Origin of the sequence: Polaribacter batillariae (assembly GCF_017498485.1) — a bacterium.
GTDB classification, from domain to species: domain Bacteria; phylum Bacteroidota; class Bacteroidia; order Flavobacteriales; family Flavobacteriaceae; genus Polaribacter; species Polaribacter batillariae.
The window spans coordinates 3532501-3763186 of sequence record NZ_CP071795.1 but is presented as its reverse complement, the minus strand read 5'-3'; the positions used below and the strand labels follow the sequence as shown (position 1 = coordinate 3763186).

Annotated in this window: 205 protein-coding genes, 2 other RNA genes and 5 pseudogenes (2 of these 212 running past the window's edge); 96 read left to right on the top strand and 116 right to left on the bottom strand. The window is 30.2% G+C overall.

Annotated elements, in window-relative coordinates:
- The 5 genes in view from JL193_RS16525 to JL193_RS16505 are tightly spaced (at most 32 nt apart) and all read left to right on the top strand, a layout consistent with a single transcriptional unit that may run on beyond the window.
- Nucleotides 1-767: the final stretch of a DUF8487 domain-containing protein gene (locus tag JL193_RS16525; RefSeq protein WP_207971813.1), read on the top strand. The gene continues 2302 nt to the left of window position 1, outside the view; the window shows 767 of its 3069 coding nt (coding positions 2303-3069); its start codon lies off the left edge, out of view; it ends in the stop codon at nucleotides 765-767.
- 32 nt (nucleotides 768-799) lie between these two features.
- On the top strand, nucleotides 800-1588 hold the full coding sequence (locus tag JL193_RS16520) for a glycoside hydrolase family protein (RefSeq protein ID WP_207971812.1): 789 nt from the start codon (nucleotides 800-802) through the stop codon (nucleotides 1586-1588).
- A 20-nt stretch (nucleotides 1589-1608) separates the two neighbouring features.
- Nucleotides 1609-3075: a sulfatase gene (locus JL193_RS16515; RefSeq protein WP_207971811.1), complete on the top strand. Its 1467-nt coding sequence runs from the start codon at nucleotides 1609-1611 to the stop codon at nucleotides 3073-3075.
- A complete protein-coding gene (locus tag JL193_RS16510; protein ID WP_207971810.1) occupies nucleotides 3065-4165 on the top strand; it encodes an acyltransferase family protein in 1101 nt (366 codons plus the stop codon). Before JL193_RS16515 ends, JL193_RS16510 begins: the two co-directional genes overlap by 11 nt.
- 16 nt (nucleotides 4166-4181) lie before the next feature.
- The gene (locus JL193_RS16505) at nucleotides 4182-6044 is read left to right on the top strand and encodes a right-handed parallel beta-helix repeat-containing protein (RefSeq protein ID WP_207971809.1); all 1863 of its coding nucleotides are present in this window, start codon (nucleotides 4182-4184) and stop codon (nucleotides 6042-6044) included.
- 56 nt (nucleotides 6045-6100) lie between these two features.
- Here the strand turns inward: JL193_RS16505 and JL193_RS16500 are convergent, their stop codons facing one another.
- From JL193_RS16500 to JL193_RS16465, 8 genes are all read right to left on the bottom strand, one after another.
- A complete protein-coding gene (locus JL193_RS16500; protein ID WP_207971808.1) occupies nucleotides 6101-6526 on the bottom strand; it encodes a GNAT family N-acetyltransferase in 426 nt (141 codons plus the stop codon).
- Between the two features lie 75 nt (nucleotides 6527-6601).
- Complete coding sequence (locus JL193_RS16495; protein ID WP_207971807.1) at nucleotides 6602-8419, bottom strand: hypothetical protein; 1818 nt, start codon at nucleotides 8417-8419, stop codon at nucleotides 6602-6604.
- 19 nt (nucleotides 8420-8438) lie between these two features.
- Complete coding sequence (locus JL193_RS16490; RefSeq protein ID WP_207971806.1) at nucleotides 8439-10244, bottom strand: hypothetical protein; 1806 nt, start codon at nucleotides 10242-10244, stop codon at nucleotides 8439-8441.
- Between the two features lie 164 nt (nucleotides 10245-10408).
- Nucleotides 10409-12613 (bottom strand): alpha-N-acetylglucosaminidase, encoded by a 2205-nt coding sequence (locus tag JL193_RS16485; protein WP_207971805.1) that lies wholly within the window; start codon nucleotides 12611-12613, stop codon nucleotides 10409-10411.
- A 189-nt stretch (nucleotides 12614-12802) separates the two neighbouring features.
- On the bottom strand, nucleotides 12803-16768 hold the full coding sequence (locus JL193_RS16480; protein WP_243456790.1) for an FG-GAP-like repeat-containing protein: 3966 nt from the start codon (nucleotides 16766-16768) through the stop codon (nucleotides 12803-12805).
- A gap of 171 nt (nucleotides 16769-16939) precedes the next feature.
- Nucleotides 16940-18400: a DUF3823 domain-containing protein gene (locus tag JL193_RS16475; RefSeq protein ID WP_207971803.1), complete on the bottom strand. Its 1461-nt coding sequence runs from the start codon at nucleotides 18398-18400 to the stop codon at nucleotides 16940-16942.
- Nucleotides 18401-18432: 32 nt separating this feature from the next.
- Nucleotides 18433-20304, bottom strand: coding sequence for a RagB/SusD family nutrient uptake outer membrane protein (locus tag JL193_RS16470; RefSeq protein ID WP_207971802.1), 1872 nt, complete (start codon nucleotides 20302-20304; stop codon nucleotides 18433-18435).
- Nucleotides 20305-20316: 12 nt separating this feature from the next.
- Nucleotides 20317-23424: a SusC/RagA family TonB-linked outer membrane protein gene (locus tag JL193_RS16465; protein WP_207971801.1), complete on the bottom strand. Its 3108-nt coding sequence runs from the start codon at nucleotides 23422-23424 to the stop codon at nucleotides 20317-20319.
- A 191-nt stretch (nucleotides 23425-23615) separates the two neighbouring features.
- Between JL193_RS16465 and JL193_RS16460 the strand changes: the two genes are divergently transcribed.
- Nucleotides 23616-27704: a hybrid sensor histidine kinase/response regulator transcription factor gene (locus JL193_RS16460; RefSeq protein WP_207971800.1), complete on the top strand. Its 4089-nt coding sequence runs from the start codon at nucleotides 23616-23618 to the stop codon at nucleotides 27702-27704.
- 13 nt (nucleotides 27705-27717) lie between these two features.
- On the opposite strand, the pseudogene JL193_RS17330 reads toward JL193_RS16460, so the two are convergent.
- Nucleotides 27718-27810 (bottom strand): annotated as a pseudogene (locus tag JL193_RS17330) (helix-turn-helix domain-containing protein); the annotation flags it as partial.
- Nucleotides 27811-28042: 232 nt separating this feature from the next.
- On the opposite strand from JL193_RS17330, the gene clpB reads away from it, so the two are divergent.
- The 5 genes and pseudogenes from clpB to JL193_RS16435 all read left to right on the top strand — a co-directional run bounded on the left by clpB (nucleotide 28043) and on the right by JL193_RS16435 (nucleotide 33478).
- Nucleotides 28043-30652, top strand: coding sequence for an ATP-dependent chaperone ClpB (gene clpB, locus JL193_RS16455; protein WP_207971799.1), 2610 nt, complete (start codon nucleotides 28043-28045; stop codon nucleotides 30650-30652).
- A gap of 212 nt (nucleotides 30653-30864) precedes the next feature.
- A complete protein-coding gene (locus JL193_RS16450) occupies nucleotides 30865-31293 on the top strand; it encodes an Hsp20/alpha crystallin family protein (protein ID WP_207971798.1) in 429 nt (142 codons plus the stop codon).
- A gap of 63 nt (nucleotides 31294-31356) precedes the next feature.
- Nucleotides 31357-31812 carry a hypothetical protein gene (locus JL193_RS16445; protein WP_207971797.1) on the top strand — a complete coding sequence of 152 codons (456 nt, stop codon included), beginning with the start codon at nucleotides 31357-31359 and terminating at the stop codon, nucleotides 31810-31812.
- A 110-nt stretch (nucleotides 31813-31922) separates the two neighbouring features.
- Nucleotides 31923-32905 (top strand): annotated as a pseudogene (locus JL193_RS16440) (IS30 family transposase).
- Nucleotides 32906-32980: 75 nt separating this feature from the next.
- On the top strand, nucleotides 32981-33478 hold the full coding sequence (locus JL193_RS16435) for a SixA phosphatase family protein (RefSeq protein WP_207971796.1): 498 nt from the start codon (nucleotides 32981-32983) through the stop codon (nucleotides 33476-33478).
- A 168-nt stretch (nucleotides 33479-33646) separates the two neighbouring features.
- Here JL193_RS16435 and JL193_RS16430 read toward each other — a convergent pair whose 3' ends face one another.
- From JL193_RS16430 to JL193_RS16420, 3 genes are all read right to left on the bottom strand, one after another.
- Nucleotides 33647-36370 (bottom strand): DNA gyrase/topoisomerase IV subunit A, encoded by a 2724-nt coding sequence (locus JL193_RS16430; protein WP_207971795.1) that lies wholly within the window; start codon nucleotides 36368-36370, stop codon nucleotides 33647-33649.
- Between the two features lie 176 nt (nucleotides 36371-36546).
- A complete protein-coding gene (locus JL193_RS16425; protein ID WP_207971794.1) occupies nucleotides 36547-37098 on the bottom strand; it encodes an ORF6N domain-containing protein in 552 nt (183 codons plus the stop codon).
- 212 nt (nucleotides 37099-37310) lie between these two features.
- Nucleotides 37311-39170, bottom strand: coding sequence for a DNA topoisomerase IV subunit B (locus JL193_RS16420; protein WP_207971793.1), 1860 nt, complete (start codon nucleotides 39168-39170; stop codon nucleotides 37311-37313).
- A gap of 464 nt (nucleotides 39171-39634) precedes the next feature.
- Between JL193_RS16420 and lysA the strand changes: the two genes are divergently transcribed.
- The 11 genes from lysA (at nucleotide 39635) to JL193_RS16365 (ending at nucleotide 52121) form a co-directional block, all read left to right on the top strand.
- Nucleotides 39635-40879, top strand: a complete 1245-nt coding sequence (gene lysA, locus JL193_RS16415; protein ID WP_207971792.1) for a diaminopimelate decarboxylase — start codon at nucleotides 39635-39637, stop codon at nucleotides 40877-40879.
- Nucleotides 40880-40967: 88 nt separating this feature from the next.
- Nucleotides 40968-41483: a GNAT family N-acetyltransferase gene (locus JL193_RS16410; protein WP_207971791.1), complete on the top strand. Its 516-nt coding sequence runs from the start codon at nucleotides 40968-40970 to the stop codon at nucleotides 41481-41483.
- 131 nt (nucleotides 41484-41614) lie between these two features.
- A complete protein-coding gene (locus tag JL193_RS16405) occupies nucleotides 41615-43762 on the top strand; it encodes a Tex family protein (RefSeq protein WP_207971790.1) in 2148 nt (715 codons plus the stop codon).
- Between the two features lie 207 nt (nucleotides 43763-43969).
- Nucleotides 43970-44263 (top strand): type II toxin-antitoxin system HigB family toxin, encoded by a 294-nt coding sequence (locus JL193_RS16400; protein WP_207971789.1) that lies wholly within the window; start codon nucleotides 43970-43972, stop codon nucleotides 44261-44263.
- 3 nt (nucleotides 44264-44266) lie between these two features.
- Nucleotides 44267-44623: a helix-turn-helix domain-containing protein gene (locus JL193_RS16395; protein WP_207971788.1), complete on the top strand. Its 357-nt coding sequence runs from the start codon at nucleotides 44267-44269 to the stop codon at nucleotides 44621-44623.
- Between the two features lie 213 nt (nucleotides 44624-44836).
- A complete protein-coding gene (locus JL193_RS16390) occupies nucleotides 44837-47230 on the top strand; it encodes a type IA DNA topoisomerase (RefSeq protein WP_207971787.1) in 2394 nt (797 codons plus the stop codon).
- 367 nt (nucleotides 47231-47597) lie between these two features.
- Entirely contained in the window at nucleotides 47598-47891 is a 294-nt protein-coding gene (locus JL193_RS16385; RefSeq protein ID WP_207971786.1) for a helix-turn-helix domain-containing protein, read from the top strand.
- Nucleotides 47888-48982 carry an AccI family restriction endonuclease gene (locus tag JL193_RS16380; RefSeq protein WP_207971785.1) on the top strand — a complete coding sequence of 365 codons (1095 nt, stop codon included), beginning with the start codon at nucleotides 47888-47890 and terminating at the stop codon, nucleotides 48980-48982. The genes JL193_RS16385 and JL193_RS16380 overlap by 4 nt, the downstream gene beginning before the upstream one ends.
- A gap of 1 nt (nucleotide 48983) precedes the next feature.
- The gene (locus JL193_RS16375; RefSeq protein ID WP_207971784.1) at nucleotides 48984-50633 is read left to right on the top strand and encodes an HsdM family class I SAM-dependent methyltransferase; all 1650 of its coding nucleotides are present in this window, start codon (nucleotides 48984-48986) and stop codon (nucleotides 50631-50633) included.
- Nucleotides 50634-51052: 419 nt separating this feature from the next.
- A complete protein-coding gene (locus JL193_RS16370) occupies nucleotides 51053-51544 on the top strand; it encodes a helix-turn-helix domain-containing protein (protein WP_207971783.1) in 492 nt (163 codons plus the stop codon).
- Entirely contained in the window at nucleotides 51498-52121 is a 624-nt protein-coding gene (locus JL193_RS16365) for an IS630 family transposase (RefSeq protein WP_243456877.1), read from the top strand. Before JL193_RS16370 ends, JL193_RS16365 begins: the two co-directional genes overlap by 47 nt.
- Before the next feature lie 304 nt (nucleotides 52122-52425).
- Here JL193_RS16365 and JL193_RS16360 read toward each other — a convergent pair whose 3' ends face one another.
- The 3 genes from JL193_RS16360 to JL193_RS16350 form a co-directional block, all read right to left on the bottom strand.
- Nucleotides 52426-56772: a DUF8693 domain-containing protein gene (locus JL193_RS16360; protein ID WP_207971782.1), complete on the bottom strand. Its 4347-nt coding sequence runs from the start codon at nucleotides 56770-56772 to the stop codon at nucleotides 52426-52428.
- A gap of 461 nt (nucleotides 56773-57233) precedes the next feature.
- A complete protein-coding gene (locus tag JL193_RS17320) occupies nucleotides 57234-57530 on the bottom strand; it encodes a hypothetical protein (protein ID WP_243456788.1) in 297 nt (98 codons plus the stop codon).
- Nucleotides 57505-57711: a PIN domain-containing protein gene (locus JL193_RS16350; RefSeq protein ID WP_207971781.1), complete on the bottom strand. Its 207-nt coding sequence runs from the start codon at nucleotides 57709-57711 to the stop codon at nucleotides 57505-57507. The genes JL193_RS17320 and JL193_RS16350 overlap by 26 nt, the downstream gene beginning before the upstream one ends.
- 91 nt (nucleotides 57712-57802) lie before the next feature.
- Here JL193_RS16350 and tsaE point away from each other — a divergent pair, with 91 nt between their 5' ends.
- The 3 genes from tsaE to JL193_RS16335 all read left to right on the top strand — a co-directional run bounded on the left by tsaE (nucleotide 57803) and on the right by JL193_RS16335 (nucleotide 59982).
- On the top strand, nucleotides 57803-58210 hold the full coding sequence (gene tsaE, locus JL193_RS16345; RefSeq protein WP_207971780.1) for a tRNA (adenosine(37)-N6)-threonylcarbamoyltransferase complex ATPase subunit type 1 TsaE: 408 nt from the start codon (nucleotides 57803-57805) through the stop codon (nucleotides 58208-58210).
- An 8-nt stretch (nucleotides 58211-58218) separates the two neighbouring features.
- The gene (locus JL193_RS16340) at nucleotides 58219-59415 is read left to right on the top strand and encodes an alanine dehydrogenase (protein ID WP_207971779.1); all 1197 of its coding nucleotides are present in this window, start codon (nucleotides 58219-58221) and stop codon (nucleotides 59413-59415) included.
- 198 nt (nucleotides 59416-59613) lie between these two features.
- Entirely contained in the window at nucleotides 59614-59982 is a 369-nt protein-coding gene (locus JL193_RS16335; RefSeq protein ID WP_207971778.1) for a DUF4258 domain-containing protein, read from the top strand.
- 332 nt (nucleotides 59983-60314) lie between these two features.
- Here the strand turns inward: JL193_RS16335 and JL193_RS16330 are convergent, their stop codons facing one another.
- Together JL193_RS16330 and JL193_RS16325 are read right to left on the bottom strand one after the other, a co-directional pair.
- Nucleotides 60315-60908, bottom strand: a complete 594-nt coding sequence (locus JL193_RS16330) for a YdeI/OmpD-associated family protein (protein WP_207971777.1) — start codon at nucleotides 60906-60908, stop codon at nucleotides 60315-60317.
- Nucleotides 60905-61579 (bottom strand): TrmH family RNA methyltransferase, encoded by a 675-nt coding sequence (locus JL193_RS16325; RefSeq protein ID WP_207971776.1) that lies wholly within the window; start codon nucleotides 61577-61579, stop codon nucleotides 60905-60907. Before JL193_RS16325 ends, JL193_RS16330 begins: the two co-directional genes overlap by 4 nt.
- 61 nt (nucleotides 61580-61640) lie before the next feature.
- Between JL193_RS16325 and JL193_RS16320 the strand changes: the two genes are divergently transcribed.
- Entirely contained in the window at nucleotides 61641-62321 is a 681-nt protein-coding gene (locus tag JL193_RS16320) for an SIR2 family NAD-dependent protein deacylase (protein WP_207971775.1), read from the top strand.
- Nucleotides 62322-62554: 233 nt separating this feature from the next.
- On the opposite strand, the gene JL193_RS16315 is transcribed toward JL193_RS16320, so the two are convergent.
- The 8 genes from JL193_RS16315 to JL193_RS16280 all read right to left on the bottom strand — a co-directional run bounded on the left by JL193_RS16315 (nucleotide 62555) and on the right by JL193_RS16280 (nucleotide 68367).
- Nucleotides 62555-63022, bottom strand: coding sequence for a DUF6495 family protein (locus JL193_RS16315; protein WP_207971774.1), 468 nt, complete (start codon nucleotides 63020-63022; stop codon nucleotides 62555-62557).
- A gap of 119 nt (nucleotides 63023-63141) precedes the next feature.
- Entirely contained in the window at nucleotides 63142-63588 is a 447-nt protein-coding gene (rplI, locus tag JL193_RS16310) for a 50S ribosomal protein L9 (protein ID WP_207971773.1), read from the bottom strand.
- Between the two features lie 14 nt (nucleotides 63589-63602).
- Nucleotides 63603-63899 carry a 30S ribosomal protein S18 gene (gene rpsR / locus JL193_RS16305; RefSeq protein ID WP_207971772.1) on the bottom strand — a complete coding sequence of 99 codons (297 nt, stop codon included), beginning with the start codon at nucleotides 63897-63899 and terminating at the stop codon, nucleotides 63603-63605.
- 3 nt (nucleotides 63900-63902) lie between these two features.
- The gene (gene rpsF, locus JL193_RS16300) at nucleotides 63903-64244 is read right to left on the bottom strand and encodes a 30S ribosomal protein S6 (protein WP_207971771.1); all 342 of its coding nucleotides are present in this window, start codon (nucleotides 64242-64244) and stop codon (nucleotides 63903-63905) included.
- Between the two features lie 95 nt (nucleotides 64245-64339).
- On the bottom strand, nucleotides 64340-65323 hold the full coding sequence (locus JL193_RS16295; protein WP_207970543.1) for an IS30 family transposase: 984 nt from the start codon (nucleotides 65321-65323) through the stop codon (nucleotides 64340-64342).
- A 326-nt stretch (nucleotides 65324-65649) separates the two neighbouring features.
- Nucleotides 65650-66747, bottom strand: a complete 1098-nt coding sequence (locus tag JL193_RS16290; protein WP_207971770.1) for a hypothetical protein — start codon at nucleotides 66745-66747, stop codon at nucleotides 65650-65652.
- Nucleotides 66748-66953: 206 nt separating this feature from the next.
- Nucleotides 66954-67823: a hypothetical protein gene (locus JL193_RS16285; protein WP_207971769.1), complete on the bottom strand. Its 870-nt coding sequence runs from the start codon at nucleotides 67821-67823 to the stop codon at nucleotides 66954-66956.
- Nucleotides 67810-68367, bottom strand: a complete 558-nt coding sequence (locus JL193_RS16280; protein WP_207971768.1) for an RNA polymerase sigma factor — start codon at nucleotides 68365-68367, stop codon at nucleotides 67810-67812. Before JL193_RS16280 ends, JL193_RS16285 begins: the two co-directional genes overlap by 14 nt.
- A 188-nt stretch (nucleotides 68368-68555) precedes the next feature.
- On the opposite strand from JL193_RS16280, the gene JL193_RS16275 reads away from it, so the two are divergent.
- Nucleotides 68556-70193: a tetratricopeptide repeat protein gene (locus tag JL193_RS16275; protein ID WP_207971767.1), complete on the top strand. Its 1638-nt coding sequence runs from the start codon at nucleotides 68556-68558 to the stop codon at nucleotides 70191-70193.
- 97 nt (nucleotides 70194-70290) lie between these two features.
- On the opposite strand, the gene priA is transcribed toward JL193_RS16275, so the two are convergent.
- Nucleotides 70291-72738: a replication restart helicase PriA gene (gene priA, locus JL193_RS16270; protein WP_207971766.1), complete on the bottom strand. Its 2448-nt coding sequence runs from the start codon at nucleotides 72736-72738 to the stop codon at nucleotides 70291-70293.
- 441 nt (nucleotides 72739-73179) lie between these two features.
- On the opposite strand from priA, the gene JL193_RS16265 reads away from it, so the two are divergent.
- The 5 genes from JL193_RS16265 (at nucleotide 73180) to JL193_RS16245 (ending at nucleotide 76221) form a co-directional block, all read left to right on the top strand.
- Entirely contained in the window at nucleotides 73180-73740 is a 561-nt protein-coding gene (locus JL193_RS16265) for a Crp/Fnr family transcriptional regulator (RefSeq protein ID WP_207971765.1), read from the top strand.
- 74 nt (nucleotides 73741-73814) lie between these two features.
- Nucleotides 73815-74255, top strand: coding sequence for a hypothetical protein (locus JL193_RS16260; RefSeq protein WP_207971764.1), 441 nt, complete (start codon nucleotides 73815-73817; stop codon nucleotides 74253-74255).
- Nucleotides 74256-74446: 191 nt separating this feature from the next.
- The gene (locus tag JL193_RS16255) at nucleotides 74447-74995 is read left to right on the top strand and encodes an AAA family ATPase (RefSeq protein WP_207971763.1); all 549 of its coding nucleotides are present in this window, start codon (nucleotides 74447-74449) and stop codon (nucleotides 74993-74995) included.
- 99 nt (nucleotides 74996-75094) lie between these two features.
- Nucleotides 75095-75505 (top strand): DUF6326 family protein, encoded by a 411-nt coding sequence (locus JL193_RS16250; RefSeq protein ID WP_207971762.1) that lies wholly within the window; start codon nucleotides 75095-75097, stop codon nucleotides 75503-75505.
- Nucleotides 75506-75507: 2 nt separating this feature from the next.
- Nucleotides 75508-76221, top strand: a complete 714-nt coding sequence (locus JL193_RS16245) for a DUF4386 domain-containing protein (protein ID WP_207971761.1) — start codon at nucleotides 75508-75510, stop codon at nucleotides 76219-76221.
- A gap of 278 nt (nucleotides 76222-76499) precedes the next feature.
- Here the strand turns inward: JL193_RS16245 and JL193_RS16240 are convergent, their stop codons facing one another.
- Nucleotides 76500-77675: a THUMP domain-containing class I SAM-dependent RNA methyltransferase gene (locus JL193_RS16240; RefSeq protein WP_207973512.1), complete on the bottom strand. Its 1176-nt coding sequence runs from the start codon at nucleotides 77673-77675 to the stop codon at nucleotides 76500-76502.
- A 248-nt stretch (nucleotides 77676-77923) separates the two neighbouring features.
- Here JL193_RS16240 and JL193_RS16235 point away from each other — a divergent pair, with 248 nt between their 5' ends.
- The 5 genes from JL193_RS16235 to JL193_RS16215 all read left to right on the top strand — a co-directional run bounded on the left by JL193_RS16235 (nucleotide 77924) and on the right by JL193_RS16215 (nucleotide 82566).
- Nucleotides 77924-78649 (top strand): class I SAM-dependent methyltransferase, encoded by a 726-nt coding sequence (locus tag JL193_RS16235; protein ID WP_207971760.1) that lies wholly within the window; start codon nucleotides 77924-77926, stop codon nucleotides 78647-78649.
- Entirely contained in the window at nucleotides 78650-79327 is a 678-nt protein-coding gene (locus tag JL193_RS16230) for a ZIP family metal transporter (RefSeq protein ID WP_207971759.1), read from the top strand.
- 106 nt (nucleotides 79328-79433) lie between these two features.
- Nucleotides 79434-79970: a hypothetical protein gene (locus tag JL193_RS16225; RefSeq protein WP_207971758.1), complete on the top strand. Its 537-nt coding sequence runs from the start codon at nucleotides 79434-79436 to the stop codon at nucleotides 79968-79970.
- Between the two features lie 11 nt (nucleotides 79971-79981).
- Nucleotides 79982-81859 carry a sensor histidine kinase gene (locus JL193_RS16220; RefSeq protein ID WP_207971757.1) on the top strand — a complete coding sequence of 626 codons (1878 nt, stop codon included), beginning with the start codon at nucleotides 79982-79984 and terminating at the stop codon, nucleotides 81857-81859.
- Nucleotides 81860-81924: 65 nt separating this feature from the next.
- Entirely contained in the window at nucleotides 81925-82566 is a 642-nt protein-coding gene (locus tag JL193_RS16215) for a response regulator (protein WP_207971756.1), read from the top strand.
- On the opposite strand, the gene JL193_RS16210 is transcribed toward JL193_RS16215, so the two are convergent.
- Nucleotides 82563-84746: an ATP-dependent DNA helicase RecQ gene (locus tag JL193_RS16210; protein ID WP_207971755.1), complete on the bottom strand. Its 2184-nt coding sequence runs from the start codon at nucleotides 84744-84746 to the stop codon at nucleotides 82563-82565. The two genes, JL193_RS16215 and JL193_RS16210, sit on opposite strands and share 4 nt — an antisense overlap.
- 148 nt (nucleotides 84747-84894) lie before the next feature.
- Here JL193_RS16210 and JL193_RS16205 point away from each other — a divergent pair, with 148 nt between their 5' ends.
- The 10 genes and pseudogenes from JL193_RS16205 (at nucleotide 84895) to JL193_RS16160 (ending at nucleotide 94461) form a co-directional block, all read left to right on the top strand.
- Nucleotides 84895-85863 (top strand): KpsF/GutQ family sugar-phosphate isomerase, encoded by a 969-nt coding sequence (locus JL193_RS16205; RefSeq protein WP_207971754.1) that lies wholly within the window; start codon nucleotides 84895-84897, stop codon nucleotides 85861-85863.
- On the top strand, nucleotides 85863-86690 hold the full coding sequence (gene tatC, locus JL193_RS16200; RefSeq protein ID WP_207971753.1) for a twin-arginine translocase subunit TatC: 828 nt from the start codon (nucleotides 85863-85865) through the stop codon (nucleotides 86688-86690). The genes JL193_RS16205 and tatC overlap by 1 nt, the downstream gene beginning before the upstream one ends.
- Nucleotides 86665-87006: a carboxymuconolactone decarboxylase family protein gene (locus JL193_RS16195; RefSeq protein WP_207971752.1), complete on the top strand. Its 342-nt coding sequence runs from the start codon at nucleotides 86665-86667 to the stop codon at nucleotides 87004-87006. Before tatC ends, JL193_RS16195 begins: the two co-directional genes overlap by 26 nt.
- A gap of 284 nt (nucleotides 87007-87290) precedes the next feature.
- Complete coding sequence (gene lptB, locus JL193_RS16190) at nucleotides 87291-88034, top strand: LPS export ABC transporter ATP-binding protein (RefSeq protein WP_207971751.1); 744 nt, start codon at nucleotides 87291-87293, stop codon at nucleotides 88032-88034.
- Nucleotides 88035-88280: 246 nt separating this feature from the next.
- Nucleotides 88281-88754: a methyltransferase family protein gene (locus tag JL193_RS16185; RefSeq protein ID WP_207971750.1), complete on the top strand. Its 474-nt coding sequence runs from the start codon at nucleotides 88281-88283 to the stop codon at nucleotides 88752-88754.
- A 238-nt stretch (nucleotides 88755-88992) separates the two neighbouring features.
- Nucleotides 88993-89885 (top strand): annotated as a pseudogene (locus JL193_RS16180) (IS982 family transposase).
- Between the two features lie 39 nt (nucleotides 89886-89924).
- Nucleotides 89925-91223: an IS1380 family transposase gene (locus tag JL193_RS16175; RefSeq protein ID WP_207971324.1), complete on the top strand. Its 1299-nt coding sequence runs from the start codon at nucleotides 89925-89927 to the stop codon at nucleotides 91221-91223.
- Nucleotides 91224-91687: 464 nt separating this feature from the next.
- Nucleotides 91688-91861 (top strand): annotated as a pseudogene (locus tag JL193_RS17530) (type II toxin-antitoxin system RelE/ParE family toxin); the annotation flags it as partial.
- On the top strand, nucleotides 91858-92145 hold the full coding sequence (locus JL193_RS16165) for a helix-turn-helix domain-containing protein (protein ID WP_076614752.1): 288 nt from the start codon (nucleotides 91858-91860) through the stop codon (nucleotides 92143-92145). The pseudogene JL193_RS17530 and the gene JL193_RS16165, both read left to right, overlap by 4 nt.
- Nucleotides 92146-92277: 132 nt before the next feature.
- Nucleotides 92278-94461: a TIM-barrel domain-containing protein gene (locus JL193_RS16160; protein WP_207971749.1), complete on the top strand. Its 2184-nt coding sequence runs from the start codon at nucleotides 92278-92280 to the stop codon at nucleotides 94459-94461.
- A 109-nt stretch (nucleotides 94462-94570) separates the two neighbouring features.
- Here JL193_RS16160 and JL193_RS16155 read toward each other — a convergent pair whose 3' ends face one another.
- Nucleotides 94571-95320, bottom strand: coding sequence for a CDP-alcohol phosphatidyltransferase family protein (locus JL193_RS16155; RefSeq protein WP_207971748.1), 750 nt, complete (start codon nucleotides 95318-95320; stop codon nucleotides 94571-94573).
- A 103-nt stretch (nucleotides 95321-95423) separates the two neighbouring features.
- On the opposite strand from JL193_RS16155, the gene JL193_RS17315 reads away from it, so the two are divergent.
- The 5 genes from JL193_RS17315 (at nucleotide 95424) to JL193_RS17585 (ending at nucleotide 98842) form a co-directional block, all read left to right on the top strand.
- On the top strand, nucleotides 95424-95819 hold the full coding sequence (locus JL193_RS17315) for an alpha/beta fold hydrolase family protein (protein WP_243456787.1): 396 nt from the start codon (nucleotides 95424-95426) through the stop codon (nucleotides 95817-95819).
- A 2-nt stretch (nucleotides 95820-95821) separates the two neighbouring features.
- On the top strand, nucleotides 95822-96406 hold the full coding sequence (locus JL193_RS17310; protein ID WP_243456786.1) for a YheT family hydrolase: 585 nt from the start codon (nucleotides 95822-95824) through the stop codon (nucleotides 96404-96406).
- Between the two features lie 70 nt (nucleotides 96407-96476).
- Complete coding sequence (locus tag JL193_RS16145) at nucleotides 96477-97655, top strand: PorV/PorQ family protein (RefSeq protein ID WP_207971747.1); 1179 nt, start codon at nucleotides 96477-96479, stop codon at nucleotides 97653-97655.
- Nucleotides 97656-97661: 6 nt separating this feature from the next.
- Nucleotides 97662-98516: a lipoprotein N-acyltransferase Lnb domain-containing protein gene (locus tag JL193_RS16140; RefSeq protein ID WP_243456785.1), complete on the top strand. Its 855-nt coding sequence runs from the start codon at nucleotides 97662-97664 to the stop codon at nucleotides 98514-98516.
- Between the two features lie 5 nt (nucleotides 98517-98521).
- Nucleotides 98522-98842, top strand: a complete 321-nt coding sequence (locus JL193_RS17585; protein WP_437440093.1) for a hypothetical protein — start codon at nucleotides 98522-98524, stop codon at nucleotides 98840-98842.
- Here the strand turns inward: JL193_RS17585 and JL193_RS16135 are convergent.
- From JL193_RS16135 to JL193_RS16000, 29 genes are all read right to left on the bottom strand, one after another.
- Nucleotides 98822-100201, bottom strand: a complete 1380-nt coding sequence (locus tag JL193_RS16135) for an exopolysaccharide biosynthesis polyprenyl glycosylphosphotransferase (protein WP_207971746.1) — start codon at nucleotides 100199-100201, stop codon at nucleotides 98822-98824. The genes JL193_RS17585 and JL193_RS16135 overlap by 21 nt on opposite strands.
- A 68-nt stretch (nucleotides 100202-100269) precedes the next feature.
- The gene (locus JL193_RS16130) at nucleotides 100270-101016 is read right to left on the bottom strand and encodes a glycosyltransferase family 2 protein (protein ID WP_207971745.1); all 747 of its coding nucleotides are present in this window, start codon (nucleotides 101014-101016) and stop codon (nucleotides 100270-100272) included.
- Entirely contained in the window at nucleotides 101013-101987 is a 975-nt protein-coding gene (locus JL193_RS16125; RefSeq protein ID WP_243456784.1) for a phenylacetate--CoA ligase family protein, read from the bottom strand. The genes JL193_RS16130 and JL193_RS16125 overlap by 4 nt, the downstream gene beginning before the upstream one ends.
- Nucleotides 101951-102304 (bottom strand): hypothetical protein, encoded by a 354-nt coding sequence (locus tag JL193_RS17305; RefSeq protein ID WP_243456783.1) that lies wholly within the window; start codon nucleotides 102302-102304, stop codon nucleotides 101951-101953. The genes JL193_RS16125 and JL193_RS17305 overlap by 37 nt, the downstream gene beginning before the upstream one ends.
- Nucleotides 102304-103323 (bottom strand): glycosyltransferase family 4 protein, encoded by a 1020-nt coding sequence (locus tag JL193_RS16120; RefSeq protein ID WP_207971744.1) that lies wholly within the window; start codon nucleotides 103321-103323, stop codon nucleotides 102304-102306. Before JL193_RS16120 ends, JL193_RS17305 begins: the two co-directional genes overlap by 1 nt.
- Nucleotides 103307-104635, bottom strand: coding sequence for an O-antigen ligase family protein (locus tag JL193_RS16115; protein WP_207971743.1), 1329 nt, complete (start codon nucleotides 104633-104635; stop codon nucleotides 103307-103309). The genes JL193_RS16120 and JL193_RS16115 overlap by 17 nt, the downstream gene beginning before the upstream one ends.
- Complete coding sequence (locus JL193_RS16110; protein ID WP_207971742.1) at nucleotides 104613-105713, bottom strand: glycosyltransferase family 4 protein; 1101 nt, start codon at nucleotides 105711-105713, stop codon at nucleotides 104613-104615. Before JL193_RS16110 ends, JL193_RS16115 begins: the two co-directional genes overlap by 23 nt.
- Nucleotides 105710-106825: a glycosyltransferase gene (locus JL193_RS16105; protein WP_207971741.1), complete on the bottom strand. Its 1116-nt coding sequence runs from the start codon at nucleotides 106823-106825 to the stop codon at nucleotides 105710-105712. The genes JL193_RS16110 and JL193_RS16105 overlap by 4 nt, the downstream gene beginning before the upstream one ends.
- A complete protein-coding gene (locus JL193_RS16100; RefSeq protein WP_207971740.1) occupies nucleotides 106825-107370 on the bottom strand; it encodes a serine O-acetyltransferase in 546 nt (181 codons plus the stop codon). Before JL193_RS16100 ends, JL193_RS16105 begins: the two co-directional genes overlap by 1 nt.
- Complete coding sequence (locus tag JL193_RS16095) at nucleotides 107367-108359, bottom strand: glycosyltransferase family 2 protein (protein ID WP_207971739.1); 993 nt, start codon at nucleotides 108357-108359, stop codon at nucleotides 107367-107369. The genes JL193_RS16100 and JL193_RS16095 overlap by 4 nt, the downstream gene beginning before the upstream one ends.
- A complete protein-coding gene (locus JL193_RS16090; protein ID WP_207971738.1) occupies nucleotides 108349-109494 on the bottom strand; it encodes a glycosyltransferase family 4 protein in 1146 nt (381 codons plus the stop codon). The genes JL193_RS16095 and JL193_RS16090 overlap by 11 nt, the downstream gene beginning before the upstream one ends.
- The gene (locus JL193_RS16085; RefSeq protein WP_207971737.1) at nucleotides 109485-110879 is read right to left on the bottom strand and encodes a glycosyltransferase family protein; all 1395 of its coding nucleotides are present in this window, start codon (nucleotides 110877-110879) and stop codon (nucleotides 109485-109487) included. The genes JL193_RS16090 and JL193_RS16085 overlap by 10 nt, the downstream gene beginning before the upstream one ends.
- The gene (wecB, locus tag JL193_RS16080) at nucleotides 110872-111981 is read right to left on the bottom strand and encodes a non-hydrolyzing UDP-N-acetylglucosamine 2-epimerase (RefSeq protein ID WP_207971736.1); all 1110 of its coding nucleotides are present in this window, start codon (nucleotides 111979-111981) and stop codon (nucleotides 110872-110874) included. The genes JL193_RS16085 and wecB overlap by 8 nt, the downstream gene beginning before the upstream one ends.
- Nucleotides 111982-112033: 52 nt before the next feature.
- Nucleotides 112034-113743: an asparagine synthase (glutamine-hydrolyzing) gene (asnB, locus tag JL193_RS16075; protein WP_207971735.1), complete on the bottom strand. Its 1710-nt coding sequence runs from the start codon at nucleotides 113741-113743 to the stop codon at nucleotides 112034-112036.
- Nucleotides 113744-113746: 3 nt separating this feature from the next.
- Nucleotides 113747-114445, bottom strand: coding sequence for an acylneuraminate cytidylyltransferase family protein (locus JL193_RS16070; protein ID WP_207971734.1), 699 nt, complete (start codon nucleotides 114443-114445; stop codon nucleotides 113747-113749).
- Nucleotides 114446-115558, bottom strand: coding sequence for a class I SAM-dependent methyltransferase (locus JL193_RS16065; RefSeq protein ID WP_207971733.1), 1113 nt, complete (start codon nucleotides 115556-115558; stop codon nucleotides 114446-114448).
- Nucleotides 115559-115561: 3 nt separating this feature from the next.
- Nucleotides 115562-116722 (bottom strand): UDP-N-acetylglucosamine 2-epimerase, encoded by a 1161-nt coding sequence (gene neuC, locus JL193_RS16060; RefSeq protein ID WP_207971732.1) that lies wholly within the window; start codon nucleotides 116720-116722, stop codon nucleotides 115562-115564.
- A gap of 1 nt (nucleotide 116723) precedes the next feature.
- Nucleotides 116724-117722: an N-acetylneuraminate synthase family protein gene (locus tag JL193_RS16055; protein ID WP_207971731.1), complete on the bottom strand. Its 999-nt coding sequence runs from the start codon at nucleotides 117720-117722 to the stop codon at nucleotides 116724-116726.
- Nucleotides 117723-117847: 125 nt separating this feature from the next.
- Complete coding sequence (locus JL193_RS16050; RefSeq protein WP_302849930.1) at nucleotides 117848-118708, bottom strand: beta-1,6-N-acetylglucosaminyltransferase; 861 nt, start codon at nucleotides 118706-118708, stop codon at nucleotides 117848-117850.
- A 128-nt stretch (nucleotides 118709-118836) separates the two neighbouring features.
- Nucleotides 118837-119481, bottom strand: coding sequence for a CatB-related O-acetyltransferase (locus JL193_RS17405; RefSeq protein ID WP_207971730.1), 645 nt, complete (start codon nucleotides 119479-119481; stop codon nucleotides 118837-118839).
- Nucleotides 119474-120721, bottom strand: a complete 1248-nt coding sequence (locus JL193_RS16040; RefSeq protein ID WP_207971729.1) for a glycosyltransferase family protein — start codon at nucleotides 120719-120721, stop codon at nucleotides 119474-119476. The genes JL193_RS17405 and JL193_RS16040 overlap by 8 nt, the downstream gene beginning before the upstream one ends.
- Nucleotides 120722-120730: 9 nt before the next feature.
- Entirely contained in the window at nucleotides 120731-121660 is a 930-nt protein-coding gene (locus JL193_RS16035) for a glycosyltransferase family 2 protein (protein WP_207971728.1), read from the bottom strand.
- Nucleotides 121661-121663: 3 nt separating this feature from the next.
- Nucleotides 121664-122485 (bottom strand): glycosyltransferase family 2 protein, encoded by an 822-nt coding sequence (locus JL193_RS16030; RefSeq protein WP_207971727.1) that lies wholly within the window; start codon nucleotides 122483-122485, stop codon nucleotides 121664-121666.
- Nucleotides 122486-122490: 5 nt separating this feature from the next.
- The gene (locus tag JL193_RS16025; protein WP_207971726.1) at nucleotides 122491-123660 is read right to left on the bottom strand and encodes a glycosyltransferase family 4 protein; all 1170 of its coding nucleotides are present in this window, start codon (nucleotides 123658-123660) and stop codon (nucleotides 122491-122493) included.
- A complete protein-coding gene (locus JL193_RS16020) occupies nucleotides 123660-124655 on the bottom strand; it encodes a glycosyltransferase family 2 protein (protein ID WP_207971725.1) in 996 nt (331 codons plus the stop codon). Before JL193_RS16020 ends, JL193_RS16025 begins: the two co-directional genes overlap by 1 nt.
- A gap of 5 nt (nucleotides 124656-124660) precedes the next feature.
- Complete coding sequence (locus JL193_RS16015; RefSeq protein ID WP_207971724.1) at nucleotides 124661-125743, bottom strand: glycosyltransferase; 1083 nt, start codon at nucleotides 125741-125743, stop codon at nucleotides 124661-124663.
- The gene (gene glf / locus JL193_RS16010; protein ID WP_207971723.1) at nucleotides 125743-126900 is read right to left on the bottom strand and encodes a UDP-galactopyranose mutase; all 1158 of its coding nucleotides are present in this window, start codon (nucleotides 126898-126900) and stop codon (nucleotides 125743-125745) included. The genes JL193_RS16015 and glf overlap by 1 nt, the downstream gene beginning before the upstream one ends.
- A complete protein-coding gene (locus tag JL193_RS16005) occupies nucleotides 126879-128129 on the bottom strand; it encodes an ABC transporter ATP-binding protein (protein ID WP_207973509.1) in 1251 nt (416 codons plus the stop codon). Before JL193_RS16005 ends, glf begins: the two co-directional genes overlap by 22 nt.
- A gap of 2 nt (nucleotides 128130-128131) precedes the next feature.
- Nucleotides 128132-129004: an ABC transporter permease gene (locus tag JL193_RS16000; protein ID WP_207971722.1), complete on the bottom strand. Its 873-nt coding sequence runs from the start codon at nucleotides 129002-129004 to the stop codon at nucleotides 128132-128134.
- A gap of 123 nt (nucleotides 129005-129127) precedes the next feature.
- Here JL193_RS16000 and JL193_RS15995 point away from each other — a divergent pair, with 123 nt between their 5' ends.
- Nucleotides 129128-129586: a GNAT family N-acetyltransferase gene (locus tag JL193_RS15995; protein ID WP_207973508.1), complete on the top strand. Its 459-nt coding sequence runs from the start codon at nucleotides 129128-129130 to the stop codon at nucleotides 129584-129586.
- Here the strand turns inward: JL193_RS15995 and aroQ are convergent.
- From aroQ to JL193_RS15975, 4 genes are all read right to left on the bottom strand, one after another.
- Nucleotides 129581-129994 (bottom strand): type II 3-dehydroquinate dehydratase, encoded by a 414-nt coding sequence (gene aroQ, locus JL193_RS15990; RefSeq protein WP_207971721.1) that lies wholly within the window; start codon nucleotides 129992-129994, stop codon nucleotides 129581-129583. The two genes, JL193_RS15995 and aroQ, sit on opposite strands and share 6 nt — an antisense overlap.
- A 179-nt stretch (nucleotides 129995-130173) precedes the next feature.
- The gene (locus JL193_RS15985) at nucleotides 130174-130722 is read right to left on the bottom strand and encodes an outer membrane beta-barrel protein (RefSeq protein WP_207971720.1); all 549 of its coding nucleotides are present in this window, start codon (nucleotides 130720-130722) and stop codon (nucleotides 130174-130176) included.
- Nucleotides 130723-131015: 293 nt separating this feature from the next.
- Nucleotides 131016-131519, bottom strand: coding sequence for a transporter (locus JL193_RS15980; RefSeq protein ID WP_207971719.1), 504 nt, complete (start codon nucleotides 131517-131519; stop codon nucleotides 131016-131018).
- A 95-nt stretch (nucleotides 131520-131614) separates the two neighbouring features.
- Complete coding sequence (locus JL193_RS15975; protein WP_207971718.1) at nucleotides 131615-132532, bottom strand: hypothetical protein; 918 nt, start codon at nucleotides 132530-132532, stop codon at nucleotides 131615-131617.
- A 48-nt stretch (nucleotides 132533-132580) separates the two neighbouring features.
- On the opposite strand from JL193_RS15975, the gene JL193_RS15970 reads away from it, so the two are divergent.
- Complete coding sequence (locus JL193_RS15970; RefSeq protein ID WP_207971717.1) at nucleotides 132581-132949, top strand: TM2 domain-containing protein; 369 nt, start codon at nucleotides 132581-132583, stop codon at nucleotides 132947-132949.
- A gap of 65 nt (nucleotides 132950-133014) precedes the next feature.
- Nucleotides 133015-133911: a site-specific tyrosine recombinase/integron integrase gene (gene xerA / locus JL193_RS15965; protein WP_207971716.1), complete on the top strand. Its 897-nt coding sequence runs from the start codon at nucleotides 133015-133017 to the stop codon at nucleotides 133909-133911.
- A 55-nt stretch (nucleotides 133912-133966) separates the two neighbouring features.
- Here xerA and rny read toward each other — a convergent pair whose 3' ends face one another.
- From rny to JL193_RS15945, 4 genes are all read right to left on the bottom strand, one after another.
- Entirely contained in the window at nucleotides 133967-135532 is a 1566-nt protein-coding gene (gene rny, locus JL193_RS15960) for a ribonuclease Y (protein WP_207971715.1), read from the bottom strand.
- Nucleotides 135533-135580: 48 nt separating this feature from the next.
- Nucleotides 135581-135709, bottom strand: a non-coding RNA gene (gene ssrS, locus JL193_RS15955) — 6S RNA.
- Between the two features lie 54 nt (nucleotides 135710-135763).
- Nucleotides 135764-136057, bottom strand: coding sequence for a cell division protein ZapA (locus tag JL193_RS15950; RefSeq protein ID WP_207973507.1), 294 nt, complete (start codon nucleotides 136055-136057; stop codon nucleotides 135764-135766).
- A 10-nt stretch (nucleotides 136058-136067) separates the two neighbouring features.
- Nucleotides 136068-136358 carry a coiled-coil domain-containing protein gene (locus JL193_RS15945; RefSeq protein WP_207971714.1) on the bottom strand — a complete coding sequence of 97 codons (291 nt, stop codon included), beginning with the start codon at nucleotides 136356-136358 and terminating at the stop codon, nucleotides 136068-136070.
- A 146-nt stretch (nucleotides 136359-136504) separates the two neighbouring features.
- Here JL193_RS15945 and JL193_RS17295 point away from each other — a divergent pair, with 146 nt between their 5' ends.
- The 3 genes from JL193_RS17295 to JL193_RS15935 are packed head-to-tail and all read left to right on the top strand — an operon-like array spanning nucleotide 136505 to nucleotide 140662.
- Nucleotides 136505-137089 carry a M23 family metallopeptidase gene (locus JL193_RS17295; RefSeq protein WP_243456781.1) on the top strand — a complete coding sequence of 195 codons (585 nt, stop codon included), beginning with the start codon at nucleotides 136505-136507 and terminating at the stop codon, nucleotides 137087-137089.
- Nucleotides 137074-138207, top strand: a complete 1134-nt coding sequence (locus JL193_RS15940) for a hypothetical protein (protein WP_243456780.1) — start codon at nucleotides 137074-137076, stop codon at nucleotides 138205-138207. Before JL193_RS17295 ends, JL193_RS15940 begins: the two co-directional genes overlap by 16 nt.
- A gap of 7 nt (nucleotides 138208-138214) precedes the next feature.
- Complete coding sequence (locus JL193_RS15935) at nucleotides 138215-140662, top strand: TonB-dependent receptor (RefSeq protein WP_207971713.1); 2448 nt, start codon at nucleotides 138215-138217, stop codon at nucleotides 140660-140662.
- 1 nt (nucleotide 140663) lies between these two features.
- Here JL193_RS15935 and hemF read toward each other — a convergent pair whose 3' ends face one another.
- The 8 genes from hemF to hemA all read right to left on the bottom strand — a co-directional run bounded on the left by hemF (nucleotide 140664) and on the right by hemA (nucleotide 150653).
- Complete coding sequence (gene hemF / locus JL193_RS15930; protein ID WP_207973506.1) at nucleotides 140664-141566, bottom strand: oxygen-dependent coproporphyrinogen oxidase; 903 nt, start codon at nucleotides 141564-141566, stop codon at nucleotides 140664-140666.
- Between the two features lie 95 nt (nucleotides 141567-141661).
- Nucleotides 141662-142693, bottom strand: a complete 1032-nt coding sequence (hemE, locus tag JL193_RS15925; RefSeq protein ID WP_207971712.1) for a uroporphyrinogen decarboxylase — start codon at nucleotides 142691-142693, stop codon at nucleotides 141662-141664.
- Nucleotides 142694-142931: 238 nt separating this feature from the next.
- Entirely contained in the window at nucleotides 142932-144221 is a 1290-nt protein-coding gene (hemL, locus tag JL193_RS15920; RefSeq protein ID WP_207971711.1) for a glutamate-1-semialdehyde 2,1-aminomutase, read from the bottom strand.
- A 121-nt stretch (nucleotides 144222-144342) separates the two neighbouring features.
- On the bottom strand, nucleotides 144343-145311 hold the full coding sequence (gene hemB, locus JL193_RS15915) for a porphobilinogen synthase (RefSeq protein ID WP_207971710.1): 969 nt from the start codon (nucleotides 145309-145311) through the stop codon (nucleotides 144343-144345).
- Nucleotides 145312-145717: 406 nt separating this feature from the next.
- Nucleotides 145718-146788 (bottom strand): hypothetical protein, encoded by a 1071-nt coding sequence (locus JL193_RS15910; protein WP_207971709.1) that lies wholly within the window; start codon nucleotides 146786-146788, stop codon nucleotides 145718-145720.
- A gap of 161 nt (nucleotides 146789-146949) precedes the next feature.
- Complete coding sequence (locus tag JL193_RS15905) at nucleotides 146950-147780, bottom strand: hypothetical protein (protein ID WP_207971708.1); 831 nt, start codon at nucleotides 147778-147780, stop codon at nucleotides 146950-146952.
- A 19-nt stretch (nucleotides 147781-147799) separates the two neighbouring features.
- The gene (gene hemC / locus JL193_RS15900) at nucleotides 147800-149407 is read right to left on the bottom strand and encodes a hydroxymethylbilane synthase (RefSeq protein ID WP_207971707.1); all 1608 of its coding nucleotides are present in this window, start codon (nucleotides 149405-149407) and stop codon (nucleotides 147800-147802) included.
- A 10-nt stretch (nucleotides 149408-149417) separates the two neighbouring features.
- Nucleotides 149418-150653, bottom strand: a complete 1236-nt coding sequence (gene hemA / locus JL193_RS15895; protein ID WP_207971706.1) for a glutamyl-tRNA reductase — start codon at nucleotides 150651-150653, stop codon at nucleotides 149418-149420.
- Nucleotides 150654-150858: 205 nt separating this feature from the next.
- On the opposite strand from hemA, the gene JL193_RS15890 reads away from it, so the two are divergent.
- The 6 genes from JL193_RS15890 (at nucleotide 150859) to JL193_RS15865 (ending at nucleotide 154979) form a co-directional block, all read left to right on the top strand.
- The gene (locus JL193_RS15890; protein ID WP_207971705.1) at nucleotides 150859-151743 is read left to right on the top strand and encodes a helix-turn-helix domain-containing protein; all 885 of its coding nucleotides are present in this window, start codon (nucleotides 150859-150861) and stop codon (nucleotides 151741-151743) included.
- A gap of 36 nt (nucleotides 151744-151779) precedes the next feature.
- The gene (locus JL193_RS15885) at nucleotides 151780-152280 is read left to right on the top strand and encodes a TrmH family RNA methyltransferase (RefSeq protein ID WP_207971704.1); all 501 of its coding nucleotides are present in this window, start codon (nucleotides 151780-151782) and stop codon (nucleotides 152278-152280) included.
- Entirely contained in the window at nucleotides 152277-152882 is a 606-nt protein-coding gene (locus tag JL193_RS15880) for a hypothetical protein (protein WP_207971703.1), read from the top strand. The genes JL193_RS15885 and JL193_RS15880 overlap by 4 nt, the downstream gene beginning before the upstream one ends.
- A 33-nt stretch (nucleotides 152883-152915) precedes the next feature.
- Nucleotides 152916-153932 (top strand): ferrochelatase, encoded by a 1017-nt coding sequence (gene hemH, locus JL193_RS15875; protein ID WP_207971702.1) that lies wholly within the window; start codon nucleotides 152916-152918, stop codon nucleotides 153930-153932.
- A 38-nt stretch (nucleotides 153933-153970) separates the two neighbouring features.
- On the top strand, nucleotides 153971-154225 hold the full coding sequence (locus JL193_RS15870) for a hypothetical protein (protein WP_207971701.1): 255 nt from the start codon (nucleotides 153971-153973) through the stop codon (nucleotides 154223-154225).
- 178 nt (nucleotides 154226-154403) lie between these two features.
- Nucleotides 154404-154979, top strand: a complete 576-nt coding sequence (locus JL193_RS15865; protein WP_207971700.1) for a CopD family protein — start codon at nucleotides 154404-154406, stop codon at nucleotides 154977-154979.
- Between the two features lie 141 nt (nucleotides 154980-155120).
- Here JL193_RS15865 and recR read toward each other — a convergent pair whose 3' ends face one another.
- Nucleotides 155121-155738 (bottom strand): recombination mediator RecR, encoded by a 618-nt coding sequence (recR, locus tag JL193_RS15860; protein WP_207971699.1) that lies wholly within the window; start codon nucleotides 155736-155738, stop codon nucleotides 155121-155123.
- Nucleotides 155739-155836: 98 nt separating this feature from the next.
- Between recR and JL193_RS15855 the strand changes: the two genes are divergently transcribed.
- The 5 genes and pseudogenes from JL193_RS15855 to JL193_RS15835 all read left to right on the top strand — a co-directional run bounded on the left by JL193_RS15855 (nucleotide 155837) and on the right by JL193_RS15835 (nucleotide 160558).
- Nucleotides 155837-157270 carry a sodium:solute symporter gene (locus JL193_RS15855; RefSeq protein WP_207971698.1) on the top strand — a complete coding sequence of 478 codons (1434 nt, stop codon included), beginning with the start codon at nucleotides 155837-155839 and terminating at the stop codon, nucleotides 157268-157270.
- Nucleotide 157271: 1 nt separating this feature from the next.
- Nucleotides 157272-157919 carry a pyridoxamine 5'-phosphate oxidase gene (gene pdxH, locus JL193_RS15850; RefSeq protein ID WP_207971697.1) on the top strand — a complete coding sequence of 216 codons (648 nt, stop codon included), beginning with the start codon at nucleotides 157272-157274 and terminating at the stop codon, nucleotides 157917-157919.
- A gap of 35 nt (nucleotides 157920-157954) precedes the next feature.
- Nucleotides 157955-158443, top strand: coding sequence for a SixA phosphatase family protein (locus tag JL193_RS15845; protein WP_207971696.1), 489 nt, complete (start codon nucleotides 157955-157957; stop codon nucleotides 158441-158443).
- An 11-nt stretch (nucleotides 158444-158454) separates the two neighbouring features.
- Nucleotides 158455-159350 (top strand): annotated as a pseudogene (locus tag JL193_RS15840) (Ppx/GppA phosphatase family protein).
- Between the two features lie 107 nt (nucleotides 159351-159457).
- Nucleotides 159458-160558: an OmpA family protein gene (locus tag JL193_RS15835; protein ID WP_207971695.1), complete on the top strand. Its 1101-nt coding sequence runs from the start codon at nucleotides 159458-159460 to the stop codon at nucleotides 160556-160558.
- Nucleotides 160559-160937: 379 nt separating this feature from the next.
- Here JL193_RS15835 and JL193_RS15830 read toward each other — a convergent pair whose 3' ends face one another.
- Complete coding sequence (locus JL193_RS15830) at nucleotides 160938-161432, bottom strand: thioredoxin family protein (protein ID WP_207971694.1); 495 nt, start codon at nucleotides 161430-161432, stop codon at nucleotides 160938-160940.
- Nucleotides 161433-161523: 91 nt separating this feature from the next.
- Nucleotides 161524-162549, bottom strand: a complete 1026-nt coding sequence (lpxK, locus tag JL193_RS15825; RefSeq protein WP_207971693.1) for a tetraacyldisaccharide 4'-kinase — start codon at nucleotides 162547-162549, stop codon at nucleotides 161524-161526.
- Nucleotides 162550-162601: 52 nt separating this feature from the next.
- On the opposite strand from lpxK, the gene JL193_RS15820 reads away from it, so the two are divergent.
- Together JL193_RS15820 and JL193_RS15815 are read left to right on the top strand one after the other, a co-directional pair.
- Nucleotides 162602-163696, top strand: coding sequence for a Nif3-like dinuclear metal center hexameric protein (locus tag JL193_RS15820; protein WP_207971692.1), 1095 nt, complete (start codon nucleotides 162602-162604; stop codon nucleotides 163694-163696).
- A gap of 2 nt (nucleotides 163697-163698) precedes the next feature.
- Nucleotides 163699-164481 carry a zinc ribbon domain-containing protein gene (locus tag JL193_RS15815; RefSeq protein ID WP_207971691.1) on the top strand — a complete coding sequence of 261 codons (783 nt, stop codon included), beginning with the start codon at nucleotides 163699-163701 and terminating at the stop codon, nucleotides 164479-164481.
- A gap of 244 nt (nucleotides 164482-164725) precedes the next feature.
- On the opposite strand, the gene ettA is transcribed toward JL193_RS15815, so the two are convergent.
- The 11 genes from ettA to JL193_RS15760 all read right to left on the bottom strand — a co-directional run bounded on the left by ettA (nucleotide 164726) and on the right by JL193_RS15760 (nucleotide 173914).
- Nucleotides 164726-166417 carry an energy-dependent translational throttle protein EttA gene (ettA, locus tag JL193_RS15810; RefSeq protein WP_207971690.1) on the bottom strand — a complete coding sequence of 564 codons (1692 nt, stop codon included), beginning with the start codon at nucleotides 166415-166417 and terminating at the stop codon, nucleotides 164726-164728.
- A gap of 48 nt (nucleotides 166418-166465) precedes the next feature.
- The gene (locus JL193_RS15805; protein WP_207971689.1) at nucleotides 166466-166648 is read right to left on the bottom strand and encodes a CAL67264 family membrane protein; all 183 of its coding nucleotides are present in this window, start codon (nucleotides 166646-166648) and stop codon (nucleotides 166466-166468) included.
- Between the two features lie 361 nt (nucleotides 166649-167009).
- Entirely contained in the window at nucleotides 167010-167552 is a 543-nt protein-coding gene (locus JL193_RS15800) for a hypothetical protein (protein ID WP_207971688.1), read from the bottom strand.
- Between the two features lie 38 nt (nucleotides 167553-167590).
- Nucleotides 167591-169615 carry an NADPH-dependent 2,4-dienoyl-CoA reductase gene (locus JL193_RS15795; protein ID WP_207971687.1) on the bottom strand — a complete coding sequence of 675 codons (2025 nt, stop codon included), beginning with the start codon at nucleotides 169613-169615 and terminating at the stop codon, nucleotides 167591-167593.
- Nucleotides 169616-169918: 303 nt separating this feature from the next.
- Nucleotides 169919-170626, bottom strand: a complete 708-nt coding sequence (locus tag JL193_RS15790) for a pirin family protein (protein WP_207971686.1) — start codon at nucleotides 170624-170626, stop codon at nucleotides 169919-169921.
- Between the two features lie 84 nt (nucleotides 170627-170710).
- Nucleotides 170711-171580: a pirin family protein gene (locus JL193_RS15785; RefSeq protein ID WP_207971685.1), complete on the bottom strand. Its 870-nt coding sequence runs from the start codon at nucleotides 171578-171580 to the stop codon at nucleotides 170711-170713.
- Nucleotides 171581-171683: 103 nt separating this feature from the next.
- Complete coding sequence (locus JL193_RS15780; protein ID WP_207971684.1) at nucleotides 171684-172121, bottom strand: MarR family winged helix-turn-helix transcriptional regulator; 438 nt, start codon at nucleotides 172119-172121, stop codon at nucleotides 171684-171686.
- A 172-nt stretch (nucleotides 172122-172293) separates the two neighbouring features.
- Entirely contained in the window at nucleotides 172294-172542 is a 249-nt protein-coding gene (locus JL193_RS15775; protein WP_207971683.1) for a glutaredoxin family protein, read from the bottom strand.
- Between the two features lie 3 nt (nucleotides 172543-172545).
- Complete coding sequence (locus tag JL193_RS15770; RefSeq protein ID WP_207971682.1) at nucleotides 172546-173082, bottom strand: NADPH-dependent FMN reductase; 537 nt, start codon at nucleotides 173080-173082, stop codon at nucleotides 172546-172548.
- Between the two features lie 84 nt (nucleotides 173083-173166).
- Entirely contained in the window at nucleotides 173167-173562 is a 396-nt protein-coding gene (locus JL193_RS15765; RefSeq protein ID WP_207971681.1) for an OsmC family protein, read from the bottom strand.
- Complete coding sequence (locus JL193_RS15760) at nucleotides 173552-173914, bottom strand: DoxX family protein (RefSeq protein WP_207971680.1); 363 nt, start codon at nucleotides 173912-173914, stop codon at nucleotides 173552-173554. The genes JL193_RS15765 and JL193_RS15760 overlap by 11 nt, the downstream gene beginning before the upstream one ends.
- A 215-nt stretch (nucleotides 173915-174129) precedes the next feature.
- On the opposite strand from JL193_RS15760, the gene JL193_RS15755 reads away from it, so the two are divergent.
- The 5 genes from JL193_RS15755 to lipA all read left to right on the top strand — a co-directional run bounded on the left by JL193_RS15755 (nucleotide 174130) and on the right by lipA (nucleotide 178497).
- The gene (locus JL193_RS15755) at nucleotides 174130-174333 is read left to right on the top strand and encodes a membrane or secreted protein (protein ID WP_207971679.1); all 204 of its coding nucleotides are present in this window, start codon (nucleotides 174130-174132) and stop codon (nucleotides 174331-174333) included.
- A gap of 15 nt (nucleotides 174334-174348) precedes the next feature.
- Nucleotides 174349-175455 (top strand): glycosyltransferase, encoded by a 1107-nt coding sequence (locus tag JL193_RS15750; protein ID WP_207973505.1) that lies wholly within the window; start codon nucleotides 174349-174351, stop codon nucleotides 175453-175455.
- The gene (locus JL193_RS15745; RefSeq protein WP_207971678.1) at nucleotides 175446-176009 is read left to right on the top strand and encodes an RNA polymerase sigma factor; all 564 of its coding nucleotides are present in this window, start codon (nucleotides 175446-175448) and stop codon (nucleotides 176007-176009) included. Before JL193_RS15750 ends, JL193_RS15745 begins: the two co-directional genes overlap by 10 nt.
- A gap of 126 nt (nucleotides 176010-176135) precedes the next feature.
- The gene (locus JL193_RS15740) at nucleotides 176136-177356 is read left to right on the top strand and encodes an Nramp family divalent metal transporter (protein WP_207971677.1); all 1221 of its coding nucleotides are present in this window, start codon (nucleotides 176136-176138) and stop codon (nucleotides 177354-177356) included.
- A gap of 271 nt (nucleotides 177357-177627) precedes the next feature.
- Nucleotides 177628-178497, top strand: a complete 870-nt coding sequence (lipA, locus tag JL193_RS15735; protein WP_207971676.1) for a lipoyl synthase — start codon at nucleotides 177628-177630, stop codon at nucleotides 178495-178497.
- A gap of 538 nt (nucleotides 178498-179035) precedes the next feature.
- Here the strand turns inward: lipA and JL193_RS15730 are convergent.
- The 3 genes from JL193_RS15730 to JL193_RS15720 form a co-directional block, all read right to left on the bottom strand.
- On the bottom strand, nucleotides 179036-180316 hold the full coding sequence (locus tag JL193_RS15730; protein ID WP_207971675.1) for a dipeptidase: 1281 nt from the start codon (nucleotides 180314-180316) through the stop codon (nucleotides 179036-179038).
- 140 nt (nucleotides 180317-180456) lie between these two features.
- Nucleotides 180457-181815, bottom strand: a complete 1359-nt coding sequence (locus JL193_RS15725; RefSeq protein WP_207971674.1) for a pyridoxal-phosphate dependent enzyme — start codon at nucleotides 181813-181815, stop codon at nucleotides 180457-180459.
- 298 nt (nucleotides 181816-182113) lie between these two features.
- Nucleotides 182114-183349, bottom strand: coding sequence for an ABC transporter permease (locus tag JL193_RS15720; protein WP_207971673.1), 1236 nt, complete (start codon nucleotides 183347-183349; stop codon nucleotides 182114-182116).
- Nucleotides 183350-183353: 4 nt separating this feature from the next.
- Between JL193_RS15720 and JL193_RS15715 the strand changes: the two genes are divergently transcribed.
- Both JL193_RS15715 and JL193_RS15710 read left to right on the top strand, forming a co-directional pair.
- On the top strand, nucleotides 183354-184595 hold the full coding sequence (locus tag JL193_RS15715) for an exo-beta-N-acetylmuramidase NamZ family protein (RefSeq protein ID WP_207971672.1): 1242 nt from the start codon (nucleotides 183354-183356) through the stop codon (nucleotides 184593-184595).
- Between the two features lie 229 nt (nucleotides 184596-184824).
- Nucleotides 184825-185139 (top strand): GIY-YIG nuclease family protein, encoded by a 315-nt coding sequence (locus JL193_RS15710; RefSeq protein WP_207971671.1) that lies wholly within the window; start codon nucleotides 184825-184827, stop codon nucleotides 185137-185139.
- Nucleotides 185140-185299: 160 nt separating this feature from the next.
- On the opposite strand, the gene JL193_RS15705 is transcribed toward JL193_RS15710, so the two are convergent.
- Complete coding sequence (locus JL193_RS15705; protein WP_207971670.1) at nucleotides 185300-186136, bottom strand: sterol desaturase family protein; 837 nt, start codon at nucleotides 186134-186136, stop codon at nucleotides 185300-185302.
- A 235-nt stretch (nucleotides 186137-186371) separates the two neighbouring features.
- A complete protein-coding gene (locus JL193_RS15700) occupies nucleotides 186372-186896 on the bottom strand; it encodes a YkgJ family cysteine cluster protein (RefSeq protein WP_207971669.1) in 525 nt (174 codons plus the stop codon).
- A gap of 258 nt (nucleotides 186897-187154) precedes the next feature.
- Between JL193_RS15700 and JL193_RS15695 the strand changes: the two genes are divergently transcribed.
- From JL193_RS15695 to JL193_RS15680, 4 genes are all read left to right on the top strand, one after another.
- Entirely contained in the window at nucleotides 187155-188297 is a 1143-nt protein-coding gene (locus tag JL193_RS15695) for an ATP-binding protein (protein ID WP_207971668.1), read from the top strand.
- A gap of 178 nt (nucleotides 188298-188475) precedes the next feature.
- Nucleotides 188476-190260, top strand: coding sequence for an arginine--tRNA ligase (gene argS / locus JL193_RS15690; RefSeq protein ID WP_207971667.1), 1785 nt, complete (start codon nucleotides 188476-188478; stop codon nucleotides 190258-190260).
- A gap of 228 nt (nucleotides 190261-190488) precedes the next feature.
- Entirely contained in the window at nucleotides 190489-191877 is a 1389-nt protein-coding gene (gene lpdA / locus JL193_RS15685) for a dihydrolipoyl dehydrogenase (RefSeq protein WP_207971666.1), read from the top strand.
- A gap of 139 nt (nucleotides 191878-192016) precedes the next feature.
- Nucleotides 192017-192391 (top strand): LysM peptidoglycan-binding domain-containing protein, encoded by a 375-nt coding sequence (locus JL193_RS15680; protein ID WP_207971665.1) that lies wholly within the window; start codon nucleotides 192017-192019, stop codon nucleotides 192389-192391.
- Between the two features lie 55 nt (nucleotides 192392-192446).
- Here JL193_RS15680 and JL193_RS15675 read toward each other — a convergent pair whose 3' ends face one another.
- Nucleotides 192447-193955 carry an AsmA family protein gene (locus tag JL193_RS15675; protein ID WP_207971664.1) on the bottom strand — a complete coding sequence of 503 codons (1509 nt, stop codon included), beginning with the start codon at nucleotides 193953-193955 and terminating at the stop codon, nucleotides 192447-192449.
- Nucleotides 193956-194083: 128 nt separating this feature from the next.
- On the opposite strand from JL193_RS15675, the gene JL193_RS15670 reads away from it, so the two are divergent.
- A complete protein-coding gene (locus JL193_RS15670; RefSeq protein ID WP_207971663.1) occupies nucleotides 194084-194686 on the top strand; it encodes a hypothetical protein in 603 nt (200 codons plus the stop codon).
- Between the two features lie 123 nt (nucleotides 194687-194809).
- Here JL193_RS15670 and rlmF read toward each other — a convergent pair whose 3' ends face one another.
- Both rlmF and bshC read right to left on the bottom strand, forming a co-directional pair.
- Nucleotides 194810-195664: a 23S rRNA (adenine(1618)-N(6))-methyltransferase RlmF gene (rlmF, locus tag JL193_RS15665; RefSeq protein ID WP_207971662.1), complete on the bottom strand. Its 855-nt coding sequence runs from the start codon at nucleotides 195662-195664 to the stop codon at nucleotides 194810-194812.
- An 86-nt stretch (nucleotides 195665-195750) separates the two neighbouring features.
- A complete protein-coding gene (bshC, locus tag JL193_RS15660; RefSeq protein ID WP_207971661.1) occupies nucleotides 195751-197343 on the bottom strand; it encodes a bacillithiol biosynthesis cysteine-adding enzyme BshC in 1593 nt (530 codons plus the stop codon).
- 202 nt (nucleotides 197344-197545) lie between these two features.
- Between bshC and JL193_RS15655 the strand changes: the two genes are divergently transcribed.
- Complete coding sequence (locus tag JL193_RS15655; protein ID WP_207971660.1) at nucleotides 197546-200029, top strand: M14 family metallopeptidase; 2484 nt, start codon at nucleotides 197546-197548, stop codon at nucleotides 200027-200029.
- A 263-nt stretch (nucleotides 200030-200292) separates the two neighbouring features.
- Here the strand turns inward: JL193_RS15655 and JL193_RS15650 are convergent, their stop codons facing one another.
- The 10 genes from JL193_RS15650 to JL193_RS15605 form a co-directional block, all read right to left on the bottom strand.
- Nucleotides 200293-201030: a Dph6-related ATP pyrophosphatase gene (locus JL193_RS15650; RefSeq protein ID WP_207971659.1), complete on the bottom strand. Its 738-nt coding sequence runs from the start codon at nucleotides 201028-201030 to the stop codon at nucleotides 200293-200295.
- A 169-nt stretch (nucleotides 201031-201199) separates the two neighbouring features.
- On the bottom strand, nucleotides 201200-202555 hold the full coding sequence (gene rimO, locus JL193_RS15645) for a 30S ribosomal protein S12 methylthiotransferase RimO (protein WP_207971658.1): 1356 nt from the start codon (nucleotides 202553-202555) through the stop codon (nucleotides 201200-201202).
- 59 nt (nucleotides 202556-202614) lie between these two features.
- Nucleotides 202615-204264 (bottom strand): amidase family protein, encoded by a 1650-nt coding sequence (locus tag JL193_RS15640; protein WP_207971657.1) that lies wholly within the window; start codon nucleotides 204262-204264, stop codon nucleotides 202615-202617.
- Between the two features lie 246 nt (nucleotides 204265-204510).
- Nucleotides 204511-205485 (bottom strand): signal recognition particle-docking protein FtsY, encoded by a 975-nt coding sequence (gene ftsY / locus JL193_RS15635; protein ID WP_207971656.1) that lies wholly within the window; start codon nucleotides 205483-205485, stop codon nucleotides 204511-204513.
- A 240-nt stretch (nucleotides 205486-205725) separates the two neighbouring features.
- On the bottom strand, nucleotides 205726-205878 hold the full coding sequence (locus tag JL193_RS15630; RefSeq protein ID WP_207971655.1) for a DUF4295 domain-containing protein: 153 nt from the start codon (nucleotides 205876-205878) through the stop codon (nucleotides 205726-205728).
- Nucleotides 205879-205929: 51 nt separating this feature from the next.
- Nucleotides 205930-206112 (bottom strand): 50S ribosomal protein L33, encoded by a 183-nt coding sequence (rpmG, locus tag JL193_RS15625; protein WP_138537223.1) that lies wholly within the window; start codon nucleotides 206110-206112, stop codon nucleotides 205930-205932.
- A gap of 80 nt (nucleotides 206113-206192) precedes the next feature.
- Complete coding sequence (gene rpmB / locus JL193_RS15620; protein ID WP_077809621.1) at nucleotides 206193-206432, bottom strand: 50S ribosomal protein L28; 240 nt, start codon at nucleotides 206430-206432, stop codon at nucleotides 206193-206195.
- A 267-nt stretch (nucleotides 206433-206699) separates the two neighbouring features.
- On the bottom strand, nucleotides 206700-207941 hold the full coding sequence (locus JL193_RS15615) for a competence/damage-inducible protein A (protein ID WP_207971654.1): 1242 nt from the start codon (nucleotides 207939-207941) through the stop codon (nucleotides 206700-206702).
- A 376-nt stretch (nucleotides 207942-208317) separates the two neighbouring features.
- Nucleotides 208318-208926, bottom strand: coding sequence for a fumarylacetoacetate hydrolase family protein (locus JL193_RS15610; protein ID WP_207971653.1), 609 nt, complete (start codon nucleotides 208924-208926; stop codon nucleotides 208318-208320).
- A gap of 147 nt (nucleotides 208927-209073) precedes the next feature.
- Complete coding sequence (locus JL193_RS15605; RefSeq protein ID WP_207971652.1) at nucleotides 209074-209913, bottom strand: 1,4-dihydroxy-2-naphthoyl-CoA synthase; 840 nt, start codon at nucleotides 209911-209913, stop codon at nucleotides 209074-209076.
- Between the two features lie 67 nt (nucleotides 209914-209980).
- On the opposite strand from JL193_RS15605, the gene JL193_RS15600 reads away from it, so the two are divergent.
- Nucleotides 209981-211141 (top strand): alpha/beta hydrolase-fold protein, encoded by a 1161-nt coding sequence (locus JL193_RS15600; RefSeq protein ID WP_243456779.1) that lies wholly within the window; start codon nucleotides 209981-209983, stop codon nucleotides 211139-211141.
- 1 nt (nucleotide 211142) lies between these two features.
- On the opposite strand, the gene JL193_RS15595 is transcribed toward JL193_RS15600, so the two are convergent.
- The 6 genes from JL193_RS15595 to ffs all read right to left on the bottom strand — a co-directional run bounded on the left by JL193_RS15595 (nucleotide 211143) and on the right by ffs (nucleotide 216688).
- Nucleotides 211143-211835, bottom strand: a complete 693-nt coding sequence (locus tag JL193_RS15595) for a transporter (protein ID WP_207971651.1) — start codon at nucleotides 211833-211835, stop codon at nucleotides 211143-211145.
- A gap of 4 nt (nucleotides 211836-211839) precedes the next feature.
- Nucleotides 211840-212304, bottom strand: coding sequence for a S1 RNA-binding domain-containing protein (locus JL193_RS15590; protein WP_207971650.1), 465 nt, complete (start codon nucleotides 212302-212304; stop codon nucleotides 211840-211842).
- Entirely contained in the window at nucleotides 212304-213995 is a 1692-nt protein-coding gene (gene menD, locus JL193_RS15585) for a 2-succinyl-5-enolpyruvyl-6-hydroxy-3-cyclohexene-1-carboxylic-acid synthase (protein WP_207971649.1), read from the bottom strand. The genes JL193_RS15590 and menD overlap by 1 nt, the downstream gene beginning before the upstream one ends.
- A 307-nt stretch (nucleotides 213996-214302) precedes the next feature.
- Entirely contained in the window at nucleotides 214303-214956 is a 654-nt protein-coding gene (gene fsa / locus JL193_RS15580; RefSeq protein WP_207971648.1) for a fructose-6-phosphate aldolase, read from the bottom strand.
- A gap of 477 nt (nucleotides 214957-215433) precedes the next feature.
- The gene (locus tag JL193_RS15575) at nucleotides 215434-216237 is read right to left on the bottom strand and encodes an SDR family oxidoreductase (RefSeq protein WP_207971647.1); all 804 of its coding nucleotides are present in this window, start codon (nucleotides 216235-216237) and stop codon (nucleotides 215434-215436) included.
- 352 nt (nucleotides 216238-216589) lie between these two features.
- Nucleotides 216590-216688, bottom strand: an RNA gene (ffs, locus tag JL193_RS15570) — signal recognition particle sRNA small type.
- A 179-nt stretch (nucleotides 216689-216867) separates the two neighbouring features.
- Here ffs and JL193_RS15565 point away from each other — a divergent pair.
- From JL193_RS15565 to JL193_RS15545, 5 genes are all read left to right on the top strand, one after another.
- Nucleotides 216868-217386, top strand: coding sequence for a DUF4199 domain-containing protein (locus JL193_RS15565; protein WP_207971646.1), 519 nt, complete (start codon nucleotides 216868-216870; stop codon nucleotides 217384-217386).
- 76 nt (nucleotides 217387-217462) lie between these two features.
- On the top strand, nucleotides 217463-218419 hold the full coding sequence (locus JL193_RS15560; RefSeq protein WP_207971645.1) for a glycosyltransferase family 2 protein: 957 nt from the start codon (nucleotides 217463-217465) through the stop codon (nucleotides 218417-218419).
- A gap of 38 nt (nucleotides 218420-218457) precedes the next feature.
- Nucleotides 218458-220173 (top strand): phospho-sugar mutase, encoded by a 1716-nt coding sequence (locus tag JL193_RS15555; protein WP_207971644.1) that lies wholly within the window; start codon nucleotides 218458-218460, stop codon nucleotides 220171-220173.
- The gene (locus JL193_RS15550) at nucleotides 220173-222002 is read left to right on the top strand and encodes an ABC transporter ATP-binding protein (protein ID WP_207971643.1); all 1830 of its coding nucleotides are present in this window, start codon (nucleotides 220173-220175) and stop codon (nucleotides 222000-222002) included. Before JL193_RS15555 ends, JL193_RS15550 begins: the two co-directional genes overlap by 1 nt.
- 17 nt (nucleotides 222003-222019) lie before the next feature.
- Complete coding sequence (locus tag JL193_RS15545) at nucleotides 222020-222907, top strand: DUF6492 family protein (protein ID WP_207971642.1); 888 nt, start codon at nucleotides 222020-222022, stop codon at nucleotides 222905-222907.
- Here the strand turns inward: JL193_RS15545 and JL193_RS15540 are convergent.
- The gene (locus tag JL193_RS15540) at nucleotides 222893-224305 is read right to left on the bottom strand and encodes a CCA tRNA nucleotidyltransferase (protein WP_207971641.1); all 1413 of its coding nucleotides are present in this window, start codon (nucleotides 224303-224305) and stop codon (nucleotides 222893-222895) included. The genes JL193_RS15545 and JL193_RS15540 overlap by 15 nt on opposite strands.
- A 119-nt stretch (nucleotides 224306-224424) precedes the next feature.
- On the opposite strand from JL193_RS15540, the gene JL193_RS15535 reads away from it, so the two are divergent.
- A complete protein-coding gene (locus JL193_RS15535; RefSeq protein ID WP_207971640.1) occupies nucleotides 224425-225228 on the top strand; it encodes an alpha-1,2-fucosyltransferase in 804 nt (267 codons plus the stop codon).
- A complete protein-coding gene (locus JL193_RS15530) occupies nucleotides 225225-225980 on the top strand; it encodes a glycosyltransferase family 25 protein (protein ID WP_243456778.1) in 756 nt (251 codons plus the stop codon). The genes JL193_RS15535 and JL193_RS15530 overlap by 4 nt, the downstream gene beginning before the upstream one ends.
- Here the strand turns inward: JL193_RS15530 and JL193_RS15525 are convergent.
- The 3 genes from JL193_RS15525 to JL193_RS15515 all read right to left on the bottom strand — a co-directional run bounded on the left by JL193_RS15525 (nucleotide 225967) and on the right by JL193_RS15515 (nucleotide 228466).
- Nucleotides 225967-226722, bottom strand: coding sequence for a glycosyltransferase family 2 protein (locus JL193_RS15525; protein ID WP_207971638.1), 756 nt, complete (start codon nucleotides 226720-226722; stop codon nucleotides 225967-225969). The genes JL193_RS15530 and JL193_RS15525 overlap by 14 nt on opposite strands.
- 15 nt (nucleotides 226723-226737) lie before the next feature.
- Nucleotides 226738-227553 carry a 2,3,4,5-tetrahydropyridine-2,6-dicarboxylate N-succinyltransferase gene (locus tag JL193_RS15520; protein ID WP_207971637.1) on the bottom strand — a complete coding sequence of 272 codons (816 nt, stop codon included), beginning with the start codon at nucleotides 227551-227553 and terminating at the stop codon, nucleotides 226738-226740.
- 100 nt (nucleotides 227554-227653) lie between these two features.
- Nucleotides 227654-228466, bottom strand: a complete 813-nt coding sequence (locus JL193_RS15515; protein ID WP_207971636.1) for a hypothetical protein — start codon at nucleotides 228464-228466, stop codon at nucleotides 227654-227656.
- Nucleotides 228467-228569: 103 nt separating this feature from the next.
- Between JL193_RS15515 and ruvX the strand changes: the two genes are divergently transcribed.
- From ruvX to mazG, 4 genes are all read left to right on the top strand, one after another.
- Nucleotides 228570-228980, top strand: a complete 411-nt coding sequence (ruvX, locus tag JL193_RS15510) for a Holliday junction resolvase RuvX (protein ID WP_207971635.1) — start codon at nucleotides 228570-228572, stop codon at nucleotides 228978-228980.
- A 53-nt stretch (nucleotides 228981-229033) separates the two neighbouring features.
- Nucleotides 229034-229624, top strand: coding sequence for a peptide deformylase (def, locus tag JL193_RS15505; protein WP_207971634.1), 591 nt, complete (start codon nucleotides 229034-229036; stop codon nucleotides 229622-229624).
- 97 nt (nucleotides 229625-229721) lie between these two features.
- On the top strand, nucleotides 229722-230141 hold the full coding sequence (locus JL193_RS15500) for a DUF5606 family protein (RefSeq protein WP_207971633.1): 420 nt from the start codon (nucleotides 229722-229724) through the stop codon (nucleotides 230139-230141).
- 63 nt (nucleotides 230142-230204) lie between these two features.
- Nucleotides 230205-230686: the 5' portion of a nucleoside triphosphate pyrophosphohydrolase gene (gene mazG / locus JL193_RS15495; protein WP_207971632.1), read on the top strand. 298 nt of this gene lie beyond the right edge of the window; the window shows 482 of its 780 coding nt (coding positions 1-482); its start codon is at nucleotides 230205-230207; its stop codon lies beyond the right edge, outside the window.

Below are 230686 nucleotides of genomic sequence, written 5' to 3'. Positions count from 1 at the left end.
CGTTTTCTAAATTTCCAACCAATTTTCATAGCGATTGGCAATGGGAACCCATTAGTAAAAACTCAAAAGCCTTCGTTTTGAATGAATTACCTGCAAACTACATACCTATAGCTCAACCCATAGACGATTTTCATAGAAATAATAAAATGGGCATTCTATTCGAATTAAAAGTTGGTAAAGGAAAATTAATGGTTTCTGGTTTCGATATTACTAATAACACTTCTCCTGCAACTCAACAATTAAAATTCAGCTTACTAAAATACATGAATTCTAAAAATTTCGACCCAACAACTTCTGTATCTAAAGAATGGTTGTCTGGCTTATTTTCACTTACCGCTTCAACAAATAATGTAACCATTCCTAAACAATATAAAGACCCTATTGTTTATATAAAAGCTTCCGGAAAACTAAAAGAAAACGCTAATATAGCATGGAAAAAAGATAACGATCAATCTCTTCTTTTATTCAATTCTAACTATACCGTTACTACAAAACATCAAAATAAAGAGGGTTGGAATAGCAACGAAACCAGTTTGGTAATTAATTGCCCAAAAGGTATTTTAGGTACATTCTACCTTAAATTAAAAAACACCAAAAATATTGAATTTATTAATTTTGAAGGTCGTACAACATCAAACAAAAAAGTAAACAACAACGGACTTATAAAATACCATATCATGCGTGAAGATAGCCAAGATGGGGTGTTAAAATTAAAATTGAAGAGTAAAGATTTAGTTATTGATGAGATTGCCATAATAAAAGAATAAACATAAATAAGTCTAAAATATTTTATTAAAATATGGATAGAAGAAAAAGCTTTCAAAAAATAACAGGCACCACTATAGGCTTAACCATACCTTGGTTTAAATTTTTTACTTCTAAAAATAAATATATTGAAGCTGAAACACCAATAGGCAAAATGCTACAAAAGCTACATTTTAAAAACATTCTAAAAGATAAAAATTGGTTTATTTGGAGTGGTTCTGTCACAAAAGATCCCAATGGTTTGTATGACTTATTGTACGCCAGATGGCCGAAAAGCACAACCTTTTTAGGTTGGTTAACACATAGTGAAATTGCTGTAGCTGTTGCGAAAAAAACCTGTGGCCCTTTTATCCATAAAAAAACAGCATTACCTGCAAGAGCTCAGCAATTTTGGGATGGTTCCTGTACACATAATCCGCATATAAATAAATATAGAGATACCTATTACCCCTATTACATGAGGAATATTGGAGGTAAAAAAATTACCAAAAGTTACCATTTCACGCATAGAAATAGCCAACGCATAGGAATTGTAACTGCCAAACATCTATGGGAGATATTTCTGGAGATATGCGAAAATTTATTTGTTCACACAAATTTTAGAACAAGGAAACAAAGTGAATGGAATGTGCATAAAGATGTAAAAGATTACCAAGGTCATGGTCATGGAGGTGGCGATTGGCGTTTGGTAAAAAATTGGTTGCAAACCGTTTCTAAAAAAGATGCTTCTTTATTAGCTTCAACTATATACGCCTCAATAGAAAGCCATCTTATGGGTTTTATGGCAAAAAAAAGTAGATTAAATAATATTTTTGCGAGGTAAACTTATAAAATATCAAAAAAATGCAATTTCTAAAAAAATATCTTTCGGCAATAATTATAATTTTTACACTTACTTCTTGTTCGTCAATAAAGAAAAAAACACCACTTAAAAACAAACAAAATTTCTTGTTTATTTTGGTTGATGATTTAGGCTGGATGGATGTTGGTTATAATGGAAGTACCTTTTACGAAACACCAAATATTGATGCCTTAAGTAAAAACAGTGTGCAATTTACAAATGCTTATGCTTCAGCATCAATTTGTTCTCCCACCAGAGCCTCTATTTTAACTGGTAAACATCCTGCCAGATTAAATATAACAGATTGGATTCCTGGAAACGACCCAAAAAACAGAAAATTATTGGGTCCTAAAGATTTAGATAGTTTGCCCTTAAACGAAGTTACCATTGCAGAAATATTACAAAAAGATGGGTACGAAACTTTTTTTGCAGGAAAATGGCATTTAGGAGACGAAGGTTTTTTTCCAGAAAATCAAGGGTTTAAAACCAATATTGCTGGTAACCATGTTGGGCATCCTCCTGGAGGTTATTATTCGCCTTATAAAAACCCTAAATTAAAAGATGGCCCAATTGGAGAATATTTAACGGATAGGCTAACCAATGAATCTACCTCATTTTTAGATACCATTAGCTACAAACCATTTTTTCTTTATCTAAATTATTACACGGTACACACACCTATTCAAGCAAATAAAAAATATCTTAAGAAATTTCAAGACAAATTAAAAACTTTAAAAAATCAAGAAATTCAACAAGAAAAAGAAGGTAAAGGTTTTACAACCTTAAATCAATTAAACCCCAATTATGCCTCTATGGTTTACGCGATGGATAAGAATATTGGTAAACTTATTGCTAAATTAAAAGAGAAAAAACTATATGAGAATACAACCATTATTTTCACTTCAGACAATGGCGGTTTGGCAACCATACAAAAAGGATATTTGCAAGTAGCACCAACATCTGTTTCACCATTAAGAGCGGGGAAAGGGTGGTTGTATGAAGGAGGTATTCGTGTACCATTACTTATAAAACCCACACATTTTAACAAAGAAAACCAAATAAGTAACGAACCTGTTGTAAGCCATGATTTTTATTCAACGATAACTTCTTTGGCTAAAATTTCATTGAATTCCAATCACATAGTAGATGGTAAGGATTTGAGTCCAATTTTAAAAAATGCTAAATACAAATTAAAAAGAAAAGAGCTTTTTTGGCACTATCCACATTACCATGGTAGTGGCTGGACGCCTGGAGCAGCCATAAAACAAGGAGATTGGAAACTTATCGAGTTTTACGAAACCAACACAAAAGAACTCTATAATTTAAGAACTGACATAGGAGAAAAACAAGACCTTTCTAGTAGCAACCCAGAAAAAGTAAAAGCGCTTAGTTTAAAATTGCACGAATTGCAACAATCCATGCAGGCCAAACAAGCTACTTTAAATCCTAAATACAAAAATGAAAAATAGAATTTTAGCCTTAGATGTTATGCGCGGCTATACCATAGCTGCCATGATTTTGGTAAGCACGCCTGCAACTTGGGAACATGTATATTTACCCGTGACACATGCTGCCTGGAACAACACTACACCTACTGATCTAATATTTCCATTTTTTATTTTTATTGTGGGCATTGCTATTGCCATTTCTCTTGGGAATAAAAAAGACAAAGGAACCTCAACTAAAGCACTTTACCCTAAAATAATTTTACGCTTTTTAAAAATTATGGCTGTGGGCATACTTTTAAACCTTTTTCCAAACTTCGACTTTTTAAATTATGGGTGGTCTGGAATTGGTTATACTGGTGTTCTTGCTAGAATTTCTATTGTCTATGTAGTCTGTGCATTTCTATTTTTACATACCCATTGGAAACAACAACTATATACGGGAATTGTTATTTTAGTTGGTTATTGGTTATGTATGTATTTTATACCTATTCCTAATTTAGGAACCGGCATTTTAGAACCTGGGAAAAATGTAGCACATTGGATAGACTCTTATGTTTTAAATCTTACAAAAGGCCAATGGGTTCCAGAGGGATTCTTTAGTACATTTCCTGCAATTGTTACCGGAATTTTAGGAATGCTAACAGGAACGCTTTTAACTTCCAAAAAAACACTCCCAGAAAAAATAATGTGGCTTTTCTTTTTAGGCTTTACTGCTTTATTAATTGGTATTGTATGGAGTTGGCATTTTCCTTTAAACAAAAATATTTGGTCTAGTTCTTTTGTATTGTATGCTGGTGGCTTTGCGATGCTTACTCTTGCTGCATCTGTATTCTTAATAGATTATTTAGGTTATAAAAAAGGAACTAAAATGGGCGTTGTATTTGGCTCTAATGCCATTACAATGTATGTTTTATTTCATGTTTTGCATCCTGTTTTTTTAGATTGGAACTTGATAAACGGACAGTCAACCAATATTTGGTTTTTTGAAACAGTAACTTCTTTGGGTGTTACCCCAAAGTTAGCATCTTTATTATACGCTATTGCTTACACTTTGCTTTGCTATATACCTGCTTATTGGTTATATAAAAAACGTATTTTTATAAAACTATAATAGAATATTTTTTATTATGAAAATGTATCGCCTTTTCGTTATTTATTATTACTGTGTTATTTCTTTTTTTATTTGGAGCTGTAACAATGTACAAAACTCTACCTCCACAGAGAATAGCTACCCAGAAATACATAATCGTGTTTTTTCCAAAACAGGGGTTACTTATTATATAGACCCAAATATTGGTAATGACACCAACTCTGGATTAGAAAAAGCACATCCTTGGAAAACTTTCAAACCGGTAAACGAACTACAATTAACAGAAGGAAATACTATTGAAATTCTATCTATTGGTGATTTTAAAGAATCTTTGTTTTTAACAGGAAAGGGAACAAAAGAAAATCCGATTACTGTAAAATTTGCAACAGGTACATATAATTTTTACCCTAAGAACGCCTATAAAAAAAAGTTTCAAATTTCTAATACAAACGATGCTCCTGACAGTTTAAAGTCCGTGGCTTTTTATTTGTTGAATGCCGAGAACGTGCATTTAAATGGAAATGGAGCCGAAATAGTTTTTAGAGGTAAAGTGATGGAAATGGGCATCGAAAATTCAAAAAACATCAACATTCAAAATTTATCGTTTGACTACAAACGTCCTACTGTATCAGAATTTAAGGTTGTTCAAACAACAAAGCATTTTGCTGATATACAAATTCATCCTGATTCTAAGTACAGTATTGTTGATAGCACTTTAACTTGGGTAGGCGAAAACTGGCAGCATAAGGTGCAGCCATTATGGCAAGAGTTTAACCCTAAAGCAAAAACCGTAATTAGAAAATACATGCCTTCTAAAAAGCTTCGCTTTTTGGAAATGGAAAATAGTAAGGTACGCATGTTTTTTGATAAAAACCTAGGCTTTGTAGCAGGTTATACCTATCAGAATAGAAATACATTTCGTGATTACGCTGCCTTTTTTACCGATAGCAGTAAAAATATAACATGGAAAAATGTAACCATTCATTTTATGCATGGTATGGGCGTTGTAAGTCAATTTAGTGAAAATCTTACATTTAATAACTTTTCTGTAAAACCCAAAGACAATTCAAAAAGAACCTGTGCTGCATGGGCAGATATTCTTCATTTTTCGGGATGTAAAGGAGATATCATCATTAAAAACTCATTTTTATCAGCAGCCAATGACGATGCTATTAACATACACGGAACTCATTTACGTATTGTGGAAAAACTGTCTAACAGAAAAATAAAAGTGCGTTTTATGCATCCACAAACTTTTGGATTCGAAGCCTTTCATGAAGGAGATAGTATTGAGTTTATTCGTAATACAACATTAATTCCGTATTCAAAAAACAAAATTGCAACAGCTAATTTGTTAAACCCAAAGGAAATGGAACTTACTCTTGAAAACCCCATTTCTACTGATATTCATTTAGAAGATGTGCTTGAAAACACAACATGGACACCCAATGTAACTATATTAAACAACACAATAACCCGCATTCCTACGCGTGGTATTTTGGTTACCTCCAGAGGAAAAACGCGAATCGAAAACAATGAGTTTATTAAAACAAGTATGAGTGGTATTCTAATTGCTAACGATGCCAACAGCTGGTTTGAATCTGGCTATGTAACTGATGTTACCATTAAAAACAATAGGTTTATGGAATGTGGAGAGCCAGTAATAAATATTCGTCCCGAAAATACAGAAATTATCAAGGAACGTTTTGTTCATAAAAACATTCGAATATCGGATAATCAATTCAATATAAAAAAAGGAAAAGTGCTTTATGCTAAAAATATTGAAAATATCGACTTCACAAGGAATACGATTAAAACAAAAGATCGTATTCAACTAAAAGATATATTGCATTTTAGTGCTTCAAAAAATATAGAGATAAAAAACAATAAGATTTATTAATTTGTAGCATTGATATTTTAAATTAAAATGTTTTATATTTCAGTTTTATAGATGATTTATCGATGCAATCTATACACGTTCGTTTTGCGTTTTTTAAACCCTAGTTTTTGATATAAGTTGTTTGCAGCTATTCTTTCGGGACTTGACGTTAAATCTATTTTTGTAATGCCTTTATTTAAAGCGTAATCTACAGCAAATTGGGTGATTTTTTTTCCCACGCCTTTCCCTCTGGCTGCTTCATCAACAACAACATCTTCAATCCATGCTTTACTCCCTGTAGGGATTTTATTAAGTACTAAAGTTAAAGTTCCTAAAATTATCTCTTTTTCTTCTGCAATAAAAAGTACTGTGTTTTCTGATGTTATAATGTCTTCTAATTCTTTTTTAGTCAAAAGAATAGAACTTGAAGTTAGTTGCGGAATTAAAATATTAATTGCCTTTAAAAGAGTATCTGTAATTGATTTTACTTCATAAATTTTCATAACACATCCTTAAATATAGTTTTGTAAGTATAAAGACATGAAAGTGCCATTCACTTTTTAAATGCTAAACAACATTTATTTTACTTCAACTTCAAATCCGCCAAACAACTCTGATAATTCTTTCATATCTTCAATAGATAAAGATTTTAGAGAGTTTCTCCATTTTTTTAAATTGTCGAAACCATAAGTTTTATCAATCTCTTTAAACAATTTTTCACTGGGTGAATCTACCTCATCAGATAAATCCCAAACTTCATCTACTTCGTAATTATTTTCTACAAAATTGGTATATCCTTTTTTGGTAAGTTCTTTCTTTAAATTATTTGCAGACCATTTTGCACCAAAATTTCGAGTAGAATTAAGCCACAGTTTTAATTTTTTAGGATTGGTTTGTGGGTAGTAATGTTTTATCGCTTTTAAGAGGTCGTTTTCCATATTATAAACCGTGTAATTTGCCCCTACCAACTGCCAATACAATAAAGGTACAAACCCTTTTTTCATCTCAATAGTTGGGTGTGCAATTAAATACGGATTAAAAATAACACCTTTTACATCACTAAATTTATCTTTATTTTTGTGCATTAAAGCCAAAGTACTATAACCTCCCAAAGCATATAGCCTGCCTAATGATTCTGCTGTAATTGTAATGGCGTTTACAGAATTGTTAATAGATTTGGCATCTGCAACAAAATTTGTTAACTGTTTTTGGTTGATACCACTTTCCCAATCTGCTATTTGAATAAAATTTTCTTGCTGTTTAAAGTCTTTTAAATCAACAATTTTATCATTTAAAGTTTTTACATCATCTGGAGATGTGCCAGGATACATAATATAAATACTTCTATCTGCATATTCGCCTTTTAAATTATTATCATATAACAATTGTTTTGCTTTGGTTTCTCCACCATTGGTTCCTGTGGCTCCCAGAATTACAACATTTTTTACATTGTGTTTTTTAATGAAGTTCTTGTATGCTTGTGGTAATTCTAACAGTTTAATCCAAGACACGGCATAAGGTACAGAAGGGTCGTGACTTAATGTGGCATAAGACGCAATACCATTATCGTTCGCTGTTTTTAAAATGGTTTGAATTTCTTTTGCTGTATTTACACTTACCAAAAAATGCAAAGGTAAAACTGGTGCTTTTAATGCATTAGAAATATAAGGGATTGATGGAAAACCAGTACTTATTAATACGGTTTCTATTTCTGCATCGTCTCCAAAAGTTTTGTTATAAAATTCGACGGTTTTATTAACCGATTTTTCTAAGTAATTAGGTGTGCCCAATACGTGATTTGGGCCTGATCCAGGTGCATTTACCTCCCAAGAATGAGAAATTCCAGAAGTTAAATTTTCGGCAGATTTCTCAACGATATATTCTGCACTCATACCACCATCTAATTTAAAAACAGGAACACCCTTTACTTTTTCTGTTTCAATATTAAAAACGGTAAGCTCATCATCTGTAATTATTCTGAAAAACGTCTCATAGGTTTCATCTGCCTCAAACCCTTTTTGTTTTTGAGTGATGTAAACGCCATAAGCGCCTTCTTTAAAAGCTTTTGGCAACTCAATATTTAATGTTTCTGTATGTTTTTCTCCTGCTTTCCATTTAAAACCAACATTTTTCAGCTCTTTTACAATCGAATCAGAACCCTTAGAAATATTAACTATTTTAAGCGCCAAATCTTCTACAACCACAGCTACTTCACTTTTATTTTCAAGAGAAATGGTTGTTTTAATAAGGTCTCCTGCTTTATAAGCATCTTTGTTAAACTGTATATTTGCTGTTAAAGGAGGAATTCCTTTTCCAACAACTTTATTCTTAGATTTAGACTTACAACCTACGAATACTGTAATTAATATTAAGAATATATACTTTACGATTTTCATTAAAATTTAATTTATCGAATTATTTTTGTTCTACTTTAATTTCTGGAAACTTATTTGAAACCTCTTGTAAATCGTTTAAATCTAAAAACTCTAAATTGTCGTTCCAAGTTTTAAATGCAGATGGCGTTGTTTTGCTCAAAATATCTACTGCTCTTACTTCTGTTAAGCTATTTAAACCATTACTGATATCCCAAACTTGACCTGCAGAATAGTTACTAGACCTAACTTTTAAGCCTTTTGTTTTTAATAAAGCATCCATAGAAGCATCATTTGTCCAAAATGTTAAATCTTCAAAAACAATGTCTGGAAAATAACTATTTACTGCCGATTTTATTTTGGTACTCAACCAATTATTATATTGAAATTCGGCTGTAAAACCTGCGAAATACAAGAAAGGTACATATCTAATATAACTTTCGTAACTTGGGTTTCCTAACAAATATTGGTTGGTAGAAATACCTCTTACAGCAGGTCCACCAACTTCGAAAATGGTTTGATTTTTTTTGATTAATGCTAATGATGTATATGTTCCTAAATTCCATAAATGCACACCATCGTTTGCGGTTACCGCAGTTACAGTTGCACTGGTTTTTGCTTTTACAGATGCACTAAAATTATTTATTTGTGCAGGAATAATACCAGCTTCCCAATCGGCTACTTTTGTTACACTTGATAGTCTTGTAGCCTCGTAATCACTTAAAATTTGTTTTAAATATCCATCAGAAGCATCTCCAGAAAAACGCATTAAATATAAAGAGTTTTCTTCGTATTTACCACGGGTATCTGCTACTTTTTGTGCCTGTGTTTCTCCATCATCGGTACCAGTATGCCCTAATAAAATAACATTTTTTACTTGATGATCTTCTATAAATTTTTTGTATTGTGTTGGTAAATCTAGTAATTTTATCCAGCCAACACTTTGCGTATTTGTAATTGAAAAATCATGCCCAATTGTACCATAAGATTTATAACCAGAATTATTAGCATACTCTAAAATAGTTTGTGCTTCTTTTACAGTACCAGAAGCCACTAAAAAATGCAATGGTAAAACAACCCCTTTCATATTACGAGCCAAATATTGTACGCCTGGAATTCCGGTAGAAATAATTACAGTTTCAATAGGTGTGGTTGCTCCAACAGTACCGTCATAAAAATCGATAGTGTTGTTTATCGAACGTTCTAAAAAATCTGGTGTAGATGCAATGGTTTCTATAGGAGAAGTCCATGAATGTGAAATTCCAGAAACAAATGAAGCTGCCGATTTTTGAACCGTATATTCTGCACTTAAGCCACCTCTTAATTTAAAAACAGGCAAACCGTTATATTCTTCTTTATCAATTTTATAAGTAAGTAATGTTTGGGTATCTGAAACTCTAAAAAATGTTTTATACAGCTCTCTTTGGGCACCATCAGAAAATTTTAGATAAATAGAAACTGCATAGGCATCTTTAGCCAAACTATTTGGAATTGTAAAAATGGATTTTTGTGGGGTTGAAAATGTGCCTCCAATAGGAATCTCAATATTTTCTGAAATTATTGCAGAATATTTTACTGATTTATCATCTCCAAATCCTCTTATTTTTGATGAAATTTCTGTAATTTTTACTTTTGTTGAAGATGTGTTTTTTATATTGAAACCAACAATTTCTACTTGTTCTCCAACATTATAATTTCCTTTTAACGTTTTTACGAAACCTATTTCGGTATCTGTTTCTAAAATTTCTTCAGGTTCTTTTTCTACTTCTAAAGTATCAGGTTTCGAACAAGCAAAGTTAAATAACATTCCAAAAGTAAGTATGGTAATTTTTAATATTTTATTATTCATATATATTTTAAATTTATTAGCTCCTCTTTTTTTGTTTCTATTGTTATGATAGTACCCTAATTGTAAGCTTTAGAAGATTTTTGACTACCATGCAAAAACAAGAAACTCGATAGATAGCCACAATACATATCATATATTAAGCACCTATTTTTTTAATTACCATTCTAATTATTAAAATAAGTACGATATTTCGCTACCAAGTCTTTGGCTATTTGAACCGAATTTCCTTTTGGTTTTGCTTCATATAGTTCGTTTCCTTGTGTCCAATCCCATTCGAACTGTGTTACTTTTTTAAAGAATGCATCTTTATCAAACGGTTTGTTATTTTCTACGGATGTAGTAACATCATCGATAAACATTTGCCAACGTTTTTTATAAAATCCTTTGGTTAAGCCTGCCCAAGAACGGTTGGCATAATCATTTAAACTCTGTGCGCCTGTACCCCAAGTTGTAATAATATTACGCGCGTTGTGTTCGTAATATTTTTCTTCTTCTTTAGTAACTCCAAAAGATTTCGCATCTTCTAACCATTTTCCTAATAAAAAAGAAGATTGAGTTCCTAACAATTTATCTAAATCGTCGAATAAAGTCAACATTTTTTCGCCACTTTCCTTTAAACCTCGTCTATTTTTATTGTTATAATTCTTTGTAAAATCGGCTCTTAATTCAGAAAAAAGATTTCCTAATACTTGACGCCCAATATTGGTAACATCGTACTGATAACTTGTTTTTGTACTTGGTTTTTCTAATAATAATTGCCAAATTTTAAACAGTTCTTTATTATCGTAATTAATAGTAGGATCTGTAGTCCAATTTCCACTTCCTGCTAAGGTAGGTCTTGTATTTGTTAAGGTGGCTTGCCCTAATCTTGCTGGGTCTTTGTATATTTTTTTGTGTAAAAGATTCCAAGATTCGCGCGCATTGTTATTTTCACTTCCATACCTTATATCTGCCCAATTTTTAATCCATTTATCTGTATTGGTGCTTTTGTTTGTCCACACTTTTTCAAACACATATTCGTACATTAATGGGTTTACATCAAAAGCTTCTAAAGTAGAACCTAAGCCCCACATATTTTTATTCTTTGCAAACGCATTTTCAATACGTTTTTCAACTGTATCTAAATTGCCTGCTAACATGGTATTTCCTCCAAAATTACCCAAATAACACCATATAAAAGGTTGTCCAAAAAACGCATCTGTCATTTGCCAAACTTCCTCTTTTTCACAATAATAATCTAGTAGCATCATTTTATCTTGTGGTACCGCTTTTACCATAGCTTCTATTCGCTCATTGGTCCAATGTTCTCTTTCAAAATAAAATATCCAAGACATTTGTAACCAATTAGCTTCTGGGTCTATGTCTTTTATAGAGCTATAAATGGTATTGGAAACTGTCGCCAAATAATCTGGCTCCCAACTTGGAGGGTGTACTTCGTTAAATGGGTCTGCTCCATAAATGTGGTCTGTTCCAAAAGCTTCTGTTTGTTTTTTTAAAAATTTATGTTGAATTTCTTTAAAAGCAGGGTCTAAAGGATCTAAAAAGAAACTCCTATACTTATCTTTAAAACCGCCCCAAGAACTTAATTGATTAATTTTTGCTTCTGGAAAAATTGCTTTTAGCGCTTCAGGAACATGACCTGCAAAGGCTGGCAATACAGGTGTCATACCAAATTCTCGTTCTCTGGCAACAATTTTCTTTTGTAAATCTTTTTGATGCTTTAACCAAGACATTGGCAATGGACCACCCCATTTATCTAAATTAGACATTCTATGCCAAGGCAAGTGTGCTGGTCCTGTAAAATAGCTTCTAATTTGCTCATCAGACAATCCGTACTCTTTCCAAACCTCGTACCAAATAGCTTCTTGCCCAGTAATTGCCAATGGCATATTTACGCCATTTAAGGCCATCCAATCTATAAAGTGTTCCCAATCTTTCCATTGCCACCAAGGCATGGTGTACCCGAATGTACAGTAATTAAGAAAAAAACGGTTTTCTACTCTCGCAGATTTTGTTATTTTTTTAGAAATTGTGGGTAGCGTTTCTGGTAAATCTATTTTATCATCTACATACCAAGATACATAGGTTTTGCAATAATTTTTTAAGTAGTAATTTAAGCCAACTGCAATAGAATTGTAATTATTACCACGAATAAGAATTTTATCTTCTTTAGACTGAATTTCAAAAATATCTTTTTCTGAATTTTCTAGTACTTCGAATATAAATTTATTAGCATGATTAGGAGCGATTCGTTTTGCTAATGCTTCAATTGGACTTTGCTTTTTTTCTTTGAAGCTTTCTGTATTCTTACAGCTTAAATTTACAAACGTAATAAGAGTTAGTAAAAAAAGGGATTTTAATTTAACCATTGGTATTATTTTTAAAAATAAAATTCAAAAAAAAGGTATGTTGTAACCTATTTTAATTTTAAACACATTTAAATTAATAAAATATTGATATGAACTATTAAAAAAATGACTTTACAAATCTAAAGACCGGTAAACGTAACTAAGTATAAATATCGGTCTAAGAGGTTTATTTAATCATCTTTTAGAAAATTATTGAATAATTAGTTTTTTTGATTGGCTGTTTACTGTAACCATATAGACTCCAGAAGCCAATAAAGGCAAGCTTAATTTGGTTCTTTTAAGTGATTCTATATATATTTTTTCGTTAATTTTAATTTCTACTCCTTTTAAATCATAGAGTTTTATATCATCAATTTGAGTGGTATTAGAAATCCATATTTCATTACTTTTTAAAGGATTTGGAAAAACTGTGATGTTCGTTATAGCTTCATTTTTGGTATCAATATTAAAATATTCATTTGCAAAATTAAACGCATTAACTCCAATTTTCTCTCCAATTAATCTTCCAGGAATATCATCTGCAGGTGGGTGAATTCCTCCCCAAATACGGGATAAACTGCATTGGTCTGACGCATCTCGATATGTTGCCCACTGCAATTTTACATCCATACTAGGGCCTTCTTCGAATACTAAAAACTTATTTTTCTTTGCAATAAATTCGCCATATCCTCCTGGAAAATAAGGGCTACCTGTTAACAAGGTAATCACTTCTGCTGCTGCTCTAGAAAATGTAGAATGACCAGATACATAACCTGCAAAAGGTGGCGTTACAAAAGAGGCTCTTTGGTATGGTACCCAATTTTCAGCTAGAATCCAACCTACTCCAGATTGGTCTTTTTCTGGATTATTTATAAAACGATGTCCTTTCCATGCGTACAATTTAATTTTCCCTACATGTTCTGCTTCGTCTCCAGCTAATGGGTCGTTTTCTTTTACTATTTCTACCAAACCTTCCTCTAGAGGAATGCCTTCTGCATGATAATTATCTAATGAAGTATTAGAACTTTGTCCTTTATTTGCCATGTATCTTATGGCAGAAATAGGTCTTATGTAATCGTACCAACCTTTAATACTCCATGCTGCAATAGCCGAATCATGCATTGCTCCTCCTAAAATAAAATAGGCCTTCACATCCCATTCTAACGACTCTAGAATACCTCCTTCTCCTTTAATTTTTTTAACAAATAAAGGATGGTCGTTTACATAATTTAAAATAGTAAACCAATGTCCTGGAGGTGTTTCTGAATCTGGACCATCTGCCCAAAATTCTGCCAAAACCCTTGTATAATCTCCTCTGGGAACCATTTGAGTTTGGTAAGGCTGGTTCGTAATCGGATTTACAGCATGCCCTTTTCCAATATCGCCACCTTCTAATTCCTTATAAAAAGTCTTGTATGCTTCAAAATTTGTAGGATATTGGTCTGGGGAAATATTTCCTATTGATTTGGGTGAAATATCCCATAAAACGTTATCTGATACGTTTAAGTGTGAGCTCCATTTAGACACTAATGAAAACCCCCATTTATATGCGTTGCTTGAAACTTCATCGTTTCCTAAATATGGTGGTGCTCCAGGATTGTTATATACTTTATAGTCGCCATTATTTCTTTTAAAATTCGATATATCTGACTTATGTAGTGAAAAAGGATGCACATTTCCCCATTCTGGACTTAAAAAATCTGGGGTTGTTTCTTGAATTAAATTTCCACTTTGGTCTATAAAAACATTGAAACTTAAAGGTTGCCATCTATTCGGATTTTTTAAATTTCCATCTCCAGATAGCGAAGGTCTTAAAGGAGGGTTTTCTGGCTTGTAATACTTATTTTGATAGTCTGTTTGTTCTTCAGCTCCATCTACAAATCCATAATTTATAATAGTTTCTGCTATAAAATTACCCAATGCTCCTGCGTTTCCTTTAGTATAATCTGTAGAGGTAAAATCTTTATCATACCGCATTTGATTCATAATTAAATCGAAAATTTCTAATGTATTTTTTGCATTAGGTGAGTTTTTAAATCGATGGCACAACAACCTATAAACCGCATAACTTATGGTTTTATTAATAGAAGCTTCTTTGCCTTCGGAAGGCGTAAACGTTGTGAGTTTACTGTTAAAATTATGCACATTATTTCCAATTAAATATGGTTTTGCACGATCGTTATGTATTGCCCAAGCATCATACATCGCTATGCTTGAGTGGAATAAATTTCTTGCATGTACTGTTGGGCGTGCATAATCGCCACGAATGGCAATAAGTAAAGCTTCGTTCCAAATTCTTGCAATCGATTGATTTTTTAAAACTTCGGAAATTTTTAAATCAACATTCAGTTCAACAGGTAAACTACTACACGTATTGTTTGTTTCTACAACTGTAATTTTTCCAACTGTACTCAAATGCCATTTTATTTTTACGGTTCCAGTTCCTTGCCCTTCTATAATTTCTCCGCCAACCACACTCCAAATAGCAGTTGCGTTATTCTCTAAAGTATAAGTATATGTTTCTGATTTTAAGTAAGTTGAATTTGTATTTCCTGAAATTTGTTTTGATGGTAAATAACTACAAGAACCGTCGTTTATAGTAGCATTTGGATTGTAATTACATGAATTTGGGTCGGTACAACCAGCAATCTTTTCGCTCGGTTTAATTTCTATTACTTCATACCCTTTTTTCTCTGTTGCTAAAATGGTTTTATTTACTGGAAGATTTAAATAGGTTTCTTTTTCACCTGATGGCCATGTAATTTTTAATTCTAAAATTTCATTTGCTTCATTTAAACCAAAATGAACGGGTTGCAAACTTTGAGAAAACAAACCTACTCCAGTATAAAATCGGTATTGTGATCCTTTAATTGTTTTAATTTCTAGCTTTGTTCCAATGGCATTCCTATTAGAAATAGTTCCTTTTAGATGCACTTTAAACCAATTTGGATTTTCTGCTTTCGAAGACTCAATCGTTTTATTTTCGTATAAAAATGAAGATTGCTCTACATTGGAAACAAAGACATCTAAATCGCCATCATTGTCAAAATCAAAAATTTCTGAACCAATACTATACGTTTTTGCTACTAAACCTACTTCGTTTGACATTTTTGAAAAGCCTTCTTGCCCCTCAACAAGCAGATTTTTAAAATAGACATTTTTGCTTTTTGCACCTACAAATCCATTAACTACAAATAAATCTTCATCGCCATCTAAATCGAAATCTGAAAAACGAGTATTCCAAGCCCAAGTAGCGTTTAAGACATTTTCTTCGACTGCTACATCTTCAAACAAATTGTTTCCATTATTTTTAAATAGTGCATTTTTTAGAATGTTTGTTAGGTACAAATCGAAATAACCATCGTTGTTATAATCGCCAACGGTTAACCCCATTCCGTTTAAATTATTGTTAAGCTGATATTCGTTTGTTTGATTTTCGAAAGACAATCCGTTTTTATTGATATACAAATCATTTTCTCCAAAATCGTTTGCTAAATATAGATCGAGCCAGCCATCATTATTTACATCTATTGGCATGCTCATGTAAGTAAACTTCTCTTTGCTTTGTACACCTAATTCTTTCGATATTTCTTTAAAAGTTCCATCGCCATTATTTCTATAAAAACTGTTGCCATCGCAGGTTGTTGAGGCATAATCTCCAATATAAAGGTCTAAAAAACCATCTTTATTATAATCGAACCAAGTAGCACTTGTATTGTAGCAATTATTGTATTTTAAAAAACCTGCTTCTGTTGTTACTTCTACAAAAGTTCCATTACCATTATTTTTAAAAAGCTGAATGCTGTAAGCATTTGTAAATAGCAAATCTGGAAAGCCATCGTTGTTGTAATCTCCCCAAGAAGCACCAAATTTATAACCATTATAGCCACTGTCTTCGCTACTATCTGGTATATCGTTATTATTTAATGATGACAAATCTAATAACCCTGCGTCTTTGGTAACATCTTCAAAAACACCGTTATTAAGGTTTTTAAATAACTTACTGGTACTCAATAAATTATTGTTTTCGTCTGTTGTGTTACCAACAATAAATATATCTAAATCGTTGTCTCCATCGTAATCTGCTACAGAAACTCCCATATTTTCTGATAAAACAGCTAGTTTTGCTTGTACCTCTACACGTTTAAAAATTTGTGAGAAAGACGAATTACTCAACAAATATAAGCACAGCAAAAAAATAGTTTTGATATGTTTGGGAATGTTCATAGAATTGTTTCTACAATAAAGTTTAGTGATATGTAATAAAAAAGCAGGTAAAATTTAATATTAAATCACACCTGCTTTCTTCTCTTTCATTTGTATTATTTATTTACAATATATAACTCATTAGTTTTTTACAATGGTTACACCAGTTACACCAGCATCTGTAAAATCTGCTTCTGTTAAAGGTACACCTGCTCCAAGCACTATTGTTTTTAAGTTTTTTAATTTAGTTAAAGGTCTTAGATCTAAGTCTGAAGATACTGTTAACCCTTCTGAAAACAAGGCTTCACCAACATTAATATTTAGTGTTTCCATACCTGTAAAAGGCAAAATATCTACCATATTTTTAATGTTTCCATATAGAGTAAACTCCTTAATGTTAGCAAGGTACTCTGAAGTTGGAATTAGGTCTGGTCTTGGCAACCAAGAGCTCCACCAATCCATAAAAACGTGTCTAGACCCATTTGTTACCCATCCTGGATCGTTTGTTGGTCCGAATTCTTCTGCGACTCTTTTTGATAGCGAGTATTTAAAATCTTGGTCGTAATAAAACGGTACATTTGGTAATCTTGTAGGGTTTGGTTCTATGTAATGATCTGTATTTGCATCTGTCATTACTGAAACAGTGGTTGGATTTCCATCAATGCCACCACTTGATAAAGAGACCTTTACATCTACTGAGGTGTTTGCTGGAAGATTTGCTGCGTAAACAAGCTGTCCAGCCGGAAAAACATCGGTTATAGTACCATCGCCACCAGTAGCATATTCTAACTTAATAGTTAAACCATCTATTGGAGGTACAGGCACACTTAACAACACAGAAGAACTACTAATTGCTCCCTGCTCGACTTGAACAGGTATTGCAGCAACATCTATATCTGTTGTAGAGAACTCTTCTTGGTTTGAATAATTCCAAAAATCACTAGAACCTTTAAATTTACCTAATGCTCGAACATAATATTTTTTATTAGGATCTAAATACACTAAATCTGTAATTGTACCTTCTAAATCTGTAACATCTTTAATAATTCTAGTCGCCAGTGCTGTTTCATTTGCACCTGGAAGTGCAGATCTATTAAAACCAGGATATTCTATTTCCGAAAAAATAAAACCTATTTGTTGTTCTGTCGATAATGGATCGTTTACTTTATAATCGTAGGTAATTTCCATACCAATACCAAACAAATTTTTAATTTCTTGAATGTGCAGTGTTACATTGGGTATTACTTTTATATCGAAATTATTTGGAGACGATAAATCTAAACTTTGTATGGTATCTAATTCTAGAAAAGGTCCATCTGCCCAAATTTTATAGTTTGCTGGAAATATTTTAGAATTATTAAAAGTACCATCTGGCAAAACCAAGTAATCTAATGGTTGTGCTATATCTCCAAAAGCAAGATCTAAAAATCGTAATTTCGCTCCAGAAGAGTATTCTGTATTTACAGTTTCTCCTGTATTTTTATCAATAATTTTACCTTCATAAGCTCCTGTAAGGTCGTCAACTCGATCATCTAGTTCGCAACCTGTAAAGATGGCTAACGAGAGGAAAAAGATCGTTTTTATAAAAAATCTATTTTTCATTTTATACTGTTTTAAATTCATATTTTTAAGTTTTACCATCCTATGTTTTGTACCAATCCAGGATTGTCTGCAATTGGTAATGGAGAGTAATAATCTCTTTCTTCAAACCATTTTATACGTGTATTTCCTAAATAAGTTGGTGCCACATCTGGCTCTATAGTATAATAGATAGATGCTGGTGTTGTTGTTTCATCTATATTTAAAATGGGGTTTAAAGCGCGGTATGTTTTCTGGTGAATTTCTGTACCTATTCTCCATCTTTTTAAATCCCAATAACGAAACCCTTCATATAGTAAATCTATTCTACGTTCGTGACGTACCACTTCTTTAGAAAGTGTTTTTCCTGGCAAACCTCCATGTATTGAACGCACTTCGTTGAGAGCTTGTTGCCCTTGTGACATGTAACTACCATCGCCTAAATCGTTTAATTCTACTGCCAATTCTGCTAAAGTTAACAGTACTTCTCCATATCTTACAACAATAGCATCTTGTTGTTGTTGGTTGGGGCCTAATATTGCTGAATTGTCTAATTTTTCAGCCTCATATAATAATTTTTTTACATAAAAGCCATATACGCTTGTACCCGCTATACCAGGTTCTGGGAAATTACCATCTATACCCGATTGTGTAAACTGAGGATAACCAGGAACAGTACCTCCATTTCTCCAATCTCCAACATTATTATAACCATATGTTTCTACAGCTCCTCCTGCACGTTTTACACGAGTTTCTTTATAAATGTCGAAAGTTTCTCCTAAAAACGTACCTCCTGGTACTATAATAGATTGTGTTAAACGTTTGTCTCTACCTTCGAAAAATTGTGCTGGATTTGCATATTGTGCTGTATAATCTAGAGGAGTTATGTTGCCATCTAAAGTCTCGAACTGCTCTACAATATCTAAATGTGGGTTTGTTAATGCAGCAAAACCTTGTTTTTTAATTTTAAAAGAATTGATCCAAAAATCGTAAAAAATAGTAACTCCTGCTTGTGGGTTATTCTGAAATCTAAAAATAATTTCGTTACTATCTTCTTTTTTTCCATTAAATATATCTCCAAAATTAGCATCTAGTGTATAATTAAAATTGGTATCTACAAATAATTTAGCCGCTTCTGCACCTTGTTTTAAGTACCCTTGTGCTTTTGTAGAAGAAATGCCTTGAAAACCATTATTAAACTCTCCATTACCATATTTGGCAATCGTACCAGCGTACAAACCAGCTCTTGCTTTTAACGCCAAAGCTGTAAATTTGTTTACACGGTCTTTGTTTTCTGCTAATACAGGCTGTTGTTGTGGCAACAAAGCAATCGCATTGTCGAATTCTGCCAATACAAAATCCCAAGATTCTGCTTCTGTTTTTCGATCGCTAATTGAAGATAATTCGCTAATACCATCTGTATGTAAGGGTACACCTCCATAACGTTTTACAATTTCGAAATACAACCAAGCTCTTAAACAATACGCTTCACCTACTGTATTTAAAACTCCATCGTTGCTAGAATCTTTAAACTTAATAATAAAATTGTTTAATTTATCTATAGTTCTATAAGGCCACAAACTTGGTCCTATGCCACTATCTACACTTCCTGCTGCTCTATTTATATTTCCTAAACTAAATGCTTGCCCATTTCCTGAACCAAAAGCATGGCCACAGGCTGCATCATCTGTATAACCAGATAGCATATTTCCAGAAGGCCCATTTAACCTACCAGCTCCAATGCTTTGTATATTTGTTCTAAGTTCGGCGTATAAAGATAAAAACTGGGCTTCTGCAATTTCTGGAAAATTAGCAACGTCTTCATCAGTTAAAAGATTGGGACTTTTTACTTCTAAAAAATCGTCATTACAAGCAGTAAAGAATACCGACGACATAATAAGTACTACTATTATATATATATTTCTCATCTGTTTTTATATTTAAAATTTTAAATTTAATCCGAGATTAAATGATCTAATTTGTGGATATCCTCCCAAGTTAAAACCACCTTCTCTTTGTTCTGGGTCTATAAACTTATTTTCTGAAAAAGTTAGTGCATTCGTTGCGTTTACATATAATCTAAGTGAAGTTATATTTAAATTTTTAGCAACGTATTTTGGAATTGAATATCCCAATTCTATATTCTTTAAACGAATATATTTTCCGTCTTGATTTCTAAATGTAGAAGGTAAATTATTAATAGATTCTGTTTGAAAATCTCGAATTGCTGGTTGTTCTCCTGGAATCCATGCAGAGTTTGGATCTGTATAATCTGCTTTTCTCCAACGATCTGAAAAATACTCCCAAGTATTTACGTCTAAATTTCCTTCAGAAAATGCAGTATAATCAAAAATACCTAAATTAAATTCTGATCTTGCTGCCCCTTGCCAAAACATAGAAAAATCGAAACCTCTCCATTCGGCATTAAAATTAGCCCCAAAAATTAATTCTGGGTAAGCACCTCTTCCGATTGGTTTTTGATCTTGTTCGTCTATAAAACCATCTCCATTATAGTCTTCGTATTTTAAATCTCCTGGTAAAATTACTGCATTACTGCTTACTCCTCTATGTATTGGTGCATTATCTATTTCTTCTTGGTTTTGATAACGACCTATTACTTCATGCCCCCATCGAACATTATTCCAATTTCCATCGGCATCAAACCTCCATCTAGTACGACCGTTTGTGTATTGCCCATTATCTTCATTATAAATATTTTTCGTTCTAGCCCAAGACAAATTACCTGTAATGCCATATTTAAATTCTCCAATTTTATAATCGTGCCCAATAGACAAATCGAATCCAACAGTTCTATCACTATTTAAATTATACACTGTTGCTAAAGCCCCAGCATTATCGTTATTACGTTGTGCAGGTAAACCCTCTCTATTTCTTACAAAATACTCTGCAGATACTGTAAACAGATTTTCCCATAATGTTGCCTCGAAACCTAAATTTAAAGTAGTTGAAGTTGCCCATGTAAAATCTGGATTTGCTTCATTTGTTTCAGTAGGATTAAAAAGTACTCTATCTCCAAATGCTAACGCATTTCCTGGATATAAAAATCCACTTTGGTAATAATTAAACCCAGTATTTAAATAATAATTTCTAGCAGACGATAAATCTCCTAATTTACCCCAAGATGCTTTTAACTTAAATTGTGTTAGTGTATTAGAAATACTTTCCATAAAGTCTTCTTTAGATACTACCCAACCTACTGCAGCAGAAGGGAAAAAACCCCATTTTTTTCCTGGTGCAAAGTGCTGTGCTCCATCATACCTAAAATTAAAATTTAATAAATATTTACTTTCGTAATCGTAAGAAAGACGACCAATTATAGCTTCTGATACTAACTTTCTTTCATAATCTGTATTGAATTTATTTAGTGTATTTAATCCACCAGCGAATTGATCTAAAACCGTTGAAGGAAAATCTCCTACTGTAGAGTTAAAAGAGTTAATTTCTGATTGATTTCTCTCATAAATAAGACTTGTATCAAAATTATGACCTTCAAAACTTTGTTTATAATTGATAAAACCTTGCAAGGTTAATGTTGAATTAAATCCGTCTCCACGGCTTAAAGTAGCTTTATCGGCATTGGAAGCATTGTTACTTAATAAAAATTCTCCTGAATCTTGTGCAAAACTACGATACACAATATCTGTATTCCAAGTTTTTTGATTTCTATCGTAGGTATCGTAACCAACCACCCCTTTTAATGATAACCCATCTAAAAATGGTACTTTATATTCCGTGATAAAGTTTATATTGTAAGTTCTTTCGTTTCGTCTGCTGTAACCAGAAGCATTTGGGTCTGCCAAAGCAACTGGGTTTCCACCTCCTGTGGTTGTAGGACTCGCATACTCTTTAAAACCTGGATATTTTACTGGAATAAATGGTGCTGATCTTAATCTAGCTGCTATAAGTTCAGATGAAGCTCCTGGATATTCTACTTGATTAATAATTCCTCCAAAACCAAGAGATACTTTTAAATTATCATTTAAATCTACATCTATATTACTTCTAACATTAAACCTATCTTTGCTTACCGAATTTGTTTTCCAGATACCTTCTTGATGTAAAAACCCACCAGACATAAAATATTTAATTTTTTCTGTACCTCCAGAAATATTTACATTATGTTGTGAAATAGGTGCCGCTCTTAAAAGTTCGTCATACCAATTTGTATCATAATCATACACTCTTCTTTCTAAATCTGCTGCAGTTACTTCGTTACCTCTAATAAGTGCTTCGTTGGCTCTATATTCTGTAACCAATGTTTGCCACTGATTTGTAGAGAGTACCTGTGGCATTCTATGAGGTTCTTGCAAACCGTATCTTGTAGATAAACTAAATTTTGGTTTTCCTATTTTACCTCTTTTGGTTGTTACCAATACTACACCATTGGCACCTTGGTTCCCATATACTGCTGCAGAAGCTGCATCTTTTAATACAGAAATACTCTCAATTTCATTTGGGTCTAGATCTGAATAATCTCTACCCTGAACCCCATCTACTATAATAAGTGCATTACCAAAACCTCTAATTTGAATATTTGCGCCATCTCTTCCTGGTTCTCCTGAAGTTTGTCTAGAAAATACCCCAGATAATCTTCCTGAAAGAGCACTTTGCAAATTAGGTACAGATGCTTTTGCTAATTCTGCAGAACTTACTGTAGATACAGAACTTATAATTTCTGATTTTTTCTTTGTACCATAACCAACTACTACAATTTCACTTAAAGCAGAAACATCGTCTTGTAATACAACATTTATTATCGTTTTATCTCCAACAGTAACTTCTTTAGTTTTAGAACCTAAATAAGAAAATACTAAAACAGCATTATCTGTTATTTTGGTAATTGTATAGTTGCCATCGAAATCGGTTGATACCCCATTTGTTGTACCTTTTACCAATATAGATACTCCTGGTAAAGGTTGGTTATCTGCAGAAGTTACCTTTCCTGTAACCTGTTTCTGTGCAAACATTGCTACAGAAAACAAGAGAAAGGTAAACATCAAATTCATTTTAAAAAAGATTTTTTTCATGGATATAATATTTATAATTATTTTATGAGGGTAAAAGTATAGTTGAACCTTAATTATTTGGTTTAATTTTTAATCTTTATGGTTTCTTTATCATTCTATTTTAAGAAATCTTTAAGAAATCGTTAATCAAATAATTTTATTTAATTATATTGACTTACATATACAATAAAGTAAAATTATACTCTTAAAATATGCGGTTTAAAGTATTAATATCATTATTTTTTATAGCTTTTTCGACCATTTTTTCTCAGAATAAAAAAATATTATTTGAAGAATTTGTTATTGAAGATGGCTTGGCTTCTATAAATACTATTTTAAAAGATAAAAATGGTTTTATGTGGTTTGGAGGCACCCATGGCTTATATCGGTTTGATGGTTATAAGTTTAAAATTTTCACGACCAACAACTCGAATTCTCTCTCTTTAAGTAATAACAATGTAACTTCTTTATTTGAAGATGCCGAAGGTTATTTATGGGTAGGCACCATGCATGGTGGTATTAACAAATACAACCCAATTACAGAGACTTTTACGAATTGTAATAATTCAAAAAAAAACATCTATAAAAGAAATTATATTACCACCATTTCTGGTGACTTTAAAAAAACTATTTGGTTTGGAACCTTTGGTGATGGATTGTATCGTTTTAACAAACAAAACAACTCCGTTAAAAGGTTTTTTAAAACTGAAAAAAATAAAAATACGATTAGTAATAATAATGTGTTTTCAATTATTGTAGATAACTCTAGAGTATGGATTACAACGAATGCCGGAACTTTAGATTGCTATAACTTAAACTCTAAAACATTTAATTATTATAAATATAGAAACAAAGAATACAAGAGCACTCGAACTGGGCAAAGAATGTGTTTAGACTCTTACCAAAATTTGTGGGTTGGCACTGAAAGTGATGGTTTGTATAAATTCGATACCAAAACAAAAACATTTAAACATTACCAAAAGGAAGTAAAATCTATAAGTTCTAACGAAATAACCGATATAAAAGAAGGCAAACCTGGTGAAATTTGGATGACTACCTATGGTGGACTTAATTTTTTTAACACCAATACAAACAAAGTAATTTCCTACAAAAGCGATATTTACGATGAACACAGCATTACTAACAATGTCTCTTACAGTCTTTTTATTGATAAAAACACCAATATATGGATGGGAATGGGAGATGGTACTGTAAATAAAACGATTAATTCTCCATTTGAAATATACCAAACATCGTATTCTAAAAAAATAAAAAGCCTTAGTTTTAATGTGGTTACTTCTCTTTATTTGAATAAAAATAACTTGTGGATAGGAACTGGTGGTGGTGGTTTAGACAGATTAAATTTAACAAATAATACTTTTTATAATTATAAAAATACACCCAGCAATAATAAATCCATTCCTTCTAACATTGTTATGACCGTTATTGTTGATGATGAAAATACTGTTTGGACAGGTAATTTTAAAAACAGTATTATTGGTTTTAAAGATAAAAAATCCAACGATTTTTTTGAAGCACCAATCTCATCAAATTTAAACAACGATTTTACCAATCCTTTGGTTTTTGACCTTATTGAAGACAATTTTAACAATATTTGGATTGCAACTTACAATAATGGTTTGTATAAATACAACAAATCTACACACTTACTTACCAGTTTTCCTGAACTGAAAACGAACAAACTTATATGCCTTCATATAGACAAATCTAAAAATATATGGGTTGGTACAGACAGGGGTTTAAAATTATACGATACAACAAACCAATCGTTCTTTACACTTAAAGATTTAGGCTTTCAGCAAAAAACAACTACTAAATATCCAATAAAGGATATTTTTGAAGACAAATCTGGCAATATTTGGCTTGCAACAGAAGGTGATGGTATTTTCTTTATCAATTTAAATAAAAAAGAAATAAAAAATATTAGAAAAGAAAACGGTTTACCAAGTAATTCTATGTATGGTATTATTCAAGATAAAAATAATAATTACTGGTTTGGTTCTAATAAAGGTATTATTTCTTACAATCTTGTAAAAAACAAAATCTTTACCTATAACACAAGCGATGGTTTGCCTACCAACGATTTTGAATCTGGTGCCATTGCTATATCTCAAAATGGTAAGTTGTTTTTTGGCAGTAAAAAAGGGTTGATTGCTTTTTACCCAGAACAACTCATCAACAAACCCACTCCAATAAACTTGTTAATTACGAATTTACGAATTTTTAATAACGATATAAATCCATTAGAGCAAATAGAAAATTACAAAGCTTTAGACTCTTCCATTACCTATAAAAAAAACTTACAACTACCTTATTCTTTAGACAACTTTGGTTTTGAGTTTGCTGTACCAGGCTACAGTTCGCCACACAATATCGAATATCAATATAAATTAGATGGAATTGATAATCGCTGGATGACAACATCTTCGGAACGACATTATGCAAACTATTCTAATATACCAAGTGGCAGTTATACTTTTAAAGTAAGAGCTTTTAACGAAAATCAACAAGACACAAATAATAACATTGCAGAAAAAGAATTAAAGATAACTATTCACCCAGTTTGGTGGCAATCTAATGGTGCTTATTTTATATATTTTCTCTTAATAGCTGGCTTAACACTTTATATTTATAGAGGAATAAGAGATCGAGTGCGATTAAAAAACGAATTGCTTATCGAAAAATATAAACACGAAAAAGATGAAGAATTACATCAATCTAAAATTAACTTTTTTACCACAATATCGCACGAATTAAGAACATCACTTACGCTTATTTTATCACCTATACAGCAATTATCTACCATAAAAACGAACAATAAAGCATCTAATTTAATTATGACGATGAACAGAAATGGGCAACGTCTTTTAAGTTTAATCAATCAAATTTTAGATTTTAGAAAATTAGAATCTACTACCGCAAAATTAAATGTTTCTAAAATAAACCTACCAGAGTTTTTTAATGAATTATGCATCCCTTTTTATCAATATGCAAATGAGAGTAATATTCAGTTTCAACTGACCATTTCTAATAGTTGTAATACAGGTTGGGTAGATGCTGATAAGTTAGAGATAATTATTTACAATGTGCTCTCAAATGCCTTTAAATACACCAACAATAAAATAGATGTAAATATAGATTTAGATGATAAAGATGAAAAATTAATCATAAAAATTAAAGACAATGGTAAGGGAATTAGAGAAGAAGAAATTAAAAAAATATTTCAAAATTTTTACCAAATAAACACCACCACTCAAACCTCTAAAGGAAGTGGAATTGGCCTTGCCATTACCAAAAACTTGGTAGATATTCACTTAGGAGAAATAGAGGTAAAAAGCGAACCCAATGTATATACTGTATTTAACATTACCATTCCAATAGTTAATAATTTTTATGATGAAATAGATTTTTCTGAACAACCTTCTCGTATAGAAATAGATAATTTGGTGGAGCTAGAAACTCCTTTTTTACCCAATTTAGATACTTCTGTAGAAACAATTTCTGTTTATAAGCCTTTATTATTAATTGTCGAAGATAATTTCGAATTGATGAATCTTCTTAAAAATCATTTTTCAAGTAGTTATAAAATTGTAAGCGCCACCAACGGTTTAGAGGCTTGTGAAAAAGCTTTAAACGATATACCAGATGTAATTATTTCTGATATTATGATGCCAAAAATGAATGGATTAGAGTTCTGTAAAAAGTTAAAAACAGACATTAGAACTTCGCACATTCCTATTATTCTTTTAACAGCAAGAGGTTCTCATACGTTTCAAATGGAAGGTTTCCAGTATGGAGCAGACGATTATATTACCAAACCTTTTAACATAGAATTGCTAAATCAAAGAGTAAAAAACTTGTTAGAAACAAGAAAAATTCTTCGAGAAAAATTTAGAAAAGATGCCTTATTTGAGCCAAAAGACATTGCTATAAACAATACTGATGAGATGTTTATAGAAAAAATAATGAAAATTATAGAAAAAAACATGTCTGACTCTAAATTTACCGTTAAACAGTTAAGCGCAGAAATAGGAATGAGTCATTCTGTATTGTACAGAAAAATAATCGCGTTAAGTGGACAAAATATTAATGAATTTATAAAATCCATAAAACTAACAAGAGCTGCACAGTTAATTTCAGACAGCCATTTATCTATTAATGAAATTAGTGATATGACTGGGTTTTCCAATCCTAAATATTTTAGCACCTGTTTTAAAAAGAAATACAATACAACCCCCACTAAATATAGAGAAAAAAATATGAAGCGTTCAATGATGTAAAGTAAAATCGCCATCATTTGTTTCGGTTAAAATTTGTTTTGCCTTGTTCTATTTTACGAATCAATGTTAGAGCAACTCCTCCTCTATCTGCAAATTCTTTTTGGGTAAATCAACTTCTTTTTCTATTTACTATTTACTATTTAAAATTATTGTAAAGTAAAAATAACACAAAGCATAAAAAAAAAGGACAAAAAGTCAGTAAACACAACGCTTTTACAGACATTTTGACGTGTCTTTTACCGCAATTCTACTTGGTACTGAATTTGCTTTTAATCGATTGTAAAATTAAATTAAACAGATGACAAGGAGTTTAAACCCCTTGCTTAAAAAAAATAGATATGAATTTTAATAATTATACAACAAAATCGCAAGAGACCATACAGATGGCGCAACAAATTGCGCAAGGTTTTAGTCACAATCAAATAGAAAATGAGCATATTTTTAAAGCATTAACACAAGTAGATGAAAATGTATTGCCCTTTTTATTGAAAAAATTAAATATCAACATAAATATTGTGAACCAGATTTTAGACAAACAATTAGAAAGTTTACCTAAAGTTACTGGAGCAGAATTAATGATTTCGAGAGAAGCAGGTAAAACATTAACAGAAGCATCTGTAATTGCCAAAAACATGAAAGACGATTATGTTTCTATCGAACATTTAATTTTAGCCATTTTTAAATCGAAAAGCAACATTGCACAGGTTTTAAAAGACCAAGGTGTTACAGAAAAACACTTAAAATTAGCCATCGAAGAATTAAGAAAAGGCGAAAGAGTAACCTCTCAATCTCAAGAAGAAACTTATAATTCTTTAAATAAGTACGCAAAAAACTTAAATCAATTAGCGCAAGATGGAAAATTAGACCCAGTAATTGGTAGAGACGAAGAAATTCGAAGATTACTGCAAATTTTATCTAGAAGAACAAAAAATAACCCCATTTTAGTAGGCGAACCAGGAACTGGTAAAACCGCTATTGCAGAAGGTTTGGCACATAGAATTGTAGATGGAGACGTACCAGAAAACCTAAAAGATAAATTAATTTTCTCTTTAGATATGGGAGCATTAATTGCAGGTGCAAAATATAAAGGAGAATTCGAAGAACGTATAAAAGCCGTTATTAAAGAGGTAACTACTTCTAATGGAGATATTGTACTTTTTATCGACGAAATTCACACATTGGTTGGTGCTGGAGGCGGACAAGGAGCCATGGATGCAGCAAATATCTTAAAACCTGCTTTGGCTCGTGGAGAACTACGTGCCATTGGTGCAACTACCTTAGACGAATATCAAAAATATTTCGAGAAAGACAAAGCTTTAGAAAGACGTTTCCAAAAAGTACAAGTAGATGAACCCGATACAGAAAGTGCCATTTCTATTTTAAGAGGAATTAAAGAAAAATACGAAACACACCACAAAGTTCGTATAAAAGACGAAGCCATTATTGGTGCTGTAGAATTATCGCAACGTTATATAACCAACCGTTTTTTACCAGATAAAGCGATTGATTTAATGGATGAAGCTGCTTCTAAATTACGTATGGAAATTAACTCTAAACCAGAAGAATTAGATGTGTTAGACCGTAAAATAATGCAACTAGAAATAGAAATTGAAGCCATTAAACGCGAGAAAGACGAAACAAAACTAAAATCATTACGTTCCGATTTAGCCAATTTAAAAGAAGAACGAAACGAAATCAATGCAAAATGGAAATCTGAAAAAGAGGTGGTCGATAATATTCAGAATACAAAATTAGACATCGAAAACTTTAAAATTGAAGCAGAAAAAGCAGAACGTGAAGGAGACTATGGAAAAGTTGCAGAAATTAGATATGGAAAAATTAAACAAGCACAAGAAAAACTAGAAGAACTTCAGAAAACTTTAAGAGAAAACCAAAACGAAAAATCTTTAATAAAAGAAGAAGTAACTTTAGATGATATTGCAGAAGTGGTTGCTAAATGGACAGGAATTCCTGTAACTAAAATGATACAGTCTGAACGCGAAAAACTACTAAAATTAGAAGCCCAATTACACAAACGTGTTGTGGGGCAAGAAGAAGCAATTGTAGCCGTTTCAGATGCTGTAAGACGTTCTAGAGCTGGTTTACAAAACCCTAACAAACCTATTGGTAGCTTCTTGTTTTTAGGAACCACTGGAGTTGGAAAAACAGAGTTGGCAAAAGCCTTAGCAGAATATCTTTTTGACGACGAAAACGCCATGACCAGAATAGATATGAGTGAGTACCAAGAACGCCATTCTGTAAGTAGATTAGTAGGTGCACCTCCAGGTTACGTGGGGTATGACGAAGGTGGACAATTAACAGAAGCCGTTCGTAGAAGACCTTATTCTGTAGTACTTTTAGATGAAATTGAAAAAGCACACCCAGATACTTTTAATATTCTTTTACAAGTTTTAGATGAAGGTAGATTAACAGATAATAAAGGGCGTGTTGCAGATTTTAAAAATACCATAATTATTATGACCTCTAACATGGGAAGTCATATAATTCAAGAAAAATTTGCAGACCCAAAAGCAAATATTGAAGCAATTACAGAAGTCGCAAAAATTGAAGTTTTAGGCTTATTAAAACAATCTGTGAGACCAGAGTTTTTAAATAGAATAGACGATGTTATTATGTTTACACCTTTAACAGAAAAAAATATTTTCGAAATTGTAAAATTACAAATCGAACATTTAAAGAAAGTTATTGGTAAACAAGAAATTACCTTAGACGCAACAGACGAAGCTATTAAATATTTGGCAAAGAAAGGCTATCAGCCAGAGTTTGGTGCAAGACCCGTAAAAAGAGTCATTCAAAAAGAAGTTTTAAACGAACTTTCAAAAGAAATTCTCTCAGGTAAAATAACAACAGACAGCATTATTCTACTAGATTCTTTCGACGATAAATTGGTTTTTAGAAATCAAACAGATTTGGTAGAAGAGTTGTAACAAAATAATTATAAAAATAGTTTTTGGTTGATTCGAAAAAGCGGTTTAGCGAAAGTTAAATCGCTTTTTTGTTTTTACTTAAACAATTAATAACGAGAGATATATGACAATTTTTCAAATAAAACGAAAAAATGTCATACTTTTTGGTTTGGCATTTTATTTGCTTTTTATGTATTAAAAAAATGAATGTTTAACTTAAAAAAATGTAAATTATGTTATTAAAGAAAACAGATTTTCCAGTTTTACCAAATGTCTTTAGCGACTTTTTTAGAGATTGGTCAACAACTAATTTTTCTGACACAAATACTACATTACCGGCTGTAAACATTAAAGAAAATGAAAATGATTTTATAGTAGAAGTGGCTGTGCCAGGAATGGACAAAAAAGACTTTAAGATAGATTTGGACAACGATGTGTTAACAATTTCATCAGAAAAAAAGACAGAAAACGAAAAAACTGATGATAATTACACAAGAAAAGAATATAGTTACATGTCTTTTAGAAGAAGCTTTACACTTCCAAAAGGAGTTGTAGATAGCGACAAAATAAAGGCAAACTATAAAAATGGTGAATTAAAAATTACAATTCCTAAATTAGAGGAAGCAAAACCAAAGCCTGCGAAACTAATTGAAGTTCACTAATTTTTATTAACTTACAACAAAGGCTGCTTACAACAGCCTTTGTTTATTTTAAACTTTAAAGTCATGAAAAAAATAATTTTATTTATTTTGACTTTAACATTTTTTAGTTGTCAAGGTCAAAACAAAACAGAGAAAAAGAATGGTGAAATAAAAAAAGACACCATTAAACCGAAAACCAATATTCAAGTTCATAAAGAATATGACGAAAATGGAAATTTAATAAGTATAGACTCTACCTACACTTATTTTTATTCGAATATTAAAGGAGATTCTTTATTGGAAAAAGATTTTTATAAAAAATTTAAATCTAATTTTAGCACTCAACTTGGCTCTTTAGATTCTGTTTTTATGAATAATTTTTTTGGAAAATCTCCATTTAAAGAACCTAATTTTTATACAGATGATTTTTTTGAAAGTAATTTTAAAAATCATCAAAAAAGAATTCAAAAAATGCTAAAAAGAATGGATTCTTTAAAAAACAACTATTACAAAAAACAGCAAAATTTAAAACAACTTTAAGTAATAAATAAAGCTTCCTAGATTCAAATGCTAGTGCAAGTTTTTGATAGGATTTTCCTACGGGTTTTACCCCGTTAGGAAAAGTCCAAAAAAAGTCAAAGATTTGTGATATGAACTACAAACAATTAACTTTCGAACAAAGGTACTCAATAGAATTAATGCTTAAGGCAAAAATTAGTAAAAAAGAGATTATTAAATCACTTTGTATTAATGAAAGTACTTTTTATAGAGAATTGAAAAGGAACTCAAAACCTAGGACTTATAGTGCTAAACACGCACAAAAATTAGCTGATGAGCGTAAAAAAGAAGGCCATTATAAGACTATTTTTTCAACGGAAATGAAAAAAATAATCAAAGAAAAAATGATTAAATTTCAATGGTCTCCAGAACAGATAGTTGGTTGGTGTAAACTTAAAGCAATACAGATGGTCTCTCACGAGCGAATTTACCAATATGTTTGGCAAGATAAAAGACAAGGAGGATTGCTTTATAAAGAACTACGAACAGGTCAAAAAAATATAAAAAAAGGTATGGAAGTAAATCCAATAGAGGACAAATACCCGATAAAGTGTCTATAGAAAAACGTCCAAAAATTGTAGAACTCAAAGAAAGAGTAGGTGATTTAGAATCTGATTTAATTATAGGAAAAGACCATAAAGGAGCTTTATTAACCATTGTAGATCGCTATTCTAGTTTTTTATGGATTGAAAATGTGACAGGAAAAAAAGCAGATATGATTACAAAAATGACTATAAACACTTTAGCACCACATAAAAAATGGGTTCGAACAATTACCAATGATAATGGAAAAGAGTTTGCAGGACATAAAAAAATAGCAGAAAAATTAAATTGTGATGTCTATTTTGCTCACCCTTATAGCTCTTGGGAACGTGGACTTAACGAGTATACGAACAAACTTATCAGACAATATTTCCCAAAAAATGAACACTTGGATAATGTCAAACAAAAGGATATTTTTGAAACGGTAAACAAACTCAATAATAGACCAAGAAAAAAGTTAGGATACAGAACCCCTAAAGAGGTTTTTTATCAATTTATTAACCAAAATCAAAAACTTGCACTTGGTACTTGAATCTACGCTTTCTAAAACCGCCATTTAGAAGGCTTTTCTTTTTTTAGTTATATTCGTAGTTCTAAATTAATTATAATGAAAAAATTTGTATTTCTTTTTGCATTCGTTTTTTACCTATTGGCTTCTTGCACTTCACAAGAAACTACCACGTATTATTTAATTCGTCACTCAGAAAAAGATAGATCCGATACAACAAACAGAAATCCGAATTTAAATAAAAATGGGCAACAAAGAGCTAAAAAATGGGCTGCTTATTTTAAAGATATTCATTTAGATGCTGTATATTCTACAAATTACAATAGAACCATGCAAACAGCTACCCCAACAGCAGAAAGCAAAAATTTAGAAATTAAAAACTACGACCCAAGAGACATGTTTAATACAGCGTTTAAAAAAGAAACCAAAGGAAAAACAGTTTTAGTCGTTGGCCATAGCAACACAACTCCTGCTTTTGTAAATAAAATTTTAGGTGAAAAAAAGTATGAAGATTTAGATGATAATAACAATGCAACACTATTTACAGTAATTATAAAAGGCAATAAAAAAACGAGTAAAATAGAAGAGATAGAATAAGTTATTCTAAGCCCACCATGTTATAACGCCAAAAACTAGACATTAAAACTTTACTATAAAATACCTACAAGGTTTTTTAAAACCTTGCAGGAAACCTTTAAAACTTTGCAAGAAAATTTTAAAATCTTGCAGAAAACTTTTGAAACTACAAAAACAGAAAATTAACTTCTAAAATAACTTTTGTTGCGAATCATCAGAATTATCTTTTTTCTTTTGAATGGCTTTCTTTAACAACGCTTGTTTTTTCTCTTCTTTATCTGCATCCTCTAAAACAGGTTTTTCTACAACAGGAACATCAATGGGTAATTTATCTTCGATTATCTCTTTATCAACCACTTCTATTTCTTCGGAAGTTGCTTCTTTGTTTTCTTCTTCAAAAGGCAAAGATTCTAATAAATTAACTTGTTTAATTTTTTCTGTAGTTAATTGATTTCCTAACGCTTTTATTCCTTTAATGGCAATAAATTCTTCAAAATTTACTTCTTCATTATCCAAACTTCTTTTAGAAAATTGTACTTCTGCAACTGGCCTATAGTCTGTAGCTACAATTTCTAATTGGCTTTTAGGGTGATCTGAAATAAACTCTTCTTCTTTTTCTGGAATTTCAATTAAAAAACGTTTTACGTAATAGCGTTCCTTTTCGCCATCGTAATAAATGGCTGAGATGGGTTTGTTAGGTTTCCATTTTTCTAAGACAATCATATCATCTTCAAAATGCATTGCCAAATCTGGCTTTACTGCTTTTGCTTTTCCGCTTTGTGTGACGATTAAAAGTTTGTCTTCTGCTTTAAATTCACCTAATAATTCGCCTCTACCATCTACATTTAAACGTTGTACAGCATCATCGAACCAAATTTTACGCGGTTTTAAAGTAGAGACTCCTTCCGATTTAAAATCGACAGATTTAATGGTATATTTTGTAATTCGATTGCCACGAACTCCCCTTCCTTTTACGGCTAAATCTGCAAAATCGATATCCCATTTTAGTTTTTTAACGCTTCCAATAGAACGTAAATTAATGGTTACAACTTCTGCTTCTCCATTGGGGTTTGCAGAAAAGTACAAAACTTTAGAGCCTTTATTTCCGTTTGTTAAATCGTACTCTTTATCACGCGTTACAGAAGTTACATTAAAACGTTTCATGTAAGAAGGCCCTTTTGTGCCATCTCTATACATATAATTGTAAACTGTTCTTTTGTCTTTTTTCTTAAAAACAGCTACGTGAATAATGTCTTTGCCAACAAAAGTTTTAGAGTCTATTTTGGTAACCATCATTTTACCATCTTTTCTAAAGACAATAATATCATCAATATCCGAACAATCGCAAACAAACTCGTCTCTTTTTAGAGAAGTTCCAATAAAGCCTTCTGCCCTATTTACATACAATTTTGCATTGTTCATGGCCACTTTAGAGGCTACAATGTCATCAAAAATTCGAATTTCTGTTTTACGCTCTTTACCTTTTCCATATGTTTCTTTTAAACGTTTAAAATAGTCGATTGCAAAGGCTATTAAATTGTCTAAATGCCCTTTTACAGTAGCGATTTTATCTTCTAAAGCTTCAATAAATTGCTTGGCTTTATCAATATCGAATTTCGATATTTTTTTAATTCTTATTTCTGTTAAACGTGTAATATCTTCAACAGTAATGGCGCGTTTTAAATGTTTAATATGTGGTTTTAATCCTTTATCAATCGCCTCAATTACGCCTTCCCAAGTTTCTTCTTCTTCGATATCTCTATAAATTCTTTTTTCAATAAAAATTCTTTCTAAAGACGAAAAATGCCACTGCTCTTCCAATTCATTTAACTGAATTTCTAACTCTTTTTTTAGCAATTTAACTGTTAAATCTGTAGAGTGTTTCAACAATTCAGAAACTCCTAAAAAAACGGGTTTATTATTCTCGATCGTACAACATAAAGGAGATACAGATGTTTCGCAATTGGTAAATGCATACAAGGCATCTATGCTTTTATCTGGCGAAACATTGGGTGGTAAGTGCACTAAAATTTCTACTTCTGCTGCAGTATTGTCTTCAATTTTTTTAATTTTTATTTTTCCTTTTTCATTGGCTTTAATAATGCTATCAATTAGCGACGAAGTTGTGGTTCCGAAAGGAATTTCATTAATTACCAACGTTTTTTTATCTAGTTGAGAAATTTTTGCGCGTATTCTTACTTTTCCTCCGCGTTTTCCATCTTTATAATTGGTAAAATCGGCAATTCCACCTGTTAAAAAGTCAGGAAAAATTTTAAAACTTCTTCCTTTTAAATATTTAATGGATGCATCTATCAACTCAATAAAATTATGGGGTAATATTTTGGTCGATAACCCAACTGCAATTCCTTCTGCTCCTTGTGCTAGCAATAATGGAAATTTTACGGGCAAATCAATGGGTTCTTTTCGCCTTCCGTCGTAAGACATTTTCCAATTGGTAGTTTTCGGATTAAAAACAACATCTAATGCAAATTTAGACAAACGAGCCTCTATATATCTTGAAGCGGCAGCCCTATCTCCTGTGAGAATATTTCCCCAGTTTCCTTGCATATCAATTAGCAATTCTTTTTGGCCAATTTGCACCATAGCATCTGCAATCGAAGCGTCTCCATGAGGATGATATTGCATGGTATGCCCCACAATATTCGCTACTTTATTGTAACGACCATCGTCTAAATCTTTCATAGAATGCATAATTCTACGCTGTACAGGTTTTAAGCCATCTTCTAAAGAAGGCACTGCTCTTTCTAAAATTACATAACTCGCATAATCTAAAAACCACTCTTTGTACATGCCTGTAACCTTGGTAATGGTTTCTTCTTGAGGCGAATCTAAATTTTCATTTTCATTCGTTAGCTCTTCTTCGTGTTCGTTTTCGTTTATTTCTTCACTCATTTAAAAAGCGTTAAATCGTTTAATTGTGTAATTATATTTTGGGCGTTTTAACGGGCTTTGTGTTGCAATCTTTTTATTTTGTTCTCGATACAAATTTGTTCATTCTTCTCAAATTCACTCGAACTGACAATAAAAAGGATTTCCACTTCAATCCCTAACGCTGGTGTATTTGCGAACTATTTGCTTTCTCTTTTATCGTTTTTATACCCAATTTTTGTTCGTTCTTTTTCGTTTTCTTTTTTATCTATCAATTCATCTAAATAAGAAAAAACCAATTCTATATTTTTATTTTGGTTGGTCACTTTCTTTTTAATCTCTTCTATTTCTAATCTTAAGCTTAAATTATCGTTTAATAATTCTCGCATTTTTGTAAAAATTCTAATAATTTTAATATTTACTGCTATAGCTCTATCACTATTTAAAACACTTGATAACATGGCAACTCCTTGTTCTGTAAAAACCATTGGGGCATAACGCAAACCCATCTTGTCAGAATTGGAGGTCACAAATTGTGATCTCCAATTTTTAAACTCACTTTTAGTTAATTCAAACATAAAATCTTCAGGAAAACGATTTAATTTTCTCTTTACTGCTTGTTTTAAAACTCTTGTTTCCACTTGATATAATTCCGCCAAATCTCTATCTAACATTACTTTTTGATTTTGAATCAAATAAATTTTGTTTGAAATAATTTCATCAGGGACTAATAAGTTCTCTTCTTTTTTCATTTTTTATAATCTTGAGAAGTCAATTTAACACCTTTAGTTTTTATTAACTATTCTTCTTAGATTTTACCAGAATAAAAGTGATTAAACCAATGATTCCAATGTAAGAGCCAAAATTACTTCTACTTCCTAAATCACTAAAATTAATTGAAAAAAGTAATAAAATTAAAATAAACAAGGCTATTAGGGAAATATTTTTGTTAAGTTTTCCCATTTTACATTTCCTCCTCTACAGTATCCAACTCAATTTTTAAATTCTCAATAATAAATTTTTGCCTGTCGGGCGTATTTTTTCCCATATAGAATTCTAACATTTGCTCAATAGACATTTCTTTATCTAACATTACAGGGTCTAAACGAATGTCGTTTCCAATAAAATGTACAAATTCGTTTGGCGAAATCTCACCCAAACCTTTAAATCGCGTTATTTCTGGTTTTCCTCTTAATTTCTCTATAGCTTCTCGTTTTTCTTCTTCAGAATAACAATAAAAGGTTTCTTTTTTATTTCTTACTCTAAAGAGCGGAGTTTCTAAAATATATAAATGCCCTTCTTTAATTAATTCTGGAAAAAACTGCAAGAAAAATGTAATTAACAACAAGCGAATGTGCATTCCATCAACATCGGCATCTGTAGCAATTACAATGTTATTGTATCGCAAATCTTCTAAACCATCTTCGATATTTAAAGCGGCTTGTAATAAATTAAATTCCTCGTTTTCATATACAATTTTCTTGCTTAAGCCGTACGAATTTAAAGGCTTTCCTTTTAAACTAAAAACCGCTTGTGTATTTACATTTCTAGATTTTGTAATGGAACCAGAAGCAGAGTCTCCCTCTGTAATAAACAAGGTGGTTTCTAAATGCGCTTCTTTTTTGGTATCTCCTAAATGAATTCTACAATCACGTAATTTTTTGTTGTGTAAACTTGCTTTTTTAGCTCTGTCTCTTGCCAATTTTCGAATTCCAGAAAGTTCTTTACGCTCTTTTTCTGCTTGCATAATTTTTTTCTGAAGTTTGTCTGCAACTTCGGTATTTTTATGCAAATAATTGTCTAATTGTGTTTTTACAAAATCGTTGATGTACGTTCTTACCGTTGGCAAGTCTCCACCCATTTCTGTAGAACCTAGTTTGGTTTTGGTTTGACTTTCAAAAACGGGTTCCATTACTTTTATGGCAATGGCAGAAATAATGGATTTTCTTACATCTGAAGCTTCAAAATTTTTTCCGTAAAATTCGCGAACTGTTTTTACAATGGCTTCTCTAAATGCAGCTTGGTGTGTACCTCCTTGTGTGGTGTGTTGCCCATTTACAAACGAATGATATTCCTCTGAATACTGTGTTTTACTGTGCGTAATGGCAACTTCTATATCATCGCCTTTTAAGTGAATTATTGGGTACAACATATCGTCTTGATTGTTGTTATCTTCCAATAAATCTTTCAATCCGTTTTCAGAAAAATACTTTTCTCCGTTAAAAATAATGGTTAAACCTGGGTTTAAATACACATAATTTTTTAGCATTTTAGAAACATATTCGTTTCTAAACTTGTAATTTTTAAAAATGGCTTCGTCTGGAATAAACTGAACTTTGGTTCCTTTTCTTCGAGAAGTTTCTTCTAAAAATTCTTGATTTTCTAAATTTCCCTGACTAAATTCTGCTGAAGCAGATTTTCCTTCACGAGAAGATTCTACCCTAAAATAAGAAGAAAGTGCATTTACCGCTTTTGTACCTACCCCATTTAAACCCACCGATTTTTTAAAGGCTTTCGAATCGTATTTTCCACCAGTATTCATCTTAGAAACTACATCTACCACTTTTCCTAAAGGAATTCCACGACCATAATCTCTTACTGTAACTTTACTTCCGTGAATAGAAATTTCGATGGTTTTTCCAGCACCCATTACATATTCGTCAATAGAATTGTCTAAAACTTCTTTTACTAAAATATAAATTCCGTCGTCGGCAGAAGAGCCATCTCCTAATTTTCCAATGTACATTCCTGGACGCATTCTAATATGCTCTTTCCAATCTAAAGACCGAATATTATCTTCTGTATATTTTGTTTCTTGACTCATAAAATATCTGACTACTGTTAGGTTTGAAGTACTCGTAAAAATAGGGTTTAAGAGAGAAAAATGAAACGGATTTACCAATTAGTTATCAACAGGATTTCAACGGAAATTTAGGGTTTATTTTTGATGATAAATTATGCTAAAAATGATTTAAAAATAACGCAAATTTAAAATTCAATAACGATTGTCTCCTCGAGGATTGCTGAAATTAAATGATAATTTAATTGAGAATAGCCAACAAAGTTCTCGAGAGATTATTTTACTTTTTTATAAGGTCTCGACTGCGCTCGACCAGAGATTGTTTTTATAAAAAATAATTCTTGAATTCGTGGCACGAAATACTCTCAAAAACCAATATAAGAATCACAATAAAAATCACAATAAAAAACAATTTGTTATATTTTTAAACAAAAACCTGTTTATTAAACAATTTGGTTACTTTTGACCCAAAATAAAAATATATTATTGTGGAAAGAACACAACTTTTAGAATTAGCAAATAAATACGGAAGTCCTTTATACGTTTACGATACAGATAAAATTGCCTCTCAATACAAACGATTAACGAGTGCATTTAATGCGGTTGATAATTTAAAACTAAATTATGCCGTAAAAGCATTATCGAACGTAAATATTTTAAAATTTTTAACCAATTTAGGGGCTGGTTTAGATACGGTTTCTATACAAGAAGTGCAATTGAGTTTAACTACTGGAATTGACCCTAAAAATATTATTTACACACCCAATGGTGTTTCTCTTCAAGAAATCGAAGAAGTTGCAAAATTAGGGGTTCAAATTAATATCGATAACCTTTCTATTTTAGAATTATTTGGGCAAAAACATCCAGAAATTCCTGTTTGTGTTCGTATCAATCCGCATATTATGGCTGGAGGGAATTCTAAAATTTCTGTAGGTCATATCGATTCTAAATTCGGAATTTCCATCCATCAAGTTCCTCACATTAAAAGAGTGGTAGAAAATACAGGCATGAATATCAACGGAATTCATATGCACACAGGATCGGATATTTTAGATATCGACACTTTTTTACGTGCCTCAGAAATTTTATTTGATGTGGCAAAACAATTTAAAAATATCGATTTTATAGACTTTGGTAGTGGCTTTAAAGTACCTTATAAAGAAGGCGATATTTCTACGGATATCGAACAATTAGGTATTCAACTATCAGAAAGATTTAACGAATTTTGTACAGAATATGGAAAAGAAATTACCTTAATGTTCGAACCAGGAAAATTTTTGGTATCAGAAGCTGGCTCTTTTTTAGCAAAAGTAAACGTGGTAAAACAAACCACCTCTACTGTTTTTGCACATGTAGATTCTGGTTTTAATCATTTAGTAAGACCCATGATGTACGATTCGTACCATCATATTACAAACATTTCTAACCCTAAAGGAAGAGACCGTTATTATTCGGTTGTAGGTTATATTTGTGAAACAGATACTTTTGGTTCTAACAGAAGAATTGCAGAAATTTCTGAAGAAGATGTACTGTGTTTCCACAATGCTGGTGCTTACTGTTTTTCTATGGCATCTAATTACAACTCTCGTTATTTACCTGCAGAAGTAATGGTTGTAGATGGAAAAGATTATTTAATTCGAAAAAGACAAACCATTCAAGATATTTTACACAACCAACAAGTGGTAGATTTTGCTCCAAAAAGTAAAACTAAAAAAGAGAAAGTTACCGCTTAAAATCTTAAAAAATAAATTATTTTAGCCACAGAAACACAATTTAAAAATTGTGATTTTTGTGGCTTTTTTAATGCAAATTATATTCGATATGAAAATTAGACGTTCTGCTTTTAAAGATGTTCCAAAAATTATGGAAATTATCGACGATGCAAAAGCATTGTTAAAATCAATGAATATAGATCAATGGCAAAATGGATACCCAAATAAAGAACAAGTTGAAAACGACATTAGCAATAAAGAAAGCTATGTTATTTTAAATGAAAATGACACTATTGTGGCTACAACTATGTTTACCACAAGAAAAGAACCTACTTATAAAAAAGTAATTGATGGTAATTGGATACAAGATGAATCTGAACCTTATGGAATAATTCATAGATTAGCGATGAGTAAAGATCATAGAGGAAAAGGCATTTCAAAATTTGTTTTTGAGCAATTGCATGAACAGTTAAAAGAAAAAAATATTAGAAGTTTAAAAATTGATACGCATGAAGATAACAAAACCATGCAAGCTTTAATTAAAAAAATGGGGTATGAATATTGTGGTATTATTTATACTAGTTATGGCGCAAAACGTTTGGCTTTTGAAAAAGTGATTTCTTAAATAAGCTAATGATTTTAGAGATATAACCTTGTCTTCTTGAGCACAGTTGAAAGGTTATTTTCTTATCAATTTTATAGTTCTCGACTGCGCTCGAACAGACAACCCAAAAGCTTTTAAAATTCAATCTAAAAATGCAACTACTTCAATACATAGTCCAACAAACACAACTTTCTAAACAATCTATAGAAAACACCATTTTATTATTAAATAAAGAGGCAACCATTCCTTTTATCAGCAGATATCGAAAGGAAATGACAGGCAATTTAGACGAAGTTGAAATTGGAGAAATTGTAAAATTCAAAGAACTTTACGAAACTTTAGAAAAACGAAAAATCGCCATTTTGAAAGCGTTAGAAGAACAACATGTTTTAACAGACGAATTAACACAAAAAGTAAACAATGCTAAAGATTTAATTGCTTTAGAAGATGTGTATTTACCTTTTAAAAAGAAACGAAAAACCAAAGCAGAAACCGCACGTTTACAAGGCTTAGAACCACTAGCTAAAATGATGATGAGTCAACGTGTAAATGATTTAGAATATACTGCATCAAAATACATAAATAATGATGTTGAAACCATTGAAGAAGCTTTGGAAGGCGCGCGTTTTATTATTGCCGAATGGATTAATGAACGAACGGATATTAGAAATAATATTCGTTATCAATTTGAACGATTTGCGCAAATTTCATCCAAAGTAATTAAGACTAAAAAAGAGGACACTTCGTCTGCGCTCAGTACAAGTTCCAAAGCACAAAAATTTAAAGATTATTTCGATTGGAGCGAATCTTTAAACAGAATTCCATCACACAGATTGTTGGCTATTTTACGAGCTGAAAGCGAAGGTTTTATTCGTGTAAAATTAGAGATAGATAATGAACGAGTTTTGCAAAAAATGGAAGATCGAATGATTCGTTCGCAAAACGCATGTTCAGAGCAAATTCAGTTAGCAATTGAAGACGCTTATAAACGTCTATTATTTCCTTCTTTATCTAATGAAGCATTATCTATCGCTAAAGAAAAGGCAGATGAAAATGCCATTTTAGTTTTTACAAAAAACTTAAAACAATTGTTATTAGGAGTTCCTTTGGGAGAAAAAAGAGTGTTGGCAATAGATCCTGGTTTTAGATCGGGTTGCAAAGTGGTTTGTTTAAATGAGCAAGGAGATTTACTGCATAACGAAACTATTTTTCCTCACGCTCCTCAAAATCACTCTTTTGATGCCATTAAAAAAATTAGTTCTTTAGCAGAAGCCTATCAAATTGAAGCGATAGCGATTGGAAATGGAACGGCATCTAGAGAAACAGAAGAATTGATAAAAAAAGTGCATTTTAGAAATAAAATTGACGTTTTTGTAGTGAGCGAAGCAGGAGCTTCTATTTATTCGGCTTCCAAAATTGCTAGAGATGAATTTCCCAATTACGATGTTACAGTTCGTGGAGCAGTTTCTATTGGAAGACGTTTGCAAGATCCTTTGGCAGAATTGGTTAAGATTGATGCAAAATCAATTGGAGTTGGACAATATCAGCATGATGTAGATCAAACGAAATTGAAAAAATCTTTAGATACAGTTGTAGAAAGTTGCGTAAATACAGTAGGTGTTAACATTAATACTGCCAGTGAATCTTTACTGAGCTATGTTTCTGGAATTGGGCCAAAACTAGCAGAAAACATCGTACAATACAGAAACGAAAATGGTGCTTTCAACTCGAGAAATGAAATTAAAAAAGTACCACGTTTAGGCGGAAAAGCTTTTGAACAAGCTGCTGGTTTTTTAAGAATTAAAAACGGTAAAAATCCTTTAGACGATTCTGGTGTGCATCCTGAAAGTTATACTATTGTTGATAAAATGGCAAAAGATTTAAAGAGTAAAGTTGATGATTTGATAGGAAACAAAGAAATCTTTCAGAAAATTAATTTACAAAATTATATTTCAGAAAATGCTGGTTTACCTACTCTAAAAGATATTATTAAAGAATTAGAAAAACCAGGAGTGGATCCAAGACAAAAAGCCAAAGTCTTTGCTTTTGATGCAAACATTAAAACAATAAATGATTTAAAAACAGGACAATTACTACCTGGAATTGTAAACAACATTACCAATTTTGGTTGTTTTGTGGATATTGGTATTAAAGAAAGTGGTTTAATTCACGTGTCTAATTTATCAGATACTTTTGTAAAAGACGTCAATACCATTGTGTCTTTACAACAGCAAATTATAGTAAAAGTTTTAGAGGTTGATGTGCTTAGAAAACGAATTCAATTGGCTTTGGTAAAGTAAAAATGTAAGTAAAAATCGCATTGAAACAAATTAATTCAAGCTATTCTTAAGATTATACTGAAGATTATAATTTTATTGAAGAAAATAAGGATATATAAAATTTCTTTGAAAAAAATTATTTGACATTGTTTGCAGCAAGCTGAAAAAAAATGAATAAATTACCAATTTGGTAACTTTTTTGTTATATTTGTTAAAAATTGGAGAAATGTGAGAGTAATAGCGAAACGAACTTTGCGAGATTTTTGGAAAAAACATGCTGACTGTGAAGATCAATTAAAATCTTGGTTTAGAGAAACTGAAAAATCTGCATGGAAAAATATCAATGAATTAAAAAACGATTATCCAAGTGCAAGTATTTTAAAAGACAACAGACTGGTTTATAATATTAAAGGTAATAACTATCGCTTGATTGTAAAATTCAACTTCGAATACCAAATATGCTGGATAAGATTCATTGGAACCCACGCAGAATACGACAACATAGATGCAAATAATATTTAATATATGAAAATAACACCCATAAGAAACGAAAAAGACTATCAAAACGCTCTAAACAGACTTGAAGAGATTTTTGATGCAAAAAAAGGAACTGAACAAGGAGACGAATTAGAAATTCTTTCAATCTTAATTGACAGATATGAAAATGAGAACTTTGCTATTGGAATGCCAGACCCAATTGAGGCAATTAAATTTCGAATGGAACAAATGGGAATGAAACAAAAAGATTTAGCCGAAGTTGTTGGATTTAAAAGTAGAGTTAGTGAAATTTTAAGCAAAAAGCGCAAACTAACTTTAGGAATGATTAGAAAACTGAATGCAACACTTCATATTCCTACTGAAGTTTTAGTTCAAGATTACTAATAAAAAGCCAGTTTCAACAATCAATATATAGTTTCTGATGATTTATCAAAAATTATAAAGAAAATGGAAATACTAAATACGATTACTTTCAATTAAAAGACAACTTAAAAAGTAGAAAAATTCAGAATCATTTTTATATACTAGACAAAGACATAAAAAAAGTGATTAAAAAATAATATTTTCTTACTTTCGACTTCCTAAAAGAAACCGAATTTGAAAGTCTGTATCGCCGAAAAACCAAGTGTCGCAAGAGAAATTGCTAACATTCTAGGAGCCAACACAAAACGTGATGGTTTCTACGAAGGCAATGGATATGCTGTAACCTACACGTTTGGGCATTTATGCACTCTTTTAGAACCCAAAGATTACAAACCGCATTGGAAAAGTTGGGATTTGAACAACTTACCCATGCTACCTGAACGTTTTGATACGAAAGTAAATGGAGATTCAGGCATTAAAAAACAATTTAATATTGTAAAAAGTTTGTTCGAAAAAGCAGATGTTGTAATTAATTGTGGCGATGCTGGTACAGAAGGAGAACTCATTCAACGTTGGGTAATTAATCAATGTAATTACAAAGGAGAAGTACAACGTTTATGGATTTCATCACTTACAGAAGAAGCCATCAAAGAAGGATTTCAAAATTTAGAACCGTCAGAAAAATACGACAATTTGTATTATGCAGGGTATTCTAGAGCCATTGGAGATTGGTTGTTGGGTTTAAACGCCACACGTTTATATACCATAAAATTTGGCGGTTACAAACAAGTGTTGTCTGTGGGCAGAGTGCAAACTCCTACCCTTGCCATGTTGGTAAATCGTTATTTTGAAATTCAAAATTTTAAACCAGAACCTTATTGGGAATTGCAAACTACCTATAGAGATACCCTTTTTAATTATGAAGAGGGTCGTTTTCTAAAAAAAGAAGACGGACAAGTTTTAGCGGATAAAGTTGCACAATCTGAGTTCGAAATTGTTTCTGTTATCAAAAAGAAAGGAAAAGAATATGCTCCTAAATTATTCGATTTAACAGGCTTGCAAGTCTATTGCAACAATAAATTTGGGTTTTCTGCAGATGATACTCTAAAAATTGTTCAGAAGTTGTACGAAATGAAAGTAGTTACCTACCCAAGAGTAGATACTACTTTTTTACCCAATGATTTGTATCCAAAAGTTACAGGAATTTTATCAAAATTAACCAATTATTCAGAATTAACTCAACCTCTTTTAGGAAAGAAAATAAAAAAGTCGAAACGTGTTTTTGATGATAAAAAAGTAACCGATCACCACGCCATTATTCCTACAGGAATTCAAGGAAATTTGCAATACAACCAACAGCAAGTTTATGACATTATTACCAAAAGATTCATTGCTGTTTTTTATCCAGATTCTAATGTTTCTAACACTTCAGTAATAGGTAAAGCTGCTGAAGTACCATTTAAAACAACTGGAAAAGAAATTTTAACCAAAGGTTGGCGTGTTGTTTTTGAAACAGAAGAAAGTAAGGTGAAAAAAGAATTAAACGCACAAACTACTTTACCATCTTTTGTAAAAGGTGAAAAAGGTTCACACGAACCCTCTTTTTTAGAAAAAGAAACCAAACCACCAAGAAATTTTACAGAAGCCAGTTTATTACGTGCCATGGAAACTGCAGGAAAGCAAGTAGATGATGATGAAATGCGCGAATTAATGAAAGAAAACGGAATTGGAAGACCCTCTACAAGAGCAAGTATTATTGAAACTTTATTCCGAAGAAAATACATCGAACGTAAGAAAAAACTGGTTTTACCCACACAAACAGGAATCGATTTAATTAATATTATTGATAACGAATTATTAAAATCTGCTGAACTTACAGGAAGATGGGAAAAACGTTTGAAAGAAATTGAACGAGGAGAATTCAACGCTGGTACATTCATCAACAATATGAAAAAAATGGTAGATGAATTGGTGTATGAAGTTCGATCCAATACTTCTAAAAAACGAATTTCCTCTAATGTTAGTTCGAGCGCAGTCGAGAACTCTCAAAAAAATAAAAAGATTTCTCCACAAGGTCGAAATGACAAAAAGAAAAAACAAGTCGCTGGAAAAACCTGTCCAAAATGTAAAAAAGGCCACTTATTAAAAGGATCTTCTGCTTTTGGTTGTTCTGAATATAAAAACAATTGCGATTTAAAAATTCCTTTTAAAATTTACGAAAAAAAAGTTTCAGAAAATCAGTTAATTCGTTTGATTGATAAGGGCTGTACAACCAATTTAAAAGGTTTTAAAACAGAGGCTGGCAAAGTAGAGGGCTTGATTCGTTTTGACGAAAATTTTGCTTTAAAATTTGAGCCAAAGCAAAAAGCAAATGAGAAAAAGACTGAGATTTCTCCACAAGGTCGAAATGACAATTCAAATGTTTCTTCGAGCGCAGTTGAGAAGTCTTCTGATAAAATAGTTTGCCCAAAATGTAAAAAAGGAACTATTTTAAAAGGAAAAACGGCTTACGGTTGTTCCCATTATAAAAATGGTTGCAACTTTGTTTTCGCTTTTAGTAAAATTAAAGAAATGGCAAACGGAAAACCTTTAACTAAAGAATTGGTTCTTGAGATTATTTTAAAATAACTAAAGAGTACTCCGTTTAGGAAAATACCCCATATTCAAATGACTGATACTCCCTTCGCAAGCAAGAAAAACAGAAAAACACGCATTTGCTAATACTGTTTATAAAAAATTGCTACTTTTAGACTTATTAAAATTGGTTGCATTTTTGCCTACTGCAGAATTTCCTTCGGAAATTCCTCGCAGACAAAATCGCAACTTTTCATAAACAAAGACGTTTTGTTTCATACTACCAGCCGCAAATTTTAGCACTTTCGGTTTTTGCCAACGCTCTAAAAACCAAAAGAGCTAAAATTTACCAACGCTTGAATAAAAACTTCAAAAACATTTAGTATATTTGACCAAATTAAGTCAAGTCAAAATAAGGAAAGTGACAATTGGTCAAAAAATACGAGAACTACGAGAGAAAACAGGAATGTTACAAAGAGAACTTGCTTATGAATTAAAAGTTGGAGATGCCTATTTAAGTAAAATTGAGAGTAATCAAAAAAATCTTAAAAGAGAGCATCTTACAACTATAAGTAAGTTATTCAAGTACTCATATTCTGAATTAGAAACTTTGTGGCTCGCCAATAAAGTTTACGACTTAATCAAAGATGAAAAAAAGGCAATTGAAGTTTTAAAAGTTGCTGAACAAGAAATAAAATACAGAAAAACACTATGACCTACTTTGAAGAATTAAGAGAAATTACGAAAACTATACCTACATCAATAATTGATTTCTCAATACCAAGAGATAGAACATCGCCACCAACACAGGCATCTTCTAACTTTATTACTAACAAAGAACAAGGAGATTGGGCAGAAGATTTGATTTTCAGAGCTATCAATGAAACTTCAGAGAATTATGTAGCTGTGCGTTATGGAAAATCAGATGACTTAATTGCTGGAGATAGTGGATTTGATAAATTCTATAAAGACTTTCAAGATGAATTAGATACTATTGGAAAACGACCAGATTTACTAGTGTTTAAAAAAACTGATTTTGATGCTAAACTTGGATTTGATATTAGCAACCTTGAACATTCTTCGATTACAGACTATGTAAAAAAATCAATTGCAGGTTTAGAAATACGTTCGAGTGCATTTCTTATTGATAAATACGAAAAAGAAATGCAAGACAGAACAGCATATCATCTTAAAGAAGCACTCGCTGTAAAAGACAAAATATTAGCTGAATATTTGGACATTTTAAAAGATGATAAGAAGAAATACTTCATCGATATCTTAAATAGTATTAATGAAGAAACTATCAATGCTATAAACTTTAGAAGACCAAGCTGGAAAGCAACTGATAGACTTCAACAACTTTCATTGCTTTTTAAGGACTTAAAAGATAACATTACCATTGTTCAGAAAAGAGATTATTTAAGCATTACACCTAAAATAGAAGATGTCAAAGTCGTATATAAATGGGCAGAAACATTCAGTGTGCCACATTACTATTTTCAAGTTTTCTTTGACAAATCTTATGGTATATCTTTTAAAAATATTTTGACTTTACTTACGGAACCTGACAAAGAGGGAACATATTATGAAATTAGTCAAGACATAAAGAATCAAAATAAAACGACTGTAAAAATCAATACACGTAATACAAATCAAGTTGCTTATAAAGTTCTCGAACCTGAACACAAAAGCGTTAGGCGAGAAATGGGTCGAGGACGATTATTGTTTTATGTAAGCTTTGAAAAAGGGACTGCTTATCTAGATATTGACAGCCTTAAAGAATTATTAAACATAAAAGATTTTTAAAATGGAGTTAGAAAAAATATATACAGAAAAAACAAGTCTAACTCATCGGAAAGAATTTGCTCAATTTTTTACACCACAACCTATTGCAAACATTATGTCTGACTGGTTGCTAGGAAACAAATCATTAAAAACAGTTTTAGAACCAGCTTTTGGTTTAGGGATATTCTCAAGGACTTTACTATCTAAACTAGATAATTTAAAAATTAAAGGTTTTGATATTGATGAAACCATTTTCAGTAAAGCAAAAGCATATTTTAAATCTCAAAAGAACGTTTCATTAAAACTAGAAGATTATATGTTTAATGATTGGAAAAACAAATATGATGGAATTATTTGCAATCCACCATATTTAAAATTTCACGATTATGACAATAAGCAAATCTTACAAGAAGTCGAAAATAATTTGAAATTTAAATTTAACGGCTTTACAAATCTATATACATTATTCCTTTTAAAATCTATATTTCAATTAAAAAAGGATGGTAGAGCTGCATATATTATTCCATCTGAATTTCTAAATTCCGACTATGGTAAACTAGTAAAAGAATACCTTTTAAAAACTAAAACATTAAGACATTTATTTATTATCGATTTTAAAGAAAATGTATTTGATAACGCTATGACTACTGCATCAATACTTCTTTTGGCTAATGACAAAAACAATTCAGAAATAAATATATCAACAATAGATTCTAAATCAGATTTACAACTAATTGATACTTATATTAAGTCATATCCAAAAGGAAGAGGCGAATTTACTTTTAAACTAAATGATTTAGACCCAAATATTAAATGGCGTAAATATTATCAATTACAAAATTCAATTAATTACAAAAACCTTGTACCTTTTTCGACTTATGCCAAAGTTGTGAGAGGTATTGCGACTGGTGCAAATGATTATTTTACATTCAAAAAATCTAAAGCTAAAGAGTTTTCTATTCCAAAAGGAAACTTGAAGCCTTGCATTTGCAAAGCAAAAGATGTGAAAGGTAATTTCTTTACAGAATCTGACTATAAAAATTTAGTTAAAAACAATGAACTAGTATATTTATTTGATGGTAAAAACTCTACCAATAAAAATGTTTTGGCTTACATAGAAAAAGGCGTTAAAGATAAGATAAATGAAAAGTATTTAACAAAATGCAGAAAACCTTGGTATTCTTTAGAGAATAGACCACCTGCACCAATTTGGGTCTCTGTATTTAATAGAGATGGTGTTAAATTTATACGAAACGAGGCAAATATTTCTAATCTAACTACTTTTCATTGCGTTTATCCTACAAACTCAAATTTATTTTCAAAGGTTACTGATGATTTTCTATTTGCTTATTTGCTAACTGATGTAGCTAAAGAAATATTCAGTGATAATAGACGTGAATATGGAAATGGGTTAAAGAAATTTGAGCCAAACGATTTGAACAAATCAAAAATACTTGATTTATCCACTTTATCAGAATCGCAAGTTGACCGAATTTTAGCCCTTTATACTGAATACAAAAAGAGTAAAGACGAGAAATTCATAAGCAAAATAGATGAAATTTTACGAACTGAATTTGCCAACGCTAAAAGCCATACACATTTGCAATTCGCACCAGCCAACACAACACCAAAAATTGCAAAAGAGTATGCTTTTGCCAACGCTACAAACTGAACGAAAAAAAGTACGAAAAAACAACAAAGTACTGTGGTAAAAAACAAGACGAGCTATAAGGTTAGCATCTAAAGAGTAATTTGCTATAAAACGTTGAATACGCCTTAGAGAAGAACTCGAATCAGCAGAAGTGTCAAAAGCATTTGCTAATTTCCCAAAAGTTACTGTTTGCACCTTGCATAGAGCAATCACAAAGTAAGAAATCAATTTAACACGAGCTAAATTTAATTTTCCTTTAAAATGGCTGTTGAGTATTGAACTAAGTTCACTATTTTTATGGATAACATTGGTTTTCTTCATTAGATAAATGAGTAGAATTACTCATATAATATGCTGAAAATCAATGTTTTAAACAAATTATTTAACAATTAATACTAAATAAACTTTGATATTACTGTAATATTTTGTATCTTGTTTTTATGCCAAAACAGATAAATATTACAGTAAAAGAGAGTGAAGAAGAATTGAGTTCACTATTAAGAAAAGCAAAATCGGAACGTGAACGAGGTCGTTTGAAAGTTCTTATTTTAGTAAAGCAAGGTAAGGTAGTTTACCAAAGTCAGTTAGCTTATAAATTGGGTTTTACAGAAAAGACAATTAGAGAATGGTTAAAAACCTATAATAGCTACGGTCTTTCAGAATTAATTACCATAAAAGTAGGCGGTAATAACACTCGTGTTATTTCTGAGAGGGTTATTGATTTTATAGCTACCCAATTAACCAATCCACAAACAACAGTTACCTCTTATGTGGAGCTTCAAGGTCTTATAGAGGCTACTTTTAGTGAGACGATTGATTATGGGACGCTTTATGCACATTGTAGGCGTAAACATAAATCTAGACTAAAAGTATCAAGGAAGTCTCATTACAAAAAAGACCCAAGAGCCGAAGCGGTTTTTAAAAAACCTTAAAAAATCATTTGAATTATTTAGACTTAAACTCAATAACAATAAGCATACTTCTGTAAATCTATATTTTCAGGATGAGAGTAGGTTTGGATTAATTACCAAACAGAAAAAAGTTATCACTGCTAAAGGTATAAAGCCTATAGGTAAATACAAGCACAGTTATCAAAGTAAATGGTTGTGGGGAAGCTTTTCACCTATAACAGGTGAGCATTTCTGTATGATAACTGATACTGTATGTAAAGACTTTTTTGTACAGTATCTTAACGACTTGAGTACTTACAATCCATCAGAACTCAAAATTATTATAATCGATAATGCAGCTTTCCATTCTACTAAAGATGTAAAACTACCTGATAATATTATCTTATTGCCAATCCCACCATACTGCCCAGAACTAAACCCTGCTGAAAAAATATGGCAATATCTAAAAAGCAAAATCGCTATGAAAATCTATGACACTTTAGATATACTTGAATCAAAAATTGAACAACTTGTTAATGATATGAGTCAGAATACGATTAAGTCCATAACTGGTTATGAAATTTATCTAAAACCCTTTTACAGTAGTTTCAATGTTTAAATGGTATAATTTGTTGATTATCAGTAAATTATATTTTTGTCATGTACTAAAGAAAGCCTTACATTTTTTTCAATTTTATAGAAGATGCTAAGTAAATTTTGCGGAGAAATATTTTGGAGCAAATTTAATGTTTGCTATACTATTTATGATTTGAAATTATCTTAGTAAAACACCTTTTTCTTCTTTCTATTTTATTATAAGAAGAAATCGTAGTTTAAGGCTATTCTTTAATTTTCTAATTTATATAAATAAAAATCATCATTTTCTTTTACAGTAATTTCAAATCATAAATGGTATAGGGTAATTACTTTTCGAATATTATTTTTTTAGAGATCTTTCCTTCCTCTGTTTTTACATTTACAATGTATATATTTTCTGGGAAATTTTTAATTTTAAGACTGTATTCTGTTGTTTTTTCAAGGTTTTCCCAACTTTGAATTTTTTGCCCTAACAAGTTGTATAAGGTTACTTTTTCAATTAAAATTTCCCCTTTATTTTGTAACATTAGTGCACTGTTTTGAGCATCTAAAAAGACTGTAATTTCTTTCTCTTTTTCTTCTGTTGGATTTTGAACTTCCTCTATAATTTTACTTTCTTCAAATACAATTGCAAACCTATTTTTATGTGTTCCTTTTTTTAATTGCAATGCCACTTCTTTATTTTTTAATAAATAGTTTTTATTTTTTAATTTATCTTTTAGAAAAATATCGGCTTCAATGGCAAAACTATCATCAATTTTAAGAATGTTGGTGCCATCATAATCCATGGTAATTTCAAAAGGGATTTCTAAATCGTAAGATACATTTCCAATACCTGCAATTACGTATTTATGGTCGTTTTCTGGAAATTTCCAATATATATCAGTCTCTCCTAAATCGTTTACAGGGCTGTCATATCCTTTTTCGAACTGAAAAGTATTGTTTGCGCTAAAAGAAACCCCAATTTGTCTGTGTAGGCTTTCTCGTTCTGTATTTACAAAGTCCATTCCTAGTTTTATAAACGGAAGTTTGTTAAAGTCTCCCATATCGTCATCAATACTCTTTTTTGTTTTTTTATTGGTTTTAAAAAACACGGCATTTCCAGAATTTTCGGTAACAAATTGTCTTTGGTTGTTGTTAAATACAATAGGACCACCATCTGTATCTCCACTAATAAAAAAACCTTGTCCTACAGGAATGTATGTACCAGGAGTTTTGTACAAAGAGGCATCTGTACCAGGAGCAGGTGCACAAGAAATGTTACCATCATCATCACTTATTGTTAGATAGTCTATAGAAATGGAGTTTCTGTCTAAAGATTCAAAACGTACAGAAGCCCCTACAGTAACACATTCGTTAATGGTAAATGTGGTGTAATTTGCACTTGCAGGCAGGGTATAGGTTTTTCTAGCTTTGCCATCTACAACGAACCTTAGTAATTTTTCTGTAGGAGCAGTATAGGTAAGTTCGATTTTATCTGTAGCTCTAGTAATGGCATTAATTTTTATAAAACCAAGATTATTATTTAAGGTAATGATATTTCTAGTTCCTTCTGTAGTATTTGTGCCATTGGTAACCGTATTTTCTGCTTCTAATTTAATATTGAAAGCCCCTACCAAAGGTTTGCTAACAGCAGCAACAGCCATAGAAAGGTTTAAAGTAGCATACCCACCAATATACCCATTGTAGAGATGGCCATCAGTAGCTTCTGCTGTACTTTCTTCCCCAACATGATCCCAGAAATACAAGGTACCATCTATAGAATTGATGTTGTCTTGTATAAATTTTAATCCGTTTAAAGCAGAAGGGTATGGATTTCCTAGCAAGTAAGATTCACTTGCGCCCACAGCAGTTCTCAATTCTCCATCATTGGGGTTGCCTACAAAGGTATAATTTTGAGCCACCTCTGTTCCTTTAAGAATAAAACCGTCAGTAGGAGCAATGGTTCCATTTTTACCTTTCCATACCCAATTGGCACCTTTTCCTTCTGCGCTTGCAAAGGTATATATCCATTTTTCTGAAATATTGATAGGAGTTCCAGAACTTCCATCTAAGCCACCAACAAAATTAATATTTCTAGCAATATTAGTAGAACTTTGCCCCACAATACCTGTGTGTGAAAGCGGGTTTGTACCATCTTTTAACACACTCTCTACAGTATAGTTTAAAGCTCCTAAAGAAGTTACAGGTGCCCCTAGGTAATTGAACCTATATACACTTGCCAAATCAGAATTTTGGTCTATATACAATTTACCATTTCCTGTTGCATTGGCAGTTCCAGGGTGTGTTTGAATTAATTGACTGGTACCTATGAGACGAATTTCAGCAGCATCTGCAATATGAAGGTTATCGGTGACTATTAAAACTTGATTGTCTAAAGATAAAATACGATTTTCTTGCACTTCTAATTTGCGAGCAATTAACTTTTTACCACTGTGCATGTAGTTCTCATTGATGGCTACAAATCGAGATTTATCTGGCGTTCCATTACTCCAAGTATTGCCTATTCTTGTGGTTTTTCCAAACCGATGCAATCCTAATAAGGTATTGGATTCTGTAGGTACAGGAGTTGTAATTTCAGAGAGTACAGCACTGTGCGGATGACGTAAAAAGTTATTGAAAGTTGTCGCAATTGCATCGTCTATAAACACAGTCCATTCATTAGGATTATAGGCATTAGTAGGTTGTAGAATTTCATCTATTCGAACCAGAGAAGTATTATCTGTTAAATTTTGTATGGCATCTTTACGAGTTCTCCAAGCGAAATTATTGTTTGCTTTTCCATTGCTAGATATTGTAAGGATGTCATTGGAGTTATCAAAGGCGATAACAGAAGGGGTTACTACAACAGGAGTTTCTGTTTTGATGGGAGCTACCATGGTTGCAGAGGCTGTAAATAAAACGGATTCTCCAGCCAATATTTCTTCAGTATTACTAGCAGTAGCAGTTCTAACAGCGGTTACTCCGTTGTTAAATAAATTAAGATTTGCAGCATTAGGCACTACAATTTTAGAAGCATCTCTATTGGTTACTTCAATTATTTTTTCTGTTCCTTTCCAATAGATTTGTGTAATCATTGGATTTCCACAACCATTTTTACTATTATTTAGCGCATAATTACGGTAATTTGTAGTTGAAAATGCGTTTGTATTTATAGCGGTGTTCGTATCTGTATTTTCTAAACTATTTGCCAAACCATTGCTACCTACAGGGTCTTGTGCAGTATCTATAGCAGCATTTGGGGTATTGTTTGCAATACCATCATTGGCATTGTTTCCACTAGATTTTAAAATACTAGGCGTTGCAGCTTCTGTGGCATCAGGACAACCATCATTATCTGAGTCTAAATCTCGGGAATTAGGAATGCCATCTCTATCGATGTCTAATGCATTGGCAAGCTGTACAACAACTTCCGCAAGGCTTAAAACTCTGTTGCTTCCTACCAATCGAATTCTTATTTTTCTTCCTAAAGTATTAATACCATTAATGGTATTTACAGCTGCAGCAGAACCATTGTTATGGGTATATACCACGTTGTTGTTTGTATCTAATACTTCTAAAATAAAATTATCTAATCGATTGCCACAGCAATCGGTTCTGTTGTGTATCACTACAGTACTAATGGTTGTATCAACCTCCATGTCTAGCAACCACCAAGGATTGTTTTGAGTATTGGTATGTGTAACAGAGCCACTGCTAAAATTTCCACTGGTATTGCCATCTCTGGCCAAACTGGCAGAACAGCTGTTGTTTGGGCAAGTACGGTTGCCTAAAGAAGAGCTTTGTGTGGCTGTACCTCCAATAAAATTGGGGTTGGACTCAACAGTGTCTAAAATACCATCATTGTCATCATCTAAATCACAAATATCTGAAATGCCATCGTTATCTGTATCTAAATTACCAGATGCTACTGCATCACACGGATCTATAGGTTTTATAACTGAAAAAGCTAGAGTAACTGAAACCCAACCACCTCTTCTTCCATCTCTTCCATATGTCCAGGTTGCTGTACCAGTGTTACCAGCTGTTAGTTGGCATCTTTCAGCAATTCCTTGGGTAGTTAAAAAATTATTGATATTTATTCTTTGTGTTGTTCCTGAAGGTCTTGTTAGAGTATAATCGTTATCTACACCAACGATTCTTAAAATTATATTTTCTTCCATGGATGCGTTTATGGATGGTGATACAGGTGAAGAAAAAGATGATGGAGAAGTAGAAATAGCTGAAGCATAAATTGGGTTGTTATCAACATTAACTACATTATCGTATCTAACAATTGAGGCACAAAGTCTATTGCTAAAATCTACACTAAAAGAATAAGAAGTGGGTTCTGCATTCGTTGCTATTTTGTAAAATACGGCTAATGTTGTTGTTCGATCACCAGAAAATCCAGTTCTTAACAACGTCCAACCAGAAGGAGCTGTTATATTAATAAACCTACTAGTATTATCACTACCATTTACAGAGGCAATTAGCAAATCGTTTGCACTTCCAGGAGGTACAGCAACGGTTATGGGTGCTCCAGCAGCATTTCTACAATTAGATCTGCTACCAACAAAAGAGGGGGATTGCGAATAATTATTCGCTGAAATTAAAATTAGTAATAAAAAGATGCTTTTTTTGAGTTGTATTATTTTTTTGAATAACACATTTTTTTCTCTGTTCGTGTTCATTAGATTAGGGGCTTTAGTTAAAACAGTATAAATTTTTATTCTCATAAGAAAAACTTATACAATATATAAAAAAAATAGATATAAATTATCATAAAATTGTATAATTTTTTTTCCTAAGTACATGACAAAAACTGATAAAATTCTATATTAGTTAAATTTTTAGAGCTTAAGAGTATTTTTGCTAAGAAATCAAGTCCATGTTTGAATATAGATTTAGCTTTCCTACCGTGTTTTTTTTAATTAGAATCGGTTTTTTCTGATGTAAATGTATTCCCATTTTACAACACCAAACAAAAATAAAGATTACTAGCAACAGTAATTTTTTAATTCTTTGAATATCTTTTAAGTGCGTTTTTCCCACATCAAATCCACTCGATTTCATTGCTTTAAAACACATTTCAATTTGCCATCTTTTGCGAAGTTTTGTTGTGCTTTTTCAGGTTTATTAAAAGAGATAAAAATTAGAAAATCAAGTTTTCGTGTTCTGGTAAAAGATTAAAAACAAGACGAGCTATAAGGTTAGCATCTAAAGAGTAATTTGCTATAAAACGTTGAATACGCCTTAGAGAAGAACTCGAATCAGCAGAAGTGTCAAAAGCATTTGCTAATTTCCCAAAAGTTACTGTTTGCACCTTGCATAGAGCAATCACAAAGTAAGAAATCAATTTAACACGAGCTAAATTTAATTTTCCTTTAAAATGGCTGTTGAGTATTGAACTAAGTTCACTATTTTTATGGGTAACATGGGTTTTCTTCATTAGATAAATGAGTAGAATTACCCATATAATATACTGAAACAAATTCTTTAACTACTTTTTCTTTTTCATCTGTAGTTTCTTTATCTGCTAAAAGCTCTAGTTCTATAATAATAGAAATATAAAATTGCTTCTCATTTAAAATTTCTGCTAATGTTTTGTTTCCATTTAGTAAATATACCATTTCTATTTTGTTTTTAAACAGATAATTATATCCGTGAAATTTATCGAATCTACTACAATAAAATACTAATTAGTTTTCTATTTTTGTAGTTATGAATAAGAACTATTCTTTAGAAGATTTACAAGAAATAGCAAAAACAATTATTTCTTCAGTAAACAACAAAACGTTGTTATTTTATGGAGAAATGGGGGTTGGAAAAACAACACTTATTAAAGAAATTTGCAATCAATTAGGGGTTTTAGACAACATCTCCTCTCCTACTTTTTCTTTGGTAAACGAATACCAAACATCCCAAAATACAAAAGTTTTTCATTTCGATTTTTATAGAATTGAAGACGAAAATGAAGCCTTAGATATGGGAATTGAAGATTATTTGTATAATAACGATTGGTGTTTAATTGAATGGCCAGAAAATGTCGAAAATTTATTACCTTTAGAATCCGTTGCAATTCGTTTATCTACTTTAGAAAATGGACAACGTAACATTCAACTAAAATAACCAAAAGTATGAGTTCATTTTCTCCATTTAGTAAAGAAGAACTAATTCCTCAAGAAGAAAAATTAGAAATTAAAAAACAAAAAGGAGAATTGTTTATTGGCTTGCCAAAAGAAACCCAATTAAGCGAAAAAAGAGTTTGTTTAACACCAGATGCTGTCGGCGCTTTAACTGCAAACGGACACAGAATTGTTATTGAAACTGGTGCTGGAGATGGATCGAACTATACAGATAAAGAGTATTCTGAAGCCGGTGCTAAAATCTCTTATAATGTAGAAGAAGCTTTTAAATGCAATATTGTTTTAAAAGTTGCACCACCTACCGAAAAAGAAATTGAGTTTATCAACCCAAACGCAATTTTAATATCTTCTTTGCAACTAAAAACGCAATCTAAAAAATATTTCGAATGTTTAGCCAAGAAAAAAATTACAGCCATTGCATTCGACTATATTAAAGACGAACACGATTCGTACCCAATTGTAAAATCGCTAAGCGAAATCGCTGGAACTGCTTCCATCTTAATTGCGGGCGAATTAATGAGTGGAGTAAATAAAGGAAATGGTTTATTATTTGGCAATATTGGTGGAGTTCCACCCACAAGTGTGGTAATTTTTGGCGCAGGAACTGTAGGAGAATATGCCGCAAAAACAGCCATTGGTTTAGGGGCTAGAGTAAAAGTTTTCGACAATTCTATAAGTAAATTAAGAAAATTACAAGATTGTTTACACGCACCTATTTATACCTCTACCATTCAACCAAAATCGGTTTTAAAAGCCTTAATGCGTTGTGATGTTGCTATTGGAGCAATTAGAGGTAAAAATAGATCGCCAATTTGTGCCACAGAAGAAATGATTGAAAAAATGAAAGAAGGTGCTGTGGTTGTAGATGTAAGTATAGACAGAGGTGGTTGTTTCGAGACTTCTAATGTAACTACGCATAAAACACCAACTTATGTAAAACATGGGGTAATACATTATTGTGTGCCCAATATTCCTGCACGTTATTCTAGAACCGCTTCTGTTTCTATTAGTAATATTTTTACACCTTATTTATTAAATATTGCTGAAGAAGGTGGTTTCGAAAATACAGCTCGTTTCGATAAAAGCTTAAGAAACGGAATGTATTTTTATCATGGAATTCTTACCAATAAAACAGTTGCAGATTGGTTCGATTTGCCCTTTAGAGATATTAATTTGCTGATTCTTTAAAAGTTTAAACACAAAAAGCGCAAAAGTTTTTTCGTAGAGAAAGGTAAAAGTTTGAAATAAATTACTTTATCAATCCTAAACAGTCTCGTGGGCTTAAAATCAGTCAGTCGTAAGCCTTACTTTTTACTATAAAAATAACACCAGAACTAGCTTAAGAAACCACACATTTTCCATAAATTTGCACTTTAAAATTCAACAATGCTCGTAAAAAGGATTTTTTATTACTTAATTGGCTTGTCTATTGGTTCTGTGGGGGTTTATTTTTTCTGGCAAAAGAAAAATGCAACGTTCGATTATGGCATGGATGCCCGAACTTTAAAAACCATTCGCACCAAAAAACGTATTTTTTCTGATGATGCAAAAAATGCAATGCATAAATTTGATATTGATACTTTAAAAATTGCCACAATTTTACATCATGGTGATGTTGATTTCGGAAAAGGAAAACCAAGACAAAAACCCTGTGCAGAATACTTTGTTACTGGAAAAGACAGTTTAAAAAATGTGCATTTGTACATTAAACGTTGCGATTCTATAGCTACGATTGAAAAAGTGATGGTAGATTAGTTTTTTCTCATCTTTTTATTCCTGAGCAAGGTAGAAATTTATCTTTGGTATTAATTCTAAACCTTTATTTTAGATTCCTGCCTACGCATGAATGACAAACACAAGAAGCAGTTTTAGCTTGGAGTTTATCTCAAACGAAATCGAAAGGCAATAATAATACCATTTACCATTTGAAAATCCTGTAATAAATCGCCTTTTTTTCCTTTCTATTTCAGAATAAAAAAAATCGTAGCTAAGGCTATGCTTTCGTTTTCTTCTTTATATAAAGAAAAAAACCGTCCATTTCTTTTCCAGTAATTTCAAACAATAATGGGTATAACAAATAGAAAAACTTAACAATTCTTATATTTATCATGCAGCCCTGCTCCATTTAAAATCATTGGAATAATTTTTTGTAACCTTTTTACACGAGTAGCTTCTCTTTTTGCCTCGGAAATGTAATTCGCATATTCTCTTTTGTAACTGTTAGAAAACGCTTCGAATTTTTCTTTAAAATGTTTGTTTGAATTTAGTTCTTTTTGTAACTCTTCAGGAATTATCAACTCTTTTTTTGTTCTGTTAGGTTTTATTTCCTTGCCCAACTTTACATTTTCAATAGCTTCTAAAACGTAGGCTTTTATTAAATTTTTGTCGATTTCTTCTAATGAAGAAAAACGCCACTGCAACATTGCTTTCGTTTTTCCTTCCTGTGCATTTACAAACACTTTATGTTTGTCTTTTAATAATGATCCTTGGAAAAACCATAACCCACAATAGTTTTTAAAAGCTGCCAAACCCACAATATTTTTTCCATTATAAACATAGGTTGGAGCCCCCCATTTTATCGTTTCTTCTACAGGTAAATCAGAAAAAACAGCTTGTAAAGCTTCTAATTCTTTTCGCCAATTTTCTTTTTTGCTGATGTATTCTGCTACTTTTGGATTCATAATTCTAAATTTTGATGATATCTTTCTTCAATTTTATCGACATTTTTAATCGTTTTCTTTATCCAATTAAAATACAAAATTTCTTTTTCTTTTGAAGAAAGTTGCCAATTAACATTAGAATTTCGAAGTTTTGTAGTCACATCTTGTAAAATAATTGCGGCTGCCACAGAAATATTTAAACTTTCTGTAAAACCAACCATGGGTATTTTAAGAAAACCATCTGCATTTTCTAAAACATAATCCGAAACCCCTGCTGCCTCTACTCCAAATACAAAAGCCGATTTTTTAGAAATATCGAAATCTTGTAATAAACAAGAATTGTTATGTGGGGTTGTCGCAATAATTTGATACCCTTTCGCTTTTAATTTATCTAAGCAAGTTTTAGTGTTATCGCCATCATTTCTATATCTATATTGATTTAACCATTTTTGTGATCCCTTTGCAACATGACGTGAAACTTTATTATTGTACTTATTTTCAATTGCATGTATATCTTGCACTCCAAAAATATCGCAAGTTCTTACAACAGCACTAGCATTATGAGCCTGATAAATGTCTTCTAAAACCACTGTAAAGTGTCTTGTTCTATCTTCTAAAATTTTTTTGAAGAGCGATTTTCTTTTTTCTGTTAAAAATCCTTCGAAATAGGTTAATAATTTTTGATCAATCATAAAAACAAACTTAAAACTATTATTTTTACCCTAAATCAAATTTATTAAAACATTTTAATTGATGAAAAAAGTAGTTGTTTTAACGGGTGCAGGAATTTCTGCTGAAAGTGGTATAAATACGTTTAGAGATGCAAATGGTTTGTGGGAAGGACATGATGTTATGGAGGTTGCCACTCCAGATGGTTTTGCAAAAAACCCTGAGTTGGTTTTAGACTTTTACAATCAGCGTAGAAAACAATTATTAGAGGTCTTACCTAACAAAGCTCATTTTAATTTAGTGGCGTTAGAAAAAAATTTTTATGTTGAAATTGTTACCCAAAATGTTGACGATTTACACGAAAGAGCTGGAAGTAAAAATGTAACTCATTTACATGGAGAACTACTAAAAGTTAGAAGTTCTACTGATGAAAATGATATTTTAGAATGGAAAAAAGACTTAGTTTTAGGTGATTTATGCGCAAAGAAAAGTCAATTAAGACCGCATATTGTTTGGTTTGGAGAAATGGTACCTATGTTAGAGAAAGCTGCAGAAATTACCCAAACTGCAGATATTTTAGTAATTATTGGAACTTCTATGCAAGTATATCCTGCTGCAAGTTTGGTTAATTATGTTAAACCCAATACTCCTATTTATTTTATAGACCCAAAACCTGCAGTTTCTAAAAACGATTTTAATAATTTAACCATTATTAAAGATGTTGCGAGTTCTGGAACGGACAAATTGTTGAAGTTGTTAAGTTAATTTGTTATTCTTGTGAAAACAAGAATGCATACTATATTTAAAATAAATACGTGTAGTAAAAGGAATTTACAGAAAGTTTACAAATAAGTTTAACCTTTATTGAAACGACATCCTTTTTATTTTTCACAAAAAGATATAGTTTTTCTACTTCGTTAAAGATAATTTCCAAGCAGGAAATAGCTCAAAAAAACATTAAAATATACCTACAAGGTTTTAAAAACCTTGCAGGAGAATTATGAGATCAACTGATTAAAATATTCGAAAATTTCTCCTTTAGAAATAGAACTTCCTTTTTCTATTAAATCGAAAATTTCTATATTTCTCTCGTTATTATAGGGTTTTGAGCCTTTAAAGATTTCCACGGAATTGTCCATAGGATTTTTTAGTAACCACTCGAATCCTTTTTGTTCTAATAAATTAATGTCCCAATTTATTTTGATCGCAATTCTATGAATTTCTTCATCTTCGCATTTAAATAGATTTGCCGAAGTTTTAGAAAAATGTTCTATATATTTTACTTTGGTTAACACATCGTCCCAAACTACGTCCGAAAAAACATTCATTTCTTCTTCTGCAACCTTTGGTTTTTCTGCTTTAATTTTGTTCCATTCTTTTGCATCGATACTTTGTGATGCTAAAAATCGTGCGAATTCTTTGTGTAAGCTTTCGAATTGTTCCTTGGTAAGTTGTCTGTATTTCATCTTTAAGTTGGAAGTTGGAAGTTAGAAGTTAAAAGTTAGAAGTTAGAAGTTAGAAGTTAGAAGTAAAAAAGCTCGTTATTTCTAACGAGCTTTTTGTAAATTATAATAAAAGTTTGTTACTATTCTGCAACAACTTCAAAAGTAATATCTGCAACTACTTCTCTGTGTAAACGCACAGAAGCTTCGTATTTACCTAATCTTTTAACAGAACCACCAACAACTTTAATAAATTTCTTATCTATTTCTGTTCCTGCTTTTTCTATTGCAGCGGCTAAATCTATATTGTTAACAGAACCAAATAATTTGTCTCCTGAACCTGTTTTAGAGGCAATTTTAATTTCGTATCCTTTAATTTTTTCTGCTATTTTGTTAGCATCTTCAATTAATTTAGCTTCTTTATAAGCTCTTTGTTTTAAATTCTCTGCTAAAACTTTCTTTGCAGATGAGGTTGCTAAAACAGCTTGTCCTGTTGGGATTAAGAAGTTTCTACCATATCCGTTTTTAACGTCTACAATATCGTCTTTAAACCCTAAGTTTTCTACATCTTGTCTTAATATCAATTCCATTGTTTACGTCTTTATTATTTTAGTAAATCTCCAACATAAGGCATTAACGCTAAATGACGGCATCTTTTAATTGCTTGCGCTACTTTACGTTGATATTTTAATGATGTTCCTGTTAAACGTCTTGGTAAAATTTTACCTTGTTCGTTTACCAAATACATTAAAAAATCTGCATCTTTATAATCGATATACTTGATTCCTTTTTTCTTGAATCTACAGTATTTTTCTTCTTTTTTAGTGTCTATATCTAATGGCGTTAAATATCTAACGTCAGCAGATTTACCTCCTTTTGCTTGTTGTTCTATTGATGCCATTTCTTATTTTTTTGTAGATTTAACACGTTCTCTTCTTTTTTCTGCCCAAGCTGCAGCATGTTTGTCTAGTTTTACCGTTAAATAACGCATAACGCTATCGTCTCTTCTAAACTCTAATTCAAACGCAGCGATTTCTTCTCCTGCAACTTTGTACTCGAATAAGTGATAAAAACCACTTTTTTTCTTTTGAATTGGGTACGCTAATTTCTTTAAGCCCCAATCTTCTTTTGAGATCATTTTAGCTCCTTTAGAAACTAAATAATCTTCGAACTTTTGTACTGTCTCCTTTATCTGAGTATCAGATAAAACGGGATTCAAAATGAAAACAGTTTCGTAATGATTCATAAATTAATTATTTATTGTTTATTTTTAAGGGTGCAAATATAGTAACTTTTTTAATATTTAAATCATCTTATTTACAATATTTTAAAGCCGTAGATTCAAGTACCAAGTGCAAGTTTTTGATTTTGGTTAATAAATTGATAAAAAACCTCTTTAGGGGTTCTGTATCCTAACTTTTTTCTTGGTCTATTATTGAGTTTGTTTACCGTTTCAAAAATATCCTTTTGTTTGACATTATCCAAGTGTTCATTTTTTGGGAAATATTGTCTGATAAGTTTGTTCGTATACTCGTTAAGTCCACGTTCCCAAGAGCTATAAGGGTGAGCAAAATAGACATCACAATTTAATTTTTCTGCTATTTTTTTATGTCCTGCAAACTCTTTTCCATTATCATTGGTAATTGTTCGAACCCATTTTTTATGTGGTGCTAAAGTGTTTATAGTCATTTTTGTAATCATATCTGCTTTTTTTCCTGTCACATTTTCAATCCATAAAAAACTAGAATAGCGATCTACAATGGTTAATAAAGCTCCTTTATGGTCTTTTCCTATAATTAAATCAGATTCTAAATCACCTACTCTTTCTTTGAGTTCTACAATTTTTGGACGTTTTTCTATAGACACTTTATCGGGTATTTGTCCTCTATTGGATTTACTTCCATACCTTTTTTTATATTTTTTTTGACCTGTTCGTAGTTCTTTATAAAGCAATCCTCCTTGTCTTTTATCTTGCCAAACATATTGGTAAATTCGCTCGTGAGAGACCATCTGTATTGCTTTAAGTTTACACCAACCAACTATCTGTTCTGGAGACCATTGAAATTTAATCATTTTTTCTTTGATTATTTTTTTCATTTCCGTTGAAAAAATAGTCTTATAATGGCCTTCTTTTTTACGCTCATCAGCTAATTTTTGTGCGTGTTTAGCACTATAAGTCCTAGGTTTTGAGTTCCTTTTCAATTCTCTATAAAAAGTACTTTCATTAATACAAAGTGATTTAATAATCTCTTTTTTACTAATTTTTGCCTTAAGCATTAATTCTATTGAGTACCTTTGTTCGAAAGTTAATTGTTTGTAGTTCATATCACAAATCTTTGACTTTTTTTGGACTTTTCCTAACGGGGTAAAACCCGTAGGAAAATCCTATCAAAAACTTGCACTAGCATTTGAATCTAGGAGCTTTTTTTGAATGTAAAAATAGCGTTGCTATTGCTTAAAAAACGTTTACAACACTATTAATATCATTTACCATTTGAAAATCCTGTAATCAATCACCTTTTTTTCCTTTCTATTTCAGAATAAAAAAACCTTAGTTAAGGCTATGCTTTCGTTTTCTTCTTTATATAAAGAAAAAAATCATCCATTTCTTTTCCAGTAATTTCAAACAATAATGGGTATAAACAAGAATTTTAGTTTAAATCTAAACGAATTCCCATAGAAATATTTCTTATTTCTGTATCTTTAAATAGTGGATTTAAATCGTATTTTACATAAAAACTGGTAGATCTATAACCTAAATAAGCACTTAAACCATAATTAACAGTGTTCATATTAAAATTATCGTACTCTATTTGTTTTTTTTCTACTCCATTCCCATCATTATATTCTAAATATTGTCTGGTACCTAATTTAAAGCCTACAAAACCTCCCACTCCTAAACGTATAGATCTGTTGGTTCTATCGTGCACATAACCATCTCTATATTTTTTATTTTTTGATAAATCCCACTCAATATGCATTGGAAAATTCATTTGTACATGGCGCAATCTACTTTCTGTTAATTCTTCATCTATACGAGTTTCTATATTGGTCATATTGCCATCAAAAACATGTTGTTGGTTGTTTTGTAAACGTAGGTTATTCCAAAGAAAAGAAATTCCGTATTTAAAATATAGCTGAGAAGCTTGTTTTGTAAATCTTGTTTTCCAGGTAAAACCCAACTCGTAAAAATGTGATTGCCAAAATTTGTATTCGGAATCTTTTAAAGAAGATAATTTATTGTTTTCTAACACATTATTTACGCCCATTGCAAACACAAACTGACTTGTAGTTCTTTTATTATAGCCTCTTTTTCTTTTCTTGTTTCGACTTTTTTCGTTGGTTTGTTCTTCATCTACTGTAAAACGAAAAACTTTGTTTCCAATTTTAAATGTATTTACTTCATCTTCTAAAAAATCGCTTTCAGAAGCGCTAACAATTTTTCCGTTCGTTTTATCTTGTACCAATAATTGTAACAACCTTTCTTGTTCGCCAACCTTTAGCTCTATTTGTTGGGCATGGTAACTTGCAACTTCTTTCTTTAGAGCATCTGCAGTTGCTTTTGTAATTTCTCCGTTTTCTAACTTTTTATCAATTTCTATGACCTTCATTTTTAAAGAATCTTTTTGTGTTTTTGTAATAAGGTCTATTCTTTTTGAAATTTTTCGAACTTCTTTTTCGAATGTTTTTGTTTGTGCTGTAGCGATGGTTGTTACAAACAAGGCGATTATTAGTACTATTTTCTTCATAATATTTTATATTTTAATTTTTTTATTAATTCTTGTGTGTATTGATAAAATTCCAATAAATTTTACGATTGAAATGAGTAAAGTTTGTATCAACAATAAAAATTTTAGCTTTTAAATAGTTCTCGATACTTTTTTTGTTCCTCAAAAATCACTCGAACTTACATTTTTCGAATATTTTAATTAAAAATACACAACCGTTTTTTTTATTAATTGTTTCTATTTGCAATTGCAGTGGCAATATTTGTGATTTTATTTTTTAATGTATTTAAAAAGTTATTCTGAAAAGTGTCGTGGTTAATGGTGCGTTCTACTTCTGCTAAAATAGTTTCTGGATTTACTTTTAAATTCGATTTTTTGAGCTCACTTTTAATCGTTTTTAAAACATCTTCTTTGGTAACATTGTATTTCGCATAATATTTTTTTACTTCGCTTTCGGAGTGTGTGACTGCATATAGCAAATCTTCGCTATTTACTTTTATGCTACTATTGGTGGTTTTTGAATTTATTTTTGATGCGTTCGTATCTTTTTTTGAAACATTAGAATCAGAAATTAAATTCTTACTATTTTCTTTAACTTTTGCAATTATTGATGAATTATTTTGACGTTTTTTTACTAAAGGTTTAATTTTATTTTTAGCAATTATTCTTTTATTTGAGTGCTCGACTGCGCTCGAACGGACATTTGTATTTTTATTCGCAATAACATTATTTTTAAAAACCTCTTTTTTTACTGGCTTCTCCTCTACTTTATCATTTTTAACGATTGCTTTTTCTACAGGAACTTCATTAAACATTTTATCTATTTTATTTTTTATTGAAATGGTATCTATCGTTTCTTCTACAATAATTTGTTTTGGAGTTTGCATTTCATCATCATTAGAAAATAGGTAAATTCCTAAAGAAATGAAAGCCAAAATGCTTGCTGCATAGCCGATATAAAAAAACCAACCTTTCTTTTTTTGCTTTGGTTGCTCATCTAATTGCGCAGACAAGCGTTCCCAAGCAGAATCTGATGGTTTTATAGTTCTGTTCTCGAGCTTCTTTTTTACGTTGTTGTCTAACTTATTTGTTTCCATGAATTGTTTGATTCATTATTTTATAATTCTGTTGCAATAATTTACGTGCTTTAAATAATTGCGATTTCGATGTACTTTCAGAAACTCCTAATTTTTCTGCAATTTCTGAATGTTTATAACCTTCTATGGCATATAAATTAAATACCATTTTGTAACCTTCTGGCAATGTATCTATTAGTTTTTGAATGTCTTCTACAGAGGTATTCTCTAAACTTTCTGTGGCAGCGTCATTAAAAACATAGTCTTCGTTAGATACATCGACCACATTTTTTTTTCGGAGGTAAGAAATACAGGTATTTACCATAATTCTGCGAATCCAACCTTCGAAACTTCCTTCGTGTTTAAACTTGTGTAAGTAGGTAAAAACTTTTAAAAAACCTTGCAACATTAAATCTTCTGCATGGTGCAAATCTTTTACATATTGCCTGCAAACCCCTAACATTTTAGGCGAATGTTGCTCAAAGAGTTGCTTTTGTGCTTCTCTATTGTTGTTTATCGCTTTTTTTATGAGCGACTTTTCGTTATGCAATTCGATAATTTTCAAGCCTCTTAATTCCGTTTTTTATTGCCTTACAAATATAGAGACTACCAAAGCTTTAAAAAGGTTGCTTGAAGAAGAAAAGTTTTTATTTTTTTATGAGACATTTATAAAATACAACCATAACATTTAATTTTAAAGTTTATTTATGGCATAGAATTTGAGCGATTTAAAAAATATTCGTATTCCAAACTATGTACACCAAATTTCTCTTACTCTTTCTATTTTTTCCTTATATTTTATCTTCTCAAACTCAAAAAAATACCAGTTTTAAAACGATTTCTGGTTTTGTAACTTATAAAAACGAAGCTCTTTCAGGCGCTAAAATACTTGTAAAAAACCGAAATGAAAGCGCAAAAACGAACTTCAAAGGGTTTTATACAATCGAAGCAAAAACGGGAGAAATTTTAACATTCGACTTTTTGGGGTTGAAACAAAAAGCCATTTTAATTGAAGAGGTTACCCAAACACTTAATATTGAATTGAAAACCGAAAATAAAACTCCAAAACTGCAACTTAATAAAGACTTAAAATTGGGAGGCAGTTCAATCGGTTCTTTAACTTCTGGTTTCGAGCTGGTTACTATCGACGCAAAAACATTAAACAAAAATGCAGCCACCATTACAGAAGCTATTTTAGAGAAAGTGCCTTCTTTTTTTACCAAACAAAATAAATTTGGCGAAAATCTTATTTATTTAAAAAGGCAAGAGTTAAAAGGCCCAGTACTTTGGCAAATTGATGGTTTTGGTTTCGATATGCCCTTTCCTATATTTATCGATGAAATTAAGTTTATATACATATCCTGTACAAAATTAAATGGTTGTATTATTAAGGTTGAAACCACAATTAATTATGATAAAATTAAAGACATAAACTTCGATAATTATTATTTTTCTGAAGAAGATTATTATAATTATGATGCCATTTTGTATGAAAATCAAAAAAAATACGAACCAGAATATTTAAATGACTTTAGCGATACCTCTAATTCAAATGAAGTTTTAAATACTTATAAAAAACAATATTCGAAATATAAAGACAGCGATAATTATCATTTTAATGTTATTAATTATTTTCAAAAAACCTATAAAAACAAAGACATTTTATTAGAAGTTCTTTCTGATTATGAGAAATTTGCAGCTAATAATCCTGAAGATTTAAAAGGAATCGCTTATAAATATCAAGAATTAAATGAAGATAAAAAAGCCTTAGCCATTTACAGAAAAGTAGCAAATCTTAGACCAAATTATGCACAGTCTTATAGAGATTTAGCCAATTGTTTTACCGATTTAAAAAATTACAAAAACTTTTGGTATATATACGCCAATTATCTAAAAAAAGGTTTTAAAATAGAAGATAACGACATTGGTGAAATCATGGCTTCAGAAATAATTTCTAACTACACAAAAGGTAAAAAAAGCAACCTCCATTATCCAAGAATTAAAATAAATAATGCTGATAAAATTAGCGAAGCCGATGTAAGATTGGTTTTTGAATGGAATACTTCTGAAGCAGAATTTATTCTCGAATTTGTAAATCCGTATTTGCAAACTTATCAAGCCGAAAACTCTATCGAAAGTTCTAATCGATTAATTTTAGACCAAAAAAAGAAAGGATATACTTCAAAAGAAGTTTTTATCGAAAAACAAACAGAAGGCGATTGGTTTGTAAACTTTACCTATTTAGGCAACAAACAGTATAAACCAACCATTTTAAAAGTTACTACTTACTATAATTGGGGAAAACCAAACCAAACCAAGAAAATAAATGTTTTTGAATTTACTGTTGAAAATATAAAAACACAGCTGTTAAAATTGAATAAATTTTCTTAAAACCCTTTTGAGGTTTATTTATAAATATATTTTATACTTTCACAACCAAACACAAGAAAATTTTTTTTCTCTTTAGCAAGATTAAAATGGACTTTTTTTAATACGCATCTACATCTAAAATAAAGCGAATGGGTCTAAACTCTTTAACCGATTCAAACGTATTTTTAATTTTGGCTACTTGCGCTTTTGTATTTGTTAGGTTTTGTTTTGGCGGAATTTTAATGACTAAATTCTTAATATATTGATTTCGAATTCTGGAAATCGATGGCGAAGTTGGCCCTAAAACATATTCGCCAAAAGAATTATATAATGCTTTAAATAACCAATTAATTCCGCTATCTACTTTGGTATAATCTTTATGTTTCAGCGTAATTTTTATCAACCTATAATAAGGTGGATATTTATATTGCCAACGTTCTTGCAACTGTTCTTTATACATTTCTGTATAATTGGTTGTAGAAACTTGTTGCAATATTTGATGATAAGGATTGTAGGTTTGTATGGCTACATTTCCTTGTTTTTTGCTTCTTCCTGCTCTTCCAGAAACCTGCACCATTAATTGATAGGCCCTTTCGTGCGCTCTAAAATCAGGGAAATTTAACATAGAGTCTGCATTTAAAATTCCTACCAAAGAAACATTATCGAAATCTAAACCTTTAGATAACATTTGTGTACCTACCAAAATATCGATTTCTCTGGCTTCAAAAGCACCAATGATTTTTTGATAACCAAATTTTCCGCGAGTGGTATCTAAATCCATTCTTGCGACTTTAAAATCAGAAAATAATTCTTTTAATTCTAACTCTATTTGCTCGGTTCCAAAACCTTTGGTATCTAAAGTGTTACTGCCACAGGCGCCACAAGAATTGGGCATTGCACGTTGGTAATTGCAATAATGACAGCGCAATTCGTGCCTAAATTTATGAAACGTTAAAGAAACATCGCAATTAGGGCATTGAGGCGAAATTCCACAAGTTTTGCATTCTACAACTGGCGAAAATCCTCTTCTATTCTGAAATAAAATAACTTGTTCTTTTTCATCTAAAGCTTCTTGAATTAATTTGAGCATTCTGTCTGAAAAATGACCTTTCATTTCCTTTTTTTTGTGTTTATCTTTTAGGTCAATCAATTCAATTTTAGGCAATTGTACATTTCCATAACGCCTATTTAATTCTACAAAACCATATTTGTTTTGTGATGCATTAAAATAACTTTCTAAAGACGGAGTTGCAGAACCTAATAAGATTTTTGCTTTGTGAATGTTCGATAAAACAATGGCAGCATCTCTTGCATTGTATCTTGGCGAAGGCTCAAATTGTTTGTAAGAAGTTTCGTGTTCTTCATCTACCACAATTAAACCCAAATTAGAAAAAGGTAAAAAGATAGAAGAACGTGCCCCTAAAATTATTTGTGCTTTCGATTTATTTTCCAATACATTATTCCACACTTCTACCCTTTCGTTCATAGAATATTTCGAGTGAAATACAGAAATTCGATTTCCAAAATACACCTGTAAACGCGTAATTATTTGTGTAGTTAATGCAATTTCTGGCAATAAGAATAAGACTTGTTTGCCTTGGTCTAAAACCTCTTGTATTAATTTTGTATAGACTTCTGTCTTACCTGAACTTGTAATTCCATGAAAAAGTGTTACGTCTTTTTCTTTAAAAGTTTTTTTAATTTCTTTTAATGCAATTTGCTGAAAATCATTTAGTTGCTTTAAATCGTTGGTATTTCCTTTAAAATTAATTCTATCGGTTTGTATGTGATAAAACTCGAAAATATTCTTATCAACCAAAGATTTTAAAATCGATGAAGAAACATTTGCTTTGGCTTCTAAATCTTTTGCTTTTATTGGTTTTTTAGAAGTTGAGAGTTGAAAGAAAGTTAACACTGCCTCTCTTTGTTTTTTTGCTCTCGATAATTCTTCTAAAAGTGTATTTAAAGACGCATCTGAATTATAAGCTGCGTGTAAACGAACGTATTTTACCAATTTGGGTTTGTATTGTTCGTAAATTTCTTCTTTGATGTAAATGGCCGATTTTTTAATCAACTCGTTTACAATGGGCATTACTTTTTTCTTGTCTAAAATATCTGCAACTTGGTGTATGGTTAATTGCGATTGATGTTGAAGTGCTTCAATAATTAGAAACTCATCATCTTCTAAAATGGTTTCGTCTGTAAACGCTTCGTTTTTATAAACAATGGTTTCACTTTCTAACAAAAAAGCAGAGGGTAAAGACGCTCTGTACACATCTCCTAAAGAACACATATAATAATTTGCAATCCAGCTCCAGTGTTTTAATTGTTGTTCATTTACGATTGGTTTTTCATCTAAAATTTGATTGATTTCCTTGGCTTCATACAAAGTTGGCATTGTTTGATGAATCTCAAAAACCAAAGCTGTGTACATTTTCGTTGTTCCAAAAGAAACTGCTACACGCATTCCTTTTTGTAAGAAATTTGCTTCTTCTTCAGTTACAGCATACGTAAATGTTTTCTGTAATGGAATTGGTAATATAACGTTTATAAAGTGCTGTGTCACTTCGTGTGGTTTTTTCGGTTGCAATGAGAAAAAATGAATCGAGAAGTCTTAAACTTAAATGTTCTAAATACAATTTCGATGTAAAAATCGAAATCACTTGAACTGACATTCTCTATGATTTCCTACAAACCAAAACTACATAAAATTCACTACATTACATTAGAAATTTATAAAGAATATGACCTCTAGTTCTTGGAAAAATAAAGGAAAATTTATGTTTTTTTATAAGATTGAAAATTACCTGATGCAGAAATACTTGAAAATGAATTTTATTGGTTTTGAGGTAAAAACATCCTTTTTATAAAAACAGGGGTTTTACTATTGACTTTCTACTTTAAAAAAACGAACTTTGCTAACTACGAATATAAGTCATTAAAAACGACGTCATATTCGTGTAAAAGTTAGCAACAAGCTAAAAAGACCTCGAGGAACAATAAACAAATGGATAAATCAATTTTGGAACTTCTAAAAAAAGCAGGAGAGTTTTCCGAAAAAGAATCTATCCTTCTAAAAAATGAACTTCAGTACAAAAAACTAAAAAAAGATGACTATCTACTTGAGAAAGGTAATACTTGTTCTTCTCTGAGTTTTATAATTTCAGGTAGTTTTTATCAATACAGTATTGATTTAGAACTCAATAAAAATATTATTGACTTAAATGTTAGTAATGATTGGGTTATAAATCATAAAAGTTTTACCACCAGAAAACCATCCGAATATTCAATTCAAGCTTTCGAAGATAGTTCCATCTATGAACTTTCAATAGATGCTATACATAGATTAATTGCTCAATCTCAATCATTTTTACAAATGGGTAAAGTTTTAGAGGAATCAACTTCACGAATTGATTTTTTTGATAACAATAATACACCAGATGAAAAATATAATTTCATACTTAAAAACAAACCAAATTTACTTCAAAAGTTCCCACAAAAATTAATAGCATCTTATCTTAAAATCACACCTGAAACATTGAGCAGAGTGAGGAAAAGAATTAAATGATTTCTTGATTTCAATCAAGTGATGAATTTGGATAAACCATTGATATTTGTCTTACAAATTAAATATCAAAATCAATGGAAAATCATTTTTACAAAAGCACAAGTATCTCACTTATTTCAGGAGCTCTATTAATTATAGTTACAATGGTTATGCATCCAAGTGGCGGGAGCATTGAGCATATCATTAATATCTCTAAAACGATTACAATTGCTCATTCATTAGCTATCTTCAGTTTACCAATAATCTTATTTGGTTTTTATGGACTTACATTAAAACTTTTAGATAAGTGGAAACTATCAATATTGGCATTTATCATAATTTCATTTGGATTAGTTGCAGCAATGTTTGCAGCATTATTTAATGGATTGACTTTACCGCTATTTTTGAACCAATATTCAGAAAGATTAGAAGAAAATATTGAAGTATTGAAACCCATAACAAACTACAGCTTCGCAATTAATATACCATTAGACTATATTTTTATTATTGCTTGTTGTCTAGCAATAATGATATAGTCAATCATAATATTGTTAGAAACTAAATTTCCAAAATGGGTTGGATATTTAGGAGTTTTCATAGTCCTTTTTTCAATTATTGGAGGATTAACTGGATTTATTTTCACAAGCTTAACTGGATTTAGAATATTTACATTTAGTATCGCAGCTTGGATTCTATCAAGTGGAACATTAATGTATAAATCAAATAAATGAAAGTTTTAATATTTGGAGCATCTGGTTCAGGAACAACTACACTTGGAAAAGAAATTGAAAAAAGAACTGATTTTAAGCATTTGGACATTGATGACTATTACTGGAAGAAAACCAATCCGCCATTTCAAGAAAAAACACCATTGACTGAACGTAATGAAAATCTGAAAGTGTACTTTAATAAGTTTGATAAAGTGGTTGTAAGTGGCTCAATGGTAAGTTGGGGAAAAGAATGGGAAACAGCATTTGATTTAGCTGTTTTTATCCGATTGGAAAACACGGAACGAATGAAGCGGTTGAAAATGCGTGAAGTTGAACGATATGAAAAAAGACTTTTGACAGACAAAAAAGTTCAACAGAACTCAAAAGCATTTTTGGAATGGGCAAACCAATATGAAAACTCAAACTTTGACGGTAGAAGTTTAAAAGTTCATAACGATTGGATTAAATTATTGAACTGCAAAGTTTTAAGATTGGACGGAAAGACGGAACTGAATAAAAATATGGAAATCGTATTGAATGAAATTAAAACTATTGCAAAAAGTTAAAAAACATTGTAATAAAATTAAACCTAAGGCAACCATTTACATTTTTTTTGCGTCTTAATAATATTAAGGACAATTAACAACTATAAAGACCAAACCAATATGTTAGAAAATCCAAAAGTAAATGTCAAAATTAAACTTTCAGCTTTATGGGCTTCCGCAACATTCTGTTATTTATATGGCGACTATTTTGAACTTTACGCACCAAATAAAATAAACAGTTTAATTACAGGCGAAAATATTATGGATAGTCCAACAAAGTTGTTAATAGCATCTATAATTTTGGCTATTCCATCATTAATGGTTGCATTTTCAATTTTTCTTAGACCAAAAATAAACCGAATTCTAAATATCACATTTGGAACACTATTCACTTTAATGATGATGTTTATTGGATTTGCAACAACGGATGATTGGTATTTATTTTATGTCTTCTTAGCCTTTTTAGAAAGCATTATTACTATTTTAATCGTTTGGTATGCTTGGAAATGGCCTAAAGAACAAACTATTTAATAATGGAAATTATATCACGAAATAAAAAAGCAAGAATTGCGGGAATACTTTATTTATTACTTGTCATTTCTGGATTTATCTACCTTGTATATATTCCTTCAGAATTGATTGATTTACAAAATGCCACAAAAACCATAGAAAATATAAAAGGTTCTGAACTTTTATTTAGACTTGGAATAGTAACATCAATTCTATCTTCTCTTATTTTTATGTTACTGCCTTTGGCACTTTATAATCTTCTAAAGAACGTAAATAAAGTTTCGGCAAAATTTATGGTTCTCTTTGCATTAATAAGTATACCCATTTCTTTTGTAAATATTCTAAATAAGTTTTCAGTTTTGACCTTAATCAATAAGTCAGAATACGCACAAAACCTCGGACAAATAGAATTACAGACCCAAGTAATGCTATATCTTGAAAATTATAATAATGGAATTGAAATTTCACAAATATTTTGGGGACTTTGGCTTTTGCCATTTGGATATTTGGTGTACAAATCTGGTTTTCTTCCAAAAATTTTAGGCATACTTTTAATGGCGGGTTGCTTTGGTTACTTAATTACTTTTTTTGGAGGTTTTTTATATTCAGATTTTAATAAAACGATTATTTCTGATATTGTAGGACTTCCAGCACCAATTGGGGAAATCGGAATTTGTTTGTGGCTTTTAATAATGCGCACGAATAAATTCAACTTCAAAAAAACCACAATAAATTAAGAATTCTTTCAAAACATATTTAAAAAATTAATTAAATTTTCATATCTGCAATAAAGGTCGCAAACAAGTTTAGCCGTGATTGAAATGGTATCCTTTTTATGCTTTTAAAGATTATCAATTCTTTTTAAAAAAAGAAAATAGGTTCGTTTAAAAAATAAGTTGCTAAAATATACCTGCATAAAAAGATATAATGGAAAGCACGAAATAGCTCCAAATAAAAAAGATTTCTCCTCAAGGTCGAAATGACAGCGTACTTTCTATTAAGGTTGAAAGAAAAACTATTCTTCTTCTTCGTTATTTCGTTTTTTAAATTTACGGGTTCCTTCGTACAATTCGTATTTTACAAATTTACAATTTAAGTCTCCGTTTTTAAGTGCAATTCTTTTTGATGTTCTTAAACCTACAGATTTTAAAGCATCTGTATCTGAAGTAATTAACCAAGCTGTAGAACCAGGATAATTGTGTTTTAAAGTATCGCCAATTTTCTTGTAAAACTCGTTAGTATCTATATTTAAACGCTCGCCATAAGGCGGATTAAACAAAATAGTAGTGTTCCCAAAAACTTCTTTTTTAGAGTTAAAAAAGTTAACATGGTGTACTCCAATAAATTCATCTAAATTGGCATTTTTGATATTTGCCTGCGCTTTTTGTACCGCAGATGGCGCTTTATCGAAACCCATTATTTTAAAGTGAGAAGAACGAATTTTCTTCAACAAAGCATCTTGAATTACAAAATATAATTCCTCATCATAATCTTTCCAGTTTTCAAAAGCAAAAAGTTTCCTGTTGATATTTGCAGGAATATTGTTGGCAATCATTGCTGCTTCAATTAAAATGGTTCCAGAACCACACATAGGATCTATAAAGTTTTCGTCTCCAGTATAACCAGATAATAAAACCATACCTGCTGCTAAAACTTCGTTAATGGGTGCAATATTTGTTGCTGTTCTATACCCTCTTTTATGCAAAGAATCTCCAGAAGAATCTAAAGAAACCGTTAACCATTCTTTATGAATATGAATGTGGATTTTTACATCTGGGTAATCTAAATCTACATTAGGTCTTTTACTATATTTATGGCGAAAATAATCGGCAATGGCATCTTTCGATTTTAAAGAGATGTAATGAGAATTTGAGGTAAAATTTTTAGAATTTACTACGGCTCCTATCGCAAAAGTGCCTGTTACTTCTAAATAGTTTTCCCACTTTATTTTTTGAATCGCTTCGTATAAGTCTTCTTCGTCGTAAATTTTACAAGTTTTTATAGGCTTTAAAACGCGAACTGCAGTTCTTAATGCTATATTTGCTTTGTACATAAAGCCTTTGTCTCCGCGAAAAGAAACACTTCTTATACCTTCTTTTACATCTTGTGCTCCTAAATCTTTTAGTTCTTTTGCTAAAACACCTTCTAAACCAAAAAGTGTGGTGGCCGTCATTTTAAAATCTTTATCCATACTTGTAAAAATTGATTGCAAAAATACGTTTTATAAATAGGAAAAATTAGTATTTAAAAAATTCATTTTATCTGAAGTAAGATTTAATTACTTTTACAGACTGAAAAAGAAAATCTTTAGAAAAAATCTAAAGAAAATCTTTTTATACCATTTCTTGTTTGAAATTATTGTAAAAGAAAATGATGATTTTTTTCACAGGAATGACATTTTAACGGTTTTTTTGTTAAAAAAAATCATTTTTTAAATTTATGACAACAAAAGATTGGTTTACAGAGTGGTTTAACACCCCATATTATCATATTTTATATAAAAACAGGAACGATCACGACGCTCAGTTATTTATGAAAAATATAACCGAGTTTTTAGCCCTACCAAAATCTACGCATATTTTAGACTTGCCTTGTGGCAAAGGACGCCATTCTGTATTTTTAAACTCTTTAGGTTATACAGTTACTGGTGGAGATTTGTCTGAGAAAAGTATCGAATTTGCAAAACAATTCGAAAATAAAACTTTAAGCTTTAAAGTGCATGATATGCGTAAACCTTTCAACAAAACATACGATTCTGTTTTTAATTTATTTACCAGTTTTGGTTATTTTGAAGATGATGCCGAGGATATTTTAATTCTAAAAAACATAAAAAACGGATTGAACAAAAATGGGTACTTTGTCTTCGATTTTTTAAATGCCAAAAAGGTACAAGCAAATTTAGTAACAAAAGAAACCAAAATCGTAAACAATATTACCTTTCACATACAAAGAGAAATTACAAATGGTTTTATCTTAAAGCATATTTCTTTTTTTGCTGATGGAAAAAATCATTCTTATACAGAACGTGTAAAGTTTTTAGATTTGCAAAAAATGACTTCTTATTTTAACAAAGTTGGTTTTACCATTACCAATATTTTTGGAGATTATTACCTAAATAATTTTGATTCTAAAAACTCTAATCGATTAATTTTAGTGGCTAAATAAATGAGTTATATTCTTCTAATCTTATCTGTTCTTTTAGGTTCTGTATTGGTTTTTATTATAAAACCGAGTCATAAAATTGTTCGTTTATTATTGGCTTTTAGTGGAGCTTATTTACTTTCTGTTACTGTTTTACATTTATTGCCAGACGTTTACACAATTAATTCTAATGATACCATTGTGGGTATTTTTATTTTAATAGGAATTATTTTACAATCTGTTTTAGAATCGTTTTCTAAAGGTGCAGAACATGGGCATATTCATATTCATTCAGATGGAAAAAAGTTTCCTACATTGCTTTTTGTAAGTTTATGTTTGCATGCCTTTTCGGAAGGCTTGCCAATACATCATGCAGATAATAATTTATTATGGGCAATTGTGGTGCATAAAATTCCGATTGCAATTGTATTAACAACTTTTTTATTGCACACAAAATATTCTAAAAAAACTGTTTTTTTATTTCTATCCTTTTTTGCCATTATGAGTCCTTTAGGAATACTTTTGGGAGATAAAATTTCGTTTTTTACAACATATGCTACCGAAATAACTGCTTTAATTATTGGTGTTTTTCTACACATATCTACCATTATTCTTTTTGAAACAACTGAAAATCATAAATTTAACTTACAAAAGTTTATAGCCATTCTTTTAGGAGTTTTATTAACTATTTTTACTTTGTAGTTTTTTTACTTATATTTAAGCAAAGAAATATACCTATTTGTAGGTATGTTTTTGTTTTGAATATTTTGGATATTTGAAAATAATATTAATTTAAAAACAAAAAATTATGAGTAAAAATCTAACTGGTTATGTAAATATTAAGGATATATTTAATTATCAATTTATATTTGGAACACTATCTAAAGGAAGTTTTTTTTGTATTTTCGTTCAGTTTACAACTGAAAAAAATATCTTAACAAAAATTAATTTCCATTTAAAAGCTTACAGAGGTGGTAATTCTTTTAGTTTTAAAGACCGTACCATAAAAGATATCCATTTAAAAGATGGAATTTTACAAATAGGGTGTTATTTTAAAAAAGGTAGTAGTCAATTAGACAGTGTTTCAAAAGATTTAAATTTCGATATTAAAAAAATAGAAAAAATTTATTTTACTACCTTACCAAAACAAATATCTAAAATTTTAAAAGAAGAGATTTCTAAAGAGGAAATTATACATACTATAAATACACAATACAATCAAGAGGTTGATTATTATGAAAATTATGAACAGCTTTTAGAAAAAGACAGCGATTTTATTATCAAGTCATCTGCAGCAATTGGTGGAAACTGTATTACTTCTTTAATGGAAGTTACAGGAGGTTAATAGCATATTTAATGAAAAATAAATTTTTATATCTCGTACTTTTATTTTTTGTTAGTGGTTGTTTTTCAATTATAAGTCAAAATAAAGAAGACTCTTTGTTCGTAAACAAAGAGTTTTTTTACAACCTAAAATTATTAGAATTTAAAAAAGCTAAACAAAATTATCAACAAAACTTTAGAGAAGATTTAAAAAGTTACTACCAAATTTTTATTTTAAAAGACACAACTTATCAATTTCCAATAAAACCTAAAGCAATAGATTTTTTAAATTTTGGTTTACACACAATACAATTTAAAAATGATAGGGTTAATGCTTTTAAATATTATTTAAAAGCATTAGAAATTTGTAATTCAGTTGAAAATAAAGAATTAGAAAAAACAATCTTAAGAAAAATATTAGATTTATATTTAAAAGGAAATCTACAAAATGATAATGATTATTTAAATTATCTAAACAAGTATAAAGCAGTTTGCAAAGATAATTACGACCTACTTTACTATTATTCTTTTTACTATCAATTAAAAAGTCAAACAGAAATTTACAACGAAAAAGTTTCTAAAAATCAAGAAATTTATAATAAAATATTTGTTTCCTACGATTCTCTAGTAAACAACTACAATTTTAATAAACTTTTAATTTTTTATTACAGAGATAAAGGAAATTATATAATTAGAAACAATCCTAAAATTGCAAAAAAATATTACGAGAAACAATTAAAAAAGTGTTTTGATGATGTTTTTTATAAACAAATAAAATATATTATTTATTGTAATTTATCTAGAATTTGTTCACTATTAAATAAACATAAAGAAGGTTTAAGTTATTTAAAAGAAGCCCAAAAATATAATGATAATAATATAAAAAATGAACTTGCATTAGCCATTTACAAAGCAAATCATTACGCCAAATTAAAACAATTAGATTCGGCATTTTTTTTTAGTGAAAAATCTAGGAATTTAATTTATTTATACAATTTTCAAAAGCATAACACAGAAGTCTCTAAAATTAAAGTTGAATTAGATACAGAAAAAAAAGAAAAAGAAAACTTACAATTAAAACAAAAAAATTTAGAAACCGAAGCCAAAAGAATAAAAAACAGAAACTTCTTAATTGGCAGTCTCTTATTTATTGTACTGGCAGGAACCATAGCCATTTTAGCGCTTAAGAACTCCAAAAGAAAACAAAAACTTTTAGAGCAAGAGAAAGAACTAGAAACACAAAAAAATCTTACCCTTTTAAAAGAACAAGAATTGGCTACTATAAATGCAATGGTAGATGGCCAAGAAAAAGAACGCAAACGAATCGCAGAAGATTTGCATGACAATTTAGGTTCTGTTTTAGCGACTTTAAAATTACATTTCGAAAATCTTCAAATAAATACAAAAAGGAAAAAAATAAACCAAGAAGAACTATTTAACAAAACAGAAAGTTTAATAGACGAAGCCTATTTAAAAGTACGTAGTATTGCGCACGCAAAAAATGCTGGAGTTATTGCGAATCAAGGTCTTTTAACTGCTGTACAAATGATGGCAGAGAAAATTTCTTCCGCAGAGAAAATTTATATCGAAGTTGTTCATTTCGGTTTAAACAAACGCTTAGAAAATAGTTTAGAGATTACCGTTTTTAGAATTGTACAAGAATTAATTACCAATATTCTAAAACATGCAGAAGCCACAAATGCAACTATAAACATTAGCGTTTACGATAAAAACCTAAACATTATTGTAGAAGATAATGGAAAAGGATTTCAAACAAAAAACACAAGTTCGAAAGACGGAATGGGCATTGGATCTATAAAAACCAGAATAGCACATTTAAATGGAACTTTCGAAATAGATACAACCATTGGCAAAGGAAGTTCTGTAATTATAGACATTCCTATTGCGTAAAAACACCTATTTATAGGTATTTTATACCTGATTTAAAATGCTATTTTTACCTAAAAATATTCCTTATGATTACAATAATAATGGCAGAAGACCATCAAATGTTAATTGATGGCGTAAAATCTTTTTTTGAGTATGATGAAGATATCAATATCATTGGTACAGTAAATAATGGAGAAGATTTGGTAAAACTAGTTTCTTTAAAGCAACCAAAGGTAGTAATTACAGATATTAGAATGCCTAAAATGGACGGAATACAAGCTACAAAAATCATTAAAAAGAAATTTCCTCATATTTATATTTTAGCGATGACAATGTTCGACCAACCAGATGCCATCAAACAAATGTTAGATGCTGGTGCAACTGGATATATTTTAAAAAACTCCGGAATAAAAATGCTCTCGAAAGCAATTGTTTCTGTTGCTAGTAGAGAAACGTTTTTCGACCCAAATGTTGCTTTTAATTTTATGAATAGCTATATAAACGACAACGTAACCGTTGGAAAAACCGATAAAATTGTTTTATCTAATAGAGAAAAAGAGATTTTACATTTAATTGCAAACGGAAAAACTTCTAAAGAAATAGCCGCCGAATTATTTTTAGCAAAAACAACCATAGATACGCATCGAAAAAATATGATTCGAAAACTAAATTTATCTTCTGGTAGCGAACTCGTTAAATACGCTGTTGATAAGAAATACCAATTTTAATTCCCTACTTCATTAATAAATTTAATTCGCATTAAACGCAACTCTTCTTCGTCGTAATCTCCATCAAATTCGTCGAGAGCATCTTGAATGCTGTCGGACTCTGCCTCCATAAAATATTCGTGAATCTCTTCTTGTTGTTCTTCATCCAACAAATCATCCAAGGCATAATCGATATTTAATTTGGTTCCAGAATAAATAATTGCTTCCATTTCTTTAATCAAATCACTCATTTCTTTTCCTTTCGACTTTGCAATGTCTTCTAAAGGCAATTTTCTATCTGTATTTTGAATGATGTATAGCTTCAATCCAGAATTTACTCCTGTACTTTTTACAATTAAATCGTCTGGTCTTAAAATATCGTTTTCATCTACATAATCTGAAATTAATTTTATAAATTCCTTCCCAAATTTTCTTGCTTTTCCTTCTCCTACTCCATGGACTTTAGATAGTTCTTCTAAAGTTATTGGATATTTTAAAGCCATATCTTCTAAAGATGGGTCTTGAAAAATGGCAAAAGGCGGAACACCAGTTTTAGAAGCTACTTTTTTTCTTAAATCTTTTAATATTTTAATTAGTTTTTGGTCGGCTGCAATTCCAGAAGATTTTGCGTTGGTAACAATGGTATTGTCGTTTTCTGCAGAATAAGTATGGTCTTCTGTCATCATAAAAGAAGTTGGTTTTCTTAAAAACTCCTCTCCTTTTTCCTGTAATTTTATCACTCCGTATTGTTCTATTTCTTTACGAATAAAATTCACTACCAAAATCTGGCGAATTAATGCCATCCAATAAGCAGCAGATTTGTCTTTTCCAATGCCAAAAAAGGGTTGCAAATGGGTTTTATGCGAGGTTAACAAGGCATTTTCTTTTCCAATAATTGTATTTACAATTTCTTTTGCTTTGTATTTTTGAAACGTATCTCTAACCACAGATAATATTTTAACAACATCGTCTTTAGCTTCGTGTTTTTTCTTTGGGTTTCTAGAATTATCGTCCATATCTGCTCCTTCTCCATTAATTTCGTCGAATTCTTCACCAAAATAGTGCAGCAAATATTTACGCCTGCTCATAGAAGTTTCTGCATAACCAACTACTTCTTGCAATAAAGCGTGCCCAATTTCCTGTTCTGCAACAGGTTTACTCGCCATAAATTTTTCTAATTTTTCGATATCTTTATAGGCATAAAAAGCCAAACAATATCCTTCACCATCATCACGTCCTGCTCTTCCTGTTTCTTGATAGTAGCTTTCTAAACTTTTAGGAATGTCATGATGAATTACATAACGCACATCTGGTTTGTCAATTCCCATACCAAATGCAATCGTTGCAACTACAACATCGCAATCTTCCATTAAAAACATATCTTGGTGCTTTACTCTTGTTTTCGCATCTAAACCTGCATGATAAGGCACTGCATTAATTCCGTTTACTTGTAAAATTTGTGCAATTTCTTCTACCTTTTTTCTACTTAAACAATAAATAATACCAGATTTGCCCATGCGTTGTTTTACAAAACGGATAATATCTTTTTCTACGTCAGATGTTTTTGGGCGCACTTCATAAAACAAATTCGCTCTATTAAAAGACGCTTTAAATCGATTGGCATCTGTAATGCCTAACGTTTTTAAAATATCTTCTTGTACTTTTTCTGTAGCAGTTGCGGTTAAACAAATTACAGGAACATTGTCTATGGCCTTAATAATATGTTTCAGATTCCTATATTCTGGTCTAAAATCGTGCCCCCATTCAGAAATACAATGTGCTTCATCAATCGCAACAAAAGAAATTTTTTGAGTACGTAAAAAAGTTACATATTCTTCTTTTATTAAAGACTCTGGAGCCACATATAGCAACTTTGTAATGCCATTAGCAATGTCTTCTTTTACCTGATTTACCTCACTTTTGTTTAAAGATGAGTTTAATACGTGTGCAACACCATCATTCTCAGAAATGCCTCTTATGGCATCTACCTGATTTTTCATCAATGCAATTAAAGGCGAAACCACAATGGCTGTTCCTTCTTTCATTAATGCTGGCAATTGGTAACAAAGAGATTTACCACCTCCAGTAGGCATAATAACAAAGGTATTCTCGTTATTTACAATACTTTTTATAACCTGTTCTTGTAAACCTTTAAATTTACTAAAACCAAAAAACTTTTTTAAAGGACCATGTAAATCCATTCGATATAAAATCAATTATTTGTGAAACTTCTAAAAACAAAATACAAATGAATATTCTATTTGCTGTGACTAAATTTTATAGTAAATTTGCCCTGTTTTCTTTATCTAAAGATATAACTTTTTTTTATTCTGATAAAATACAATATACTTGAAAAATTCGAAATCTATAATTTCTATCGCAAAGCAGACCTTTTTAACTGAAAGTAAAGCGATTGCCAATTTAGCAAACTTATTAAATACCCATTTCGAAGACGCTGTTAACTTTATATTAAACGCAAATGGAAGAGTAATTGTAACAGGAATTGGAAAAAGTGCCAACATTGCAACTAAAATAGTAGCAACATTTAACTCTACAGGAACACCTGCCATTTTTATGCACGCTGCAGATGCCATTCATGGCGATTTAGGAAATGTACAAGAAAACGACGTGGTAATTTGTATTTCTAAAAGCGGAAATACACCAGAAATTAAAGTGTTAGTTCCGTTAATTAAAAATTATGGAAATAAAATAATTGCGATTACTGGAAATGTAGATTCTTTTTTAGGTAAAAATGCCGATTTTCCTTTAAACACATTTGTCGAAAAAGAGGCCTGCCCTAATAATTTAGCGCCTACCACAAGCACAACTGCTCAATTAGTAATGGGAGATGCTTTAGCGGTTTGCTTGCAAAAATTAAGAGGTTTTTCTAGCAAAGATTTTGCAAAATATCATCCAGGAGGTGCATTAGGCAAGCGTTTGTATTTAAGAGTTTCGGATTTGATTAAAAATAACCAAACCCCTAAAGTAAGTATTAATGATACTGTTGTAAAAGTAATTGTAGAAATTTCTGAAAAACGTTTAGGGGTAACTGCTGTTTTAAATGCTGATAAATTAGTAGGTATTATTACAGATGGAGATATTCGTAGAATGCTAACCAAAACAACAGACATAAACAATTTTACGGCAAAAGATATCATGGGCTCAAACCCAAAAACAATCCATAAAGATGCAATGGCTATTGAAGCTTTAGAAAAGTTAGAAAATAATAGTATTACACAAATTTTAGTCGTGGACGATAAAAATAACTATGTAGGTGTTGTACATTTACATGATTTAATAAAAGAAGGAATTTTCTAATGGCAGAAAAACAAAAAGAAATGTCTTTTCTAGGACACCTAGAAGAATTAAGATGGCATTTGGTAAGAAGTGCAGCTGCAATATTTATTGTTGCAATTCTATTATTTATATTTCAAAAACAAGTTTATGAATATTTTTTATTGGCACATAGAAAACCTGACTTTATAACCTATCAGTTTTTTTGTGAATTCTTTAATTTGTTGGGTATGGACAGTACTTTTTGTAATGTTCAATTTAAAGATAATTTAATTAGTTTAAAACCCACACAACAATTAATGAATGCCATTTGGTCTTCGTTAATTTTAGGTATTATTATTTCTTTTCCTTATTTATTGTGGGAAATTTGGCGATTTGTATCACCCGGTTTAACAGACAAAGAAATTAAAAGGTCTAAAGGATTTATTTTTATCGCTTCGTTACTATTTTTTCTTGGAATCGCTTTTAGTTTTTATGTAATTGCCCCAATTTCTATCCATTTTCTGTACAACTATCAAATTACAGATTTAATTCAGAACAACTTTACAATGGACTCTCATATCGGCTTGGTAACCAATATGTTATTAGGAGTTTCTATTTTATTCGAATTGCCTGTTTTAATCTACTTTTTAACAAAAATAGGTTTGGTAACTCCAGAATTTTTAAAGAAATATAGAAAACATGCTTTGGTTTTTGTACTAATTTTAGCAGCAATTATTACGCCTCCAGATATTGCCAGTCAAGTTATTGTGGCAATTCCAATACTTATTTTATATGAAATAAGTATTAAAGTTTCGAAAATGGTGATTAAAAAACAACAAAAAGATGCACAAAAAAGTCCAAGAGTTTAACGACTATCGTAAAAAAATGAACGATAAGATTTTAGCAAGCGATAATAAAATTATTAAAAGAATATTTAATTTAGACACCAATGCTTTTAAAGAAGGGCATTTGCCTGTAAAAACCAAAGAGCTTTTAGGCTTAGTCGCTTCTGCAGTTTTAAGATGCGACGATTGTGTACAATATCATTTAGAAGCGGCAAAAAAAAATGGCGTTACAACAGAAGAAATGATGGAAACCATGTCTATTGCCAATTTAATTGGTGGTACCATTGTAATTCCGCATTTAAGAAGAGCAGTTGAGTATTGGGAAGCACTTGAGGAGTAGGTTTTTTAGTTTTCAGTTGCAGTTTCAGTTTTCAGTAACAAACAGTTTCAAGATTTAAATGAAAAGTCTTAAATCTTCAGTCATTTAAAAAAGAAATCATTTGTTTTTTTAATGGATGCAAACGAAACTCTTTTTTATAATATTTTTAAAAAGCAAGTATAATCGTTTAATTTTAATCCAGTTTATGAGCAAATTAAGAAGTAACCTAATTTTATTTTTTACTTTTACTCAATTAGAATGAATACAATTAAACAATTACACATTTTAACAATCACACGTAAAAAATGATTTTAAGAGCAGATAACATTCAAAAAATTTACGGAAGTAGAAAAGTAGTAAAAGGAATTTCTTTGGAAGTTCAGCAAGGTGAAATTATTGGATTATTAGGACCAAATGGAGCCGGAAAAACAACTTCTTTTTACATGATTGTTGGAATGGTAAAACCAAATGCAGGTCATATTTATTTAAATGACGAAGAAATAACCGAGGATGCCATGTACAAACGTGCGCAAAAAGGAATTGGTTATTTGGCGCAAGAAGCTTCTGTTTTTAGAAAATTATCTGTAGAAGATAACATCATGTCTGTTTTGCAATTTACAGGGTTGTCTAAAAAAGAACAGAAAATAAAACTCGAATCTTTAATTGAAGAGTTTAACATTGGGCATGTTCGTAAAAACAGAGGAGATTTATTATCTGGTGGAGAAAGACGTAGAACAGAAATTGCGAGATGTTTGGCTTCTGACCCAAAATTTATTTTATTAGACGAACCTTTTGCAGGTGTAGATCCTATTGCTGTAGAAGATATACAAAGCATTGTAGCACAATTAAAAAACAAGAATATTGGTATTTTAATAACCGACCACGATGTACAAGCCACCTTAGCAATTACAGATAAAACCTACTTAATGTATAATGGAGGTATTTTAAAAGAAGGAACTCCAGAAGAATTGGCGGCAGACGAAATGGTACGTAAAGTATATTTAGGAAAAGATTTCGAACTGAAAAAAAGTAGATTTTTTAAAAATTAAAATTCCCTACATACCATAAGGTTGTTGATGAATTGTGTAGAAAAAACTCTTTTACCTAATCATTAACCAGTGTTTTAGAGAACCCAAGTTATTTTTTTACTTTAAATCAGATAAATATTTTTCTAAATTTGTTGTTATAAAGTTAACCATCAGCCAAAGTAGTTTTTCATACATAAAGTTGTGAGTTATACATTAAAATGTCTAACCTAAAAATGAATATTAGACAGTGTAGTTCTAAAATGAATTATGAAATTACTATTACTTCGCAATTTTGTTTTCACGATTCTGCAATCTGGTACAGTTGTCGGACTAATACCTTTTCTAATTGTAGAGCCAAAGTTAAATGACATGCTTACTCAGCAGTTAAAAATATCTCATTATTTGGGGATGCTCATATTTACACTTGGCTTTTTTATGATGCTTATTTGCATAAGAAGCTTTGCTATCGATGGCAAAGGAACACTATCTCCAGCTGATCCCACAAAACGATTAGTCATAAAAGGTCTTTATAAGTTTTCTAGAAACCCCATGTATATTGGTGTTTTAACGATACTAATGGGAGAAACAATATTCTTTAAATCTTATCAATTGCTCATTTATTTATTATTAATATTCATCGCTTTTAACATTTTTATAATCCTTGTTGAAGAACCACGATTGCGAAGAGATTTTGGGAAAGAATATCTAGATTATTGTAAAAAAGTGGAAAGGTGGGGCTAATAACATCTAAACGTTAAACAGCTCGCACATACAACAAAGAACTGAGTAAAAAACAAATAAATTCTTCATTAAACCTGAATTATGCAATAGATGATTTAAAATTTTGTATAAACGCTTATGATTATTAGCTTTATAACCTGAGTTCGATTAAAATTTAGGCATTTTTTTCTAGTAAAAAAGATAGATTTTCAGTAAATTAAAGTATTGAATTTCAATTTATTAATCTAAAAATCTATCTATGATAATCTACTCTAAAATTACTGAAATTTTCTGTCTTGTTGATGAATTTTGTAAAGAATATGACCAAATAGTCAGTAAACACCTTTTAGGCAATCCATCAAAACGTCCCAGTGTTATGTCAAATAGCGAGGTAATTACCATTACCATTTTGTTTCAGCTTAGTGGTTTTAGGACCTTTAAACACTTTTACGTGTATTACTTGCAAAAGCATATGCAAGATGATTTCCCAGCTACAGTTTCATACAATAGATTTACAGAACTCATGCAGCAAAACCTCATGCCAATGACTTTATTTTTAAAGACATGTTGTTTAGGTAATTCTACGGGTATTTCTTTTGTAGATTCTACACCTGTTAGAGTTTGCAGCCCCAAACGAATTAAGAATAATAAAGTATTTAAAGGCATTGCAACCACTGGAAAATCCACTATAGGATGGTTCCATGGCTTTAAATTGCATATCGTTATAAATGATAAAGGTGAAATCCTAAACTTCTGCATAACCCAAGCTAATGTTGATGATAGAACGCCATTAAAAAAGAAGTCTTTTTTAGATAAAATTTATGGTAAGTTATATGCGGACAAAGGTTATGTTGGAAAAGATTTAATGCAGTTACTTTTTGCTGATGGATTGCATTTAATTACTCATATTAAAAACAATATGAAGAATTCTTTAATGACAATGAGTGATAAAATTTTACTGCGTAAACGCTCTGTTATTGAAACCGTAAATGACGAACTCAAAAATATTTGTCAAATTGAACATTCTAGACATAGAAGTTTTACTAATTTCTTGTCAAACATAATCGCAGGTCTTATTGCATATAGCTTTTTACCAAAAAACCTGCTATAAAATATCAGACTGTAAAGTCTAATCAGTTGACAATTTATTAATCGAACTCAGCTTTATAGCGAATTTAACACATAACCCAAATGGTTAATCTCCCTATTGAGTATTCAAGTAAGAAAGTCACCCCTTTTGGAGGGATGAGCTTAATGAAGCGTTTTATTGATCAAACAGAAATTAGAGAACAACTAGCACAATTAGATTTACCTCAACCAAGCTCTAATGCAGGTTATAATCCTGCACATATAACTGAAGCTTTTTGGTTGAGTATTTGGACAGGAGCTTCTCGTTATATCCATTGTGATTGGTTACGTTATGATAGCACATTGCAAGATATTTTTGGATGGAATCGTATGCCATCACAAAGTACCTATAGTCGTTTTTTTGGCAAGTTTTCTCAAAAGCGCAATACAGAAGTATTTCCAAAGTTGCAACATTGGTTTTTCAAGCAATTAGATGTTGACAACTTAACTATAGATTTTGATAGCACAGTTATTACAAGATATGGAGAGCAACAAGGTAGCGCAAAAGGTTATAATCCCAATAAAAAAGGCAGGAACTCACATCACCCATTAATGGCCTTTGTAAGCCAAACCAGAATGGTTGCCAATGCTTGGTTAAGACCAGGCAATACAGCAGATAGTAGTAGCTGTAAAGAGTTTATGGAAGAAACCTTCAATGAAGCTTTAAAGGACAAAAGAGTTGGTTTAGTTCGTGCAGATAGTGGTTTTTACACACAAGATTTATTAGATTATCTAGAAGGCAAACAACTCAATTACATTATGGCAGCACGTATGTACCCAAATATAAAAAATGCAGTTTGGGGTTTGGATAATTGGATAGAACTCACAAAAGGAATTGAGCTTAATGAGATGATTTTTAACCATACAGATGGTAAGTCAAGGCGCTATATTGTCATAAAAAAGAAAGTAGAAGATCGTCCAAAAGCAGCTGGAAAATTACTTTTTGATGATCTGCCTGGTTATCGTTTTAGTTGCTATGTAACCAATCTAGATTTACCGCTAGACCAAGTTTGGAATATCTACAACACCAGAGCTGATTGTGAAAACAGAATCAAAGAACTCAAAGAAGACTTTGGATTAGATAACTTTTGTTTAAAGGATTTTTGGGCAACTGAGGCTTCCTTTAGATTCATTATGGTGGCTTATAACCTAATGAGTTTGTTTAGACATTTTGCCTTAAATCATCATAATCGAGCAACTTTAAAAACCCTAAAAGTCTATTGCTTTGCATTAGGAGCTTGGACAGTAAATCATGCTAACAGAAAGGTCTTAAAGATTGCTTTAAACACTAAAAAAAGACCTTGGATGGATGGCTTATTCTCCCAAATTAATGATTTAAGTCCTCCTTTTGTGTATTCCTAATGCATAATGCGGGTTAAATTTAGGCATTGTTTTTCGAGCATTGCTGAATTCTCACTCCTAGTTTTGATTTTGAAAAAAACCACATACTTACCAATAACTTCTATAAAAATTGCTATTTTTAGCTTCACTAAAGTTGGTTGCAGTTTTGCTTACTGCTAAATTTCCTTCGGAAATTCTTCACAGACAAAATCGTAAAACCCTATAAACAAAGACGTTGCCACATATTTAAAAATTTACTAAATGTTTACACATAACGAAACTTTTTATATATTTGCGATGTATTTAATTTTAGTTTAATGATAAAAAGATTTGAAACAAAATTACTTGCAGAGGCATTTCAATTTATTGAAAAACAAAACCTCAAAGCTCGAAAGAAAATATTTCAAAATATAAGGCGTGCCGAACAGCAATCTAACTCAAAGTTCTTTAAAAAACTGACTGACGAAATATGAGAGTTCAGAACGCTCTATTCAGGAAACCAATATCGACTTTTAGCATTTTGGGACAAAGAGGATAAAAGAGAGACATTAGTTTTTGCTACTCACGGAATTATAAAGAAAACGAGCAAAGTAGATAAGAGAGAAATTAATAAAGCTAACAGGATCAAAAAAGAATATTTTAAAAACAAAAAGAAATGAAAAGTTACACTTTAGACCAAGCAGAAGACCTTTTAATTGGAAAAAAGGGAACTGAGGAAAGAGATGAATATGAATTTGAGTTAAAACTCGAATTAATTGGCGATATGATAAAAACCGCGCGTAAAAAGCGAAAACTAACCCAAGAACAATTAGGCGAATTAGTTGGAGTTAAAAAAGCTCAAATATCAAGACTTGAAAACAGCACAGGAAATGTAACTTTTGAGACAGTTATGCGAATTTTCAATGCGTTAGGTGCGAAACTAAACTTGAATTTACAGATGTAAAAAAACCTGTGTAACAACCTATACAAAAAAACTTAAGCATATAAAGAGTTTGGTGCTTAATCGAAAGTTTACTACTTTTAAATCCCCTACTAACCATGGTCTAAAGGTTAGTAATTATTAACATCTCTAAATATGAACAAATCAAAAAATAACAATTTATTGCATAAGCTTTTATTTGCAGTAATAATTGTATGTAGCTTACATAGTTACTCCCAGAACACTTTTATTTCTGGAATGAATAACATGAAATGGGAAAAAGTAATGCCAGGTGTTTGGAAAGCCAGTTTTGGAACTTCAGGATTAAATCCTTTGGAGTATTCAAACCCACCAAAAACAGCATCCATTTTAGAACTTGGTGATACACCTTTTCCATTTGCTAAAGCATCTACATTCTATCAGCTTACTCCCGAAAGAGCAATTATACGAATGCCACTCGATCCTTTAGAAAAAATTTACGGATTGGGTTTAGAATTTGAAGGTGTTAATAGAAGAGGTGGTGTTTATACGCTAAAAGTCGATCATTATGGTGGTGTTAAAGGTTATACACACGCACCAGTACCATTTTATGTTTCAAGCAAAGGTTATGGAGTTTTAATTAACACTTCTAAGCGACTAAAAATACATGTGGGTGTGGGCAATAGAAAAGACAGTAAAATACCTGATCCAATAGATAGAACAACAGGTGAAAATTGGTCTGCACAACCTCTTTCTGATGCCATTGAAGCCAGTATTCATGGAGATGGACTAGAAATATATGTTTTTACTGGTAATACAAGTCTCGAGGTCGTTCAAAGATACAATCTGTTTTGTGGTGGTGGTACACTTCCCCCAAAATGGGGTTTGGGTTTTTGGCATAGGATGCACACCACAAGTACTGCTGACGATGTTTTAAAAGAAATTAGTGATTTTAAGAAATACAATTTTCCTATAGATGTTCTTGGATTGGAACCAGGCTGGCAAAGTTTTGCTTACCCTTGCTCTTTTGATTGGGATTCGACTCGTTTTCCAAATCCAGAGAAATTCGTAAAAACACTTAGTGACGATGGAATAAAAGTGAACTTATGGGAAAACCCTTATGTAGCCCCGAGCTCTACAATGTTTAAAGATATAAAGCCTTATACAGGCAGCCATACTGTTTGGCTGGGTGAAGTTCCTGATTACACGATACCAGAAGCACAAAAAATACTATTAAATCATCATCAAAAAAATCATTTAGATATAGGGATTAGTGGCTATAAGTTCGATGAAGTCGATGGTTATGATTCATGGTTATGGCCCGATCATGCTACTTTTCCTTCTGGAAATGATGCCGTTGAAATTCGACAGCTATATGGACAAATGATTCAAAAAATTTTTGGAGATCATTTTAAAAAGCAAAACAAAAGAACATATGGTTTAGTAAGAGCATCTTACATTGGCGCAAGTAGTAGTCCTTTTGTAATTTATAGCGATTATTATGGCCATAAAGGTTATGTTACAGCTTTGGTAAATTCTTCTATTTCTGGACTTCAATGGACACCAGAAATTCGCAGTGCAAAATCTGCAGAAGAATGGGTAAGAAGATTTCAAACAGTATGTTTTTCTCCTATGATGCTGCTAAATGCCTGGGCAAGTAAAACAAAACCATGGAGTTTCCCTGAAGTAACTAACATCGTTCGAGACAACATTAAACTTAGAAAAGATCTATTGCCTTACCTGTACACAGCCTTTTACAAGTATCATCAAAAAGGAATTCCACCCTTTAGAGCTATGGTCTTAGAGAGTGGATTTGATGCAAAAGAGTTAATAATAGGAGGTAAATTAGATGGAGAAACAAACCCTTATGAAGAGCAAAAAAGAATGGAAGTGACCGACCAATATATGATGGGATCCTATATTTTGGTTGCACCCGTTTTTACTGGAGAAACAGCACGTAAAGTGGTGCTCCCTAAAGGCAACTGGTACGATTTTTATACAGGTGCTTTTGTGGGGAATGGTAAAACCATCACAATTAAGACTAAGCTAGAACAAATTCCTCTCTTTGTAAAAGATGGTGGGATAATTCCTATGGTATCATCAAAAAAGTTAAAGAATACAGATAAGACATCTCTGGAGGTAAGACATTATGGAACAAAAGAAAATACATTCGAGTTGTATAACGACGATGGTAAAACTTTTAATTATGAAAACGGAGATTATTCTCTTTTAGAACTAAAAGTTTCTAAAAAAAATAATGGTAAACTACAAGGTCAATCAAAGTTTGTTAACAACAGCAAATATTCGTATGGTAAAGTCAATTGGCGATGGATGTCGAATGAAACACAAAATAGACAATAAAAACTCTTTTATTATTATTGAAAATTATTATAAAATAAGGGGCTAAATCTTAAAAAAAACCTGAAGATTTCTCAATATTTTTTTGTGCCAATAAAATTTTAAAACTGGTTTAAACTGTGGCTTTTTTCCCATAATTACTAAATACGGATAAAATCACATAAAGTGTTATAATTAAAGGAATTGATAAATATTGAAGTGTAACAATCATCACTAAAGAAATCAATAAAAATAAGTATTTTACAATATTCTTTTTAAAAGAATATTCTTTAAATTTCAAAGAAAATAAAGCAATTTCTGCATTCATCAAATAGGTTAGCAATAGTGTAATCGCAATTAAAAAATAGTTGTTAGAAATTAAATTTTGTACAAATTCGATATTAGAATATTCTTGAATTAAAGGTAAAGATATTACAAACAAGCTCATTGCTGGCGTTGGCAAACCTATAAAAGAATCTGACTGCCTTGTGTCTATATTAAATTTTGCCAATCTATAACAAGCACCTAAAGTTAGCAATACACCTATTAAGCACAAGTTTGCAGAAGCATCATCTAAAGAAAAAGACACCTCTATATTTAAAGGTTCGTAGTATGTATAACTGTTTCTATAAATCATTTTAAACATAATTATTCCAGGAACAACACCACTGGTTACCATGTCTGCTAAAGAGTCTAATTGTTTTCCTAATTCTCCAGAAACGTTTAATAAACGTGCTGCAAATCCATCAAAAAAATCGAAAAAGATACCTAAAACTACAAATAGTGCAGCGGTTTTAAAATCTGCATAAACTGCAAAAATAGTCGCAATGGTTCCACAAAAAAGATTGCCCAGCGTTAATAAATTAGGAATGTGTTTTTTCATCTTTAACTGTATTGAAAAGCTAAAATAAGAAATCATAATTTGGTGGTTTTCTAAAAATCCTATTTTTTTGTGTATTTTTAAAAAATTAATCAACAATATGTAAATGCCAATATTCAATTCGGACTTCTCTCCTACTTTACCTTTTAAAAACGGACATTTTAATACTATGTACAGACCACTTTTTATGAAAGATGTTTGTAGTTATAAAAGAAAAAGAATTACAACTTGGGATAACGATTTTATAGATTTAGATTTTTCTCTAGTGGGTTCTAAAACCTTGGTTTTATTAATACATGGTTTAGAAGGAAGTGCTGAGTCTAAATACATGATCTCTACAACAAAATACTTAAATTCAAGAAAATTAGATACGGTTTGTTTTAATTTACGAGGTTGCAGTGGAGAAGATAATTTGCTACTAGCCACCTATCATAGTGGAAAAACAGAAGATGTTGCATTTGTGGTTAATTACCTTTTAGAAAACTACAATTATAAAATATAGTATTGGTTGGTTTTAGTTTAGGCGGAAATTTAGTATTGAAATATTTAGGGGAAAACAATAAAAATTTACCTTCAGAAATAAAAGGAGGCATTGCCACATCTGTTCCTGTTGATATTGCTTCCGCAGAAATAGAAATGGAAAAGTTAAAGAATAAATTGTATCTAGAAATATTCTTTAAAACCATGAAAAACAAAATTTTAGAAAAAGCGCATAAATTTCCAGAATATCAATTAGATAAAGACAAATTATTTAAAGCAACAAAATTTAAGCATTTAGAATATTTATATACAGTACCCGTTTTTGGTTTTAAAAATCCAGAAGATTATTGGGAAAAAGCGAGCTCTAAGCCATATTTACCTAAAATAGACAGACCTACTTTATTAATAAATGCTACAGATGATACTTTTTTATCGGCAGATTGTTATCCAAGAAAAGAAGCATTAAAAAATAACAATTTCTATTTAGAAATCCCCAAATATGGTGGCCATGTTGGTTTTATGTCGTCTTTTAATGCCGTAGAAAATACTTGGCTCGAAAAGCGAATTGGTAAATTTATAGAAGAAAACATTCGTATTGAACTCTGTTAAACAATATCTTTACAAAACAACGGTTATTTTAATAGTATTTTTAGATATTTGTGGAACTAAAATAGCACTTTTGAAAAATAGAATTTTACTCTTTTTCTTACTGATAACTTCACTTTTAAAGGCACAAGCATTTAGAAACTATTCCAACGAATTTTTAAATATTGGTGTAGATGCAAGTGCTTTAGGGATGAGTAAAAGTGTCGTTGCTACTGCGAACAACGTAAATGCAATTTACTGGAATCCAGCTGGTTTGGTTGGCATACAAGATTACCAAGGTTCTTTAATGCATGCGTCTTATTTTGCAGGCATTGCCAATTACAATCATGCTGCTTTTGCAATGCCAATTGATAAAGAAAGTGCTGTTGGAATTTCTTTAATTCGTTTTGGAGTAGATGATATTTTAAACACCACCGAATTAATTGACAGCCAGGGAAATATCGATTTTAATAGAATTAGCCTTTTTTCTGCTGCAGATTATGCCTTTAACATTGCCTATGCTCGAAATTTAATTTTTAAAGATGTAAAGTTTGGAGTAAATGCTAAAATTGTACGAAGAATTATTGGTGAATTTGCCAGTTCGTGGGGTTTTGGGTTTGATGCTGGAATTCAGTTTGAACGAAATAATTGGCAATTTGGGGTAATGGTTAGAGACATTACTACCACTTTTAATAGTTGGGCAATTAACGAGGAAGGATTTGATAAAATTAAAAATGCAAATTTTTTTGTTGATGAAGAAGGTATTCAGTTATTTGTTAATGAGGTAAATGGTGAAGAAATTCTAACTTATCAAAATAATGAACCATATTTAGATAAAAATGGAAAAACGGTTAGTCCTAATCAGAAATTACCCCAATCTACAGAAATTACAAAACCAAAATTACAAGTTGGGGTTGCTAGAGAATGGAGAATTGGACGTTTTTTTAATTTAGTATCGGAAGTAGATTTAAATGTTCGGTTTGCAAAAACGAACGATATTTTTTCTTCGAAAATTGCTAGTATAGATCCTGCAATGGGTTTTCAATTAGATTACGATAAAATTGTTTATTTGCGTGCTGGAGTTGGAAACTTCCAATACATTACTCAATTTGATAATTCTAAATCTTTGTCTTTACAGCCTAATTTTGGTGTGGGGTTTAACTATCGTGGAATTCAAATAGATTATGCACTTACAAATATTGGAAGTGTTGGAAACGCTCTTTATTCGAATATTTTTTCAATTACTTTCGATTACAATTTTCTAAGACCCTAGTTTTTTATGAATAAAAGAGTACTTCTTCTATTAATTTTAATTGTTTTTTCGAAGGTTTTTTATGCACAAGCAAAACTTTCTGTTTATTCTGAAGTTTCTATTGTAACTGCTGGGTCTGGAAGTGAATTGTATGAAGCGTTTGGCCACTCTGCAATTCGTGTTAAAGATCCTCTTTTAAAATTAGATATTATTTATAATTATGGTATTTTCGATTTTAACGCTCCTAATTTCTATAGCAATTTTGCACAAGGAAAAATGTATTATAAATTAGAAAGATACCCTTTTAAATACTTTTTAAGAAGTTATCAACTTGAAAAACGTTGGGTTAAACAGCAAGTTTTAAATTTAAATCAGGCAGAAAAACAAGCATTTTTTATGTATTTAGAAAACAATGCGCTTCCTAAAAATGCTACTTATTTATACGATCCTTTTTTTAATAATTGCGCAACCATTTTAAGAGACATCACAACATCAATATTAAAAGATAAAGTAAATTTTAACACAGCTTCTCTTGAAAATGGAAAAACCTTAAGAGAATTAATGAATGCTGAAATTACACACAATACTTGGGGTAATTTTGGTATCAACCTAATTGCAGGAACCATTTTAGATAAAAAAAGAACACCTTTAGAGTACATGTATTTACCAGATTATGTATTCAAAAATTTTAAAAATGCAACGATAGAAATCGAAGGAGCTCAAAAACCTTTCGTTAAAAAAGAAGAAACACTTTTAAACTATAAAGAAATTAAGAGTAAAACCTCATTTTTAAATCCGATTTTGGTTTTTAGCGCTTTTGCTATTTTGGTATTTTTTATTACTTATAAAGATATTAAAAAGAAAAAAGAACCAAAAGTTTAGATTTTATAACCTTTTTTATTACCGGTTTAATTGGCGTTATTTTAGCTTATTTATGGCTATTTTCTTCACATAAAACTGCACCCAATAATTTTAATGTTTTGTGGGCTTTTGCACCTAATATAATTGTTGCTTTCTTTATTTTAAAAAAAGCTCCCAAAATTTGGCTTCAGCAATATGTATTAATTTTAATCGGTTTTATCTTGCTAGTTCCTGTTTTATGGATTTTAGGCATACAAGCTTTTCCTGTGGCAGTTGTTCCTCTATTATTTCTACTTTTAGGAAGATATGCATATCTTTACAAATACTTATTGCCCCCTAAAAAATAAAATTGTAGTTACTGTTTTAATAAGTATTTTAAAATCTAAGAAACCGTTTCTTTCTTTTATATAATACAAATCGTATCTCAGTTTTGTTTCTTGTTCTTCAATTGTATTTGCATAAGGGTAATTTACTTGTGCCCAACCTGTTAACCCTGGTCTTACCACATGACGAATTGCATAAAAAGGTATTTTTTCTTCTAAATCTTTTACAAATTCTGGTCTCTCTGGTCGTGGACCAATAATACTCATATCTCCTTTTAAAATATTTATAAACTGAGGAACTTCGTCTAACCTTGTATGTCTTAAAAATTTACCAAAAGTAGTAATTCTTGTATCGTTTTTTTCTGCCCAAATTGGTTTTCCGGATTCTGCATTTGTAACCATAGAACGCAGTTTAAAAATTTTAAAATGCTTTCCGTTTTTGCCAACTCTAATTTGAGAATAAAATAAAGATCCCCTATTTGCAAAAAGATTGCAAATAAGTATCATGGGAATTAAAAAAACAAACAATATAATACCCAAAATAGCCACAAGAACGTCTGTTACTCTTAATCCAAAAAGATACAGTCTATTTGTATTATTTTTACTAAAATTAATATGGTCGTAAAAGTTAGACCGTAAATATTCTTTGGGTACTCTTACAGTTACCTCTTCATAAAATTTACCAAAACTTACAATATTTACTCCTTTTTCGAATAAGTTAATTAAATCTAAGTTTAATATTTTAAGAATATTTGCAGACAATCCTTCTTTAGAAACAATTATTTCGTTTACATTTTCATCGATACCAAAGTCTTTTAAAGATTGTTTAGAAATATCGTAAAACCCTTTAATTCCTTCAATTTCTTTATCTGAAAAATACGCTTTTATATGATGAAAATTATCGTTATTGATTTGTTTTAGCATTCTAGATATTTTATCTGAATGCCCAACAAATACAACCGTTTTAAAATATTTTGGAGAAGAAATAGTAAGTATATAGGTAAATCTCCAAAGTATAACAGGAATGGTAAGTACCAAGAAAAAATAAACTATTTGAAGCCTGTTTGTGGGTAATGATGGAGAAAAATAAGGGGTAAAAATGTAAAATATAGTGGTTGCAAAAGTTGTTAATACAATGCTTCTAACAACTGCGTATCTATTGTTAGAAACATTTAAATTAAATAACTGAAATATTTCACCAAAAATTAAATAATAAATGGTTAATAACAATAACCAACCTACAATATTGGGCTTATTAAAACTGATGTAACTAAATTCTAAAAACTCCGTCGAAAAAAATATGCTTAGAGTTATTATAAAAACATCGATTATTCTTAAGAATAGCTTTCTCTCAGAAATATTTAAATAGTTTTTTTGAGACATTAATTATGTGTGAAAATTATTTAGATTACTTGAGGGATTAAGTTACAAAAGTAATATAAATTAAAGTATTAATATTTTTTAAATCCGTTATAGGACCATAAAAGCATAATATATATTGTTTTAAAAAAAGATAGTTTTTCTACTTTTCTATAAAAATACCATTGGTGTTTTATTAATTTCTTTTTATTTCTCGAGTGAGAATTCGCTCTAATACGATAAATTGCTAAGGTTTTTTTAATGCCATATGCATACTTTATTTTCTTTAAATACGTTAACCAAAGCCCCATATCTTGCCTATACATAACATTTGGCATATATTCTTTTCCTATTTTTTTGGTATCGATAAATGCGGTTAAACAGCTTATTGAATTTGTTTTAAGAATATCTGTATAAGTTACTCTGCTGGGTACAATAAAATCTGGATATTCTTCTTCTAAAGTTATTTCGTTACACCGTTTATAAGATGAAAATACAAAACCTTCTGTTTTTTTAACTTCTTTTATAGATATTTTTAAAAAATCTTTAAACCATAAATCATCACTATCTAAAAAAGCCAAGAATTGTCCAGAAGCATTTTTAATTGAGTTATTTCTGGCGTTGGCTGGCCCAGAGTTTGGTATTTTAAATACCTTTATTCTACTATCGGAAAGGGTAAATTTTTCGATTATTTTAAGTGAATTATCAGAAGAACCATCGTCTGTAATTAATAATTCCCAATTGTTGTAAGATTGATTTAGAACACTTTCTATGGTTTGTGCAATAAATTTTTCTGAATTATAACTAGGAGTAATTATAGATACTAATCCTTCTATCATTTTTTTACTTTTGAAATGAAATTTTTTAATTTTCCTTTATTTTCTTTAATAAATAAAGCATTATCGTTTATTAGAAATGCAATATCTTTATAAAAATATTGATCTATTTGATCTATAAGTTTTTGTTTAGAACTATTGTTTAAACTTTGTTCGATAAAAAATGTTAAAGAACCTTTTTCTTCTTGTACAACTTGATAATTTAATTTAATATTATATACTTTCGACAAATTTTTAAAAATATAATATAAATATAAACTTGGATAGACTTCTTTTTTTCCATAAATATTTTCACCAATTCTTCCAGTCACTTCCAAAATTATTCGATGCTGTAATCCACAAGAGCATTTTTGATTTTTAGGGGCTAATTTTATATAATCACCTAATTTATATCTAATTATAGGAAAAGAATTCATTTGTAAATTAGTCACTAGAATTTCGTTATCAACTTCTTCAACCAATACACCTTCCATATTTATATGCATTGCCCCAAATTTACATTCAAATGCAATAATGCCAGATTCTGTTGCCCCATATTCGCTTATTATCTTTTTACCAAAAGCTTGCTGAATTTCAGGTTGGTAAGCATCTAAAATTTTTTCTGAAGTCCCTTTTACTAATTTAATATTTTGCGGTTTAGGTAAATTTAATTTATTGATAAGAATGGCTGTTTGGTAAATCATTGAAGAATACCCATGAATATATGTTGCTTTTAAAGTTTTACGCGCAAATTTTTTTATTTCATTTTCTTTATATGTAAAAATTCTAAATCGATTTTGAAGAAAATCTAGAATTTTACTTTTAAATCGTTCTAATAAAGTAACATTTACACCCCAAAAATAACCATTTCTTTCCCAAGGTTTTACACCGTACCAAGAATAACCTCTTAAACTAGCAGCTCTATTAAAAGAGTCGGCTACTTCGTTTCTTTTAAATTTTAAAGACTCACCAGAAGTACCAGAAGTATTTGCCAAAAAACTTTACGAAACTTTATGTTTGTGTGGATGCCTTCTATATTGTTTAAAATCTCTTTTTTTTCTAAAATCGGAATTTTTTGAATGTCTTCTAAAGTTTTAATTTCAGAAATATCTAAATTATTTTTTTTAAATTTATTTTGATAGTAGGCAGAATAAAGATTGGCATCGTGCAATAATTTTTGAAGTTGTTTTAATTGATATTTTTCCAATTCTTTTAAACTCCACTTTTCTGATGCTTTTAAAAATAGGTATTGCTTTTTTAAAGATGGATTTCTAAAACGTTGCCCTAAAGTATAGATAATTTTACGAATCATTATTTTAAAATTTGTAACCATTTCGTTTTATTATGATTCCAACTAAAAGTTTCTACCTTTTTTCTTGCATTTCTACAAATTATTAAATTATCATTCTTTAACAATTTAATAATTGCTTCTACCATTAATTTTGGATTGTTTTTTCCTACTAAAAATGCATCTACTTTATCTTCTAATAAATATGGAATTCCTCCAACATTTGTAGTTACCACTGGCAACCCCAAAGCCATTGCTTCCATTACACTTACAGGAGTATTATCGAAATTTGTAGTATTTATAAAAATATCATAATCCACAGATACTTTATGCCATTCTTCTTTTAAAAGCACATTTGTAAATTCTACAGAATTATGTAAGTTGTATTTTTCAACTAACGATAAACAATTATTATAAGAATTATCTACAAACGGTCCTACCATACACAACTTTGCGTTGGGATATTCATTTTTCAATAAATATAAAACTTCAATCGCTAAAGTAGGGTTGTAAATTTCTTTAAATGCTCTTACCCATAATAATTTAGGTTGTAATTTTTCTCTTTTTTTAAATTCATACTGTTCAATTTCTATAATATTTGGTATAAAATCTACACGATATCCTTCATTTTCGAAAGCAACTTTTAAATAATTAGAAGGAGCTATATTTTTGTACGAATTTTTAAATATTAATTTTGATAAAAAGACATTTTTTTTAATTCTCGTAGGAAGATTTCCTCCATGAAGAATTGGAATGTATTTTATACTAAAAATCTTTGCTAATTGAGAAGTAATAAGTGCATAATAAAAATTTTTTGTGCTAAATGTATCTATTAAAATATAATCTACTTTATTTCTATACTTAATTACAGACAAGCACATGTCTAATAATCTAGAAAGTTTATTTAATTTACTAGAAGAAATATGTACACGATAACCCTCTATTTTTAAAAGGTTTACTAATACTGCTAATGTAGAGTTGTATTTTGTTTTAGCTGTTAAGTTATTGCCTATATATAAAATGGTTTTAAGTTTCTTCTTCATAATCTGTTATACGAATTAAACTTAGCGCATATATAAACCCTGGTAATGCAATTCTCATTGCAGAATGATTAATGGTTAAAAACCAAATTAAATAAAAAGAAATTATAAATGCTTTTTGAAAATAATCGCCTCTAAAAAAATTAAATAGAGGCACAATGCCTAAAATAAGAAGTAAGATTAGTCCTATAACTCCATGTTCTTCTAACAATCTACCAGCCTCGTTATGAGACGCTGCAGTAACAGCATCTAAATCTTTTTTTCTCTCGTATTTACCATTTCCTACACCTATTCCTAAAGGATTATCTAAAAAATTAGAAAACTGAATCTCTAAAATATCTAATCTACCTGTAGTAATATCTTTTTGAACACCTGCTTTATTTTTTCCTGTATATCTATTATCTAACATTCCTTTGGTAATATTAGAAGTGTACAACCAAACTGCAACCAAAAAAACAACCGCAATAGAAATGTACTTAAAAAATATTTTAAATGATATTTTCTTGTATAAAAAATAAAAGAAAATTAAAAACAAAATTGCAATTAAAGCTGTAATAATACCCCCTCTAGAAAATGTAAGCAATCCTCTAAAAATAAAGTAAATTAGAAAAACAGCATCTAAAAATAAATAGCCCGATAATTTCTCTTTTAATAAAATAAAAATAGTTAAAATAAAAATACCAAGACCTATAGCTGTAGCAACTTGGTTGGGACCAAAGCCGCCAGAGGTTTGAAAATTAGCTTCTCCACCAAAAACAATTTCACTTAAATCTGGAGTTCTAAAATACAGAAATGTAACCATAGAAAACAATGGCAATAACATAAAAAACAACGCATTTAATAGTTGTTCTCTTGTAATTGGTCTTTTATAAAAATACAATGCTGCAATACCCAATAAAACAGGACCACTTAAATTAAATACGATTGCTTTTCTTATGGATTCTCCTTCTGGTACTTTTGTAAAAACAATGCCCAATAATAACAATAAAATATAAAATACATACTGTACAGAAAAAACCTGTTTAAATTTGCCTTGAGAAATTCCTAAAACTAGAAAAATAATGATTGCGTATTTACCAGTTTCATAAAAAATAAAACCACCCAACATTCTTGTAAAAACCTCTACACCAACAATATAAGAACTAAACAAAAAAGCTTCTTCTTTTTCATTTGAAGAACTAAAAATTAAGATCGAGGGAATTAAAACCACGAGAAAACCATAAATTTTAGGAAACAAAGGCAACGTACCTAAATAACCAAAAACAATGTGAACACCAATAAAAAGTAATTTATTATTTAGTATTTTCTTTATCAAATTTTATATCATAAAGTGTTAATAATTTTTTTAAGAATAGATCTTCTGAAAAATTTTCTGTTATATTTCTATAATTTTCTATTCCCATCTTAATTCTAAGATCTTTAGACTTTGCTAATTTACAAAGTTTATTGCTTAATAATATTGAATCTGAGACTGGAACTAAAAAACCAGAAATATTATTTTTAATTACTTTATTACACTCGCCAACGTCAGTAGTAATAACGGGTAATTTTGCCAAGCCATACTCTAAAAGAGCTAAGGGTAAACCTTCAGAAACAGAAGACATTACTCCTATCGAAGCTTGATTCAATATATTTTTAATATCTAAACAAGATGAATAATAATAGACTTTATTAATTAAGTTAAGTTTGTTAATTAAATTAAAAACATTATTAGAATAATTATCATTAAAATTCTTACCAATTAAATGTAATGACCAATCAGAATATATACTACTAAATTTTTTGAAAGCATTTATTAAAGTAATATGATCTTTATCTGGTCTTAAGCCTGCTAAATGAACAATTCTTTTACCTTCAAATCCTTTTAAAAAAGTGGTGTTTTTCTGTTTTTTAAAAAAAGGATAGTTCCTTAAAAATACATTGTTTTTTGTGAAAAGTTTTTTTTGTGACCAAGACTCTAATTTTGAGCTAACATTAATTATTTTATCAAAAAATAAGGAAGAAACCTTTAAAGCAAATAACCTATACCCTTTTAAGGTTACAATCTTACCATAGTGATTATGCCATATTAACCTTAATTTAGGATTGGTTAATTTAACTAAAACTCCAATAAAATAAGAAGATCCATGGACATGAATGATGGTAATATTATTTTTTTTTATAAATTTATTTAGTCTGTAAATAGCCGATAAATCAATAGTAAATTTCTTTTCTAAAAATAAATACTTTACATTTTTACAAATATCATTTTTAAGTTTACCTTCTTTACGAGTAGCGCAAACATAGGATTTTACACCATTTTTAGATAATAGATTTGCAATATTTACAGAAAGTACTTCTGCGCCACCAGTATCTAAAGAATCTATAATTTGTAAAACTCCTAATTTGCTCATTCACTTAACAATTTTTGTATTTCTTGTTCAAATTTATCTAAAGTAAATTTTTGTGACCAATTTTGTGCTTTTAGTACCTTTTTTTTGTAAGTTTCTTCATTTTTTAAATAATTAATAATTATTTTAGAAAGTTCAATTTCATTAATATTTACATCTACAACATCTCCCCTAGTGCCATTTTGTAACATATAGTTTACACAAGAAACACTCGATGATATTGGCAAACATTTCCAGAACATTGCTTCTGCTACTACTTTTGGCCATCCTTCAGACTGCGAAATAAAAATTAAAAAATGAGCTTTTTGAAATGCTTTTTTTACCGTTTCTTTTGATTGATTGCCATGTAAAAAAATAGTGTTTTCTAAATTATTATTTTCTATATACTCTTTTATCGACGGAAACTCAACGCCATTTCCATACATGTATAAACGCACTTTATAATGAAGCTTTTTTAAATATTCTACCGTTTTAACGCTTAACATAGGCTTTTTACCTTTAGAAAAAGTGCCTACAAAAATAAAATTTATAGTTGATGAAAAATCTTTTTCTGGAATTTCTATGATATCTTCTTCAAGGTAGGAAGCTGTAAAAAATGGGATAATATTTTTTGATTGATTTCCCCAATTTCCATATACTAAAACCTTACAATTTCTTGTTAAAAAAGTGTTTGATAAAATCCATTTTTGAAGTTTATAAGTTAGTGGTTGTTTACTTTTAGGATCCCAATTACCTGCATATTTAACTGTTTTTGGTTTCTTAGGAAATAAAATTTGCACAAAACAGCCTAACAAACCCACGTTTCCTGGACATCTTAAATGAATGTGATCTGCCCATAACATTGCTTTGAAAATTACAAATAAATTTATTGGAAGAATAAAAAGGGTTTTTAAAATATTTGGTATTGAGTTTACAGAAAAAGTAACTAATTTAAATTTCTTAAAATCAAAATTAAAACTATCTATTAATAACTCTTTATTAAATTTATAAGGGCTACAAATGGCTGTATTACTATTTTTAGCCCAAATATTTATTTCTCTTACATAAGGTTCATAAGAAAAATATTGCTTATTTTTAAAAAGAGTTGGAGCATTTGAAACAATTAAAAACTTCATTAAATATAGTTTTTAGAATTGTTATTATTTATTTTTTTTGCAGGTACACCTAAAACAGTAGCCTCCTCTAGAATAGAATCTACAACTAAAGAACAAGCGCCTATAACTACATTATCTACAATTTTAATTTTACCAGCAATAACAGAATTTGCTCCAATATAAACATTATTTCCTATTTTAGGTACTCCTCTTTTTTCTCCTTTTCCACTCACTCCAATAGTTACACCTTGCGATATATTACAATTATTACCAATTATTGTACTTGGATGAATTATAATATGCCCAAAATGTCCAATATAGAAAGATTTTCCAATGGTTGCAGAATATGGAATAGATATGCCTGTAATAATTTCAATTATTTTTTGAATTGGAATATATAAAAAAAGAATTGTTTTTTTTATAATAAATGGTAGTTTAGACCTGTATATAAAATTAAATATTCTATAGTAAAATAAAGCCCACAAGCCCTGTGTAAAAAGCAAGAGTACAATTGTATTTTGTTTGCCATATCTTTTATATTTTTTAATATCTGCTATATATTTCATAATTTTAGATTTGGTTTTGAAAAAATTAAACTTATCAATCCATAAAACCTTCCAAAAGATTCTGTTAAAGCTTCCATTTTTTTTTGCGAATTAAAAACATTAAAAAATCTAATAACTAATAAAAGAATTGCTATAGAATTCCACTTAAATCTAGCTTTCAAACTGGGATTTTTGTATTTTATTCTCCAAACGTACCAACCATTTCTAACTACCATTTTACCGTATTTGAACTTATTGGGTCTTCCTTCTACGGAATGATGATGCTCTAATTTTGCAGCAGTATTTATATATAGTTTTCCAACTTTGGCTAATCTTAAAGAAAAATCTGCATCTTCGTACAACCCATAACCTTCAAAATAGTTAGAAAAAGAAAAATTTTTAAAAATTTTTCTTTTGTAAGACGAAACTCCTCCCATAATTAATTCAACAGGGTACGTTTTTCCACTTGGTGGTAGAAAACTTATAGAACGTCCGTTAGAAAATGTTGGCATAAAACCTGGTGCTGTGCTATCTAATAATTTAAGTTTTTTTCTCATTAAAAACCTAACACTTTCTTTTCTTGCCCAACCATCGTAATAAAATTCGTTAGACATTGTTTTTTCTTTCTGTATCCAATTTACTTCATTTGAAATATAGCCACCAACTGCCAAGGCTTCTGGATAAATCTTATAAGTTTCTAGTAAGTTTTTAAAGTATTCTTTTTCTAAAAGAATATCATCATCTAAAAAACAAACAATATCTATATTCGGTGCTATTTTTGATATTCCAAAATTTCTTTGTTTTGTTAACCCTCTATTTTCTTCTGAAACTTTGTAATAACTTAAGTTTTTAAAACTATTTTTTTTTAGTAAATCATTTGTATTATTATTTGTAGAACTATCTACTACAATAATTTCGTTAGGGTAAAAACTTTGTAATTGTACAGATTTTAATAAATTGAACAAAGCTTTTGGACGCATATATGTACAAATAATTAAGCTAAATTTCATTTAAAATCTTTTTATAATAGTTTAAATTTAGAATTACTTTTTCGTTGATATTAAAGGAACTTACAATTTTTTTTCTGGCATTTTGTCCCATAGCACTAGTGGTATTATTGTTCTTTAAAAGACGTATGGTTTTTTCTTTAAAATCATTAATATCATTAGGGTTTACTGTAAAACCTGTTTCTCCATCTATCATTAATTCTTTTGCCCAACCTATATTAGAAGTAATTATTTTTTTTTCTAAAGCCATCGCTTCTAACCATGCCATTGGAAAAGCTTCTGCAAAACTTGGTAATAGAATAACTTCTGCTTGATGTATTTCTTTTTTTAAACTCTCTTGTTGCATCGATTTCATGTAAGTAAAATTCTTTAAAGCTTTTTTAGAAAGTAGTTCTCTAAATAATTCTAGCGTAGATCTTTTTGTAAGAAAGTCTAAATTATCATTTCCTACAAGTTTTAAACTTACCTCATTATCAATTTCTACTATTTTATTAAAAGCTTCAGCAATTTTTAAAACCCCCTTTTTTCTAATAATTGTGCCAAAGTATAAAAGTGATTTTGGTTTTACTGAATTATGGTTCGGCTTAAAAAAACTTGTATCTATAGCATTATAAATAGTTTTAATATTGTTAGAAATATTAAATAACTCTTTTGTTTTTAACCCTACAAAATTACTTACAGCAACAATTTTTGTAGCTCCTAAAAGTGCTCTTTTTTCGAAAAACTTATTTTTAAATTTTACCTTTCTATTTTCTAAATCACAAAAATAGGTATCTGAGCCATGAAGCCTGATCACAAGAGGGCAGCTAAATTTCATAAAAGCAGTAAAACCTGTCCATTCAGGGGCTTCTAATATGTCTATCGACTTATTTTTAACCATACTGTTTACATATTTATTAAAGTACTTTCTATTACTCAACCAGGTAAAAAAAGGGATTTTCTTTTTTTGAACAAAATAAAAAGTTATACCATCTTCTTTAAAAACTTTATTCTCGTTTTGACTATAAATAAAGATTGAAACTGTGTTTTCTAACTTTATCAACTCTTCTGCAAGGTTTTTAGTAAAAGTACCTATACCTCCTATTTTACCTTTAAAATGTACTGAAGGATATTCTGGTGTTATAAATCCTATGTGCATATTATTTTATTAATTTCTAACCAGATTCTTTCTGAAGCTTTGTCTTGAGGGAAAGCCACTATTTTACAATACCATTTTTTTGTGAATTCTAAATCGATTTTTTTATTTAAAACATTTAATATGATAGTTTCCATATCTTTAGGAGAATCAACCCATAAAACAGCTTTTTTATTTGGCATAGATTGAAAGTGAATAAATTTGTAAATTTCTTTTATATGCCAATTTTTGTTTGATTTTTTAACGGTATTATAATTTAAAAATGCACAAGGTTTATTTTGAGCTACAAAATCAAATACCATAGAAGAACCTACATTTATTACCAATTCTGAAAAATGAACTGTATTTGCCAATAAAGTTAAATCTTCTGGTAAAGGCATTACTTGATTCCAACTATTGCCTAAGTTTTCCCATTTTGGGTCTATCAGTACAATTTCTTCTTTATATTTATGATATATTTCTAAGTGCCTATTCGTAAAATCTACAGGGCATTTTCTGTAAATAATACCTAAATTATGTCCTTTTTTATTTAATTTTCTTACTATTTTAGCTAAATCTTCCAGATAAAATTGATCATTAGGAGAAGTTGTAACATCATCACCAGAAAAACAAATATACTTTTTGTTAAGGTTTAAATTATACTCTTTAAAAAAAGCTTCTTTTGTTTTAAAAACTGTGTTGTAGTGACATTCAAATTGAGGTGTACCCGTTATAACAACTTGATTTTCTTTTACATCTGGATAATATTTTAATAATTCTAATTTCATAAATTTACTCCAAACAAAATAATAATCACTTTCTACCACCAAAGTTCCTTTGGGTAAATTATCCCAAGAAAAAATAAAAGTTATTGTAGGTATCTTTAAATCTTGCGCAGCTAGCAAAGGAGCAATAGCTGTTAATGGTCTTTGGTTTGTTAAAAATACAACAGCTGGTTTTTCTTGTTGTAATGTTGCTTTAAATTTTAAATAGTAAGCTGAGTTTCTTTCTAATTTATAAATTTTCTTTCTAATTTTTTGCAACCCTCTTGGAGTATTATAAAAAAAAATTAGAAAATTAACAATTAGTGTTTTTATAATAGATTTAATATTTTTTAAATTTGAAGGAAAAATATAGGAAAGATATACATTATTATTAAAATTTTTCTGATTTTGTTTTAGTTCTATATTAATTTTTGCTCTTTTGTATAGATCTGAAATTGCTCTAGGTTTTCCATGCACAATAGGAATTTCTTTGTAACCCAATTTTGTAACAGGAAACTTCGTATTGTTCCAATAGGTAATATCGAAATCTTGTGAATTCCCTTCTTTATAAAAGTTTCCAAAAGCAAAGTTTCTTAAACCAACTCCATCTGGTAATAGTATAAAAGCTTTTTTCTTTTTATTCACCTTTAATAAAATTTACAATTTTAGTTGCTGCTTTTCCATCTCCATAAGGGTTTTTATTACCTATCATTGTATTATATACCTCTTTATTATCTAGTAATAAAGTAGCTTCTTTAACGATTTTCTTTTTATTTGCACCTACCAATTTAACGGTCCCTTGATCTATTGCTTCTCGCCTTTCTGTAACTTCTCTTGTAACTAAAACAGGTTTTTTTAAAGATGGAGCTTCTTCTTGAACTCCTCCACTATCTGTAATAATTAAGTAAGATTTATTTAATAACCAAATAAAAGCTTCATAATCTAATGGACTTATTAAAAGTAAATTAGAAATATTACTTAATATTTTATAAACTGTTTCTTGAACATTTGGATTTAAATGAACCGGATAAATAATTTGTACATCTTCTCTAAAAGACAGTTCTTTTAAGGCAGCACAAAATTCAATAAAATTAGCTCCAAAATTTTCTCTTCTATGACCTGTTACAACAATAAGTTTTTTGTCTTTTAAAATAAAAGAGTTTAAACTCTTTATATCTTTTCTATTTTTATTGATGTTCTTTAAACCCCAAAATAGTGCATCTATTACTGTATTTCCAGTAATGTGTATTGTATTTTCACATATACCTTCATTCAATAAATTTTTTGCAGATTGTTTTGTTGGTGTAAAATGAATATCTGCCAATCTTCCAGTAATTTGTCTATTAATTTCTTCTGGAAAGGGAGAAAATTTATTATAAGTTCTTAAACCTGCTTCTACATGACCAATTTTTATACCTTTATGAAAAGATGCCAAAGCAACCATACTACTTGTTGTTGTATCACCGTGAATTAGTACTAAGTTTGGTTTAAAATCGTCTAAAACAGAATCTATTGAATTTAATATTCTTGCACTTAATTTATTTAAACTTTGATTCGTTTTCATTAAGTCTAAATCATAATCAGGTATAATTTTGAAGAAATCTAAAACCTGATCTAGCATTTCGCGATGTTGAGCAGTTACACAAACTTTAGTAGTAAATTCTTTCTGTTTAGACAATTCTTTTACCAAAGGAGCCATTTTAATGGCTTCTGGTCTTGTACCAAATACTATGAGTACTTTTTTCATTTTTATGATTTTCTAAAATTTTATTAAATATTATATAATAAAATTTATCTTCTTAATTATTAACCAACATTGCTAGATTTATCCATTGCCAAATATAAAAACTAGAGTCTTTATCTCCTTGTTTATATTCTTTTAACAATTTATCTAATTCTGTAAAATTAAACCAATTAGAAACTTTACTATCTTTTAACTGTTCTATATAATTTTCTACATCATTAAAAAGCTCCTCTCCTAACCATTCTCTTTGTGGTGTTTGTAAAGGTCTTTTAGGTGCGTATGTAATTGAATCGCTTAAATATTCTGAAACAATTTCTCTTAACAAATATTTTTGAGTTGTTTTGTTAATTTTATATTCTAATGGCTGAGCAAAAGCATATTCTACCAATCTAAAATCTAAAAAAGGTTCTCTTAACTCTGTACTATACCCCATAGAAATTCTATCGTTAAAACGTAAGGCTCTTGGTATTTTTGTATAAAATAAATCTCTATACTGTTTGTTTAAAACAGCATCTTTAAAGGGTTCTGGATATTTTGGTTTTACTGCTTTTTGTAAAAATTCTTTTGTGAGTGCATTTTTTCTAAAAGGAGAAGATTTTGTACCTTGAATAGTTGCATTATTATTTTTTAAATAATAATCGTAACCCGCCCACTGTTCATCCATTCCTTGTCCATCTAAAAGTACCAAAACATTGTCTTTTCTTGCTTTCTTAAATATTTCGCTATATGCAACTGTTGGAATTCCTCCATAAGGTTCATCTTGCATATGAGCTATGTTTTCAATTTTATCTTTTAAATTGATATCTGCTTCTAATATAATTTTTTCCAGTGGATTTTTTGTTAAAGAAATCATTTCTTCTACCCAAGGTAATTCATCATATCTTTTATCATTCGTATAAAATGTATATGCTTTAATTTTCTCTTTTCCTTCAATTTTATTTACAAGTGCTAATAATGTAGAACTATCTAAACCTCCACTAATGTTAAAACCTATAGTAACATCTGCCCTAAACCTTAATTTTATACTGTCTTTTAATAGCGTTTTGTATTCTTCTTTTACAACATTAAAACTCTTTTTTTGTTGGTGCTTTTTAATTTCATTTTCAAAAAAATACCATTTAAAAACTTGTAAGTTTTTATTTTTATATTCTAAATAATGCCCTGCTGGCAATTGCTGGATATCTTTCCAAAAAGTTTCATTTGGCAAACCATAGCTACCATAGGCAAAATAACTTGCCCATACTTTCTCATTTGCTTTTTTTACAATTCCTGATATAAATAATGCTTTTATTTCTGATGAAAAAATAAATTTTTCTTCTTTTTTAAAATAATAAAAGGGTTTTACCCCAAAACGATCTCTAGCAGCAAATAAGGTTTCTTTTTCTGTATCATAAATAGCAAATGAAAACATACCATTTAATTTTTGTAAGCAATCTTTTTTCCAAACTATAAAACTGGCTAATAATACTTCTGTATCTGAATTTGTTTTAAAATTATAATGGTTTAATAATTCTTCTTTTATTTCTAAATAATTATAAATCTCTCCATTAAAAACTAAAATATATCTCTTGCAATTACTAATAAATGGTTGGTTTGCATTTTCACTTAAATCTAAAATTGACAATCTATTATGGCCTAATTTTGCAGAATCAGAAATAAATTTACCTGTAAAATCAGGACCTCTATGATGTTGTGAAACTAACATTTTATCTAATAAAATTTCACCATCTTCTATATTCCCTAAAAGTCCTACTATACCACACATAATTTACTTTTTTTTATGAAGTAACATAGCTTCTGCTTTTTCCCAATCTTCCATAGTATCTATATTTACATACCATTTTTTTGGAGATTCTATATAAGAAATACTATTACCAAACAAAGATTGTTGTTCTAATAAAACAGCTGTTTTTGTAATGTAAATACTTCCATCTCTATGAAATGCTTTGGGTAAATCTTGTCTTCTAGAAATAATTTGTTTTTCACCTGTTGCAATTTTTAAATTTCCTAAATTATCTTGCTCAAAGACCCAATGTGGGTTGTATTCATGAGGAACTTGTTGCACAGAAACTAAAGAATCTGTATCTTTTTCTATAAATGTTTGTATTGCTTTGTCTAAAAACTTAACAGTTCTAAAAGGGCTTGTTGTTTGTAGCAAACATACTGCATCAAAAAAAATGTTTTGTTTTTTATAAAAATCTAAAGCATGTAAAATAACCGGTAATGTTGGTGTAGTATCTAAAGATAAGTCTTGGGGTCTTTTAAAAGGAGCTTCAATTCCTAAAGATTTTGCTACATCTATTATTTCTTCGTCTTCGGAACTTACAATTAAAGTATCTATAAATTTACTTTTTATAGCAACCTCAGCTGTGTATGCTATTAATGGCTTACCTGCTAATAATTTAATGTTTTTACGAGGAACTCCTTTAGAACCTCCTCTTGCAGGTATAATTCCTAAAATTTTCATTTATTTTGTAAATATAAATCTGTTTTCACCAACTCCAAATTTCATTTTAGCATAAGGAATTTCTTTATGAATGTATTCTATTCTATCAAAACCAAGCCCCCTAGTTAATCTTCTTACATCTTTAGCTCCATTTTTTTCAAGCTCCATTTTCAATTCTTCAGGAGTTATTCTGGTATTTATTGGAACCATTACATGATCTAACATGTAAAAAATACGATTTGTTGAAATTCCATAACCACTTAAAACTTTAATTGCAAAATTTTTATTGATATTACGAACAATCATCCGTAATATCTCAATTTTATCCCAAAAAATACCTCCAGGCTGTTCTATTAAATATTGCCATCCTAAACCATCTGGTTTTAAAACTCTAAGTTGTTCTGAAATGCCTTTTTTCCAGTCTTTAGTGTGGTGTAAAACCCCATTACTAAAAACGATGTCAAACTCGTTTTTTTGAAAAGGCAAATCTAATACGTTACCTATCTTATATTCAACATTTTGTATATTAGCTCTTTTGGCTCTTTTAACAGCATCGTTTATACCAATTTTAGAAATATCAATTCCAACTACTTTTTTTGCTCCTAATAAAGCCCAAGCCACAGAGTATCTTCCTCCACCACAACCCTGATCTAAGACAGTATATTTATGAATGTTAGAAATATCTATGTTATTTATTTCTAATCTTTTCTTTAATAATTCTTTCGTTTCATTAAAATATTTATCTGGGGTAAAACCCTTAAATAGATTACCATAATGGTCTCCAGTTTCTAATTCTAACTTTTCATTTTCTTCATTAATTATAAAATCTTGTGAGGTTTCAAAAATATTATCAAAAGAAGATTTTATTGTTTCTTCCAAATTATTTTTGAGTTCTTTTAATATATTATCAAAAATTATAGCAGGATCTTCATTTTTATTAATTATATTTTCAAAAGAATGAAAAAGAAATGGAATACAAGAAATTTTTAAATAATTATTAAAATTATTATTTGGCAAATTCTCGCAAAAGTTAATTAGGCTTACTACAGAAGCACTGTATTTTTTTTCTGAAATGCATTCAACAATTTTATCTATACTTTTTAAATCTGAAATAGCTTTATCTTCTGCAAACATTTACTAATAATTTATTGTTTTATAAAATTTTATATCTGTACTCGCTAAAATTTCTGCAATTTTCTCTCCAGATTTTCCATCTCCATAAATAGTTGAAGAAGTAATATTTTTTGATGCAATTCTGTTTTCTATTGCTTTAATGATTTCATTTTTATTATAACTAGCATTTAGAACATTGTTGCCTCTTTGTCTTCTATTTTGACGACTTCCAATATTTACTACTGGAACTCCCAAATAAGAACATTCGCGAATTCCCGCACTAGAATTACCTACTAAACATTTACTATTTATCAACAGTTTTAAAAAATCTTTAGGTTCCATGTTCTTAAAAAAATGGATATTCTCTGGCTTTTTAATTTCTCTAAATGTTCTAATTCCGTTTGAAGTACCATCTGAACCAGCATCTACATTTGGCCAAAACCAAAAAGTAGGAATTCCTAACTCGTGTACTGCTTGCAAAGTTTGTTCTACATCTTTTCTAGCAGATGCGTATTCTGTAGTAACTGGATGTTGCATTACCACAATATAACCTTCTTTTTTCCAATTTACATTTGCTCCAACTCCTCCATATTTTTCAATAGGATCAAAATCTAACTTCGGATTGTTTTTAATTTCTGATGCTAAATCTATGGATGGGCAACCTGTATTAAACACCATTTCTGGATTTTCGCCCATTTTTAAAACTCTTTCTTTTGCATCTTCGGAAGCTACTAAATGTAAATCTGCCAACTTTGTATTTGCATGACGTACTTTTTCATCAATATTTCCTGTAACCTCACCTCCTTGAATGTGTATTAAAGGAATATTTTGATAAGAGGCAGCAATGCTTGTGGCAATGGTTTCAAAACGATCTGCAATGGTTACCACTGCATCTGGTTGCAATTTGTAAAATACGTTTGCCAACTCCATAACACCCAAACCTGTTGTTTTTGCCATGGATGTTGGGTTTTCTCCTTCTAAAACCATAAATACCTTTTCATCGATTTTAAAACCATCTTTTTCTATAAAATCGACCGCATTTCCATACCTACCTAACAAAGCAGCACCTGCAATTACCAATTGTAATTCTAATTTAGGGTGATTTTTTATGGCAATTAAAGCTGTTTTTATTCTACTGTAAGAAGGTCTTGCAGTTACAACAACGCATATTTTTTTTATCGACATTTTATTCTGTTATATCTTCATAATTTAGAAAATCCCATTGGTTTAAATCTTTATTCAGTTTTTTACCAATAATATTTTTATACTCGCTTGCCAAGATACCAAAACCTTTAGGTTTTTTAGTTTCTAAATCCGAAAAAGTAAGTACATCTCCTTTTTTAAGATTTTTATTTACAGCTAACGATTTTTCGAAAATAGATTTTAATTCTTTAAAGCTTGAGTTGTCTGTTTTATCAATAGGGTTTTGCAAAGCGATTTCGATATTTCTTACAGCAGCAACTAAATTTGTGGTTTCTTCCATAGTTAAAGATGCTTTTGCATCTGGACCAAACATTTCTTTATCAAAAACTACATGAAACTCTAATATTTCTGCGCCTAAAGTTGTAGCTGCAATACAAGCTTCTGTGGAAGAAGAATGATCTGAAAAACCAACTGTAACCTGATATCTTTTTTTTAATTCTTGAATTACATTTAAACCAAACTGTGCTGGTTTTGTTGGGTATGCAGTTGTACATTGTAATATTGAATAATTGACATTTCTCGATTTTAAAAAAGAAACTGTTTTATCTAATTCATCAAAAGAACTCATACCTGATGATATAATTAATGGTTTTTGGGTTTGTGCTATTTTTTCTAATAGCACAAAATTATTAACCTCTCCTGAACCAACCTTGTAACGTTTTACACCCACTTTTTCTAATACATCTACTGCAGCATTGCTAAAAGGAGAACTCATAAACTCTAAACCAACATCATCACAATGTTGTTTTAAACCTTTCCATTGTTTTAAATTGAATTCCATACGTTTCCAATAGTCCATTCTTGTTGCATCTTGTTTGGAAAATTTTACTCGAAAAGGTTCGTAAATACTGCTTTCTGCTGCTGCAATATGTGTTTGAAATTTAATAGCATTACAACCTGTTTTCGCAACAGCATCTATATAAGCATGTGCCATTCCTAAACTACCATCATGTGCTTGTGCAATTTCTGCTATTATAAACATTTAATTTTAATTTTTTATTATAATAAAAAGTAGAACGTTCTTTATATATCATCTGCAATTATTTTTTAATTACTTGTTATTATGTCTTTAAAATTTAACACATTTAGTAGTTTAGAATATTAATTTTACAATTTATTATTAATACTTGTATCAATTAAATCTAATATTTTATTATCTATTTTTTCATCAAACTTTCTAGCAAATAGCAAATTTTCTGGTTGATTGATTAATAAATTTAAATCTTCTACTTTAAAAGTTACCGGTAAAAGTGTGTTTTTCCTAGTCCAATCGATATAATGTACTGATGGTAACACCTTAATACTTTTATCATAAATCATAATTTCTTTTAAAATTGTATGAAAAAATTGTTCGTCTGCACAAGCAGTATAATAATAATAATAATAATAATTGTAAATTTTATTTTTATTTTTTTCTATATATTTTAAAATTTTAACTACTGTTTGGTAGTTAAAAACAAACCAATTAGAGCCTTTGTAATGTTCTTTAAAAATTGATTTTCTTTTGAATGTTAAAAGTGATTTTAAATCTTTTAACGTAATTTTATTATTATATAATAATTTTAAAAATAAGCTATAGTTTTTAAAATTAAACTTAAATAAAGGCCACAAATATCTAATGTCTTCTTTCTTTCTTGTATTATTTATTTTAAACTTTAAAACTCTATCCTGATATGTTATTTCTTTTGATTTGTACATAACTAAGTCTATAAATTCATAACTTTTATTTAAAACTAAAAAGTTATCTATTTTACTTAAAGGTTTTATAGGGTAATCTTGTCCACTCAAAAATAATATTTTAGAGTTTTTGTTTTTTGTTTTAACTACATTTTGTAAAAGGTTTATTGTAGCAATAACTAATGAAAAATCTCCCCAAACACAATTTACCCTTTGCTCTATAAAAAACACATTTTTCTCTTGTATCCTAGAGGTAAAATCTTCTATGTTTGATTTTAAATCTACATGAATATAAAAAAAGATTTATCGTCATTCAAACAAGTAATTAATCTTTTTAGTTGATTTGGATTTTTATGAACTGTTAAAATATAGTTTTTTATCATAAATTTTTATCACTATTAATTTGTTAAAAAATATATTTAAAATAATGATGTTTTATTGGATAAATTTTTAAAAAATAATGGTTTGATTTTTTGTAGCTCATTTTTATTGAGATCCCACCATTTCAGTTCTTCTATTTCCTCTATTATTCGCTCTTCAAATCTAAATTTTAAAACTTTTGCTGGTGTACCAGCAACAATTGCATAAGAGGGTATATCTTTTGTTACTACACTTCCTGCAGCTATAATTGCACCATTACCAATTTTTATACCTCCTAAAATTATTGCACCATGCCCCACCCAAACATCATTACCTATTATCGTTTTTTTCGTTTCTTTTAACTGTGCTAATTCTCCATTAAATAATCTTTTATTGATATAAGTAGAAAGGTAATATATTGGATGATTGGTTGTATGTATAGAAACATCTACACCAATTTGACAATATTTACCTATTTCTATATTTCCGTGCAAAAAATTATTGACGCCAAGTGTGGTAAATTTGCCTATTTTTATATTTCCAGAAAATTTACAACGTTCTGGAATGCCATTTTCTCCTTCAAAAAAAACGTTTTCATAACCTTGTGCTTCTTTAGAAATAAAAGTACCTTCTTTACTTCTTTGTTGCCTAAATTTGTATCTTTTATATTGAACAAGTTTTTTATAAATAAAATATTTAAGCATCTAAAGTTTTAATTTGTTCGTTTAAAATTTTGTTGAAGTTTTCTGCTGAAATATACATAAATAATTCTTCATTTATAAGATTCTTTTCTTTGTTGTCTTTAAAAGAGGTCCATAAACGTGATAATATTTTGTAAATTTCTACTTCATTTTCTAAATCTGCAATTAACTGATTGTTAACACCTAATATTCTTGCGGTCTCAGAATTTTTACTTGTTAATGCCATGATTGGTTTTCTAACAGCAATACAATCTGCTAATTTACCTGGCATAAAAGGGCTATTTTCTGAATTCGCTTCTAAAATAAGAACCGCATTTGCTTGTTTTAGCAAATCTAAACTTTTAGAATAACTCACTCTAGTTTTTAGAAGGTTTACATTTTGTAAATCTAAATTTTTATCAAATTCTTCATTTTCTTTTGCTACAGAACCAATAATATTTAAAAAATACAATTGTCTTCTTTCTTCATCTTCATTTATAAATTTATTGAAAACTTTAATCAACGTTTTTGGATTTCTTGGTCCTAACAAACTACCAACATGTAATATATTAAAAGCTGCTTCATTTAAATTAACTAATGTATCTGAAAATAATGTTGGTAAATTAGTTAAATCTGCATATACATGGGGTAAAACGAATGATTTATCTGCTAAGTTTGGATGAAATTTCAACATCCATTCATATAGTTTTAACGAAGGAAATGATACTTTATAGGCTTTTTCTATTACTTTATTAGATTTTTTTGCTTTTAATCTACCAACATGACTTGAAGGTTTTCCATATGGTTTAGGGTATTGATGAATTGGATATGGATCGTGATAATATACAATATAAGGTACTTTTGTTTTTATGCTCGCGATTGCAAAAAAATTTGAATTTGAATTCCCTGCGCCTAAAACTAAAATAAAATCATAGTTATTATCTAATTCTTCTTTTATTGTTTGTTTCCAAGATTTAATTTTCCTTAGTTCACCAAAATTAAAACCTGTTGTATAAGCTGGTAAAGCATTTGCTTTGGGTATTTTTTTTAAAATATTAATTACATTACTTTCTTTTAAATTGTGTATTTCGAGAAATGTTATATTATCATTTTTTAGCCATGGGAAAGTGTTATCTTCGTAATAATCATACAAACATTTTATGGAATGCCCTCCTAATAAAAGTGCCATTAATATTCTTGAATTACAAATTCCTGCGGATGTTTTATTAATTCTAAGATCTTCTACCAATGCTAATATTTTCATCTAAAAAAATTATTGTTTAATTAATTTGTTTTTTTTCAAAAAAGCATATACCCCATATTTTATTCGAAAAAGTTGATATTTAATTATTTCAAATTTATTTTTTTGTAATATAGAATTTACAATTTTTTTAGAATTTAAAAGATAGCTTTGAGTGAAAAAAAAGTTTTTTAAGAGTTTGGTCATTTTGTTTTTTTCTACCAAAAGATTAGATACTACAGTATGTGCATCTATATAAGAATTTATTCTAATAGAGTTTTTATTGGAAAACTCGCCAGTATTAGAGTTTGAATGCTTCCTATTAAAATATAAAATTGAGTCTAATTTTAAACCAATTAAATTTTTTAAAATAAAAATTCTTGAATAGCACTCCCACTCTTCTGCATACATCAAAGATTCATTAAACTGATTTTCTTTTAAAAGATTAGTTTTCCAAACGATTGTACATGATGCAATTTGTAGTTGACGTAAAACTATTTTTTCATAAATATTACCTTCTAAAATACTTTTATTATTATTTAATGAATTCTTAAAACTTTCCTTTTTAAACACTCCTGTAAAAGGTTTCTTTTGATAATGCACAAAACTTATACTTTTATCATTTAAAAATTCCTTTACACAAATTTCTAATAGTTTTTCATGGATATAATCATCATCATCAAAAAAAACTAAATAATCTCCTTTTGCTTTGTTAATTCCAATATTTCTGCTTGAAGGTAACCCTTTTTTATGAATATTTGGTTTTATCACAAAGGTAAACCTATTATCTTCTTCAATAAAGTTGGTAATGACCTGCTTTGTGTTGTCTATTGAATTGTCATCAATAATTATGCACTCCCAATTAGTATAAGTTTGTTTTAAAATACAAGATAACATTTCTTCTACAAAATGTACTCTGTTGTAAGTTGTTAAAATTATTGAAATTAGAGGTTGCTTAACCATAGATTATTTTTTTATAAATCTTAGTGGTTTTAATATAAATGATCCTATTTTATAGTCAATTTTATTATATATTTTAATTTTTTGTGCTTCCTCTAATTCAATTTTGTTTAATAAAAAATCTACTAAATCTTTAAAGTATAATTTATACAAATCTTCATGTTTAAGATATATGTACTTCAATAAATCGTACTTGATTTTATTTGCTTTGGTTGTAGTTGAAAGTGTGTGCCTTCTGTAGTTAAATAAAACTTCATCAATTACAAATACGTAACCTCCATTTTTTAAAAGACGAATATAAAATTCCCAATCTTCAAACCCTTTTCTCATTTTTTCATCATATCCAGTTACATATTGCCAATCTTTTCTTTTGAACATACAACTGCCCATAGCTGTATTTTTGATAATCATTTTAGATAAATCTCCTCCTTTAGGTATAAATATGTCTTTTATTTTATTATTAAAAATGATATTTGCTCTACAAGTAACAATTTTAACCTCATTATTTTGTTTTATTTTTTTTAATGCCTTTTCACAAAAAGTTGATTCAAAATAATCATCACTATCTAACACAACTATATAATTACCTTTAGCATTTTCTATCCCTAAATTTCGTGCAGTAGATTGCCCACTATTTTCTTGAGTTAAGAGTACATCAATTTTAGTGGATAATTCTTGTATTTTATTTTTTGTTTTTTGATTTGATCCATCATCAACAACAATAACCTCAACATTTGCATAAGTCTGGTTATTAACAGAATTAATACATGCTTCTAAATACTGATGTGTATTGTAAACAGGAATTATTATTGATATTAAGTCTTCCATTAGAATTAAATATATTGTGATAAAATATCATCAAAATTTTCTACGTAGGAAGGTAAATTAAACTTTTTAATACGTGCTAGGTTTAAATTACCTTCTTTTATTCTTTCTTCTTTATTCTTTATCAATTTTAATAATTTTTCTTCTAAGATTTTCTGATTATTTTCTATCAAGTATTCACTATCTTCTAACAACTGCTTGCATCCTGGGTGATTGGAAACAATTGAAGGAATACCATAAGCCATATACTCCATAACAGAATTTGGCATTCCTTCTATTTGTGAAACCAAAACTGCGATATCTAAAATGTTTAAAATATCTGATACTTCTATATTTGATAAAATTGAAACATTATTTGCTACATTGTTCTCTAAAACTTTGTTTTTTAAATTTTTATAAATTTCTAAAGATGTGTCGTCATTATCTTTATTACCTAATATTACTAAATAAATATTTTCTTTACTTACTTTTAATACTTCAAAAAAGGCATCTAAGAGTAAATCAAAATATTTATCTTTTCTGTAATGTGCAATCATACCGACTACTATAGTGTTTGTTGGAATTTCTAATTCTTTTTTTACTTTAGTTTTATCCTTATTAATTACATCTAAAGTTAAGTATTGTGGTAATAAATGAAGTTTAGAGGTTGCTATTGGATACTCATTTTTAAAAATATCGAAACAATTGGGTGCATTACCAATTACAAAAGGAATGTTTTTGGCTATGTATTTTTCTATAAGATCATTTGTAAGAAAGTCTAAGCCCAATTGATGCCAAAAGGTAGTTTTTACAGAGGGTAATAATTTATAAATTAAAAAGGCAACCTTTGATGTTTTATTTAAATAAGGTATTGTAAGAGCATAATTTTTATTTATTAATGTTTTTCTTAATTGATATAAGTAGGATAGTATCCATTTTATTCTTTTTAGATTTTTTATAGAAAATTCATAAGGCAAATAAAAGTAAGCATTGTGTATATGAAAAGTATTTCTAATCTTAGATTTTTTTTTAAATTCTGTAAATTCTGTCGATTCAAAATCAGAGTGAACTAACATTAAATCTACAACACATTTTTTTTCTTCTACTAAATACTTAGCTAAACCAAGAGCTTGCCTTTGTGCACCACCTAATGCTCCATAATCTAGTATAATTAATATGTTTTTATTTTCTAGATGCATTAATTATAACTTACTTTTTTCTTTAAAATATGTAAACTATTACTAAAAGGTAAAATAAATAGTGCTTTCAATCTCCATGTTTTATCTATTCCTTTTCGATCACCAACAAAATATACTGAATATATTAATGAATCAACTATTTTTTCTAAAATAGTTTTAAATGGTTTGTTACCAAATACTTTTAATCTTTTATTTTGCTTTATCAATTGTTTCTTCCACTCGAAAAATAGTTTAAATTCTTTTAATGAAATAAATTCTTTTGTATAAAGTAATTTGGTTAAAAAAGAGTCTGTAAATTTTATAGAATCATATTCAAGTTTCTTATACAAATTCAATTTAATAATAATATCGTTTTGGAGTTGTATTTTTTTAAATTTAGTTGAAACCTGATTTTGGTGCGTTCTATAATAATACAAAACTTCTTGTAAGTTATGCATTTTGCAAACCCATGCAGTTCTAGCCCAAAAATCGTAATCTTCTACATGAAGCATTTCTTTTTTGAAATCGAAATTTTTATAAGCCTCTTTATTAAGCATTGTAGCTCCTAAACTCATTGGATTACTTAATAATAATTGTGCTTTAATCTGTTCATGAAATTCTTTATGCTTAATTTCTTTATCATAGGCACCAAAAGATTTTAACCAAGAACCACAGACTTTAATTTCTCTATTTTTTTCTAAAAAATTATACTGTTTTTCAAATCTATCAATTGCATTAATATCATCTCCATCTACTCTAGCAATATATTTGCCATTTGCTTCTTTAAAACCAATGTTTAAACTATCTATTAATCCTTTATTTTCTTCTTTTTTAATGATTCTTATTCTAGCGTCTTTATAAGAGGTTATAACATTTATTGTGTTATCTGTAGAACAGTCGTCTATTACAATAATTTCAAAATCTTGAAAAGTTTGGTTTAAAATAGAATCCATACATGCTGAAATGTATTTTTCTACATTGTAAACCGGTAAAACAACAGATACTAAAGGATTCATTTAAACTAATTATTTTCTATGATGATTTTTGATGCTAAATCTTCTAAACGTTGTTTATAAACCAAATGAGATAACTCTTTTAGATAGAATTGCTGTAAATCTTCTTTTCTTTTTTCTTTGTATTTTTTCTGAATTATATTCTTATTAGTTAATGTAGCTAAGAGATTATCTTCATCAACAGAAATAATACCTTTTCTATTTTTAAAAAACTCATGACCTTCAGTAGTTGTCATAATTAGAGGTGTGTTTATTGCTATAGCTTCAATAATATTTAAATCGAAATAACTTTTTTCGTTCAAAGAAATTACATAATCTACACTATTAATCCAGTCATAGGCTCTATGAGTTATTCCTAAATCTATAATATTCTCATTTTTTGAAGATAATTCTCCTGAACCTGCTATAAAAAGCCTCAAGTCATTTCTTACTTTTAGTACTTCTTCAAAGTTTTTAATAAGCAATGGAAATCCTTTTATTTCATTTCTTCTTCCTATGTAAAATATGTTAATTTTATCGTCTTTTAAAGGAATTTTAACCAAGTTAGTTATGGGTTTAATTCCAGTAGTTAGATATGCTATTTTATGTTGCGCTTTTAAAATTTTCTGATAGATTACTTTACACTTTTCGTTTGGTAGAATTAGGTAATTTGTTCTTTCAAAAACTCCTTTTTCAATCTTTAAAATTTTTTCATAAGTCTTACCTCTAGCACCTAATTTGTACTCTTCTTCTGAGGGTGTTTCTGGAGAATGAGACTGAAAAATTACAATTTGATTCTTTTGAATCAAATGAATAACATCATAAAAAGAATACATATCATGAAAATATAAAAACTTATATTTTTTAACTTTTATAAACTTATTTGCTAAATTTTTATTTCTGTACTTTCTATTTTTTAAAATTGATATAATTTTATCTAACCTAATAAGAAGCTTCTTTTTTATGCTTATTTTTTTTGGAATTACGTTATTTATTAGATGAATATTATCAGGTACATTATCTACAATACATTTGTTAAAATAACCTCGAGGACCTCCTTCATTTTTAACAAAAGGATAATCAGACACCATTAAAATCTTATCTTTAATCATTAGATATTATCTGAAAAGATTTCGCCTTTAAAATTAGTTTCTGGTGTAGTTTTAGATATAAAATAATCTGAGTATGCTAAAGCTTCTGCAATTACTTTATCCATATCTAAATATCTATAAGTTGCTAATCTACCAACAAAAGAAACGTTTTCTTGACAAGACTTGGCATACGCTTTATATTGTTCTAAAATCTTTTTGTCTTTAGTTAATCTTTTAGGATAATAAGGTTCATCTTCACCTTCAGTTTCTTTACTATATTCTTTTACCACAATCGTTTTTTCATGGATTTCCCAAGGAGCGAAATGTTTATGCTCGTGAATTCTTGTAAAAGGAACTTTCTCTTCACAATAATTAATAACTGCATTTCCTTGATAATCTCCATTTTCTAATTTTTCTTCAAAGAAAACGGTTCTATAACCTAGTCTATCGTACTTATAGTCAAAATAAGCATCTAAAGCACCACTGTAAAATACATGTTTATATGCTGAATTTACTTTTTTATTATATTCTTGACCTAATTTTACTTCTATATTTTTATGATTTAATATATTTTCTACAATTTCTGTATAGCCATTTTCTGGTATTCCTTGATACTTTGAATTGTAATAATTATCATCATAATTAAAACGTATGGGTAATCTTTTTAAAATTGAAGCTGGTAATTCCTTTGGCTCACATCCCCATTGTTTTTTTGTATAACCATAAAAAAAATTATAGTATAACTCTTCTCCTAAAAACGCTAAAGCTTGTTCTTCAAAATTTTTGGGGTTTTCTATTTTCTTTTGTTTTTCTTTTAAAAAACTTGCTACTTCAAAGGGTTTTAACTTCGTTTTAAAAAACTGATTGATGGTTAGTAAATTCATTGGCATGGAAAAAATACCTTTATCTGTATTTGCAATTACTTTATTTATAAAAGGCCGCATTTTGCCATATGAATTTACATAATCCCAAACTTTTTTATTATTTGTATTAAAAATATGTGGTCCATATTTATGTACCATCACATTAGTATTTGCATCTCTTTCTGTATAACAATTACCCGCAATATGGTTTCGTTTATCAATTACCAATACTTTATTACCAATCTCAGCTAACTTTCTTGCAATGACAGCTCCACTAAAACCAGCTCCAACAACTAGATATTTTTTTCTGTCCATTTCTCGTTATTTAAAACATATCCTTTAATACTTTCTCCTGTTTTTTCTAATTTTGAAGTTCCTATTATTTCTATAACAATATATTCTTCTGAGTTATCAAAAACTTCACCTGAATTCCATAAAGCGGCTTCTATAAAATACTCACCTCCTTTTAAAATTGAAATGGGTAATTTTATTCTTAAATGATATTTTCCTTTTTTATTAAAGTGATTTTCATAAGGGAAAGAAATTATAGGTTCATTCATTATTGAAATTAATGTTGTTCCAAATTTTAACCCTTTTGGTTCCTTAATTTCTAATTCGAAATTTAAAAAATAATCTTTTGTATTATCAATAGAATTTATAATTAAATTGTTTTGTGCATCTGAAATATAAACTTTAGAAATATAATTTACTTTATCTGTAGTATTCACCTTATATGCTCTCTCACTTTTAGCATTTTTTAAATAAAAGTCTATAGCTTCCTCTATGTTTCCTAAAAAAATAGATTTACCAGCCTCTAATACTAAACCTTTTTTACACAAACTTTTAACAGCTGCCATATTATGGCTCACAAACAAAACTGTTCTTCCATTCTCATTCGAAATATCTTGCATTTTACCAATCGCTTTCTTTTGAAACTCTGCATCACCCACTGCTAAAACTTCATCAACCACTAAAATATCGGGTTCTAAATGTGCTGCTACAGCAAAAGCCAAGCGCACTTTCATTCCACTTGAATATCTTTTAACTGGAGTGTCTATATAACGTTCGCAACCAGAAAAAGACACAATTTCATCTAATTTAGAGGCTATTTCTTTTTTGGTCATTCCTAGAATGGCTCCGTTTAAAAAAATGTTTTCTCTGCCAGTCATTTCTGGATGAAAACCAGTACCTACTTCTAATAAAGAGGCGATTCTACCTTTAGATTTTATAGAACCTGTTGTTGGCGCTGTAACTTTAGAGAGTATTTTTAATAAGGTAGATTTTCCTGCACCATTTTTACCTATAATTCCTAAAACCTCTCCTCTTTTTACTTCAAAATTAATATCTTTTAATGCCCAAACATATTCAGAATTTCCTTTGGAAGCTCTATCATTAGACTCACCAATTTTTAAATACGGATCTTCTTTCCCTCTAATTCTTGCTAAAAATCGATTAAAATCGTGACTTATTGTTCCTGTTCCAACAGTTCCTAAACGATATTGTTTAGATAGATTTTCAACTTTTAAAATTACATCGTCTATCATCATTAAATGGTATCTATAAAAGTTTTTTCGGTTTTATTAAAAATTAATAAGCCTAAGAAAAATATTACAATGGTAAATATAGCTGTGTATATAATTCCAAAAACAGAATAATTACCATCGTTTAAAAGCATGTATCTGCCAAACTCTATTAAATGAGCTATTGGATTGAAATCTACCACCCAAGAATAATCTATACCTTCTTTTAAACTTATCAACTTTTCGCGCATTAAATCTAAAGGATACATCACTGCAGATAAGTACATTAGTAATTGCACCCCAAAAGAAACTAAGAACGTTAAATCTCTATATTTTGTTACCATGGAAGAAATTATCATTCCTAAACCTAAGCCCATCATTCCCATGGCTACAATTAGTAATGGAAAAAATAGAATGTAAATATTAGGTAAAATTTCATGTCCAGTTAATACATAATAAATATAAAAACAAATAAATATAAAAATTTGAATTCCAAACTTTAACAAATTAGAAACCACGATAGACATGGGCATGATTACTCGTGGAAAATACACTTTTCCAAAAATCGCTTCATTTTTTTTAAATGTATCTGAAGTTGCTGTAAGACATTCTTTAAAATAGTTCCAAATAGTTACACCTGCTAAGTTGAATAAAAAAGGTGGAACTTCACCTGTGGAAATTCCGGCAATGTTGTTAAAAACTAAAGTAAAAATTACAGAGGTAAATAGTGGCTGAATTAAATACCAAAGTGGTCCTAAAATAGTTTGTTTGTATAAGGTTACTACATCACGCTTTACAAAAAGAATTAGTAAATCTCTATATTGCCAAACTTCCTTTAGGTTTAAGTCGAATAAATTGTTTTTGGGGGATATTTCAAAAAGCCATTTATCTTTCTGCATGTGTACTTTGGTTGTTTTTACAAATATAATTTATTTTAGAAGATATTATGGCAACTTTCGTTGAATCGCATTATTTTTACGACTAAATAACCAATGTTTTAAAATTTTTATTTTTTGAAAAATATTACTATTGAAATTATTCCTTTTGAAGAAAAATATGCAACTTATTTTTATGATTTAAATATAGCTTGGTTAGAAAAATATTTTTACGTGGAACCTTATGACGAAAAGGTACTTAGCAATCCTGTAGAAAATATTATTGATAAAGGTGGATTTATTTTTTTTGCGAAATATGATAACAAAATTGCTGGAACAGTAGCATTAAAAAATCAACATTCGTTTTTTGAATTGACAAAAATGGCTGTTTCTCCTGAATTTCAAGGTTTAGGAATTGGTAAAAAACTATTAGAGTTTTGTATCGATTTTGCAACTAAAAAAAATTGGCCAAGCATTACACTTTATTCTCATCGATCACTGATAAATGCTGTACATATTTATAAAAAATATGGTTTTAAAGAAATTCCTTTAGAAAAAGATGTACACTATGAACGTGCAGATATAAAAATGATATTAAAGCTATAAGAAACTTTCTATTGCCAAATCATAGCCTTTTAAACCAAAACCAAAAATTACACCTTTTGCATTTGGGGCAATAAAACTTTTATGTCTAAAATCTTCTCGAGCATGAATGTTAGAAATATGAATCTCTACAACTGGGGTTTCTATTCCTTTTACAGCGTCTCCAATACCTACAGATGTATGTGTATAGGCTGCTGCGTTTAAAACAATACCATCAAAACTAAAACCTACTTCGTGTAATTTGTCTATTAACTCTCCTTCTATATTCGATTGAAAATAAGACAATTCTACTGTTTTATATTTTAGTTGTAAATCTCTAAAATAATCTTCAAAAGATGCAGTACCATAAATTCCTGGTTCTCTTTTACCAAGTAAATTTAAGTTAGGTCCGTTAATTATTATAATTTTCATAAACCAAAAGTACATTTTTTTAAACAAAAGAAACTGTCTCGAAAGTATTAAAATTTGTCATTCAACTGTAATGGAAAAATCTTATTTATTGAATTTCAAGATTTTAGATTTTTCTACTTCGCTTAAAACAACAGATAGTTTTACTTTTGTGACAGCTTCTTAATAAAATTTATTTCAATTTAGAATCTATATCCTAATCCTATTTGAAAAAAATTAAATCTAACTGTTAAATTCTCTACTCTATCAGTACTAATTCTATTATTTAAACCGAAAGAATATTTAGTCGATAACAAAATTTTGTCAGAAACATCGTAACCTAGCCCTAATCCAAGTCCAACTCCAAAAACTTTACCTTCTTCATCTTGGTCTTTGTCTAAAACAATATCTAAAAGTGCACCACCCTGTAAACTTAATTTAGTATCTACATAATACTTTAAATACATTGGTATTATAATACTATTAAGGCTTTCTCCTTCATTAAAAATTTGTGAAAATTGTACTTCTGGTTGAAAACTTAGTTTTTCAGATATTTTGCTTTCTAAAAAGAATCCTACATAATATCCATCTAAACCATTAGAGACCGTTAAATTATTTTCTAGATTACTAGCACTAACTTTACTTGTTAGGTTATGATAACCTGCAGTTATTCCGTAACTGGTACTTTTCTGAGCATTTAACTTGTTTAAGCCTAGAAATAGAACTAAACTTAACATCAAAATTTTTTTCATATTTATAATTTATTAATTTTCTGTAAAAATATATAATTTATAATAATTGTGTGTTAATTTTTTTGATAATTACATAAAAAAAGACCGTCACAAAAGTATTAAAATTTGTTATTTCGATTGTAATGGAGAAATCTTATTTATTGAATGAATTTCAAAATTTTAGATTTTCCGATCACTTCGTTAGCTACTTTCAATCAAAATATATTTTGATTTTAGTAATGCTTAAAATAACAGTTAAATTTACTTTTGTGACGGCCTTTTTTTATGTTTTGTTTTATGCTGAACTGATAGTATTACAGACCAAACATAATTCCTAAACTGATGTTAGATATATTACCACCATCAACACTAATTCCTGAATAAGAAAGGTTTAACTGCGTATTATCTCCTATTTTATGTCCAATTATTGGTCTGTAGTAAAAGCCCCCATCATTTCCATCATCTAATCCTACAGCATAACCAATGTTTGCCCCCACAATAAAATCGTTTGTAATGTTAAATCTTGCTGCACCAGAAATTGGTAAAAAAGAAAGGTCTGAAGCTTCAGCTGTTATTCCTCCTCCTAAATCAAATTCTTTTCCGAAAAAATGAGAGTATTGTACAGATGGTCCTAAAGTGAAACCGTCTGCAACTGGAAACATATAATTTAATTCTGCTCCTAATGTAAAATTAGATACATTGTCTGCATCTCCTACTGGAATACCAACGTTTAAACCTCCATTTAATACTCCTTGTTGAGCATTCATTTTTCCGAATCCTGCAATTGCTAAAAACGCAATAAATAGTACTTTTTTCATAATTTTTAAATTTAATTGAATTTATAATTCAAAAGTAGCTATGTATTGTTTTTATAAGGTGCTCATTCTGTTTAAAGGTTAACTGTAATGGATTTTTATTGTTTTTTATTAGTAACTTTTAATTTTACAACATTTATACTGGCTGATTTGCCTTCTTCTAAATCTGCTATTACCTCATATTGTCGCCTAAAATCATAAAGTTTAAGTTTAGTAGTATTTGTTTTTATACTTCCTCCATCAACAGTAATAATTTTAATTAAATTTTTATCTTCTTTTAAATCTAGTATAATACTTTTCTTTTTTTTGGTAACTGAAAAGTTTTTTAAAACCTCTACATCATTCAATAATATGGTAATTTTATCTCCATCTTCTTTTCCATAGTCCCAAATTTCCATTTTCATTTTACTTGTATATACAAAAACAGAAACCTTTTCCCCAGACGCAATTTTAGTTTCACTAAATTTCTTTAAATAGTTTTCTGGTTTTAATTCTTCTTTTACAATACTATCAATCTTTTTAATTTTATCAACCTTTTTAACTTTTTTATAAAATTTTTTAACTTTTTTCTCTAAAAATTTTGTGCTTACTAATTTTACTTGCCCTGTTGCACAAGTATCTTTATCATCATAAATTCCAATAAAATCACCTTTTAAAGATTTCTTTTTGGATTTACCTTTAAAAACACCTTCAAATTTTATAAAACAAAATTCTTCTGGTAAAAATTTAGATTTAGTATATAAGATATCACTTTCTTTAAATTGAATTTTTTTTGAATCAGCATCATAATATCCTCTTATGTACGATTTTGTTTCATTTTCTCCACCAAGATCTGTATAAGAATAGCCTTCAATAAAATTATTTTTTCTTGCATTGAATTCAATTTTGTAAGAAAATAATTGTTTCGAATCTAAAACCAAAGCGCCAACTAACTCATATTCAAAGGCTTTTTTTTCTTGAGCGGTTGATATTAAAATAAATAAAAAACTAATTAAAAATAAAATGTTCTTTTTCATGTATAATTTTATATATTGTGGCAATTAACAAAAAAAAACTTAATTATCATGAAAAAATCATTATCTATTTACACATTGTTATTTGCTTTTTTAGCATTTTCTTTCAGCACACACGCTTCTTTTCCTGTAAAGAAGAATAAAGAAGTTGTTGAAGTTATAAAAGACAATAAAATTGAAAAGAAAGAAGTTACCTCTTACGCAGCAGCTTACTCTGGAAAAAGTCAAACTACTGCTTTATTATTATCAATTTTCTTAGGAGGTTTAGGTGTTGATAGATTTTATTTAGGTTATACTTTATTAGGAGTACTTAAATTAATAACTTTAGGTGGTTTTGGAATTTGGTATATTATTGATCTTGTTATGATAATAACTGGAGATTTACAACCTAAAAATGGTAGTTATTCTAAAACTTTATAAAACATACATTTTTTAATTTTACAAAAACCGTCCTGATAGGATGGTTTTTTTTGTAGTTTAGTTTTATGAAATGGCAAAATGCAATTAATGATTATCGGCTTTTTTTAAAAATTGAAAGAGGACTTTCAAAAAACACTATTGATAGTTATACCAGAGATTTAAAAAAACTAAATTTATTTTTAGATGAAAACGAAATTATTGTTTCACCCACTAAGATTGATGGTGAAATTGTTAAACAATTTATTTACGAAGTAGCTACCAAAGTTAATCCTAGAAGTCAAGCTCGAATAATTTCTGGACTACGAAGTTTTTTTGATTATTTGGTTTTTGAAGATTACAGAGTTACCAACCCAACTGATTTACTAGAAACTCCTAAAATTGGTAGAAAATTACCTGATACACTTTCAGAAGACCAAGTAAACGAATTAATTGCTGCAATCGATTTAAGTCATCCTCAGGGAGAAAGAAACAGAACCATTTTAGAAACGATATATTGTTGTGGTTTACGGGTTGGAGAATTAATTGCTTTAAAAATTTCTGATTTATTTTTCGAAGAAGGGTTTATTCGTGTTTCAGGAAAAGGAAGTAAAGAAAGGTATATTCCTATTCATGCAACCACAAAAAGGTATATTTCTATTTATATCAATCAAATTCGAAATCAAATTAAACCCCAAAAGGGATTTGAAGACACGCTGTTTCTAAACAGAAGAGGAAAAGGTTTATCGCGACAAATGGTTTTTATAATTATTAAAGATTTGGCTGAAAAAACTGATTTAAAAAAGCAAATTGGTCCACACACCTTGCGTCATTCTTTTGCCACACATTTGTTAAGAAGGGGTGCAGATTTAAGATCCTTACAGCAAATGTTAGGGCACGAAAGCATTACAACTACAGAGGTTTATGTGCATACAGACACAAGTTTCTTACAAGAAGTTTTGGAAAAATATCATCCTAGAAACTAAAAAAAATCCTGCAAAAACAGGATTTTTTTTTAGGTATCAAATTAAGTTACGATTGCTATCTCGCCACATTAACAGCTCTAGTCTCACGAATAACTGTAACTTTTACTTGACCAGGATACGTCATGTCATTTTGAATTTTCTGAGAAATATTAAATGATAATTCAGCAGCTTTTGTGTCGTTTACTTTTGTGCTTTCTACCATAACACGCAATTCACGACCTGCTTGTATAGCATAGGCTTTTTGCACTCCTGTAAACCCAAATGCAATATCTTCTAAATCTTTTAAACGCTGAATGTAAGAATCTAAAACTTGACGTCTTGCTCCAGGTCTTGCTCCAGAAATTGCATCACAAACTTGTACGATTGGAGAAATTAAACTTTTCATTTCAATTTCGTCATGGTGTGCACCAATTGCGTTACAAACATCTGGCTTTTCGCCATATTTCTCTGCCCACTGCATTCCTAATAATGCATGTGGTAATTCGCTTTCTTCATTTGGTACTTTACCAATATCGTGCAATAAGCCTGCACGTTTTGCAACTTTAGAGTTTAAGCCCATTTCTGCGGCCATAATTCCGCACAAATTTGCCACTTCACGTGAGTGTTGTAATAAATTTTGACCGTAAGAAGATCTATACTTCATTCTACCAACCGCTTTTACCAATTCTGGGTGTAAGCCGTGGATTCCTAAATCGATAACCGTTCTTTTACCAACTTCTATAATTTCTTGGGTAATTTGTTTTTCTGTTTTACCAACAACTTCTTCGATTCTTGCTGGGTGAATTCTACCGTCTGTAACCAATTTATGCAAAGATAAACGTGCTATTTCTCTTCGAATTGGGTCGAAACAAGAAAGTATAATGGCATCTGGAGTATCGTCAACAATAATTTCTACACCAGTTGCAGCTTCAATTGCTCTAATATTTCTTCCTTCTCTACCAATAATTCTTCCTTTTACGTCATCTGACTCTAAGTTAAAAACAGAAACACAGTTTTCTACAGCTTGTTCTACACCTACTCTTTGTATGGTTCCTAAAACAACTTTTCTTGCTTCTTGTTCTGCTGTTAATTTTGCTTCTTCAATAGAGGTTTGTATAAAAGCCATTGCTTCTGCTTTGGCTTCATCTTTTAAAGAAGAAACGAGTTCTTTTTTAGCTTCGTCTGCAGATAATCCAGAAATTTGCTCTAACATATCTACATGACGTTTGTGCATTTTTTCTAAATCTCCTTCTTTTTTTTCTAAAAAGTCTAATTTAAAATTATAATCTTTTTCTTTTTGTTCTAAGGCGCGATTTAATTTTTTGTTTTTATCAAGTTCCGATGCTACTTGCGATTCTCTATCTCTAATTCGTTTTTCGATATCAGAAATTTTCTTTTCTCTTGATAGTATAACTTTTTCGTGTTCGGACTTTAGTTCGATAAATTTTTCTTTCGCCTGTAAAATCTTTTCTTTTTTTATTGATTCGGCATCTACTTTGGCTTCTTTAAGAATAGAATTTGCTTCTTTTCTTGTTGCATTTAATAATTTTTTACCTTTAGATTTCTCTATCAATTTTGCAACGATAAAACCAATTGCAATTCCTATAATTCCCACAATAATGGGAAATAACATTCCGTCCATAATTTAAATTTAGTATATAAAAAAAGCCTACGTTAGTTGGGTTTATATAAACTCCATTATGGTATGTATAGGACTAACTAGCTGATCAAGAATCCACCCAAGAGCCAAAAAAACATTGGCAATAGTGGCATGCTTTAGCAACTAAGACTTATCCTTCATAATAGATTAGTGTTGAGTTTATCAAACAAATTACTAACGTAGGCAGTGTGTTGTTAATGTATTTTAAAGAACTTATTTTAAATGAGTATCTACTAATTGTGTTAACTCTTTTATTTTATGTATTGTTTCAGCATTATCTTGCTCTTTATTAAGTGAAGAAATTTCTAATTTAGAAGCAAATTGTAATGCACACATGGCTAAAACATCTTGTTTGTCGCTAACTGCATAGTTTTGCTCGTATTTAGTAATTAAACTATTAATTGCATTGGCTGCTTTGCGCATACCTTCTTCTTCTTTGGTGTTATTTACACTTAAAGGATAGGTTCTACCTGCAATAACAATATTAATTTTTAATTTTCCCACAATTTAAAGAACTTTATTCTTGTAACTGAATGATGCATTTGTCGATTTCTCTAATTAATGCATTTATTTTGAGTTTTGTATCTCTTGTATCTTTACTACTGCCATCTATAGTTTTTGCAATTTTTAACAAATCGTATTGTTTTTTTTGACTCGCCAATTCTTCTTGCTTTTCTAACAATTCTTGTTGTAAATTTGTAGTACTTCGAAGCAAAATCTCGTTTTCTTTTTTCAAAAATTCATAATTAAAAAGCAAGCTTTGTAGCTTATCTTCCAGTAAATGAATTGCTTCTAGGGTATTACTCATATAAATTATTAGAATAAAACTATATTTACAAAGTTAACAATCTGTTTTAAATTTTCCAACATTTAATTGACATATTAATAATACCTTGATATTTAAAGGTTTAATTAAATACAAAAATTTATTATTTTTACAGAAAAATTAGTCTTTTGAAGCAACTTTTTACATTATTTCTTTTTATTGTTACCATTACTTGTTTTTCTCAAAAAAAATATCCCAAAAATTACTTTAGAAATCCGTTAGAGATTCCTACAATTTTTGCTGGTACTTTTGGCGAATTACGAAGCAATCACTTTCACTCTGGTGTAGATATTAAAACGCAAGGAAAAGAAGGTTTAAAAATTTTTGCAGCTGCAGATGGTTATGTTTCTCGCATAAAAGTGGCTCAATTTGGTTTTGGAAAAGCGCTTTATATTACACATTCAAATGGTTTTACTACTGTGTATGCACATTTGAGTAAATATGCAGGTGAAATTGAGGAATACGTAAAATCCATTCAATATAAAAAAGAGAATTACCAAACAGGAAACATTTTCTTAAAAGAGGGTAAATTTCCTGTAAAAAAAGGAGAATTAGTTGCATTTTCTGGTGATACAGGAGGTTCTGGTGGACCGCATTTGCATTTTGAAATTCGGGATACAAAAACCGAAAACATTATAAACCCAATGTTTTTGGCATTACATCTGCAGATACCAAATCGCCTACAATACAATCGCTTTTGGTATATCCTTTGAGTTTCGATGCTCGCATAAACCAACAACACAATCGCTATAAAATAGCTATTAAAAACCTTGGAAAAGGAAAATATGTAGGAGAAAGAATTTTTGCTAGTGGAACTATTGGCTTTGCTATTAATGTTTTTGATCGATTAAACAAAGCAAACAACAAAAACGGAATATATAGTTTAGAAATGTTGGTAAATGGCAAGCGAGTTTATTATCACGATTTAACAACTTTTTCATTCGCCGAAAGTAAATACATCAACTTATTAATAGACTACGAGTATTATAAAAAATACAAAAGTAGATTTCAAAAAACGCACAAAGTAGATGCAAATAAATTATCTATTTACAAAGATTTGCATAATAATGGAAAAATTAAAATCGAAAATGGGTTGAATTATACCATCGAAATAGTTGCAAGAGATTTTCATGGAAATACAAGTTCTGTAAAAATTCCTGTTGCCGGAAAAGAAAGCAATTCTATCTATAAAAAACAAAAAGATACAACTGCTTACAAAATTGTAGCGAAAAAATTTCAAAAATTTACGCAAGAAAATGTTACCATCGCTTTTCCAAAAAACACGTTTTACGAAGATGTTTATTTAGATTTTAAAGTCTATAATGGCATTGCTAAAATTCATAACCCAACAATTCCTTTAGACAAAAGTTTTACCTTAACTTTTAATGTTTCTAAATATTCAGAAGAAGAAAAAAAACATTTATACATTGCAAACGTACAATATCCTAAATATCCAAGATATCAATACACAAGAAAAAAAGACAGTACTTTTTATACCACCACAAAAACGTTAGGAAAATATAAATTACTTTCCGACACTAAAAAACCAACCATTCGTTTGTTGTATTTTAAAGACAAACAATGGATTTCGAACCACAAAACATTAAAAGTAAAAATTGCTGATGCCGGTTCTGGAATTAAAAATTTTAGAGCAACAATCGACGGAAAGTGGATTTTAATGGAATACAATCATAAAAAAGGCATATTAACCTATAATTTTAGTGATAAAAAATTGGTTGGTAGCAAACATATCTTTAAAATTGTAGTCTCGGACAATGTTGAAAATACTAAAGAACTTTCTGCAACGTTCTTTAAAAAACAAGTAAACTAAATTTTACGTGAAAAAACTCTTTCTACTCTTTCTTTGTATTCCTTTTTTTGCGTTTGCACAAAAAACTACCATTTTAAAAGGAACTGTTAAAAACAAAGAAAACCAACCTATCGAAAATGTTTCCGTAAAGTTTAAAAATACAGGAACTACCACAGACAAGAATGGAAATTACAGCATTCGAATTCCTTTTCAAAAAGAAATCTCTATTGTGTTTAGACACGTTTCTTACAAAACTTTTACCAAAAAGATTACTGCGAATAGTAGAAATGCAATACGTTTCTCTCCTATTTTATTACCAAAAACAGAAACCTTAAAAGAAATTGTAGTAAAAGATCGTAGAAAACAAGCACAAGGAATTACAAAAATAGAGGTAAACAAAGCCAAAAATATTGTTGGACCAAATGCAGGCGTAGAAAATGTTTTAATGACCTTGCCTGGTGTAAATAACAACAACGAATTAAGCACACAATACAATGTACGTGGTGGTAATTTTGATGAAAACTTGGTATATGTAAACGGAATTGAAGTTTACAGGCCTTTTTTAATTCGTTCTGGACAGCAAGAAGGTTTGAGTTTTATCAACTCGAATATGGTACAAAATATTAATTTTTCTGCTGGTGGATTTCAAGCAAAATATGGAGATAAATTATCGTCTGTTTTAGACATTACCTATAGAAAACCTACCGAAATTGCCACAACTATCGATGCCAGTTTGTTGGGCGCAAGTGCTACTTTCGAAGGCAATTTTTTAGATAATAAACTAAGTGTACTCACTGGAATTAGATACAGAGACAATAGTCTTTTTGTAAATAGCAAACAAATCGAAACCAATTTTAGACCACGTTTTACAGATTTACAGTCATATATTACTTATAATTTTTCCAACAAATTTACACTAAGTTATTTAAGTAATTTTTCGTTGAACAATTACAATTATAAGCCAATTTCTAGAAGAACTCGTTTTGGAACCGTTGCAGATCCATTAGAATTAATTGTTTTTTACCAAGGTAAAGAACAAAACAATTATTTTACTTTGTTTAATGCTTTGTCTGCAGATTATAAAGTAAACGATAATTTATCTTTTAGAACAACTGTTTCGAGTTACAACACACAAGAAGAAGAATATTACGATATTTTAGCCTCGTATAATTTAGGAATGGTCGATGCCAATATTGGTTCGGAAAATTTTGGAGAAGTCGATTTTTCTGAAGGAATTGGCTCTCAATTAAACCATGCAAGAAACGATTTAGATGCGCTAATTAACAACGTTCAAATAAGAGGAACTTATAAAAAAGATAGAACCCAGTGGGATTTTGGTGTAAAATATCAAAATGAAGACATTCGTGAGCGAATTCGTGAGTGGGAAATCATCAATTCTTTAGGTTTTTCTATTCCGCCTCCAGATCATTCTCCAAACAATCAACCTTACGAACCTTTTGTAGGTCCTATAACCCCTTTTCAAAATATTAGAGAAGATCATAAAGTACAAATCAATCGTATTTCTGGGTTTGTTCAGTTTAACGAACGTCGTTTTTGGAACAATAACGAAGTTTGGTATAATTTGGGAATTCGAGCACAAAATTGGACAGTTTCTTCGAACGGAAATAATTCTAAAAGTCAACTTATTATTAGTCCAAGAGCACAGTTTGCTATTAAGCCTAATTGGACTAGAGATATGTTGTTTCGTTTTTCTGGTGGCTGGTATTCGCAACCACCTTCTTATAGAGAATTAAAAGATTTTAACGGAAAAATTAACATCGATGTAAAGGCACAAAAATCCATTCATTTAGTTGCAGGAATGGATTATAGTTTCGATTTATGGGAAAGGCCTTTTAAACTAACTACAGAACTGTATTTTAAAGATTTATCGAACGTAAACGCATATTCTGTAGATAACGTAAGAATACGTTATAGAGCAGACAATGTTACAACTGCATATGCTCATGGATTAGATCTTCGTTTAAATGGCGAATTTGTTCCTGGGAGTGAAAGTTGGGTGAGTTTAGGATATTTAAAAACAGAAGAAAATATAGATAATAGAGGAAATATTTCTAGACCCTCTGACCAACGTTTAAAATTCGGTATTTTATTTCAAGATTATGTACCTAATTTACCAAATTTAAAAGCCTATTTAAATTTGGTGTACAATACTGGAGTTCCTGGTGGAGCACCAGCGTATGCCGATGTTTATTTATTTCAAGAACGTTTGCGAGATTATAAAAGAGCAGATTTAGGTGTTTCTTACATATTTGTAGATGCCAATAAACTTTACAAAACTGGGTTTTTATCAAAATTTAAAGAATTAACAGCAGGTTTAGAACTTTTTAATATGTTCGATATTCAAAATGCCATTACAAACACTTGGGTAAGAGATGTATCTTCTAAAACCCAATTTGGTATTCCTAATTTTATGACGGGTAGAGTGTTAAACTTTAAACTAGCAATGAAGTTTTAAGTTACACCCAATTTTTAGGCTTTTCTAACACTTTTAAAAGTTTTTCTTCTTCGGAATTTTTCTTCGGATAATAATTGTATTTCCACTGCACAATGGGTGGTAAACTCATAAGAATACTTTCTATTCTTCCGTTTGTTTTTAAGCCAAAAAGGGTACCTCTATCGTGTACTAAATTAAATTCTACATAACGCCCTCTTCTTACTTCTTGCCAATCTTTATGTGTTTTAGAATATAATAAACCTTTTCTTTTCGCTACAATTGGAACGTAGCTTTCTAAAAAACGATTACCAACTTCTGTCACAAAATTATATCTATCTTCTATGGTAAATTCTTCTGTTTCTTTTAAATAATCGAAAAACAAACCTCCTATTCCACGAGCTTCGTTTCTGTGAGAATTCCAAAAATATTCGTCACACGTTTTTTTAAACTTCGGATAAAATTCTGGATGAAATTTATCACAAGTGCTTTTACACACGGTGTGAAAATGTGTTGCATCTTCATCAAATAAATAATAGGGTGTTAAATCTTGTCCTCCACCAAACCATTGCGTTACTATATTTCCAGTTTCATCATACATTTCGAAATAGCGCCAATTTGCATGTACAGTTGGTACAAAAGGATTTCTTGGGTGCAACACTAAACTCAATCCGCATGCGAAAAAATTACCTTCTTCTACTCTAAATTGTTTTCTTAACGCCTCTGGCAATTCTCCAAATACTTTAGAAATATTTACACCTCCTTTTTCGAAAATTGCACCATTTTCTATCACGCGAGTTCTACCTCCACCCCCTTCTGCTCTTTTCCAATTGTCTTCTTGGAAGGTTGCTTTTCCGTCTAAAGTTTCTAATTTTAAAGTAATTTGGTCTTGTAAATTTTGTATGTATTCAAAAAATTTATCTTTTATAGATGCTTTCTTTTCCAACTTATTGTTTTGTTTATTTTTATGTAAGGTTTTGTTTTCCTGCAAGGTTTTGAAAACCTTGCAGGAAATTGATAAAATTAAAACGGACTCTTATATTCTTTTACAGCATCGATAAACGCTTTTGCATGGTCTAGAGGAATGTTGGGTAAAATTCCATGTCCTAGGTTTACAATGTATTTATCTTTTCCGAATTCGTTAATCATTTGCGTTACCATTTTCTTGATTTCTGAAGGCGGAGAAAACAATCTTGCTGGATCGAAATTACCTTGTAAAGTAATATTTCCGCCAGATAAATAACGTGCATTTCTTGCTGAACAGGTCCAATCTACCCCTAAAGCAGCAGCTCCTGATTTAGACATTTCATTTAAGGCAAACCAACATCCTTTACCAAAGGCAATTACGGGTGTTTCGTCTTTTAATGCATTTATTATTTGCTGTATGTATTGCCAAGAAAATTCTTGATAATCTACTGGAGACAACATTCCGCCCCAAGAATCGAATACTTGTACTGCATTTACACCTGCTACAACTTTTGCTTTTAAATAGGCAATTGTAGTGTCTGTAATTTTTTGTAATAAACTATGTGCAAGTACAGGGTTTGTAAAACACAGTTCTTTTGCTTTGTCGAAATTTTTAGAGCCTTGACCTTGTACACAGTAACATAAAATTGTCCAGGGTGAGCCTGCAAAACCAATTAATGGAACTTCGTTATTTAGTTTTTCTTTGGTAACTTTTATGGCATCCATTACGTAGCCTAAAGTATCTTGAATGTCTGGTACAATTACCGAATCTAAATCTTTTTGTGTACGAATTGGATTGGGCAAATAGGGGCCAAAATTGGGTTTCATTTCTACTTCAATATTCATGGCTTGTGGAATGACCAAAATGTCTGAAAATAAAATTGCGGCGTCCATTCCATATCTTCTAATGGGCTGTACTGTAATTTCTGATGCCAATTCTGGAGTTTGACAACGGGTAAAGAAATCGTATTTTTTTTTGATTTCTTGAAATTCTGGTAAATATCTTCCTGCTTGACGCATCATCCAAACTGGTGGCCTGTTTACAGTTTCTCCTTTTAAGGCTCTTAAAAATAAATCGTTTTTTATCATAAGTTTAAGCGCAAAAGCGCTAAGTTTTTTTTTGCAGAGACGCAAAGGTTTTTATAACTATTCTTGGCGAACTTTGTGTTTACCTCTGTTTCTTTGCGGTTTTTATAAATTATTTACTACTCTTTTTATTCGACAATTATTTTATGCCGTTTATCTTTTGTAATGGTGTTATTTTCTAAAACCTACCTATAGCCTATATCTAATTTTATTTCTTCATAAACTTATAAGGTAATATTTTTTACATTTTACTCACAGCCTGCATCGCTTTATCAACTGCATTTGCTATTATTTTAATGTCTTTATCTTTTAAGGCTGATGATAAAAACCAGGCTTCAAACTGACTTGGAGGTAAAAACACGCCGTTTTTTATCATTTCCCAAAAGAAAACTGCAAATTTATCTGTGTTTGAAGTTTGGGCTTGTTCGAAATTTGTTACTTTAAGGTTTGTAAAGAAAGGGTTTAGCATAGAACCAAAACGATTTACTACTAAATCTACATGGTATTTTTTTGCTGTTTCTAATAAAATAACTTCTAAAATGCTTCCAACTTCTTCAAACTTTTTATACGGATTTTGTTTTTTTAATTCTATTAAAGTTGCAATTCCTCCTGCCATGGCAATTGGATTTCCACTTAAGGTTCCTGCTTGATACATGCCTCCTAAAGGTGCTACTTCTTGCATAATTTCTTCTCTTGCTCCGTAAGCTCCTACTGGAAAACCTCCACCAATTACTTTTCCTAAACAGGTAATATCTGCTGTTATGCCCAATAATTCTTGTGCTCCACCAAATTTAGAACGGAAACCCGTCATTACTTCATCTGCAATTAATAAGGCGTTTTTAGATTCTAAATATTTTTTTAATTCTACTAAAAATCCGTTTTGTGGAATGGCAACACCCATATTACCACAAATTGGCTCGATAATTACACCAGCAATGTCTTCGTGTTTTTCGAAATGTGCTTTTACACTGGCTAAGTTATTGTATTCTGCAATTAACGTATTTTTTACGGCACCTTCTGGAACTCCTTTTGAACCTGGCATGCTTAATGTTGCCAAACCAGAACCTGCTGCTACCAATAAAGAATCTTGATGCCCATGATAACAACCAGAAAATTTAATAATTTTGTCTTTTCCTGTAAATGCTCTTGCCAAACGAACTGCACTTAAAACAGCTTCTGTTCCGGAGTTTACAAATCTTACCTTATCCATTCCAGGAAAAGCACCGCAAACTATTCTGGCTAATTTTAGTTCTGCTTCTGTAGAAGCTCCAAAAGAATAGCCATTTTTTAAGGCTTTATCGACTCCTTTTTGTACTTTTTTATGACGATGACCTAAAATCATTGGGCCGTAAGAAAGTACTAAATCTACATACTCGTTACCGTCTGCATCTGTAATTTTGCTTCCTTTTGCTTTTTTGATAAACAACGGATTTCCACCTACTGAAGAAAAAGCTCTTACTGGAGAATTTACAGCACCTACTAAGTGTTGTAATCCTTTTTTATATAATTTTTGTGATTTTTTAAATTTCATAATTGTTTTATTTATTTGTCTGGTCGAGCGCAGTCGAAGCCTCATTAAATCTATCGAGAACTGCGTTCGTTACTTTCAATTAAAAATTATTTTGATTGAAAGTAATGCTCGAAGAGACATTCTAACTTTGTTTCAATAATACTCTCGCTGCTTCTTTCGCAAAATAAGTAATAATAATATCTGCTCCTGCTCTTTTCATTGAGAGTAAACTTTCTAGCATTACTTTTTCGCCATCAATCCAACCTTTTTCTGCGGCTGCTTTTATCATTGCGTATTCTCCACTTACATTATAACATGCAATGGGTCTGTCGAAATTATTCTTTAAATCACGAATAATATCTAAATACGATAAGGCTGGTTTTACCATTAAAATATCTGCTGCTTCTTGATCGTCGAAAATTGCTTCGCGCATTGCTTCGTCTCTGTTTGATGGATCCATTTGATAGGTTCTTCTATCTCCAAAAGTTGGTGCAGAATCTGCAGCATCTCTAAATGGCCCGTAAAATGCTGAGGCATATTTTACGGAATATGCCATAATTGGCAAGTTCGAAAAACCTGAATTGTCTAAAGATTTACGCACCATATCTATGGTGCCATCCATCATTCCTGAAGGTGCAACCATATCTGCACCTGCTTTTGCATGCGAAATAACTTGTTTTGCTAAATTTACCAAAGTTGCATCGTTATCAACATCATTATCGTGTATGATTCCACAATGTCCGTGCGAGGTGTATTCGCAAAAGCAAACGTCTGTAATTACATACAAACTTGGGTAATTCTTTTTGATAAAACGAACTGCTTTTTGTATAATTCCGTTATCATTCCAAGTTTCTGTGCCTTCATCGTCTTTGTTTGATGGAATTCCAAATAATAAAACTGCAGGAATATCCAGTTCTACAACTTCGTCTAATTCTTTCGAAATTTGATCTAAAGAGTAACGTTTAATTCCTGGCATTGAAACAATTTCTGTTGTTATATTTTCGCCTTCTTCAATAAAAAGTGGATATATAAAATCGTCTATAGAAAGTTTTGTTTCTCTTACCAATCTTCTAATTCCTTCTGTTTTTCTTAATCTACGGGTTCTAAACATATAAAATTTCTGTTTTCTCTAGAGGAGAGTATCATGCAAATTGTGCGGTTAGTAATTTATTTATCTTTAAAATTCAAAAATATTAATAATATTGATTAAATAACTCCAAAAATACAACTACTTGTAATACAAAAGTTGTACACCAGTATTAAAATTAGCAGCTACACACCAAACTGAAAATATTTGCGGATTTTTAGAAATAGGCGAGAACAAGCAATTACTTATAGCCATTTTTGTATGCTAGCTTTTTTATTCGTTAAATGCTTTTTCAAAATCAGTGATAATCATTTTATTCATATTCATAATTACTCTACTATGAGTAGTTGCGTAGGTTAGCACTTAATTTTGCAATTACACACAAACTGAAAATTCGAGAGGATTTTCAGAAACAAGCGAGGACAAATAATTAGTTTTTTAATAACAAATCGATTCCTTCTTTTAAATGTTTTGTCCAACTTCTATGCCCCCCCTCAAAGCCAATAACATTTGCTCCTTTTGATTTAAGGAATTTAATTTCATCATCAGTTAGTTTTCCGACATTTTGGTCACTTTTAGCATATAAATAGGTGAGATTTGACAAATCAGTATTTTCTAACAGTTTCGTGTATCTGTTATGTCCGAAACCAGCAGCTATTTTACGTATATTAACGGTGGTTACTTCATCATCAGATCTACTTCCCACTACAACATTAATAGCATCTTCTTTAAAACTTGCGGCAATACCTTTAGAATAGGCTTTCCATATTTCTTCTGTCATATCTAGTCTTCCAACCGCTAAAAGATATCCATCAGCTATATTCCCATATTCCGCAATGAGACCTTCTCCCACAAAAGATCCAAATGAAATACCTACGATATACACCTTTTTGTTTTCTGATTTAAAATAACTTATGAGGTCATATAACATTTTAGAAGTCTCTTTACTGTAAGCTTTGGCTTGCTCAAATGAAATTTCGCTCATTATAAATTTTTCAGGCTTTAAGGTTTGTGCCTGATGCACATTGATTAAAAAATATTTATCCTCATTAATATCTCCAGCTTCTTTAAAAATAGATTTAAAACTATCTGTCAAAAGATTAATCATTGGCCCACCTTGTGTATTTATAATAACAGTATTACTATTGGGGTTGCCAAAGGAATAACCTAATTTTTGTAAAGATTCAGGCATGTTTTTGTACCTAATCCTTATGTCTTCAGCCTTTGTTTTAGATTTAGCAACGACTAAGGCTATATAGTTTCCATCCTTGTCAACAAACATATGTGGCTGTAGTTTTTGTTGTATTACCAGTGGCATCACTTCTTTAAGTGTTGTTTTAGTGCCGTCTTCATAATAAACCAAATCCAAACTTGTTGGAAGTGGTTTTTTCATGAGTTTATCCATTGTGATTAGTTTTAAACTATCAGGTATAAATGAATATTTTTGAGCATGAATTAATGTAGATATACATATACAAATTACTAAAGTTATTGTTTTCATTTTTATTTGTTTTAATTAGAATTCTTTATTCTTTACAACGTGTTGTATATGGTTTGTTACTTAGTTTAGCAAATAAAAACCGAATAGAAAATCCTTACGGATTTTGGTAAGTAGGCTTATATCAGCAATAAGTTATATGCGGCTTAAGTGTGGAGTTTTTTTTAAATTCTTAAATATAATTCAGTTCTTACAGGAGTTTCATTAATATATCCTGGTGAATAATTCAATTTTTCTATTATTAATTCCGTTATTTTCTCTTTTTGTTCAGTTGTTAGTTTTTCCGAAGTTCTTAATTTAATTGACTCTTTTAAAACTTTTCCTTTTGTATCTATTGAAAACAAAATTGATATTTTATTTATCTTAAAAACGGAGTTTAATTCTATTTTGAAACTTTTAATATTTAATAATAATTCAGGTTTCTTGTCTGTATATTTAATTTTATAAGCATTAAATGAATTAATAAAATCATATTTCTTTTTGTATTTATTTTCTTCATTTTCAGCCATTTCTTTACTCTTAATTTTAAAAGTAATAATTTTAGAGTTGACTATTTTTTTTGTTTGATTAGAAATCTCATTTATTTTTAATTCGTAATTAATATTTATTTGGTCATTTGTTTTGAATGGATTTTTGCTAAATTCAATTTTTGAATTTGCTACTTTAAATTCAGTTGAATTCTCATCAATTACATCTGTCCAATAATTATAAAATGCTGATTTTATTTTTAAATTTTCGTTAACTTTTATTAATGTAGTTTCTCCAGTAAAACCTGAATATAAACAATTATAAATCCAAATTTCATTATCTGAAACTCGTTCAAAAAGAACTTTTTCAGATTTATCAAGTTCATTCGTATTGATTTGGTTTTCTTCTAAAACTTCAACACTACTTACTTTTTCAATATTTTTCGGTTTTTCTCCATTTTTTTTGCCTGAACAAGAAAAACTAAAAGTTATAATTAAAGCAAATATTATGTTTAAAGTTCTACTCATAAATGTTTTACAACTCCTATTAACACAAAAACCCTTCTTCTTTGGAGAAGCTTTCTTTTACCAAATCCAAAACACTTTCTACATCTGGCATGTTTGCCACTTTTACATCTTTAAAATGTTTTCTGGCTGCTACTGCTGTAGTTTCTCCAATACAAAAAGCAGTTTTGTTGGTTGTATTTTCTTCTAAATAACTTTTAATTCCTGATGGACTGTAAAATAATACTCCAGAAACATCATCTGCTATTTTTACTGGACTTAGCATTGTTTTGTAGGCTTCTACTTCGTTTACAATAATATCATGCGCTTGTAAATAGGTGGGCAAAACATCTAACCTTATATCGCTACAGAAATAAGTTACTTCTTTTATGTTTGTTTCTTTAGCAATATATTCTGCTAATTTTAATCCGTTTTTGGCAACTTTTGTTACTTTACCAATTCTTTTTTCAATTAGTTTCTTAGTTCTTCTACCAACACAAAAAATATTCTTGAAATCAAGTTCGTCTTTTGTAAAAGAATTTAAAATTGCTTCTACTCCATTCTGACTAGTAATTACCACATTTTCGTGTGGTGTTTTGATCACTTTTGCAGGAATTCTATTAAAACGGATTTTAATAAAATCGCTATCTTCTATTCCTATGGTGTTTGGCAATGTTTTTTTCTGAATTTCTGATAACTTCTTGGTTGAATATACTTTGGCTTTTATTGGAGAGGCTCCTTCAATATCTTCAAGAATTAATTCTTTTCCTCCTCTATTGATAATGTAATCTGCACAGTCTTTTGCTAAAAATTTATGTTTTCCTAGTTTTGCGGTTTTATTAACTGTTAGCTTTTTGGTACCATCTTTTTTTAATAAAACCCCTTTAAAGTTTATTTCTTCGGTTTTAGCATCTACATAGGCCAAAGCTCCAATTGGTGCTGTACAGCCACCTTCTAATAATCTTAAAAATTCGCGCTCTACTCCTACACAAACTTTAGTTTCGTGATGATTTAATTGTTCGCAAGCATCTAGAACATAATCGTCTTTTTCTAAAGCAGCAACCATAATTGCGCCTTGTGCTGGGGCTGGTATCATCCAAGAAAGATTTACTGCACCTTGTTCTCTAATACCCAATCGTTCTAATCCTGCCGCTGCAAAAACAGCTCCATCCCAATCGTTGTCTTGTAATTTTTGCAAACGTGTGTTTACGTTTCCTCGTAAATCTACTACTTTATGGGTAGGATAGCGATTTAACCACATTGCTTTTCTTCGTAAACTTCCTGTTGCAATGGTTGCATTTGGTTGAGCGAAAAACTCTTCTGTGTCTTTTAACACTAAAATATCGTTGTAATTTGCTCTTTTTAAAACTGCGGCTTGCACAATTCCTTCAGGTAAAGAAGTGGGTACGTCTTTTAAAGAATGTACTGCAATGTCGATATCGCCATTTAACATTGCTATGTCTAAATTTTTAGTAAAAACACCTGTAATTCCTAATTCATACAAAGGTTTGTCTAAAACAATATCGCCCACAGATTTAATAGGAACTATTTCGCTTTCATACCCTAATTCGGTTAACTCTTTGCGTACTTTATTAGCCTGCCAAAGCGCTAATTGGCTATCGCGGGTTCCTATTCTTATTATTTTTTGCATGAAATTTTTATTAAGATTGAAACACTTTTTGAATGACTTCGATACTTTCTGTTACCGAAGTTTCATCATCTTTTAAATGTTTTACAAACTGTGTAGTAATTTTTTGGATAAAACGTGAAGTTAAAATTTCTGCTTGATTTTCATCAAAATTAACAATTTTCTTCTTCTGAAAATTAATTTCATCATTTTTAATAGATTCTAAAGACTCTTTTAAAGCGGCAATTGCAGGCGTAAATCTTCGATGGTTTAACCAAGCATTAAAATCGGTCTTATGGGTTTCTATAATGCTTTCTGCAAGAGGAACTTCTGCCAAACGAACTGCTAAAGTTTCGTGCGTAATTTTAGAAAGTTCATCTACATTTATTAAAGAAACGCCACTAAAATCAGTAACCTCTTTTGCCACATTTTCTGGCATCGATAAATCTAAAATTAACAATTTTTTATTTAACGAAATGTGGTTTTTGGTAATTGTAGGTTTATTAGAACCTGTTGAAACTATTAAAACATCTGCATTTGCTATCTCTGTTGGCAATTCTTCAATTACAGATTTTCTTATAGAAGTGTGCTCTTTTACGAATTCAGTGGTTTTTTCTTCTGTTCTATTAATTAAACAAACAGATTTATTCTGTGTATATTTTGCTAAATTTTTGCAGGTATGTTTTCCCATTTTACCCAAACCAAATACCAAAATATTTTTGGAATTGTAATCTGGTAAATTTTTAATAATATATTGCACAGCTGCGTAAGAAACAGAAGTTGTTCCTGAGCTTAATTTGGTTGTATTCTTAACTTTTTTACTCGCTTGTAAAACATTATTTACCAAACGCTCTATGTACGCATTTGTGGTTTTTAAACTTTTTGCTAACTTATACGATTGCCTTAATTGACCTACAATTTCGTAATCGCCCAAAATTTGACTTTCGAGACCTGTGCCAATTCTAAACAAATGGTTAATTGCCTCCTGGTTTTTATTAACATTACAAACACTGTTAAACTCTTTCGCAGTTCCTTCAGAAAAATCGCAAAGCAACTCTATTAATAGGCAAGGTCGGTTTGCAAAACCAAAAATTTCGGTTCTGTTACAGGTAGAAATTATAAAAATTCCAGAAATACCTTTTTCTTTTGCAGACTGTAAAAGTGCTGTTTGGTTTTCTTTAGATACAGAAAACTTACCACGCATCTCTGCATCTGCTTTCTTGTAACTAACGCCAATATTGTAAAAGTGCTCTTGCCCTAATGCTTTCATAAAATCTAAAAAGATGATACAAAAGTAAAAACAACATTTATAAAAAAGTATCGCTAGAAGAACTTTTAATAACGATAGATGTTTTTTAAATTTTATTTGCTATTAAATTGCTAAAAAGCCTTATTTTTGCAGTGATAGAAAGGATTTATTGATTTCTAATATAGAATGATTCTAAATAAAAGGAATTTAAAAACAGCAAAGCAACATGTTTAAAAATGTCGGAGAAAGTACTTTTGAAGAAATAACTCTCGATAAAGGTTTTTATGTATTTCATTTTCAGAACGAAAGCAAAGAAGTGCAAAATTTTGACAGAGCAATAAATAGCACTTTTATACAGATGCATTTTTGCTTGCGAGGAAAATCTAAATTCTTTTTTAACGATGGTTCTTATTCTTTTGATGTTTTAGACAACCGATCTATCTTATTATACAACCCGCAAAGAACGCTCCCTATTAACTTAGAAATTCAGCCGAAAACCACCTTGGTTTCTTTGTTAATTTCTATTGAAAAATTCCACTCTTTATTTTCTAAAGAATCTGGCTATATTCCTTTTTTAAGTGACGAAAATAGTAATAAAAAATATTACGACGATACTGAAATAAAACCAACAGTTTCTATCGTTTTACAACAAATTATCAATTCGAATATTAACAGTTCTATTAGAGATTTGTATGTAAAAGGAAAAGTTTACGAATTGTTGAGTTTGCATTTTCAGCATGAAGAAAATACAGATGCAGAATACTGTCCGTTTTTGGTTGATGAGCAAAATGTCTTAAAAATTAGAAAAGCAAAAGAAATTATTATCTCTAGAATGGCAGAACCACCAAGTTTGCAAGAATTAGCCAACGAAATTGGTTTAAATCTTAAAAAATTAAAAGAAGGATTTAAACAAATTTATGGAGATACAGTGTACAGTTTTTTGTTTGACTACAAAATGGAACACGCCAGAAGACTGCTAGAAAGCAATAAATATAATGTAAACGAGGTGGGTGTTCAAGTAGGCTACAGTACTGCTAGCCATTTTATTGCCGCGTTTAAAAAGAAATTTGGCACAACTCCGAAGAAATATGTAACGAGCTTAAAGCAGTAGGCAGTTTACAGACTTTAAAACTTTGAAATTATAAATTTGAAACAATTAACACATTACGATATCGAAAATAAACAGCAACAATTTCCAATAACCATTGTTTGTGATGCAATTCGAACACCAGAAAATATTGGAATGTGTTTTCGAATTTCAGAAAGTTTTGGTGTCGAAAAAATTTATTTCCATGAAAATTCGCCTACTATAGAAAATAGAATTGTTAAGAAAACGGCAAGAAACACAATTAACCAAATTAAACATGATATATATACTAATTTTGCAGAAATCATCTATAAATTAAAAGCAGCAGGCAACACAATTATTGGTATAGAAATTACTGATAAAAGCATAAATATTCAAGATTTTAATTTTAAAAATCACGAAAAAATCGTTTTACTTTTGGGAAGCGAAAGAAACGGAATCGAAAACATCGATTTAGTAGATTATACTATTGCCATACCCATGTTTGGTAGAAATTCGAGTATGAATGTTATACATAGTTTGGCGATTACTTTATATGAAGTTACAAATCAATTAAAATGAAAAAAATAATTACTTTTTTAATTTTAATTATTTCACTGAACTTATTCAGTCAGCAAGATATTTCTATTAAAGGTAAATTGTTTTTTTCTGATGATTTTTATAAAACTTTTCCTAATTTATTAGTTAAAATAGATTCATCTTCAGAGTTTATTCAAATTAAAGAAGATGGAAATTTTGAAATTAAAACACCGATAAAAAAAGAATCTTATCAATTATTCTTTTATTACGGAAACATAAAGTTTAAAGAATTTGATTATGAGTTTGAATGGACAAAACGTAAAAAAGCAAAATCCATTTCTTTAGCAGAAAAGTGTGAGGTTAATAAATTCATAGCACGAAATGATTACAAAAAGAAAAAATTAAAAATTTTCATTTTCAATGAAAATGAAAATGAAAAACTAAAGAAAAAAGATAAAAGGATTCAAAAAAGAGCTTCATTTGAATACATCAAAATTCCATTAAATAAAATGATCAATTATGATTGTTATTTAGATTATAATGAATGGGTGTACACGATTTTTAATCACACCACCAAAAGAAAATATTTAGATAAATTAAGAAAAGATGTTATTGGCTATTTTCATAGATATAGTCATAGATAATTAAATAGATACTGAAATAAATTCAGCATAAAAATGAAAGGAATATTATTAAACAATTTAGGATCACCAGATTCAACAGAAACCAAAGACGTTAAAAAATATTTAGAAGAATTTTTAATGGACGAACGTGTAATTGACATTCCGTATTGGAAACGTTACGCATTAATAAAAGGTATTATTTTAAATTTTCGTCCTAAAAAATCGGCAGCTGCCTACAAAAAAATTTGGTGGGATGAAGGTTCTCCTTTGGTTGTAATTTCAGAAAGATTTACTGAAAAAGTAAAACAAAAAGTAGCTATTCCTGTAGAATTGGCCATGCGTTATGGATCCATGTCTATGGAAAAAGGAATTAAAAATTTGGTTGACAAAGGCGTAACTGAAATCTTTTTAGTGCCTTTATACCCTCATTATGCAATGTCTTCTTACGAAACTGTAGTTGTTAAGGCTGAAGAAATTTTGGCAGAAAAATATCCGAACGTAAAGTTAGATGTTTTGCCACCTTTTTATAATAAGCCCGATTATATAAAAGCGATGAGCAATAACATTGCAAACCATTTAAATGGTTTCGATTACGACCACATCTTGTTTTCTTATCATGGAATTCCAGAAAGGCATATTAAAAAATCGGATCCAACTAATAGCCATTGTAAATTAGATGGTTCTTGTTGCGAACGTAATTCTGTAGCACACCATACATGTTATAGGCACCAATGTTTCGAAACAACCAAAGAAGTTGCAAAATTCTTAAATTTAAAAGAAGGTACTTATAGCAATTCTTTTCAATCTCGATTATTAAAAGATCCTTGGCTAAAACCTTATACAGATTTTGAGTTAGAGAAATTTCCTTCAGAAGGGAAGAAAAAATTAGCCGTTATTACCCCTGCTTTTGTGGCAGATTGTTTAGAAACTTTAGAAGAAATTGCGATGGAAGGTAAAGAAGAGTTCTTAAAATTCGGCGGAACAGATTACAAACACATACCTTGTCTAAACGACAACGAAGACTGGGTAGATGTTATGGTTTCGTGGATTAAAGATTGGGAAAATCAGTAATATTCAGTTAGCAGTCGCAGTTTTCAGTAGCAGTCGCAGTGGCAGTAGCAGTGGCAGTAGCAGTGGCAGTAGCAGTGGCAGTAGCAGTGGCAGTAGCAGTGGCAGTAGCAGTGGCAGTAGCAGTGGCAGTAGCAGTGGCAGTAGCAGTAGCAGTAGCAGTAGCAGTAGCAGTAGCAGTAGCAGTAGCAGTGGCAGTAAAAAAATTAAAATCTTTACGTTTTTACAAATTTACGAGAAATATTAGCAACTTTCAGTTGAAGTCGCAGTTTTCAACTTTAGAATATCAAATTTGATTATCAAGATCTAAACACAATTAATATAACAAATGTCAGGCTGAGCTTGTCGAAATCTCTGTCTGCAGTTGGCAGTCGCAGTTTGCACACTGTCAGTTCGAGTGATTTCGATTTTTCATCGAAATTGTATCGAAAACAACTTTGAAACTTTGAAACTTTGAAACTAAAATTATAAATTATGGATTTTCTATATATAAAAGCACTACACATTATTTTTATTGTAACCTGGTTTGCAGGATTATTTTACATTGTTCGTTTGTTTATTTACCAAACAGAAGCTGAAAATAAATTAGAACCTGCAAAAAGCATTTTACAAACGCAGTATAAGTTAATGAGCAAAAGGCTTTGGTATATTATTACGTGGCCGTCTGCAATTTTGGCTAGTATTTTCGGTTTTTGGATGTTATATCAAAATCCGTCTTACATAACCGAATCTTGGATGCTGGTTAAATTGGCATTCGTTTTGGCTTTGTATTTTTATCATGGTTTTTGTCAGAATATTTATAGCAAACTTCAAAAAGATATCGTAAAATATTCGGCATTTAAATTACGAATGTTTAACGAAATTTCTACCATTATCTTATTTGCAGTTGTTTTTTTAGTAACTGTAAAAAGTGCCATAAATTGGATTTGGGGCGTTGTAGGAATTATTCTTTTTGGTATTTTAATGATGTTAGGAATTAAACTCTACAAAAGAATTCGCGAAAAAAAATCTTGGGAAAAAGCAGAAAAAGAGGTTTTGGAAGAGGAATAGTTGGTCGTTTTCAGTCTTAGTAATAAATCAAAAAACTTTGCGCCTTTACAACTTTGCAAGACATAAATTAAAGAATTTACAAATCTTACTTTTAATTGAGCAAACGACTGAAAACTGCCACTGAAAATTGAATACCAATTTTTAACTTCTAATACTTTGCTCGAAAGGAATTCTATTTACAATAGATCTTCCTAAAGTAACCTCATCTGCATATTCCAATTCATCTCCCACAGAAATTCCTCTTGCAATGGTTGATGTTATAATTTTATATTTTTCGATTTGTTTAAAAATATAGAAATTAGTGGTATCTCCTTCCATAGTAGAACTTAACGCAAAAATTAATTCTTTTATTTCACCCTTTTCGATTTTATGTATTAACGATTCTATTTGTAAATTTTGTGGTCCAATTCCTTCAATAGGAGAAATTTTTCCGCCTAAAACATGGTAGAGTCCGTTAAATTGAGCCGTACTTTCAATTGCCATTACATCTCTAATATCTTCCACCACACAAACAATTTCTGGTTTTCTTTTTGGGTTATTACAAATATCGCACAATTGTGTATCTGAGATATTATGGCATTTTTCGCATGTTTTTACATCGTTTCTTAAATGCAACAAAGCTTCAGACAAATATTTTGTATGGTCTGTTGGTTGTTTTAACAAATGTAAAACCAAACGCAATGCTGTTCTTTTACCAATTCCTGGCAAACGAGACACTTCATTTACAGCGTTTTCTAATAATTTTGATGAAAAATCCATAGTTTGCAAATTTAACTGATTAAAGAGAAAAGAATCAAGAAAAAAGAAAAAAGACTTCTAAAAAACATATATTCGTATCACAAAAAAATTATTTAATAATGCAACCAATTTATATTGTACTTTTAATAATTGCCTATTTTTCTGTTTTGATATTTATTTCTTACATCACAGGAAAATCCGCAGATAATAAAACATTTTTTAAAGCAAATAATTCTTCACCTTGGTATTTGGTTGCTTTTGGTATGATTGGTGCTTCACTTTCTGGAGTTACTTTTATTTCGGTACCTGGTTGGGTAGAAGCCCAAAGTATGAGTTATTTTCAAATGGTTTTAGGTTATGTGGTTGGTTATGCTGTAATTGGTTTGGTGTTACTACCACTCTATTACAAACTAAATTTAACTTCAATTTACACCTATTTACAAGATCGTTTTGGTGAATATTCTTATAAAACGGGCGCCTCTTTTTTCTTACTTTCTCGAACAATTGGTGCCGCTTTTAGACTGTTTTTAGTTGCAAATGTGTTACAAGTTATTTTATTCGATGCATATGGAGTTCCATTTTGGGTAACTGTTTCCATTACCATTTTGCTAATTTGGTTGTACACCTTTAAAGGAGGCATTAAAACCATTGTTTGGACAGATACTTTACAAACATTATTTATGCTAATTGCTGTGGGGGTTTGTATTTACACAATTTCAAATGAAATGCAAATTAGCAATATCTTTTCTTATGTTGCTGATAACAAACTCTCTAAAACTTTCTTTTTTGAAGACCTTAATGCCGGAAATTATTTCTGGAAACAGTTTTTAGCAGGAGCTTTTATTGCAGTTGTTATGACAGGCTTAGACCAAGACATGATGCAAAAAAACTTAACTTGTAGAAACTTAAAAGATGCCCAAAAAAACATGTTTTGGTTTACAATTGTTTTGGTAATTGTAAACTTTTTCTTTTTAGCACTAGGAGTTTTACTAACAGATTACGCACAAAAAAATGGCATTGATGCACATAAAGACCAACTTTTTCCGATCATTGCCACCAAAGGAAGTTTAGGTTTGGCTACTGCAATGTTCTTTTTATTAGGTTTAATTGCGGCTGCATATTCAAGTGCAGATTCTGCTTTAACCTCATTAACCACCTCTTTTAGTATTGATATTTTAGAAATTGATAAAAAGAAAAACAAAAAAGAACAAGAAAAAATAAGAAAAAGAATTCATGTTTTTTTCTCTTTTTTACTAATTGCTGTCATTTTAATTTTTAAGTATTTTATTGCAGATGCCAGTGTAATTGCAAAAATATTTACATTCGCTGGCTACACTTACGGTCCTTTATTAGGTTTATATGCTTTCGGTTTGTTTACAAAATTAAACGTAAAAGACAAAATAGTACCAGCAATTTGTATTATTGCGCCAATTCTTACTTATACTATTAGTTCTTATAGCAAAGAAAAACTAGGCTTCGATTTCGGCTTTTTTGTATTGGTATTAAATGGTTTTTTAACTTTTGTTGGTTTATATTTGTTTCAAAGAAAATAACATGCAAAAAGATTTAAGCAACTATCGAAAATCGTACGAAAAGCAAGAGCTTTTAGAAAGTAATTGCCCAGAAAACCCGATGGAATTATTCCAGACTTGGTTTCGAAATGCAGAAGAATCGGAATCTGTAGAAGAAACCAATGCAATGACAATTTCTACAATTGGAAAAGATGGTTTTCCAAAAAGTAGAGTCGTTTTATTGAAAAAATTTACTTGGGAAGGTTTTATTTTCTACACAAATTACACTTCAGAAAAAGGAAAAGCAATTGAAGCAAATAACAACATATGTTTGTCTTTTTTCTGGCCAGCTTTAGAGCAACAAATTATTATCAAAGGAAAAGCAGAAAAACAAGCAGAAAATTTATCTGACGGTTATTTCGAATCGAGACCCGATGGAAGCAAACTAGGTGCTTGGGCATCTAACCAAAGCGCTGTTGTTTCGTCAAGAAAAGAGTTAGAAGAAAACTTAATTTCATTAGAAAAAAAATTTAATGGAAAAGAAATTCCAAGACCTAAACATTGGGGCGGTTATTTGGTAAAACCAATCTCCATAGAATTTTGGCAAGGAAGACCCAATAGAATGCACGATAGAATTAGATATTCGCTGCAAGAAGATTTTTCTTGGAAATTAGAAAGATTGGCACCATAAATTTTTATATTTACATTTTAACAATTAAATTATAAATGAAAACATTATATATTGTTAGACATGCAAAATCTTCTTGGGAATATTCTGGAATAGAAGATATTGACAGGCCTCTAAAAAAACGTGGTATAAAAGACGCACATTTAATGTCTAACTTTTTAGCAAAAACGGTAGATAAACCAGATGTTTTTATATCAAGCAGTGCTAATAGAGCATTGCACACAGCAGTAATTTTTTGTGAAAACTTAAGTTACCCACATGCAAATCTTCAAATAAAAAGACAATTGTACAGTTTTAGCGACGGTTATTTGGTAAAAACAGTTAATGCTTTAGACGATGCTTTTAACTCTGCAATTATCTTTAGTCACGATCATGGAATTAATACCTTTGTAAATAAATTTGGCAATACACCCATTGCACATGTTACTACTTGTGGCATTGTTGGCATTCAATTTAAAGAAAAACATTGGAAAAATATTAGAAAAGGAAAAACCTTTATGGTCGAATTTCCTAAAAATCATAAATAAATAAAGTTAATTTGTTAGAAATAAAAAAATTTGGAGCAATAGATATTGGTTCTAATGCGATTCGTTTGCTAATTTCGAACGTTATTGTTTCCGAAGATAAAGAACCTCAGTTTAAAAAATCTTCTTTAGTGCGTGTTCCTATTCGTTTAGGAGCAGATGCTTTTGTGAGTGGTAATATTAGTGATGCAAATATCACAAGAATGATAAACGCCATGGAAGCTTTTAAATTATTAATGAAAGTTAATGGTGTAGAACGCTACAAAGCCTGTGCTACATCTGCAATGCGAGAAGCTGCAAATGGAAAAAAAGTTGCAGAAATAATTCTTACAGAAACAGGAGTGCAAATAGATATTATTGGAGGTAAAGAAGAAGCAGCTATTATTTCTTCGACAGACTTAAATCAACTAATACAAGGAGATAATTCTTACCTATATGTAGATGTTGGTGGAGGTAGTACAGAATTTACACTTTTTTCTAAAGGAAGAATTATTACTTCTAAATCTTTTAAAATGGGAACCGTTCGTTTATTAAACAATAAAAAAGCGGTTAACAAAGAAATTTTTGCCAACGTAGAAAAGTGGATTAAAAAAATACCAAAGACTTAAAAAGAATTTCTTTAATAGGTTCTGGAGGAAATATAAATAAACTCTTTAAAATGTCTGGGCGAACAGAAGGCAAACCTATTTCTTATATTTACTTAAATGCTCAATATCAATTTTTAAAAAATATGTCTTACGAAGAAAGAATTTCGGAGTTAAGTTTAAATCCAGATAGGGCAGACGTTATAATACCAGCTACAAAAATTTACTTATCTGCAATGAAATGGAGCGGTTCAAGAAAAATCTATGTCCCAAAAATTGGCCTTTCAGATGGAATTATAAAAAGCTTATATTTTAATAAATTGTAAAGTTTTTAACTTTTATTTAACATTTTTAAATATTTTTAATATCTTTATCGTGACTTCTAAATTTTTAGTGTGTCAAAACAATACAAGAAATCAAAAACTATTTAATTATGAAGAAAATTTTACTTAGTGCAACTTTTTTAATGTTAGGTGCAGTTGCATTTGGACAAGATTTGCCAGAAAACCCAGAACCAGGAAAATGTTATGTACGTTGTAAAACCCCTGAAGTTTGGAAAAATGAAGATGTTACTATAGAAGTAGCACCTGCTTACAAAAAAATTGTTACTTACCCTGCACAATACAAAACTGTTACAGAAAGAGTATTAGTAAAAGAAGCTGGGCAAAAATTAGTAATTGTACCTGCTGTTTGGGAAACAAAAACGGTTACTTATACTGCTAAAGAAGATGCAAACAAGTTAAGTGTTATAAAAGCTACTTTTAATCCAGATTCTAAAGTAATTGAAACAAAAGCGGCTTCTGCAAACTGGGAAATGAGCGAAAAAGCTCCAGATTGTGAGTCTAGCGATCCTAACGACTGTAGATATTGGTGTTATAAGCCAGTTCCTGCACAATTTGTAACTGTGCCATTAACGGTTTTAGACAGAGATGCATCTACAACTTCTACTCCTGTTCCTGGATACGAAAAAACGTACACAAAAAGAGTAATGGTTACCCCACCAACTACAAGAACTGTAGAAATTCCTGCTGTTTATGGAAACATTACAAAAACTGTGTTAGTTAAAGATGCTTGGAAAGAAGAAGTTACTGTTCCTGCAAAATACAAAACAGTTACTAAAGAAGTATTGGTAAATAAAGGAGGGTTAACTACTTGGAAAGAAGTTGAGTGTGAATTAGTAAACAACACTCCATTACCAATTACATGGAACTTAGGTAGTGCAACTTTAACAAGTGGTGCAAAAAGAATTATTGACTCTAGATTATTACCAATCTTAAAAGATGGAGTTGCTGTAGCCATTGAGTCTCATACAGATTCTCGAGGAACAAAAGAAAGCAACCAAGATTTATCTGAAAGAAGAGCACAAGCAGTAACTAATTATTTAATTTCCAAAGGAGTAAATCCTAGCCAATTAACTGGAAACGGTTTTGGAGAAAGAAGATTAACAAATAGATGTGCAGATGGTGTTTCTTGTACAGAAGCAGAACATAGAGCAAACAGAAGAACTACATTTAGAGTTATTAATCAGAAATAATTAAATAACCAACCGTTCTTAATTATTAAGAAAACCGAAGCTTTGCCTTCGGTTTTTTTGCTTTATATTTGGGAAAATGTTTACGAATTGTAATCTAATTGAGCATTAAAAGTTTATGAATCTAAGTTCGATATAAAAATTATACCATTTCTTGTTTGAAATTATGGTAAAAGAAAATAATATTTTTTATTTGAAACAAAAAAAGGCAGTTACAAAAGCAAATTTAACTGTTATTTTTAGCATTACTAAAATCAAAATATATTTTGATTGAAAGTAGCTAACAAAGTTATCGAAAATATAAAATACTGAAATTCAATAAATAAGATTTCTTCACTACAGTCGAAATGACAAATTTTAATACTTTAGAGACAGCCTCTGTTTAATAATTTTCTATAACAGCTTGTAAAAAGGGATAATAATATTCTGTAAGAATAAGTCCTTTTTTATAACCAATTATTCTTCCTTTATGATTTACCATTACTAAAGTTGGAAAAGACTTTACCTTATATTTTCGTTTCAAATCGCTATTAACCTGTAGTTTATCTGGTGCAAGCAAATCTGTATTTCTAGGAAGATCTGCTTCGTATAAAATTAAGTCTTTATCTGCTAATCCTTTAAATTTTTCTGTATGAAACAATTTTTTATCTAAAACTTTACAAGGACCACACCAATCTGACCCAGTAAAATATATTAAAACCGGTTTTTTCTCTTTTTTAGATTTTTTTAAGGCACTTTTAAAGGAGTTTTCCCAATTTAAAAAAGGCACTTCTTCTACGTTTAAAGAATCTACTTCAATTGGGTCTAAATCAATATCAATTTGTGCAAAACTATTTGTAACAACTAAAGAAACAAATAAAAGAAATAAATATCTCATTTTTAATGATTTTGGTATTTTTATCAAAAGTATCAAAAATAATTCCAAAATAAAAAAACGGTAGATTATTAAAGAAAATAAACTGTAAAAATTATTTAAATTCTTGAATATGGCTGGTTATTAGGTTGTTAAATACAGGTTCTTTTTTTTCTAAAAATAAAGTTTCAATCGATAAATAAGCAACTTTATCGATTTTATACATCAAACGAACATAATCTTTTTCTGTTGTAAGAATTATTTTTTTGGTGGAAGGTATTTCGTTAATTCGTTGTTGAATGTCTTTAATTTCTTGGTTCGAAAAATAATGATGGTCTTGAAATTTTAAATGCTGAAAACGAATTCCTTCACTTTTTAAATAAGCTCGTAAGGGTGTAGGATTGGCAATTCCTGTAATTAATAAAACTTCGTAATCTTTTAATTCTTCCATAGAAATAGAAGTGCTCCCAGAAAGTGAGTTTGCATACTTAATCGTAGTAAAAAAAACTTTTTTACAATAAACACTCAATTTTTTTTTGATAGTTTCTTGTTCTTTAGAACTTAAATTATTCGGACATTTTGTAACCAGAATAACGTCTGCTCTTTCTGCACCTTTTTTACTTTCTCTTAAATTACCCGTTGGAAGCAGAAAATCATCTACAAACAAATCTTTATATTTTGTGAGTAAAATATAAAAACTTCCTTTTACTTTTCTATGCTGGTAGGCATCATCTAACAAAATAACTTCTGCATTATTTTCTGCAATTAAACGACCAATACCTGCTACCCTATTTGCATCTACAGCAACTTTTATATTTTTAAATTTATTAAAATACTGCAAAGGTTCGTCTCCAACATCTTCTGCAACATGTGTGTTTTTTAACAATACATAACCTTTTGTTTTGCGTTTATAACCTCTACTTAAAACTCCTATTTTATAGTTCTTTTTTAACAATCTTATTAAATATTCTATTTGTGGCGTTTTGCCTGTTCCACCAACACTTAAATTACCAACAACAATAACTGGAATTTTAAATGAAGTTTCTTTAAAAACGCCAACATCAAAAAAATAATTACGAATTCTAGTAACGATGTCGTAAATAATGGCAAATGGAAACAATAAAAATCTAAGTAATTTCATCTCCGTAAAAATACATTAAAAATGTTAACTTTGAATTTAGAAAAGTAATCAAATGAAGATAAAAGAAGTTACCAATTATTTAGAAAAGTTAGCACCTTTGCAATATGCCGAAGATTTTGACAATGTTGGTTTGCTGGTTGGAAATTACGATTTAGAAGTTTCTGGAATCTTAGTAACCTTAGACACTTTAGAGCAAACTGTAGAAGAAGCAATTGCCAAGAATTGTAACTTAATTGTTAGTTTTCATCCCATTATTTTTGAAGGAATGAAAAAATTTAACGGCAATTCGTATGTAGAAAAAGTGGTTTTAAAAGCCATTAAAAATGATATTGCAATTTATGCTACCCATACAGCTTTAGACAACTCTAAAAACGGAGTTTCAGCAAAAATGTGTGAAGTTTTAGGACTTACAAACACTAAAATTTTAATGCCTAAAAAAGGAATTATAAAAAAATTAACCACTTATATTCCTTCAAACAATGCTTCAACTTTAAGAACAGCGCTGTTTAACGCTGGCGCAGGAAATATTGGCAATTACGACCAATGTTCTTTTAATACAGAAGGTATTGGAACTTACAGAGGAAATGAAAGTTCGAATCCAGTAGTTGGAGAAAAAGGAAAATTACACAGCGAAAAAGAAACAAAAATTAGTATTGTTTTTGAAAGTAAAAATGAAAGTAAGATTCTAAATGCACTACAAAAAAATCATCCTTACGAAGAAATTGCATACGAAATAACAACGACCGAAAATGTACACCAAAATATTGGAATGGGAATGATTGGCGAACTTCCTTTAGAAATAGAAGAAAAAGTTTTTTTACAGTTTTTAAAACAAACCATGAAAACAGATTGTGTAAGACATTCTAATTTTATCAATAAAAAAATTAAAAAAGTAGCCGTTTTAGGTGGCTCTGGAAGTTTTGCTATTTCTAATGCTAAAAAAGCTGGTGCAGACGCTTATGTGAGTGCAGACTTTAAATATCACGATTTTTTTAAGGCTGAAAACCAAATTTTATTAGCCGATATTGGGCATTATGAAAGCGAACAGTTTACAAAAAACCTTTTGGTTGATTATCTTACGAAAAAATTCACTAATTTTGCAATCATTTTATCAGAAAAAAGTACAAATCCTATTTATTACATATAAACATGGCAAAGAAGAAAGAAGTTTCGGTTGAACAAAAGTTAAGAGCATTGTATGATTTACAATTAATAGACTCTAGAATTGACGAAATTAGAAACGTTAGAGGTGAATTACCTTTAGAGGTGGAAGATTTAGAAGATGAAGTTGCCGGATTAAATAAACGTATTTCTAACTTAGCAGAAGATACTGCAAATTTAGAGACAGAAATCAACAATAAAAAACAGGCGATTGAAGACTCTAAAGCGTTGATGAAAAAATACGAAGAGCAACAAAAAAATGTGAGAAATAATAGAGAGTTTGACTCTTTATCTAAAGAAATTGAATACCAAGACTTAGAAATTCAATTGGCAGAAAAAAGAATTAACGAATACAAAGCTAAAATTGCTCAGAAAAACGAAATAATTGATGCAACTAAAGAGAAATTAGCAAAACAAGAACAGCATTTAGGTCATAAAAAAGCAGAGCTTGATGCTATCTTAAAAGAAACAGAAAAAGAAGAAAAGTTTTTAATAGAAAAATCGGAAGAATTTTCTAAATCTTTAGATGAGCATTTATTTAATGCTTATAAGAGAATTAGAACGAAAGTAAAAAATGGCTTGGCTGTTGTTGCTATTGAACGTGGAGCTTCTGGAGGTTCTTACTTTACCATACCACCACAGGTCCAATTAGAAATTGCAAATAGAAAAAAAATTACAATAGACGAGCACAGTGGACGCATCTTAGTAGATACTGCTTTGGCGAAAGAAGAAAAAGAAAAAATGGATAAATTATTTTCTGAAACTGTCTAAGAATTTTCTTTAGACACTGTCTATAATTTTGTTTCAAATAAAATTTCAAAGAAGCTGTCTCAAAAGTAAATTTAATTATCGTTTTGAGCACTACTTTCGATCAAAATATATTTTGATTGAAAGTAGCTAACGTAGTTATCGAAAAATCTAAAGTTCTGAAATTTAATGAATAAGATTTCTCCACAACGATCGAAATGACAAATTTTAATACTTTTTTGAGACAGCTTTTTTTTAAAACTTATTTCTATCGAATTAACTTTTTATACTTAATTCGTTTTGGCATTAAATCTCCTCCCAAACGTTTTTTCTTATTTTCTTCGTAATCAGAGAAAGAACCTTCAAAAAAGTACACTTGAGAGTCTCCTTCAAACGCTAAAATATGTGTACAAACTCTATCTAAAAACCATCTATCGTGACTAATTACAACTGCACAACCCGCAAAATTTTCTAAACCTTCTTCTAGTGCTCTTAATGTATTTACATCTAAATCGTTGGTTGGTTCATCTAATAAAAGTACGTTTCCTTCTTCCTTTAAAGTCATCGCTAAGTGCAAACGGTTTCTTTCTCCACCAGATAAAGTGGCTACTTTTTTATTTTGCTCGCTTCCAGAAAAATTAAATCGGCTTAAATATGCACGAGAGTTTACTTGCTTACCTCCCATCATTACCAAATCTTGGCCATCAGAAAAGTTTTCCCAAATGGTTTTCTCTGGGTTTATGTCTGAATGATCTTGATCTACATAAGCAATTTTTGCAGTTTCACCTACTTTAAATTCACCTGTATCTGGAGTTTCTTCTCCCATAATCATTCTAAAAATAGTGGTTTTACCAGCTCCATTAGGCCCAATAATACCTACAATTCCTGCCTGTGGCAAATTAAACTCTAGGTTTTCGTATAGCAATTTATCTCCATATGCTTTAGAAACTCCTGAGGCTTCTATAACATTGGTTCCTAAACGTGGTCCATTAGGAATATAAATTTCTAGTTTTTCGTCAACCTGTTTTTGGTCTTGACTCATTAATTTATCGTAGTTCTTTAAACGCGCTTTTTGCTTTGTTTGACGGCCTTTTGCACCTTGACGAACCCATTCTAACTCTCGTTCTAAGGTTTTTTGACGTTTAGAAGCTGTTTTGCTTTCTTGTGCCATTCTTTGCGATTTCTGGTCTAACCAAGAAGAGTAATTTCCTTTCCAAGGAATGCCTTCTCCTCGGTCTAATTCTAAAATCCAACCTGCAACGTTGTCTAAGAAATATCTATCGTGCGTAACTGCAATTACAGTTCCTTTGTATTGCGCTAAATGATGCTCTAACCAATGTACAGATTCTGCATCTAAGTGGTTTGTTGGTTCGTCTAATAATAAAATTTCTGGTTCTTGTAATAACAATCTACAAAGTGCAACACGTCTTTTTTCTCCACCAGAAAGTACTGCTATTTTCTTATCGGAATCTGGTGTTCTTAAGGCATCCATTGCGATTTCTAATTTGGTGTCTAATTCCCACGCGTTTGCAGCATCTATTTTATCTTGAAGATCTGCCTGTTGCGCCATTAGTTTTTCCATCTTATCTGCATCTGAATACACTTCTTCTAAACCAAACATGTCGTTTATTTTGTTGTATTCATCTAAAATAGCAACCGTTTCTGCAACTCCTTCTTTTACAACTTCTAAAACTGTTTTTTCTGGATCTAGTTGTGGTTCTTGTTCTAAATACCCCACTTTATATCCTGGAGAAAAAGTAACATCTCCTTGAAAATTCTTTTCTACTCCTGCAATTATTTTTAATAAGGTCGATTTTCCTGATCCATTTAAACCTAAAATTCCAATTTTTGCCCCATAGAAAAAACTTAAATAAATGTCTTTTAACACTTGTTTTCCTGTAGATTGGTAGGTTTTAGAAACCTTGTTCATCGAAAAAATTACTTTTTTGTCGTCGCTCATTTTTTATATTTTTTTATTGAAAACTGCTACTATAGATTTTATTTTTTTTTAAACTCTTCCTTTTAGTGCATTAAAAACCCAAGCTACTGCAAAGAAGCCAATACCTACTGCTCCAAACCCCCAACCTGCAACATCATCGTACCTAAACGCCCCTAAAGCGATTAAAGCCAATCCTACTAAAATCATAATAAAAGTTGCCCAAGCAAGCACTGTATTTTTATTCATTCCCATAATTCTTTCCTGTTCGTTAATAATTAGTTTACCGACAAATATCGCTAAATTATTTTGTTTGTTCAACTTGAAAAATAGCAAAATACATATATTTACTATGAAATAATATCAAAATAAAAAATTTCTTAAAACCAACCGATTTTTGGGGCAGAACCATAGAAGTATTTCATTGGTTTAATTTAGGTTAAAAACCAAAATGCTGTATTTAAATTCTCGTTTTCACGGGAATGACAATTTTAACGCAAAACCCAACGACTAAACAAATTGCTTAGGTAATTAATGAACCTAAAAAAAACTTATTTTTTTTTAGATTTTAAGGGTACTAAAAGTGATAGAGTATTTTGCAATAAAAGTAAAAAAATTAAAATCTTCTACCTCCTAATCCTCTATTTCTTCTATTTATAGATGGCGCTGTGTTTCTATTGCTTTTTGGTCTTTCTGGTAGTAGTTTTCTTTTTTCTCCTCTTTGATATTTTAACCATTTTTTAAACTGTCTTTTTGATAAGAAACTTTTTAAATCGCTATTTAAGGTTTCTTCATAAGCAGCTACACTGTCTCTAATGGGTAAAATAACCAATTGAATTTTTTTGGTTATTTTTTCTGCTAAATCTCTATTCGAGTACAACTGTTTTCCTAAAGAATTAATCGTTAACTCTAATTCTTGAAGTTTTGTTGAATTTAAAAAGGAAATTTTTTTTATTTTATTGTTATAACTTTTAAGAGAAGTAATTGTTTTATTTTCTATTACTGGATCTTTTACCTTTATCTTTTCTGGTACTTCAGAAAAATTATAGTAAAAAATACTGGCTGCATTTTTAGCGTTGTATTTTTGAAATTCTGGTTCTTCTTGAGAAAATCCGAATGCAGATTGAACCAATACACACAATAATAATATCTTTTTCATTATAAAAAATTTTAATTTTGTTCAAAAATAAGAAAAGATTACAATTTAGCAGCCAATCTTGCTCCTTGATTTATGGCTCTCTTCGCATCTAGTTCGCTTGCAAAATCTGCACCACCAATTACATGAACACTTTTTCCTGCGTCTAATAAAGGTTGATACAGTTCTTTAAACGGAATTTGCCCAGCACAAATAACGATATGATCTACTTCTAAAATTTTATTTTCTTCATTTTGAATGTAATGTAAACCTTGATCGCTAATTTTTGTGTATTGTACTTCTCCAATAAATTGCACCTTTTTTTTCTTTAAAGTCGATCGATGAATCCAACCTGTGGTTTTTCCTAAATTTCCACCAAATTTGCCCTTACTTCTTTTAAACATAAAAATTTCTCTTGGAGATGGATGGTATTCTGGCCTAACACCTTCAATTCCAGCTCTTGCCTCTAAGGTTTTATCAATACCCCATTCTTTTAACCAGGCATTTATATTTTGTGATGTAGATTCGCCTTCGTGCGATAAATATTCAGAGACATCGAAACCAATACCTCCTGCTCCAATAACAGCTACACGTTTTCCTACGGTTTTTTTATGTTTTAAAACGTCTAAATAGCTCAATACTTTTGGATGCTTTATTCCTTCTATTTTTAATTGCCTTGGTTTTATTCCTGTAGCGATAACGATTTCATCGAAGTTAGATGATTGTAAATCTTCCACAGAAACTCTGGTATTTAATTTTAAGGTTACATCATGCAGTTCTATTTGTTTTTTAAAATAACGCAATGTCTCATAAAATTCTTCTTTTCCCGGAATTTGTTTTGCGATGTTAAATTGCCCTCCAACTTCTTTATCGGCATCAAACAAGGTTACCATATGCCCTCTTTCTGCAGAAATTGTTGCGGCAGCCAAACCTGCTGGTCCTGCTCCTATTACGGCTATTTTCTTTTTATTTTTAGTTGGATTATAGTTCAATTCGGTTTCGTGACAAGCTCTTGGATTTACCAAACAACTGGCTACTTTTTGTTCGAAAACATGGTCTAAACACGCCTGATTACAACCTATACACGTATTTATTTCGTCTGTTCTTTCTTCCTTGGCTTTATGTACCCACTCTGGATCTGCCAAAAATGGTCTTGCCATAGAAATCATATCTGCATGGCCTTCCGCAAGAATTTTTTCGGCTGTTTCTGGCATGTTTATTCTGTTAGAAGTAATTAACGGAATTGAAATTTCTTCTTTCATTTTTTTAGTAACCCATGTAAAAGCACCTCTTGGAACAGCTGTAGAAATGGTTGGTATTCTTGCTTCGTGCCATCCAATTCCTGTATTTATTATGGTTGCTCCAGCTTTTTCAATTTCTTTTCCTAGTTGAACCACTTCTTCCCATGAACTTCCATTCTCTACCAAATCTAACATCGACAATCTGTAAATAATAATAAAATCTTTACCCACAGCTGCTCTTGTTTGTTTTACCAGTTCAATAGGTAAACGCATTCTGTTTTTATATTCTCCACCCCAAGCATCAGTTCTTTTATTGGTTCTTTTTACTATAAATTGATTGATTAAATACCCTTCTGAACCCATAATTTCTACACCATCGTAACCTGCTAGTTTAGAAAGTTTTGCAGAATTTACAAAATCGCGAATGGTTCTTTTGATTCCAGATTCTGATAATTTGAAGGGTTTAAACGGTGTTATTGGCGATTTTATTTTTGATGGCGCTACATTAAAAGGATGATATCCATAACGTCCTGCATGCAAAATTTGCATACAAATCTTTCCTCCTTCTTTGTGTACTGCTTCTGTTATTTTTTGATGCTGTTTTGCATGTTTCTTTGTGGACATTCTTGCAGAAAAAGGGGCTGTCCAACCTTGTATGCTTGGTGCTATTCCTCCAGTAACTATTAAACCTACTCCACCTTTTGCACGTTCTGCGTAGTAAGCTGCGATTCTTTCTATTCCATTTTTTTCTTCCTCTAAACCTGTATGCATAGACCCCATTAAAATTCTATTTTTTAAGATAGTAAATCCTAAATCTAAGGGTTCGAAAATGTGCTTATATTTCATAATATTGGAATTAGATTCTTTTTTCTGAGAGAACAACAGTTTTAAATTGAAATCTTATGATAAAAACGTAAGAAATCTTTGTTAATTTATTATGCATGCATAACACTTTGCAAGATATGTTTATTTTTTGAAAAGAAAAAGCCAAAGAAATTGATTCTTTGGCTTTTTTTAGCAAGAAGACTAAGCTCCTTGTTTCTGCATTGGGAAACTTTTTTTATATCTACCAGATTTTTGAAGTCTTTTAGGAATATGATTTTTATACCTACAAGTTTTTTTTGAAACCTTGCAGGATTATTAAAAAAATTACATCATTGGAACATCTATCACTAATAATTTACTCTGTTCTAAAGCTTTTATTGCGACTTTATTCGTTTCTGAAATTCCGATAGCATCTCTTCTATTAATTGTTTCGTTTGCGATTTGAACTTCGCCTTCTATCAGGAAAAAATAAGCGCCATTTTTTAGACTATATGTTGTTGCAAAACCATCCTCTAAATCTATCATGTAAATATAACCTTGCTGATTTATTGGCAAAGAACCTTCTACTTGTTTGTCTTTTGGCGAAACCAATGTTTGAAATTTATTTTTTCTTCCAGCTTCAGAAAATCGCTTTTGCTCGTAATTTGGTGTTACATTTTCTGTTTCTGGGATAATCCAAAGCTGCAGAAAGTTAACAGCATCTGTTTTAGAATCATTAAATTCGGAATGTGTTAACCCAGTTCCAGCACTCATTACCTGCACTTCGCCTACTTCTATAGCACGTTTATTATCCATAGAATCTTTGTGAGAAAGTACCCCAGAAATGGGTATGGAAATAATTTCCATGTTTTTATGTGGATGTGTTCCAAATCCCATTTTTGGCTGTACAACATCGTCATTTAAAACGCGTAGCATTCCAAAATTCATTCTTTCTGGATTTTGGTAACTGGCAAAACTAAATGTATGATATGATTTTAACCAACCATGATTTGCTTCGCCTCTTGTTATTGCTTTGTGAATTATTTTTTTCATAATTTTTATTTTTTTGCCACCTTGAGTGCAATTGAAAGGTTTCAAGATTTCTCGACTGCGCTCGAAATGACATTTTATAGTAGATTAATACAAATACCCCATTTTGCCTTGTTGAAAATCGCGCATTGCTTCTAAAATTTCAGTCTGCGTATTCATTACATAAGGGCCATATTGGGTAACTTTCTCTTTAATAGGGGCTCCTGAAAGAATTAACAAAGTACTCTCTTTTTTTGCTGTAAATTGAATAAAATTTCCATCTTGATTGAAAGTAATCATTTGGTTTGCTCCTTTTTGTAAAGTTTCTGAATCGTTTACCAAAATTTCTCCTTCTAACAAATAAATTAAAGATTGATGCTTTTCTGGAAGTTCTATTTCCATTTGCCCGTTTTCTTGGGCAATTGCCGTAAAAACATTTACTTTTGTTTGCGTTTTAACCAAACCTTTTTCATATGATTGAGTTCCTGCAATGATATTTAACTGTACTTTTTTATCTTCAGAAAATACTTTTGGAATTTGCTCGTCTTCTAAATGTTGATAATTTGGTGGCATCATTTTATCTTTCGCGGGTAAATTCAACCATAATTGAATGCCTTCTAACTCGCCCCCTTTTTTTACAAAGTCTTTTGTTGGTGCTTCTGCATGAATAATTCCACGTCCGGCAGTTGTCCATTGAACACCACCTGCTTTTACCACCATTTCATTTCCCAAAGAATCTCTGTGCAATTGTTCGCCTTTAAAAAGCAAGGTAATGGGTTCGAAACCTCTGTGCGGATGTGGACCTAAATCGAACGGATTGTTAAATTCTGAAATCGCATAAGGACCATAATGATGTAATAGCAAAAACGGATCTACATTTTCAATTCCCTTTGTTGGTAAAGGCTGACGTAATTTTATTGGCCCCATATTTACCAACGGACTTGTAACTTTATGTTGAATTGTTTTTTGTGTTTTCATAATTTCTAATTTATTTTCTCGACAAAAAAATCTTTTAATTTTTAAAAACAAGAAGAGTCTAAAATTTAATTATTTTCCAAGGAAAATAATTTTGCAATTTTTTTTATCGAATTTTGTCTAATAAATTACTTAATTGATTGGCTTCTTTCTCTGTTAAGTTTTCTAAAAAGGAAAGGTTTTTATTTACATCTATTTTAGAAAGTAACGCTAAACCTTCTTGAGTAATTTTTACATACACTACTCTTCGATCGTGTTCGCAGCGAATTCTTTCTATAAGGTTTTTCTCACACAATTTATCCATTAAACGTGTTGCATTTGGTGCACGTTCGATCATTCTATCTTTTATAACCTGAACCTTAATTTCTTTCTTTGCACCTCTTAAAATTCGTAAAATATTAAATTGTTGTGGCGAAATTCCATAAGGTTTAAAAAAATCGTTTTCTTTACTATTTAGCCAATTTGCGGTGTATTTTATGTTAATTAACGCCTTTGTTTTTTCGTCTTTAAAATTCGATTGTATGTCTTTAGAAATATCGCCCATATTTTTGTGTTCAATGTTCTTAGTTCAGAGTTTAGATTACATAGTTCAGAGTTCAGAGTTCAGAGTTCAGAGTTCAGGGTTCAGAGTTCAATATTTAAAATTAAAAAAATGTTGAATCTAACGAACTCACAATAGTGGAAACTTTAAATTTTAAACTCTAAACCTCGAACGATTATGCTCTTAACTTTAAGTCTTGCATAATTTTATTAAACTCTTCTGTTGTGGGGGTTAAATACACAGCATCATCTACAAATAATGTTGGAAATTTTGCTACTCCATTGTACAATTCTTTACTATGTTCTCTTGCGGCTACATCTTTTAAAATATCTTTGTAAACGTAAGAAACACCTGTAGAATTCAGAAAATTCTTAAATGCAACTGTGTATGCATGCCCTTGTTTTCCGTATAAAGTTATCTTCATATTTTAATTATGTACTAAATTTTCGAACTGCTCTATTTGTTGCGTTAATAATGCTAAATATTCGTTATTTATTATTTTACCTTCTTTAAAATTATCAGAAAAATTAGGCAAAGAAAAGGTAACCAATTCTTTAGCTGCATGTCTTGGAAAACGTTGTTCTGCTGCTGCCAAAACAAATTTGCCTCCCATACCTCCTGGAGAAGTTGCCATTAATAATAGTGGTTTTTCTCTAAAAACATTGTTATTTATTCTCGAACACCAATCAAAAATATTTTTAAAAGCTGCTGCGTAAGAACCATTGTGTTCTGCTAATGATAAAATAAAACCGTCGTAATTATCTAACAAATTAGATAGTTTGGTAATATCTTTAGGAAAACCATTTTCTTTTTCTTCATCTTCGCTAAACATAGGTACAGAAAAATCTCTTAAATCTATGATATCGAAAGCCGTTTTCTCTAAACTTTCTGCTGTAAATGTTACTAACTTTTTATTAATTGAGGTTGAACTTGTACTACCTGCAAATGCTAATATCTTTTTCATTTTTTAAAATTTTATATAATTGTTTAAATGTGTATCGCCTATTGGCTACAAACTGCAAACTGCAAACTGCCTACTGAATACTGCCTACTGAATACTGCTAACTATTTTTGTTTCTCCCTTTACCATTTTTGCGACTGGGCATTTGCCAGCAATTACTAGCAAACGTTTTCTTTGTTCTTCATTTATTTCTTTCGAAAAAGAAATTTCTTCACTTAAATGAGTACCATTTTCGTCTTTTATTTGCGAAACGTTTACGGTTATTTCGCCAACATCCCAACCTTTTCTTTCTGCATACATTCGCAAAGTAATGGAAACACAACTACCAATTGCCGTTAACAAATATTCTACTGGAGTTGGACCATTATCATCTCCACCAGCATTTACTGGCTCGTCTATTACAGCAAAATGATTTCTCATTTTTGCTTCTGCCAAATAGTTTTTATTGGTTAAAACTACTTTTGATGTTGTGTTATTTGCCATTGTTTATTTTTTTACTGAATATATAAGAAACTACTAATAATATAATTGCTATCAATGCTGTCATATGTCCGCCATCAGAAACCATATAATGAGCAAAAAATGCCAAAACAAAATTGAAAAAGAACCCTGCATACGCCCATTCTTTTATTGATTTGTTCGCGACAAACCAAATGGCAATTAATCCTAAAATTTTAGCAAGTGCTAATGGATAAACGATGTAAGTTGGGTACCCTAAACTTGTAAATGCTTGCTGAATTTGAGCATTATTAAAAAGATACATGCTAACAGAAAAAAGCATTACTAAAGTGAGTAACCCTGTACTTATATAATATACAATTTTGTTGGTTTTCATTTGAGTTTGGTTTTTAAATTGAGTGCAAAGTTACAAAATAAATATATATTTTCCAAGGAAAATAATTCTATGGAATATTATGCATTTGTTTTAATTGTAAAACGAATACCTTTTCTTGTTTGAAATTACTCTAAAAAAAAATGATGATTTTTTTTAATAATATACAATTCTTACAAAACATTATTATTTGTATCTTTGTGCAACAATTCTATTTTATGAAATTATTTTTTATCACTTTAGGTTTATTAGCACTTGCTGTTGTTGGAATTGCTATAAAAATTTGGGCAAAAAAAGACGGTAAATTTGCAGGTACCTGTGCCAGTCAAAACCCAATGTTAAATCAAGAAGGTGAAGCTTGTGGTTTTTGTGGAAAAACACCAGATCAGTTCGAAAATTGTTCTGAACCTCAACATAACTAAACCCTTTTTGTATTGATGATTTTACCTGTACTTTTCTACGCTTTTGTAGTTTTTGCAGGCATACAAATCGCATACTACCTATTTTTTACTTCTTTTTTATTTGCTGATGAGAAACAATCAAAGAAAATTGCAAAAGAAATACCAATTTCTGTAGTTATTTGTGCTAAAAATGAAGCTAAAAATCTACAAAAATTTCTTCCTTTTATTATTGAACAAAATTATTCAGATTTTGAAATTGTTCTTATAAACGATGCTTCTTCCGACGAAACACAAGAAGTTATGGAAGCTTTTAAAACAAAACATGCCAACATTAAAATAATTTCTGTAGAAAATATTGAAGCTTTTTGGGGGAACAAAAAGTACGCATTAACCTTGGGTATTAAAGCCACTAAAAACGAACATTTACTATTTACTGATGCAGATTGTAAGCCTGTTTCTAAAAGTTGGATTGCAGAAATGAGTAAGAATTTTACTTCAGAAAAATCGATTATTTTGGGGTATGGAAAATATGAAAAAAATAAAAGTTTGGTGAATTTATTTGTGCGTTTCGAAACTTTACTAACTGCCATTCAATATTTTAGTTATGCAAAATTGGGTTCTCCTTACATGGGTGTTGGTAGAAATTTAGCATACGAAAAAGCCGAATTCTTTAATGTAAAAGGTTTTATAAACCATATGCACATTAAATCTGGTGATGACGATTTATTTATAAAAGACGCCGCAAATAAAGAAAACACTGTTATTTGTACAACAGAAAATAGTTTTACGATTTCGAAATCTCCAAAATCTTTTAAAAAATGGTTTCATCAAAAAAGAAGGCATATTTCTACTGCAAAGCATTACAAATTTAAACATCAGTTTTTTTTAGGACTGTTTTTTGTATCTAAGGTTTTGTTTTTGGTTTTAGCCATTACTTTATTTTTTTACCATCCTTGGAAAATTATTTTACCAATTGTAATAGGCTATTACTTAATTCAGTTTTTAGTGGTTGGTTTTTCAGCAAAAAAATTAAAAGAACCTCAAATTATTTTTTTGCTACCTTTTTTAGAAATTGGGTTATTATTCTTTCAATTTAGTATATTTATCACTAATTTGATTTCAAAACCCAATCATTGGAAATAGACAGTACAAAAATTGAACAAAATATTAAGAAAGCGAAAAAAGGCAATCAAGCTGCATTTCGTTTTCTGTTAGATTCTTTTTGGGGAGATGTTTATAATTATCAATTAAAACGTACTAAAAGCGAGAATGATGCAGAAGATATTGCCATACAAACTTTTTCTAAAGCATTTGATAAAATCGACACTTTTAACGACCAATATGTTTTTAAAACATGGTTAATTGCCATTTCTAAAAATGTGCATATCGATTTACTTCGCAAACAAAATAGTTCTATCTCTGTAGAAACGACCCAAGAACAAGAAGATAAAATTTATTTGGTGGCGGATGAAAATCCTACTCCAGAAGACAAAATTATTCGAGAACAAAATTTAGCAAAATTGTTAAAAGATATTAAACAATTAAAACCTAAATACCAAGAAGTAATTCAGTTACGTTACTTTCAAGAGCTAAGTTACAAAGAAATCTCTAAGCAAATTAACGAACCCATGAACAACGTAAAAGTAAAGCTTTTGCGTGCTAAAAAGTTGTTGGCAGCAATTATTAAAGAATCTTAATTAGAAAGATTTCTTTTAAACTCTTTTTATAATGAAATAGAAAAGAAAAAAGGATGTTTTATTTGGGTAATTTCAAACAAGAAAGGGTATTAAAGGTATTATTTATGACGTAATTACATTATTCGGATGAAAAAATCTTTCTTACAATCTATAGGACCAGGCTTATTATTTGCAGGCGCTGCAATTGGGGTTTCTCATTTAGTGCAATCTACAAAAGCGGGTGCAGAATTTGGTTTTGGACTTTTATGGGCTTTGTTATTGGTACATCTTTTTAAATATCCATTTTTTCAATTTGGGCCACGTTATGCAGCAGCAACAGGAGAAACTTTATTAGATGGTTACAGAAAATTAGGAAAAGCTGTTTTAGTTGCTTATTACATTATTAATTTCGCAACAATGTTTACCATTCAAGCTGCTGTAACGATTGTTACTGCTGCTTTAGCATCGCAATTATTTGGAGTTACCAACGATTTGGTTTTATGGTCGATTATTTTACTATTTATAAGTTTAATATTTTTAGTGGTTGGCAAATATAAATTGTTAGACAATGCAATGAAATACATTATTGTTATCTTAACAATTAGCACTGTAATTGCAGTTTTAGTTGCACTTTTTAGCACCAAAGAAGCTTTTGATGTTACACAAATTTTACCTTCAGGAACTGTAGAAATTACATTTTTAATTGCTTTTTTAGGTTGGATGCCTGCACCTTTAGACATTTCCATTTGGCATTCTATTTGGTCTGTAGAAAAAGACAAAACAACTGTTTTAAAAACAAAACCAAAAGATGCCATTTTCGATTTTAACATTGGCTATATTGGCACTCTTTTTTTAGGAATTTGTTTTGTGCTTTTAGGTGCGTTGGTAATGTACAAATCTGGAGAAACTTTTTCGGATAAAGGAAGTATTTTTGCCTCGCAACTAATAAATTTATACACCAAAAATTTAGGCGATTTCTCTTATATTTTTATTGCAATTGCAGCCTTTACAACCATGTTTAGTACCACAATTACTACTTTAGATGCTTCTCCAAGAGCCATGAATAGAACTACAAAACTATTATTTAATAAAGAGTTAAAATATGGCTATTGGTTTTGGATTGTTTTTCTTTTTGTGGGCACTTTTTTAATCTTAAAATACTTTATGGATAATATGGGACTTTTGGTAAAAGTTGCCACTATTTTATCTTTTTTAACAGCCCCTTTTTATGCAATTTTAAACTACCTTTTAATCACAGGAAAACACACCCCTAAAAAACATCAACCCAATATCTATTTAAAAATTTTAAGTATTGTTGGCATAGTATTTTTAGTGGGTTTTAGTATTTGGTTTTTAATAAATATGTAAAATATTTGTTTATGTTTATACCCATTAGTTGAAAAATTGGCAGATGATATTAAAAACAGTGATTTTAAAATTCAATATTATTAAAAAAAATAGAGTTTAAAAAAAAAGAAATTTTAGCTTCAGAAAACTTATTCGAACAAGAAAAGAAAGCTAAAATTATTTCCTTAGAAAAAACGTATCATTGGAAAAGAAAACTTGCAGAATACTGTAACTTTTAACTTTTCTTTTCTGTTTTTTACTTCGTATCTTTGCAGTCTAATAAAGAACGAAAATGGCTGTAAACTCTGTAATTCTTCCTGAAAGACCTAAAAAACCAAAATGGTTGCGTGTAAAATTACCTGTGGGTAAAAAATATACAGACTTAAGAGGTTTGGTCGATAAATACAAACTCAACACCATTTGCACAAGTGGAAGTTGCCCTAACATGGGCGAATGTTGGGGAGAAGGAACTGCAACCTTTATGATTCTTGGAAACATTTGTACCCGTTCTTGTGGTTTTTGCGGTGTAAAAACAGGAAGACCAGAAACTGTAGAATGGGATGAGCCAGAAAAAGTGGCACGTTCTATAAAAATTATGAGCATAAAACACGCTGTAATAACTTCTGTAGATAGAGACGACTTGAAAGATGGTGGTTCTATTATTTGGGCAGAAACTGTAGAGGCGATTCGTAGAGCAAACCCGAATACCACTTTAGAAACGTTAATTCCAGATTTTCAAGGGAATACAAAACAGATAGATAGAATTATAGAAGTGCATCCGGAAGTGGTCTCTCATAATATGGAAACCGTTAGAAGGCTAACACGCGAAGTTCGTATTCAGGCAAAATACGATAGAAGTTTGGCTGTTTTAAAATATTTAAAAGAAAACGGAATGAGAACTAAAACAGGTTTAATGTTAGGTTTGGGCGAAACCGAAGAAGAAGTAATACAAACCATGAAAGATTTGCGTGAAGTAAATTGCGATGTTATTACGATTGGGCAATATTTACAACCTACAAAAAACCATTTGCCTGTAAAAGAATTTATAACTCCAGAGCAATTTAAAAAATACGAAACCTTAGGTTTAGAAATGGGCTTTATGTATGTAGAAAGTGGTGCTTTGGTGCGTTCTTCTTACAAAGCGCACAAACATGCTGTATAATTGTTAAAAAAATCAAAAAACATTCGTTCAAATAGTTTTTGGCACACAGATTGTAAAGTATAATTTGAAGAGACGTAGTAAACCTCTTTTGGTGTAAGTTATTTGAATTAGTTAGTTAAAAAACCATCTCTTGCAAGATGGTTTTTTAATATTTGTAGTTTCTAAACACGAACGTCATTTATAGTATAAAACTTTTCATATAAATAGCAAATCGATTGCAGTCGAGATTTATTTGAAAATGCTCCTTTTACAACGGTTCTTTAAACTTCGTTTGCTACTTTCAATCAAAATATATTTTAATTTCAGTAATACTTAAACGAACAAATAAACAAACCTTTGATTTTAAAGTAACTACGTGTTTTTATATCTAACTCAACTTAATAATCAGGTTAATAAAAAATTTCTTAAAACCAACTATCTTTGAGACAAAGCTAAAGCACTATTTCGCTGATTTCATTTTCGCATAAAAAAAATCAAAATTTTGTATTTACGTTCCTGTTTTCAAGGAAATGAGAATTTTAACACAAACCCCAATCGATTAAGGTCTAGATTGAATCTCTTTTGCTATTGCTTGTACCTCGTCTAAAACTCTTAGTAAATTTCCATTCCATAATTTTTCTATTTCTTCTTCTGTGTAACCTCTTTTTACCAATTCTTTGGTTACATTAAAAGTTTCAGAAGCATCATTCCAGCCATCTACTCCACCTCCACCATCAAAATCGGAACTTATTCCAACATGGTCAATTCCTATTTTTTTTACCAAATAATCGATATGATCTACAAAATCGGCTACGTTTACTGGAGAAACTTTCTTCGTTTTTAAGATTTCTTTGGCTTCTTCTGTTAAACGTTTGTAGTTTTTATCGAAAATTGCTCTATCAGATTTGTTTAACTTCGTAATTGCTTCCCAAGAAAGCAATTTTATATTTTGTGCTTTTGCAAGCTCATTTCTAACTTTATTTAATTCGTCTCTGTATTTTTTATCTTTTTCTGTATTTACATAAGAACGAAATGCAACAGTTTGTACAACTCCACCATTTTCTTTTAACCAGCCCAATTGTTCGTCATCTAAATTTCTACTGTGGTTACACAAAGCTCTTGCAGAAGAATGCGAGGCTATAATTGGTGCTTTAGAAAGCGCGATCATATCTTTCATTGCTTTTTTAGAAGGATGCGAAACATCAATCATCATTCCCCATTTGTTCATTTCTTTAATTACTTTTTTACCCAAATCGCTTACACCATTATGCAACCAAACACCATCATTTTCTCCAGTATTAGAATCACAAAACTGGCTATGTCCATTATGTGAAAGCGACATATATCTTGCTCCTAAATCGTAAAATTGTTTTACTCTAGAAATATCTGTACCTATTGGATAGGCGTTTTCTACCCCAATCATGGCTACTTTTTTTCCAGATGCATAAATTTCTTTGGCTTCTTTAGAATTTACAGCCAAAGCAATTCTATCTGGAGCAATGTCTTTAGTTAATTTATGAATCGCTTTAAACTTGCTCATCGCATTTTTATAAGCCTTGTCATACCCTTCTTCTGTTAACTCTCCTTGACCAGTATATACTATAAAAAAAGCAACATCTAAACCACCCTCTTCCATATTGGGTAAATTTACCTGATTGTTTAATTTTTGCGAATAATTAATGCTATCTGTAAAGTTAGAAACATTAATATCTACATGCGTATCTAACGTCATAACTTTATCGTGCATACGTTTTGCCTTGGTTTCTAAATCTTCCTCTTCTTTGGTTTCCTTGCAAGAAATTAATACCAATAAAACAGCAAGCGTTTTTAGGTGTTTCATAAATTTATGTTGATTAAATTTTGGTTAAAATTAAGAATTTAAATAAAAATAGTCCATCAATAAGGTTTCGACTGTGCACAACCAAAAATTGAGATCAGCATTTAAAACTTTAAATTTTTAACAAAGAACTTTAAACCAATTTACATCGCACTTATAATATCGTACTTCGTAATAATATGGTGATTTCCGTTTTCTAAATCTACCAAAACGGCTTGATTCTCTTTGGTTATCAATTTAGAAATCGCATCGATTTTTGCAGATTTTTTTACAATTGGATACGGTTTTCCCATAATTTCTTTAATAGGCTTGTCTGCAATATTTTTATTGGCAATAAAATTATGTAATAAAACAGATTCGTCTATAGAACCCACAAAACCGTTGATGTCTTTTACAGGAATTTGCGAAATTTTAAAATCGCGCATTCTTTCAATGGCATGCGAAACCAGTTCTTCTGTTTGTACCGAAATTAGCTCTCTTTTTTCGTTAGTTTTTACCAAATCTGCAGCAGTTTTAATATCTTCTTCTAAGAAACCTCTGTCACGCATCCAATCGTCGTTAAACATTTTACCTACATATCTGCTTCCATGATCGTGAAACAATACAACCACCACATCGTCTTTTGTAAAGTGTTCTTTTAGTTGTAACAATCCTTTGATGGCAGAACCTGCAGAATTCCCCACAAAAATTCCTTCTTCTTTGGCAATTTTTCTGGTGTAAACAGCTGCATCTTTATCGGTAACTTTGGTAAAACCGTCAATTAAAGAAAAATCGACATTTTTGGGTAAAATATCTTCTCCAATTCCTTCTGTAATGTATGGGTAAATTTCATTCTCATCAAAAATACCCGTTTCATGGTATTTTTTAAACACAGAACCATAGGTATCTACGCCCCAAATTTTAATATTCGGGTTTTTCTCTTTCAAGTATTTTGCAACGCCAGAAACCGTTCCTCCAGTTCCAACACCCACCACAAAATGAGTAATTTTTCCATCGGTTTGTTCCCAAATTTCTGGACCCGTTTGTTCGTAATGTGCAATAGCGTTACTTGGGTTGTCGTACTGATTTACATACCAAGAATTTGGTGTTTCTGCTCCCAAACGTTTCGAAACCGAATAATAAGAACGCGGATCTTCTGGATCTACGTTTGTTGGACACACAATTACCTCTGCACCAACTGCCCGTAAAATATCCATTTTTTCTTTCGATTGCTTGTCCGATATTACAAAAATACATTGGTAACCTTTAACAATGGCAGCCAAAGCCAAACCCATTCCTGTGTTTCCAGACGTACCTTCGATAATGGTTCCTCCTGGTTGTAAACGTCCATCTGCTTCTGCGTCTTCAATCATTTTTAACGCCATTCTATCTTTTACAGAATTCCCAGGATTAAACGTTTCTACTTTCGCCAGCACCAAAGCCTCTACTTCTTTTGTAACCGAATTTAACTGTACCAAAGGTGTATTTCCAATGGTTTCTAATATATTTTTTGCGTATTTCATGTCGTAAATTGTTAATCACAAAGATAAATTATTTTTTGGGCGTTCCCTAAAGGTCGTGCTTTCATTACTCGCTTTTAACACTTTTTAAGAAGTGTTAAAGAGCTCAAACATGCCATTCAATCACTAACGCAAACTGTCTAAATGCTAATTTCTATGCCAAAAGTTATTAGATTATCTACCTTAGCCATTGTAGCAATGGTTTACACTTTTTTTATGCCAAAGAAAACACAAAAAGCAAATGTCTTTCGACTTTGTACAAAATAAACTTCAAGTACAACTTTTAGAGAATGCCTAAAAATTAAGCAAACTTAATCGATTTTGATGGGTTTATTTTTGTAATAATATAAGAAGGAATGATTAGCATTAAAAAGCACATTAAAAGTGTTCCTAAATTTAACAAAATAATTGCTTTTAAAGAAATATAAACTGGCATAACACTTACATAATAAGTTTCTGGATTTAAAGTAATTATTTCGAAAAAATACTGAATTCCAATGATGACCAATCCAATGATATTTCCCCAGAAAAGTCCTTTTAAAATAAGGTACGAAGCATTGTATAAAAACACTTTTCGAACACTTGTATTTGTGCTTCCTAAGGCTTTTAAAATGCCTATCATTTGCACGCGTTCTAGAATTAGAACCAGTAATGCAGTAATCATATTTATGCCTGCAACAAAAATCATAATAACAATAATTACCCAAACATTATTATCGAACAATTTAATCCAATCGAAAACAGTTTGGTTCATCTCTATAATGGTTTTGCTATTTAAAGTAGCACCAGTTTTACTATAAATTTCGTCTCCTTTTTCTTTAATTTCATCGAAATTATCGAGTAAAACCTCAAAACCACCAACCTGATTTTCGGTCCATTTATTTAGTTTTTGCACTTCTCTAATATCGCCAATCATCATATTTTTATCAAATTGCGCAAAACCAGTGTTGTAAATTCCTGTAATTACATATTTTTTATTGGTAGGCAATTTACTTGTAGATGTTTTTAAAAATGTCGCGTTAATTGTATCATTCAGTTTTAATTGCAATCGATCTACAATGGTTTTCGATAATAACACATCTCTTGTTCTTGGTTGGTTAAAATCTGGTAATTTTCCCTCAATTATGTATTCTTCGAAAAAAGTCCAATCGTAATCAGATGAAACTCCTTTAAAAATAATGCCTTCAAAATCGGTTTTTGTTCTTAGAATACCTGCTTTGTTTGCAAATATTTGTACATTTTTTATGCCTTTTATATCTTTAAATTCTGGATAAAAATCTTGATGAATATCAATAGGCGTAGTAGAAACGTCGGAATTATTATTATCATAATTCACAATTTGAACATGCCCTTTAAAACCCGCAATTTTATCGCGAATTTTCCCCTGAAAGCCAGAGGCGATTGCCACAGCAATTAACATTACCGCAATTCCTAATGAAATTGCAGTGATTGCAATTTTTATTATTGGCGACGAAATGCTATTTTTATACTTTTTGCCAGCGATAATGCGTTTTGCAATAAATAACTCGTAATTCAAATTGATGATAAAATTAATTCACTCCAAAAGTACATATTTATTCTTATTTCTATTGTTGAATTTTCAGCTGATTTCGTGTGCTCAGAAAAAGGTTCAGGATTCAAAGCTGAATGTTCAAAGTTCTAAACCTGAGAAATTAGAGATTAAAACTGGCGCAGAACAAACAGACTTATATCTCGACTTATTAAAAGGGAAAAATGTTGGTATTGTTGCGAATCAAACTTCGGTAATTCGAAATTCAAAATTTAAAATTCAAGGTTTTACTCACTTGGTAGATAGTTTGCTTTCTCTTCACATTAAAATTAAAAAAGTGTTCTCTCCAGAACATGGTTTTCGTGGCAAAGCAGATGCTGCAGAACATATAAAAGATGGTTTCGACACCAAAACAGGTTTGCCAATTGTTTCTTTGTACGGAAAAAGCAAAAAACCTTCTGCAAAACAATTAGAAGGAATTGAGGTAATGGTTTTTGACATTCAAGATGTGGGCGTGCGTTTTTATACTTATATTTCTACTTTACATTATGTAATGGAAGCTTGTGCTGAAAATGGAATTCCTGTGATTATTTTAGACAGACCCAACCCAAATGCACATTATGTAGATGGCTCTGTTTTAGAAATGGAACACACCAGTTTTGTGGGTAAACATCCTATTCCAGTAGTTTATGGAATGACTATTGGCGAATATGGAAAAATGATTAATGGAAAAAAATGGTTAAAAAACGGAATACAATGCGATTTAAAAGTAATACCGAATAAAAATTACACGCATCAATCTAAGTATTCTTTACCCATAAAACCTTCTCCAAATTTACCAAATGATAAAAGCATCAACTTATACCCAAGTTTAGGTTTTTTTGAGGGAACTACCATTAATGCGGGTCGTGGAACAGCGTTTCAATTTCAAAGATATGGAGCGCCCTTTTTTAAGAAAACAGACTTCTCTTACACTCCACAACCCAATGAAGGCGCAAAATATCCAAAACATAAAGGAAAAATCTGTTTTGGAAAAGATGTAAGCGAAACTCCACATCTCTCAAAAATTGACTTGTCTTTTTTAATGGATGCTTACCAACAAACTCCAAAAACAGAAAAGTTCTTTGGCGAAACATTTACCATTCATGCAGGAACCAAAAAACTACAACAGCAATTAGAACAAGGTTTGTCTGAAGAAGAAATTAGAGCAAGTTGGGTTGATGGTTTGGAGAAATTTAAAATTATTCGTGAGAAATATTTGATTTATGAATAACCCTGTCATTCCTGCGTAGGCAGGAATCCAAACTAATTTTCACAAAAACTCAAAAAAGGGAATTATAAAACAAGGAACTGTTTAAATGAATTATTAAGTGCTGGTTTCTTTACCTATCATGGATTCCTGCCTACGCAGGAATGACAAGGAACGCATTTTATTTTTTTTATAATTACTTTTTCGAACTTATTATTAGACAAATTCTATGAATCAATACTTTAAAAAATAAATGAAAACCATTCATCAATATTACGTGTATATTTTGGCAAGTAAAATTAGAGGGACTTTATATATTGGGGTTACCAATGATTTACAAAGAAGAGTTTATGAGCATAAAATGGGAATCAAGAAAGGTTTTACTCAAAAGTATGGTGTAAATAGGTTGGTTTACTTTGAAACCTATCAAAATATTGAAGAGGCAATTACCAGAGAGAATAATATGAAAAAATGGAAACGTGCTTGGAAAATAAAATTGATTGAAGAAGAAAACAAACCTTGGTTAGATTTAGCGAAAGATTGGTATGATGATATTTTATGTGATTAAAATTTATTCGCTCTGTCATTCCTGCGTAGGCAGGAATCCAAACTAACTTTCACAAAAACTAAAAAAGGGAATTATAAAACAAGGAACTGTTTAAATGAATTATTAAGTGCTGATTTCTTTACCAATCATGGATTCCTGCCTGCACAGGAATTCCAAAACATTAAATTTCTTCAACACCAGTAGGCTTCCGATATCCTTGAAAAGGTTGTTTCAACAATTCTTTTAAAGATGAGTTTTTAACTTCATCTGGGAAAGTATCTACTCCATATACGATTTTCTCTCTGTCTAACTCTAAATACGTTCCAAAAATTCTATCCCAAATAGAAAAAATATTTCCGTAATTAGAATCTGTATATGGCAACATATTATGATGATGCACCTTGTGCATATCTGGAGACACTATAAAGTAGCTCAAAAATTTATCTAATTTCGAAGACATTTTAATGTTTGCGTGTGTAAACTGCGTAAAAATTAACGACATCGATTGATAAATAAACACAATGGCAATAGGTGTTCCCACTACAAAAACCCCAAATAATGTAAACGCAAAACGAATCACACTTTCTATAGGATGATGTCTGTTTGCAGTAGTAGTATCTACTTTATGATCTGAATGATGTACTAAATGCACCATCCACAAAGGTTTTATTTTGTGCTCTGTATAATGTGCCAAATAGGCACCAAAGAAATCTAAAAATAAAACGCCTAAAACAACATATAGCCACAATGGCATTTCTGGAAGCCAATTGATAATACCGAAATTATTAGCCTGCACCCAATCTGCTGTTTTTAACAATAAAAAAGCCAATGCAAAATTAATGATAACAGTTGTGAACGTAAAAAACAAATTAGGTATAGCATGTTTCCACTTTTTATAATCGAATTTAAACAAAGGGATGGCACCTTCTAATAACCAGAAAAAAGTAATTCCGCCTACTAAAAGAATACTTCTATGAGAAGAAGGTATGGTTTCGAAATAATTAAAAATGGTTTCCAAAATAGTTTTATTTGGTACTAAAATAGTAAAAATAACGTTCTCGATACAAATTTGTTCATTCTTCACAAATTCACTCGAACTGACACCTAGACATTACTTAAACAGAATCATTTAATAACATAAAGTTTCTTAAAAAATGTCACTTCGAATGATTTTCGATTTTTTGAAAAAATTGTATCGAGAATTTTTTTAACAACAAAAATGTAAAAAGTCTCCTTTGGAAATTTAGGCACTATTACTTCCTTCTTACCTTCTTATTTCCTTCTAAAGGCAAAACTTTTTTTAAATTTTCTACAATATTATAAGTTGCAGGACAAATGGCTGTATTTGCAATAGTTAAATCGGTAATTCCAATAAACTTTTTACGATTTGTATGCGGATATTCCGCACAGGCTTTGGGTCTTACTTTGTAAATAAAACAAGTATTATCAGACAAATCTAAAAAAGAACAAGGTGACGATTTTAAAACCTTAAAATCATCTTCATCTCTTCGTAAATATTGATCTTCAAAAGCAGCAACTTTCATTTTTAAATGTTTGGCAATTCTTTCTACATCTGTATCTGTAAAAATCGGACTGGTAGTTTTACAGCAATTTCCACACGTTAAACAGTCTGTTTTTTCAAACTCTTTATCATGTAATTCTTGCATTAAATAATCCAATCTTTTTGGGGTACGTTTCTTTAATCTCGCAAAATATTTTTCATTTTCTTTCTTTGCTTCCTGTGCTAATTTTGGGAGTTCTTGTAAGCGTTTTTCCATATGGTAAAATTACAATTTTATGATCAAAAAAGATTGATTTTTATACTCTTTAAAATGAATATTTATAATTTTATTGGGTGTATTACTTAATAATTGTTTTATAAAAAAGACTAATTTAACACAAACAAAGCTTTATAATTAACTATATCTATGCAAATACAGTCAGTAAAAAAACTGAATTAACGTTAATACAGTCAGTGAAAAGACTGTATTAATATAAATACAGTCAATTTTATAAATATTTTATATCTTTGTAAAATGAAAAAAGAGATAGAAAGAGCTGTAATTAATCTAGTTAACAAAAAAGCTCAACCAAACAAAGTAATTTTATTAGTAGGCGCAAGACGTGTTGGAAAAACAAGGTTTATAAAAAAATACATTGCTAATTTTGCTGCTACTAAAGTTTTAAAATTAAATGGTGAAGATTTAGATGACGTTGAATTATTAGCCAGAAGAAGTGTAGCAAATTATAAGCGTTTATTAAAAAACATTGATTTATTAGCCATTGATGAAGCGCAACACATACCTAATATTGGTTTTATTTTAAAATTAATTATAGATGAGATTAATGGCATAAAAATAATTGTTACTGGTAGTTCTATGTTCGATTTAAACAATCAATTAGGCGAACCTTTAGTGGGTAGAAAATACACAATTTTTATGTATCCATTAAGTCAGATAGAGTTTTCTAAATACGAAAATTATAAAATTACTTCAGAAAAATTAGAAGAAAGATTACTTTTTGGAGGATATCCAGAGTTGGTTCATTTAGATAATTGGCAAGAAAAAGAAGAATATTTATATGAAATTATAAATGATTACTTGTTAAAAGACATTTTAATATTCCAAAATATAAAAAAAGCAGATAAAATTTACAACTTACTTAGATTGTTGGCTTTTCAGGTAGGCAATGAAGTTTCTTTGAGTGAATTGGGGAATCAGCTTCAAATTTCTAAAAATACAGTTGAAAGTTATTTAGATTTACTAGCCAAAGTATTTGTAGTTTTTAAGGTTGAGGGATTTAGTAAAAATCTAAGAAAAGAGGTTACAAAATCGAGTAAATGGTATTTTTATGATGTTGGTATTAGAAATGCATTAATTAAAAACTTTAATCTTTTACAAAACAGAAATGATGTTGGACAGATTTGGGAAAATTATCTCATTGTAGAGCGTTTAAAAAAACAAGAATACCAAAGAAAAGTTGCTAACAATTATTTTTGGAGAACTTATGACCAACAAGAACTAGATTGGTTAGAGGAAAAAGCAGAAAAACTAAATGCTTTTGAGTTTAAATGGAATACATATAAAAAAGTAAAAATTCCTACAGCTTTTAATAAAGCCTACACAGATGCAAGTTTTGATGTGATTACTAAAGAAAATTATTTAGATTTTATTTTGTAAAATGTTTATTTGTTTAAATATTAAAAATTAAAATTAGTAAACCTCACAGGTTTTTAAAACTTGTGAGGTTTTATTTGCAAAAAATTTAAAAAAACACTTTCCACAAAAAATACAATTCATTAAGTACCAAAAAAAACCAATAAAATTCTTAGTTTTGCAACTCAATTTTCGAACGTAAATGAATATTCAAAACACCATAGAAACCAAAGTAAAAGAAGGTTTTTTAGCATTATATAACGTAGAAATTCCTACTGTGGAATTTCAAGCAACCAGAAAAGAATTCGAAGGAGATATTACAGTCGTCGTTTTTCCAATGTTGCGCTACAAAAAAGGAAATCCAGTTCAAATAGGAGAAGATTTAGGAAAATATGTTGTTGAAAATGTTCCAGAAATTACCCATTACAATGTTGTAAAAGGTTTTTTAAACTTGGTAATTAACGATGGTTTTTACACAAAACTCTTCAATACGATTTATAATGATGCAACATTTGGTTTTGTTTCGCCAAAGGCGGATGAAAAAGCTGTAATGGTAGAATATTCTTCGCCAAACACCAACAAACCTTTACACTTAGGGCATGTTCGTAATAATTTGTTAGGCTATTCTGTTGCCGAAATTATAAAAGCAGCAGGTAAAAAAGTGTATAAAACCCAAATTATTAACGATAGAGGAATTCATATTTGTAAATCGATGTTGGCTTGGGAAAAATTTGGGAATGGAGAAACTCCAGAAAATACGGGTTTAAAAGGCGATAAATTGGTTGGAAATTACTACGTAAAATTCGACCAAGAATATAAAAAGGAAATCGCTCAATTAATTGCCGAAGGAAAAACAGAGGAAGAAGCAAAAAAACAAGCCCCTCTTTTATTGGAGGCTCAAAAAATGCTTCAAGATTGGGAAAATGAAAAACCTCAAGTCGTTGACTTGTGGAAAACCATGAACAATTGGGTTTACAACGGTTTTGATGTTACTTACAAAAACATGGGTGTAAATTTTGATACGTTATATTACGAAAGCGACACTTATTTATTAGGAAAAGATGTAGTTGCACAAGGGTTAGAAAAAGGTGTTTTCTATAAAAAAGAAGATGGTTCTGTTTGGTGCGATTTAACAGATGATGGATTAGATGAAAAAATTGTATTGCGTGCAGACGGAACAGCTGTTTATATGACGCAAGATATTGGAACAGCCATACAACGTGTAAAAGATTTTCCAGACGTAGGTGGCATGGTATATACTGTTGGAAATGAGCAAGATTATCATTTTCAAGTTTTGTTTTTAATATTAAAGAAATTAGGGTTTGATTGGGCAAAACAATTGCATCATTTAAGTTACGGAATGGTAGATTTACCTTCTGGAAAAATGAAATCGAGAGAAGGAACTGTGGTAGATGCTGATGATTTAATGGTAGAAATGACAGCTACAGCCAAAGAAATATCGGAAGAATTAGGAAAATTAGATGGGTATTCTGACGAAGAAAAAGCTGAGTTATACAAAACCATAGGTTTGGGTGCTTTAAAATATTTTGTTTTAAAAGTGGATCCGAAAAAAAGAATTTTATTTGACCCAAAAAATTCTGTAGATTTTCAAGGAAATACGGGACCTTTTATACAATATACTTATGCAAGAATTCAATCTATCATTAGAAAAGCAGATTTTAATTACAATGTTATATCGAGCGAAGTCGAGATATCTCTACACGAAAAAGAGAAAGAATTATTGAAACAATTGGAGTTATTTCCTGAAACGATTCAGCAAGCGGCTACCAATTATTCGCCAGCAATTATTGCCAATTATACGTACGATTTGGTAAAGGAATTTAATTCATTTTACCAAAATGTGCCTATTTTAGGAGAAGATAATCAAGATAAAAAAGTATTTAGAGTTCGGTTATCTAAAAAAGTAGCTGATACTATAAAACAAGCATTTTCTTTATTAGGAATCGATGTTCCAGAGAGAATGTAAAAATAAGTTGGCCGTTAAAAAGCATGCAGTTGGCTGTAAGAACAAAAGTTAGTAAATTAGCACGCGTTAGGGATTGAAATGGCATCCTTTTTTTTTATAAAATTATTCAATATTTCTTTTAAAGAAGAAATTGGTTTGAATAGATGAGATACTAAAACAAGTTCAGCATAAAAAAAAAGATATAATGGAAAGCCCGTTAAAACGCCCAAATCATTAAAATATAAAAGAATGAAATACGACATCATTATTATTGGAAGTGGCCCTGGAGGTTATGTGACTGGAATTAGAGCCTCTCAATTAGGTTTTAAAGTTGCGATTGTAGAAAAGGAATCTTTAGGTGGAATTTGCTTAAATTGGGGGTGTATCCCAACAAAAGCTTTGTTAAAATCGGCACAGGTTTACGATTATTTAAAACATGTAGATGAGTATGGTTTAAAAGCAGAAGCGATTGATAAAGATTTTGAAGCTGTAATAAAAAGAAGTCGTGGTGTTGCAGATGGTATGAGCAAAGGTGTTGCGTTTTTAATGAAAAAAAATAAAATTGATATTATAAACGGTTTTGGAAAAATAAAAACAGGTAAAAAAGTAGATGTTACTGCTGAAGACGGAACTGTAACAGAATACAGTGCAGATAATATTATTATTGCCACTGGTGCGCGTTCTCGTGAATTGCCTAACTTGCCTCAAGATGGTAAAAAAGTAATTGGTTACAGACAAGCAATGAGTTTAGAAAACCAACCAAAATCTATGATTGTGGTAGGTTCTGGTGCAATTGGTGTTGAGTTTGCGCATTTTTACAATGCGATGGGAACTGAGGTTACGATTGTAGAATATATGCCAAATGTAGTGCCTGTAGAAGATATAGACATCTCGAAACAATTTGAACGTTCTATTAAAAAAGCAGGTATTAAAGTAATGACAAATTCTTCGGTAGAATCTGTAGATACTTCTGGCGAAGGTGTTGTTGCCACTGTAAAAACCAAAAAAGGCGAAGAAACTTTAGAGGCAGATATTTTATTATCGGCAGTTGGAATTAAATCGAACATCGAAAATATTGGTTTGGAAGATGTTGGTATTATTGTAGATAGAGATAAAATTTTGGTAAACGATTACTACCAAACAAATATTCCTGGTTATTATGCCATTGGAGACGTAGTTCCTGGACAAGCTTTGGCACACGTTGCTTCTGCTGAAGGAATTACTTGTGTTGAAAAATTAGCAGGTTTACATACAGAACCTATTGATTATGGAAACGTTCCTGGTTGTACCTATGCAACTCCAGAAATTGCATCTGTTGGTATGACTGAAGCAAAAGCAAAAGAAGCTGGTTACGAATTAAAAGTTGGTAAATTTCCATTTTCTGCATCTGGAAAAGCAAAAGCAGCTGGAACTCCAGATGGTTTTGTAAAAGTAATTTTTGATGCAAAATATGGCGAATGGTTAGGTTGTCATATGATTGGTGCTGGAGTTACAGATATGATTGCCGAAGCAGTTTTAGGTCGTAAATTAGAAACCACTGGGCATGAAGTCTTAAAAGCCATTCACCCACACCCAACCATGAGTGAAGCTGTAATGGAAGCGGTTGCAGATGCTTATGACGAAGTAATTCATTTGTAAAATAAAAAAATCTTGATTTTATAATACATTAAAATAATTTCAACGAGAAAATAGATACATTTATCGAAAACCGAAATAAATTGTTTCGGTTTTTTTTGTATCTTTAAGATTATTTAACAATTAAAAAAAAGAATTAAAAATGAGAGCAAAATACCAAAGTGTTTTAGATTTAGGAGAACAATTAAATATTAAAGATGGTGATGTTAAAGAAGAAAACGGACAGTTAAAAGTTTGGGGAACTGCGAAAACACCTTATGAAAAAAACTTAATTTGGGACGAAATTAAAAAAGTTGGTGGCGAAAACCCAACTGATATTGTTGCAGATATTAAAGTAGAAGACGATTCTGTTTTTGCAAGACATACAGTAGAAAAAGGAGAAACTTTGGGTAAAATTGCAAAACAATATTATGGAAATGCTTCGAAATACACAGAAATATTTAAAGCAAATGGAAACATCTTAAAAAACCCAGATGTCATTCATCCAGGACAAGAATTAGTAATTCCTAATTTATAGAAACTTACTTTTTTAGCATATTGGAACCGAAGCAAATTGCTTCGGTTTTTTCTTTTTAAATAAGAGATTTCTGCAACCCTTTTTCGATATTTTTCCAGAAATAATTCCAAAAAGACTTTGTTTTGTCTCTTTCTAATTCTTCTACTTTGGTTTTTACCATTCCGTTTTTAGAAGTATCTTTTACAAATAAATTCGCCAACCAACTTAAAAACTTCTTTTTCTTTTTCTGATCATCTAAAATTTTAATGCTAAAATTTTTAAAATCGAGATTTAGTTTTCCGCTAGAAACGAAGTTATTCCCTTCAAAATCGAAGAACATTTTATGAATATAACCATCCATTTTTACATTATACGCTGGTAAAATAAAGGAACTCATATTTTTAGAATTCACATTAAACAAGCTTCCAGTAATTCTAAAATCGTCGTTTTTATTGTTGATATCGAACGTCCATTTTATTTTAAGAGGAGAACTCTTCATAAACTTCGTTTGAATGTTTGCAACTGTTAATTTTTCTGTTTTGGAGTCGTTATTATTAATGTTTTTTATTTGAGCATTCAACTCATCAAAAACTAAAATACCAGGTTTACTATTTTTCTTTGTTTGTTCTTCGTAAATTAATTTAGAGTTTTTAATGTCTAAATTTTTTACATCAATAAGAAACGGTAAATCACGTAAATTTTTACTGTACAAAGGTTTAAATTTTTTGGAAGCTTCTAAAAATGAAGCATTTAAATACAAATTAAAAAAAACACTATCTACGAATATGTTATTGGCTGTAAAAGACAAACTAGGCTTCTCTTCGATTTTAAAATCCGAGATTTTAATTCGTTTGGCAACCAAGTCTAACAATTCTTTCTCGTAAGGAACATGATAAATGTAATTCTTTCTCGATTTTAAAGGCACAATTTGCAAGCTATCGATAAGAATATCGTTATTTTTAAATTCGAATTTCTTAAATTTTATCGCTTGCACTTCTGATGTTTTTTTCTCGAAATTGTTTATTTCTAAAAAAACAGCATCATAAGAAAAAGGGATTTTTTTATGATTGTTTTCAGATAAATCGAAATTTGTAATTTCTAAATTGATATTTGCCATTTTTATGGGATGAGATTTTGCATCTACAACAGAAACATTCAATTTATTTACAATTATTGATTTTATAAAAATCTCTTCTTTTTTATGTTGAAGTGTATCGTTTTCTGAAGTTGGTTTTGAAGTTTCTTTTGGCAAATTCCCTTCAATTGAAGAAGAATTGACTTTAACTTTTCCTATTGAAATTTTATTATTTACCAAAAAAGAATAATAAGAAAAATCGTTTATAGAAATTTCTTTTGATTTTAACTTTAAACTGTCTTTCGAAATTTCTATATTGTCAATAGATACATTTCCAAACAAAACATTTACAGAAATTTCTCCAGAATATTCAAAGCCTTTTTCCGAAAATTTTTGCTGAATAACATTCTCTATTTTCTTTTTTGTGTAAAAATTAATTCCGAATAAAAGAATCGCAAGAATTGTAATTACAATTAAAATTTTCTTGTAAAATAATTGACTTATTTTCATAAACAATGTAAATTTCTTGTCTTTTTTTTTAATAAATGAAGATACAGAAATAAATATACATTGGTAATTTTAGGGATAAAAAAATAGTACTTTTGCAAAAGTTTTGAGTAAACCCTTTTGTCTAAATTTTGATCACTAACAAAAAACAATTTTCCATAGAAATTTTAAAAGCGCTTGTAAAATTGATTGTTGCTGCTGTTTTAATTGGTTTGTTAAAACAATATGATGCAATTATTGCTGTAATATTAATTCTAAAAATCATTCATAATATTTACAAAGAGATTATAAAACCGAAAACTAATAAAAATTGGTTGCTCTTAGCAGGAATGCTTTTAACTGGCTTTGGTGGAATTGTTGGTGAAACTTGGGGCGTAGCAAATGGTTACTGGGAATATCACGAAGTTACAAGAGAATTGCCTTTGTGGTTGCCTTTTGCTTGGATGTTGGCTTTCCATTATTTGTACAAATTAGAGCGAAATTTAATTCCATTGTTGAAAAATAAAAGTCAGAAAAATAAAATTATTTTGGCTATTATTTTGGCTTTAATTTTACCTGCTTTTGGTGAAGTAATTACCATTTATTTAGGCGTTTGGACGTATTATTGGCCTTACCAGCTCTTAGGTGTTCCTTTATATGCTTTTATTTGCTTGGTTTTTGTGCATATGTTGGTCTATACTATTTTGCATTTTGTTTGCAAAAAATATAAAATAAATGATGTTGTTTTTAGCTAGTTATTTCACAGAGACTCACAGAGAAAAAGACACAGATTTCACAGATTATTATCTGTTATTCATTCAGATGATGACTGCCAACTGAAAACTGCCAACTGCCAACTGCCTACTGAAATCTGCCTACTAAAACCTCCAACAAACAATTCTCGTTACTTTATTTCCTTGATTTAATGGAATTACTTTAAATGTTGTTGCTCCTAATTTTTTAGATGATTTTTCTAAACTTTCTACATTTTCCTTTTTAGACACCAAACTTGTAAACCATTTACTGGACGTTTTATACAAAGAACTTTCGTATAAATAATTGTGTAAAAACGCTTTTTCGCCACCAACATACCATAATTCGTTGTTGTTTCCAGAGAAATTTCGAACAGCATTATTGCCTAAATTTCTATTTTTACGCTTGTTTGCACCTTGTGCTTCTTCTGCAGATTTGTAAAAAGGCGGATTGCACATGGTTGCCGAAAAAGAATCTCCATCTTCAATAATTCCTTTTAATATATGGTTTTCGTCAAATTGCTGACGCAACTCAATTTTATTGGTAAAATTATTATCATCAATTATATCTTGTGCAGTGTCCAAAGAATCTAAATCGATATCTGTAGCCACAAAATTCCAATTGTATTCTGAAACTCCTAAAAGCGGATAAATACAGGTTGCTCCTGTACCAATATCTAAAATTTTTATATTTTTTTCTTCAGCAAGTACATCTGCCAAATGATGAATATAATCTAATCTCCCAGGAATTGGCGGACATAAGTTTTCATCAGGAAAATGCCAAACAGAAATTTTATCAAAAGAAAAAAGCAACCCTTTATTGAGTTCTTTTACCGCTTTCGGGTTGGAAAAATCGATGGTTGTTCTTCGATATTTATTTTCCGAAACAAATTCTTTTAAAGATGGATTTACTTTAATTAATTCATTAAAATTATAACCTTTATTAAATTTGTTTTTTGGGTGCAATCCTTTGTCTTTCATAAACTAAGTGTCAGTTCGAGCGCAGTCGAGAACTTATTTACAACCTCTCGACTGCGCTCGAGGGGACATAATTATAGTTTAAAAAACTACAACTCTAAAATCGTAAACTCTAATTGTAAAGGTTTCAAAGATTTCTTTAAAGCATCGATAAAATCTTCGCCATATTCTAAATAATATTCAGAAAAGTTACGTTGTCTTTCTTCTAAACTCTGGTTTGGTAAAATTTGGTTTTGCAATGCTGTAATTCTTTCCACCAAATCGTTTTGTCTTCTTTTTTCGGCTTTTAACAAACGTTTTTCTAAATTTTGTAATCCTTTTATTTGTTTTACTTCTTGTGCTTTTACTGCACCAATAAAAGAAACGTCTGTTTTTTGGGCGACTTCTTTTAATTCGGCAAATTGTTCTTTTAAGTAATTGATTTTGTCTGTAAAACTAATTTTAATATCAGAATTTTCTACTACTTTTTTCGATAACAATTTATGTTGATTCATAAATAACTCTTGATGAGAAATATCTAAATTATGCAACTTTTTTTGTTGTTTTGCAGAAAGAACTTGCACAGAGTTTCTCAAAAGTAAAATTGGAAAAGCAATATTTAGTTTTTCGAAATAGTTTTTTAGCTCTAACCAATACGCCATTTCTCCACCACCACCAATGTAACATAAATTGGGTAAAATAACCTCTTGGTATAAAGGACGCATAATTACGTTTGGCGAAAATGCTCGTGGATTTTTATCTACTTCTTTTAAAATTTTATCTTTAGAAAAAGTGATTTGGGTATTGTTTACTTTGTAAATTCCGTCTTCGAAAACAATTCGTTCACGAGAGTTTTCACTCAAATAAAATAAATTGATTTCTCTTGGATTTACTTGAATTTTATACTCTTTTTCTAATTTTGTAATGGTTTTAGACACTTCTTTAAAAGAGGTTTTGTTCTCTAATTCGTCTTTTACAAACGGAACAAATAGTTCTTTTAAATGTTTATCATCGCCATCAACAACTACCAAACCATGTTCTTTAAATAATTCGTTGGCAATAAAACGAGTGGCATTTGCTAAATTATCGTGCTCTAAATATCCTTTTTTGAAGAGTTTTTTTAATTTTTCTGCATTTTTAGAATTTCCTAATTGATTTGAGAAAACTTCAAAAACGGTTTCTAAACCTTCTGTAGAAAATCGCCCAACTGCGCCACCATCTACTCTATTCCACAATACTTTTTTACCTTCAAAATTAAAGTAATTAATCTCATCAAAATCATGGTCTTCTGTAGCCATCCAGTAAATTGGAACGAAATTTTTATCGGTAAATTTTTCTGATAATTCTTCCGTTAAATTAATCGCAGAAATAATTTTATACAAGAAATATAAAGGTCCAGTAAATAAATTTAATTGATGTCCTGTGGTTACTGTAAACGTATTCTGTTGTTTTAATAATGCAATATTTTCTTTCGTTTTTTCTGAAACATCGAAACCTTTGTATTGATTCTCCAACGCATTTACCAAAGTCAACCTAGATTGTAATCTGTAAGATTTCTCTTTTTCTTCAATCTGATTATAAAAACCTGTAATATCAGGGAAATTATTATAAAATGATTGAATGGTTTCTTTTTTCTCTAAATAATCGAGCATGGTTTTAGAGAAAAAACCAGTGTCTTTAAAAGGAATTTGTGTTATTTTCATTATGCAATAACACTTTTAAGGCAACAATCAATTGCTGATGTTAAGTTCATTTGAGGCATTTAATTTTTTATAAAAATACAAATATTTTATACTTTGTCGGAACTTCATTTTCAATCTAACAAAGTTTTAACAAGTTAAAAAAAAGAGTTTAAAATATTAAAAAAAATAATGCTTACTTTTGGTTTTCTAATTTATTATTTACATGAAATTTAAAGCATTTTTACTCGTTCTTATTCTTTTTACTGGAACATTTTTTTCTCAAACGCTGCAATCTCCATCCGAATTTTTAGGTTACGAAATCGGTTCTCGTTTTACTAGACATCATCGAGTTATAGACTATTTCCAATACGTTAGCAAAACTTTATCGAACGTTAAAATGGAAAAATACGGAGAAACGAACGAACACAGACCCTTGTATTTAAGCTACATTTCTTCGCAAGAAAATATTAATAATTTAGACCAAATTAGAAAAGACAACCTTTCTCAAACCGGAATTATTGCTGGAAATGCCAATAATAATATAGCTATTGTTTGGTTGAGTTACAACGTTCATGGAAATGAAGCATCAAGTACAGAAGCTTCTATGTTAACACTTTACGAACTGGTTACCAACAAAAAAGAGTGGCTAGAAAATACGATTGTAATTATAGATCCATGTATAAATCCTGATGGGCGAGACAGGTATGTAAATTGGTACAATCAAGTAAAAAGTACACCTTTTAACGCAGATCAAAACGCGAAAGAGCACAGAGAACCTTGGCCAGGTGGAAGACCCAACCATTATTTATTCGATTTAAATAGAGATTGGGCTTGGGTTACGCAAGTAGAATCTGCACAAAGAATTAAAATGTACAACAAATGGATGCCACATATTCATGTAGATTTTCACGAACAATACATTAATAATCCGTATTATTTTGCACCAGCTGCAAAACCTTTTCATGAAATAATTACAGATTGGCAGCGCAATTTTCAAACACAAATAGGCAAAAATCACGCAAAATATTTCGACAAAGAAGGTTGGTTGTATTTTACAAAAGAAAGTTTCGATTTATTATACCCTAGTTATGGAGATACCTATCCAACATACATGGGTGCCATTGGAATGACTTATGAACAAGCAGGACATGGAATGGCTGGTTTGGGAATAAATACCGACGAAGGAGAAGTTTTAACACTTAAAGACAGAGCCATTCATCACATGACCACTGGTTTATCTACTGTTGAAATTTCTTCACAAAATGCAACAAAACTAAATATCGAATTCAAGAAATTCTTTAATAATTCTAATTTAAATTATAAAAGTTATGTTTTAAAAAACGATAATGAAGATAAAATCAACCGTTTAAAAACCTTATTAGACAAACACGAAATTAAGTACGAAAATGCTACAAATGGTTCTGTAAAAGGCTACAATTACGAAAATCAAAAAACCGAAAAATTTAATACTTCTACAAACGATTTGGTTATTCACACCAATCAACCAAAAGGTAAAATGGTAAAAGTTTTATTCGAACCAAATGCCAAATTAGTAGATTCTTTAACCTACGATATTACTGCTTGGTCCTTGCCTTACGCACACGGAATTAACGCTGTTGCTTCTACTTCTAAAGTAAATTCTTCTGCTAATAAAGGCAAAAATTTTATGAATAATAGTATAAATACATCTGCTTACGCATATATTTCGAAATGGAATAGCATAGAGGATGCTACATTTTTAGCAGATTTATTAAAAAATGATATTGTACCAAGATTTACACAAAAAGCATTTTCTGCAGACGGAAAATCATATAAAGAAGGCACATTAATCATTTTAAGAAATGACAATAGAGATGATAGCTTTGATGCTAAATTGATAAAAATTGCGGATAGAAATATGCGCCAATTAACCCCTGTTTCCTCAGGTTTTTCTCAATCTGGCGTAGATTTTGGTTCGGCTTCTGTAAAACCAATCAACAAACAAAAAATTGCAGTTATTTCTGGTAAAGCAACCTCTTCGTTAAGTTTTGGAGAAGTTTGGCACTTTTTTGAAACACAATTAAAATATCCTATTACAAACATCAATTCAAACGATTTCTCTTACACAGACCTCTCAAAATACGATGTAATTATCATGCCTAATGGGTATTACAATTCAGTTTTAAACAAATCTACTTTAGAAAAAGTAAAAAAATGGACACGTTCTGGAGGTACTTTAATTGCTATTGGAAATGCGGTTAGTAGTTTTGCAAACAAAGATGGTTTCTCTTTAAAAACAAAGGTTTCCGAAGATAAAAAAGACGAAAAACACGATAATTTAACGGCATTTGCAGATAGAGAAAGAAAAAGCGTTGCCAATTTAATTACAGGAAGCATTTTTAAAACTACTTTAGACAATACACATCCATTGGCTTTTGGTTATGGAAAAGAATATTTTTCTCTAAAATTAGGCGGAACTTCTTACGAATATCTAAAAGATGGTTACAATGTTGGTTATTTCGACAAAAACACAAAAAATGTTTCTGGTTATGCAGGTAGTAAAGCTGTAAAAAATGTACCAAAATCGTTGTTTATTGGCGAGCAACCTATGGGAAATGGAAGTGTTATTTATATGGTGGACAATCCTTTATTTAGAGCTTTTTGGGAAAATGGAAAGTTATTTGTAGCGAATGCCGTTTTTCTTTTAAATTCCGATAAATTAAAATAATATTTTTATTTGGACGTTTTAACGGGCTTTCCACTATATCTTTTTAGTTTTGTTCTCGATATAAATTTGTTCTTTCTTCACAAATTCACTCGAACTGACAACTAAAAAGGATGTCGTTGCAATCCCTAACGCGAATTGCATATTTGTTGGCTTTCTGTAAAATTTCCAAAACCTTCTAGGTCTATAAAATCAGGTTGCAGATAAAATGATTACACCTACAAGGTTTTGACAACCTTGCAGAAGAATTAAAACCTTGCAGAAATTTATTTCGGAATTAAATCGCAATACCAAAAGCTGGTATCGTAGTTTTTCTCTTCTTTTTTATCTTTAGATGTATAACAATTGTCGTCATCATTATTATGCAAAGTGTAGGTACGTAAAGTTTTTTCTCCAACGATAAAATCTACAGGTTTGTTAAAATTAGGACCATCAAAAACAAAGGTATGAAACTCGCCATTTTCTCCACAAACATCTACATTTTTTGGTAAATCTTTTACAAACTGTTCATCTATAATTCTCCCCACAAATTCTTCGCCTAACAATTTTGCATTTACACAAACCGTTATTGCTTTAAAACCCAATGCTAAAAATTCGGTTATTATTTCTTTTGTGTCTTTTTTCCAAAGTGGATATATACCTTTAATGCCTACTTCCTTTAATTTAGAATCGCGATATTGTTTTAAATCTTCCAAAAAAATATCACCAAAAACAGCATATTTATATTCTTTTTCGACTAAAGATGCCATCGCAGTTTTCATCGTATCTGAATAAGAAGTCATTGTAACATTTGCAGGAAACGAAATTTTTTGAAGTGGAATTCCTAAAGATGCTGTTTGTTTTTCGAGTAACTCTTCTCGTAAACCGTGCATAGAAACACGTTTGTAATCTTCATTTACAGTAGTAATTAATAAACTAATTTTATAATCGGGGTTTTGTTGCATTTTATACAATGCCAAAGCAGAATCTTTTCCTGAGCTCCAATTAAAATATGTTTTTTTCATCGTATTATTTTCAAAAAAAATACCAAAAATCAAGTTACAAATAAAATGATAATAATATCTACAAGGTTTTGGAAACCTTGCAGGAAGTTTTGGAAACCTTGCAGGAGAATTGAAAAAAAATTGTAGGTTTAATCAAACAAAAAAAATCGTTCTTTCAATCGTTTTTTTGTTACTTATTTTTTCTTTGATTCAAAGGAACAGGTTTTTCTTGCTTTTTCACAGGGATTCCATACAAATCGTAATCTCCAGCATCGTAAATTTTTACGTCTATAAACTCTCCTATTTTAATATAGTGTTTTTTGGCATCCACTAAAACATCGTTATCTACATCTGGCGAATCAAATTCTGTTCTTCCGTAAAAATATTCTCCATCTTTTCTATCGAACAAACATTTAAAAGTTTTGCCTATTTTTTGTTGATTCAATTCCCAAGAAATTTGAGACTGAATTTCCATAATTTTATTCACACGTTTAAATTTCACTTCTGCAAGCACATTGTCTTCTAAAGCATAGGCTCCAGTATTTTCTTCGTGCGAATATTCAAAAGCCCCTAAACGCTCGAAACGCATTTCTTCTACCCAATCTTTTAGTTCTTGAAACATTTCTTCTGTTTCTCCAGGATATCCTACAATTAAGGTCGTTCTAATGGCCATTTCTGGAACAACTTCTCTAAACTTACGAATTAAAGCCGTTGTTTTTTCGTGTGTTGTTCCACGTTTCATCGACTTTAATAGCTCTGTATTAATGTGTTGTAAAGGAATGTCTAAATAATTACACACTTTTGGTTCGCGTTTCATCACTTCTAAAACGTCCATTGGAAAACCCGTTGGAAACGCGTAATGCATACGAATCCATTCGATTCCATCTACCTTTACAAGGGCTTCTAACAAATCTGCCAAAGCACGTTTTTTGTAAATATCTAATCCGTAATAAGTTAAATCTTGTGCGATTAACATGATTTCTTTGATACCTTTTTCTGCCAATTTTGTTGCCTCTGTAACAATATCTTCAATAGGTGTAGAAACATGTTTTCCTCTCATTAAAGGAATGGCACAAAACGAGCAAGGCCTATCACAACCTTCTGCAATTTTTAAATATGCGTAGTGTTTTGGTGTTGTTGTTAAGCGTTCTCCAATTAATTCGTGTTTGTAATCTGCTTCTAAAACCTTTAATAAATTGGGCAAATCGTGTGTCCCAAAATATTGGTCTATATTAGGAATTTGTTCTTCTAAATCTGGTTTGTAACGCTCGCTTAAACATCCAGAAACAAACACTTTATCGATTTCGCCAGCTTCTTTTCTGTTTGCATAATGCAAAATCGTATCGATAGATTCTTCTTTTGCTTTTCCAATAAAACCACAGGTATTAATTACCACGATATTTCCATCATCATTTTCGTCTTCGTGCACCACGTTTTTACCATTGGCTTTTAATTGCCCCATTAACACTTCCGAATCGTAAATGTTTTTAGAACAACCTAAAGTAACCACGTTAATTTTATTTTTTTTGATGGTTTTTGTACGCATTATCTTTTTGTTTTAAGCGAACGCAAAAATACGCGTTTTAAAATGATTCGTAAATGCTTTTATTGATAGTTTTTAGGCATTTTTCTAACTTTTGTTAATTGCTCGAAAGCATACCCTATTTCTAATAATTTTCTTTCGGAAAAAGGAACTCCGATAAAAGTTAAACTTACAGGTTCTCCTGATTTTTTATATCCCATAGGAACTGTTAATGTTGGATATTTAGCAACTGCAGCAATGCCTGAATGATAATTGTTTATCGATAAAATAGCATCTAATTTCTCGTTATTTAACGCTTGTAAAAACTTCTTACCTTCTGAATTTAAGTTCTTTTTTACAACTTCTAGTTCGTTTAGAGTTGTTTTATCGTTTACAATTCCTTCGAATAATTGTTGCCCATAAGGTGCTCTTAAAATGGAATCTTTTTTATTAAAATTTACAATATCTTTTACACTTTTTACCTTAATATTTTTACTGGCATCGTTTTTTAGATATTTTGGTAAGTCGTGTTTCATATCTATATTTAGTAGCGTAACAAAACCATCGAAAGAAATTTCTGGTGGTGTAATTTCTATAATTTCGACACCTACTTTTTTTAATTTCTCGACAGTAGTTTTGTAAATATCATCCGACAATAATTGTTTTATAACTCCAATTTTTCTGTCTCTAAATTTATTTGAAAAACCGTTTTGTACATAGTCTTCTTCTATTTTTTTTGAAGCAGCATCCTTTTTATCGTAACCTCTTAAAGCATTCATAAAAATGGCATTATCTATAACATTTTTTGTCATGGGTCCAGGAGTATCTAAAGTAGAAGAAATTGGCACAATTCCACTTCTACTTAAAACACCAATGGTTGGTTTTAAGCCTACTACAGAATTTTGACTTGATGGGGAAGTAATAGAACCAGCAGTTTCTGTACCTACAGCTGCAACTGCGAAATTTGCTGCGACTGTAACGCCACTTCCTGAAGAACTTCCACCAGTTTCGAACTTTCCTCTTCCATAAGGATTTAAGGTTTGTCCGCCAACTGCAGAGTACCCTAAAGGACAACCATTACAGAAAAAATATGCCCATTCACTTAAATTTACCTTTCCTAAAATAATTGCACCATTTTCTCTTAATTTTTGAACAATAAATGCATCTTCAGCAGTTTTATTATCTGCCAAAACAATGGCTCCAGCAGTTGTATTCATATCTTTTGTGTTGATATTGTCTTTTAACAAAATTGGCATTCCATAGATAGAAAATTCAGAAACCTCTGTTTTATTCTTGTCTTTTTCTCTTGCTTCTTCTAATACATTTGGATTTAGAGCAATAATACTATTTAAAGATAAGGTAGAATCGCTTTCGAATTTTCGAATTCTGTAGAGATAAAAAAGGGTTAGTTTTTCGTAAGATAATTTTCCTTCTTTTACGTTTTTTTGAAGATTTGGAATATTTTGTTCTAAAATTAATGGTTTTAATGCTTCATAATTTTCTTCAGAAAAACCAGCCAATTCTTTTTGAAACGGTTTATACACTGTATTCATATCTAAATATTTAGATTGAATGAGTTTAAACTTCATTCGTCCACTTTCGTTTTTTTGCGATTTTGCTAAAGCTTCTGTTTCATCATATTTTTTGAAAGCATCTTTAAGAACAACTTCTTCTTTTTGCTGACAACTAACAACAGAAGATATGAATAAGGCAACTAATAGTATTTTTTTCATTATTATTATAATTTTTTTTGATGGTCAAAGATAAGAAAGAAAAAAGAAGCTATCTCGAAAATAATTTAGCTGTTATTTTGAGTGAAGTCGAGAAAATATAAAATATTGAAATTTAATGAATAAGATTTCTCAATTACAGTCGAAATGACAAATATTCAATAAATAAGATTTATCTATTACAGTCGAAATGACAAATTCTAATGCTTTTGCGACAGCCTCTTCTAATTTATTTAATAAAGAATATTTCTACTTAAAAAAAGAATCTACAAATTCTATTTTATTAAAAACCTGTAAATCGTCTATACCTTCTCCTACTCCAATATACTTTACGGGTATTTTAAATTGGTCGGAAATTCCAATAACAACGCCACCTTTAGCTGTTCCGTCTAATTTGGTAACTGCCAAAGAGGTTACTTCTGTTGCTAGGGTAAATTGTTTGGCTTGTTCAAATGCATTTTGCCCTGTAGAACCATCTAAAACCAATAAAACGTCGTGTGGAGAATTGTCCACTACTTTTTGCATTACACGTTTAATTTTGGTCAACTCATTCATTAAATTCACTTTGTTATGCAAACGACCAGCAGTATCTATAATTACAACATCTGCATTTTGTTTTACTGCAGAAGTTAAGGTATCAAAAGCTACAGAAGCTGGGTCTGACCCCATTTCTTGACGAACAATTGGCACTCCTGTTCTATCTGCCCAAACCTGTAATTGATCTATGGCTGCAGCTCTAAAGGTATCTGCGGCTCCTAAAACAACTTTTAAACCTTGTTTTTTAAATTGTGCAGCTAGTTTACCAATGGTTGTTGTTTTACCAACACCATTTACGCCAACCACCATTAAAACATAAGGCATTTTTTTGCCTTCGGTATTATTAGGAATTTCTGGTATGGTAAATTCGGTTTCGTTACCAACATTGGTTTCCGATAATAAACCTGCAATTTCTTCTCTTAGAATTTTGTTTAACTCGTCTGTACCAACATATTTATCTCTAGCAACTCGTTTTTCTATTCTCTCTATAACTTTTAGTGTGGTATTTACACCAACATCAGATGCTACTAAAACTTCTTCTAAATTATCTAAAACGTCGTCATCTACTTTAGATTTTCCTGCAACTGCTTTGGTTAGTTTGTCAAAGAAATTGGTACTTGTTTTCTCTAACCCTTTATCTAATGTTTCCTTTTTTTCTTTCGAAAATATTTTTTTAAAAAAGCTCATATTTATTTTTTATACACTAATAGTGGTACATTAAAAAATGTGCCATTTGTTTGGTTTGGTCAAAATGTCATTAAAATTACCTTTTGTGTTAGCGATTGAGGCTTTGTTGGAGCTCCTTGAAAAGAGCGACTGCCGAAAGCCCGACCTGAAAGGGAACACCCAAAAATACGCAATAATAAGGCACAAAAAAAACTACTTTCTAAAATTAGAAAGTAGTTTTTAAATTTTATGGGTAAATAATTATTTTTTTGCTAAAAAGTTATCTACTTCTGCAGGATCCATGATAGATTCTACAAATGTGTAAGCTCCTGTTTTTGGAGATTTTACCATTTTGATAGCTTTACTTAATCTTTTTGATCCTGTTTGTAACGATGCTACTGATTTTTTTGCCATTGTATAAATGTTTTAATCTATGTGCTCTGTTCTGAGTTCTAGATATTTAAATTACTTAATTTCTTTGTGAACAGTCATTTTATTTAAGATAGGGTTGAATTTTTTAATTTCCATTCTATCTGGACTGTTCTTCTTGTTCTTAGTTGTAATGTATCTAGAAGTACCTGGTTTACCAGTTGCTTTGTGCTCTGTACATTCTAAAATTACTTGAACTCTGTTCCCTTTTTTTGCCATCTCTTTAGTTTAAAAAGTTTAAAGTTTAAAGTTTAAAGTTTTGCAACTGGAAACCGAAACTGTAAACTGCGACTTAATAATTATTTAGTTAAAAATCCGTTAGCTCTCGCCTCTTTTATAACTGCAGAAATTCCTTTCTTGTTAATATTTTTTAGTGCAGAAGCAGATACTTTTAAAGTAATCCATTTATCTTCTTCTGGAATGTAAAAACGCTTGGTCATTAAATTAGCGTCAAACTTTCTTTTGGTTCTATTTAAAGCGTGAGAAACGTTGTTTCCAACCATTGCTTTTTTACCTGTTAATTCACAAACTCTAGACATCTTTTCGACAGTTTTTTAGTGTTATCTCTAAACGAGGTGCAAATCTACAAATAATTACAATATTGAACAAAACAATTTTACTAATTTTTTAATCTTTATCGCATTTCGATAAAATTCTATTAATTCGAGTAAATTTTACGATTGAAATGAGCTAATTTGTATCGTGAGTAAGAGCTTTCGTTTTTAAATAGTTCTCGACACCTTTTTTTGTTTTTTAAAATCACTTGAACCTACATTTTTGAATATTTTTTCATTCAAAATATACAACTAAGACAATTCTTTGTGCAACATTTCTAATGCTTTACTAACGGTTCTATTGATTACCTTTTCTCTTGGTTGCCCAAAATTAAATTCTGCTACGATTTCCTTTTCATCGGAAATTAATGCGATGTAAACAACACCAACACTTTTATCGGTATTATCTATGGTTGGTCCTGCGTTTCCTGTAACCGCAATTACATAATTTGTTTTTAGTTTTTCTTTGGCCCCTTTTGCCATTGCTAAAGCTACTTCTTTACTTACAACTGTATGTTTTTTAATGGTTTCTGTGGAAACATTTAATAAATTAATTTTTGTTTCCTCTGAGTAGGTTACAAAACTACCTTTATAATAAGCTGATGAACCTTCTACTGATACTAAAGTAGCTGCTATTTTACCTCCTGTTAAGCTTTCTGCTGTTGCAATTGTTTGGTTTTTTGCTTTTAATAGTTCTCCTATTCTTTTTTCTAATGAAAAATCGTCATCTAAACCTGTAATAATTTCTGGTATTTGTTTGTAAACTTCTTTTACTTTAGAGTTTAACTCTTGTTCTAAAACCTCTTTATTTGCGCCAAAGGCAGATAAACGCAAACGCACTTTGCCAAAAGATGGTAAATATGCTAACTTGATATAGTTTGGTAAATTGTTTTCGAAATCTTCGATTCTTTCTGCAATGGTACTTTCTCCTTGCCCATACGTCATTATTGTTTTATGAAGTATGTATGGCAATTTAAATTGTTTTTGAATTCTTGGTAGTACTTCATTTGTAATTAATCCTTTCATTTCGTAAGGAACTCCTGGAAGTGATACAAAAACGGTGTTTTTTTCGAAAAACCACATGCCAGGAGCCGTCCCAAAATTGTTTTTTAATAAGGTTGCTTTGGATGGCAATTGTGCTTGTGTTCGTTGTATTTCTTTAAATGGATGATTTATTTTTTTGAAGAGTTCTTTTATATGTGCTACAACTTCTGGATATTCTACAATTTTATCGTCATTAAAAAATTTAGCAATGGTTTTTTTGGTAATATCGTCTTTTGTTGGCCCTAAACCTCCTGTTACAATTACAATATCTACTCTTTCTTGTGCTTCTTTAAAAGCGTTTAAAATGTGTTGCTCGTTATCTTGAATGGAAGAAATCTGATACACGGAAACTCCTATCTTGTTTAATTGTTGCCCAATCCATTGTGAATTGGTATCTACAATTTGTCCGATTAAAATCTCGTCTCCAATGGTAATGATTTCTGCTTTCATTCTTTTCCTATTTTTTCTATGTTTTTTTCTTTATTTTTTTTCTTTCTGCTCCAAATAAAACTAAGCGATTGAAATAAAAAAAACACTTAATAAACCTATTAAAAAAGATTTCATGCTAATTGAAACAAAACCGAAATCGCCAATTTCTTCTTCAAGAAAAATTTTTAAGTATAACATAAATATAATACTGCTTGAGTAGTAAGTTATTATTCCTAAAAAACCATATAGCCATTTATTTTTTTGATGATTTTCTGCTAATCTGAAAAAATAAAAACCTACATAAAAAATAAAAATATAACTTAAATATTCCATCTTATTTTCTTATTTCATTTCAAATTCCAATAAAAATGGATGTAATTATTTGTATTTATCAAACCTATTTTACTTTTATATGAAAAGCTTCTTTGTCTTTAATCACGCCTTTTAAAACGTCATTTTCGGTAACTTTACCAACTCCTGCTGGTGTTCCTGTAAAAATAATGTCTCCTTTTTTTAGGGTAAAATATTGCGATACATAGGCAATTAGCTCATCTGTTTTCCATAGCATCGCATTGGTATTTCCATCTTGAACTAACTCATCGTTCTTATACAATTGAAATTGTAAGTTTTCTAAATCGAATGTTTCTTTTGGGTAAAACTCGCCGACAACTGCACTACCATCAAACGCCTTGGCCTTTTCCCAGGGCAACCCTTTTTCTTTGCATTTTGCTTGTACATCTCTTGCTGTAAAATCGATACCTAAGCCTATTTCGTTATAATATTTATGAGCAAATTTAGTATCAATATATTTTCCAACTTTATTAATTTTTACTAAAACCTCTACTTCGTAATGTACATCATTAGAAAAAGGCGGAATAAAAAATGGGTTTTTTCTTGGCAAAATGGCAGAATCTGGTTTTAGAAAAACCACAGGATTGTCTGGTCTTTCGTTGGCCAATTCTTCGATATGTTTTGCGTAATTGCGCCCAATACAAATTATTTTCATAAAAAGCCCCTTTTAATTTCCCCTAAGGGGAAAAAACACTCTTGTGTTTAATTTATTCTCTTTATATTAATTAACTAAAAATTATTCATATTTACTAAGTACTGAAAACTGAGACTGCCAACTGAATACTTATTTACTGCTAACCGACTATGGAATCCACTTTTTAGGAAAATTGGGTTTGCGTTTTTCTAAAAATGCATCTCTGCCTTCTTTTGCTTCATCTGTCATATAAGCTAAACGTGTTGCTTCTCCTGCAAAAACTTGTTGCCCAACCATACCATCATCTGTTAAATTCATCGCGAATTTTAGCATTTTTATAGATGTTGGCGATTTTGCTAAAATTTCTTGTGCCCATTCGTAAGCCGTACTTTCTAATGCTTCGTGAGGAATTACTGCATTTACCATGCCCATTTCATACGCTTCTTGTGCAGAATAATTTCTTCCTAAAAAGAAAATTTCTCTCGCTTTTTTTTGTCCTACCATTTTGGCTAAATATGCAGAACCATACCCCCCATCAAAAGAAGTTACATCTGCATCTGTTTGCTTAAAAATAGCGTGTTCTTTACTAGCTAAAGTTAAATCGCATACTACATGTAAACTATGACCTCCACCAACTGCCCATCCTGGAACCACAGCAATAACTGCTTTTGGCATAAATCTTATTAAACGCTGTACTTCAAGAATATTTAATCGGTGGTAACCATCTTCACCTACATAACCTTGATGGCCACGTGCTTTTTGATCGCCTCCAGAACAAAAAGAATACACTCCATCTTTGCTACTTGGTCCTTCTGCAGAAAGTAATACTACTCCAATATTTACATCTTCACCAGCATCGTAAAATGCATCATACAATTCTGATGTTGTTTTAGGACGAAAGGCATTTCTAACATTGGGTCTGTTAAATGCTATTCTTGCAACACCCTTACATTTCTTGTAAGTAATATCTTCATACTCTTTGGCAGTTTTCCATTCAGGTTGTATCATATTTTTGTATTTTGGTCGTTCTATAAACAGAACAAAACATTATTGCTTACGAAAATAAACATTCTAAATGATGATTAAGAAATCGCTTCCGTTAATATTTTTACTTTTTTCTATTTGTACTTTTTCACAAAAAATTATTAAAAAAACAATTGTATCTGACTTTGTAGATTCAAAAAGAACCATAAGAATTTATTTACCAGAAGGTTATGATAAAACTAAAGAGAAAAATTATCCTTTAGCCATTGTTTTAGATGCCGAATATTTATTTGATACTTACGTAGGAAACTCGGTTTTATTTGCTGCTAAAGACAAAGCTCCTGAACAAATTGTTGTAGGAATTGAAATGGCAAAAACACGAAAAATTGACACCTATTTTAATTTAAATAACGAAAATTTAACGACAAATAATAAGAAATTTTATCAATTTATAAAAAATGAAGTGATTTTTGATATTGAAACGAATTATAAAACCTCTCCTTTTATTTCTATTATTGGAGAAGGAACTTCTGCAAATTTAATCGCTCAATTTTTAAGAGAAGAAAAGCCATTTATAAATTCTTACATCTGCATAAATCCTACTTTTTCTGATTTTATTGGAAACCAGCTTCAATCTTTTAACTTAGAAAGATATCAAAAAGAAGATAACACTTTTTACTTTTACACAAACAATTCTAACTCTTTTACTGAGGCTAAACAGCTAAAAATTAAAGAATTGCAAAATGCATTAAGCGGATTAGGTATCAATAATTTTAATATTATTAACGATCACATAGCTACTGCAAGTCCTATTTCTGCAATTGCGGAAGCAATTCCTAGAGCATTAACTAAAACCTTTGAAATTTACTCTGCCATTTCTAAAGAAGAATTCGATACAAAAGTAAAAGACCTCTCTCCTATTGATGCAATTGCGTATTTAGAAAATAAATATCTTGAAATTGAATTTCTCTTTGGAAGTAATTTAGGAATTAGAGAAAGAGATATTTATGCGATTGAAAAAATAATTATCGAAAAAGAAAATGGAGATCAATTATTAAATTTTGGAAAAATGATTCTGAAACTTTTTCCAACTTCACCTTTAGGAGATTATTATTTGGGCAGGTATTATGAAAAAGGAAAAGATATTAGAAGAGCTTTAAAATATTACAAAATTGGATATGGAAAAATGGATCCATCAAACCCAAATGCAGATGCTTTTTATGAAAATATTTTAAGATTGGGCGGACAGTAAATTAGTTGTTTTTCGAAGGAATTCTCCAAGTAATACCTGCTCCTGTAAAAAAACCATCGCTTTCGCCTATTAAAAAATCTAACTGAAAATTATTGTTAACGAGATAATATACTCCAGCATCGAGATTAAACTGAAAGCTGTTTTTTAAAAAGGTGCCAAAAGGTTCTAAAAAAACTCCTGTTTTATCATTAAATGCATATGAAAAATTAAAAATGTAAATTCCGTTATTTACACCGAAATCATTATCAAAATTAATTCCTAAGTTGACAGTGTAAGAAAGTTTTTCAGAAAAAGAACTTCCTAAAATATAAGTTAATTGCGAGTTTTTATTTGTTGCGCCAACATCATAAGAAAACTGTAAACTAGATTTTAAATGAGCTTCTAAATTGCTATTTAAAACATACCTTGCTCCTATTGTTAAAGACTCTAAATCGTCTGCAAATTTATTTCCAGAAAAAATTATTCCTGTATTGAATTCGAACCTTTCTGATAAACCATACCTAAAATATGAGCTTGGATAGAAGTTTGAAGTGCTCTCGAAATAATCGATACCTGCCTGAATTTGAAAAACATTTTTTCCAACAACACTAGAAGACAAGGCTTGCCCTGGCCTGTCTGAAGACAACGACTCTGTAAATTGAGCACTTGCTATCGTTGAGCAAAAAATGAAAACAGCAAAAAATAACTTTTTCATAATTCTATTCTTTTACCAATTCGATTCTATCTTCTTTAATAACAATTCGTTTTTGTTTGTATAAATTACCAATTGCTTTTTTAAATGCTTTTTTACTCATTTTCAAGTGAAAACGAATAGAGTCTGGTGAGCTTTTATCTGTTAGCAATAAAAAACTTTCTTTACTTTCTTTTAATTTACTTAAAACTTTATCGGTGTCGGAATCTATAACATTTCTAAACCCTTGTGGACGAAGAGAAACATCTACTTTACCATCTTCACGAATCTTTTTAATATAGCCAGTCACTTCCATATTTTCTTCCAATTCTTGAAAAACCTCGCTTCTAAAAAGCAACCCTTTAAACTCATTATTAATCAAAACAGTGTATCCCAAACCTGTTTCTTTTTCAATCACTAAATTTACTTTATCTCCTTCTTTAAAGTTGTATTCCACTTTCTTAAAATCGTTTTCTTTTTCGTGTAAATCCATTATTTTATATATTTAAAATAGGCTTTTAAAGTTACATCATTTTCTTCACTTGGCGTACAAATTTCTAATATTTTTGGTCTTTCTGATGCTTCAAAAAAACCTTCTAAACCTTTTTCTACAGTTTCTTTAGAATGTGCTTTTACATATTTAAAATTATGCATTTTAGCCAAATGTTCTGCAGTTAAAGTATGTGGTGTTTCAAAATATTTATGGGCGTTTGTACTTCTGGGTCCTGGAATTATTTTAAAAATTCCACCACCAGAATTATTAATTAAAATAATTCTAAAATTCTTTGGAATGTTTGTATTCCATAACGCATTAGCATCGTAAAAAAAACTTAAATCGCCAGTTATAAAAATTGTTTGCCTTTCGCTTGCAAAAGAAGCTCCAATTGCTGTTGAAGTGCTTCCATCGATACCACTTGTGCCTCTATTACAAAAAACTGTTAGCGACCTTTTTATTGTAAAAAGCTGCGTATATCTTATAATAGAACTGTTGCTTATTTGAAGTTGACCGTTTTTTGGAATGCGGTTTAAAACTTGCTCGAAAACCGAAAAATCGGAATATGGTATGTTCTTAAAATATTTTGCATGCTTCTTTCTTCTATCGTCTCTAATTTTTAACCATTTTGGTTGATAGGTACTTTGTATAGGTTTTATATAATTATTAAAATGAGAAAAAAAATCTACAGGTGTGGTTTGTATAAATTCAGATAAACAAAAAAAGGTGTTGGTTGCTTTTTTAGCATCGATATTCCAATGATGTTTTGGTTGATAATCTCTTAAAAAACGTTTGATTCTTTTCGAAACAATCATACCGCCAAAGGTAATTAAAATATTTGGCTGCAATTCTTTAAACTCGGTATCTTCCATAGAAAAAATTAATTGATCTATAGAATTTACTGCCTTATTATGATGCAAATTTGAAGTAGTTTCTGTTAAAATTAGTACAGAATCATCTTCCGCATATAAATCCATTAAATTGTGCAATTCATTATCAGGATAATTTACACCTACAACAATCATTTTCTTTTCTGCAGAATTCCAGATAGAACTTAATTTTTTATAATCAACTATGTTGTCAGTTCGAGTGCTGTCGTGAACTAATTCTAACCTCTCGACTGCGATCGAGGAGACATTTGGAAAACTAAAATCTTGCAATTTAGAAACCGTCTCATACAAAGGCTCGTCAAAAGGAACATTTATATGCACAGGACCTTGCTGAGAAACAGAAATTTGTAAAGCTTCACCTATTAATTGGGCGTTTCTGGTTTTAAACTTTTCATTTTCTACAAGATTTGCAGAAAATAAAATGTGGTTTTCAAATACATTTTCTTGCCTAATAGTTTGTCCATCACCAATATCAATTAAGTGTTTGGGTCTGTCTGCAGATATTACCACTAAAGGAATGCTGCTATAAAATGCTTCTGCAATTGCTGGATAATAATTTAACAATGCAGAGCCTGAAGTGCATAAAACTGCAACTGGTTTTTTTGTTTGTTGTGCAATGCCCAAAGCAAAAAATGCAGCACAGCGTTCATCTACAACACTTAAGGTTTCTATTTTTGGGTGGTTCGAAAAACCAATCGTTAAAGGTGCATTTCGTGAACCTGGAGAAATTACAACAGTATCAACATTAAATTGCGTACATGCTGAAATTACGATTTGTGCGAGTTCTTTTTTTGGATACATTGTTTTTAAATCTTTTTTAAGATTTAAAAGTTTTTAGTTGTTGCTTTTTAGTTAATAGTAAGTACTAAAAACCAACAAATAAGAACTGATTATAATTTTGCAATTTGCTACTAAACAAGTTTAGCCCTGATTCAAATGACATCCTTTTTTACTGTCACTTCGAGTGATTTTTCTGACGAAGAAAGAAAAATTGTATCGAGAACAGAAGTAAAAAAGATATAATGGAAAGCAGGAAATAGCTTCTTATTATTTTTAAATTTTTATTTTCAGCTTGCTATTTTCCCCTTTGGAGAAATTAAAAGGGGCTTTAGTTTCCTTTTTTATAATCTGCCAAAAACTTTGCCAAACCAATATCTGTTAAAGGGTGTTTTAGCAAACCTTCAATTGCGCTTAAAGGTCCTGTCATAACATCTGCACCAATTTTTGCACAATCTATAACGTGCATTGTATGACGCACAGACGCTGCTAAAATTTCAGTTTCGAAACCATAATTATCATAAATATGACGAATTTCTGCAATTAAGTTCAAACCATCTGTAGAAATATCGTCTAAACGTCCAATAAATGGCGAAACAAAAGTTGCACCTGCTTTTGCTGCCAATAAAGCTTGCCCAGCCGAAAACACTAAAGTAACGTTTGTTTTAATCCCTTTAGACGAAAAATATTTACACGCTTTTACACCATCTTTTATCATGGGTAACTTTACTACAATTTGCGGGTTTAAAGCCGCCAAAGCTTCTCCTTCTTTAACCATACCTTCGAAATCTGTAGCAATTACTTCTGCAGAAACATCGCCATCTACCAACTCACAAATTTCTTTATAATGGTTAATAATATTTCCTTCTCCTGTAATTCCTTCTTTTGCCATTAAAGACGGATTTGTAGTAACTCCATCTAAAATTCCTAAAGCTTGCGCCTCTTTAATTTGTTCTAAATTTGCAGTGTCAATAAAAAATTTCATTTGTTTATGTTTAGTTGTATTTTTTCTATTATTTGGGCGTTCCCTAAAAAGGTCGGGCTTTACGTTATATCTTTTTTTTATGCTGAACTTGTTTCGGTATCTCAATTATTTAGTTTAATTTTTCATTTAAAAGAAATACTGAACAATTTTTAAAAAAAAAAAGGATGCCACTTCAATCCCTAACGCAAGCGTATTTGCCAACAACAAAGATAAGAACAAAAATGATTTTACTTTTAAAAAGGGAATTGATTTATTAGTAGTTTATAAACAATATAAAACCTTAGAAATTAATTTTTGTAAATAGTTTGTCATTTCGAATGAAACGTAGTGAAATTGAGAAATCTTTACTTTGTTAAGATTTCTCCATAAAGTCGAAATAACATTCGTTTGTCATTTCGAAAAAGAACATTTCAGCAACAAACCTAACGCAACAAGACCTCACAGGTTTTAAAAACCTGTGAGGTCTGAAAAAAGTATTTATAACTTATAATGATTCATTAATAACTTCTCGAACCAAGTGTCTGGTAAAATTCGTTTTAAAACAATAGAAAACTTTTCTAAAAATCCGCCTACTTTATAATGAATTTTCGGACTTTTAGTATTGATAATTTTATAGATTTTTTTAGCCATTTCAATAGGATCTTTTCCAGTATTTACATGAGCATCCATTAAATCTAAATTGGCTTTGTAGTTTTCTTTATACACAGAGTTTTTAAAAAGTGGTGTATGGTATCTTCGTGAAATTATATCTGTAGCAAAATCTCCTGGAGCTACATTTACCAAATTAATTCCGTATCTTTTTACCTCCATTCTTATGGCTTCTGTAACCAGTTCTAAAGCTCCTTTAGAAGACGAATAAATTCCTCTAAAAGGCAAACCCATATAGCCAGCAATCGAAGTTGTGTTTATAATTAAGCCCGATTTTTGCTCACGCATGTGTGGCAAAACAGTTTTTATCACATCAATTGCGCCAAAAAAATTGGTATTAAATGCGTTTCGCATTTCGTTAGTTGGGGTTTCTTCAATAGGTCCTGTAACTCCAATTCCTGCATTGTTAACAAGAATATCTATTTTTCCTTCGATATGTATAATAGAATTTATTGCGGTTTTAATGGTTTCTATATTTAAAACATCTAAAGCAATTAATTTAAAGTTGTAGTAATCGATGTTTTTAGGGTTTCTGCTAGTACCATACACTTTAAAGCCTTTTTCTGATAAAAAAGAAGCAATTGCTTTTCCAATTCCAGAAGAAGCACCAGTAACTAAAACAACTTTAGACATATTTTGGTTTCAAATTCAATGTTTAAAATTCAATGTTTGTAGTTGAACTTTAAAGTTTTGCAAATATCTTAAAATATTAATAAAGAAAGGGTAATTTTTATAAGCAAAGTTTATATACAGTTTGTCATCTTGAAAGCATCCTAAGATTTGCTGTTTACTCTTATGTGAGACGCTTTCAGAGTAACAAAACTGGTTGGTAATTTCTGTAATTATTTTTCTGTCCAACTTTACCCACACAGTTTGTCTTCCTGAAAGGATCTCGCGCATCGCTACTCTCTCGCGTTTGAGTCGCTTTTAGCGTGACAACCGAGAAATCAATAAAAAGAAATTTAATCTAAATTTAGGGCATAAAAAATGGCAAGCTATCTACATCACACTGCTACAACCTAATACCCTTGCTGTGTTCCCACCCTGGGGGATTCAAAGGGAGCTAGTTGTGTAGGACTTGCCACTGCAAATTTACAATAGATTTTTATTTTAACAATTAAAAAAACCTTAAATTTTTTGTAACATTTTTAAATCTTTGAATACTAATAAATTGTTGATGTAGTTTTTTAAATAAAAATAAATTTTCGATACTATTTCAACGAAATCAATATATTTGTATCACTAACTAAATTCAGTAAAAAAATGGAAAATCAAGCAAGTAGTAAAAGTATAATTTTAAATTATGGATTATATTACGGTGTTGTATCAGTAATTTTTAGTTTAATAATGTATGCTTTAGGTCAACATTTAGAGCAAGGTATAGCAACATCACTTATAGGTTTTGTTATTATGATTGCTTTTATTGTTTTAGCTACGAAAAAATTTAAATTTGATAATGGAGGTTTTATGTCTTGGGGGCAAGGTGTTAAAATTGGTATAGGTGTAGTTTTAATTGGAGTAATTATTTCAGCAATATACACGTATTTATTTACCTCTTTTATAGAGCCTGAATTCAAAAATCAAATCATAGAAAAATCGATAGTTCAATGGCAAGATGCAGGAATGTCTCAAGATCAAATAGATATTTCTAAACAAATGACGGAAGATTATTTTTACCTATCTTTATTTGGAGGAATGGTAATTGGTGGGCTTGTTTTAGGATTTATCTTTTCTGCAATTACATCTGCAATAATGAAACATTCAGAAGAAGAAACATACTAAAACTTAAAGTTCGTTGTTCCATGTTTAATAAAATAGTAACTTTGAACAATCGATTTAAGAACTCTGAACCTTATATATGGAAATTTCGGTAGTAATACCACTTCTTAACGAAGAAGAATCTTTACAAGAATTACACGATTGGATTGCAAAAGTTATGCAATCCAATCGTTATTTATATGAAATTATTTTTATCGACGATGGTAGTACAGATACTTCTTGGAAGGTTATCGAAAAACTATCAGAAAAAAACAAGTCTGTAAAAGGAATTCGTTTTCAAAAAAACTATGGCAAATCACAAGCCTTAGATGCGGGTTTCGAATTGGCACAAGGAAATGTGGTAATTACAATGGATGCAGACCTACAAGACAATCCAGAAGAAATTCCTGAATTATACAACCTCATTATAAAAGAAAATTTCGACCTTATCTCTGGCTGGAAAAAGAAACGTTACGATAATGTAATTACAAAAAACATTCCTTCGAAATTATTTAATGCGGCAGCAAGAAAAACTTCAGGCTTAAAATTACACGACTTTAATTGTGGTTTAAAAGCCTACAAAAAAGAAGTAATTAAAACCGTAAAAGTAAGTGGAGAAATGCACAGATACATTCCTGTTTTAGCAAAAAACGAAGGTTTTACCAAAATTGGAGAAAAAATAGTGCAACATCAAGCTAGAAAATACGGTGTTACAAAATTCGGGATGGACCGATTTATAAATGGTTTTCTCGATTTAATTACCATTTCTTTTTTATCTAAATTCGGAAAAAGACCCATGCACTTCTTTGGTCTTTGGGGAACTCTTATGTTTCTTTTTGGAACTACAAGTGCATTTTATATTGGTGTTTTAAAATTGTACAAACTCTATAATGGTATTAAAACTATTTTAGTGACCGACAATCCTTGGTTTTACATTGCCCTAACTTCTATGATTTTAGGAACTTTACTATTTTTAGCTGGTTTTATTGGCGAATTAATAATAAAGACCAAAAGCAACGAAAAACACTATTTAATAAAAGAAAAACTCAACTTCTAAAATGTATATTTGTATTTTAGAAGCAAAAACCAACTAAAATGAGCGAAATCTTAGACAAAGCAAAACAGTGGCTATCTGCCACGTTTGATGCAGAAACGCAAGCCGAAATTAAACAATTAATAAAATCTAACTCCCCAGATTTAGCAGACCGCTTCTATAAAGATATGGAGTTTGGAACTGGTGGAATGCGTGGAGTTATGGGCGCAGGAACCAATAGAATTAATAAATATACCTTAGGTAGAGCCACCCAAGGTTTGTCTAATTATTTAAATAAAAACGTACAAAAAGAACAACTTAAAGTAGCTATTGCTTACGATTGTAGGCATAATAGTAAAAAGTTCGCTAAAATTGTTGCAAATGTTTTATCTGCAAACAAAATAAAAGTTTTTCTTTTCGAAAATTTACGTCCAACACCAGAGTTGTCTTTTGCAGTTCGCCATTTAAATTGCGATGCTGGTATTGTATTAACAGCTTCTCACAATCCACCAGAATACAATGGTTACAAAGTTTATTGGGCAGATGGTGGGCAAATTGTTCCTCCACACGATAGTGGTATTATTAATGAAGTAAATTCGTTAGATTTTTCGGAAATTAAATTTGAAGCGAATGAAAATTTAATTGAATTTATTGGTAAAAAAGTAGATGATGCTTTTATTGAAGCTTCTGTAAAAAACGGAAAACTTTCTAACAATATAAATCGTAAAAACTTAAAAATAGTTTTTACTTCTTTACATGGAACTTCTATCGTTTCTGTACCAAATGCTTTAGAAAAAGCAGGTTATACAGATGTGCATATTGTAGAAGAACAAAAAGAACCAAATGGCGATTTTCCAACCGTAAAATCACCAAATCCAGAAGAACCAGAAGCCTTAAAAATAGCAACTGATTTGGCCAATAAAATAGGTGCAGATATTGTGATTGGTACAGACCCAGATTGTGATAGATTAGGAGTTGCTGTAAGAGATTTAGAAGGCAACATAAAACTGATGAACGGAAACCAAACCATGGTGGTTATGACAGAGTTTTTGTTACGAAAATGGAAAGAAGAAGGCAAAATTAACGGAAAACAATTTGTAGGGTCAACCATCGTTTCAACAGAATTAGTAAATGATTTAGCTACAAATTATAACGTAGAAACCAAAGTTGGTTTAACAGGTTTTAAATGGATTGCTAAAATGGTGCGTGATTTTCCTGAACTTGATTTTATTGGTGGTGGAGAAGAAAGTTTTGGATACATGGTAGGCGATTTCGTAAGAGATAAAGATGCAGTAACTGCAACGCTTTTAGCTTGTGAAGTTGCGGCTCTAGCAAAACAAAATGGTAGTTCTTTTTATGAAGAATTATTAGACATTTACGTAAATAACCGTTTTTACAAAGAACATTTAATTTCGATTACCAAAAAGGGAATGGATGGTGCTGCCGAAATTCAGCAAATGTTAAGTGACATGCGTAACAACCCTTTAACTGAAATAGATGGAGAAAAAATAGAAACGCTTACAGATTACGATGCTTCTATTCGAAAAAACCTAATTACTGGAAAAGAAACAACAATCGATTTGCCAAAGTCGAATGTTTTAATTTATCAAACAGAAAAAGGAACCAGAATTGCTGCAAGACCAAGTGGCACTGAACCAAAAATTAAGTTTTATTTTAGTGTAAATGCTTCGTTAGATGCTAAGGAAAATGCAGCAAAAATAGAAACTAAATTAGATGCCAAAATTCAACGAATTATTAAAGAAATGAAACTGAATTAATGGGTTATTTTAAAGACATTTTAAAGTACGAAAAAAAGTATAGAAAGTTTACTGTCTTAAACATTCTCTTTAATATTCTATATGCGATTTTTAATGTTCTTTCTGTTTTAGCCTTTATTCCTGTCTTAAGAATTCTTTTTGAGACCGATAAAAAAGTAACAAGCAAACCAACCTACGAAGGAATTACTAAAATAGGCACCTTTTTAAAAGAAAATTTTTATCATTTTATTTCTCAAAAAATCGAAACTAATGGAGAAATAAACACCTTATTATTTATTTGTTTACTAGCATTATCTTTATTTTTTCTTAAAAATTTATTTCGCTATTTAGCCTCTTATGTAATTACATTTTTAAGAACAGGAATTGTAAAAGATTTGCGCGATAAATTATACAGTAAAATTATAGAATTGCCAATTGCTTATTTTTCAGAAAAAAGAAAAGGAGATATTATTGCAAGAATGACCTCTGACGTGCAAGAAGTAGAAAATTCTATTTTAACATCTATAGAAGTGATGGTAAGAGAACCATTAACTGTTGTAATTTCTATAAGTATTATGCTATTTATGAGTGTAAAATTAACACTTTTTGTGTTTATTTTACTACCCGTTTCTGGTTTTATAATTTCTTCTATCAGTAAAAAATTAAAAGCAAATTCTGTAAAAGCTCAAAAAGAAACCGGAAATTTTTTATCGTTTATTGAAGAAACCCTAACGGGTTTAAGAATTATAAAAGGTTTTAATGCCGAAAATGTAATTGAAAAGAAATTTAACAACTCTACAAATAGTTTTAAGCAATTAATGACGAGTGTTTTCCATAGACAGTCTTTAGCATCTCCAATGAGTGAATTTTTAGGATCTGCCACCATAATTGCCATTCTGTGGTATGGAGGTACCGAAGTTTTATCGAAAACAAGTGCACTACAACCCGATGAATTTATGGGATATATTGTGTTGTTTTATACGGTTTTAAATCCGATTAAATTAATTACCACTACTTTTTATAATATCCAAAAAGGCGAAGCTTCTGCAGAAAGAATTATGAGTGTTTTAAATACCGAAAACAGTATTAAAGACAAACCAAATGCTATTGTAAAACAGAACTTTACAGATAAAATTGAGTTTAAAAACATTTCTTTTAAATACAAAAAAGAGTATGTTTTAAAAGACTTTTCTTTAACCATTAATAAAGGAGAAACTGTTGCTTTGGTGGGCCAATCTGGAAGTGGAAAATCGACCTTAGCCAATTTAATTACCCGTTTTTATGATGTAAATAAAGGCGAAATCTTTATCGATGGCGAAAATATTAAAAACATCACTAAAAAATCTTTACGAGATTTAATGGGCATTGTTTCTCAAGACTCAATTTTATTTAATGATACGATTGAAAACAATATTAAATTAGGAGCACAAAATGCAACAGAAGCACAAATTTTAGAAGCCTCTAAAATTGCAAATGCCTATGAATTTATAAAAGATTTACCAGAGCAATTTCATAATAATATTGGAGATAGTGGAAATACCATTTCTGGCGGACAAAAACAACGTTTGTCTATTGCGAGAGCGGTTTTAAAAAATCCACCCATTATGATTCTTGATGAAGCCACTTCTGCCCTAGACACAGAGTCTGAACAATTGGTACAAGTTGCTTTGGAAAAAATGATGCAAAACAGAACTTCTTTAGTAATTGCACACAGGTTATCAACGATACAAAAAGCAGATAAAATCGTAGTAATGAAAAAAGGAAAAATTGTAGAACAAGGTAAACATGAAGATTTATTAGCCGCAAAAGGCGAATATTTTAAATTGGTTACGATGCAAAGTTTAACCTAATCGTATATAGCGTTCCAATGAAGTTAGATCTTATAATTCCTCTAAAATCCAATTTACTCTCACTTGCTATTAATAACACCATTCCTTCTTTAATAAAAAATATTTCTTTTAATAACATTTACATCGTTACTAAAAAAGATAATTTCGAAGCTATAAAAAATGCTCTTGGAAATACTGTTATTTGCTTAGATGAGAATAAAATTTTAGATGGATTAATTTTAAATAATATCCAAGAATATTTTAAAAAAAGAAATGTAGATTATAATAGAGCTGGCTGGTATTTTCAACAATTTCTAAAATTAAGTATTTCTAAATTAAATTTTATAACAAATCTATATTTGGTCTGGGATGCAGATGCAGTCGCTTTAAAGCCTATTCAATTTATTTCAAAAGACGATAAAGTTTTCTTAGAGAAAACAAAAGAACATCATAAACCTTATTTTATAACTTTAGAAAAACTTATCGGATTAAAAAAGCAAGTAAATTTTTCTTTTATAGCAGAATATTTAGTGTTCGATAAAGAAATCGTAAAAGAAATGTTGCTGAAAATTTCCAAAAATAAAAATTGGTGGTTTGATGTTTTAGATAAAATCGATTCAGTAAATTTAGAAAAAAGTGGATTTAGTGAATACGAAACTTATGGTAATTATGTTTCAAAGTTTTATAAAGAACGTTTTATAATAAGAAATCTTAATAAAACAAGAAAAGGAGTCAGATTTCTTGGAAAACAACCAAGTGAAAAAGGGTTAAAATTATTTTCCTATGTCTATGATTACATGTCTTTCGAACAATGGCATAAAAAATACACCCCTTTACCAATTAGAGTAGTAGCAATCTTTTTTTCTTTATTTATTGGAATTATAAAAAAATCTAAAAGCTCTTCTAAAACTTTAATCTCTTTTTAACCCCAATTCCTTTCCTTTTTCAATCATAAAATCGTAACAGGCTTTGTGTTCATTAGGAATTTTTCCATCTAAAATCGCTTCTTTAATCGCTTCTTTTATTTGACCAATTTCTCTACAAGGTTTTAAGTTGAAAGCTGTCATAATTTCTTCACCCGAAATGGGTGGTTGAAAATTGCGTACTCTATCTCTTTCTTCTACCTCTTTTATTTTAGTACGAACCAACTCAAAATTTTGATGATAGCGCTTAAATTTCTTTGGGTTTTTTGTGGTAATATCTGCTTCGCAAAGCGTCATTAAAGAATCGATATCTTCGCCAGCATCAAAAATTAAACGCCTTACTGCAGAATCTGTAACTTCACTTGCCAATACAATGGGTCTCGAACTTAGCAACACCATTTTTTGAACAAATTTCATTTTGTTATTCAATGGCATTTTTAAACGTTTAAATATTTTGTAAACCATTTTAGAACCCACAAATTCGTGGGCATGGAAAGTCCATCCTACTTTTTTACTGAATTTTTTAGTGGGTGCTTTTCCAATATCGTGCAATAAAGCTGCCCAACGTAGCCAAACATTGTCGGTGTTTTTAGCAATATTATCTACCACTTCGAACGTGTGGTAAAAATTGTCTTTATGTTTTTGCCCTTCTACTTCCTCTACTCCTTTTAAAGCGACAATCTCTGGAAGAATTTGATGTAATAAACGCGTTTTATACAACAATAAAAACCCAATAGAAGGTTTAGGAGAAGCTAATATTTTATGTAGCTCATCTACAATTCGTTCGCGCGTAATTATTTTTAACCTCTCAGAATTTTTAGAAATTGCTTTTAGCGAATGTTTTTCGATTTTAAAATGCAGTTGCGTTGCAAAACGAATGGCACGCATCATTCTTAAAGGATCATCTGAATACGTAATATCTGGATCTAGAGGTGTTCTAATAATTTTGTTTTCTAAATCTTCTATTCCGTTAAACGGATCTAACAATTCTCCAAAATTGGTTTCATTTAAACTTAAAGCCAATGCATTTATGGTAAAATCTCGCCTATTTTGGTCGTCTTGCAATGTTCCTTCAGTAACTTCAGGGTTTCTACTTTCTTCTGAATAAGATTCTTTTCTGGCACCCACAAACTCTATTTCAATATCTTTAAAACGCAACATTGCAGTTCCGTAAGTTTTAAAAACCTGTACTTTGGGTTTGTTTGGCAATAACGAAGAAACTTTTAAGGCCAAATCAATTCCACTGCCAACTGCAACAACATCTATGTCTTTTGCATTTCCTCTTTTTAACAAAAAATCACGTACAAAACCACCAATAACGTAGCTTTCTATAGCTAATTGTTTAGAGGCTTTTGAAATGATTGTGAAAATTTCTGAAGATATGGCTTCTTTGTAATTCATAATTATTAAAAAGTGATGGCAAATTTATTGTTTATATTCCTTTAAACATAAAATTGATGAAAGAAAATTATAAGAACATTTGTACTTTTGTTTTTATCTTTTAAAAGATTCTATTAAAAATGATAATTGTTAGAATTCTTGGTGGTTTAGGAAATCAGATGTTTCAATATGCATATGCAAAAGCATTAGAACAGCAAGGTTGTACTGTAAAATTAGATGTTTCTGCTTTTAAAAAATACAAATTACATGGTGGTTATCATTTAGACAAATATAAAATTGATTTAAAATATGCCTCGAACTTTACTAATTTAATGTCAAAAATCACTTTTTTTCAGCATAAAAAAGAAAAAAGCTTATTATTTGACGCTTCTTTAAAATCTTTAAAAGGAAACAAATATGTAAAGGGATATTTCCAAACAGAAAAATATTTTTCAGAAATAAGAACTATTTTATTAGAGCAATTTACAATTATTGATGAACTTTCTACATCAACAAAAAACTATAAGAAACAGATTTTAGAAGCGAATACAAGTTGTTCTTTACATATTCGAAGAGGAGATTACGTTTCCGATAAAAAAGCAAATACCGTTCATGGAACTTGTAGTTTAGACTACTATGAAAAAGCCATTAAATTGATTAAAAAAGAGCATAAAGAAGTACATTTTTTTATTTTTTCTGATGATATTTCTTGGACGAAAGAAAACTTAACATTAGAAAACGCTATTTATATCGATCATAAAACAATTCCTCACGAAGACATGTATTTAATGAGTATCTGCAACCATAATATTACTGCGAATAGTAGTTTTTCTTGGTGGGGAGCTTGGTTAAATACATTTGAAAACAAAACAATAATTGCTCCAAAACAATGGTTTGTAAATAAAGAAAATGAAATTGCCTGCGAAAATTGGATAAAAATATGAGTTCTTACAAAGTATATTACATCAATTTAGACAAAAGTCTGGAGCGCAGGAGTTTTATGGAAAATCAATTTAAAAAATTGAATGTTCCATTAACGAGAATGCCAGCAGTTTATGGAAAAGAATTGTCACAAGATTTTTTAAAAAAAGCGAAAAACCAACACAATATTTTAACACATTACCCATATTTAAATGATGGCGAAATCGGTTTAACAAAAACATATTTCGATTTATGGAAAATAATCGCCACTCAAAAAGAAGATTTTGCGTTGGTTTTAGAAGATGATGCTTTATTAACAGAAGATTTTTTTACAGATTTAAGTGCACTTTTAAAATCAATTTCTAAGAACGATTTTTTAGATATTTCTGGTAGAAAAGGTTTTTTTAAGTTAAAATCAGATTTATTAACAAGTACTTTTTTAATTCCTTCATTACAAACAACAGGACAAATTATTGGTAAAAAAGCCGCTGAAACACTTTCTAAAAACTTAACTACATACTATTCTCCTATCGATGTTTTAAAACAAGATGTTTTTAAACATAAAACGCCTGTTTTAACTACCAATAAAAGGTATGTAAGTAGTAATGATAAAAATGTGGGTGGAACTACGATTCAGCAAAAGAAAATGCCAAAGTTCAAGAAAATATTGAGAGAAGTTATTCGACCTTTTTGGCAATTAATCACGTTAATTACATATAAAACGTATCGATTTATTGGTAATTACTTTTTTTATAAAAAAACTAACTTTCTTTAATTCCCTTATTTAAAAGCCACAACTTTATATACCTCGTTAGCACAGAATACGCTAAAGTTTTTGCTAAAATAATTCCTGCAAAACCGTCTAAAAATCCCAATCGAATTATATAATGAATAAAAAATCTCGCAGGAGGTTTTACAAGAATATGAAACAACCCTACTTTTTTACCTTGTTTGTGTAAATCTTTTGCTTTTAAAGAAGCATAATGATGAATTTTGGCGATAAAATGATCGTAACTTCTGTACCCAAAATGATTTATTTTATGTTTAAAAAAACCTAATTTACCAGTCGTTTTAATGGTTTCGTGAACAACACCTATATATTTGCAGTGCTCTTTTAAAAATAAACGAACTACTTTATCTCTTTGCCAACCACAATAATTTATTTTTTCTCCTGCAAAATAAAAAGTTCTTCGAACGTAAAAACCAACAAATTTATGGGGATTTTGTACAGCCTCTAAAATTTCTTTTTCAACTTTTGGAGTTACTCTTTCGTCTGCATCTAAAACATAAATCCAGGGATGTTTCGCTTGCTCGATGGCAAAGTTTTTTTGAGAAGAAAAATCATCAAACTTTCGTTTGATGATTTTTACATTGTATTTTTCTGCAATCTCGACAGTTTTGTCTGTGCTAAAAGAATCGATAACTATAATTTCATCAGCAAAACCAACAGATTTTATTGCATCTTTTATATGAATTTCTTCATTTAGTGTGGGTATAATTGCCGAAATTTTTGTCATAGCTTATTAAAACTCTTAAACTGCAACGTCGTATTCGCGTAAGGCGTCGTTTAAAGAGGTTTTCTTATTTGTGCTTTCTTTTCTTTTTCCAATAATTAACGCACAAGGAACGTTAAATTCTCCTGCCGCAAATTTCTTTGTATAGCTTCCTGGAATTACTACAGATCTTGCAGGAACTCTTCCTTTCATTTCTACAGGCTCGTCTCCAGTTACGTCTATAATTTTTGTACTCATTGTTAATACCACATTGGCACCTAAAACAGCCTCTTTTTCTACTCTAACACCTTCTACAACAATGCATCTAGAGCCAATAAATGCGCCATCTTCTATAATTACTGGAGCTGCTTGTAATGGTTCTAAAACACCACCAATTCCTACACCTCCAGAAAGATGAACATTCTTACCAATTTGTGCACAAGAACCTACTGTAGCCCATGTATCTACCATGGTTCCTTCATCTACATAAGCCCCAATATTTACATAGCTTGGCATTAAAATGGTACCAGCAGAAATGTAAGCTCCATGTCTTGCAACAGCATTTGGCACCACTCTAACTCCTCTTTCTGCAAAATTTTTCTTTAACGGAATTTTATCATGATATTCAAAAATACCTGCCTCTAAAGTTTCCATTTTCTGAATTGGGAAATACAAAACAACTGCTTTTTTTACCCATTCGTTTACTTGCCAGCCTTCTGCTGTTGGTTCTGCAACTCTTAATTCTCCTTTATCTAATAAATCAACTACTTTTCTAATAGCATCTATGGTGTTTTGCTCTTTAAGTAAATTGCGATTTTCCCAAGCCAATTCTATAATTTCTCTAATTTCTTTCATGGTAATAAATTAATTTCTGCAAATATAAATCTATCTGTAAAAACGAAAAGCGAAGATACATTTTTTAAACAGATATTTTTGGTTTGTTAAAATCTGTACTTTATTCATTTAAAAGTTTGGTAAGAGCATTGTTCATTCTTTCTTCATCTGAATTTAATTTTGTTCTTCCTTTTAAACCTTTTATATATAAGTTTGGTAAATGGTGAATTAAATTGTCTTTGAATTCTGAAATGCAGATTAATTTTTTCATGCCTCCAAAATCATAAACATCTGTATTTACTTTACACTTTAAGCTATATTTATAGGGCTCTTTAATGGGTTTGCCTACTTTTTTTCTTAAAGAATTTACCAAATTGTTAATTAAATAAGAAGGTTTATACCTAATTAATTTATTAAAATTGATGTTTTCTCCTACTTTTTCTAACTGTTTTTTGGTTAATATAAAAGTAGCTTGGTGTGTATTGTTAAAATATGCAAATTGCTTACCACCATGAGCTTCTACAGAATTAAAATCCCAATCAAAATGGCTATGATAACCTACGTAAAAAATACCTTCTGTGCTTTTTTCTATTTGTATTAGACCTGAGACTCTATTTTCTGGGAGAATTTTGCTGTACTCTATATGTTTATCTACATGAGATTCTAAAAACAGATGGTCATTTTCACCATAAATAAAAACGTCAAAATCATCTTTTCTTTTCCAAATTTCTGCTCTACACGTTAATGGTAAAAGTTGGTAATTGTTTAATTTTACAACATTTACTACGTCAATGCCTTTAATATTTAAAGAGATATTAGATTGTACAATAACAGTTACTTGGTATTTTTTAAAATTTTTTAATTCTCTTACAACTTCCTCTAAATAATCAAGTTGTTCGTCACCAAAATTCACCAAAACTGCTAATAGTTTCATAATTAAAATTTTATACAAAAAAAAATAAAAGCCTTATAATAACCTAATTTTTAGATTTATTTATTTTTGAAATTTTAAAAGTATCTTTACCAAAAAATTATTAATGTCAAGAATTTTAGCCATAGATTTTGGAAAAAAAAGAACAGGAATTGCAGTTACAGACGAAATGCAAATAATTGCTTCTGGTTTAACTACGGTCGATACTTCCGAATTAATTCCGTTTTTAAAAAATTATATTCAAAAAGAAAAAGTAAGTCTTTTTTTGGTAGGAGAACCAAAGCAAATGAACAATTCCGAAAGCGAAAGCGAAGCCTTAATTCTTCCTTTTTTAAAAAAATTAAAACAACAAATTCCTTCAATTCCAGTAACAAGAGTAGATGAACGTTTTACCTCTAAAATGGCGTTTCAAACAATAATTGATAGTGGAATGAAGAAAAAACAACGCAAAAATAAAGCCTTAGTAGATAAAATTAGTGCCACAATTATTTTGCAATCGTATTTATATAGCAAATAATTTTATACAACCTACAATCTTCGTACTTTTGCATTCTTTAAAAAATTAAGAAAATGATTTTACCAATTGTTGCTTACGGAGATCCTATTTTAAGAAAAGTAGCTGTAAAGATAGAACCAGACTATAAAGATTTAGACAAATTAATCACCAATATGAAGGAAACCATGTACAATGCTTCTGGTGTTGGTTTGGCGGCTCCACAAATTGGCAAAGCCATTCGTTTATTTATTATAGATGCTTCGCCTTTTTCGGAAGACGAAGATTTATCTGAAAAAGAAAGAGAAACATTAAAAAACTTTAATAAAGTATTTATCAATGCTCAAATTTTAGAAGAAGAAGGTGATCAATGGGCATTTAACGAAGGTTGTTTAAGCATCCCAGATGTTCGTGAAGATGTTTTTCGACAGCCAAAAATAATCATTCAATATCAAGATGAAAACTTTAACACACACACCGAAACTCTAGACGGTTTGGCAGCAAGAGTTTTTCAGCACGAATACGATCATATCGAAGGAATTTTGTTTACAGACAAATTATCTTCATTAAAAAAAAGAATTATTAAAAAGAAATTAGACAATATTTCTAAAGGAAAAATTAACGTAGAATATCGAATGCGTTTTCCGAACTTAAAAAAAGGTAAATAAAAAAATTATGACTGTTTAAGCGCAGTCGAGAACTATAGGTTTTCGATAAAACCAACCTCTCTACTGCGCTCAAGGAGCCATTTCAAAAAATATACATATGGAATTTAGTAAAATTATATCAGTTACAGGTAAACCTGGTTTATACCAAGTAATTTCGCAATCTAAAAATGCAATTATTGTTGAGTCATTAACAGATAAAAAAAGATTGGCAATTAACGCTACACAAAACGTAAGTTTGTTAGAAAACATTGCCATTTATACCTATGAAGAAGATTTACCTTTATTAGATGTTTTTAAAGCAATGCATACAAAAACGGAAGGTAAAGAAGCAATTTCTCACAAAGAAAGTGCTAAAAAACTAGAAGCTTTTTTTGCAGAAGTTTTACCAAATTATGATGATGAAAGAGTTTACACTTCAAACATTAAAAAGGTAATTCAGTGGTATAACTTATTGGTAAAATCTGGTATGGATTTTTCTAAAACTGAAGAAACTTCTGAAGAAATAAAAGCAGAATAATTCTCAGCAAACAATTTCAGTTTTTAGCTTAGAAAAGCTACTAATTGTTACTTCAATAAAAAAATGAATACAAGAAAACAGCAATTAGCCGCTTTTAATCGTTTGTTAGATATCATGGACGAGCTTCGTGAACAATGTCCTTGGGACAAAAAACAAACCCTAGAAAGCTTACGTCATTTAACTATCGAAGAAACTTACGAATTAGCGGATGCTATTCTTAACAACGATTTACCAGAAATAAAAAAAGAATTAGGTGACCTTTTATTGCACATTGTTTTTTATGCAAAAATAGGAAGCGAGAAAAAAGCCTTTGATATTGCAGATGTTGCGAACTCTATTTCAGATAAATTAGTCTCTAGGCATCCACATATTTATGGTGATGTAAAAGTTGAAAATGAAGAAGATGTAAAACGAAATTGGGAACAACTAAAACTAAAAGAGGGCAAAGATTCTGTTTTAGAAGGTGTCCCAAAAAGTTTACCAGCAGTTGTTAAAGCAAGTAGAATTCAAGAAAAAGTAGCTGGTGTTGGTTTCGATTGGGAAAA

Coding starts and splice junctions, on each gene's coding strand:
- JL193_RS16520 (WP_207971812.1), top strand. CDS start 800: ATGGATAGAAGAAAAAGCTTTCAAAAAATAACAGGCACCACTATAGGC.
- JL193_RS16515 (WP_207971811.1), top strand. CDS start 1,609: ATGCAATTTCTAAAAAAATATCTTTCGGCAATAATTATAATTTTTACA.
- JL193_RS16510 (WP_207971810.1), top strand. CDS start 3,065: ATGAAAAATAGAATTTTAGCCTTAGATGTTATGCGCGGCTATACCATA.
- JL193_RS16505 (WP_207971809.1), top strand. CDS start 4,182: ATGAAAATGTATCGCCTTTTCGTTATTTATTATTACTGTGTTATTTCT.
- JL193_RS16500 (WP_207971808.1), bottom strand. CDS start 6,526: ATGAAAATTTATGAAGTAAAATCAATTACAGATACTCTTTTAAAGGCA.
- JL193_RS16495 (WP_207971807.1), bottom strand. CDS start 8,419: ATGAAAATCGTAAAGTATATATTCTTAATATTAATTACAGTATTCGTA.
- JL193_RS16490 (WP_207971806.1), bottom strand. CDS start 10,244: ATGAATAATAAAATATTAAAAATTACCATACTTACTTTTGGAATGTTA.
- JL193_RS16485 (WP_207971805.1), bottom strand. CDS start 12,613: ATGGTTAAATTAAAATCCCTTTTTTTACTAACTCTTATTACGTTTGTA.
- JL193_RS16475 (WP_207971803.1), bottom strand. CDS start 18,400: ATGAAAAATAGATTTTTTATAAAAACGATCTTTTTCCTCTCGTTAGCC.
- JL193_RS16470 (WP_207971802.1), bottom strand. CDS start 20,304: ATGAGAAATATATATATAATAGTAGTACTTATTATGTCGTCGGTATTC.
- JL193_RS16465 (WP_207971801.1), bottom strand. CDS start 23,424: ATGAAAAAAATCTTTTTTAAAATGAATTTGATGTTTACCTTTCTCTTG.
- JL193_RS16460 (WP_207971800.1), top strand. CDS start 23,616: ATGCGGTTTAAAGTATTAATATCATTATTTTTTATAGCTTTTTCGACC.
- clpB (WP_207971799.1), top strand. CDS start 28,043: ATGAATTTTAATAATTATACAACAAAATCGCAAGAGACCATACAGATG.
- JL193_RS16450 (WP_207971798.1), top strand. CDS start 30,865: ATGTTATTAAAGAAAACAGATTTTCCAGTTTTACCAAATGTCTTTAGC.
- JL193_RS16445 (WP_207971797.1), top strand. CDS start 31,357: ATGAAAAAAATAATTTTATTTATTTTGACTTTAACATTTTTTAGTTGT.
- JL193_RS16435 (WP_207971796.1), top strand. CDS start 32,981: ATGAAAAAATTTGTATTTCTTTTTGCATTCGTTTTTTACCTATTGGCT.
- JL193_RS16430 (WP_207971795.1), bottom strand. CDS start 36,370: ATGAGTGAAGAAATAAACGAAAACGAACACGAAGAAGAGCTAACGAAT.
- JL193_RS16425 (WP_207971794.1), bottom strand. CDS start 37,098: ATGAAAAAAGAAGAGAACTTATTAGTCCCTGATGAAATTATTTCAAAC.
- JL193_RS16420 (WP_207971793.1), bottom strand. CDS start 39,170: ATGAGTCAAGAAACAAAATATACAGAAGATAATATTCGGTCTTTAGAT.
- JL193_RS16410 (WP_207971791.1), top strand. CDS start 40,968: ATGAAAATTAGACGTTCTGCTTTTAAAGATGTTCCAAAAATTATGGAA.
- JL193_RS16405 (WP_207971790.1), top strand. CDS start 41,615: ATGCAACTACTTCAATACATAGTCCAACAAACACAACTTTCTAAACAA.
- JL193_RS16395 (WP_207971788.1), top strand. CDS start 44,267: ATGAAAATAACACCCATAAGAAACGAAAAAGACTATCAAAACGCTCTA.
- JL193_RS16380 (WP_207971785.1), top strand. CDS start 47,888: ATGACCTACTTTGAAGAATTAAGAGAAATTACGAAAACTATACCTACA.
- JL193_RS16375 (WP_207971784.1), top strand. CDS start 48,984: ATGGAGTTAGAAAAAATATATACAGAAAAAACAAGTCTAACTCATCGG.
- JL193_RS16370 (WP_207971783.1), top strand. CDS start 51,053: ATGCCAAAACAGATAAATATTACAGTAAAAGAGAGTGAAGAAGAATTG.
- JL193_RS16360 (WP_207971782.1), bottom strand. CDS start 56,772: ATGAACACGAACAGAGAAAAAAATGTGTTATTCAAAAAAATAATACAA.
- JL193_RS17320 (WP_243456788.1), bottom strand. CDS start 57,530: ATGAAGAAAACCCATGTTACCCATAAAAATAGTGAACTTAGTTCAATA.
- JL193_RS16350 (WP_207971781.1), bottom strand. CDS start 57,711: ATGGTATATTTACTAAATGGAAACAAAACATTAGCAGAAATTTTAAAT.
- tsaE (WP_207971780.1), top strand. CDS start 57,803: ATGAATAAGAACTATTCTTTAGAAGATTTACAAGAAATAGCAAAAACA.
- JL193_RS16340 (WP_207971779.1), top strand. CDS start 58,219: ATGAGTTCATTTTCTCCATTTAGTAAAGAAGAACTAATTCCTCAAGAA.
- JL193_RS16335 (WP_207971778.1), top strand. CDS start 59,614: ATGCTCGTAAAAAGGATTTTTTATTACTTAATTGGCTTGTCTATTGGT.
- JL193_RS16330 (WP_207971777.1), bottom strand. CDS start 60,908: ATGAATCCAAAAGTAGCAGAATACATCAGCAAAAAAGAAAATTGGCGA.
- JL193_RS16325 (WP_207971776.1), bottom strand. CDS start 61,579: ATGATTGATCAAAAATTATTAACCTATTTCGAAGGATTTTTAACAGAA.
- JL193_RS16320 (WP_207971775.1), top strand. CDS start 61,641: ATGAAAAAAGTAGTTGTTTTAACGGGTGCAGGAATTTCTGCTGAAAGT.
- JL193_RS16315 (WP_207971774.1), bottom strand. CDS start 63,022: ATGAAATACAGACAACTTACCAAGGAACAATTCGAAAGCTTACACAAA.
- rplI (WP_207971773.1), bottom strand. CDS start 63,588: ATGGAATTGATATTAAGACAAGATGTAGAAAACTTAGGGTTTAAAGAC.
- rpsR (WP_207971772.1), bottom strand. CDS start 63,899: ATGGCATCAATAGAACAACAAGCAAAAGGAGGTAAATCTGCTGACGTT.
- rpsF (WP_207971771.1), bottom strand. CDS start 64,244: ATGAATCATTACGAAACTGTTTTCATTTTGAATCCCGTTTTATCTGAT.
- JL193_RS16295 (WP_207970543.1), bottom strand. CDS start 65,323: ATGAACTACAAACAATTAACTTTCGAACAAAGGTACTCAATAGAATTA.
- JL193_RS16290 (WP_207971770.1), bottom strand. CDS start 66,747: ATGAAGAAAATAGTACTAATAATCGCCTTGTTTGTAACAACCATCGCT.
- JL193_RS16285 (WP_207971769.1), bottom strand. CDS start 67,823: ATGGAAACAAATAAGTTAGACAACAACGTAAAAAAGAAGCTCGAGAAC.
- JL193_RS16275 (WP_207971767.1), top strand. CDS start 68,556: ATGTACACCAAATTTCTCTTACTCTTTCTATTTTTTCCTTATATTTTA.
- JL193_RS16265 (WP_207971765.1), top strand. CDS start 73,180: ATGGATAAATCAATTTTGGAACTTCTAAAAAAAGCAGGAGAGTTTTCC.
- JL193_RS16260 (WP_207971764.1), top strand. CDS start 73,815: ATGGAAAATCATTTTTACAAAAGCACAAGTATCTCACTTATTTCAGGA.
- JL193_RS16255 (WP_207971763.1), top strand. CDS start 74,447: ATGAAAGTTTTAATATTTGGAGCATCTGGTTCAGGAACAACTACACTT.
- JL193_RS16250 (WP_207971762.1), top strand. CDS start 75,095: ATGTTAGAAAATCCAAAAGTAAATGTCAAAATTAAACTTTCAGCTTTA.
- JL193_RS16245 (WP_207971761.1), top strand. CDS start 75,508: ATGGAAATTATATCACGAAATAAAAAAGCAAGAATTGCGGGAATACTT.
- JL193_RS16240 (WP_207973512.1), bottom strand. CDS start 77,675: ATGGATAAAGATTTTAAAATGACGGCCACCACACTTTTTGGTTTAGAA.
- JL193_RS16235 (WP_207971760.1), top strand. CDS start 77,924: ATGACAACAAAAGATTGGTTTACAGAGTGGTTTAACACCCCATATTAT.
- JL193_RS16230 (WP_207971759.1), top strand. CDS start 78,650: ATGAGTTATATTCTTCTAATCTTATCTGTTCTTTTAGGTTCTGTATTG.
- JL193_RS16225 (WP_207971758.1), top strand. CDS start 79,434: ATGAGTAAAAATCTAACTGGTTATGTAAATATTAAGGATATATTTAAT.
- JL193_RS16220 (WP_207971757.1), top strand. CDS start 79,982: ATGAAAAATAAATTTTTATATCTCGTACTTTTATTTTTTGTTAGTGGT.
- JL193_RS16215 (WP_207971756.1), top strand. CDS start 81,925: ATGATTACAATAATAATGGCAGAAGACCATCAAATGTTAATTGATGGC.
- JL193_RS16210 (WP_207971755.1), bottom strand. CDS start 84,746: ATGGATTTACATGGTCCTTTAAAAAAGTTTTTTGGTTTTAGTAAATTT.
- tatC (WP_207971753.1), top strand. CDS start 85,863: ATGGCAGAAAAACAAAAAGAAATGTCTTTTCTAGGACACCTAGAAGAA.
- JL193_RS16195 (WP_207971752.1), top strand. CDS start 86,665: ATGCACAAAAAAGTCCAAGAGTTTAACGACTATCGTAAAAAAATGAAC.
- lptB (WP_207971751.1), top strand. CDS start 87,291: ATGATTTTAAGAGCAGATAACATTCAAAAAATTTACGGAAGTAGAAAA.
- JL193_RS16185 (WP_207971750.1), top strand. CDS start 88,281: ATGAAATTACTATTACTTCGCAATTTTGTTTTCACGATTCTGCAATCT.
- JL193_RS16175 (WP_207971324.1), top strand. CDS start 89,925: ATGGTTAATCTCCCTATTGAGTATTCAAGTAAGAAAGTCACCCCTTTT.
- JL193_RS16165 (WP_076614752.1), top strand. CDS start 91,858: ATGAAAAGTTACACTTTAGACCAAGCAGAAGACCTTTTAATTGGAAAA.
- JL193_RS16160 (WP_207971749.1), top strand. CDS start 92,278: ATGAACAAATCAAAAAATAACAATTTATTGCATAAGCTTTTATTTGCA.
- JL193_RS16155 (WP_207971748.1), bottom strand. CDS start 95,320: ATGAAAAAACACATTCCTAATTTATTAACGCTGGGCAATCTTTTTTGT.
- JL193_RS17315 (WP_243456787.1), top strand. CDS start 95,424: ATGCCAATATTCAATTCGGACTTCTCTCCTACTTTACCTTTTAAAAAC.
- JL193_RS16140 (WP_243456785.1), top strand. CDS start 97,662: ATGAATAAAAGAGTACTTCTTCTATTAATTTTAATTGTTTTTTCGAAG.
- JL193_RS16135 (WP_207971746.1), bottom strand. CDS start 100,201: ATGTCTCAAAAAAACTATTTAAATATTTCTGAGAGAAAGCTATTCTTA.
- JL193_RS16130 (WP_207971745.1), bottom strand. CDS start 101,016: ATGATAGAAGGATTAGTATCTATAATTACTCCTAGTTATAATTCAGAA.
- JL193_RS17305 (WP_243456783.1), bottom strand. CDS start 102,304: ATGATTCGTAAAATTATCTATACTTTAGGGCAACGTTTTAGAAATCCA.
- JL193_RS16120 (WP_207971744.1), bottom strand. CDS start 103,323: ATGAAGAAGAAACTTAAAACCATTTTATATATAGGCAATAACTTAACA.
- JL193_RS16110 (WP_207971742.1), bottom strand. CDS start 105,713: ATGAGCAAATTAGGAGTTTTACAAATTATAGATTCTTTAGATACTGGT.
- JL193_RS16105 (WP_207971741.1), bottom strand. CDS start 106,825: ATGAAGTTTTTAATTGTTTCAAATGCTCCAACTCTTTTTAAAAATAAG.
- JL193_RS16100 (WP_207971740.1), bottom strand. CDS start 107,370: ATGAAATATATAGCAGATATTAAAAAATATAAAAGATATGGCAAACAA.
- JL193_RS16095 (WP_207971739.1), bottom strand. CDS start 108,359: ATGAAATTTAGCTTAATTATTTGTACATATATGCGTCCAAAAGCTTTG.
- JL193_RS16090 (WP_207971738.1), bottom strand. CDS start 109,494: ATGCACATAGGATTTATAACACCAGAATATCCTTCAGTACATTTTAAA.
- wecB (WP_207971736.1), bottom strand. CDS start 111,981: ATGAAAAAAGTACTCATAGTATTTGGTACAAGACCAGAAGCCATTAAA.
- asnB (WP_207971735.1), bottom strand. CDS start 113,743: ATGTGTGGTATAGTAGGACTTTTAGGGAATATAGAAGATGGTGAAATT.
- JL193_RS16070 (WP_207971734.1), bottom strand. CDS start 114,445: ATGAAAATTTTAGGAATTATACCTGCAAGAGGAGGTTCTAAAGGAGTT.
- JL193_RS16065 (WP_207971733.1), bottom strand. CDS start 115,558: ATGTTTGCAGAAGATAAAGCTATTTCAGATTTAAAAAGTATAGATAAA.
- neuC (WP_207971732.1), bottom strand. CDS start 116,722: ATGTCGATAAAAAAAATATGCGTTGTTGTAACTGCAAGACCTTCTTAC.
- JL193_RS16055 (WP_207971731.1), bottom strand. CDS start 117,722: ATGTTTATAATAGCAGAAATTGCACAAGCACATGATGGTAGTTTAGGA.
- JL193_RS17405 (WP_207971730.1), bottom strand. CDS start 119,481: ATGCTTAAATATTTTATTTATAAAAAACTTGTTCAATATAAAAGATAC.
- JL193_RS16040 (WP_207971729.1), bottom strand. CDS start 120,721: ATGAAAATATTAGCATTGGTAGAAGATCTTAGAATTAATAAAACATCC.
- JL193_RS16035 (WP_207971728.1), bottom strand. CDS start 121,660: ATGGTTAAGCAACCTCTAATTTCAATAATTTTAACAACTTACAACAGA.
- JL193_RS16030 (WP_207971727.1), bottom strand. CDS start 122,485: ATGGAAGACTTAATATCAATAATAATTCCTGTTTACAATACACATCAG.
- JL193_RS16025 (WP_207971726.1), bottom strand. CDS start 123,660: ATGCATCTAGAAAATAAAAACATATTAATTATACTAGATTATGGAGCA.
- JL193_RS16020 (WP_207971725.1), bottom strand. CDS start 124,655: ATGAATCCTTTAGTATCTGTTGTTTTACCGGTTTACAATGTAGAAAAA.
- JL193_RS16015 (WP_207971724.1), bottom strand. CDS start 125,743: ATGATTAAAGATAAGATTTTAATGGTGTCTGATTATCCTTTTGTTAAA.
- glf (WP_207971723.1), bottom strand. CDS start 126,900: ATGGACAGAAAAAAATATCTAGTTGTTGGAGCTGGTTTTAGTGGAGCT.
- JL193_RS16005 (WP_207973509.1), bottom strand. CDS start 128,129: ATGATAGACGATGTAATTTTAAAAGTTGAAAATCTATCTAAACAATAT.
- JL193_RS16000 (WP_207971722.1), bottom strand. CDS start 129,004: ATGCAGAAAGATAAATGGCTTTTTGAAATATCCCCCAAAAACAATTTA.
- aroQ (WP_207971721.1), bottom strand. CDS start 129,994: ATGAAAATTATAATAATTAACGGACCTAACTTAAATTTACTTGGTAAA.
- JL193_RS15985 (WP_207971720.1), bottom strand. CDS start 130,722: ATGAAAAAAATTTTGATGTTAAGTTTAGTTCTATTTCTAGGCTTAAAC.
- JL193_RS15980 (WP_207971719.1), bottom strand. CDS start 131,519: ATGAAAAAAGTACTATTTATTGCGTTTTTAGCAATTGCAGGATTCGGA.
- JL193_RS15975 (WP_207971718.1), bottom strand. CDS start 132,532: ATGAAAAAGAACATTTTATTTTTAATTAGTTTTTTATTTATTTTAATA.
- JL193_RS15970 (WP_207971717.1), top strand. CDS start 132,581: ATGAAAAAATCATTATCTATTTACACATTGTTATTTGCTTTTTTAGCA.
- xerA (WP_207971716.1), top strand. CDS start 133,015: ATGAAATGGCAAAATGCAATTAATGATTATCGGCTTTTTTTAAAAATT.
- rny (WP_207971715.1), bottom strand. CDS start 135,532: ATGGACGGAATGTTATTTCCCATTATTGTGGGAATTATAGGAATTGCA.
- JL193_RS15945 (WP_207971714.1), bottom strand. CDS start 136,358: ATGAGTAATACCCTAGAAGCAATTCATTTACTGGAAGATAAGCTACAA.
- hemE (WP_207971712.1), bottom strand. CDS start 142,693: ATGATAAAAAACGATTTATTTTTAAGAGCCTTAAAAGGAGAAACTGTA.
- hemL (WP_207971711.1), bottom strand. CDS start 144,221: ATGAAATTTAAAAAATCACAAAAATTATATAAAAAAGGATTACAACAC.
- hemB (WP_207971710.1), bottom strand. CDS start 145,311: ATGTTTAGAACCCGTAGATTAAGAAAAACAGAAGGAATTAGAAGATTG.
- JL193_RS15910 (WP_207971709.1), bottom strand. CDS start 146,788: ATGAAAACAATAACTTTAGTAATTTGTATATGTATATCTACATTAATT.
- JL193_RS15905 (WP_207971708.1), bottom strand. CDS start 147,780: ATGAGTAGAACTTTAAACATAATATTTGCTTTAATTATAACTTTTAGT.
- hemC (WP_207971707.1), bottom strand. CDS start 149,407: ATGCAAAAAATAATAAGAATAGGAACCCGCGATAGCCAATTAGCGCTT.
- hemA (WP_207971706.1), bottom strand. CDS start 150,653: ATGAAAGCATTAGGGCAAGAGCACTTTTACAATATTGGCGTTAGTTAC.
- JL193_RS15890 (WP_207971705.1), top strand. CDS start 150,859: ATGTTTAAAAATGTCGGAGAAAGTACTTTTGAAGAAATAACTCTCGAT.
- JL193_RS15880 (WP_207971703.1), top strand. CDS start 152,277: ATGAAAAAAATAATTACTTTTTTAATTTTAATTATTTCACTGAACTTA.
- hemH (WP_207971702.1), top strand. CDS start 152,916: ATGAAAGGAATATTATTAAACAATTTAGGATCACCAGATTCAACAGAA.
- JL193_RS15865 (WP_207971700.1), top strand. CDS start 154,404: ATGGATTTTCTATATATAAAAGCACTACACATTATTTTTATTGTAACC.
- recR (WP_207971699.1), bottom strand. CDS start 155,738: ATGGATTTTTCATCAAAATTATTAGAAAACGCTGTAAATGAAGTGTCT.
- JL193_RS15855 (WP_207971698.1), top strand. CDS start 155,837: ATGCAACCAATTTATATTGTACTTTTAATAATTGCCTATTTTTCTGTT.
- pdxH (WP_207971697.1), top strand. CDS start 157,272: ATGCAAAAAGATTTAAGCAACTATCGAAAATCGTACGAAAAGCAAGAG.
- JL193_RS15845 (WP_207971696.1), top strand. CDS start 157,955: ATGAAAACATTATATATTGTTAGACATGCAAAATCTTCTTGGGAATAT.
- JL193_RS15835 (WP_207971695.1), top strand. CDS start 159,458: ATGAAGAAAATTTTACTTAGTGCAACTTTTTTAATGTTAGGTGCAGTT.
- JL193_RS15830 (WP_207971694.1), bottom strand. CDS start 161,432: ATGAGATATTTATTTCTTTTATTTGTTTCTTTAGTTGTTACAAATAGT.
- lpxK (WP_207971693.1), bottom strand. CDS start 162,549: ATGAAATTACTTAGATTTTTATTGTTTCCATTTGCCATTATTTACGAC.
- JL193_RS15820 (WP_207971692.1), top strand. CDS start 162,602: ATGAAGATAAAAGAAGTTACCAATTATTTAGAAAAGTTAGCACCTTTG.
- JL193_RS15815 (WP_207971691.1), top strand. CDS start 163,699: ATGGCAAAGAAGAAAGAAGTTTCGGTTGAACAAAAGTTAAGAGCATTG.
- ettA (WP_207971690.1), bottom strand. CDS start 166,417: ATGAGCGACGACAAAAAAGTAATTTTTTCGATGAACAAGGTTTCTAAA.
- JL193_RS15805 (WP_207971689.1), bottom strand. CDS start 166,648: ATGGGAATGAATAAAAATACAGTGCTTGCTTGGGCAACTTTTATTATG.
- JL193_RS15800 (WP_207971688.1), bottom strand. CDS start 167,552: ATGAAAAAGATATTATTATTGTGTGTATTGGTTCAATCTGCATTCGGA.
- JL193_RS15795 (WP_207971687.1), bottom strand. CDS start 169,615: ATGAAATATAAGCACATTTTCGAACCCTTAGATTTAGGATTTACTATC.
- JL193_RS15790 (WP_207971686.1), bottom strand. CDS start 170,626: ATGAAAAAAATAATTCACAAAGCAATAACAAGAGGCGAAGCAAATCAT.
- JL193_RS15785 (WP_207971685.1), bottom strand. CDS start 171,580: ATGAAAACACAAAAAACAATTCAACATAAAGTTACAAGTCCGTTGGTA.
- JL193_RS15780 (WP_207971684.1), bottom strand. CDS start 172,121: ATGGGCGATATTTCTAAAGACATACAATCGAATTTTAAAGACGAAAAA.
- JL193_RS15775 (WP_207971683.1), bottom strand. CDS start 172,542: ATGAAGATAACTTTATACGGAAAACAAGGGCATGCATACACAGTTGCA.
- JL193_RS15770 (WP_207971682.1), bottom strand. CDS start 173,082: ATGAAAAAGATATTAGCATTTGCAGGTAGTACAAGTTCAACCTCAATT.
- JL193_RS15765 (WP_207971681.1), bottom strand. CDS start 173,562: ATGGCAAATAACACAACATCAAAAGTAGTTTTAACCAATAAAAACTAT.
- JL193_RS15760 (WP_207971680.1), bottom strand. CDS start 173,914: ATGAAAACCAACAAAATTGTATATTATATAAGTACAGGGTTACTCACT.
- JL193_RS15755 (WP_207971679.1), top strand. CDS start 174,130: ATGAAATTATTTTTTATCACTTTAGGTTTATTAGCACTTGCTGTTGTT.
- JL193_RS15750 (WP_207973505.1), top strand. CDS start 174,349: ATGATTTTACCTGTACTTTTCTACGCTTTTGTAGTTTTTGCAGGCATA.
- JL193_RS15740 (WP_207971677.1), top strand. CDS start 176,136: ATGAAAAAATCTTTCTTACAATCTATAGGACCAGGCTTATTATTTGCA.
- lipA (WP_207971676.1), top strand. CDS start 177,628: ATGGCTGTAAACTCTGTAATTCTTCCTGAAAGACCTAAAAAACCAAAA.
- JL193_RS15730 (WP_207971675.1), bottom strand. CDS start 180,316: ATGAAACACCTAAAAACGCTTGCTGTTTTATTGGTATTAATTTCTTGC.
- JL193_RS15725 (WP_207971674.1), bottom strand. CDS start 181,815: ATGAAATACGCAAAAAATATATTAGAAACCATTGGAAATACACCTTTG.
- JL193_RS15715 (WP_207971672.1), top strand. CDS start 183,354: ATGATAAAATTAATTCACTCCAAAAGTACATATTTATTCTTATTTCTA.
- JL193_RS15710 (WP_207971671.1), top strand. CDS start 184,825: ATGAAAACCATTCATCAATATTACGTGTATATTTTGGCAAGTAAAATT.
- JL193_RS15700 (WP_207971669.1), bottom strand. CDS start 186,896: ATGGAAAAACGCTTACAAGAACTCCCAAAATTAGCACAGGAAGCAAAG.
- JL193_RS15695 (WP_207971668.1), top strand. CDS start 187,155: ATGAAAAAAGAGATAGAAAGAGCTGTAATTAATCTAGTTAACAAAAAA.
- argS (WP_207971667.1), top strand. CDS start 188,476: ATGAATATTCAAAACACCATAGAAACCAAAGTAAAAGAAGGTTTTTTA.
- lpdA (WP_207971666.1), top strand. CDS start 190,489: ATGAAATACGACATCATTATTATTGGAAGTGGCCCTGGAGGTTATGTG.
- JL193_RS15680 (WP_207971665.1), top strand. CDS start 192,017: ATGAGAGCAAAATACCAAAGTGTTTTAGATTTAGGAGAACAATTAAAT.
- JL193_RS15675 (WP_207971664.1), bottom strand. CDS start 193,955: ATGAAAATAAGTCAATTATTTTACAAGAAAATTTTAATTGTAATTACA.
- rlmF (WP_207971662.1), bottom strand. CDS start 195,664: ATGAAAGACAAAGGATTGCACCCAAAAAACAAATTTAATAAAGGTTAT.
- bshC (WP_207971661.1), bottom strand. CDS start 197,343: ATGAAAATAACACAAATTCCTTTTAAAGACACTGGTTTTTTCTCTAAA.
- JL193_RS15655 (WP_207971660.1), top strand. CDS start 197,546: ATGAAATTTAAAGCATTTTTACTCGTTCTTATTCTTTTTACTGGAACA.
- JL193_RS15650 (WP_207971659.1), bottom strand. CDS start 201,030: ATGAAAAAAACATATTTTAATTGGAGCTCAGGAAAAGATTCTGCTTTG.
- rimO (WP_207971658.1), bottom strand. CDS start 202,555: ATGCGTACAAAAACCATCAAAAAAAATAAAATTAACGTGGTTACTTTA.
- JL193_RS15640 (WP_207971657.1), bottom strand. CDS start 204,264: ATGAAAAAAATACTATTAGTTGCCTTATTCATATCTTCTGTTGTTAGT.
- ftsY (WP_207971656.1), bottom strand. CDS start 205,485: ATGAGCTTTTTTAAAAAAATATTTTCGAAAGAAAAAAAGGAAACATTA.
- JL193_RS15630 (WP_207971655.1), bottom strand. CDS start 205,878: ATGGCAAAAAAATCAGTAGCATCGTTACAAACAGGATCAAAAAGATTA.
- rpmG (WP_138537223.1), bottom strand. CDS start 206,112: ATGGCAAAAAAAGGGAACAGAGTTCAAGTAATTTTAGAATGTACAGAG.
- rpmB (WP_077809621.1), bottom strand. CDS start 206,432: ATGTCTAGAGTTTGTGAATTAACAGGTAAAAAAGCAATGGTTGGAAAC.
- JL193_RS15615 (WP_207971654.1), bottom strand. CDS start 207,941: ATGAAAGCAGAAATCATTACCATTGGAGACGAGATTTTAATCGGACAA.
- JL193_RS15610 (WP_207971653.1), bottom strand. CDS start 208,926: ATGAAAATAATTTGTATTGGGCGCAATTACGCAAAACATATCGAAGAA.
- JL193_RS15605 (WP_207971652.1), bottom strand. CDS start 209,913: ATGATACAACCTGAATGGAAAACTGCCAAAGAGTATGAAGATATTACT.
- JL193_RS15600 (WP_243456779.1), top strand. CDS start 209,981: ATGATGATTAAGAAATCGCTTCCGTTAATATTTTTACTTTTTTCTATT.
- JL193_RS15595 (WP_207971651.1), bottom strand. CDS start 211,835: ATGAAAAAGTTATTTTTTGCTGTTTTCATTTTTTGCTCAACGATAGCA.
- JL193_RS15590 (WP_207971650.1), bottom strand. CDS start 212,304: ATGGATTTACACGAAAAAGAAAACGATTTTAAGAAAGTGGAATACAAC.
- menD (WP_207971649.1), bottom strand. CDS start 213,995: ATGTATCCAAAAAAAGAACTCGCACAAATCGTAATTTCAGCATGTACG.
- fsa (WP_207971648.1), bottom strand. CDS start 214,956: ATGAAATTTTTTATTGACACTGCAAATTTAGAACAAATTAAAGAGGCG.
- JL193_RS15575 (WP_207971647.1), bottom strand. CDS start 216,237: ATGTCTAAAGTTGTTTTAGTTACTGGTGCTTCTTCTGGAATTGGAAAA.
- JL193_RS15565 (WP_207971646.1), top strand. CDS start 216,868: ATGGAAAATCAAGCAAGTAGTAAAAGTATAATTTTAAATTATGGATTA.
- JL193_RS15560 (WP_207971645.1), top strand. CDS start 217,463: ATGGAAATTTCGGTAGTAATACCACTTCTTAACGAAGAAGAATCTTTA.
- JL193_RS15555 (WP_207971644.1), top strand. CDS start 218,458: ATGAGCGAAATCTTAGACAAAGCAAAACAGTGGCTATCTGCCACGTTT.
- JL193_RS15550 (WP_207971643.1), top strand. CDS start 220,173: ATGGGTTATTTTAAAGACATTTTAAAGTACGAAAAAAAGTATAGAAAG.
- JL193_RS15545 (WP_207971642.1), top strand. CDS start 222,020: ATGAAGTTAGATCTTATAATTCCTCTAAAATCCAATTTACTCTCACTT.
- JL193_RS15540 (WP_207971641.1), bottom strand. CDS start 224,305: ATGAATTACAAAGAAGCCATATCTTCAGAAATTTTCACAATCATTTCA.
- JL193_RS15535 (WP_207971640.1), top strand. CDS start 224,425: ATGATAATTGTTAGAATTCTTGGTGGTTTAGGAAATCAGATGTTTCAA.
- JL193_RS15530 (WP_243456778.1), top strand. CDS start 225,225: ATGAGTTCTTACAAAGTATATTACATCAATTTAGACAAAAGTCTGGAG.
- JL193_RS15525 (WP_207971638.1), bottom strand. CDS start 226,722: ATGACAAAAATTTCGGCAATTATACCCACACTAAATGAAGAAATTCAT.
- JL193_RS15520 (WP_207971637.1), bottom strand. CDS start 227,553: ATGAAAGAAATTAGAGAAATTATAGAATTGGCTTGGGAAAATCGCAAT.
- JL193_RS15515 (WP_207971636.1), bottom strand. CDS start 228,466: ATGAAACTATTAGCAGTTTTGGTGAATTTTGGTGACGAACAACTTGAT.
- ruvX (WP_207971635.1), top strand. CDS start 228,570: ATGTCAAGAATTTTAGCCATAGATTTTGGAAAAAAAAGAACAGGAATT.
- def (WP_207971634.1), top strand. CDS start 229,034: ATGATTTTACCAATTGTTGCTTACGGAGATCCTATTTTAAGAAAAGTA.
- JL193_RS15500 (WP_207971633.1), top strand. CDS start 229,722: ATGGAATTTAGTAAAATTATATCAGTTACAGGTAAACCTGGTTTATAC.